This window comes from Allobosea sp. LC85 (genome assembly GCF_000735605.1).
Classification (GTDB): Bacteria; Pseudomonadota; Alphaproteobacteria; order Rhizobiales; family Beijerinckiaceae; genus Allobosea.
In genome coordinates this window covers 1-201647 of record NZ_JPKG01000061.1, presented here as the reverse complement: position 1 = coordinate 201647, position 201647 = coordinate 1, and the positions used below count along the sequence as shown (strand labels likewise).

The window sequence follows — 201647 nt, the reverse complement described above, 5'->3', positions numbered from 1 at the left end:
CCCTGAAGGTCGTCAGTTCAAATCTGGCCCCCGCAACCAAACCTCCCAAGACGATCTCAAACCCCGCCTCCCCAGGACGCGGGGTGCGCCCGTTCCAGAACCAGAAGCGCCTGAGCGCCGGACACCGCCATATCGGCCGAATCCAGGTCCCGTCCGCCGCGCCCAACATCGAGCCGCCCCGAGCGCGGACTCTGGAGCCGGCGCCTCGGCGAAGTCCCCATCGCTGACACCCACGCCATGCAGGCCCATCTCGACGAGATCGCCAGGACGGTGGCCAAGGGCACGCATGCGGTCTTGTTGCTCGACCGCGTCGGATGGCACACCACCGGCAAGCTCGTCGTGCCCGCAAACATCACCTTGATCTTCCCTCCCTCCCGCGCCCCGAAACTGAACCCGGTTGAAAATGTCTGGCAGCATCTGCGCGCCAACTGGCTCTCCAACCGCGTCTTCGACACCTAATACGGCATCATCGACGCAGTCTGCGACGCATGGAACCGCCTCGTCGCACGGCCAAAGACCATCACCTCAATCGGAATGCGAGAGTGGGCTCATGTCGGTCAATCATGAGGGCCGTTGGTAGAAGCTCCCCGGAGTCAGCGCAGCATGCGCCGTATCATGCCGTTCGCGAGTTCGATCAGGATGACGAAGGCGACGACGACGAGGGTGAGCGTCGCGACCTTCTGATACTGGAAGGTCCGGACATAGACTTGGATATAGAAGCCGATACCGCCGGCGCCGACGACCCCGAGGATGAGTGATTCACGCAGATTCATCTCGAAGCGGAACAGCGTGTCGCGGACGATGTCGGGCGCCATCTGCGGCCAGGCACCGAAGCGCAGCTTCTGCAGGAAGCTCGCGCCGGCGCTGTCGAGCGCCTCGATCGGTGCCCGATCCACGCCGTCGATCGCCTCGGCATAGAATTTCGCCAGCATGCCGGTGGCGTGGAAGGCGACGGCTAGGATGCCCGGTAGGGGCCCGAGCCCGACCGCTCCGACCATCAGCATCGCGACCAGGAGAAGCGGAATGCCGCGGACGGTGGCCAGCAGCCATTGTACGGGCCGATGCAGCCAGCGCGGTGTCAGCGTCTCGGCCGCGAGCGGGCCCAGCACGAGCGAGAGCACAACGCAGCCGAACGTGCCGAGCACGGCAATGCGCAAAGTCTCGGCCGAGGATTCGAGCACGACGGGCAACACCGAGAGATCCGGCGGCAGCATGCGTCCGAGGAAATCGGCAATGCGGCCGCCGCTGCTGGCGAGCCGGTCGAGTTCGATGTCGCTGCCAGTCCAGGACCAGATGATCAGCGCAGCCAACGCCAGCGAGAGCAGGAAGGGCGCGTAGGAGGGAGAGCGCCCGCCGCGGTCGCGGGGCGGCGCTCCGGTCTTGGCTGCGGGAATGGCGAGGCTGTCCCGCGTGCTCATGAGACGGGTTCCGGAACGGGTCCAGCCTCCTCGTAGATGTCGGTCAGCGTGTCGTCGCGCAGCGCCTCGGGCGGCCCGTCGAAGACGACGTGGCCTTGATCGAGGGCGATGAAGCGGCCGACATAGCGCGCGACCAGGCGGGGCTGGTGCGACGAGACCAGCAGGGTCACGCCGCGCCGCGCCGCGCAATCATGCAGCAGGGCCAGGACCGCTTGAGCCGTTACCGGGTCAAGATTGCTGATCGGCTCGTCGGCGAGCAGGAGGGCGGGATCCTGCGCCAGGCAGCGCGCGATGGCGACCCGCTGGCGCTGTCCGCCGCTGAGGCGATCGACCCGCTTGCCCGCGAGATCGTCAATGCCGACATCGCCCATCGCCCGCTCCACGGCGTCGTGGTCGTCCTCGCTGAAGCGCCCAAGCAGGGATTGCCAAGGATGCGTGCGTCCGAGCCGCCCGTTCAGCACGTTCTGGCGGACGCTCTCCCGCTCGACCAGTGCGAACTCCTGGAAGACGAAGCCGGTATTGCAACGCCAGGCCCGCGAAGGTGTCCTGGCCGGATCGAGCGTCCGGCCAAGCACTTTGGCGTGCCCGCGAAAGGCGCGCAGACGGCCATCGAGCAGCCTGAGAAGCGTCGATTTGCCGGCGCCGGACGCGCCGATCAGCGCCACCTTCTCGCCAGCTTCGATCCGCAGTTGCGTGATCGCGAGGCTGCCCCGATCCTCGCCCTTGTAACGAAAGGACAGATTGTCGAGCGCGACGGCACTGCCTGGCATGGCGGTGATCCTACTTCATGAGCCCATAGGCTTTCGCCAGTTCCCTGACGCCGTCGAAGCTCTTCGGATCAGCCTCCACATAACCATCCGGGCTATAGACATGCTTCAGCAGCGCGACGTTCTGCGGTTCGTTGAGCTTGAGCATGGCGGCGACGAACTTCGCCTTGAGCGCCGGGTCGAGGCCCTTGCGCGCGATGACCACATGCGAGGGGATCGGCTTTGACTCGGCGATCCATTTCACCTGAGGTTGCTGATCCGGCGTCAGCAGGAGATCGGCATATTGGCTGACGCCGGCAGCGTCGACCAGCCCGGCCTGCATGGCCTGCATGGCCTGCTGATAGCCGCCGGCGAAATAGACCTTGCCGAAGAAGCGCTTGGGATCCTCGCCGCGCTTAAGCAGGCCGTTCTCAACGAAGATGTCGAGCGGGTAGAGATAGCCTGATTCCGAGATCGGATCGGCGAAGGCGATGGCTTTGCCCTTCAGGTCCGCCAAGCTTTCGATGGCGCCGTCGCGCCGCACGAAAATGCGGCCCGTATAGGTCGGGCTGCCGCGATAGACTTCGGCCAGCACGGCCTCTGCCCCGGTTTCGGTATTGGCGATGACATAGGGCAGTGCCCCCATGAAGGAGATGTCGGCGTCGTTGTTGCGCAGGGCCTCTACCGCAGCGGCGTGATCGCTTCCGACGAAACCGCGCACCGGGACGCCGATCTCCTTGGCGAGCCAGGCCGAGATCACCTTGATGTCGCCCTGCAGCTTCTCCGGGTTCTCCTGTGGAATGAAGGCGAGAACCAGTTCCTTGCGCTTCTGTGCCAGCGCCGGGGCAAGAGGTGCGACCGCGATGGCGAGGCCGGCCAGCACGAGAGCCCGGCGGTCGATCGTCAGACGCGTCATCTCAATACATCTCCTCGTCGTACTTGGCCTGGAATTCCTTGAACCGCGCCCAGCTCTTCTCGGCCGCCGCCCAGTCGTCAGCAGCGATCGCCTTGCGCATGTCACTGAGAAGTCCAGCGACTTCGTAGACCTTGGGCTTGGCCGCGGCATTGGCCATGCCGCTGGCGTCGGCCGCGAGATCGGTCGCAACTGTCTCAAGCATCAGGTCGGCGTGTTTGGCGTCGCGCTTGGGCAACAGCGTCTCAAAGGTCGAGGCGAAGGTGGTCAGTTCCTCCCAGTCGAGGCGGAACTTGGTCTTGCGGCCCTCGAACTTCTGGTAGGGCTCGTTGGCGTCGCCAATGGTCTCAAGATAGGCGGTCAGGTCGACCAGTTCGGACTTGCGAAGCTTGAGCTTGTAGCGGTCGTTGAACCAGTCGACGACGCTCGCCAGAGTCGGCAGCGAGCCATCATGGAAATAGGGTGCCGTGAACTTGGCGCCGAGCAAGGTTGGCGTGTCGAAGGCGCCGTCGCGGCCGCCCTCGTAGCTCGGCCTGGCCGAGCCGATATCGTGCGCCTGCCGGTCGAGAAAACCGGCCGAAGGAATGTGGCAGGTGGCGCAGGCCTTGCCGTCCATTTGCGGGAACGGCTTGCGGAACAGCTTGGCGCCGCGGACGGCCGAGGCCGAGGCCTTCTCGGTGAGGCCACCGCGCTTGTCGAGCTTGTCATTGGGCAGGAAATCGAATTCGAGCAGATAGGCCACCATCGCATCGAGCATGAAGGGCGTCGGCTCATTGCCGGCGAACTCGCTGACGATGACATTGCGGGTGAAGTCACGCAGGCTGCCGAAGCGGCCATCCCGACCATAAGGGGCAGTGAAGCGCAGGCCGCGCAGCGAGGGAATGTCGAGGCTCCCGCGGCGACGATCGTTGAAGAGCGGGTTGAAGAACGAGCCGCGCGTGTCGATGGCGCCCTTCTGGTGGCTGATGCCGGGGATGAAGAAGGTCTGGTTGACGTCGCTGCGGTTGTGGCAGCTCGAACAGGCGAGACCGAGCGAGCGCGCCGGCTCGCCGAAGATGAGCGGGCTGTCGAACAGCATGTCGCCATAGGCAACCAGCGGAAGATCGGTTTCCTTGATCTCGCGCTCCTCGAAATTCAACACGAGCTTGGGCAGCGGGTCCTGATCGTTGAGATTGCTGCCCGGCGGCAGCCAGGGCGTGACCTTGACCTCGCTCTGGGCGGCGACGACGCTTTCCGGCAGCGGCGTCAGGCTCTCGCGCGCCTTGAAGCGCTCCGGCTCGAAATTGGCGGCGAGGTAGTCCTCGATCGCCTTGCGCGCTGCGGCGAAGACTTCGAGCTCGGGAGCGACTGCGCCGGAGCCGAGCACACCCTGCGAGCCGACGCTGCTGGTCAGCTCCAGCCAGGCCAAGCCGAGCCGCTTGCTGGCTTCCGGATCGGCCTGGTCGATGAATTCACCGAAGGAGCGGTAGAGCGTCTGCGCCTCCAGCACCTTCTGATGCGCCTTGCCGGAGCTCGCCAGGCTATCGGCTGCCTCGGCAAGCGTCTGGCGCGTCAATTGCGAGGTCGCCCGCGTCGCCGCCTCATAAAGCGCCTGCCGGTCCTTTGCCGTGATCGCCCTGCCGATCGCGGTTGCGGCCCCGCCTTTCAGGCTCTCGAAATAGTTTCTGGCCGGGCGCGAAATCGCCGCCGCCGGATGGGGATTCTCGTAAGCCGCGCTGATCTGGTCCCAGACCACGGGCTTGAGATCGCCAAGGAACATCATGCTGCGATAGCTGGCCGCGGCCGGGTGCCACGGCGTCTCGACGCCGATATCTGCCCTCGCCGGCGCGCCCTGGGCCAAGGCGGCTGCCAGCGCCAAACCGATCCACGCAAGAATCCGGCGCCGCATCATCTTGATCCCCAACTTGCGACTGCGATCCATTCGCATGAAGTGGATCATATCTCAGCTCGGGGAGTCAATGCAATTGCAACTTATTCGCAATTAGGCCGAAGCGGCGCGCCCTGTTCGTCAGACTTCGCTGTGCGACGTCCAAAGAGGACGAGTTTGTACCCGGTCAGCTCGAAACCGAGCTGCTTGGCAACCTCCGCCTGGAGCAGTTCGATCGCATCCGAGCGGAACTCCACCACCTCGCCCGTGTCGACATTGATCAGATGGTCGTGATGACGCTCGGCCGCCGGCTCGATCCGAACCCGCCCGCCCGCGAAACTGTGGCGCTCGATCAGCCCCGTCGCAGCAAATACCTTCAGCGTCCGATACACCGTTGACAGCGAAATGCGCGGATCGATCGCCGCGACGCGGCGATGCAGCTCCGATATGTCCGGATGATCATGCGCGTGCGCGACGACATCGGCGATGATCCGGCGCGGTCCCGTGATCCGCTGCCCCGACTCGCGGCAATGAGCGATCAGCACATCTGTGTCGGTCGTCATCCGACTCCTCCCGATGCCCATATTAACTGAGAATCATTCGCATGTGCATTGGCAATGACGGAGCAGCGCCGATAACCTCGCCTGCTAAGGGACAAAGGGGCACGCGAACCCCATGCCACGGACACGTCGTTCAGTAACAACCCGTGGCGGCTCCGGCCATAAGAGAGGAGCTCGTCTCCATTTACGATGGCAGAATACTCGGCAAGTTCGAGTTATTTTTGATACCGATACTTGTTGTTGCGGGCTATTGATTTTTCCGTTTCGGAATTTAACCTCGTCGCCATACGCTGAATTCGGGTATTCCAATTTTCGACGTGGAGATCACATCTATCGATTGCGATTCTCTCTCTTGGTGGCGTGCTCTCATCCAAGAGTGTGTCTACCCGTGAGTGTAACTGGCTCGACCGCAGACCTTTGGTCGGGCGCGCAGACTTTGGTCTCAGGATTTATCGTAGTCGAGTAGCAGTTGAATTGACGGCCCTTCATTCTGACTGCAACCTTGCTCTTGCAGACGAGTTGCAATTCGGGGTCAGTCATGACGATCGATATCGCCCGCGCTCCGAAGCAAGGCAGCTGGCAGCGCCAGCGTGGGGAGCCGTCGCTGCTTGACGTGTACCGGTCGATCCCGGTTTCGGCCAGGGCTACGCCATGGCGCAAGTTCCTGACCTTCCTCGGCCCGGGCTACCTCGTCGCAGTCGGCTACATGGACCCCGGCAACTGGGCCACAGCGCTCGCGGGCGGTGCGCAGTTCGGCTACACGCTGCTGGTCGTCGCGTTGATCTCCAACATCATGGCGATCATCCTGCAGTCGCTCTGCGCCCGGCTGGCGATCGCGACAGGCAGAGACCTCGCCCAGGCTTGCCGCGACGCCTATCCGCGCTGGGTCTCGTGGTCGCTCTGGATCTTTGCTGAACTGGCAATCTGCGCTACCGACCTCGCCGAGGTCATCGGCACGGCGATCGGCCTCAATCTGCTCTTCGGAATCCCGCTCGAAATCGGCGTGCTGATCACCGCACTCGACGTCTTCGTCGTCCTCTGGCTGCAGAACAAGGGCTTTCGCTGGATCGAAGCCTTCATCATAACCCTGCTCATCGTCATCGCCCTTTGCTTCTCCATCCAGATCGCGCTCGCCGATCCCGATTGGGGTCAGGTCATTCGCGGCTTTGCCCCGACGACCGACATCATCACCAATCCCAACATGCTCTACCTCGCGCTCGGCATTATCGGCGCGACCGTGATGCCGCATAACCTCTTCCTGCACTCCGGCATTGTCCAGACGCGAGCCTTTGGCCAAAGCCTGCCGGAGAAGCGCAACGCCCTGAAATACGCGACGCTCGACACCACCGTCGCTCTGATGTTCGCCCTGATCATCAACGCCGCCATCCTGATCCTCGCAGCAGCGACCTTCCACAAGGCCGGCCAGAGCGCGGTCACCGAACTCGGGCGCGCCCATGAGCTGCTCGCACCGCTGCTCGGCGCGTCGATCGCTCCATCGCTCTTTGCCATCGCACTGCTGTGCTGCGGCTTCAATTCGACGGTGACCGCGACCATGGCCGGGCAGATCGTCATGGAAGGCTTCATCGACATCAAGCTGCCGGCCTGGCTGCGTCGCCTGGTGACCCGGCTCGTCGCCATCGTCCCCGCCATCGTCGTGACGATCCTCTATGGCGAGGGGCAGACCGGCAAGCTGCTCGTCCTTTCGCAGGTGGTCCTGAGCTTCCAGTTGCCATTCGCCGTCGTGCCGCTCGTGATGTTCACCGCCTCGCGCAAGAAGATGGGCGAATTGGTCGCGCCGCGCTGGCTGACGGCGAGCGCGGTCGTGATCGCCGCCGTCATCATCGTCCTGAACGTCAAGCTGCTTCTCGACTTCGCCTTCGGCTGAGGCATTCGAATGCCGAACCATCCCGGGCGCTCCGCTCTGCCCTGGCGGTGGAACCTGATGTACGTCCCTGATTGTCGCGCCGTCACCGCACCATCAAGCTAAATTCGCGGCCACTCTCGGCAAGGGCAAGCCGGAAGCCGACTGGTTTCCGGCTTGCCCGGATCCTTCCGAAAGGCCGGACGCGTCAGCCTGGGGCGATATATCGGGGAGGCTGAACTCCCAGGCGAAAGCGGCCCCTTCAGGGCGACACTATTGCAAGCAATCTCACAGCCAGGACATGAATGTGTGGACGGGCCAGGCAGATGATCGAAGAAGGATGGCGTCGCCCTGCGGCTGCGCCTCGCGCTTCGCGAGCCAGTGCCTCAACGCGTCGCGGCCTGCAGATAGCGCTCGACGAGTCGGGCCCACATCGCGGCGCCGACGGTCAGGCTGTCATCGGCGAAATCATATTGTGCGCTGTGCAGGATTGCCGAATTCACGCCGTTGCCGAGACGCAGGAAGCTGCCCGGCCTGTGCTCGAGGAAATAGGAGAAATCCTCGCTGCCGGGAATCATCTGGCAGGTCGCGACCTTGTCGGCGCCGACCAGTTCTTCCGCGACCATGCGCGCGAAGGCCGTCTCGGCTTCGGCATTGACCACGACGGGATAGCCGCGCTCGTAGTCGATCTCGATCGATGCGCCGTGGCCTTCCGCGACCGAGCGCGCAAGCCTGACGATGCGCTCCTCCAACAGGTCGCGAATGTTCGGCTCGAAGGAGCGTACGCTGAGCGCCAGCCTGGCCTCTTCGGGGATGACGTTGACGGCCTGGCCTGCATGGATGGTGCCGACCGTGACGACGGCCGTCTGCGTCGGATCGATATTGCGCGAGACGACGGTCTGCAGCGCGACCACGAGATGGCAGGCGACCACGACGGGGTCGATGGTCAGATGCGGCCGCGAGGCATGGCCGCCCTTGCCCCTGATCGTGATCGTGACCGTGTCGGCGGCGGCCATCATCGGACCGGATCGCAGCAGGATCGTGCCCTCCGGTGCGCCGGGATGATTGTGCAACCCGAAGATCGCATCGCAGGGGAAGCGCTCGAACAGCCCGTCGGCAATCATGGCCTGGGCGCCGCTGATCTTGCCCGCCTCCTCGGCCGGCTGGAAGATCAGCGTCACCGTGCCGTCGAAGCGGCGCGTGCGGGCGAGGTATTCGGCTGTGCCGAGCAGGACGGCGGTGTGCCCATCATGGCCGCAGGCGTGCATCTTGCCGGGCCGGAGGCTGGCATAGGGAAGGCCGGTCTCCTCGGTGATCGGCAGCGCGTCCATGTCGGCGCGGATGGCGATGCTGCCCGTGCCGGTGCCGCTGCTCAGGCGCGCCACGACACCATGGCCGCCGACATTGCGGGTCACCTCATAACCCCAGGCCGCGAGCTTGTCCGCGACATAGCGCGCGGTCTCGGCCTCTTCGTGGGAGAGCTCCGGATTGGCATGCAGGTAACGGCGCGTCGCCCTGAGATCGGCCTCCATGGCTTCGAAATCGGAGACGCGGGCGAAGCTGTTGTCGAGCGCTGGCATGATCTATCTCGGTCTTTGCGGATGCGACCCGACCGCACTGGCCGGAATGCCGCGGCTAAGGCATCGGCCCGAAAACTGGATTGCGGTTTTCGGGAAAGCCGATGCAAACACTGTCAGAGGAAGCGCGACAGGAAGGCCTGGGTGCGCGGATGGCGCGGATTGTCCATCACCTCTTCCGGCCGGCCCATTTCGACGATCTTGCCGCCATCCATGAACACAACCCGGTCGGCGGCCTCGCGTGCGAAGCCGATCTCGTGCGTGACCACGATCATGGTGAGCCCTTGCCGGGCGAGATCGCGCATCGTCGCCAGGACTTCGCCCACCAGCTCGGGGTCGAGCGCCGATGTCGGCTCGTCGAACAGCATCAATTTCGGCTTGATCGCCAGGGCGCGGGCGATGGCGACGCGCTGCTGCTGGCCGCCGGAGAGCTGGCGCGGATAGCTTGCCGCCTTGTCCGAAAGGCCGACCCGATCCAGCAGGTCGAGAGCTTCGGCCGTCGCGTCCTTGCGGTTCATGCCATGGACGCCGATCGGCGCCTCGATGACGTTCTCCAGCGCCGTCATGTGCGGATAGAGATTGAACTGCTGGAAGACCATGCCGATCTTGCGGCGCTGGCGCGCGATGCCATTGCCCGTGAGCTTCTGCAGCCGGTCGTTGCGCATCCGGTAGCCGATCTGCTCGCCATCCACCTCGATGAAGCCTCGGTTGATCGCTTCGAGATGGTTGATGCAACGCAGGAAGGTCGACTTGCCCGAACCGGAAGGCCCGAGGATGACGACGACCTCGCCCGGCATCACGTCGAGGTCGATGCCCTTGAGGACCTCGAGATGGTCGAAGGACTTATGGATGTCGCGGGCCGTGACGAGCGGCGCGATCGCTGCAGCGGCGGTCAATGGCTTGCCTCCTGCGCGGCGGGGAGCGGAGCGGCCGCGCCGTCGCGGCGTTCGCCGCGGCTGTAATAGGCCTCGATATAGCTCTGGCCGACATTGAGGAGCGAGGTGATCAGCAGGTACCAGAGAACCGCGACCAGCAGCATCGGGATGATCTCGAAGGTGCGGTTGTAGATCGACTGAACCGAGTAGAGCAGATCGGCCATGGCGATGACGCTGACGAGCGAGGTCGCCTTGATCATGCTGATGAGCTGGTTGCCGGTCGGCGGCACGATCGAGCGCATGGCTTGGGGAATGATGATCCGCCACAGCGCTCGGCCCTTGGTCATGCCGAAGGCCTCGGCGGTCTCGGCTTGGCCGCGATCGACCGAAAGCAGGCCGCCGCGGATGATCTCCGCCATATAGGCCGCTTCGTTCAGCGCGAGGCCGACGATGGCGGCGGTGACCGGAGTGATGACAGCGTTTGTTTCCCAGCTCGCCAGAGTCGGCCCGAATGGGATCGCGAGCGAGATCTGGGGGAACAGCGTCGAGAGATTATACCAGAAGATCAGCTGCACGAGCAGTGGCGTGCCACGGAAGAACCAGATGAACAGCGACGCCGAGGAGCTCGCGAGATTGTCCTTCGACATCCGCGCGATTGCCAGTGCGAGCCCGAGCGCAGTGCCGATCACCATGGCCACGACCGTCAGCCCGAGGCTGACAGAGAGGCCGTTGAGCACGGTGCGGTCGAAGAAATAGGCGGCGACGACCGGCCAGCCGAAATTCTCGTTCCTCGCGACGATCAGGCCGAAATCGGCGACGATTACGGCCGTGACCGCCCAGAGGATCAGGCGGCCGATCGGGAAGGGAGCGTGCGCATTGGTCACGTCCCTCGGGTCGGCGCCGCCCGAGCGCGGCGCGGTCATCGCGGGCTCGCCGCTCATTTCGGCAGGGCCCCGCCGAGATTGATGCCGGGCTCCTTGAGCATGTTGTTCTCGAGGCCCCACTTCTTCATGATCGCGGCATAGGTGCCGTTATCGATCAGGATCTTGACGGCATCGCGCAGAACCGGGCCGAGCGGCGAGCCCTTGGGAACGACTGCGCCCTGATAGAGATCTTCAAAGCCGTTGCGCGCACCGACGCCGGCGAGTTCAAGCTGGCCGTTGGCCTGCGCGACGAAATAGGTCAGGGGCGCCTGCGACGAGAAGAAGGCATCAGCGCGCTTGGAGCGGACCGAAAGGATGGAGCTCGGCTGATCGGAATAGGACTGCACCTCGATGGCGCTCTTGCCGTCCGCCTTGCACTTCTCTGCCTGGACCTGGATGACGCGCTCGGCCGAGCCGCCGGCCATGACGGCAATGCGGTTGCCGCACGCGGTGTCGAGGGAGGTGATGCCCTTGGGATTGCCCTTCTGCACCGCGAAGACGACGAATTCCTGGACCCAGTCGACGAAGTCGTTGGCTTCCTGCCGGCTCTTGAAATCGCCGACGGGGCCGAAGGCGAACTGGTAACGGCCGGCGTTCACGCCGGCGAGCAGGGCTGGCAGGCCTCCCACCGTCGCATGCTCGATCGTGACGCCCAGAACCTGGCCGATGGCGTCAGTGAGGTCGGAGCTTGCGCCGCTCATCTCGGTGCCGGTGACGATCTCGTAGGGCGGGAAGGAGCCGTTATTGACCGAAATCATCTTGCCTTTGCTGCGCAGGGTCTCAGGCAGGCGGGCGCGCAGCTCCTCGTTGACCGTCTGCTTCGCGATGGAGCCCTGCTGGGCCAGCGCGGATCCAGCCAGTGTCAAACCGGCGAAGGCGACCGAGGCAATCAATCTGAAATACATGGTGCTACTCCCCATTCTTGTCTGAACTTGCAGGCCGGGCGGCGGCGCCGGCCTGTCGCAACGCTTCTCGGGCGTGTCAGCGGGTCCGCGCTTGCCGCGGGAAAAGCTCGGCCGGCGTCAGCAGGCGCGGCAGGATCTTCTGCTCATGGAGCTCGGTCGCGAAATCGGCGATCATGACTGCGTTCTGGGCGAAACCGCTCGCGCTCCATGAAGAGGGCAGATCGCGGGCGCAACGGCGCAGCTCGTCGAACATCCAGGGCGTCGTATCGGCGTATTTCTCGCGCTTCTCGAGCCAGACCCGCTGCGACTCGTCGATCAACGCACTGAGCTCATCCATGATCCAGGGATGGTCGCGGACGACCTCCGCCTTGAAGCCGATCAGGTGCATGCCCGGGATGTAGCCGACCTCACGGAAATAGGCGGTTTCCGCCGCCCGGAAATCCTCGAGCACCTGGCGGAATGGCGAAGCCGGATCGAAAAAGCCCTTGGGCATGAAGGGGGTAAAGACCGCGTCGAGCCCGCCATCCCGCAGGAGATCCACCATCGGGCGCTCGCCCGGGGCGGCCTCGATCCGGCCGGGACGGCCGAAGCCGTCGAGGCGGTCGGTGATCGGGTGCGCCTCGGTCAGTCGCCCGGCATACCAGTTCGCGTCCTCGACGCCGACGCCTTCGCGGCGCACGGCGGCGCGGGTCCAGGTGTTGCCGGAGTCGCGCCAGCCGGTGACACCGATCTTCTTGCCGGCAAGGTCGGCGAGGGTGCGGATCGGGCTGTCCTTGGTGGTCACGATGCAGCGATGGCGAAAGCCGCGCATGATGAAGTTCGGCATGCCGACGATCTTGTCGTCGCCGTCATGGCGCAGCTGGGCATAGCGGCTGAACGATAGTTCCGCGGCATCGTGAGCCTCGTCGCTGGCCAGATCGCCAACGAGTGTGCCGACACGATCGACCTCGATCCTCAGCCGGGGCGAGGAGACGTCGCCAAGAACCAGCGGGGTCATATAGTCCCAATCGCGGAGTGCAAGGCGCAGCGTCACAGCCATGTTGGCAACTCTGAAAAGCTCTCGACAGGCCGAGTGCTAAATGTTCAAAAATGACTGCGCAAATGTTATTATGTTATTGAACATTAAATGGCCGGCACATGAACAGCTCGATCAGCGCCGACTGGCTCGCAAGGATGATCGTCGATCGCAGCATCCGGGGGATCGCCCTGGAGACCAGCGCGCTGATCCGTGCGGGGGCGCTGCCGGTCGGGGCGCGGCTGCCGGCGATCCGCGACATCGCATACGAAATGAAGGTCAGCCCCGCGACGATCTCCGAGGCCTGGAGTGAACTGCGCCGCCAGAAGATCATCCGCGGCCGGGGGCGCAACGGCACCTGGGTCAGCGGGGATCGCTTCATCGCCCAGCCGGAACGGCTGGCGAGCTCCGGCGACTATGGCGCCGGCGTGCTGAACCTGTCGCTGGCAATTCCCGACACGGCGCTGCTGCCGCCGCTCGCACAGGCGCTGGCCCATGGTGCATCGGTCGACAAGCTCAACAGCTACGAACGAAGCCGGGTCGTACCGGAATTGCGCGAGGCGGCCGAAGCGCGCTGGCCCTATCGGCCGGAAGCATTCCTCGCCACCAATGGCGGCTACAATGCCGTCTACAACACCCTGCGCGCGCTCGTGCCGCCGGGCTCCGCTGTCGCGATCGAGCACCCGACGGCGATGCGGCTGCTCGATATTCTCGAGGATCTCGGCGTCAGGATCGTGCCTGTGGCATGTGACGAGCACGGCCCCTTGCCGGCTTCGCTCCGGGCCGCGGCCCAAGAGCGGCTCGCCGCCTTCGTGTTCCAGCCGAGACTGCACTCGGTTACGGGGCAGACGGTCAGCGCCGCGCGGCTCGCGCTGATCGGCGACATTCTCGCAGAGAGCGACGCGCTCATCATCGAGGATGACGGTGTGGCCGACATCTCGGAGGCACCTCCCGCGTCACTGGGCCAGCGCTTTCCGGAACGCACCATCCACATCGTCTCCTATTCGAAGACGCTCGGGCCCGATCTGCGGCTTGCCGTGCTGTCGAGTTCGGCGGCAATCGTCGAACAGGTCCAGTCCTATCGGGCCTTCAGCGCGGGCTGGACGAGCCGCGTGCTCCAGGGCGCAACCTCCTGGCTGCTGCGCGACGAGGCGAGCCGGAATATCGTGGCGAAGGCCCGCATGGTCTACAAGCAGCGGCGCGACAGGCTGGCTGCGGCGCTGGCCGCGCGCGGCATCCAGACCGCGCCTGGCAGCGGCCTCTGTCTGTGGGTGCCGATCATCTCGGAGCCGTTTGCGATGGTGACGCTCGCCGCGCGCAACATCGCCGTCAATCCCGGCAGCAAATTCTCGGTCCTGCCCAGCGCCCATATCCGCGTCGCGACCTCGACCCTGACCGATCGCTACGACGAAGTGGCCGATGCGATCGCCCTGGCCCGGTCTCCCTGATCGCAGGACAGCGTTGCGGTGCTGGCGGACGCCGGGGTTTCCGTTATAGGCGGAAGCATCGTCAGCCAGCCGGATTGCCGCTCATGCCTGCCCGCGCCCGTTCCCTTGGTTTGATCTGCGGCTCGCTGCCGCCCGGCCCGTTCAATGCGATTACCGACATCGCCGGCGTCCGTGTCGGCCACAGGACCATTCGCGACGGGGATATCCAAACCGGGTTCACCGCCATCCTGCCCCATGGCGACGATCCGTTCCGCGAGAAACTGCGCGCCGGGGTCGACGTCATCAACGGCTTTGGCAAGAGTGCCGGGCTGGTGCAGGTCGCGGAACTCGGCCAGATCGAGACCCCGCTTCTGCTGGGAAACACATTGTCGGTCGGGACCGGCTTCAATGCCCTGGTCGCGCGCGCGCTCGCGGCCAATCCCGATATCGGCCGGACGACCGGCACCGTCAATCCGGTCGTGCTCGAATGCAATGACGGCTTTCTCTCCGATATCCGAGCCCGCGTCCTGAGCGAGAATGACGCCTTCGCCGCACTCGATGCCGCCACCGCCGGTCCGGTCGAAGAGGGCGCCGTCGGCGGCGGGACCGGCATGAGCGCCTTCGGTTTCAAGGGCGGCATCGGCACGGCTTCGCGCCTGCTCAGGCTGGACGGCAGGGACTATGCGCTCGGCGTGCTGGTCCAGGCCAATTTTGGCAATGCGGGAGACCTGGTCCTGCCGGATGGCCGCCGGCCCGTTCCGCCCGCGATGCCGCACGCGGCAGCGCCCGAACGCGGGTCCGTCATCATCGTGGTGGCGACCGATATCCCGATGGAATCGCGGCAGCTGACGCGCGTTGCAAGACGGTGCGGTGCGGGGCTGGCGCGGCTGGGCGCATTCTGGGGCAATGGCAGCGGTGATATCGCGCTCGCCTTCAGCACCGCCGGCCGCATCAGCCATCATGAACGCGCCGATTTCGCGCCCATGGTCGTGCTCAATGAGAACCGGATCGATCTGCCCTTCCGCGCGGCGGTGGAGGCGACGCAGGAGGCCGTGCTCAACGCCATGCTCGCCGCGCCCGCCGTGACGGGGCGAGACGGTCACGCGAGGCCTTCACTCGCTGACGTTCTCGCCCGATCCTGAGTGTTTGCAGCAGTCGCGCGCCGCAATCAGGCCGATTGCGGCGAGCCGTCGGCCGGGTCACGGACGGCCTGTACCGTCAGCCGCTTCACGTCGCCGCTGCGTGTCGTCCAGTTGATCGACTGGCCGACCGAGAGGCCGATCAGAGCGGTCCCGATCGGGGTCAGGATCGAGATCTTGCCCTGGGCGATGTCGGCCTCAGGCGGATAGACGAGCGTGACCGTCGTGGTCTTGCCCGTAACCTCGTCCTGGAACAGCACTTCGCTGCCCATGCGCACGGCGTCGGCGAGTTGGCGCCCTTTGGCAAGAACGCGGGCGCGCGCCACCTCGTCCGCGAGCTCCGCGGCGACATCGGGAAAGGTGTTCGTCGCGGCGATCGCAAGCTGGGTGAGCTTTTCGTGATCGATTGCGGTCAGGGTGATACGGGGTTTTGCCCCGCCGGAGGTCCGGTTGGTCATGTGAAGTTCGTCCTGAATGAATGCGCGCCCGCAGGCATCGCGTAGCAGTGGAAAATTGCGCGCATGCGAGCTCGTGCGATGCCGGACAATGGCGTCGGGGGCTCTCTGCCTTCGGCAGACGCTTTCGTCGCTTGCGCTGATGGATGGATTTGCGGGGCGTTGCCCGCTTCGACCTTAAGTCCGGAATGATGCCGATTCGGCGCCGGAAGGCCGACCGCCCCGAACCCGAGGCGCGCGGCGCGACGAATCCGGGGCTAGTTGCCCGCGATCAGGTTACCTGCCCGGTGCAGGCCGCGACGGAAATTCGAGAAGCGCGCCATCATGTCTCATGACTTAGGCTCGCTGCCCGAATTGTCAAATCATGTGGCTGCCCGAAGGCCGCTCAAGGCAGCCGAGCCGGCTTCCGTCCGGTCCCGATCTAGCGTTCTGTCTTTGCATCGGCTTTCCCGAAAACCGCAATCCACGTTTCGGGCCGATGCTTTAGGCCGGAGCCTTGTAGGGGCCGAGCTGCGCGGCGTGCTGTCGCACGAGGCCCAGACCGAATTCCGTGGGTCGCAGAGCAGGAGACCTGTCGTGAATGGCAAGGCCCGCGCGCTCGCCGAAGAGGCGCTTGCCATAGCAGAGCAGGCTCTCGATCGACTGCATGATGAAGACGATCGCGGGCGAGACGTCGCGATAGGCGGCCTCGGCGCCGAGCTCGTCTCCAGCCATGAAGCGGTCATAGGCGCGTATGGAGTGATCGATCGTGTCGGGAGCCAGAATCATGCCCGCGCAACCGGCGCGCAGGTTGTCGACCAGTTCGAGGCCGCCGCGGCCGTTGAAGACAGGAAGCCGCCCTTCCGTCGTCGTGATCAGCTGCCGAATGTCCACGGCTGGGCCTTCACCCTTGATCAGACTGATATTCGGATGGCGCGACACCAGTTCGCGGATGTCTTCGGCCGAGAGGCCGCGCCCCATATAGGCAGGCGCATTCTGGATCGCGACGGGCAGCGAGGTTGCGTCGGCGACCCGGCCGAAGAAGCGGATATATTCGGCTGCGCCAAAACTGCCGACCATCGGCGGCTGCAGGATGACCCAGTCGGCCTTCGCAGTCTCGGCTGCCCTGACCTGCTCGATCTGTTCCGCGACGGACGAGCCGTAGATCGTGAAGGCGAGCGGCACGCGTCCAGCGGTATCCTCGGAAACCCACTCCATCACCGAGAGGCGCTCGGTCTGTGTCAGCTTGGAGACTTCGGTGGCGAGACCGAGCGCGGCCATGCCGTGCACGCCCAGCGCGAGGCAGAGTTCCGTCTGGCGGCGCATCGCGGCCCGGTCAAGCCGCTCCTGCTCGTCGAACAGGGCGTAGACCATGGCGTGAATGCCGGCGAAAGGCGGCGCGAAGCCCATCTCATACCCTCACAAGTAGCGTGTCGTTTCTAAGATCAGATGTTAAACATCAGATGAATGGTTGCAAGCGAAACCCGAGCGTGGCAATTTCCTGGAAATGGAGGGTCGAGATGTCCCAGGCTCATGGCATGCGGAAAGGCGCGAAGCCCGGAAAGATCGGCGCGATGGTCGCCGCGCTCGGGGCTGCGATCGTGCGCGGCGAGATCGCGCCGGGGACGGTGCTGCCGCCCGAGCACGAACTGGAGGCGCATTACCGGGTTGGTCGCAGCGTCGTCCGCGAGGCGATGAAGACGCTGGCTGCGAAGGGGTTGGTGAGCGTCCGCCCGCGCCACGGCACACATGTTCGTCCCGCCCAGGACTGGATGCTGCTCGACAGCGATGTGCTGGGATGGGTGCGGATCGGTGGCGGCCTTGACCGCAGCCTGCTGCTCGCATTGGAGGAAACCCGCGCGATCATCGAGCCCGCGGCGGCTGCGCTCGCGGCCCAGCGCGCCACGCCTGAGGATGTCTGGCGGATCAAGGCTGCGCTTGCCGCGATGGACGCAGGTCAGTTCGACCCGCAGGCGGCGATCGCGGCGGACAAGGCTTTTCATCTCGCCATTCTGGAGGCGACGCATAACCCGGTGCTGCGCAGCTTTCGCGGCGCGATCGATGCGATCCTGAGCGCCATCTTCGACATCACCGTCGGCGTCTTCACCGGCAACCTGCCGAACCATGCCGCCGTTGCGCGCGCGATCGAGGCCCGCAACGCAAAGCAGGCGCGCGAAGCCATGGAAGTCCTGCTTGGCTACACCTACGGACACCTGCTCTCGGACGGCGCAATAACGCCGCCGGATCTCAAGAAATCCACCCTCGGAGAAACGCCATGACATTCAAGACCCTGATGCTTGCCGCAGCGATGACGGCGACGAGCCTTTCTGCATCCGCCGCCTGGCCTGAGCGGCCCGTCATGCTGATCGTGCCCTGGGCCGCCGGTGGCGGCACCGACGCCGTTGCCCGCATTCTTGCGGCGGGGCTGGAGAAGGAACTCGGCAAGCCGGTCAATGTCGTCAACCGCACCGGCGGTGGCGGCGTCGTCGGTCATACCGAGATCGTCAACGCCAAGCCGGACGGTTACACGATCGGTCTGGCCACGGCCGAGGTGACGACCTTCTACTGGTCGAACACCGCACCCTTCACTTATGAGAAGCTGACGCCGCTGGGGCTGGTGAATTTCGATTCCGCTGCGTTCAACGTCGCTTCCAACAGCCCCTGGGCCAATCTGCGCGCGGCGCTGGACGACATCCGCAAGCAGCCGGTCGGCCATTTCAAGATGTCGGGCATGGCGGCGGGCGCCGCCTATCACCTCGCCTTTGCGGGGCTGCTGCAGCTCGAGGGCATCGACCCGAAGAGCGTCGTCGTGGTTCCAAGCCAGGGTGCGGCGCCTGGTTTCCAGGAGCTGGCCTCCGGTGGCGTGCAGATCGTCCCGTCATCGCTGCCCGAAGGCAAGCCGATGATCGATGCCGGCCGCGTCAAGTCGCTCGCCGTGCTTTCGAAGGAGAAGATCTCCGCCTTCCCGTCGGTGCCGACGGTCAAGGATGCGATCGGCAAGGACTATGAGGGCGGCACCTGGCGCGGCCTTGCCGCTCCCGCCAACCTGCCGGCCGAGGTCACGGCACGTCTTGTCGACGCGACCGACAAGGTGGCGAATTCCGATACCTACAAGAGCTTTCTGGCCGAGCGCGGCTTTGGCTATGCCTTCGCCAAGGGACCGGCCTTCGGTACCTTCCTCGCCGAGCAGCACAAGCGCAATGGCGAGATCATGGGTGCACTCGGCCTGCGCCTGCGCCAGTAGCTCCAGCTGATTCCTACCCGGCCCTGCGCCGGGGCATGACGCGGCGCTGGCTTCGGTGCGCCGCGTCCAACCTACCATGTCCTTCGCGCCGGCAGGTCTGCATGAAATTCAACGATCTCTTCGCCGGGCTGGTGTTTCTTGGGCTGGCCGCGCTCGTCGCAACGGCGTCCTGGCATCTGCCGAACCCTTCGCAGCAACCGCTGGGCCCCTCCGCCTTCCCGCTGATCCTGTCCGGACTTCTGGCGCTTTGCGCCGCGATCCTCGGGCTCAACGGCGCCCGCGCGGCCGACCGCGGCCCGATGCTGGCCCTGGCCGACTGGGCACGCAGCCCTGCAGCGCTGCTGAAGCTTACGCTCGTGCCGGCTGCGGTGCTGTTCTACCTCTGGTTCTCGGAGGTGCTCGGCTTCCTCATCGCTGCGCCGCTGATCCTCGTCGTGCTGTTCATGGCGGGCGGAGTCCGGCCGGGCCTGGCGGTCCCGCTCTCCCTGCTCGCGGCACTCGCGATGCATTCGATCTTCTATCTCGGCCTCAGTGTTCAGCTGCCGTGGGGCCCTCTCGAACCGATCCGCTGGTGAGGCTGCCATGCTCGATGCCTATGTCACCGCGCTCGGGATGGTGCTCGATCCCTATGTGCTCGCTGTCATCACCGCCTCGGCCATCTACGGCCTCGTCGTCGGCTGTATTCCCGGCCTGTCCGCCACGATGGCGACAGCGCTTCTGGTGCCGCTGACCTTCTTCATGCCGCCCGTCCCGGCTATCGCCGCGATCGTCACGACCAGTACGATGGCGATCTTTTCGGGCGATATTCCAGGCTGCCTGCTGCGCATTCCCGGGACGCCGGCCTCGGCAGCCTATGTCGACGATTCCTACCAGATGACGCTGCGGGGCGAGCCTGAACTGGCGCTCGGCATCGGGCTCTGGTTCTCGGTGCTCGGTGGCCTGTTCGGAACCGCGGTGATGATGGCGGCGTCGCCGGCGATCGCCGATTTCGCACTTGGCTTCGGCTCGGTCGAGTTCTTCTGGATCGTGATGCTTGGCCTCGGCGGGGCCGTCTTCATTGGCTCTTCGACGCCACTCAAGGCCTGTATCGCATTGCTGATCGGCCTGATGATCTCGCTCGTCGGCATGAACAATCCGGCCGGCCAGCCGCGTTTCACCCTCGACTCGACCGAGATGCTCAGTGGTGTCTCGCTGATCCCGATGATGGTCGGCATGTTCGCCTGCTCGGAAGTGATGCGCCACATGATCTCCGATGGCAGCGCGCCGCAGATCGTCATCAAGAAGATGGGGCCGATCTTCGCCAATATGTGGCGGCTGACCAAGCAGTACCCGTGGCAGCTCATTCGCGGCAGCGCGCTCGGGACCGTCGTCGGTATCCAACCTGGCAGCGGCGCCGACATGGCGGCGTGGATGTCCTATGCAATGAGCAAGCGCTTCTCGAAGACGCCTGAGAAATTCGGCACGGGTCACCCCGAAGGACTGATCGAGGCAGGCGCCTCCAACAACAGCTCGCTTGCCGGCGCCTGGATTCCGGCTCTCGTCTTCGGCATTCCCGGCGACTCGATCACGGCGATCGCCATCGGTGTCCTGATGATGAAGAACATGGCGCCAGGGCCGACGATCTTCGTCAACAATCCGGAGAACGTCTACGCGCTGTTCCTCGTCTTCGTCATCGCCAACCTGCTGATGCTGCCGCTCGGCTGGGCGATCATCAAGGCGGCCTCACGGGTGCTGCAGGTGCCCCGCAGGATCCTGATGCCGATCATCCTGCTCTTCGCCATCGTCGGCTCCTACGCGATCAACAACTCGCTCTTCGATGTCGGGTTGATGCTGGCCTTCGGTGCCCTTGCCTTCGTGCTGGAGGAGAACGGCTTTCCGGTTGCGCCGGTCATTCTCGGCGTAGTGCTCGGGCCGCTGCAGGAGGAGTATTTCATCAACTCGATGATCAAGTCCGATGGCAGCCTGATCGGCCTGGTCAATCGGCCGATCGCGGCGGTGCTCGCGGCGGTGACGGTGGGGATCATCGCCTGGACGATCATCGCTTCGCTGCGGGCGCCGAAGGATCCGGCAAGGCCGATGCCGCAGGACCTCTGACCGTCACTTGAAGCAAGCAAGAAGGCCGGCAGCGATGATCCCGCTGCCGGCCTTCCCTATATTGTGGGCTTCACCCTGCGAGGACTGTCGGCAAGGGGCTGCTCGGCTACCTGCCCCGCTCGTCTTCCGACGAGGGGCTGCTCGCTGTGCAACGACCAGCGATGCAGACCAGTTCGATCACCTTGTGCCCAGTGCTGAAGCAGTTCGCCCGGTAGATGACGATCTTGCCCTGATCGGGCAGCCTCGTGACCTTGGCATTGGCACAACCGGAATCGAGCAGGGCGCGCTGCAGGTCGCCATCGCCTGCGACGCCGGGGGATGGAGCGGACATGACGAGGGCAGCGAGCGCCACGAAGAACTGGTCGCGCTCTCTGCCTACCGTGGTGCGGGCCACCGTTGCGCTTACTTCGCCTTCTGCAGCTTGGTGACGGTGATCTGGCCGTTGACGCGGTCGGCGGTGAACTTGACCTTGTCGCCGGCCTTCACGTCCTTGAGCATGGCCGGATCGGCGGCCTTGAACACCATCGTCATGCCGTCCATGTCGAGGTTCTTGATCGGGCCGTGATCGAGCGTGATCTTGCCCTGGGCCGTATCGACCTTCTTGACCGTCGCGCTCACCACCGGTGCGTCCTGTGCCAGAGCCGCGCCAGCGAGGCTGCCGCTAACAAGCGCGATCGTGAGAAGTCTGCGCATCATGATCTCCATTCGTGGTTGGGACATCGCCATCGTCACTTGACGATGATCTTGCCGGTCATGCCGGCTTCACGATGGCCGGGGATCAGGCAGGAGAAGTCGAACTCGCCCGCCTTGGTGAACTGCCAGACGATCTCGCCGGTCTTCTTGGGGGCGAGGCGCTTGGCGTTCGGGTCGTCATGCTCCATGTCGGGGTTCTTCTGCATCTCGACGGCGTGCTTGAGGTTCTCCTCAAGCGTCGCCAGAACGAGCTCATGGTCGAGCTCGCCATTGTTGCGGAGCGCGAATTTCACCTGCTCGCCGCGACGCACCTCGATCCGGTCCGGAATGAACTGCATCTTGCCGTCGCGTTCGGTCATCGAGACCTGGACGACGCGGGCCGGCTTCTTGGCATCGCCCGGCTTGCCATAGGCGGTGTCGTCGCCATGGCCGTGGCCAGCGCCACCCGGGCCGGCCAGCGCGGCTCCGGTCGACATCAGGATCGCCAGGGTCGCAAGTCTCAGTCTCGACAGCGTGGTCGTCATCGGCATGCTCCAGTAGGGGACGGGGTTAGTGGTTGGAATGCCCGCCGGCCTTGGCCGCGGGGAGTGGCTTGCCATCCGGGCCGAGCCGGGGCTTGCGCGGATCCTTCACGCGCCACTCGGAGGCTTTCACGCCGCTGTCGGGCGAGGCCGCGCGCGGGGCCTCGCTCAGCTTGGCGCCCTTGTATTCGTAGGCGACGGTGCCTTCCGGGTGCTTGAACCAGCCGGGGTCCTTGTAGTCGTTCTTGGCGAGGCCCTCGCGGACCTTCACCACCGAGAACATGCCGCCCATCTCGACCGGGCCGAACTGTGCGAAGCCCGTCATCATCGGCAGGGTGTTGTTCGGCAGCGGCATCTCCATCGACCCCATCTCGCCCATGCCATTGGAGCCCATCGGCATGTAGCCAGGTGCGATCTTGGCAATCCGCTTGGCGAGGTCCTTCTTGTTGACGCCGATATAGGTTTTCACCGAGTGGCCCATGGCGTTCATGGTGTGGTGCGACTTGTGGCAATGGATCGCCCAGTCGCCGGGTTCATCGGCGACGAAGTCGAAGGCGCGCATCTGGCCGACGGCGACATCGATCGAGACCTCGTCCCAGGCGGCCGCGGGATCGACCCAGCCGCCATCGGTGCAGGACACCTTGAATTCGTAGCCGTGCATGTGGATCGGATGGTTGGTCATCGTCAGATTGCCGAAGCGGATGCGCACCTTGTCGTTCTTGGCCACGACGAAGGGGTCGATCCCCGGAAAGACCCGGCTGTTCCAGCACCACAGGTTGAAGTCGAGCATGGTGTTGACCTTCGGCACATAGGAGCCGGCCTCGATGTCGAAGGCGTTGAGCAGAAAGACGAAATCACGGTCGACGCGGCGGAAGGCCGGGTCCTTGGGGTGAACGACGAAGAAGCCCATCATGCCCATCGCCATCTGGACCATCTCGTCGGAATGCGGGTGGTACATGTAGGTGCCCGAGCGCCGGAGCTGGAACTCGTAGACGAAGGTCTTGCCGGGCGGGATATGCGGCTGGGTCAGCCCGCCGACGCCATCCATGCCGTTGGGCAGGCGCTGGCCATGCCAATGGATCGTCGTGTTCTCGGGCAGCTTGTTGGTGACGAAGATGCGGACCTTGTCGCCCTCGACCGCCTCGATGGTGGGGCCGGGAGATTGGCCGTTATAGCCCCAGAGATAAGCCTTCATGCCCGGTGCAAGCTCGCGCTCGACCGGCTCGGCGACGAGATGGAACTCCTTCCAGTCGCCGTTCATGCGCCAGGGTAGCGTCCAGCCGTTCAAGGTGGCGACCGGCTGGTAATCCGGGCCGCTGGTTGGAACCAGCGGGGCCTGCGTCGAGGCGTCCGTCATGGTCGGTGCCTCGGGGACGGACGCGAAGGCGGTGCGGCCGGAAACGGCGGTTGCGCCGGCAAGGACGAGGCCGGACGAGCCGATGAAGCCTCTGCGTGACATGGTCATGGTGCCGTTCCCTGCTCTAGTGACCCGCGCCGCCGCCGTCGCCGCCGGAGGCCGCAGCAACCGCAGCTCCACCACCGCCGCTGCCGCCGCCAATCACCACGTGCTTCAGGTCGGTATGGGCGATCCAGAAGTCACGCCGGGCATTGATCGCCGCAACATTGGAGAGAATGCGGCCGCGCGCATCGGTGAGGAGCTGCGTCACGTCGATCAGCATGCCGCTATACTGCAGCAAAGATTCGTCCTGGATGATCTTGCGCAGCGGCAGGACGTTGTTCTGGTATTGCCGGGCGATATCGTAGGTGGCGCGATAGCTGGTATAGGCTTCGCGCGCCTCGGAGCGGATATTGACCGCCTTTTCGGCCAACCTGTTCGCCGCCAGCATATAGCTCTGCTCGGCCTGGGCGACGCGCGACTGGCCGAAGTCGAAGAGCGGGATCTCGATTTCGAGTTCGAGCGTACGGCTCCGGCTCGTCTCGCGCTCGACATCGCCATCCGGCAGGACACGTCGGCCGCGGTCATAGGTGCGCCGGCCGAGCAGATCGACGTCGTTGACGAAGCGGGTTGCGTTGGTGAGGCCAAGCGACTTCGCGAGCGCGTCTAGATCGCCGCGGGCGATCTGCAGATCGATCCGCTTGCGCAGGGCCTCGGCTTCGATGGCCCTGGCACTCTGGATTTGCGGAAGGGGCGCAAGATTGGCAGGGATCTGGAACTTCAGCTCATCGCCCCACAGGCCAAGCAGCCGCACGAGGCGTTCGCGCTCCTGGCGCTGCTGCAGCCGCGCCTGGGCGAGCTGGGCGCCGAGCTCGGCGTCGAAGGCGAATTCACGGGCCTGGTCGAGCTTGTTGATGCCGCCGGACTCGCCAAGCCGCTTGATCAGCTCCGAGGCTGCGTCGGTCGAGCTCTTGGCCTGTTCGAAGAAGCCGACCTGCGCATTGGCGGCGACCGCGCGGTAGTACTGCCGGCGCGTATCGGCCGCGAGCCTCAGCACCTCCTCCGCCGTGCGCAGCTGCGCTGTCTGGAATTTTTCGCGGGCGATCGCCGCGCGGGCCGGCAAGGTGGCAAGCGCCAAGAGGCTGCCGGCGACCTGGCGCTCGATCTCGACCTCGAAGCGCCCGGAAAGCTTCGAGATGCCAAAGGACGGGTTCGGCGGCAGGCTGGCTGCAACCATCTGCGCCTCGGCGATGCCGAGTTCATTGAAGGCCGCCTGCAGGCCACGATTGCTGAGCAGCGCGATCTGCACCGCAGTGTCGGCTGTGAGCGGCTTCCTCAGCAACTGGTCGACGCGAGCCTTGGCGCTGAGCGCCGCCTCGGCGTCATTGATCTTGACCACGTCCTTCTTCAGCTCGCTGAAGGCGAGATTCTGCGCCGGGCCGACGCCGCCATCGGCGGAGAAGGTCGCGCAACCGCCAAGGAGCGCGGCCATGCCGGTGACAAGGGCGAGGCGGGAAATCGACGAGAAAGGCGTGATCGACCGGAAAGGGATGGACGCAGGCTTGGCCACAGTGATGGGTCCTTCGGTCATGGCTGCGGCCCGACCCGACGATTGAGCTCACGCCAGTCCTTCGGCTCGGTCGGGCGCAGCGCGGTGCTGCCGGCGGTGACGCTCTGATAGGCAGGGGCAGGGACCTTCACGCTCGGATCGGCGGGACGTGCGAGATAGTCAGGCAAGGGTTTGCCGACGCAGGCGCCGAGCCCGATCGCAAGGGTTGCGAGGAGGAGTGGTCTTGCAATCATTGCGATTCGGCGTCTCCAGCGGCGTGGTGATGTCTGACTAGCAACGATGCTCCGGCCGCGTCCGTTACAAATTGTTGCGAAGCGATCCGCGCATTTGGCGTCGGCAGGCGTTATCTTGCCCCTCGAGCCGCGTACCGATCACTCCTGGCCCGTCCAGTTGGAAGTCCGAAGTTGAACCCATTCCCTGCAAGCGTTCAGGCCGAGGATCACGGCCATGTGCTGGTGGTCGATGACGACCCGCAGATCCGCCTGCTCGTCGCGCGTTTCCTGCAGCGACACAGCTATCAGGTCAGCGGAGCTGCCGATGGTGATGTGATGTTCGACATCCTCAAACGCAGCGAGATCGACCTCGTCATTCTCGACCTGATGCTTCCGGGCCGTTCGGGGATCGAACTCTGCCGCGATATCCGCGAGATCTCGCCGGTTCCGATCGTGATGCTGACGGCCCGCAGCGAGGAGAGCGACCGCATACAGGGGCTCGAGGTCGGCGCCGATGATTATGTGACCAAGCCGTTCAGTCCGCGTGAGTTGCTGGCGCGGGTTCGGGCCGTCCTCCGGCGCACGCGCATCCGGCGTGGCCAGCCGAGTGATCGCGCGAGCGAGCAGATCGGCTTCGATGGCTGGACGATGGATCTGCGTCGCCGCGAATTGCTGTCGCCGTCGGGAACGCTGGTCGATCTTTCGACCGGCGAGTTCGACCTGCTGCTTGCCTTTGCCGAACACGCCAACAGGGTTCTCTCGCGCGAGGCGCTGATGCAGTTTGCCAAGACGCGCAGCAGTGACGACCCGTTCGACAGGACGATCGATGTCCAGATCAGCCGCCTGCGCCGCAAGCTCGAGGCGGATACGAATGGCAGCCAGCTGATCAAGACCATCCGCGGCTCGGGCTATATGTTCACGCCGACCGTGCAGGCGCGCGAGGGTGAACCGGCATGAGCAGGTCCTTCCGTCCGCGTTGGCCCGACACCGTGGCGGGCCGCGCCATCCTGATCCTTGTTGCGGCGCTGCTGGCTTTCCATTTCGCCGGCTACTGGGCCTATCGCGTCAGTGTCGACAGCATGGCCAATGTGCAGCGCGACAAGGCCCTGGCGGAGCGCATCGTCACGATCAAGCGCGCGATTGCCGGCAACGTCCAAGATGCCGAGCGCGATCGTGTCGCCCATGATCTGTCGAGCGCGAGCCTTGAGGTGCATTGGAGCAAGGTGAGCCTCGTCCTCGGCACCGCGCCGAGAACCGAACGCACGCAGGCGATGGCCGTAAGGCTGAAGGAACTCGCGCCTGAGCTGGCATCTGAATCGTTTCGCCTGGGCTATGCCGATGGTGGGGCGCCAGGTACCGGAGAGGGAGGTACCGGAGAGGGAGATGCCGGAGAGGGAGATGCCGATCGCCATATGATGCTGGTCTCGGTCAGGCTGGACGACGGCTCCTGGGTCAATTTCTCCTCGACGGCGCTCGGAGCCACGCAGCATGCCGACTGGAACGTGCTGGCGATCATGATCTGCTTCGGCGTGGCGATCATCGTCATCGGCGTGCTGCTGCTGCGCTGGGCGACGCGGCCGCTGCGCGACCTTGCGCTGGCGGCCGAACGCTTCAGCCTCGACCAGGCCCCGACACCGCTCAGCGAGGCTGGCCCCGCGGAGGTGCGCCGGGCGGCGCGCGCCTTCAATACCATGGGCGAGCGCATCCAGCGCCTCGTTGCCGAGCGCATGCAGGCACTGGCGGCGGTCTCGCATGACCTGCGCACGCCGATCACGCGTCTGCGGCTGCGCTCGGAGCTGATGGAGGACGAGGCGACGCGCGACCTGGTCGATGCCGACCTCTCCGAAATGGAGGCGATGATCGATTCGACGCTCGAGTTCCTGCGCGGCGGCGTCTCCAGCGAGGCGATCCGCCCACTCGACATCGTCTCGGTGATTGAAACCATCGTCGACGACCATATCGATCAGGGGCGAATGATCACGCTCGGCGGAATCGGTCATGGCCGCGTCCTCGGTCGGCTGCTCGCCCTGAAGCGGGCCTTCTGGAACGTGATCGGCAACGCGGTGAAATACGGCGATCAGGTCTCGATCGCCATTTCGGAGACACCGGCCGGCCTGAGCTTCGTCATCGAGGATGACGGGCCGGGCATTCCCGAACACGAGGTCGAGCGTGCTTTCCAGCCATTCGTCCGGCTCGAGGAATCGCGCAGCCGGGAAACCGGCGGTACCGGCCTCGGCCTGACGATCGCGCGTGCCGTCATCCATGCCCATGGCGGCGAGATCTTGATCGCCAACCGGGCGGAGGGGGGGCTCCGGGTCACGGTGACGCTGCCGACGCTCGCCGCCAACGAACAGCAATTCGCGGATGCGCTGGCAGCGGGACGTTTTCCCTTACCGGCTGCGAGCCCGGCGCGCTCATGAATTTCTATCCGGAGAGAACGATGAAAACCCTTACTACCGCGCTGAGCCTCGCGCTCTTCGCCACACCGGCGGCGGCCCAGTCCATCCAGGTCCATCTGAGCCCGAGCTGCAGCTGCTGCAAGTCCTGGGTCAGGCATCTCGAACAGGCCGGATTCTCGCCCAAGATCATCGAAAGCAAGGACATGGCGGCGAGCAAGCGCATGATCGGCGTGCCCGACAAGGTCCAGTCCTGCCACACCGCGATCATCGAGGGGTATTTCATCGAGGGCCATGTGCCGGCCCCGGACATCCGCAAGCTGCTGCAGGACAAGCCGGCGGCAATCGGTCTGGCGGTGCCCGACATGCCCGTCGGATCCCCGGGCATGGAGGTCGAGGGCGTGGCGCCGGACCGGTATGAGACGCTTCTGGTCGGGGCAGATGGCGAGGCGACGGTCTTCGCGAAGCACTGATCTAACCTGCTGGGTTTGCACCGGCTTTTCCGAAAACCGGTGAAGCGTCGTTCCAGAAGAGCGCTGCCTGCAATCCCGGTCCGTCGGTGCGATTGCTCAGCACGAGCAGAGCTCCGACGCGCCTGGCGGCGATGTCGACGATGGTCAGGCCGAGCCCTGTGCCTGTCGGGCTCTTGTGGCGACCGCGGTAGAAGCGTTGCGTGACGAGGCCGAGTTCTTCCTGCGGGATACCGGGGCCTTGGTCCAACACCGCGACGCCGCGACCGTCGGCCGTCGGACGCCAGGACACGACGCCCCCACCGGGCATATGCTGAACGGCGTTCTCGTGCAGGTTGCGCAGTGCCAGGGCAAGGCTCTCGCGGTCGCCCGGCACGTCCAAGGCTGCGAGCCCAGGGTCGAGTTCGACGCTGATGCCGGCCGCCGGAACCGCGCCGTCGATGATCTCGGCGAGCAGTCCGCTGATCCGGACACGGCCCGTGGCCGGAGCCTGCTGTTCCGTCTCGAGTTTTGCGAGCGTCAGCAACTGCCGAACAAGGCGGGCCGTGCGGTCCACCGAGATCAGGATCTGGCGCAGCGCGCCCTCCCTGATCGATGCGTCGGTTGTGGCCAGGGCGATCTGCGCCTGCGTCTTCAAGCCGGCCAACGGGGTTCGCAATTCATGGGCAGCGAAGGCCGTGATCTCGCGCTCGTGGCGGCGGGCGGCCGCGACCTTGTCGAACAGGCCGTTCAGCGCCTCCGCGAGCGGCCGGACTTCGATCGGTGCTTCAGCCGCCGCCAGAGGACGCATGTCCTCGGCATCACGAGACTTGAGCTCCGCAGCCATGCTCGCGAGCGGGCGCAAACCCCGGCCCAGGCTGAACCAGATCAGCAGGCCGAGCAGCGGGGCGATCAGCAGTGCGGGAGCCAGAAGCCCGGCGATCAGGTCGTTGACCAGCCTATGGCGCAAGCCGATGCGATCGCCGACCATGACGCGGATGCCCTTCTGCGCATCCTCGACCGCGTAGACCCGCCAGCGCTCGCCATCGACCGTTCGATCGGAGAAGCCGGCAGCCTGATCGGTCAACTGGGAGCCCGGTGCGCCGCTGGAACGGGCAACCAGCCGGCCGTCGAGCGACCAGATCTGGCAGGATAGCTGGCGCTCATAGAATGCCGGCTCGACCGTCGCGCCCGGCAGCCCGGCGATGGCGGTCTCCGGCATCCGGCCGGCGTCGACCAGCGAATGCACCATCTTCGCCGCTTCCTGCAGGCGGGTGTCGAGCACGTGTTCCAGCTTGGATCTGCTGTCGAGATAGATCCAGGCGACCGCGCTGAGCCAGATCAGCCCGGTGGCGGCAATGAGGATGACGAAGAGGCGCTTGCGCAGGGAGGTCATGGCCCAGGCCTCATTTCGGCACCTGTTTCATCCGGTAGCCGAGGCCGCGCACGGTCTCGATCGCGTCGCGGCCGATCTTGGCACGCAGGTTGTGGATATGGACCTCGACGGCGTTGCTCTCGATATCCTCCTGCCAGCCATAGAGCCGGTCTTCGATCTCGCCCTTCGAGCGGACCGCACCAGGACGCTCCATCAGCGCCGACAGCACCGCGAATTCCCGCCGGGAGAGCGTGACGGGCGTGCCGGCGACGCTGGCGGCGAGCGTTGCGGGGTCGAGCATGATCGCGCCCGCAGCCATGACCGGTGCGGCCCGGCCGGAGCTTCGGCGCGCCACGGAGCGCACCCTGGCCGCCAGCTCGTCGAGATCGAAGGGCTTGCCGAGATAGTCGTCAGCGCCGGCATCGAGGCCGCGGATTCGGTCCGCGACCTCGTCGAGCGCCGTCAGGAGGAGCACGGGTGTGCGGTCGGACTTGCCCCGCATCTCCTTCAGCACGTCGAGCCCGGACCCATCCGGCAACATCAGGTCGAGCACCACGGCGTCAAAACGGGAGGTCGAGAGCGCGGCCAGCGCCTCGGCGCAGGTCTCGACGCGGTCCACCGTCGCACCGGCAAGCCCGAGCCCGACCTTCAGCCCGTCCGACAGAACAGGATCATCCTCCACGACGAGGATACGCATTTCGGTTCTCTCCATTGGCCACGCCTCCCTCGATGGCGCGGCTTAAGGCTGGCTTAAGGTGGGTTTCCGACCTGGGGCACCCTTGCGCAGCGCATGGCCATGCCGTCCGGCGTGTCGTGTGGCGCTCGACCTCATTCGTCCATCCGGACCCGGAAGCCTGAGCGGAACCCAGCATGAATCGCAGAGACCTCATTCGTATTGCGGCCGCACTGGCCGCTGCGCCCTTCGTCTCGCCCATGGCGATGGCCCAGACCATCGATGTCGAGGGTATCCTCAATGATCCCGAAGCGCCGGCTGGCGGGAACCTGAAGGGCGATGTCACGATCGTCGCCTTCCTCGATTACAACTGCCCCTACTGCAAGAAATCCGCCCCCGACCTCGCGCGCGTCGTCAGGGAGGATGGCGAGATCCGCCTTGTCTACAAGGAATGGCCGATCCTGGGCGAGTCTTCTGTCCTTGCTTCGCAGATCGCGCTCGGTGCCGGCTATCAAGGGCGCTACGAGGCCGTTCACAAGGCCCTGATGGGGCTTCCCGGCCGGCTGAGCTCGAAGGACACGATCCTAGCGGCGGTCAAGGGCGCGGGCGTCGACATGAACCGCCTGCAGGCCGATCTCGATGCGAATGCAGAGAAGATCACGGCACAGCTGCGGCGCAATCTGGCGCAAGCGGATTCGCTGGGCCTGCAGGGCACGCCAACCTATCTGGTCGGGCCGTTCCGAACCTCGACGCTCGACTACAAGGGGTTCAAGCAGGTCGTGGCCGATGCACGCGGAAAGCAGGCCGCGCGATGAGGCTGCAGACTCGCTCCGCGATGCTGCCATCTCGCCGCAAGGCGGTCAGGATGGTCCTCACCGTCTTTGGCTTTCCGTTTCTGGCTGCCGCCTGCACGACGACCTCACCGCCGCCGCCGCAGATCGCGAATGCCACCCCGGCGGTCGACCCGCTGGCGGCAGAACGCTATGCGGCGCTAGGCAATGAACGCTTCTCCGTTCCGGCTGTTTCGCTCGAGGATCTGAAGCCGCGCTATATGCGCCAGCTCGTCGATTACCCGACTCGTGAGCAGCCCGGAACGATCGTCGTCGATCCCGACGCGCGCTTCCTCTATCTCGTGCAGGAGGGCGGCAAGGCGCTGCGCTATGGCGTCGGCGTCGGCAAGGAGGGGCTTGAATTCACCGGGTCGGCGCGCGTCGAGCGCAAGGCGCAATGGCCGCGCTGGACGCCGACGCCGGACATGATCCGGCGAGAGCCCGGCCGCTATGCGAAATGGGCCGGCGGCATGGCAGGCGGTGCACATAATCCGCTCGGCGCCCGGGCGCTCTATCTGTTCAAGAACGGCAAGGATACCCTCTACCGCATCCACGGCACCAACGAGCCCTGGACGATCGGCGAGGCGGTCTCGTCCGGCTGCATTCGGATGATGAATCAGGACGTGATTGACCTGTATAGTCGTGTCGCCGGCGGCTCCAGGGTGGTGGTGCTCTGACCGCACGGCGCGTCTCTTGCGGGCCTTCAATATACATTATATGATATTGTATATTGAAGGCCCGCGAAAGGAACGCCGCCATGCCGACCGTCAGGATCAGCGACAGGCTCACCATCGGTGGCCAGCCTTCGCTTGCCCAGTTTGCGCAATTCGCCGGCGATGGCTTCGCGACAGTCGTCAACAACCGGCCCGATGGTGAGGAGGCCGGGCAGCCGGGCACCGAGGCCGAGGCCTCCGCTGCGGCTGAAGCCGGGATTGGCTATGCGCATATTCCGGTCACCGGCGCGACCATCACCGAGGCCGATGTGCGGGCATTCCAGACGGCGCTCGCATCGGCGCCCGGCCCGGTCTTCGCTCATTGTAAATCAGGAACTCGCGCGTTGACGCTGCACGCGCTGGGCGAGGTTCTCGACGGCCGCCTCGAGGCGGCGGATGTCCGGGCATTCGGGGAGCGCCTCGGCTTCGACCTCAAGGGTGCACAGGCCTGGCTCGCGGCGCGAGCGGTGCCTGCCCGGCCCGAGGTCAAAGGCTTCTACGAGCCGCGCAGCGGCAGCATCCAGTATGTCGTCTCCGATCCGGCGACGAAGAGCTGTGCGATCATCGACCCGGTGCTCGACTATGACGAGAAATCCGGGTCGACCAGCACGGCGAGCGCCGATGCGATCCTGTCGCATGTCGCGGAGCAGGGGCTGACAGTTGCGTGGATTCTCGACACCCATCCGCATGCCGACCATTTCTCAGCCGCGCATTATCTGAAGCAGAAGACCGGGGCGCCGACTGGTATCGGTGCGCCTGTGGTCGAAGTGCAGAAGCTCTGGAAGAACCTCTACAACTGGCCGGCGCTGCCGACGGATGGCTCGCAATGGGACCGGCTGTTCGCCGATGGCGACCGCTTCAAGCTCGGTTCGATCGATGCCCATGTCCTATTCTCGCCCGGCCATACGCTGGCCTCGATCACCTATGTGATCGGCGATGCCGCCTTTATCCATGACACGCTCTTCATGCCGGATTCCGGCAGCGCCCGGACCGACTTCCCCGGCGGCAGCGCCAAAGCGCTCTGGGCCTCGATCCAGGGCATTCTGGCCATGCCCGACGAGACACGGCTCTTCACCGGCCACGACTATCGGCCGGATGGGCGCGAGCCGCGCTGGGAGAGCACGGTCGCAGAGCAGAAGCGAGCGAATCCGCATGTCGCCGGGATGGACGAGGCGGGCTATGTCGCGCTGCGCGAGGCCCGCGACAAGACCTTGCCGATGCCCAAGCTGATCCTGCACGCGCTGCAGGTGAATATTCGGGGCGGGCGCCTGCCGGAGCCGGAAGATAATGGCCGGCGCTATCTCAGGATCCCGCTCGATGCGCTGGAAGGTGCGGTCTGGTGAACCTGGCGAGCGAGGCTGCGAAGCCAGTCGACATGGCGGCCCGTGCGGACGAGGTCGCGGGACTGCTCAAGACGATGGCCCATCCGGTACGGCTGATGCTCGCCTGCATGCTTGCCGAGGGAGAATATGCGGTCGGCGAGCTCGAAAGCCGGCTCGATATCCACCAGCCGACGCTCTCGCAACAACTCACGGTGCTGCGGGAGGCGGGAATCGTCGAGACGCGGCGGGAGGGCAAGCAGATCTTCTATCGCCTGACGGCGGACAAGGCGGCGCAACTGATCGAAGCACTCTACGGCATCTTCTGCGAGCCGGAGGCCCTGCGATCATGAGTTACTGGCCCTCGCTTTTCGGCGGCATGCTGATCGGACTCTCTGCGGCGCTGCTGCTGCTTCTCAACGGTCGCATCGCCGGCATCAGCGGCATCATTGGCCGGCTGGCGCAGGGCGCGCAGGTGCCAGCCAACGCCGCCTTCGTGATCGGGCTCGTGGCCGGCCCGGTGCTGTTCGCCATCGCCTTCGGCCGCTGGCCGCAGGTTACGATCGTCGCCTCCTTGCCCGTCATCTTGATCGCCGGGCTGCTGGTCGGCTTCGGCACGCGGATGGGCTCGGGCTGCACCTCGGGCCACGGCATCCTCGGGCTTGCGCGATTTTCCCGCCGTTCGATTGCCGCGACCGTCACCTTCCTGGTGGCCGGAATCGCTGCGGCCACGCTCATGAGGCTCGTCGGATGACACAGCCCTTGCCACGCCTGCTCGTTGCGCTTGTCGCCGGCGCCATGTTCGGCTTCGGCCTTGCGTGGTCGGGCATGCTCGATCCGGCCCGCGTCATTGGATTCCTCGATATCGGGAGCGGTCATTGGGACCCGAGCCTCGCCTTCGTGCTCGGCGGCGCTCTTGTCGTTGCGCTCGGCGCGATGGCGCTGGTGCGGCGGATGCAGCGGCCTGTCCTCGACGACCGTTTCCATATCCCGTCTCCTGAGCAGGTCGATCGGCGGCTCATTCTCGGTTCCGCCCTGTTCGGGCTCGGCTGGGGCATGGCCGGCTTCTGCCCGGGGCCGGCGGTCGCCGCCCTTTCCATGGGGTTCCTGCCGGTCGTGCTGTTCGTCGCAGCCATGTTGGCCGGCATGACGATTCATGACCGCTTCGCCGCCGTCAGGGCCGCTCGCCGTTAATTCGATCCGTGTCCGGCCGGATCGGAGCCCTCCACGCACGTTGGGCTTCATGGCGACCAGGAGTTTGGCTTGACGCCCAAACGACGTCCGAGCGGTCGGACCCGATCGGCGAGCCCTGCGAGGGGCAAGGGGAGATCGGAGAAGGCGCTCCGCTTCGAGCACAGGCCCCGTGCCTGCGATCAACGCCTCCATCCGAATATCGCCACGTTTGTTACTCCCGCCATTCGATTTGCGGTGCCAAACTCTCTCACGATCAATGGCGGGCGATGAGCGGCAAATGGACCCGCGCCGCATCCTGAAGGTGCGGGAGATCGCCCTTACCGGGAGGTTTCCAAGGCCATGACACAATCAGCCGAGAACGGACGGAAGGGCGGACAACCTGCCATGCACACACCACCGGTCGTGTCGCCGCAGGCATGGGAGGAGGCCCGTAAACAACTGCTCGTGAAAGAAAAAGCCCAGACCCACGCCCGCGACGCGCTGGCCGCCGAGCGCCGGCGCATGCCGTGGATGGCCGTGGCGACGGCGTATGCGTTCGAGGGGCCCGCGGGCAAGGCCAGCCTGCTCGACCTGTTCGGCGGTCGGCGCCAACTGATCGTCTATCGAGCGTTCTTCGAGCCGGGCGTTTTTGGCTGGCCCGACCACGCCTGCCGCGGCTGCTCCATGGTGGCCGACCAGGTCGCCCATCTCGCCCACCTGAACGCCCGCGACACCACCCTCGTCTTCGCCTCGCGTGCGCCGCAGGCGGACATCGCACGGCTGAAGGCGCGGATGGGCTGGGAGATGCCGTGGTTCACCCTCACGGACAGCTTCGACGCCGACTTCGGCGTGGATGAGTGGCACGGCACGAACGTGTTCTACCGCGACGGCGACCGGGTGTTCCGCACCTATTTCATCAACAACCGCGGCGACGAGCAGATGGGGAACACCTGGAACTATCTCGACATCACGCCGCTGGGTCGGCAGGAGGTCTGGGAGGACTCGCCCGAGGGCTATCCTCAGACGCCAACCTATAAGTGGTGGAACTGGCACGACAGCTACGTCGCCGATGCAGCGCCCGACAAGAAGTGGGTGGAGGTGTCGGACGCGGGAGAGGCCGCTTTCCGGGACAAAAACGCGGGCACGACGCCGTGAGCCACGCGCCGTTTCCGGGCTTTGCCGGCAGAAATGCGCGCTTGCAGAGCTGCCATTCAGCGCCCTTACGGCTGAATCGGTCCATCCTGGACGTTGCGGCGCGCTCACCCGTTCAGGGCGGGGGCGACGCTTCAGCGCGAGGCCGCGGTAGCGCTCACAATCCCTGTCGGGCCTCGATCATGGTGCGGACCGCCTCGCGCAAATTCGCGCGCGAGGCGTCTCGCGAATAGAACATGTGCCCGCCGGGAAAGACCTGTAGCTTCACCCGCGCAGGATCGCCGAAGGCCGGCAGTTGATCGAGGAGAAGCTTGGTCTCGAAATACGGTGTGACGAGATCGGTGAACCCGTGTGCGACGATGACCGCGAGGCGTGGGTCGAGCGCGAGCACATTGCGGAGCTCGCGCATGGTTTCGCGGTCGCCGCGACCCTGGCCGTAGCTCCAGCGTCGGTTGACCTCTTCGTTCAACAGGAAATAGCGCCCTTCGGGCCGCCAATTCAGTTCACCCGCATAATGACTGAGCATCGCGCTCGTCAGGGGGGCGGTGATCGCGCTCAGGACGGCGTCCGGTGCCCTGCCGCGTGCGGCTTCGGGATCGGGATCGAGGGCAGAGACAGTTCCGTCATAGGGACTGCCGACCAGGCCCTTGCTGCGGTCCAGCTCGCGCAGAAAGGTGCCAGCATCGACCTTGCCGCCCATGCGTTCCACCAGAGACCGGTCGAGCCCCGTCAGCGTTGCAACCCGGTCAGCCAGTCGTTTGGTCGCGTCGCGGTCGCGCGGGCCCTTCAGGATATCGGCGAGATAGTCGCCGGCAGCATAGTTTTCGGCCTCTGCCAGCGTCTGGCGCGAGAGCCTGCCTTCGCGCTCCAGCTTCACCGCGGCCATCGCCGGGAGTGAAACCACCCAGCGAAGCGGCGAACTGCCGGCGTCGCGCTGGTAGGTGAAGTCGAGCACCGGGGAGAGCATCACGATGCCGGAGACGCCGACACCGTCGCCGGTCTGCAATTCGCTGGCGATCTTGGGTGCGCGGAACCCGCCATAGCTCTCACCGACGAGGAATTTCGGCGAAGCAAGGCGGTCGTTCAGGCGCAGCCAGTTGGCAATGATGCGTGAGAGCGACTTGTAGTCTCCCTCGACCGACCAGAGCAGCCCGCGCGCGTCATCGTTGCCGGAGGCGAAGCGGCTGAAACCCGTGCCCACCGGGTCGATGAAGACGAGATCGGTGAAGTCGAGCCAGGTGTCGGCATTGTCGACGACCAGGGGCGGCATGGACGGTGCGTCGCCCTGTCGGCCGAAGGGCAGCCGTTTCGGACCCATCAGGCCGAGATTGAGATAAGCCGAGGCGGCACCCGGCCCACCATTGAAGGCAAACGTGACGGCGCGCGTCGAAATGGAAGCGCCAAGGTCGCGGTCGAGCACATAGGCGACATAGGCGATGTCGGCGAGCCTGCGCCCGGACTGGTCACTGACCGGCAACGACCCGGCTGTCGCCGTATAGCGCAGCGTGCGACCGGGCAGGATCAATTCGTGGCGCGTCACGGAGGGTTGCGGCAGGGCCACGCCCTGGCCGGTCGCAGGGCGAGACTCCTGCCTATTTGCCTGCGCGTCCCCTGGGCCCTGATCCCGTTGCGCTGGCGCAGTCTCCTGCGCACGCGCTTGCTCCAGGACAGCCAGAGGAGCCAAAACGGACAGCCCGGCAAGGGCAAGTGCTGCAAGCGCGCGATATCTCATGACAGGTCCCAATGACGGACCCCACGAACTTAAGCTGATCCAACGCGGAACTTGCCAAACATCGCATCACGAAGCCGTTAGGTTCCCGGGCTGGAGCCGCGTCCTCCGTGCGTCCTACGCGATGCCGGCGGACGTCGGATGGCCGGCGGGTTGCCAACCATGCCGGCAACCCGAATGGCGGCTTGGTCATGCCGACGAGCCGACCCGGCGCCTGAGGAGGACTTGGGAACATGTCGCCGTTTCGGCCGTATAGAGTGTGACCTCATCGGAGCCCATATCGATGAAGTTCACCGATCTGCGCGCAATGGCCTCTGTGGTGCTCGTGCTCAGTGCGACTCCCGCCTCGGCCCTCACAGCCGATCAGATCAACACGGCGACGTTCGCTGGGGCAACCCGCCAGGCAGCGAACGGGCCCGATCCCTTCATCGTGAAGGCGCAGGCCCTGCTCAGCCGGCGCAGCATCTCACCGGGCGTGATCGATGGCGTCGATGGCGAGAACTACCGCAAGGCCATCGCGCAGTTCCGGCGCCAGGAAAAACTCGGCGAAGGCGATGAGCTGGACGAGGTCGCGTGGCTCGGTCTCGGTGGCGATACCGTTCAGGATGTCGTGGTCGAATACAAGCTGTCCGACAAGGACATGGAATACGACTTCGCCGACGCCATTCCCCGCGATTACGCCAAGCAGGCCAGGATGAAGCGGCTCGCCTATACCAGCCCGCAGGAGATGCTCGGCGAACGCTTTCACATGAGCGAACGGCTATTGCTGGCGCTTAACCCCGGGCAGCGCTTCGCCGGTGCCGGCCGCGGAATTTACGTCGTTTCTGCCGAACGTTCGCTCCAGAAGGGAGCCGCCAAACGGGTCGATGTCGTGAAGAGTACGGGGATGGTCGTCGTCCATGGCGATGGTGACACCATCCTTGCCAGCTATCCGGCAACGATCGGAAGCACCGACACCCCCTCACTGACCGGGCAGTACAAGGTCAAGCGCATCGCGAGGAACCCGAGATACACCTACGATCCCGAGAAGAACTTCCAGCAGGGCAAGAATGATGAAACCCTCGTCCTTCCGCCCGGGCCCAATGGCCCGGTTGGAACCATCTGGATCGCACTGTCGGAGCCGACATACGGCATTCACGGGACGCCGGAACCCGCGCAGGTCAGCAAGACGACGTCGCATGGCTGTGTGCGGTTGACGAACTGGGACGCGGAGGAGCTTGCCGACCTCGTGCGCCCGGGTGTGCCGGTGCGTTTCCTGGATTAAGGCGGTGTCAGGTCGCCAGAGACGGCGAGGCCTCGCCTGGATCGCGCTAGCCCTTTCTCTGTTCATGCTCGGCTTCGGAGCGCTGGCGCGTGACCGTCAGGCAAAAGTGCCAGGCGTGTCGCAATCGGATCCAGCACGCGTGCTTGCGCCGCTGCCTCCGCCGCGGCCGAGCCGATTGCCCCCACAAGCTGACTCCACTGCAGACAGGAATTCGTTGGAACAGCGTGGCCCGGCGGTTCCATCGACCTGTATCAGGGTCTTCGAGGAGAGCGGGGGTGTCGTATTGTCCTCGCAGAACGGCGCAAGCACAGGGGAATGCGCGATCGAGGACCCGGTGACGTTCCAGCGATTGACCATGCCCGACGGTTCCAGGATCGAGCTGGACAGCGCGATCGCCGTGCGGTGCTCTCTTGCGCTGGAGGTTCTCGCCTGGGTCCGTGACGATCTCGCTGCGCTGGCAACGCGGGAGAACGCCCGGCTTGCGAAGCTGACGGGGGTCGGCGGATATGCCTGCCGGTCACGAAACCGCGATACAGGCGCGCCGATCAGTGAGCATGCGAGCGGCAACGCTCTCGATGTCGGCGGGTTGCTGATGCAGGATGGCCGCACCGTGGCATTCGCGGGTCAGGAGCCTGCGTCCCGCTCAATGCGCGACGCCGTGCAAAAGAGCGCCTGCCAACGCTTCGCCACCGTGCTCGGCCCGGGAGCCGACAGTTCCCACAAGGACCATCTCCATCTCGACATGCGCCAGCGCTCGCGCGGGTTTCGCATTTGCCAGTGGACGGTCGAATGACGAGCAGTCCGGTTCTCCGCCCCAGCAGCATGCCAGACGCCCATCGGCGGAAATGCCGATGGCAACGCGCTGGCGCCATGGCTGAAGGTCAAGCCGGGTTCGCCTTCGCGGGCGGCGCGGGTGGCGCTTCACCGTCCGGCTGCTCCCAGCCGAAGACACTCCGGCCACCATACTCGGCGGAGCGCAGTCTCTCCTCCGTGACATACTCGTCCAGCGTCGGACCGGAGACGACGCGCTCCAGGCGCCGGCTTTCCCGGTCCAGCCTGGCGATGGCCGCGAGCTTGTCGTCCTGACCGAGCGTTGCCCGATCGATGGCGGATCTCAGCACCGCGATCGTCTGGTCGTAGACCTTGGTGGGCACGGCGAAGGGCTGCCTGTCCTTGCCGCCATGGGCGAGGGAGAAGCGCGCAGGATCGGCAAACCGGCACGGCGCGCCATGGATCACTTCCGCCACGATCGCAAGCGAACGGACCGTGCGGGCGCCAACACCGGGCACGAGCAGCAATTCCGAGAAATCGGCAGGCGCCCTGTCTGCGGCTGCGGCGAGCGCGCCATGGAGCCGTCGCGCGATGACGTCCTTGGGTCTGACCTCGTGATGAGCCGGCATGACAAGATGAGGCAGAGCAAGCTGGGCCGGGGGCAAGATCGGCGGCGCTCGGTCGCGCTCCAGCGCCGCAAATTCCCGTACGATCCCCGACGGTCCGATGTCGCGCAGCAGGTCGATCTGGCCGTTGCGGGAGAGGGCCGCGCGCCTGTCGGTCAGGTTGATGATGTTGCCTTGGCTCTTGCCGTCGATGGCGGCATGTGGCGCCTCGACGAAACTGCCCAGCCCTTCAGACTGCCAGTGATAGCGCCGGGCGAGGCCGCCATCGCCATTCATGCCCTGCTGCACCACGACCCAATGGCCTTCATCCGTGACGAAGAAGCCATGAAGATAAAGGTCGAAGCCGTCCTGCACGGCCGCGCTGTCGACCTTGGCGACGAGCCGGCTCGCGGTGGCGAGCGCCTGTCCGTCGAACCCGACCCTCGCTCCAATCCGTTCGAGCTCGGCCGGTGTCTGGCGCGAATGGCTTCCCCGCCCGCCACAGACATGCAGGCCCAGTTCGCGAGACAGCGGGGTCAGTCCACGCTTGAGCGCGCCGATCACGCTGGTGGTGATGCCCGACGAGTGCCAGTCCATTCCCATCACCGCCCCGAAGGATTGGAACCAGAACGGATGCGCCAACCGCCGCAGCAACTCGTCGCGGCCATAGTGATGGATGATCGCCTCGCAGATGACGGCGCCCAGCTGCGTCATGCGCCGGCCGAGCCAGGCGGGCACGCGGCCGTGATGGAGGGGAAGGTCGGCGCTGCCGGATCGCCGGGCCATGGCGAAGTCTCGCGAACGAAAAGGGAACGCTTGATATAGCCCGGCCGATCTCGGTCTTCTACAGAAATTGAGCCTCGCCGAGGGGCCTCGCCTTCGCTCCCTTGCGTTCGACCGCCGGTCGTCGGCGTGCACGGCAAGATTCCGATCAGATCCTGGCTAGCTCGGTCGCAACCAGTTGACCAATGCCCGGCAGGAAGCAGTCATCCTCTGCGATGGCTTCGCCCTGGGTGAAGACGGTCAGGATGAAGTCCTCTCCGCCGGGCAGGATGGCGCGCATCGTGTCGTGCCGACGAAATTCGGCGCGTGCATCGCCCAGCCAGCGGGTCCGTCCGGCTTTCGACCAGATCTGCGAACCTTCCGGCAGGCCACCGCCGAGATATCCGAGCAGCTGATAGGCGCCGCGGCCCCGGTCGGGGCTCTCCTGGTCGCGAATGAGGTGGTCGCGCACCAATTTCAGGCGAGCCTCGGGCAACAGCGAGGATCCATAGAAGATCTCGGACATCAGGCGCGCCATCGCGATCGGCGTCAGGCGGTTATGGCCGATGGGAGAGAGGTCGAGCCCGATCTTCTCGCGGCCGTAGCGCAGATCATCCATCAGCTTCTGGTCGAGATTAATGCCGGCCAACTCGGGCCAGTCCAATCCCGCGAAGAAGCGGTTGATGGCCTGGCGGCGCTCGCGCCAGTCGCCCAATGCCCCCCCCTGCAGCAGCGTGTCGCCGGTTGTGCCGGTGAGCAGGTCGATGATGTAGTTCGTTGCTGAATTGGATGACCAGAGGATCATGTCGCGCATCGCGCGGTCGAGTTCCTCATGCTCGGTCAGCCGTTCCTCGGTGAGGGCCGCCTGCGCCGCGACGAGGTGGAAGACCTTGACCAGCGAGCATGGATAGCTCGGCCATTCGGCATGGCGGGCTGCTCCAAGCGGGCGCTCGCCGCCAGGCTGCGGGCGCAGCAGGACATAGGCGAACTGGTCCAACGGGACACCACGGGCGGAGTAGATCGTAGATGCATGGGCCTCGATGGCGCGGCCGATCCGCTGCAGGTCTGTATCGTCGCGAAAGAAGCTCATGATGTCCTCATGGCGCAGGCATCGGCCGTGCGGGGAAAGGTCAGCCCTTCGGGCGCAAGGCGGTGTCGAGCCCCTCGCCGATCAGGGCGAAGGTCACACCGGTATAGATGATGGCGAGGCCCGGGCAGGTCGCGATCCACCAGGCGTCGAACAGGAACTCGCGGCCATCCGAGATCATCAGCCCCCATTCCGGCGTTGGCGGTTGGATACCGAGGCCGAGGAAGCTGAGCGAAGTCACGGCCAGGATGGTCAGGACGACATCCGCCATCGCATAGACGATCGCCGGGGTCACGGCATTGGGCAGGACATGCCTGGCAACGATGTGCCGGTCGGAACCGCCAAAGCTGCGCGCCGCCTGCACGAATTCGAGTTCGCGCAGCACCAGCAGCTCGCCACGGACAATGCGGGCAAACGAGATCCAGTTCACCAGCAGGAAGGCGAGATAGAGGTTGAATTCCCCGGGGCCGAGCACGCCGACGATGGCGATCACCAGGACATGGAAAGGGAAGGCCCAGAAGATATCGGTGATGCGCATGATCACGGTATCGACGCGGCCACCGATATAGCCCGAGAGCGCGCCAATCGCCGCGCCCAACATGGCCGGCGCCGCGACGCAGATCAGCGCCACCCTCAGATCGACGAGACCGCCCGCCATCACCCGCGAGGCGACATCGCGCCCGAGATCGTCCGTGCCGAACCAGTGCCTGAGGGAAGGCGGCTGCAGCGTGTTGCCGTAGTCGATGCGGAAGGGATCATGCGGTGTCCAGAGCTGCCCCAGCCCGACGAACAGGCTCAGCAGGGCAAGCATCACGAGGCCGATCAGCAGCGTCGGATTGAGGCGGCGCAGTCGCGTCATGGTTCAATCCAGCCTGATGCGCGGGTCGGCCAGCGCGTAGGCGATATCCGTCGCCAGGTTGATCAGCACCACGAGCACGGCAAAGACGATGGTCAGCCCCTGGATCATCGGATAGTCGCGGGCGAAAATCGATTCGACGAAAAGCGAGCCGAGCCCCGGCAGGGCGAAGACCGTTTCGATCACAACCGTGCCTCCGATGATCCAGCTCGTATGTGCGCCGAGCACCGAGATCGAGCTGATCAGGGCATTCGGCAGGACGTGCACGCGCATCGTCCGGTTGGTGTCATTCCCCTTAGCCCGGGCCGTCGTGACATAATCCGAGCCGAGCACGTTCAGAATGCCGCTGCGCAGGCTACGGATCGTCAGCGATGCCGTTGCGAGGGCAATCACCAGGGCGGGAAGCGTCAGATGATGCAGCCGCGAAAGAAAGCCCTCTCCGTATCCGGAGGTCGGGAACAGCGGCACCCAGATCGCCAGCATCACGACAAGGACCAGCCCCAACCAGAATGAGGGGATGGCGAGTAGGATGGTGAAGACGAGTTTGATCAGGACATCGACAGGCTTGTCCCGCTCGATCGCGGAGAGCAGGGCAAGCGGAACGGTGAGGATGACGGCAATGACGGTCGAATAGGCGACGAGCCACAGCGTTGCCGGCAGGCGCTCAAGCACGAGTTCCGAGACCGTGCGGCCATGCACCACCGAACGGCCGAGGGTTCCTGATAGGATGTCACCGAGGAACAGCCCATATTGCCGCCACAGGGGCAGGTCCAATCCGAGGCGCTGCTTCAGCAGCGCAACCTCCTCGGGCCCGCCGCGCGCGCCGATCAGCAGCGTTGCCGGATCCCCCGGCAGCGCGCGCAGCAGGAAGAAGCAGGCCAGCGTGATGCCAAGCAGCACCGGCACCAGCTGGAACAGCCGTTTGAAGATGTAACTGACCATGATGAGCGACTGAAGGATGAGGCGGCCCCGAGGGGCCGCCGGCGCCTCACTTCAGCTTGACGTCCTCCAGGCGGAAATTGGAGGTCGGCAGCACTTCGAAGCCTTCGACATTGCTGCGATAGGCGTAGGATGTGCCGGGATAGAACAGGAAGACCGACGGCGCGCCCTCATGGGCGAGCTTGATCATCTCCTTGAACATCGCACCGCGCTCCGGACCATCGGCCGTGACGCGCTCCTTTTCGTAGAGTTCGTTGACCCGCTCGCTCTTCCATTCCGTGTGGTAGGCGTTGGCGCGCTCGGGATTGACGATCAGGAAGCCGGCGAGCTGATCAGGATCGATCGTGTCGCTGGACGCATAGGAAACCGCCATCTCGTAGTCGCCCGCCTTGGTTGTCGACCAATGCGTGCCGCCCTCGACCAACTTGATCTCGGCCGTCACCCCGACCTGGGCCAGGGCGCTTTGCATCGCCTGCCCGAGCTGGCGGTGCAGCGGACGCCCCGAGTGGATCAGCAGCGAGGTCTTGAAGCCGTCCGCGTAGCCGGCTTCCTTCAGCAAGGCCTTCGCCTTGGCGACATCGTGGGAATAGGGCTTCAGCGTCGCATCGGCATAGGCCATGGGCGGCATCGGCGAATTCGCGACCTTGCCGGTTCCATAGAGCAGCGCCTTGACCAGGCCTTCCTTGTCGACGGCATAGTTCAGAGCCTGACGAACACGGACATCGTCGAAAGGCTTCTTCTTCGTGTTCATCATCACGAAGTCGCTGCGCAGGACATCGGCAACAGCAGTCTTGATCGCACCCGAGCGGCTGAGGCTCTGCAACTGGTTGAGCGGGATTTCCAGAGCGACGTCGATCTCACCAGCCTGCAGTTTCAGGACGCGGCTGTTGCCTTCGGGAATGACAAGGAGTTCGGCGCCGTCGAGGTCGGGCTTGCCGGCCTGCCAGTAGGATGCATTCTTCTTCAGCGAAAGGCCCTGGCCCTTGTTCCATGCTGCAACCGTAAAGGGGCCCGAGCCGATCGGCTTCTCGAAGAAGCGGTCGGGCGCCGCCTCGAAGGCCTTCTGCGGCAGGATGGCGGAAGAGAACAAGGCCAGGTTGTTCAGAAGCGGCGTGAAGGTCTTCTTGAGCTTGAGGATCACCGTGCGCTCGTCCGGCGTCTCGATCGTCTCGATGCCCGAGAAGAAGCGCTTCCAGTTGCTCGCATCGCTGCCGGCCCGCTTCAGCGAGAACGCCACATCTCCGGACGTGACCGGGGCGCCGTCGGAGAATTTCGCCTCACGCAGCTTGAACGTGTAGGTCGTGCCGTCGGCACCGACCTGCCAGCTCTCGGCGAGACCGGGCTCAAGCTTGGTCGCATCCTTGCTCGGGCGGAGCAGGGTGTCGAAAATCAGCAGTTGCGCGAAGATCGAGGCATTGTCGCTGGTCGCGATCGGATCGAGCGAGACGAGATCCTGTGTCTGCGCCAGCTTCAGAACGCCCTTGGCAAGCGCTGGGGAAGCAAGATCGCCCATTACCGGCGTCATCACGGCGAGTGCAAGCGCGGCAGCCGAAACCATCGAACGAAATCTGGTCATTGCGATCCCCTGTGGTGCCGGTTCTTTGCCGACGATGGCCGTCATCCTTTCATGCGACCCCTAGTCTAGCTAATGAAAGATTCGGCAAGATCTTCAACCGGATGGAATAGGGTTGTCGCATGAAGCTCTCATCACTGCAGGTGCTCGACGCCTTCGTCCGGCTCGGCGGCACCGGGGAAGCGGCGCAAGGGCTGGAGATGAGCCAGTCCGCCGTCATCAAGGCGCTGAGGCTTGCCGAGTTCGAACTTGGTGTGAACCTTGTCACGACCTTGCAGGGCCGCTTGATGCCGACGCCTGAGGCACAGGCTCTGACCCAGCGCGCCCAGCCGGCTTTCGCGGCGCTCAGGCGGGCGCGTCATGAGGCCGACATGATGCGGGTGGGCATGGTCGACCGCCTCCGGGTCGTGACGGTGCCGGGACTGGCCCACAGCATCCTGCCGCCTGCGATCACGGCAGCCCGACGCGCCATCGGTGATGCAGCCCCGGTCGAGATCATGTTCGATCATGTCGCCGCCCATCTCGCGGCGGGAGACGCCGATCTCGCGATCACCTACGGGCCGTTGCCGGACGAGGGGCTGCGGAATATCGCGCTGCAGGAAAGTCCGCTTGTTTGCGTGTTGTTTCAGACAGATCCACTGGCTGCGCGCGACGAGATCGGCCTTGAGGATCTCGATGGGCGTCGACTGATCAGCTATGGGCCAGATGGTTTCAGCAGCGCCGACAGTTTCCAGCAGGCGCTTACCAAAGCGGGCCTTGCACCGCGGATCTCGATCACCGTTCGCCATACCGACTCAGCTTGCCATCTCGTGCGCGAGCGCTGCGGCGTCGCAATCGTCGATGGTTTCGTGATCAGCAGCGGATTGACCGAGGGACTGGTCGTGCGGCCGCTGCGCGCGAGTCCGGCCGTCATCGCCTATGCGCACCATCGGGAAGGCGCCCACCTCTCGCAATCCGGGCAGGTCCTGCTTGCCTGCCTGATGGAGCGCGCGCCGTGAGCGAACTCACGCCGACCCAGGCTGGCGTCCTGCTTGCGGTGCATCGCTTCGGCACGACGATCGAGGCCGCACGCGCGTTCAACCTGACCCAATCGGCCATCAGCAAGATCGTGGCGAGGAGTGAAAGAAGCCTTGGCGTGCCGGTCTTCGAGCGGCGCGATGGCAGGCTGGTGCTCCGTTCGGAAGCCAGGGAATTGATGGCCAGCCTCGGCGCGGTCGAGAGCGAATGGAGCAACCTGCGAAACACCGTCGCAGATCTTCGTTCCGGGCGCGCCTTGCCCCTGCGCATCGCCGCAACACCCAGCATCGGACAGGGACTGGTTGCAGGCGCGCTGCGCAAGTTGCTGGCGACCCATCCCGATGCTCGGGCTGAGCTCATCATGGGCAATCCGGTCGCGGAGCTTTCGAACGGGACAGCCGATATCGGCTTCATGTTCTCGCCGCGTGTGAGCGATGATATTGCTTTGACGCCGTTGGCCGAAGGCTCGATCGTTGCCCTGGTCCGGAAGGATGATCCTCTGGCTGCGCAGGGCAGCGTCGATCTTGCCGAACTCGCGGGGCGCCGGCTGCTCTGCTTCGATCGGGAGTCGTCGCCGCTCGGCTGGCTGATCGCCAAGGCGCATGAAGAGGCCGGACTGGACTACGCCCCTTTCATGACAGCGCCCTACAGCATCACCGTCGCGCATTTGCTGGCTCGGGACGGCGATGTCTCGCTCGTCGACAGCATGCTGTTCGAAGCGCAACGTTTCGATGGCCTTGTCCAATTGCGGATCACGCCGCGCATCCCGATCACGATATGCATGATGACCGCCCGCAGCCGCCCGCTGTCTCACCTGGCAGCGCGCATGGTCGAGATCATCACAGGCGGATAATGTCCTGGCTTCGCCCTGATCATTGCCCCCATCGCTGCTGCCAGGCATTTGCCGCCAAAGCGCCGACGCACTCGATCAGGGGAGTGGGCACGCCGGCCCTGCGACCGAGTTCCGCAACAGCTCCCACGATTGCGCCAAGCTCCAGCGGACGGCCCGCTTCCATATCCTGCAGCATCGAGGTCTTCACGCCGATCAGCGTTGGAGGCAGTTCGAGGCGTGCCTCGAGCTCTGGCAGGCTCTCGATTCCAAGCGCGGCGGCAACCGCGACGCATTCCGCCATGATCGACTTTGCGACCGCCCTGACTCCAGGATCTCCGACGATCTTGTCGACTGTCGCCCCGGTCACGGCCGAAAGCGGATTATAAGCTGCGTTGCCGAGCAGCTTTTGCCAGACTTCAGTCCGGATATCCTCCGTCTGTTCCGCATCGACCCCGCCCGATCTCAAGAAGGCACCGACATCCGCGAGCCTGCTGCCATGCGGCTTCAATGGCTCGCCGATCACAAGACGCTTTCTGCCGTTCCAGGAGATGACGTTCGGCGCGGGGCGGTTCGCGCCGATATAGACGACGCAGCCAAGCACTTGCCCGGCAGGAATGGACGCCTCGATCGCACCGCTCGCATCGACCGCGGCCAGTCTCCGATCGCCGAACTGCGCTCCCAGCCCTTGCAGATACCACCAGGGAATGCCGTTCAGCATGGGCAGCACGATCGTCGATGGCCCGATCAGCGGCCGGACGGCCTCGAGACCGCTCGCCCAGTCATGGGCCTTGAAACCGACCAGAACGAGATCCTGGACGCCCACTGAGACCGCATCGGCAGCCACCTGGACGGCCACCGTTTCGGCCCCTGTGGGAGACCGAAGGGTCAGGCCTTCGGCAGCGAGCAGAGCAGCAGTCTGAGGGCGTGCGATGATGACCGGCCGCTGTCCTGCCTGGGCCATGTGCCAGGCGACGACCCCGCCGATCGCTCCAGCTCCAACGATTGCGACGCGCATGTTTTTGCTCACTGATGGACGATCGCCACGACTATAAGGGAGAGCGCTCGGTGCGATAGCGCAGCGCCGACCTAGCTTGAATGTCCGGCGGACATGGTGGGCCAGGTTCCTGACATTCCGACGCCGGACACGCTCAGCTCTCTGGCGAGGAAGGTGCGTTGCGCATCGCATGCGTCAAACAGGCGTTGCTCATGCCCCGAAGGCTCGTTTCGACCTCGTCGGCGAGGACTGCTGTCTTGAGTTGAGCTGCCGAACCCGCCGCCGGCGCCAAGCTTCCAAGGATGATGATCGTGGATGGCAGCCTGCGGCGAAGGCGCTTGATGGCGTATCTCATATGAGCGGAACTGGTGCCGTCGAGATAGCACAGGCAGATCAGGGCGGGTCGATCCGCCGCCAGCGCGGCGAGGTTATTCGCAGACAGCGTGTCTGCAGGCAGCACGCGCGCAGGGAGCCCATGCTTGCTGAGGATCTGCGCCAGCATCAGGGCAGCAGCCTCATCGAGCTCCGACTGGGCTGCGACGCAAACCACCCGATCCTCGCCGCGGAAGGCGTCACCCAGGTTCTGCGGCGCCAGAATCGGCAGGCCGGCTGATCCTTCGGCCTCGTCGGTTTCTTCGATTGCTGCTTCTGCCTCGGGGTCGTTGGTCGTTTCTCCGACCGCAGGCTTGCGGTCATCATGGTCGGCGAGGTCATCAACCACTTCGCGCACCGTTTCCAGGATCCGCGTCTGTCGTGTCGCATCGAGGACGCCGCGCGCTGCGTCGCTGGCTGCCAGCCGCAGGCCCTCCAGTGCGACTTCGTCATAATATGCGGAGAGGGAACGCTCCTTGAGAACTTCTTCTGCCTTGTCTGCTGCCTCTGCAGGATCCCCGGCAAGCACACGCTGATAGAAGATCTCGGGAGCAGAGAGCGCTGGCCGATCTCCCAGGAGGACATCGAGAAACTCAAGCCGTTCAACATGGCGGCCCAGGACCACGAGGCAAACGGTCAGTGGAGTTGCAAGGACCAAGCCGATGGCCCCCCACAACCACGTCCAGAACGTGGCTGCAACGACGATTGCGACGGGCGAAAGGCCCGTCGAGCGGCCATAGATCAGCGGCTCGACAACATGGCCGGCGACCGGCTCTGCGATCAGAAATAATGCGGCGGTCCAGGCCAGCATGGTCCAGCCTGGATCGACGGATGCGGCGATCACCATTGGGAAAATCGCGGAGAGGATGGCGCCGAGATAGGGAATGAACCGAAGGATGGCCGAGAGAATGCCCCAAAGCAGGGCGCTCGGGACGCCGATCATCCAGAGCCCCGTGCCGATCACGAGACCGAAGCCGGCATTGAGAATCAACTGGGTCAGGAACAGCCGGCTGAGGCGGCGAGCGGCGTCGTCGAATGCAGCCGTGGTTTTCTGAAGATCGGAGGTCCCCGTCAGCCGGATGAACCTGTTCCTCAGATCCTCGCGCTGCAGAAGAATGAATATGACGAAGATCAGGACGATTCCGGTCGTCGTGAGCGGATGGATGAGAGGGGTCAGAAAGGCTCGCAGCGTCTCCAGCGCACCTGGCTCCGGCTGGTGAACCTCGACCGGGAATGGCCTCACATCCGGGGAGCGCACCGAGGGATCCAAGGGCGATGCTTCCTTCGCCTTTGGCCTATCGAGTTCCCTGCCCAGATCCTGCAGGACATCCGCCGCGCGCGAGAGGACACCGCTACCTGGCCCGGCTCCCCGCAGCGAAGAAATCTTCTCCCGCATCGTGCTCTGATAAACCGGGAGGTCTCCGGCGAGTTGGGTCGCTTGGCTCACCATGGCCATCGTCAAGGCGCCTAGCGCCGAGAAGGCGATGAGAACGACCGTGATGACAGCGAGTGAACGGGGGATCCGAAGTTTCTGAAGCCCTTTGACGAGCGGCGCGAGAACAAAGCTGAACAGGATCGCGAGAGCAATTGGAACGAAGACATCGCGCCCCAGATAGAGCGCGGTTGCGATCAGGGCACCAATGGCAACCTTGCCAAGGCCACCGTCGATCGCCCGAGCGGGCGTCCCCCGGGCGGGCGGGAGAGTGGCGATCGGACGCATGAAGTGGTTTTCCTCAGCCACGGCTCATTCCACGCAGCGCGAGAAAGGGGGCACGCTCGTTGGTCACCGGTGCTGAACGGGAGATCGTACCCGATGTTCCAAAAGCTTTGCCGTCGCACCTGTCTCTCAGCGCGCGAGAACGATCTCAAACATGCCCACGGCCTTCACGGCACAATAATGCTCCGGCAAGGGCCCCTCAGTCTCATGGCCAAACGACGCTACCGAGTCAGGGGTATCTTGTGGGCCACCTGGATCATCGGACCGGATATCGTATCCGGCCCGATGATCCAGCCTTCTGTGTTGGCATCGGCTTTGCCCCGAAAACCGCAATCCACTTTTCGGGCCGATGCTTTAGCGAGACTTGGGTAACCGCATACGGTCCCGGCCGAGACCGGTCGCTTCGAGAAGCCCCTTTCGCTTGGCGTCATAATAGTACCCGCTCCGATAGAAGCGGTCCGCACGGGCCTGGTCGCGATCGGCGACGAGCCACGCTCCCTGCAGATATTTGAGGCCGTAGGTGAGATTGACCTCGGGATCGAGCAGACCTTGCGCCGGTCCGACATAACCCAGGCGACGGGCCGTCGCGTGATTGATCTGCATCAGGCCCCAATGGCCACCCTTCTGGGCGGTCGGGCGAAAGTTGCTCTCGCGCTTGATGGTGCGACGGACCCAGTCCGGAGGGAGTTCGTAATGCGCGGAGTAGTGTTCAATGAGCCGGTCGATGCCCGCGCGCTCCGAGGCCGGTCGCAGGGGTTCGCCCGAAGCGCGCGCCGCGGCCCCCGGTGAACTCGGGTCGGAAGGCGTTTCGCTGGAGTAAGCGAGCGGTTTCACCGCCTCTGCGGACGTGATTTCGGTGACGGTGCATCCTGCAAGCCCGGCAGACAGCAGGGAGATACCGGCTGCAACAACACGTGTTTGCCAACGCAATCCGGCCTCCATCAGCTGATGAACCTGCTCACGGGGACGCCAACCATATCTGACCCAAGGGCTCAACCCACCCAAATTTCCAAGGTATGTGGACTTGTGGCAACTTTCGGGCAGGCAATCCGGATGACGAGCGGTTTCCTGCGTGACAACGCTTGGTGTTGGGTTCGGGAATTTGGTGGGAGCGGGTTCAGCTGGAGCGTTCTGTGCCAGCGGCCCGCCAGTGTCATCTCGTCAGCGGCGTCAGGACGACGGGACGGATCCATGAAGCAATAGGGCAGTCATCCATTCGCCCGCAAAGGGCAGCATAAAAGCTCGGTACTGAACTGATGCGCCGTTGGATGCGCGCCTTGACGGCGATTGCGTCAAGGCGTTGTTCTTTCTAGTCAAATTCCGCCAGGAAAGGCCTGGTGGAGCTGAGGGGATTCGAACCCCTGACCTCTGCAGTGCGATTGCAGCGCTCTCCCATCTGAGCTACAGCCCCAAGGCGCTGGCCTTCTAGGCCTTGCGTCGCGTGAATGTCAATCGCCTGCGCCGGGAGTTTTTCGGCGATGGCGAAATCTTTCCGCGTCACCAGCCCAAGACGACAAGAGGAATGTCGATGCGTGCCGTTCTCGACGTGGTGATGCTCGCGCTGAACATCTACACATGGCTCCTCATCATATCGGCGGTTCTGAGTTGGCTGATCGCCTTCAATGTCGTCAATACCCGCAATCAGTTCGTCTCCTCGGTCTGGGATTTCCTCTACCGGGTGACCGAGCCTGTGCTCAGGCCGATCCGGAACATGCTGCCCAATCTCGGCGGCATCGACATCTCGCCGATCATCCTGCTGCTGATCATCTTCTTCATCCAGCGCGTGATCGAACGTTATCTATACCCCAACGTGTTCTGAGATGGCTCTGCCCTGGACGGCGACGTCCGAGGGATTGCGGCTGAGCGTCAGGCTGACCCCGCGCGGCGGGCGCGACGAGGTCGACGGCATCGAGGTCCTCGCGGATGGCCGTGCCGTGCTCAAGGCACGGGTGCGGGCCGCGCCCAGCGAGGGGAGGCCAATGCGGCCCTGATCGCCCTGCTGGCGCGCAGCCTGTCGGTCTCCCGTTCAGCGGTGACGCTGGCTGCGGGAAGCACGGCGCGGCTCAAGACCCTGCTGATCGCCGGCGAAGCGAGCGTGCTTGCGGCGCGACTGGAGCAGCTTCTCGCTTCGGACTAGGGAGCCTTCGCTCCTCCCGCGCTGCACAAATCTCTTGACGAAAGCGGCCACATCCTGTCCGAACAGGGGCAATGGACACACCTCAGTCTTTTCCTGAGCGGCTCACGGAAGGCTACCGCGCCTTCCTCGACGAACGCTTCTCGCGTGAGAAGAGCCGCTATGAGGAGCTTGCCGAAAGCGGCCAGACTCCCAAGATCATGCTGATCGGCTGCTGCGACTCGCGTGTCGCGCCCGAAACCATCTTCGATGCGCGCCCCGGCGAGATGTTCGTGGTGCGCAACGTCGCCAATCTGGTTCCGCCATTCTCGCCCGATGACCAGATGCACGGCACCTCGGCCGCGCTCGAATATGGCGTTCAGGCCCTGAAGGTCGAGCATATCGTGGTGATGGGCCATGGCCGCTGTGGCGGCATCCGGGCCTTTGCCGATGATGCGCAGGGGCCGCTTTCGCCCGGCGACTTCATCGGAAAGTGGATCACGCTGATCAATCCGGCGGCGCAGCGCAGTGGGGGCCGCGGCCGCAACGAGGAACTGGAAAGCTATGTCGAGCGCCTGGCGCTGGCCTCGATCCAGCAATCGCTCGCCAATCTGCGAACCTTCCCCTGCATCAGCATTCTCGAGGGGAAGGGCCGGTTGAAGCTGCACGGCGCCTATTTCGCCGTCGCGACAGGCGTTCTGATGGTGCTCGATCCCGCCACCGGGCAGTTCGTTCCGGCGATTGGCGAGATGCCAAAAAAGGTGCAAACTATCCGCTGCAGCGAAGCCGAATGATGGCGAAAATTTAGCTGCTCCGCCCCCCATGACGGCGGGCGCGGCTTGCGCTAGATTGTCGCCTCCCGGTCACTGATTTTTGAAGCTCGCATGTTCGATCGTCGTAAGCCCTCGGCTCCCGCTCCCTTCGTCACCCACGAAAATATCGAAGCCAAGATCAAGTGGTTCGACCCTGAGAAGGGCTTCGGATTCGCGTCTCCTGCCGACGGATCCGGCGACGTCTTCGTGCATGTCTCGTCCATCGGCCCGCTCGATCCGCAGGATCTGCAGCCGGGTGCGACGATCGTTGCCGATCTCGGCGAGGGCCGCCGCGGTCTCCAGGTCGTGGCCGTGCACGAGATCGACGCCTCGACTGCGACGCCCGCCGCCCCGCGTGGCGAGCGTGCTCCGCGCCCGTTCTCGCCGCGCCCGCCGCGTGACGATTTTGGTGGCGGCGGCTATGGCGGCGGCGGCGGCGGTGGTTACGGTGGCGGCGGTTACGACCGCGGTGATCGTGGCGGATACGGCGATCGCAACAGCGCCCCGATGGAAGGGCCCTATGACGGTGCCGTGAAGTTTTTCAACTCCGACCGCGGCTTCGGCTTCATCGCGCCGGACAATGGCGGGCCGGATGTGTTCCTGCATGTCAGCTCGCTGAGCCGCAGCGGCCTGCAGCCGCCGATGGACGGCCAGCGCGTGCGCTTCTCGATCCGCGCCGGCAAGAAGGGCCCGGAAGCCGCGAACGTCAGTTTCATCTGATCGCGCGTTCTCATGCGATTTGAAGACAGGCCCGCCGTTCGGCGGGCCTTTTTGTTTCGCGACCGGTGCTGGCGGTTCAGGCGAGAGTTCGGGGGGCCGAGATCACGATGAGTCTGATCGATAAAGTATCGAGGATTCTGCGAGAGGCAGCTGCAGAGGCGATCTTGCCCCGCTTTCGCAATCTGACCACGCGCGACGTGGAAGAAAAGTCGCCGGGGGAACTCGTCACTGCTGCCGATCACCATGCGGAACGGTTGATTGGCGAGCAATTGCTGCTGCTCGATCCGTCCGCCAGGATCGTGGGCGAGGAAGCCTGCACAAGGACCCCTGCATTGGCTGACGCTCTCGATCAGGGCACCGTCTGGCTGATCGACCCGCTCGACGGCACCGGAAATTTCGTCTCCGGCCGAGGACCTTTTTCGGTCATGCTCGCACTGCTACGCGAAGGCGAGACCGTCGCAGCTTGGATGCTCGATCCGTTGTCGAATCAGCTTCATGTCGCCGAACTGGGAAGCGGTGCCCAGATCAATGGAGTGCCCGTGGTCGGCGATGGCAAGCCGGATACATTGCGGACGGGCTCGATTTCCACTCGTTTCCTGCCGCCTAACGTGTTTGAGGCCATCGAGCCGCGCCTGGACCGAGTGCCCCTGATCGTGCCTCCGCTGCTTTGCGCGGGGGCCGAGTATCCGGCCATTGCCGCTGGCGATCGTGATTTCGCCGTCTTCTGGCGGACGCTGCCATGGGATCATCTGCCCGGAGCGTTGTTCCTGAGCGAGGCTGGCGGCCGCGTCGCGCGCTGGGATGGCTCACCCTATCGCGCTGGGCAAGACGGTCATGGCCTATTGGCAGCGCGCACGCCTGATCATTGGCGAGCTGCCCATACTGCACTCTTCGATTGACGCAATGACTGCTCAGGGTCGAGTTAGATCATCGGACCGAAAACCGTATTCGGTCCGATGATCTAACCTTTTGTGTTCCCCGAAAACCGCAATCCACTTTTCGGGCCGATGCTATAGTCCTGGTTGCGAGCGCTCGGCTAGAGCATTTCCGTGTTTCTCCGAATCGCGGAAATGCTCTAGCTCTTTGTTTTATCGCATTTTCTTCACGCGAACCGGTGTCCAGTTCGCTCGAAAATGCTCTAGACCCGCTCGAGCGCATGATGCGGCAGGTCAGGCAGGGTCAGGCCGATTGCATCGCCTGGGCGGATCTCGCCGCCGGCCAGCACGATCGCCATGACGCCGGACTTACGGACGAGGCGACCCTCAGTATCGCGCCCGAGGACCGCGGAGAGGAGGCCGGGGCGGAACGCCTCGATCTGGGCGCAAGGGTTGCGCAGGCCGGTGATCTCGATGCTGGCCTTGTCGCCGAGCTGAAGGCGGGCACCGGCAGGCAGCGCCAGAAGGTCGATGCCAAGGGTGGTGACGTTCTCGCCGAGGTCGCCCGGCGCGAGGTCGAAGCCGGCTAGTTTCAGCTCGTCGAAGAGCTCGGCATGGATCAGATGAACCTGGCGCAGGTTCGGTTGCGAGGGGTCGACCGCGACGCGGGAACGGTGCTTCACGGTGATGCCGCAATGAGCGTCCCCCTCGACGCCCAGGCCGGTCAGGAGCCGGATGCTGTCGCCGATGGGCTTGCTGAATGCATGTCCCGCATCCCGCCCGACCGATACAACCTTCGCTGCCATTCACCTGCCTCCGCGAGGTCGCTTTGCGGGCTCTCTGGCACGGAGCGCACGGCTTGGCGAGACGGCGGACCTATTTGGTCAGGATGAGCCGATCGCGGGCGGTCACGCGCAGGCGATAGGCTTCGCCAAGATGCATCAGGATGACCTCGCGACCAGCGCCGACCAGTTGACGGACGTCGACGATCGGAACGTCCGATTGTCCGGGAAGGGGCGCTGTCTTTCCAGAAATATCAGATGGTGGGACGGAACTCATCGCAGCGATCCAGGTCGATAATCTGCTCACAGCAGACAAGGTTCGGCGCTGATCTTCCATAGAACTTCACTATCGAACGATAATCATTACAAACTACGTCGGTATCAGCCTATGAATTAGGTCGCTTTCTGCCACGTCGTCAAGGCGGGATGGCCCTGTCCCGGCTTCGAGCAGCCGCGTCCGCACGAAAAAGCCGGGCCTGCAGGGCAGGTCCGGCTCGCGAGTGGCGTCAGATCGCTTCGGGATCAGTGATCGCCTTCGAGCCCGCCGACATGCTTCTGGGTATAGAGTTCGATGCCGATGCGCTCAATCAGGTCGAGCTGGGTCTCGAGGAAGTCGATATGACCTTCCTCATCCTTCATCAGCGCCTTGAACAGGTCCTCGGACGGGTAGTCGCCGACCTCGCGGCAATATTTGGCCGCCTCCTGATAGAGCGCGCGCGCCTCGACCTCGGCCTTGAGATCGCACTCGATCACTTCCTTGACGTTCTCGCCGATGCGCAGCGCGTCGAGCGTCTGCAGATTGGGGAAACCTTCGAGGAAGAGGATGCGGTCGACGAAGCGGTCGGCATGGACCATCTCCTCGATCGATTCCTTCTTCCAGGTCTTGGCCATCTCCTTCAGCCCCCAATTATCGAGCATCCGGTAGTGCAGCCAGTACTGATTGATCGCGGTCAGCTCCGAGCGGAGCCCCTTGTTGAGATATTCGATGACCTTCTTGTCACCCTTCATCGCAGCTCTCCTCGGCCCGCAACACATTAGAATGATCCTAATGTATGGCTGCGATCCGGAGAATGAAAGGGAGAAGTCGCGCTTGGGTTAGGAAATATCGACGAGGCCGCGCAGGGCGTCAGGCTGCGATCGTGTCTTCCTCGATTGCCAGCCCGTCCATCATCTGGGTGACGGAGACATGCACCGCGCATTCGACGTCGCGGCTGGCGCAGGAATGACATTGGCTGGCGCAGGCCGCGCGGGCTTCGGCAAGGATGGCCCTGACGGCCCGGGCGCAACGTCCGCAGTCCGGGCTGCAGCCCAGGCAATCATACGCTTCGCCAGCCGTCACCGGTCCAGTGCCATCGGGGGCAATGGTTCCCTTGATCTGCCGGCAGGACAGGACGTTACAGGAGCAGACGATCACGCGTGGTGCCCAGCCCCAGTTGCGACCCGCGCCTCCACTTCGGCGCCATCGGCGTTGCGCAGACGGACAATGACCTCCACGGATGAGATCATCATGCCTTCAGGCGCGACCGGAAGGCCGGAGACCTGGATTTCCGAGCCCGGGATATCGACGACGGTTTCGTCGTCCTCGTTATAGAAGTGGTGATGCTCGGACACATTGGTGTCGAAGAAGGTCTTGGGGCCGGACACCGAAACCTGGCGAAGCAGGCCGGCTTCCGAGAACTGCCGCAGCGTGTTGTAGACGGTCGCGAGGGAGAGGGGTTCGCGGGCGCGCAGCGCCTCCTCATAGAGCATCTCGGCGCTGACATGGCGGTCGCCCTTGGCGAAGAGCAGCCAGCCCAACGCCATACGCTGCCTGGTCGGGCGCAGGCCGGCATTGCGTAGCCGCGTTTTCACCGCGCTGATCGGGCAGGAAGCGGGGCTCTTCTGCGGCCACGGAATCTGTTCCGCGGCGGCACGGGCCTGGCTGGGATCCTTCACGGGCAAAACGCTCATCGGTACGCCTTCCACATCGCCGGCATGCCGGCCCTGCAGTTTAGAAAATATCTAAACTACTGATATCATTGCTATATTTGGCGCGACCGCGCGCGAATGTCAATCACGGGCCGGCTGCGACACGGTGCATCAGGCCCGGCGCGTCTGGATCATCGGACCGGATATCGTATCCGGCCCGATGATCCAGCCTTCTGTGGTTGCATCGGCTTTCCCGAACACCGCAATCCACTTTCGGGCCGATGTCTTTAGTGCCCGGCGTCGGCGGGTGCTGCTTTGGGCGGCTTGCGCATGAACACGGCCAGAACGACCAGCCCCGCGAATATCCAGGTCAGACCGAGAAAGACATCGCCGAAGGCCATGACCAGAGCTTCGCGATGGGCGAGCTGGCTGATCTTGGCGAGCGCCATCGCCTCGGCATTGGCGCCATAGCCGGCGAAGAGCTGCATCATCTGAGCCAGCCGCTCTTCGGCGACCTGGCTACCGATGGCGACGGCTTCATGCAGTCGGGTGATGTGCAGGTCGGTGCGGCTGTTGAGCAGGGTGTTGATCACGGCAAGGCCCACCGCGCCACCAAGATTGCGCGTGAGATTGTAGAGGCCCGATGCGTTCTTGAGCTGCGCCGGCGGCAAGGTGCCGAGCGCAAGATTGTTGATCGGTACCATGCACAGCATCAGCGAGACGCCGCGCAGGATCTGGGGCACCAGCAATTCGTGGAAGTCCCAGTCCTTGGTGATGAAGGACGCGAGATAGGTGCCGGCAGCAAAGCCGGCGAAACCGATCATCATCATCACGCGTGGATCGAGCTTCTGCGACAACCTGCCGGCGACGGGCGCCGTCAGGAACATGCACAGGCCGGTGACGAACATCGTCTCGCCGATCATCAGCGCGTCATAGCCGCGGATGCGGCCGAGATAGACGGGGTAGAGATAGGTCAGCCCGTAAAGGCCGATACCCATCGTGAAGCTGAAGAGCGAGCCAAAGGCGAAGTTCCGATTGGTGAAGGCGTAGAGGTCGACGAGCGGGTCCTCGCGCGTCAGTGCGCGCCAGAAGAACAGCACCGCGCCCACCAGCATCAGCCCGGTGAAGAACACGATCTCGTGGCTCTGGAACCAGTCGAGCCGCGTGCCTTCCTCCAGCACATATTCGAGGCTGCCGAGGAAGGCGGCCATGCTGGCAAGGCCGAGCCAGTCGAAGCGCTTGAGCAGGCCGGGCTGCGGCTTGTCGAAATCGATCAGCGTCCAGGCTGCGATGGTGACGCCGATGCCGGGGATGACGTTGACCAGGAAAAGCCAGTGCCAGGAGAAGGCATGGCTGAGATAGCCGCCGACCGTCGGGCCGATGGTCGGCGCCAGGGTCGCGACAAGCCCGATCAGCGGCGAGACGATCGGCCGCTTCGAGGCCGGGAAGATGGTGAAGGCAGCCGCGAAGACACCGGGAATCATGCCGCCGCCGATGAAGCCCTGGACCGCGCGCCACAGGATCATCTCGTTGATCGAGGACGACATCGCGCAGAGCACGCTCGAGATCGTGAAGCCGGCTGCGGCGATCGAGAAGAAGACGCGGGTCGACAGCGCCCGGCTGAGATAGCCGGAAAGCGGGATCATGATCACTTCGGCGATCAGATAGGCGGTCTGGACCCAGGCGATCTCGTCGGTGCTGGCGGACAGGCCAGCCTGGATTTCGGCCAGCGAAGCGGAGACGATCTGGATATCGAGGATCGCCATGAACATGCCGAAGACCATCGCCAGGAAGGCGAAGATCCGCCGCATCGGGATGGCGTCGGAGGCCGGCGGCGTGCCGGCTGTCAGTGTCGCTGTGGCCATGACGGCCTCGTCTTCCTGGCGCCCCGTACCGTCACCCCGGCCAGGCGGCATCGGCCGCGCAAAGTCGGGGTCAATCGATGGGCGTTACGGCTGCATGGATTCCGGATCTTCGCTACGCTCGATCCGGAATGGGTCTTGTCGTTCTGTTCAGGCCTGGGGGCGCGGGTCGATCTTCACCACGACCGACATGCCGGGGCGCAGCGCATGGCGTGCGATGGCTTCCGGGTTGAGCGTGATGCGCACCGGGACGCGCTGGACAATCTTGGTGAAGTTGCCCGTGGCGTTGTCCGGCGGCAGCAGCGAAAACACGGAGCCCGTGCCGCCGGAAATGCCGCTGACGACGCCGTCAAAGACCTGATCAGGCAAGGCGTCGACCGTGACCCTTGCCTTGTCGCCGATCTTCAGGCCGCCGACCTGCGTTTCCTTGAAATTGGCGTCGACATAGACCTGATCGAGCGGGACGATCGACATCAGCCGCTTGCCGGCGCTGACGAGGTCGCCGAGCTGGACATTGGTATTGGCGATCAGTCCGTCGATCGGCGCTGCGATCCTGGTGAAGGACAGGTCGCGGGCGGCCTTGTCCTCGGCGACCTTCAACTCATCCATCTGGCGGGAGGCTTCGTTGCGCTGCGCCTCCAGCACCTTGATATTGGCCTCGGCCGCCGTGACGCCGGCCCCGGCGCTGGCCAGCGCCGCGCGGGCCCGGTCACGCGCTGCCGTTGCCGCGTCGAGATTCGCCTGCGATCCGTAGGACTTGGCAGCAAGGCTGTTGGCACGGTCGAAATCGGCCGAGGTGCGGACGATATCGGCCTGGGTCGAGTCGCGCTGCGCCTGGGCCTGGAGCAGACTGGCGCGGCCGGCCTCGATCTGGCTGTCGATGCGCAGCAGCGTCGCAGCTGCCGTTGCGCTCTTGGCGCGGGCGCTTTCCAATGCGATGCGCTGGTCGCCATCGTCGAGGGTGACAAGCGGCTCTCCAGCCTTGACCTGCTGGTTCTGCTTGACGGCGACAGTTGCGACATTGGCCGCGAGCTTGGCCGAGATCGTGGCCATCTCGGCGCCGACATAGGCGTCGTCAGTCGAAACGATGAAACGGCCATTGCGCCACCAGTCGACGCCGAACCAGAGTCCGGTGCCGAGCGCGGCCGTCGCCAGCAGCATCATCCCCGCACGGCGCAGCGTCTTGCCGCGCGGCTTGGCGGCGGCAGGGCTCTCCGCTTCGCGCGGAGCTGCTTCGTCAGCCTTGCGGCCCTGGGCGGGAAGAGGCGTGGCTTCGAGCGCGGGGTCGACCAGCTTCAGCCGGTCCCGACGCGACTCAGTCTTTGTCTCGGCGGACATGGGCGATCCTGATAATTACTGTTCGAACCGATCGGTTCGATTTCAGTTGAAATAGCCCCGGTGATGGCGCATATCAAGTGAAATCGAACTGATCGGTTCGATTATTTTTGTGCGGCGCAAAATGCCGGAACGAGATGGGTCATGGACGAGGTTGTGAAGATCGCAGGAATGCCGCTGCGACGGAAACGGCGTGCGGCAGGCGCGGATCCGGACAAACGCCGCCAAATCCTGGACGGAGCGCATGAGGTCTTCCTGACGCGCGGGTTCGACAATGCGAGCATGAGCGACATCGCCGCGGCCGCGAATGTCTCGAAGGGCACGCTCTACGTCTATTTCGAGGACAAGGAGCATCTCTTCGTCGCACTGATCGAGCGTGAGCGTGAAGAACAGAAGCGCGGTATCTTCGAAGCGCTCGACGATGATCCCGACCTCGGTCATGCCCTGACGCATTTCGGCGAGCGGATCGTCCAGCTCCTGGTCTGCGATTTCGCGCTCAGCGCCCAGCGCATCGTCGTTGGCGTGGCGGAGCGCATGCCCGATCTCGGCCGCGAATTCTACGAGAACGGACCGCTGCAGGGCGCACGGCGCATCGCCGGCTATCTCGACCGCAAGGTCGCGGAGGGGCAGCTGGAGATCGACGATACAGCGCTGGCGGCAGTCCAGTTCGTTGACCTGTGCCAGTCGACCCTGCTGCGCCCGCGCCTGTTCAATGCGGTGCGCGAGCGACCGTCCGACGCCGAAATCTCCCGCGTCGTTGCTTCGGCGGTCGCGATGTTCCTGGCGCGCTACGGCAAGCGGTAGCTCGTTTACCGAGCCCGCGCCCGCATCCGCTCGCGATGGGCGGTGTAGAGGCCGGAGGCGGCGATGATCACCGAGCCCAGCAAGGTGAAGAGGTCCGGCAAGACCGAGAACAGGAAGAAGCCGAAGACCGAGGCCCAGAGCAACTGCACATAGGAGAAGGGCGCGAGCAGCGAGGCGTCGGCATGGCGGAACGCGATGATGACGAACCAGTGCCCGATGGTCGAAGCGACGCCGATGAAGATGCCGATGGCGATCGCTTCCGCAGTCAATGGCTGCCAGCCGAGGGGCTGCAGCAAGGTCAGCAGCAGGAAGCCGACCACGGCCGACCAGGTCAGCGTCGTCACCGGGTCCTCCGTCCTGCTCATCATGCGGGTGACGATCAGGGCAAAGGCCCAGGTCGCGGCTGAAAGCGCCGGCAACAGCGACGCGGCGTGGAAGTCGGCGCCTCCGGGCCGGACGATGATCAGGACGCCGGCCAAGCCGACCAGGGTCGCGGTCCAGCGCCGCCAGCCAACCTTTTCGCCCAGCATCGGGATCGACAACGCCGTGACGAAGAGCGGCGCGATGAAGCTCGTCGCGGTCGCATCAGCGATCGGCAGGTATCGCAGCGACGAGACGAAGATGATGGAGGAGAGGGTGACTGCGACCCCCCTCAGCAATTGCATGTGCGGGCGCTTCGGCCGCAGGCGTGCTGCGCCGCCGCGCAGCGCCACCGCCAACATGATCGCCGCAAAGGCGGCATAGCGGAGCCAGGTGATCTGCAGCGCGGGCATGGTCGCGGCGAGATATTTCGAAGCGACATCGGCGCTGGAGAGGAAGATGCTCGCAAGCAGCATCAATCCGATGCCGCGCAGCGCCGCATCGCGACGTTGTGGCACGGGAAGAACAGCCTCGGCATGCGTGGGCAAGGCCGGTACCGGGGCTACTGGAGAGTGGGACGAGGACAAGGTGGCGCCAAAGCTGGAGAGTGGGTCAAGGCTAGCAGGATTTGCCTGTGACGCGCGCGCAAACTCGGAACAGCGCCCATGCGCCTGGGCCCGTTCACGAAAAAGGCGGGCTTGCGCCCGCCTTCGTTGAGCTTTCCGAGCTGTGGGTCTCAGGCCGCCTTCTTGCGCGGCTGGATCAGCTTGCGGTTGACCAGGACTTCGGCGATCTGCACGGCGTTCAGGGCCGCACCCTTGCGCAGATTGTCGGAGACGCACCAGAAGGCGAGACCGTTCTCGACCGTATTGTCCTCGCGGATGCGCGAGACATAGGTCGCGTCCTCACCGGCCGCCTCATGCGGCGTGATGTAGCCGCCGGGCTCGTGCTTGTCGATGACGAGGATGCCTGGCGCGGTGCGTAGTACTTCGCGCGCCTCGTCGGCGGTGATCGGCTTCTCGCACTCGATGTTGACGCTCTCGGAATGACCAATGAAGACCGGCACGCGCACGCAGGTGGCGGTCAGCTTGATCTTCGGATCGAGGATCTTCTTGGTCTCCGCCATCATCTTCCACTCTTCCTTGGTGAAGCCGTCCTCCATGAAGACGTCGATCTGCGGGATGAGGTTGAAGGAGATGCGCTTGGGGAACTTCTTGGCGACGACGTCACCGGCCGAGAACACGGCGCGCGTCTGGTTGAAGAGTTCGTCCATGCCGTCCTTGCCGGCGCCGGAGACCGACTGATAGGTCGAGACGACGACGCGCCTGACGCCGAAACGGTCATGCAGCGGCTTCAGCGCCACGACGAGCTGCGCGGTCGAGCAGTTCGGGTTGGCGATGATGTTCATCTTGGAGAAGCCGGCGGCCGCGGCGGCGTTCACCTCCGGCACGATCAGCGGCACGTCTGGATGCATGCGCCAGGCCGAGGAGTTGTCGATGACGACGCAGCCCTGGCTGCCGATCTTCGGCGACCATTGCTTCGAGACCTCTCCCCCGGCCGACATCAGGCAGATATCGGTGTCGGAGAAATCATAGTGATCGAGCGCCTTCACCTTCAGCGTCTTGTCGCCGAAGGAGACCTCGGTACCGATAGAGCGCGAGGAGGCAAGCGCCACGACCTCGCTCACCGGGAAGGCCCGCTCGGCAAGGATGTCGAACATTTCGCGACCCACATTGCCTGTGGCGCCGACAACCGCGACCTTGAAGCTCATGCTGCTGTTCCTTTTGGAAGTAACCGGTTCTGTCTCCCCCGGGAGATGCCGACCCGCCTGGCATGGATGGCGGGTTCGGCCTTAGCCCCCGCCGGGGGGGAGGGCCCGGAACCGAGGCGAAGCGTCAGCGCGACGTCCGGAGCGTGCCGGTCGTCGTTTTGGTCGTGCGTTTCGTCGTCAGGGCGACAATCACAGAGCCAAATCCCATCAGGGCTGAAAGCATTCGCGGTCGCGTTCGAGCGGATACTCGCATCGCGATGCCAATCCAGAACACCCGCGGCGATAAAAAGTCAATCGGTCTCGGCAGTGAAGCGCGTCAGGGCGGGATTAACCCTGCCTCCTAACCAGCGATTCACGACAATCACGGTTCGCTGGCCGCCGGTAACCCGATACTGACCCGGTTGCCTTCAGCTTCGCCCGCGGGTGGGGACAGGCTGCCGGCGCGCAGGCGCACGCAGCGAGCGGGGTCTTGTCGTGTCGCGTGAGTTCGCAGCGTTACTGGTCAATGGCTTTCGCCGGCTTGGCTCGGGCTGCCGGGGGCTCGGCGCTGCGGCCGTGCATCGTGCCTTGCCGGTGGCGGCCGGCGTCAAGGGTAAGCTCGGCGGTCCCGATCCCGTAGGCATCCTGATCAGCGTCGTGGATCATGTCGAGGCTGCGATTCGGACAATCATCCGATGGCTGCGCGCTGCCATCGGCCATCGCGGCCTCGGCCTGACCGGCGGCCTGGCCTGGCGCGGGCTGGCTGCCGTTGCCGGCATCGGCATGGCGGCTGCGTTGGTCACGGGCCTTTCGGGCGACGGTGGCGAGATGCAGGTGGCCAACCTCGCCGAACAGCCGGCCTCGGAGATCCGGCCCGTTCGGGATGTCCGCCAGGAGCCGCGTCCCCTTGGCGCCCGACACGAAGACTGGGCCAGGATCGCGCGGCCGATCACCATGTTTGGCCTCGATTCCCCGGAATTGGAGCGCCAGGCCCCGGCCTATGAGGCGAGCCGGAGCGAGGACGGCACGAAGCGCGAGGATGTTTTGAGCTTCGGGGCGTTCACCGAGGCAAAACCGTATCTGCTGCTGCGCCTCGTCGTCGACCATGGCGATGATCATCTGACACAGCCTTTCATCATCGCGCTCGTGCGCGAGGCTGCTGCCCGTGGCATGTCCGTGCAGCGCAGTGGCGCGTCGACCGGGCTCACCAGCAAGTTCGGCCCCGTCGAGGCCACTGACGTGACCCTGAGCGATGGTGCGACCGAACGTGCCTGCGTCGGCTTCCGCCACCGTGGCGGCGACACACCGCTGCGGCTGAGCGGCTGGTGGTGCGGTGGAGCGGCGCGCCCGGCCGATCGCCAGCTACTGGCCTGCCTGATCGACGGGCTTGCCCTGCTCAGCGCTGGCGCGGATCAGGCGCTGCGCAGCGCCTTTGCCGCAGCTGAACGTAACCGCGATGGCGCCTGCTCGCCGCCACGTCCGTCCGCGGCCGGTCGCAAGACGTCATCGCTCGATGCCGAGGGCACGGCGACGAGCCTCAAGGCGGCCGCGAAAAGGTGAGGGGGCGGCCGTTGAAATCGGCTGCCCGAGCGTTATCTCAGAGCGATGGGGCAGTAAAAGCGTTAACCGCGGCGGGATAGATTTGGCGCTATCAATCGCCGCTTTGCTTCCCCTTGGTCATCGCCTCAGGAGACCCTCGCCATGAATTCCTTCAAGCGTCTCGCCGCCGGTCTCGGCATTTCGCTCGTGGCGTTGACCGCGGTCGCTTCGGTGGCCGAGGCGCAGCAGCAGCGTAAGCCGTTGCGCGTCATCGTGCAGAAGCGCAGCTATCTCGACCCCGGCAATGTCGTGCCGGTCGGCTCCCTGAACCGATACGCAACCCAGCAGTTCATCTCACCCCCGGTCTATTCCAATGTCGCTGAGCTCTACGGAGATGCCACCTTGCCGCCGCGCATCGGCGCCGGTGTGAACCCGTTCCGGAACACGTTTGCGACGCCGGGTTTCTGAACCGACCAGGCGGAGACGAGTAAGGCCCGCCTGACCGGCGGGCCTTTTGTTTGGGACCGTGCTGCTTAGCCTCGAGCGGAGCAGCACGTGACAGAGGTCCTCGAGCCGGCGCGATGCTTCGCCCGAGAGTGGCGTCCGTCAGCGGACGAGGATGTTCCGGAACTGCCAGGGGTCGCTGGTGTCGATATCCTCGGGGAAGAAGCCCGGGCGGTCCTGCAGCGGCGTCCAGTCGGTATAGGTCCCGACCACCGGGCCGAGATAGGGCAACTGCACTTCGAGGCAGCGACGGAAATCCAGCTCGTCTGACTCGACGATGCCGGCCTTCGGGTTCTCCAGTGCCCAGACCATGCCGGCGAGCACGGCGGAGGTCACCTGCAGGCCGGTCGCATTCTGATAGGGCGCGATCCGGCGGGTCTCTTCCACGGAGAGTTGCGAGCCGAACCAGTAGGCGTTCTTGCCATGGCCGTAGAGCAGCACGCCGAGTTCGTCGATGCCGTCGACGATCTCGTTCTCCTCGAGGATGTGCTGCTTCTCCTGCACCTTGCCGGCGCGACCGAACATCTCGTGCAGCGAGAGCACGGCGTCATTGGCCGGGTGATAGGCGTAGTGGCAGGTCGGCCGATAGGCCGGGTTGCCGGCCTCGTCGCGCACCGTGAAGTAGTCGGAGATCGAGATCGCCTCGTTATGCGTCACCAGGAAGCCGTATTGCGGGCCGGGCGTCGGGCACCAGCTCCGCACGCGCGTCTCGGCGCCGGCCTGGAGCAGATAGATCGCCGACTGGCAGCCAGCCTCATGCGTGCGGCCGTTCTCGGGCATCCAGCGCTCATGCGTGCCCCAGCCGAGCTCCGCCGGCTGCTGACCTTCCGAGACGAAGCCCTCGACCGACCAGGTGTTGACGAAGACGTCGCGCGGCTTGGGATGCTTGGCACGCTGGGTGTCGCGCTCGGCGATATGGATACCCTTGACGCCAACCTGCTGCATCAGGGCGCCCCATTCGGCGCGGTCCTTCGGCTCGGGGGTCTGCAGGCCGAGATCGGCCGCGACATTGAGCAGGCCCTGCTTCACGAACCATGAGACCATGCCGGGATTGGCGCCGCAGCAGGAGACCGCCGTCGTGGTGCCGGCCGGACGCGCGCGCTTGGCAGCCATCGTGGCTTCGCGCAGCGCATAGTTCGAGCGGGCCTCGGGGCCTTTGCTGTGGTCGAAATAGAAGCCGAGCCAAGGCTCGTTGACCGTGTCGATATAGAGCGCGCCAAGCTCGGAGCAGAATTGCATGATGTCGAGCGAGCCGGTGTCGACCGACAGGTTGACGCAGAAGCCCTGGCCACCGCCTTCGGTGAGGAGGGGCTGCAGCAGGCTCTTGTAGTTCTCGGGGGTCACCGCTTCCTGGATGAAGCGGATGCCGCGCTCGTCGAGGAGGGCACGGTTGGTGTCATGCGGGTCGATGACGACGAAGCGGCTGCGGTCGTATTCGAAATGCCGCTCGATCAACGGCAGTGTTCCGCGTCCGATGGAGCCGAACCCGATCATTACAATCGGTCCGGTGATGGTGCCGTGGACGGGCCAATGGGTCATGATGTTTCCTTGTTGGAGTGGAGCAGGGATTAAATCTTTCGCGGGCTCGTATGGAGAGCGGCCGCGCTCGTCAATCCGGAACGCCATTTTTGCGCCGCCAGGGTCGATTCCGACCCTAACGACGCTGAAGACAACCCGGTGCGGATGACGCCGCGGTGACGCTCGCTATCAGGCTGCGAGCGCCGCGGCAGGCAGGGGCTCGATCAGGCGCCCCGTTGCGGACAGGACGCCGGCGGCGCCTGCGAGTGAGCCAGGGCGCAGTTCGAGGCCGAGGAAGCGCTCGCGCTCGACCGGGCCGGGCATGGCAAGATCGCGCATCAGCTCGGCCGAGAAGCCGAAACGAGCGTAGTAGGGCGCATCGCCGGCGAGCAGCACCGCGCCGTGGCCGTGGCAGGCGGCGCGCCAGATCGCCTCGCGCATCATCGTCTTGCCGAGCCCTTCGCCCTGCAGGTCCGGGGAGACGGCGAGTGGCCCGAGCAGCAGCGCATCATGGCCGCCGGCATTGATGTTCCAGAGCCTGACGGTCGCCACGACTGCGCCGTCGCGCTCCGCGACCAGCGCCAGCCCGGCGGCCGGCAGCCGACCTTCACGCAGCCGTTCGCTGGTCTTGGCGAAACGGCGCTCGCCGAAGCAACGGTCGAGCAGGGCCTCACGGGCCTGGATGTCGGACGCGGTTTCCTCGCGGATCGTGATCATGACGCACCTCCGGCCGGAGCGCCTGCGCAAGACCGCAGACCTTCCCGGCGCCGCGCGCGAACGCGGCCAAACAGAATGATTTGGGGGGCGGCTCCGGCAGGTGCCGGAGCCAGGACGTCAGATGACGTATTGCTTCAGCGGCGGAAAGCCGTTGAAGGCGACGGCCGAATAGGTCGTCGTATAGGCGCCGGTGCCCTCGATCAGCACGCGATCGCCGATCTCCAGGCTGAACGGCAGCATGTACGGGGTCTTCTCGTACATGACGTCGACCGAGTCGCAGGTCGGGCCGGCCAGGACGCTCGGCACGGTCGCGTCACCGTCGCGCGGGGTGCGGATCGGGTAGCGGATCGCCTCGTCCATGGTCTCGGCGAGACCGCTGAACTTGCCGATATCGAGATAGACCCAGCGAACCTGATCGTCCTCGCTCTTCTTCGAGACGAGCACGACCTCGGCCTCGATCATGCCGGCTTCGCCGACCATGCCGCGGCCCGGCTCGATGATGGTCTCCGGAAGCTGGTTGCCGAAATGCTTCGACAGCGCCCGGAAGATCGCATCGCCATAGGCTGGAACGCCCGGGATCGGACGCAGGTAACGCGCCGGGAAGCCACCGCCGAGATTGACCATCGACAGCGACAGGCCACGGGTGGCGCATTCCTTGAACACCGCCGAAGCCGAGGCCAGGGCGGAATCCCAGGCGTTCACATTCGCCTGCTGCGAGCCGACATGGAACGAGATGCCATAGGCGCCCAGGCCAAGACGATGGCCATGCTCGAGCACGTCCGCGGCCATCTCTGGCACGCAGCCGAACTTGCGCGAGAGCGGCCAGTCGGCGCCGGCGCCGTCGCAGAGGATGCGGCAGAAAATGCGCGCGTCCTTGACCGCGGTGAGAGCGGCGGAACGGGCGACCTTCTCGACCTCGGCCACGCAGTCGACGGCGAACAGACGCACGCCGAGCTCCATGGCGCGCGCGACGTCGCGCTCCTTCTTGATCGTGTTGCCATAGGAGATGCGGTCAGCGGTGGCGCCAGCAGCGAGAGCGAGCTCGATCTCGACGACCGAGGCGCAATCGAAGCAGGAACCGAGCTTGGCCAGCAGCGCAAGCACCTCCGGCGCCGGATTCGCCTTCACGGCGTAGAAGACGCGCGTGTCGGGAAGAGCCCGGGAGAAGGCACGATAATTCTCGCGCACGACATCGAGGTCGATGACGACGCAGGGACCGTCTTCACGGCGGTTACGAAGAAATTCACGGATGCGCTCGGTCATCGGCGCGACTCCCCTACGGCGCAAGCGGCGCCGATACGACGTATCGCCGGGTGAGTCGTTCGCAGGTCACGGCGCGATGGAGACGCCGAGAACAGCGGACGAAACGTCCGGACCCGAAACACCGTCGATTGGGGAAGCCCCGCACGGCCGGCAATGAAGGACAAGCCTCTTCGGTGTTGACCTGTGGAAAGCCAACGAGACCAAAAAAGCCCGCTCCGTCGTTGCTTTAAGCTGCGTCCCCCGTGGAGATTCGGGGTTTGCCGGTTTCGCCTCCGGCTGCTGGTCGCTGTTCGGGAGCGGCCCTCTTGCGAGAGCCGGGAGCGTGATTTGAGGGGATATCCATCCCCCTCCATCCGTTTCCCATCCCTGGCGGCTGTCCGGCCTCTTGTCCGAATGCCCACCGACCAGCACGCGGCCACAGGCACGTGCGAATTGGGTAAGCGGCATATACGAATTGCGGTCCCGCTCTACAAGTTCTTTTTGACCTCGGGGTTCGGATTTTTTGCCGAACGGGCGGCGGAGAAACGCGCCGGGGCTGTCAACCGGCGCGCAATAGTAGGTTTCGAGGCCGGTCGGGCCCGAAACTAGGGCCGTTTCTCGCAGAAACGGATGCGGTTCCCAAACGGGTCCGGCACCTCGAGCGTGCGGCCGCCCGGGCCACTTTCCTGGATGCCGGGTTTCGAGAAAGGATAGCTCTTGCCGATCAGTTCGGAGCGATAGGCGTCCACGCCCTGCATCCAGACGAAGACGGTCGAACCCGGACTGGCGTCGCCATGATGCTCGGAGAGATGAAGCTGCAGGCCCGAGCGTGAAACCTGCATATAGATCGGGAAATCAGGTCCGTAGCGGTGGTCCCAATCCATGCTGAAGCCGAGGAAGCCCATATAGAACTCCTTCGCTTTCTCCAGGTCGAAAATCCGCAGGATCGGGATGCCCATGTTCAGGCTCACGCCGGTCTGGTCGATGTCGGCGGCCGGGCTCGCGTCTGGCTCGCCGATCTTCGCGGCGAGGACGTTCCAGTCATCATAGCCGAACTGCCGGGCGACGATTTCGAGGGCCTGAGCATGTGAGAGCGGGGTCTGCGGAGCGACGGCCTCCCGCAGGGCCCTGGCCATCAGTTTCGCATCGCGATAGGTGCGCATGGTCACAATCCTTTTCGATGGTGGACGAAGCGGCCAGGGCTCGCATTGCTGGAAGCGTCCACCGGATCGATCGGGATCGGGAAGGAAGCGGGATGCATTCACCATGCCCTGCGAGGGCGCGAGCGGCGGGCTGCATCCGGCCCAGTTCGAAGCGTAGAAAATAGGACGATCGGCTGTCAACATCGCGCGTGCCGGACATGCGCCGCCGCTGCGCCCTAGACCGGCCCCATTTCATCGCCTAAGTCGTTGGCGAGATGCGTCTTCGGGCGCAAACGCGACGGGGCTCCCTCGAATCATGACCGTATCCAATCGCCGCCAGATCCTGGCCGGCCTTTCCGCCGCCTTGAGCTTTTCCGCGGCGCCCGCCGCGCTGCTCGCCCAGCAGCCCGAAACGCAGCCTGCGCCGGCTCCGACCCCGCCGCAGCCGCGCTTCGGCTTCGAGGACGTGGTGCGCCGGGCCCGCGAGATCGCGGCCGCGCCCTATGAGCCTGGTCCGAACCTGCCGGAGCCGTTGTCGCGTCTCGATTTCGACGCCTGGCGCGACATCCGCTTCCGTCCCGAGCGGGCGTTGCTGGCGCAGAACGGCTCTGGCTTCCGGATGCAGATGTTCCACCCAGGTTTCCTGTTCACGCGCCCGGTGACGGTGAACATCGTGCGCGACGGCGTGCCGACGCCGGTGCCTTATTCGTCGAACCTGTTCGACTATGGCCGGATCAAGTTCGAGAAGCCGCTGCCGGTCAATCTCGGCTTCGCCGGATTCCGCCTGCACTACCCGCTCAACGATCCGCGCATCTTCGACGAGCTGATCTCCTTCATCGGCGCCAGTTATTTCCGCGTGCTCGGTCGCGAGCAGCGCTATGGGCTTTCGGCGCGCGGCCTGGCCATTGGTGCAGGTGTGCCTGGGGCCGAAGAATTTCCCGTCTTCCGCGAGTTCTGGGTCGAGGCGCCGATGGCGGGCGCCGAGCGCGTCACGGTTTATGCGCTCCTCGATTCAGCCTCGGTCTCAGGCGCCTACCAGTTCCATGTCTATCCGGATGTCGACAGCGTGGTCGATATCAGCGTCGCGCTGTTTCCGCGCAAGACGATCGAGAAGCTCGGCCTCGCGCCGCTGACCTCGATGTTCTTCACCGGCGAGAACGACCGGCGCTTCCATGACGATTTCCGGACGGAGCTGCACGATTCCGACGGCTTGATGGTTCACTCGCGCACGGGCGAATGGATCTGGCGGCCTTTGCGCAATCCGCGGCAACAGGCGGTTTCTTCCTTTGTCGAAAGCAATGTGCGCGGCTTCGGGCTGATGCAGCGCGACCGCGTCTTCGAGCACTATCAGGATCTCGATCTCAGCTATGAGTTCAGGCCGTCCTACTGGATCGAGCCCCAGGGCGACTGGGGCGAGGGCGTGGTCGAGCTGATCGAGCTGCCGACCGGCGACGAGACCAATGACAATATCGTCGCGCTCTGGGCGCCCAAGGCGCCGCTCGAGCCAGGCCGCGAATTCCGCTTCGGCTACAAGCTGACCGCGCTGCTCGACTCCAGCGACCTCCACCCCGGCGGGCGCGTGATCAACACCTACCAGGCGAAGCCGAAGGCGCTCGGCTCGGGCGAGCCGGTCACCGACGGGGCGCGCCGTTTCATCGTCGATTTCGCCGGCGGCGATCTCGCCTATCACCTGAAGCAGCCGGAGAAGGTCGAGATCGTGCCTTCGATCGCCTATGGCCGGATCAATCGCGCCTTTATCGTGCCCAACCCGAAGACCGAGGGTTTCCGGGCCTTCATCGATATCGTCGTCGAGCCCGGGCAGCTCGCCGAGATGCGTGCTTTCCTGAAGAGCGGCGACAAGACTCTGACAGAGACCTGGAGCTATCCGTGGCGCCCTGAGGCCTGATCGATCCGATCAGGCTGCCGCGGCCACGACCTCGATCTCGACCTTGAACTCGGGCAGCGTGAAGCCGGAGACGATCATCAGGGTCGAGGCCGGCGGCGGCGTACCGACATGGGCGTCACGCGATTCCATATAGGGCTTCATATGCGCCCGGTCGGTGACATAGGCATTGACCCGGACGATATCGGCCAGCGTCATGCCGGCCTCGCCGAGGATCGCGGCGATGTTGGCGAAGCAGAGATCGGCCTGAGCCCGCGCATCTTCGGGAATGCTGCCGTCGGCCGCAATGCCGAGTTGGCCGGAGCAGAAGACGAGGCGCTGCCCGGCGGGCAGTTCGGCGCCATGGCTGTAGCGGGCGAATGGCGCGCGGATCGAGGGCGGGTTGAGCGGCTTCATGCTGATCCTCCAAAGCTGCCGGACTATGCCGCGCCGGGCGCCCAAGAACCAAATGCCCCCGTGGCGGAGTTGATCAGTTCCGGTATTTGGGGGATTGACGCGCTCATGCCACGTTCATTGCGCAGACCTAGACTTGCGAATCAGCTGAGCCAACGAGACGGGAATAGGCACCGCATGACGACCGGGACCGCGAAACGACATCGCTTCTTCAAGGCCGCCTGCCTGCTGCCGTTCCTGGCGCTCACGGCCTGCGCGGGGTCGCAGCGTTTCAGCGGGCCGGGACCCGGTTTCTCCGGGGGGCCTGGCTACGGCCAGCCGCCGTTGCAATCTGCTCCTCCGATCAGTTCGGCCCCTGTGACCTCGCAGCCCTTGCCGCCGCCGGGTGGATATCCGGTCGCCTCTGCGCCCGGAGCCCTGCCCCCGCCGCAGGATCCGTTCTTCGATCCCAATGCCGGGCAGCGGCAAAGCGCGCCGCCGGTCTCAGGCGCAACCGAGGTTCCGCAGCTCAGAGGCGGCAGCGGCCAGGTCGCGACGCTCGGGCAGGGCCAGGCTCCGGCCCGCAGCCCGGGATCCTCGCGTGACAGCGTCATTGGGAGCTGGACTGCGCGCGAAGCGACGGGCGGCTCCTGCCGGATTCAGCTGTCGAGCACGCCGGCCCTCGATCTCTATCGCGCCAATGCGGCGGGCTGTGCCAATCGCGATCTGCAGAAGGTCAATGCCTGGGACTATCGCGACGGGGAAGTCTATCTCTACCAGCCCGGCGGTACGGTGGTCGCGCGAGTGCGTGCCGGCGACGGCGGCAGCATGAACGGCGCCGTTACGAAATCCGGCGCCGCTCTCTCACTCAACCGCTGAGGCTGGCCTGCTCGTCGCGCCTCACGGGCGCGACGACGACCGCGCGAAGAAGGCGGGGCGCCAGAACCTGCGCTGCAGTGACAGCGCCAGCGTGGCAAAGCCCTTGGCGTTGTCGAAGGCTTCGTCGAGGACGGTGAAGGGCGTCGGACCGCCGGTGGCGATCGTTCCCTCGACATCGTTGTAGCCGCCGATCAGCTCGGCCTCGAATTTGCGCGCCAGCCGGCGCATGGCGGCGTTCTCGGGCAGGCAGGTCATATAGAGCGTGCGAATGCCGCGATTGCGCGAGGCCGTGATCAGCCGCGTGAACAGCGCTTCGCCGATGCCTTGCCGGCGCCATGCCTTCTCGACACTGAATGCGGCTTCACCTGTCTGGGTGATGATGTCTTCCAGACCGCGCAGTTCGGCCGCGCCACGGACCTTTCCGTCCTCGATATAGGCATAGACCAGCCCGCCGACACCGAAGGTGGTCTCAGCGTAATTGACGAGGAAATCGTCGTTGACGGCCGTGCCGAAGCGCTCGCGACGCGTGAGCACGTCCAAGCGCAGCAGATGATCGATGAAGAGGGTGCGTTCCGCCGGCCAGAGCCGGCGAATTTCACCCTGGCCGGTCATTGTGCCGGCCTTTGTCGAACGAGCCAATTGTCTTCTCCTGTCACAGCGCCATGTCGCGCTACCGTCCAGGAGGCGTTCGTCCCTAGAGCTCGGGTCGGAAAATGCGCCTTCAATCTGGGAATGCAAGAGGCGAAGCTGTGTCAAATCTGGGCGGGAGGGCGGAAATTTCGTTCAATTTGCCTCGATCTGCAGCCCATGCCAAAGCCTGCGCCAGCCAGGAGGCTTGCGGTCGCGCCGAGCCTGGCTTAACCGGGCAACCGATGCTGTCCCGCCCGCAGGCCATGCCCGCCACCGTCACCGAACGCTATGTCGCCATGGTCGAGGCCGGCGCCATCGAGCGCGATGCGGCGCAGTTCGCCGTGGTGAAGCGGCTCGACGCGCTGTCGGAGACGCTCGCTTCGCGCCAACTGGCCAGAAAGAGCAGTGCGCTCGGTTGGCTGTTCGGCAAGCGGCAGCCATCGGCCAATGGTATCAAGGGCCTCTATATCTGGGGTTCGGTCGGCCGCGGCAAGACCATGCTGATGGACATGTTCTACGACTCGGCACCGGTCGCGGCCCGCAGGCGCGTGCATTTCCATTCCTTCCTTGCCGATGTCCATTCCCGCATCCACGCCTACCGCCAGCGCCTGAAGGCGGGCGAAATCAAGGACCCTGACCCGATCGGTCCCGTCGCGGCTGAGCTCGCCGAAGAGGCGACGCTGCTCTGCTTCGACGAATTCACCGTCACCGATATCGCCGATGCGATGATCCTGGGGCGATTGTTCACGGCGCTTTTCGCTGCCGGGGTGGTGGTGGTCGCAACCTCGAATGTCGAGCCGTCGCGTCTCTATGAGGGCGGGCTCAACCGAGCGCTGTTCCTGCCCTTCATCGCATTGCTGACCGAGAAGGTCGACGTGCTGCGTCTCGATGCCCGCACCGACTTCCGGCTGGAGAAGCTCGGGGGTGCGCCGACCTACCATGTGCCTGCCGATGCAACCGCCAGGGCTGCGCTCGACAAGGCCTTCCTCACGCTGAGCGGAGTTGCCCATGGGCAACCGCTCGTTCTCTCCGTCAACGGGCATGACCTGCACGTGCCGGAAGCCGCAGGCGGCGTCGCGCGCGCCGGTTTCAAGGATCTCTGCGCCAAGGCCTATGGTGCCTCGGACTATCTCGAGCTGGCCGAACGCTTCCATACGCTGCTGATCGAAGACATCCCGGTGATGGACGAGACGCAGCGCAACGAGGCGAAGCGCTTCATCATCCTGATCGACACGCTCTATGAGCTCCATGTAAAACTGATCGCGTCGGCGCAGGCCGAGCCGCATCAACTCTATATCGCCAAGAGCGGTCGCGAGGCTTTCGAGTTCGACCGCACAGTCTCGCGGCTGATCGAGATGCGCTCCGGCGACTATCTCGCATTGCCGCATGGGCGTGTCGATTCCGCCGCCAGCGGCGACACGACCGGCCTGGTCGAGACTTGAGAAGCAGCGCCGCATGCCGACGCGCGAGCCGAGCGAGACCCGCATCCTCACCGTCGCCAGCGAGCATCTGCGCCTGCACGGGCTGAAGCGCTTCACCGTCGTGGCGGTCGCCGAAGAAGCCGGCATGACCCATGCCAATGTCTATCGCTATTTCCCGTCGCGGGCCGCGCTCGTCGACGCGGTGGTCGATGTCTGGCTCAAGGCGACGGAGCGCAGCCTCGCGGACATCGCCGACGGACCGGACCCGGCCCATGACAAGCTGGAGCGGCTGATCCTGGCTCTGGCCAAGGCCAATCGCGACCTGCTGCTGGAAGACCGGCATCTGTTCACCGCTTTGTCGCAGGCCGTCGCCGGGCGTCACGCGATCAGTCGCCGCAACCGCACCCGCGTGAGGGCGCTGTTCGAGCGGGTCATCGACGAGGGTATCGGCTCGGGCGCCTTCGAGCCGCGCGATCGCGACAGGGCGATCGCCTTCGTCATCGACGCCACGCATCGCTTTATTCATCCTGCTGCGCTGGCGCTCGATGCGGACGTGCCGCAGGCTTCGGTGGACCTTCGGCTGGCAACGTTGATCAGGGTCATCCTGCGCGTGCTGGCGACGGGCATCGTCTGAAAATCGGGCTACAAATTACATTTCCTGTAATTTGTCATTGACGGTTTCGCTGCCTTATTCCTGCCTCGCGCGAGGCGCGCATTGCGCAAGACATTGATTTGACGGCGAGAAAGGTGAAGGCTGTTTTCCAGGGCGCGCGTCCTCCGGCCCGACCGTGATCGCAACAAGACGACTTGCAGCAAAAGGCCTGTTTGGGCCAAAGAACCCCACGGTTTCGCCGGGTCTCCGGCATCTCGCAGCGCAAGCACAAGGACTAGGCTATGGCCCGCAAGAAGATCGCCCTCATCGGCGCCGGCCAGATCGGCGGCACGCTCGCCCATCTCGCCGGGCTCAAGGAACTCGGCGACGTCGTGCTGTTCGACATCGCCGAGGGCATCCCGCAGGGCAAGGGCCTCGACATCGCCGAGTCGTCCCCGGTCGACGGCTTCGACGCCGGCTACAAGGGCACCCAGTCCTATGAGGACATCAAGGGCGCCGATGTCGTCATCGTCACCGCAGGCGTGCCGCGCAAGCCCGGCATGAGCCGCGACGACCTGATCGGCATCAACCTGAAGGTGATGAAGTCGGTCGGCGAGGGCATCAAGCAATATGCGCCGAAGGCTTTCGTGATCTGCATCACCAACCCGCTCGACGCGATGGTCTGGGCCCTGCAGAAATTCTCGGGCCTCAAGCCCAACATGATCTGCGGCATGGCCGGCGTGCTCGACTCGGCCCGCTTCCGCCATTTCCTGGCTGAAGAGTTCCAGGTTTCGGTCAAGGACGTCTCGGCCTTCGTGCTCGGTGGCCATGGCGACGACATGGTGCCGCTGGTGCGCTACTCCGGCGTCGCCGGCATCCCGTTGCCCGACCTCGTCAAGATGAAGTGGACGACGCAGGAGCGTCTGGACGCCATCGTCGAGCGCACCCGCAAGGGCGGCGGCGAGATCGTCAACCTGCTCAAGACCGGTTCTGCCTTCTACGCTCCGGCGGCCTCGGCCATCGCGATGGCCGAGAGCTACCTCAAGGACCAGAAGCGCGTCCTGCCGGCGGCCGCCGCGCTGAAGGGCCAGTACGGCGTCCGCGACATGTTCGTCGGCGTTCCCGTGGTCATCGGCGCCAAGGGCGTCGAGAAGGTCGTGAAGATCCGTCTCAACAAGGCGGAACAGGAAATGCTCTCGAAGTCGGTGGCTTCGGTGCAGGGCCTGATCGACGCCTGCAAGTCCATCGATTCGTCATTGGCGTGAGATAGAGCGAGGGGTGCGCGGCAGTCTCGCTGCGGCGCGCCCTTCCAGACGCCCTCGCCAGCGCACGCAAGGAATTCGAGCACATGAACATCCACGAATATCAAGGCAAGGCGGTCCTCAAGGAGTACGGCGCGCCCGTCTCCGCCGGCTTCCCGGCCCTTACGGTGGCGGAAGCCGTCGAGGCCGCCAAGAAGCTCCCGGGGCCGCTCTATGTCGTGAAGAGCCAGATCCATGCGGGTGGTCGCGGCAAAGGCAAGTTCAAGGAACTGCCGGCCGACGCGAAGGGCGGCGTGCGTCTCGCCAAGTCGATCGAAGAGGTCGAGTCCCATGCCAGGGAAATGCTCGGCAACACGCTGGTGACGGCCCAGACCGGCCCCGCCGGGAAGCAGGTCAACCGTCTCTATATCGAGGACGGCTCGGACATCGAGAAGGAGTTCTACCTCTCGGCCCTGGTCGACCGCGAGACCTCGCGCGTGGCCTTCGTGGTCTCGACCGAAGGCGGCATGGACATCGAGGCTGTCGCCCATGACACGCCCGAGAAGATCCTGACCTTCTCGGTCGATCCCGCGACCGGCATCATGCCGCATCACGGCCGCACCGTTGCCAAGACGCTGGGCCTCACCGGCGACCTCGCCAAGCAGGCCGAGAAGGTCATCGCCCAGATCTATGCCGCCTTCGTCGGCAAGGACATGGCGATGCTCGAGATCAATCCGCTGATCGTGACGACGCAGGGGCAGCTCAAGTGCCTCGACGCCAAGGTCTCGTTCGATTCGAACTCGCTCTATCGTCACCCCGAGGTGATGACGCTGCGCGACGAGACGGAAGAGGATGCCAAGGAGATCGAGGCCTCCAAGCATGACCTCGCCTATATCGCGCTCGACGGCACGATCGGCTGCATGGTCAACGGCGCGGGCCTCGCCATGGCGACGCTCGATATCATCAAGCTCTACGGCGAGGAGCCGGCGAACTTCCTCGATGTCGGCGGCGGCGCCTCGGAAGAGAAGGTCACCGCGGCCTTCAAGATCATCACCGCCGATCCGCAGGTGAAGGGCATCCTGGTCAACATCTTCGGCGGCATCATGAAGTGCGACGTCATCGCGCGCGGCGTCATCGCCGCCGTGAAGGCGGTCGGCCTCCAGGTTCCGCTGGTGGTGCGCCTCGAGGGCACGAATGTCGAGGAAGGCAAGGAGATCATCCGGACCTCCGGCCTCAATGTCATCCCGGCGGACGACCTCGACGATGCGGCACAGAAGATCGTCGCTGCGGTCAAGAAGGGCTGAGAAACGGCATGCGGGCTTTCGCCACCCTTGCGCTGTCTTTGGTATCCGCGCCGGCTTATGCCGACGCGGTAGCCGAGCGTGTGGTGGCGATTGTTCAGCAGGCTTGCGTTGCCCCTTCTACGCCTGAAGCGCAGATGGTGGCTGCTGAGCAAATGGCCAGTTCAGGAGCGTGGAAGGGCGATCCCAAGCTATCGGGTCGGCAGCGTGGCGTTGTTGCTAATCCGGACGACCTGAAGCGCCCGGAAATGTACGAGGTTCGCGATTGGAACTTTGAGGAGCCACTCTTCTCGGGGCGATTTCGTATCGCGGTCGTCCGCCCCGAATGGAGCGGATGGCGTCAGAATGGATGCTCAGTCTACGCGCAAGCGGTGTCCGTGGGCGATGTCGTCTCAGCAGCTCGTATCCAACTTGGACTGGGCGAGCCGCAGCCATCGGCGGCCTTTGGCCAAGTCTGGGTCGTATCCGGTGATGTTAGCAAGCCTCATGAAGTAACTCGTATGGTCTCAGCTCAGCGTCAGCAGTTGAGGTCCGGTGAAACAACAATTTTCGGAGTTTACGAGTTTCAAGTTCCGGCAAGCGGTGCTGTGCCGGCTCCTGTTGAAACGAGCAAATCGTCCGAATAATCACAATAGGAATGACTGAATGTCCATCCTGATCGACAAGAACACCAAGGTCATCTGCCAGGGCTTCACCGGCAAGAACGGCACCTTCCACTCCGAGCAGGCGATCGCCTATGGCACGCAGATGGTCGGCGGCACCTCGCCCGGTAAGGGCGGTGCGCTGCATCTCGGCCTGCCGGTCTTCGACACCGTCGCCGAGGCGCGCGATGCGACCGGGGCCGACGCCTCCGTCGTCTATGTGCCGCCTCCGGGGGCAGCCGATGCGATCTGCGAGGCGATCGACGCCGAGATCCCGCTGATCATCTGCATCACCGAGGGCATCCCGGTGCTCGACATGGTGCGGGTCAAGCGCTCGCTCGCCGGCTCGAAGTCGCGCCTGATCGGGCCGAACTGCCCGGGCGTCGTCACCGCCGGCCAGAGCAAGATCGGCATCATGCCGGCCAATATCTTCAAGCCCGGCTCGGTCGGCATCGTCTCGCGCTCCGGCACGCTGACCTATGAGGCCGTGTTCCAGACCACCCGCGAGGGTCTCGGTCAGACCACTGCGGTCGGCATCGGCGGCGACCCGGTCAAGGGCACCGAATTCATCGACATGCTCGAGATGTTCCTGGCCGATCCCAAGACCGAGTCGATCGTCATGATCGGCGAGATCGGCGGTTCGGCGGAAGAGGACGCCGCGCAGTTCATCAAGGACGAGGCCAAGCGCGGCCGCAAGAAGCCGATGGTCGGCTTCATCGCCGGTCGCACGGCTCCTCCCGGCCGCCGCATGGGCCATGCCGGTGCGATCATCTCCGGCGGCAAGGGCGGTGCGGAAGACAAGATCGCCGCGATGGAAGCGGCCGGTATCCGGGTCTCGCCCTCGCCGGCTCGCCTCGGAAAGACCTTGGTCGACGTGTTGAAGGGCTGAACGCCCAGGCGACGAGATGGCCGGGCCAGCCCGGCCATCTTACTTAAGACGCAATGACGGCATGAGACGCTCCGGGAACGGGGCAGGACGACGGTAGAAGGCAGGACGACAATGGCTCGCCAGGACATCAACGAGGCTCTCGCGCAGACGGGTTTCCTCTATGGCGGCAACGCGGCCTATATCGAGGACCTCTATGCGCGCTATCAGGCCGATCCGAGTTCGGTCGACGAGCAGTGGCGCGGGTTCTTCGCCGGGCTGAAGGATGATGGCCCGGCCATTATCCAGAACGCCAAGGGTGCATCCTGGACGAAACCGAACTGGCCGATCCACGCCAATGGCGAGCTCATTTCGGCGCTCGATGGCCATTGGGGCGTGGTCGAGAAGGTCATCGGCGACAAGCTCAGCGCCAAGGCCAAGGCTGCCGGCGCGACGCTCAGCGCCTCCGACGTGCAGCAGGCGACGCGCGATTCGGTTCGCGCCATCATGCTGATCCGCGCCTACCGGATGCGCGGCCATCTCCACGCCAAGCTTGATCCGCTCGACATCGAGCAGGCGAGGGACCCCGAGGAGCTGTCGCCGACCGCCTTTGGCTTCACGGACGCCGATCTCGACCGCAAGATCTTCATCGACAACGTGCTCGGCATGGAGTTCGCCACGCTTCGCGAGATGGTCGCGATCCTGCAGCGGACCTATTGCAACACGATCGGCATCGAGTTCATGCACATCTCCGATCCGGAGCAGAAGGCATGGCTGCAGGAGCGGATCGAGGGGCCGGACAAGGAGATCGCCTTCACTCGCGAAGGCAAGAAGGCGATCCTCAACAAGCTGGTCGAGGCCGAGGGCTTCGAGAAGTTCATCGATCTGAAATATACCGGCACCAAGCGCTTCGGCCTTGATGGCGCCGAGGCGCTGATCCCGGCGCTGGAGCAGATCATCAAGCGCGGCGGCGCGCTTGGCGTGCGCGACATCGTCTTTGGCATGGCCCATCGCGGTCGTCTCAACGTGCTGACCCAGGTGCTGGGCAAGCCGCACCGCGCGCTGTTCCACGAGTTCAAGGGCGGCTCCTTCGCTCCCGACGATGTCGAGGGCTCGGGCGACGTGAAGTACCATCTCGGTGCCTCGTCCGACCGGGAGTTCGACGGCAACAACGTTCATCTCTCGCTGACCGCCAATCCGTCGCATCTCGAGATCGTCGATCCCGTCGTGCTCGGCAAGGTGCGCGCCAAGCAGGACCAGTTCGGCGATATCGTCGAGCGCTCCAAGGTGCTGCCGCTGCTGCTGCATGGCGATGCCGCCTTCGCCGGCCAGGGCGTCGTGGCCGAGTGCCTCGGCCTGTCCGGGCTGAAGGGCCATCGCACCGGCGGCTCGGTGCATTTCATCATCAACAACCAGATCGGCTTCACCACCTATCCGCGCTATTCGCGTTCCTCGCCCTATCCGTCCGATGTGGCGAAGATGGTCGAGGCGCCGGTCTTCCATGTGAATGGCGACGATCCGGAAGCCGTCGTGTTCGCCGCCAAGATCGCGATCGAGTTCCGGCAGAAATTCCACAAGCCGGTCGTCATCGACATGTTCTGCTATCGCCGCTTCGGCCATAACGAGGGCGACGAGCCGGGCTTCACCCAGCCGCTGATGTATCGCAAGATTCGCGGCCACAAGACTACGCTGGAGCTCTACGCCACCAAGCTGGAAGCCGAAGGCGTGGTCCAGCCGGGCGAGTTCGACGAGATGAGGGCGGCCTGGAAGGGCAAGCTCGAGATCGAGTTCGACGCCGGCCAGACCTTCAAGCCGAACAAGGCCGACTGGCTGGACGGGCGCTGGGCCGGCATGAAGGCGATCCGCGCCGACGAGGACGACCCGCGCCGCGGTGCGACCGGCGTTCCCGCAGCGGTGCTGAAGGAGATCACCGAGAAGATCACCTCGACGCCGCCCGGTTTCAACGTCCACCGCACGATCCAGCGCTTCCTCGACAATCGCCGCAAGGCTGTCGAGGCCGGGCAGGGCATCGATTGGGCGACCGCCGAGGCGCTCGCCTTCGGCTCGCTGCTGCTCGATGGCCACCCCGTGCGTCTCTCGGGTCAGGATTGCGAGCGTGGCACCTTCTCGCAGCGGCACTCGGTGCTGATCGACCAGGAGACCGAGGCCCGCCACACGTCGCTGAACAACATCCGCGAAGGCCAGTCGCGCTACGAGGTCATCAACTCGATGCTCTCGGAAGAGGCCGTGCTCGGCTTCGAATACGGCTACTCGCTGTCGGAGCCCAACGCGCTGACCGCCTGGGAAGCGCAGTTCGGCGATTTCGCCAATGGCGCGCAGGTCGTGTTCGATCAGTTCATCTCGTCCGGTGAACGCAAGTGGCTGCGCATGTCGGGCCTCGTCTGCCTGCTGCCGCATGGCTATGAGGGCCAGGGGCCGGAGCATTCCTCCGCTCGCCTCGAGCGCTTCCTGCAGATGTGCGCTGAGGACAACATGCAGGTCGCGAACTGCTCGACGCCCGCGAGCTATTTCCACATCCTGCGCCGGCAGCTGAAGCGCGACTTCCGCAAGCCGCTGATCCTGATGACGCCGAAGTCGCTGCTGCGCCACAAGCGCTGCATCTCCGACCTGTCGGAGCTGGCCGAGGGCTCGACCTTCCACCGCGTGCTGCATGATGATGCCGAGCGCGGCCGCTCCGAGACGAAGCTGGTCAAGGATGCGAAGATCCGCCGGGTCGTGCTGTGCTCGGGCAAGGTCTATTTCGACCTGCTCGACGAGCGTGAGAAGCGCGGCATCGACGACGTCTACCTGATGCGCGTCGAGCAGCTCTATCCGTTCCCGCTGAAGACGCTGGCGCAGGAACTGGCACGCTTCAAGGCCGCCGATGTGGTCTGGTGCCAGGAGGAGCCGAAGAACATGGGCTCCTGGACCTTCGTCGAACCCTATCTCGAATGGGTGCTGGGCCATGCCGGTTCGAAGCCGAAACGCCCGCGCTATGTCGGGCGCCCGGCCTCTGCCGCGACGGCGACCGGCCTGATGTCGAAGCATACCGCCCAGCTCGCAGCCTTCATGGACGAGGCCTTCGCGGCCTGACCCTGTCCGAAGACGCCAGACAAAGACACGAACAAGAGGCCTGATATGGCGACCGAAATCCGCGTACCCACACTCGGCGAATCCGTCTCGGAAGCGACGATCGGCAAATGGTTCAAGAAGCCGGGCGAGGCCGTGAAGGCGGACGAGCCCCTGGTCGAGCTCGAGACCGACAAGGTCACGCTGGAGGTGAATGCCCCGACCGCCGGCGTGCTCGGCGAGATCGTCGCCAAGGAAGGCGAGACGGTTGGCGTCAACGCCTTGCTCGGCTCGATCTCGGCTGGTGACGGCGCTGCCGCAGCTCCGGCGAAGCCCGTCGCGGCTACGGAGGCTCCGAAGCCTGCTGCTGCGCCGGCCGCCGCTGCTGCGCCCGCGACCAAGGCTGCCGATTCCGGCCCGGCCGTTGCGCGCCTCGCTGCCGAGAGCGGTGTCGATCCGGCGAAGGTCGCGGCCTCCGGCAAGGATGGCCGCGTCACCAAGGGCGACATGCTGGCCGCCATCGCGACGGGTTCGGCGGCTGCAGCTGCGCCCGCAGCTCCGGTGCAGGTCCGCGCCCCGTCGGCTCCCGATGACGCCTCGCGCGAAGAGCGCGTCAAGATGACGAAGCTGCGCCAGACCATCGCGCGCCGCCTCAAGGAGGCGCAGAACACTGCCGCCATGCTCACCACCTTCAACGAGGTGGACATGTCGGCCGTGATGGCGCTGCGCAACCAGTACAAGGACGTCTTCGAGAAGAAGCACGGCGTGAAGCTCGGCTTCATGGGCTTCTTCGTGAAGGCCTGCGTGCAGGCGCTGAAGGAAATCCCTTCGGTCAATGCCGAGATCGACGGCACCGATATCGTCTACAAGAACTACTACCATATCGCGGTCGCGGTCGGCACGGACAAGGGCCTTGTCGTGCCGGTGGTTCGCGATGCCGACCAGCTCTCCATTGCCGGCGTCGAAAAGGAAATCGGCGCGCTCGGCAAGAAGGCGCGCGATGGCGCGCTCAAGATCGAGGACATGCAGGGCGGCACCTTCACCATCTCGAATGGCGGGGTCTATGGCTCGCTGATGTCGACGCCGATCCTGAACGCGCCGCAGTCGGCTATCCTCGGCATGCACAAGATCCAGGAGCGTCCGATGGTGGTCGGCGGTCAGATCGTCGTGCGCCCGATGATGTATCTGGCGGTCAGCTACGATCACCGCATCATCGACGGCAAGGAAGCTGTGACCTTCCTCGTTCGCATCAAGGAAGCGCTGGAGGACCCGGCCCGTCTCGTCCTGGACCTCTGAGCTCGAACAGATCTGCGGGAACCGCGCTCATGCCCGACAAGCCGTGCAAGCGGCCATCGCAAGGCGCGAGCATGGTTCCCGTTTCAAGAGCCTGATCCGGCCCGCACGACCACAGGACTTGACTTGCGGTCGCGTACTGGGATCGGGGATAGGGAAGGAGTTCGTGATGGCTTTTGGCCGCAATCCTCCCTCGCTCCAGGCGCATCTCTGCGTCAAGGGCGGTCTTGAGGCGATCGCCTTCTACGAGAAGGCTTTCGGCGCCGAATGCACCTTCAAGCAGATGGCGCAGGATGGCGTGCGGGTGTTGCATGCCAATCTCGCGCTGTTCGGCAGCGAGATCCTGCTGCATGACGAGTTACCGGAATTCGGGGGGCCCGTCGCCTCGCCGCATGCCCATGGCGGCGCCAGTATCGCGCTGAACGTCAATCTGCCGAACCCGAGCGATGTCGACGCGGCAATGGCCCGGGCGGAAGCCGCAGGCGCAATCATCTTCATGCCGGCGGGCGACGTGTTCTGGGGGGCCCGCTATGGCCGCCTGACCGATCCTTTCGGCCATGTCTGGGCCTTCAACGCGCCGCTGGCGCAGGGCTGAAGCCTGAGCCAGCGCGCGCCGTTGCGCTGGTCCGCGATAGCAATCTGGACCGCAAGGATGACATCTGCTGCGGGCATGGCGGACGGCGCCAAAGCCATGTATTGCGGCCGGTAAGACGCCGCACAGCGAGTGTCCACGCGCATTGCCTGCTCAACGGAAGGAAGTCATGTCCTACGATCTCGTCGTCATCGGTACTGGCCCCGGCGGCTATGTCTGTGCCATCCGCGCCGCTCAGCTCGGCCTCAAGGTCGCCGTGGTGGAGAAGCGCAAGACGCATGGCGGCACCTGCCTGAATGTCGGCTGCATCCCGTCCAAGGCATTGCTGCATGCGTCGGAAATGTTCGAGGAGGCCGGCCACACCTTCCCGAGCCTCGGCATCAGCGTCGGCACGCCCAAGCTCGATCTCAAGCAGATGATGGTCCACAAGCAGGAGACGGTGGACGCCAATGTCAACGGCGTCGCCTTCCTGCTGAAGAAGAACAAGATCGAGGCCTTCCAGGGCGTCGCCAGCATCCCCGGTGCGGGGAAGGTCGAGGTCAAGGGCGCGGACGGCAAGAGCCAGGTCCTCGAGACCAGGAACATCGTCATTGCGACGGGGTCGGAAGCGGCCGACCTGCCGGGCGTCGAAATCGACGAGAAGACCGTGGTGACCTCGACCGGCGCACTCGAGCTTGCGTCCGTGCCGAAGGAACTGCTGGTGGTGGGCGCCGGCGTGATCGGTCTCGAAATCGGCTCGGTCTGGGGCCGTCTCGGCGCCAAGATCACAGTGGTCGAATATCTCGACCGCATCCTGCCCGGCATGGATGACGAGATCGCCAAGCAGTTCCAGCGCATCCTGCAGAAGCAGGGATTCGAATTCCACCTGGGTTCCAAGGTCACCAAGGTCGAGGCGGGCAAGAAGGGCGCGACCGTCACGGTCGCACCCGCCGCCGGCGGTGAGGCCAAGACGCTGTCTGCGGATATCGTGCTGGTCGCCATCGGCCGTCGTCCGAACACCGACGGCCTTGGCCTGGAGGCGGCTGGTGTCGCGGCCGAGCGTGGCGGTGTCGTGATCGACGACCACTTCAAGACCAATGTCGCGGGCATCTATGCCATCGGCGACGTGGTGCGTGGTCCGATGCTCGCTCACAAGGCCGAGGACGAGGGCATGGCGGTGGCCGAGTTGATCGCCGGCAAGGTTGGGCATGTGAACTATGATGCCATTCCAAGCATCATCTACACGGCTCCCGAAGTCGCCGCGATCGGCAAGACCGAGGAGGAACTGAAGGCTGCAGGCATCGCCTACAAGGTCGGCAAGTTCCCGTTCACAGCCAATGGCCGCGCCCGCGCCATGCGCCACACCGAGGGCTTCGTGAAGTTCCTCGCCGACGCAGCGACCGACCGCGTGCTCGGCTGCCATATCATCGGCCCCCATGCCGGCGACCTGATCGCCGAAGTCACGGTGCTGATGGAGTTCGGCGGCTCGTCGGAGGATCTCGCGCGCACCTGCCATGCTCATCCGACGCTGGCCGAGGCGGTCAAGGAAGCTGCGCTCGCCGTCGACAAGCGCCCGATCCATATGTAAGCGGCATTGCCATTCCCGGGCGAAGCGTAGGTGCAGACCCGGGAATCTCAGCACAGATGACAAACGCCCGGCGCTTCGCCGGGCGTTTCACGTTTCGGGCTGGGCGGCAGCGCCGTCCTTGGCGTGCGGCCGGGTCTAACCTTCTGTGTTTGCATCGGCTTTTCCGAAAACCGCAATCCAGTTTTCGGGCCGATGCTTCAGTCAGCCCCGCCTTGCGTGAAAGGCCGTCAGCGTGTTGCGCAGCAGGCAGGCGATGGTCATCGGGCCGACGCCGCCCGGTACCGGCGTGATCGCACCTGCGACATTCACCGCCCCGGCAAAATCGACATCGCCGGCGAGCTTGCCGTCGGGCAGGCGGTTGATGCCGACATCGATGATCGTGGCGCCGGGCTTGATCCAGTCGCTCTTGACGAAATGCGGCCGCCCGACCGCCGCGACGAGGATGTCGGCGCGCCGGCAGACGGCGGGAAGATCGCGGGTGCGGGAATGGGCGATGGTGACCGTGCAGTCGGCCTGGACCAGCAGCTGTGCCATCGGCCGGCCGACGATGCCCGAGCGGCCGATCACCACGGCTTCCAGTCCGGCAAGCGATGGCAGGGTCTGCTTCAGCAGGATCATCGAGCCGAGCGGTGTGCAGGGGATCAGGCTGGCCTGTCCGTTGGCGAGGCGGCCGACATTGATGGGATGGAAGCAGTCGACGTCCTTGGCGGGGTCTATGGCCTCGATCACACGGTCGGGATTGATGTGCTTCGGCAAGGGCAGCTGCACCAGAATGCCGTCGACGCTGTCATCGGCATTCAGCGTGGCGACCTTGGCCAGCAGCTCCGCTTCGCTGGTCTCGGCCGGCAGGCGGTGAACGGCAGAGTTCATGCCGATCTCGCCGGCAAGCTTTTCCTTGGAGTTCACATAGACGCGGCTCGCCGGATCGTCTCCGACGAGCACGACATGCAGACCGGGTACCAGGCCGCGCGCAGCCCTGATCGCGGCGATGTCCTGGCCGATCTCGGAACGCAGCGCCGCTGCTGCCGCCTTGCCGTCGATGATGCGCGCCTGATCCGCCATGACCCACCGCCTGTGTTTCGCTGAGCGCTCCTCATGCGCGATCATCGTGCGGGCGGCAAGTATCGATGCGCCACTATCGATGCGCCATCGCCTTGGCCATTCGCGCCACAGGCGCGGGACTTGCCTCGCGGGACTTGCCTGCGGCGACGGCAGCTTGATCATCGCCTTGCCGCCACTCATGCTGGCCTGTATCGAGCGAGGGCAAGGCAGCGACTGACGGGATGGAGAGCTGACGACGTGACGACCGGATTTGCCGCCATTCCCGCCTCGACCAGCTACCGCCTGACCAATGCCCGCTTCCCGCTCTGCCTGATCGATGGCGCGGACCTTGCGGCCGATCGCGACGGGCTGGCACTGGTCGATCTTCGCGTCGAGGATGGGCGCATCGCTTCGATCCTGCCGGCTGGCACGGAAGCGCCCGAAGCCGGTCCCGGGCTCGATCTCGATGGCGGTATCGTGCTGCCGCGGCTGGTCGATGCGCATGTCCATCTCGACAAGGGCCATATCTGGCCGCGTCGTCGCAATCCGGACGGCACCTTCATGGGCGCGCTCGAGAATGTCATGGCCGATCGCGAGGCCAACTGGACATCCGAAGACGTGCGTACCCGCATGGATTTCGGCCTGCGCTGCGCCTTCGCCTACGGCACGAGCGCGGTCCGCACCCATATCGACTCGCTTGGCAAGCAGATCGGCATCTCCTGGCCGGTGCTGGCCGAGATGCGGGCGGAATGGGCCGGGCGTGTCGCACTGCAGGCCTCGCCGCTTTTCGGTATCCAGTTCGCGCTCGATACAGGACATATGCAGGCGGTGACGCGGGCCGTGAAGGTGCATGGCGACGGCATCTTCGGCTGCGTCACCTATATGATCCCGGAGCTCGAGGAGGCGCTCGACATCGTCTTTCGCACGGCGATCGAGCACGGCTTCGACCTCGACTTCCATGTCGATGAGACGAATGATCCGGCAGCGCGGTCCCTTGAATACATCGCCGAGGCCGCACTCCGGCATCGCTTTACCGGCAAGATCCTTGCCGGGCATTGCTGCTCTCTCGCCATGCAGGCTCCGCAGGATGAGGCGCGGATCATCGCCAAGGTCAAGGAAGCCGGCATCGCCGTCGTCTCCTTGCCGATGTGCAACATGTATCTGCAGGACCGTGACGGCGGACGCACGCCGCGCTGGCGCGGCGTCACTGCGCTGCACGAACTGAAGGCTGCCGGCGTGCCGGTGATGATCGCCTCCGACAATACGCGCGATCCGTTCTATGCCTATGGCGACCTCGACCTCGTCGAGGTGCTGCGCGAAGGCACCCGCATCCTCCAGCTCGACCATGGCCCGACCGATTTCGCGGCGATGATCGCGCGCGCACCGGCGGCGATCATGGGCGATGCCGACAGGGGCGTGGTGGCGCCCGGGCTGTCCGCCGACCTGATCCTGACCCGGGCCCGCGACTGGACCGAATTCTTCGCGCGCCCCCAGGCCGACCGCACGGTGCTGGTCGGCGGCAAGGCGATCGACCGGACGCTGCCGGATTACCGCGAACTCGACCATCTGATGAGCAAGAGCGCATGAGCCCCCGCTACGATATCGCCGCCCTGAAGCGCCGTCTCGGCGGGATCAGGACCGAGGACAACCCGGCACTGGTGAAGCAGAAGAGCCGTGACTTCTTCTGGTACTCGCCGATCCTCAAGCGCCAGCTCGACCATGTCACGGCGGACATCATCGTGTCGCCGACCAGCGAAGCCGAGGTGCTGGACGTCCTTTCGGCGGCTCATGCACTCGGCATCCCGGTGACGCCGCGCGGCACCGGGACCGGCAATTACGGCCAGGCGATGCCGCTCTCAGGCGGTGTGCTGCTCGATCTCTCGGGCTTCAACAAGGTCAAGTCGATCGAGCCCGGACGCTATGTCGCCGAGCCGGGCGCGATCATGGCCCGTATCGACGAGCAGACGCGGGCGCATTCGCGCCAGGAGCTGCGCCTGCATCCCTCGACCTATCAGACCGCCTCGATCGGCGGCTTCATCGCCGGTGGCTCGGGCGGTGTCGGCTCGATCAAATGGGGTGGCCTGCGCGACTGGGGCAACATCATCCGGCTCAAGGTCGCAACGATGGAGGCCTCGCCCCGTATCCTCGAATTCAGCGGCGACGACCTGCACAAGGTCGCCCATGCCTATGGCACCAACGGCATCATCACCGAAGTCGAGATGCCGCTCGGGCCCGCCTATGACTGGGTCGACGTCATCCTCGGCTTCGACACGCTGCGCACAGCGACCGAGTTCGCCAATGCGCTCGGCGAGCAGGACGGGCTGGCGTTGAAGAACCTCGCGGTCGTCGCGGCCCCAGTGCCGCATGACTATTTTCTGCGGCACAAGAAATTCCTGCCGCGCGACAGCCATGTCGTGATCGTCATGGCGGCGGATTTCGCAGTCGATGCGCTGCTCGCCTATGCCCGGCATTTCCGCGGCGCCGAGCTGCTGATGCGCTCCGACAGGCTCTCGCCGGACGAGGCCAAGGGCCTGCCGCCCGGCTATGAACTGGGCTGGAACCACACGACGCTGCGTGCGCTCAGGGTCGATCCGTCCATCACCTATCTCCAGGTGCTCTACCCCTTCCCGAGCCAGGTCGATCTGGTCCAGCGCATCCATGAACGTTTCGGCGACGAAGTGCGCTGCCATCTCGAATTCGTCCGCTTCGACGGCAAGGTCACCTGCTTCGGCCTGCCGCTGGTGCGCTTCACCAGCGAGGAGCGGCTCGAAGAGATCATGGCGATCCACGAGGAGATGGGGGCGCCGATCTTCAACCCGCATCGCTATACGCTGGAAGAAGGCGGCATGAAGCAGACCGACGCATTGCAGCTCGCCTTCAAGCGCGAGGCCGATCCGCAGGGCCTGCTCAATCCCGGCAAGATGATCGCCTGGGAGGACCCGTCCTACGACTACAAGTCGGGCAAGACGTTCCTGTTCCGCAGCCTGGCCGATGCCGGCGTGGGTGGCTGATCATGCGCGTGCTCGTGCTCTACGCCCATCCCGATCCTGACAGCTTCGGGGCGGCGCTGCATCGAGCCGTGGTGAAAGGTCTCGAGGAGGCTGGCCATGAGGTCGACGATTGCGACCTCAATGCCGAGGGCTTCGATCCGGTGCTAAGCCGGGAGGGGCGGGTCGGCTATCATGATGTTGCCAGCAACACGCTTCCGGTTGCCGGCTATGTCGAGCGGTTGCGGGCGGCCGAGGCACTGGTCCTGTGCTTCCCGGTCTGGAATTTTGGCTACCCCGCGATCCTGAAAGGCTTCTTCGATCGTGTCTTCCTGCCCGGCGTTTCATTCAAGCTGGACGACGGCAAGGTCAGGCCCAATCTCTGGAATATTCGCCGTCTCGTGGCGGTCACGACCTATGGCGGCTCGCGCTGGCGCGCCTTTCTGATGGGCGACCCGCCGCGCAAGGTGGTATGCCGGGCCGTACGCGCCGTCTGTCATCCGCGTGCGCGGCCGCTTTACCTGGCTCACTACGACATGAATCGCGCGACAGCGGGAAGCCGCGATGCCTTCCTTGCGCGCGTTTCGAAAAAGATGCGTACTCTGTGATTGTGCGCTGCACTTGCGTCATCACACTGTCATGATCGCAAGCGATCTCAGAGCCGGCGAATAGATTTCCGAGCAGTTTCCAAGGACCGGCTCATGACCAAGTCCCTCGAGAAAAGCGTCGGTCGAGCTCTCCTTGTGGCAGCGCGCCTGCACCGGGCGCGCATGGGCGAAAGGCTCAATGGTCTCGGGCTCTTTCCCGGGCAGGAGCAGGCGCTGAAGGCCCTTCAGCCAGCTCCCATGACGATGGGCGAACTCGCCACCCTGCTCCGGGTCAAGCCGCCGACTGTGTCCAAGACCATCGGCCGGCTCTCCCTGCAGGGGCTGGTGACGCGCGAAGGCGGTAGCCGCGATGGCCGGCTGGTCCAGGTCGCGTTGACCGAACACGGCCAGAAGACTGCGGCTGCGCTCGATGCAGTCTGGAATCAGGTCGAGGACGAGCTTCTGGAAAAGCTCGACGCCAAGGAGCGCAAGCAGCTCCGTAAGCTGCTGCGCAAGGCCTCGAAGGGCCTTTCCAAGGCCGGGGCGGAGATCGACGAGCCTGATGCCGATGCGGATGATGCCGAGGCTGAGGCCTGATCAGCGCATGGAACGCATGCCTTCAGACGCTGGTGTCGCTCACTAAATCGGTTAAATCTCTCTCCGTCATTCTCCTCGCGCATGACGGGACGGTCCTTTGCCCGCCTATTCCCACCGACCGGAAACGGGCCGCTCCCGCCTGATCGCCATCGGGCTGATGTGCGGCGCAGTGCTGTGCTTCTCACTGCTCGATACCAGCGCGAAATGGCTGGCCGGTCATATGGACCCGCTCCAGGTGGTGTTCGCGCGCTATGCCGGCAGCATGATCCTGGTCTCGCTGCTGCTGAACCCCTGGAGCCATCCCGGCATCCTGCGCACCAAGAAGCCCTGGCTGCAGGCGATCCGCTCGCTGCTGCTGCTCGGATCGACGGCGCTGAACTTCTTCGCGCTGAAATATCTTCAGCTCGCCGAGACGGTGTCGATCATGTTCGCGACGCCGCTTCTGGTGGCGCTGGTTTCCGGGCCGCTGCTCGGCGAATGGCCCGGGCCGCGGCGGCTCGCTGCGATCGGTATCGGGTTCATCGGCGTGCTGGTCATCACGCGGCCGGGCTTCGGCGGGATGCATCCGGCGGCGCTGCTCTGCATGATCGGCGTCGTCTGCTATGCCTTCTATTCGCTCACGACCCGGCTTCTGGCGGCCTTCGACCCGCCGGAGACGACGATGGTCTATTCCGGCGTCGCGGGAACGGTCGCGATGCTGCCGCTCATCCCGCTGTTCTGGACCTGGCCGGAGGGGCCGCTGCCCTGGGCGCTGATGCTGGTGACCGGCGCCATGGGGGGCTTCGGGCACTGGCTGCTGATCCTGGCGCATCGGTTGGCGCCCGCGACGGTGCTGGCGCCGTTCATCTATTCGCAGATCGTCTGGATGGTCACGCTCGGATATCTCGTCTTCGGCCAGCTTCCCGACCGCTGGACCTTCATCGGCGCAGCCATCGTGATCTCGTCGGGCCTCTATCTTCTCTATCGCGAGCGGGTCCGGGCCGTGCCCGAGGGCTCGGCCCGGCTCGATTGAGCGCTGGCGGATCTCAGCCCTTCGGCGCCAGCGAAACGCCGCTCTGCTGCGCGATCCAGTCGGAGAGCATCGGCACGTAATCATCGCCCCGGCCATTGGCGACGGCGGAGGCATAGGCGTTCTTGACGGCGTTGCCGATCGGGTTCGGGACGCCTGCCGCATTGGCGACGCCTTCGAGATAGCGCACATCCTTCAGCGCGTTGACCAGAGTGAACTTGTGCGCGTCACGGTCGCGCTCCAGCACGTATTTCATGAAGGTCTGATAGAAGCCGCAATCCATCCGGCTGCCGGAGAGCACGCTGTTGAAGGTCTGCGGCGTGATGCCGATTTTCTGGGCCAGCGCGAGCGCCTCGGAATAGATCGCGCCATAGCCCATCGACAGGAAGTTGTTGAGCAGCTTCATCTTGTGGCCGTCGCCGACGGGCCCGAGATGGACGACCTTCTGTGCCCAGGCCTCGCAGGCCGGCTTGATGCGCGCGAAGACCGCATCATCGGCGCCGATCATGGTCGAGAGCTGTCCCTGGACGGCTTGTGCCGGCGTGCCGCCAAGCGGCGCATCGCAGAGATGCAGGCCCTTCGCCTCGAGTTCGGCAGCAAGGCGGATGGTCGAGCCGGGATCGGAGGTCGAGCAATCGACCACGATCGTGCCGGGCCTGGCGCCGGCGACGATGCCGTCCGGGCCGTTCAGCACAGCCTCGACCTGTGGCGAGCCGGTCACGCACAGGAAGATGATCGTCGCCTGGGAAGCCAGTTCCTTCGGCGTTCGGGCCTCCGTCGCGCCAGCCGTCACCAGTTCCTCGACCGGCTTGCGGTTGCGGTGGCCCATCACCGTCAGCGGGAAGCCCTTGTCGAGCAGATTGCGGGCCATGCCTTGCCCCATCAGGCCGACGCCGATGAAGCCGATGGACTCTTTCGTGGTGCTCATCTTCAATTTCTCCGTCTTATATGAGAAGGACTCGATCAGGCGGCCTTTCGCAGGCCGGTTGAAACTCGCGGGACTCTTTCGCTTCCGTCTGAAGAGGGCGTGTCATGACCAGCAACGGCCAGACCTCGGAGGCCGAGCCAGCCGGGAAGGCGGGACTGGCTGCGCCGGGCCGTGGGCGTGTGACATTGCAAATCATCGCCGATCACCTTTCGGTGTCGACGGCGACGGTGTCGCTGGCCCTGCGCGGCTCGCCTCTCGTCGCGGACGCGACGCGGCTGCGGGTTCAGCAGATCGCGCGCGAGATGGGCTACAGCTACAACCGCAGCGCCGCTTCGCTGAGAACCGACCGGACCAATATCCTCGGCGTCGGCTTCCACGACATCACCAATCCCTATTTCGCCGAACTCCTGGCCGCGATCGAGGAAACGGCGACGGCGCATGGCCGCTCGATCCTGCTCGGCACCTATGCGGAGAATCTGGAGCGACAGGACCGGGTCCTGAACACCCTGAAGGAGTATCGACCCGACGGTATGGTGATCTGCGCCGCAGGCGGGAGCACGGCCGAAACCTTCGGCCATCTGATTGCGGCCGGTGTTCCGCTCGTCCAGCTCTCCCGCGAGATCCCGGGTCTCGACCTCGATTTCGTGGGATCGGATGATCACCATGGCACCGTGCTGGCGCTCGAGCATCTGATCGGGCTCGGTCACCGGCGCATCGCCTTCCTCGGCGAGAACGAGCTGATCTCGACGGGCCGGAACCGGTACCGGGGCTATTGCGAGACGCTCGCCCGGCATGGGATTCCGCTTGATCCTGCGTTGGTCTACGCGTCGATCGGCACCCGCGAGAACGGCCTCAAGGGCATTCAGAAGGTGCTTGATGCGGAGATTCCGCCAACTGCGGCGGTCTGCTTCAATGACCTCATCGCCTTTGGCGCGATGCTCGGATTGCGCCATCGTGGACTGGAAGCCGGGGTCGACTTCTCGCTGGTAGGCTGCGACGACGTGCAGGAAGCGGCGCAGTGGTATCCGGCCCTGACCACGCTGAAGAACTTCCAGGACGAGATGGGCCGCAAATCGGCGGAACTGCTGATCCGGCGCATCGAGGATCCCACAGCGGCGACGCAGCGAATCGTGCTGACGCCGGAACTCATCGTGCGAGGCACGACGACGCCGCCCAAGCGCTAGATCGCGTTCACGGATCATTCGCGGGTTTGGCGTTGAGCGCGCGATAAGCCCGCACGACCTGCGAATCGTCGCGCGCGCCATGGCCAAGGCCCGAACTTGCCAGGAACATCTGGTGTGCGGCGGCGGCGAGCGGCAGCGCTGTCCTGGCCGCCCGCCCGGCATCGAGCACGATCCCGAGATCCTTGACAAAAATGTCGACGGCACTGGCGACGGGGGCATCGTCCAGCAGCATGCGCGGGCCGCGATCCCGCAGCATCCAGGAGGAGGCAGCCGAACCGCCCATGATCTCGAAGAGGATCCTGCCGTCGATTCCGGCCTTCTCGGCGAGCGACAGCGCCTCGGCCGCCACCGCGATATGGACGCCGCAGAGCAACTGGTTGACCGTCTTCACGGTCGCGCCCTGCCCAGGCTTCTGCCCGACATGGAAGACCTTGTCGCCCATCGCATCGAGTACGGGCTGTGCCAGTGCGAAACTCTCCTGCGGCGCACCGACCATGATGGTCAGCGTCGCGCTGCGCGCGCCGCTGATGCCGCCGGAGACGGGGGCGTCTACGAAGTGACGGCCGGTCTTGGTGACTTCCGTCGCGATCGACTCGACTTCGCCAGGAGGGCATGTCGCCATCAGCAGCACGCTCGCGCCCGGTGCGAGCGCCGCCAGCGCACCGGCCTCGAACAGGACCGAGCGCGCCTGCGCGGCATTGACGACCATCATGACGAGCGCGTCGGCATCCTTTGCGGCCGTCGCCGCGCTCTCGGCGGCGTAGCCGCCCGCTGAGACCAGTGCCTCGCGGGCGCTCTCGCGCATGTCGAAACCGGTGACCCGGAACTGGCGCTTCACGAGGTTCTCGGCCATCGGCGCGCCCATGGCGCCGAGTCCGACGAAGGCGATGGATTTGATCTCGGTCACGGCAAGCAGTCCCTCAAACGCAAACGGGGCCCGGTGGGCCCCGCTCGATTATTCCTTCACCGCTCCGGTCATCGACGAGACGTAATGCTCGACGAAGAAGGAGTAGAGAATGACGACCGGCAGCGAGCCCAGCAGCGCGCCAGCCATCAGCGCCCCCCATTCATAGACATCACCGCGCACCAGTTCGGTGAGGACGCCGACCGCGACGGTCTTGTTCTCCGAGGACTGGATGAAGGTCAGCGCGTAGATGAACTCGTTCCAGGAGAGGGTGAAGGCGAAGATGCCGGCCGAAATCAGCCCCGGCACCGCCAGCGGCAGGATGATCTTGACCAGGATCTGCCAGCGGCTGGCGCCGTCGACGAGCGCGCATTCCTCCAGTTCGTAGGGGATCGAGCGGAAATAGCCCATCAGAAGCCAGGTGCAGAACGGCACCAGGAAAGTCGGATAGGTGAAGATCAGCGCGAGTTTGGTGTCATAGATGCCAAAGCCGAAGATCAGCACGGCAAGCGGGATGAACAGGATCGAGGGCGGCACCAGATAGGCGAGGAAGATCGCCAGACCGGTAACCCGCGAGCCACTGAAGCGCAGGCGCTCGATCGCATAGGCGGCGAACACCGCGGCGGTGAGCGACAGGATCGTCGATCCGATCGAGATCACGATCGTGTTGAGCAGCCAGTGCGGATAGGTGGTCTCGAACAGCAGGTAATTGATGTGGCGCAGCGTAGGCTCGCCCGGCCAGAGCGGGTTGTGGCTCCTGAAATCCGTGAGCTCGTGATTGGGCTTCAGCGCCGTCACGCCCATCCAGTAGAATGGAAAGAGCAGAACGAAGACGAAGACGGCGAGCGGCAGCCAGGTCGTCACCAGCCGGCGCGGCAGGTTGGCCATGTAGCTGGTGCCGACGCTTTCGTCGGTGAGGTGAACGCGTGAGGCGCTAGGCTGGCTGATGTCGGTCATGGCTGGCGTCCTCAGTCTGCGCCGCCCTGCTGCCATTTCCGCCTTTGCAGACCGAAATAGCTGAACAGGATCGCTCCGAGCAGGAAGGGGATCATGGCGACCGCGATCGCGGCGCCTTCGCCCAGCTGGCCACCCGGAATGGCGCGCTGGAAGGAGAGGGTCGCCATCAGGTGAGTGGCGTTGAGCGGGCCGCCGCGGGTCAGCACGTAGATGAGCTGGAAATCGGTGAAGGTGAACAGCACCGAGAAGGTCATCACCACCGCGATGATCGGCGAGAGCAGCGGCAGGGTGATGAAGCGGAAGCGCTGCCAGTTGGTCGCGCCATCGAGCATCGCAGCCTCGTAGAGCGAGGGCGAAATGGTCTGCAAACCGGCCAGCAGCGAGATCGCGACGAAGGGAATGCCGCGCCAGACATTGGCTGCGATCACCGAGGCGCGCGCATTGGTGGTATCGCCGAGGAAGTTGATATTGGTCGAGATCAGGCCGAGCTCCTTCAGAGCCCAGGAAATCACCGAGAACTGGGTATCGAAGATCCACCAGAAGGCGATTGCCGAGAGCACGGTCGGCACCACCCAGGGCAGCAGCACGATGGCGCGGATGAAGGCCTTGAAGGGCAGGTGCTCGTTCAGCAGCAGCGCCAGCCAGAGCCCGAGCGCGAATTTCAGAGCCGAGGCGACGACCGTGTAGAGGATGGTGTTGAAGACCGCGAGCCGGAACACCGAGTCGGTGAGCAGCGACTCGTAGTTCTCGAGCCCGATGAAGATGCCGGACCGGCCGATGCGAGTATCGGTGAAGCCGAGCCAGACGCCGAGCACCAGCGGCCAGGCCAGGAAGACGATCAGGAAGATCGCTGCAGGCACCATGAACAGGATGCCGAGCCCATTGCGGCTCTGGCCCAGCCGCGCCAGCATCGAAGGTTTCGCACGCTCTGCCGGCCGCGCGATTGCGGTGTCAGCCATGGTGATCTCTCCCGAATGCAGGGCCGGCGGCTTCTCGCCGCCGGCGGGCGCGGCCATGGCCGCGCCGTTTCGTTGCAGCGATCAGACGCGATAGTAGCGGTTGATGCGTGCCTCTGCGCGCTTGGCCGCTTCCTCCGGCGTCCGCTGGCCGGTGGCGCCTTCCGCAAACATGTCGACGAGGACGTAATCGGCCATCACCGCAGCCGAGGCGTAGCCGAGCGCGCCGGAATAGCCGTTCGGGCGCAGTGTCTCGGAGGCCTTCTGATACGGCGTGTGAACCGGATCGGAGGTCCAGATCGGATTGTTGGCGTAGGCCTTCAGCGGCTGGCAGCAATAGGCGCTGGCCTGGGTGATCCAGCTCGGCATCTGCTCCTGCTCGTACATGAACTGGAGATAGGCCTGCGCCGCCTGCGGGAACTTGGTGTGCTTGAAGATCACGCAGGTCGTGGTCTGGTGCAGCTCGACCGGCTGGCCCACCGGGCCGATCGGCATGTTCGCCGACCTCATGTCCTTGGCCATGTCGGCGAGCTTGGGGTCGTTCTTCGCGGAGTAGTAGAGCGAGACGCCGTTGGCAGTGACCGAAACCTCACCGGCCAGGAAGGCGCGGTTGTTGTTGATGTCGAGCCAGCTTTCCGTGCCCGGGATGAAGGTCTTGTAGAGCTCGGCGGCGTATTTGATCGCCGCGATCGTCTCGGGGCTGTTGATCGCGACCTTGCCCGCATCGTCGACGGTGCGGCCGCCATGGCTCCAGAGCAGCCAATGGCAGAAATTATTGCCGTCGCCGACGCCCTTTCCGAGTGTGAATCCGGCAGGGTGACCCTTGCCCTTCAAAGCCTTGCAGAGATCGAGGAAGGCGTCGGTCTTGGTCGGGAAGGTGGAGTGGCCGGCTTCCTTGACCCAGCTGTCACGATACAGGACGGCGTTCGCGATGGCGGCCAGCGGCAGGCCGATGAACTTGCCGTCCTTCTTGGCGTAGCCTTCGAGGCCGGGATACCAGCCGCCGTACTTGCCGCCGAGATAATTGCCGAGCTCGGTCACGTCGAGCAGCTTGTCAGGATACTGGAAGGCATCGTCGAACCAGACGAGCACGATGTCGGGGCCTGCGCCGACATTGGCGGCGACCGCGGCCTTCGGACGAATGTCCTCCCAGCCTTCCTTGTCGACACGGATCTGAACGCCGGTCGCGTCCGAGAACTTCTTGGTGTTGGCGAGCCAGGCGTCCTCCTCGCCCTTGACGAACGGGGCCCAGCGCAGGACACGCAATTGAGCACCCGGCTCGGGCGTGAACTTGGGAGCGGCCGCCTGGGCGAAAGCCGGCGCGGTTCCCAGATGACCGATCAGGCCGGCGCCAGCGGCTACGCCCGCGCTGCCCAGCAGCATATCGCGTCTCGAAATCGTCATTGATCGTTTCCTTCCCGGAAAGGCGGGACCTTTTTTGTGTCGCCTGCGACCCGTCCCTGGAAGTCGTCGCCGGCTCTTTTGGCTGCGACAGGCCAGCCAGTGCTTGGGTTGGCCTGTCGTAACGTCATGTCATGCGGGCCAAGGCGCGATGCGGCGCGGGCCTCCGCGGTCAGAAGCTCAGATACGCTTGCCGGTGGCGGCGTCGAACAGATGCGTGACGCTGGTGTCCGGCGTGATGCCAATGGTCTCGCCAGGCTTCGCAGTGATGCGCTCGCGGAAGACGCAAGTCAGTTCCTGCCCGCCGCAGCGAACGACGACCTGCGTCTCGGAGCCGGTCGGTTCGATGACCACGACCTCGGCCTTGAGGCCGTTCGGGTTGAGCTGGAAATGCTCGGGACGGATGCCGAGAACCGCGGCCTTGCCGTCGGCATTGGTGGGGTGTGTACCAATGGGCCAGATGACGCCGCCTTCGCTCTCGAAGCCGTTGGCGCGAATCGTGCCCTTGATGAAGTTCATCGACGGCGAGCCGATGAAGCCCGCGACGAAGAGGTTGTTCGGCCGGTCGTAGAGGTCGAGCGGAGCGCCCATCTGCTCGACGATGCCGTCATGCATCACCACGATCTTGTCGGCCATGGTCATGGCCTCGATCTGGTCGTGCGTGACGTAGACCGTCGTGGTCTTGAGGCGCTGATGCAGTTCCTTGATCTCGGTGCGCATCTGCACGCGCAGCTTGGCGTCGAGGTTGGAGAGCGGCTCGTCGAAGAGGAAGACCTGCGGATCGCGCACGATGGCACGGCCCATGGCGACACGCTGGCGCTGACCGCCGGAAAGCTGCCGCGGATAGCGGTCGAGCAGCTTGTTGAGGCCGAGAATGCCGGCGGCCTTGTTGACGCGCTGGTCGATCTCGGCCTTGGGGGCGTTCCGCAGCTTCATCGAGAAGGCCATGTTGTCGGCCACCGTCATGTGCGGATAGAGCGCGTAGTTCTGGAACACCATGGCGATGTCGCGCTCTTTCGGCGGCACGTCGTTGACGACGCGCGGGCCGATGCGGATCTCGCCGCCGGAAATATTCTCCAGCCCGGCGATCATGCGCAGCAGGGTGGATTTTCCGCAGCCCGAGGGGCCGACCAGAATTACGAATTCGCCATCGTTGATGTCGATGTCGACGCCATGGATGACCTGCGTCGAACCATAAGCCTTGCGCACATCAGCGATCTGGACTGAGGCCATCTGAACCCTCTCCCGGTCTTATGTTTCCTCTGGGGTCCGGTATCGTCCCGTGTCCGGGCTCTCCGCACCGCCGCTGCTGCCGGTTTCTAGTGACCGACCGACGAAAAGCGTCGCAGACCAGGCAGTGCCTGTTGCGCCGGGTTTCATCTGCGATAAAGTCATACGATACCGACAGGCGTGTCAAGCGCCGGAATCGTTCCAATGAAGCCGCTTTCCGGCGGCGTTGGGAGCGATCGAAAATGGGTGAGGACGCCAGCAGATGCGGGTGCGCGACTTTTCGCGGCCGACGACCCTGAATCCCGACCGCCTGTTCGGGCAGGTAGCCCAGAAGCTCGCAGTCGCGATCATTTCAGGGATCGTCAAGGCGGGTGAGCTGTTGCCGAACGAGGCCGATCTGAAATCCGAAATCTCGGTTTCGCGCACCGCTTATCGCGAGGCCGTGAAGTTCCTGACGGCGAAGGGGCTGGTCGAGGCGCGCCCGAAGAGCGGCACGCGGGTGGCGCCGCGCGACAGCTGGAACCTGCTCGATCCCGACGTGCTGTCCTGGCATTTCGAGGCCGACCCGAACGAGAAATTCATTCGCGACCTGTTCGAGTTGCGCAGTTTTGTCGAGCCGAGCGCGGCGCGGCTCGCGGCGCTGCGGCGTACGCCTGCCGATCTCGCGCGAATCCAGGCCGGCTATCACGGGATGATCGATAACCCGCCCTATGCCGAGGCAACCATTCGTGCCGACCTGGCCTTTCATGAGGCGATCCTGGCTGCAGCACAGAACTCGACGCTGCAATGTCTGGCAAGCGTCGTCTCGGCGACGATCCAATGGTCGCTGCTGCTGAAGTCGGGAGATGATCAGGGCTTCTATGTCACGTCGCTGTTCGATCACGAGCGGGTGCTGGATGCGATCATCCAGCGCGACGGCGATCTCGCCGCGGCGCGGATGAGTGCACTGGTCACCGATAGCTTGAACACCACACTCACCTTCCTGGCATGGGCAGGTCAGCGGAATGCTCCGAAAATCGCCTGAATAAGTCATACTACATATGACAGGGACGCGCTCTTCTCGCCCTGCAGCGCGTGTAGTACTGCTCTGCCGATGCCGCGTAGCGGAGGCCTTGAGGTTTCGCGATCTAATCGTTTTAAAGAGTTGAAATCAAGCCAGCCGCTCTGACCCCACGCCCGACGAAAGTTCACGACATGACCGACATCATCATGACCGGCCCGCTGATGGCCTACGCCGCCGACCAGTTGAAGGCCCGTTTCACGGTGCACGAACTCTGGAAGGCAGAGGACCGGGCCGCCCTGCTGAAGGAGATCGGCGGCAAGGTTCGTGGCGTCGCCGGTGGCGGCGCGCATGTCAGGATCGACGGCGCGCTGTTCGACGCCCTGCCGAAGCTCGAGGTCGTTGCGAATTTCGGCGTCGGTTACGACAGTGTCGATGCCAAGGAAGCCGGCAAGCGCGGGCTGATCGTCACCAATACGCCGGACGTGCTGACCGATGAGGTGGCGGACCTGGCGCTCGGCCTGCTGCTTGCGACGGTCCGCCAACTGCCGCAGGTCGACCGTTACCTGCGTGCCGGCAAGTGGTTGGAGAAGGCCTATCCGCTGACGACCTCGCTGCGAACCCGCAAGGTCGGCATCGTCGGGCTCGGCCGCATCGGCAAGGCAGTGGCGCAGCGTATCGAGGCATTCGGCCTGCCGGTCAGCTATCATGGCCGGACCCGTCAGGCGGACGTGCCCTATCGCTACTATCCTTCGCTGGTCGAGATGGCGGCGGATGTCGACACGCTGATCTCGGTCGCCCCTGGCGGCGCTTCGACCCATCACATGATCAATGCCGACGTGCTGAAGGCGCTCGGCCCGAATGGCATCGTGATCAATGTCGGCCGCGGCACGGTGATCGACGAACAGGCATTGATCGAGGCGCTCAAGAACAAGGTCATCCTTTCGGCTGGCCTCGACGTCTTCGAGGACGAGCCGCGCGTGCCGGCCGAACTGATCGCGATGGATCATGTGGTTCTGCTGCCGCATGTCGGATCGGCATCGGTGCATACGCGTGAACAGATGGGCCAGCTTCTGGTCGACAACCTGGTTTCATGGTTCGATGGCAAGGGTCCCCTGACGCCGGTTGCCGAGACGCCATGGAAGAAAGCCTGAGACACCGCCTTTCGGTTCACATGAGGCGAGGATGCCTGCCGCTTGTGGCGGGCGTCCTTTTCGCGGGAGCGCTACAGGCGCAAACATCACCACTCCCGAAAGGGGCAGAGACCGCGCCTGACGCAATCCGCCCCTTGATCGGTGCCTGGAACCTCGAGCAGGCCGGTGCGCCGCGCCAATGCACCATCACCCTTGGGGTGGAACAGTCGGGGCAGGGGCGGCAACTACGCTTCCCTGCGACCTGCCGGCGAGCACTGCCCATTCTGGGGCAGATCATGTCCTGGAGTGTCGGCGGTGAGGGCGAGCTGCGCCTGCATGACGGGGCCGGCAAGGCCGTGATCACGCTCAGCAAGTCCGGCACTGGCCTGAACGGCAAGGGCACGGACGGGCAGGACTATCTGCTGGATCCCAAGGATCATCCGCGCAGCGCACGCCCAGTGCCGCCCAGTGCGGCGGAACGGGCCGCGACCGCCGCGGCCCGGCCGACGGTCGTTGACCCGGCGGCCGCGCCGCCGACCGATGCAGTGCCCGGACGCTATGTCACGATGCGCCAGCAGAACCGCGAGGGATGCCGCCTCATGCTTGAGGCGGGTGTTGCCAACGCCCCCGGCGGCGCACCCGCGCGTTTCGACGGGCGCTGCGACGATACCGGCCTGACGATCTTCGATCCCGTCGGCTGGCGCTATGCCGCCGGGCGCCTTTCGCTGGTTGCGCGCAAGGGGCACAGCGTCGATCTCGTCTTCGAGAACGGCCAGTGGCGCAAGGACCCTGCGGTGGGCGCACCGCTGATGCTGCGCAAGCTCGCGCCGTAGGAGCGCACTTTCGCCCCGACGCGGCCGAGCGTCTTCATGTTGGCTATCGAATCGACTTGATAGTCAGCAGCCCCCCGCGATTGCGATGGCGGTCGACATCTGAATATGGAGGTGCGCTCGTCAGGGAGCCTGATGAGCGCCGCGTGATCGCTGCTCCCGACAGACGAAACGGGGCGCGGCCGCAAGGGCCACGCCGCGTCCCATCGTGGTCGGCGCGTTACTCGGCCGCCTCGACCTTCAGCACGCCGCGACGAATCTGGTCCTCCTCGATCGACTCGAACAGGGCGCGGAAATTGCCCTCGCCGAAGCCGTCATCGCCCTTGCGCTGGATGAACTCGAAGAAGATCGGCCCGAGCACTGTGCCGGAGAAGATCTGGAGCAGGACCTTGCTCATCCTTCCTTCCTTCGAGCCGACTGCGACCGCGCCCTCGCCATCGATCAGGATGCCGTTGGCTTTCAGCCGCTCGACTGGTTCGCCATGGCCGGGAACACGCGCATCGACGCGCTCATAATAGGTTGGCGGCGGCGCCGGCATGAAGGGCAGGGCGTTGCGGCGCAACTGCTCGACGGTGGCGTAGATATCGCGAGCGCCGAGCGCGACATGCTGGATGCCCTCGCCCTTGTACTGGCGCAGGTATTCCTCGATCTGGCTCTTGTCGTCGAGCGACTCGTTGATCGGGATGCGGATCTTGCCGCAGGGCGAGGTCAGGGCACGCGAGATCAGGCCCGTGAGCTTGCCTTCGATGTTGAAGAAGCGGATCTCGCGGAAGTTGAAGAGTTTTGCATACCAGCCCGCCCAATGGTCCATGCGGCCGCGATGGACGTTATGGGTGAGGTGGTCGAGATAATAGAGACCAGCCTGCTCCGGATGCGGATTCGGCTCGTCGATCCATTCGAAATCGACGTCCCAGATCGAGCCCTTCGCGCCATAACGCTCGACGAAGTACAGGATCGAGCCGCCAATGCCCTTCACGGCGGGAATCTGCATCTCGCCGGGGCCGACCTTGCTCTCATAGGGCTCGGCGCCAAGCGACACGGCGCGCTCGAAAGCATGCCTGGCATCGACGACGCGGAAGGCCATGGCGCAGGCACACGGGCCGTGCTCGGCTGCAAAGCGCTGGGCAAAGGACTCCGGCTCGGCATTGACGACGAAATTGACGTCGCCCTGACGGTACAACGTGACCTTCTTGGAGCGATGCCGGGCGACGGCTGTGAAGCCCATCTGCTCGAATAACGGGCCGAGCTTCTCTGGCTCGGGATGGGCATATTCGACGAACTCGAACCCGTCCGTTCCCATGGGATTGGCTTCGGAAATGGCGGGAGGGGCGGTGTCGTGCGGAAATGGGCCCATGGCGTTCTCCTCGATGTGACTGCCGACATGGTCGCGCACCGCGAAGGCAAAGAGCTTGCAAAATACTCCGATATGGCGCGGAATCCGCACAGTTCGTGCAAAGGATCTCCCTATGGTGCGTGATGTGAGCGGTCTCGATTCCTTCGACTGGCGCCTGATCGATGCGCTCCAGCAGGACGCTTCCCTGACGAATGGCGCGCTGGCCGAGAAGGTCGGGTTGTCGGCGAGCCAGATTTCCCGCCGGCGCCAACGGCTCGAGGAGGAGGGCACGATCCGCGGCTACCGGGCGCTGATCGATCCGGCCGCGATCGGGCTCGGCGTGACCGTCTTCGTCCATGTCGCGCTGAACACGCATTCGCGCGACAATGCCCGCCGCTTTCGCGATCTGGTCAGGCTGACTCCCGCGATCCTGGAGGCGCACGCGCTGACGGGTGAGGCGGATTATTTGCTCAAGGTTGCGGTCGGCGATCTCAAGGAACTCTCGCGCTTCGTCAACGAGATTCTGATGCCGCATGAAAGCGTCGCGCGGGTCCGCTCGGAAATCGCGCTCGAGACACTGAAGGAGCCGGGGCTCCTGCCGTTGCCTTCGTCATGATCGCGTCAAGGTTCGCTTCCATGCGGGGCGGCTTGTGAAGCCCGTGGCCCGGGTGCAGGTTACGCCGCCGCTTTGCGGTGAATGGCCTAAACGAGGGAGCCTCTCGATGTTCAACGCAAAATCACTCCTGGACGCGCTGGTCAGCGCCGGCAATCAGGCCGGGCAGCAGGCAGGCCAGGCCGGGGGGCTCGGCGGGATGCTGGGCAATTTGGCGCAACAGGTTCAGCAGGCCGGTGGTTCGGGTGGAATTGGCGGCCTCGTCGGCAGCGTGCTCGGCCAGGCGACGCAGGGCATGCAGGACGCCGCGCGCCAGACAGGGCTGGAGCAGAAGGCGACCGAGGTTGTCGGCCAGGTGTCCGGCGGCAAGACGCCCGACCAGTTGCTGGAACAGGCCAAGGGCATGTTCAGCAGCAATCCGGCCGTGGCAACCGCGGTGCTCGGCGGTCTCGGTGCCTTGCTTTTCGGTTCGTCGACAGGGCGTTCGGTTGCCGGCTCGGCGGCGAAACTCGGCGGTCTCGCGCTGATCGGCGGCCTCGCCTACAAGGCCTACCAGAACCATCAGGCCGGCAAGCCGCTGCTCGATCTGAAGCGTCAGGAGGTTTTGCCAGCGCCGGCCGGGACCGGTTTCGAGCCGGAAGCTGCAAGCGAGGCTACGGCCCTCATCTTCATCCGGGCGATGATCGCGGCCGCGGCCGCCGACGGCCATATCGACACCGAGGAGCGCAATGCCATCCTCGGGGGGCTGCGCGAGGCCGGATTCGACCCGGAAGCCAATGCCTGGCTCGCCAATGAAATGGCCAATCCGGCTTCGGTCGATGTCCTCGCCGAGGCGGCGGAAACCCCGGAGCTCGCGGCACAAATCTACACGGCGGCTCGCCTCGCCATCAATCCGGATACGCCTGCGGAGAAGGACTTCCTCGCCGGGCTCGCGGGCTCGGTCGGCCTCGATGCCGAACTGGTCGCCAATATCGACGCGGCTGCGAGCGCGGCGAAGGCCTGACGCCGCTCCAATCGGCGCGATCAGGGTGCGCGGCGCGCACCCTGATCGTCTTCGAAGACCGGTCGGAAGAACGAGCGTTCAAAGCTGATGATGAAGCGGTGCTTGTCGTTCATCGCCATGGCCGCCAGGCATTCCTCGTCCTTGAACGAGGCGGTGCGATACTCCTCATAGGCCGCGAGCGACGGAAAGCTGAACATCGCCAATGCGACGTTCGATGTGCCTTCCGAGGGCATGAAATAGCCGTGATGCTTGCCGCCGAACTTCTCGACCAGCCTGATCCAGAGTTTGCCATAGGCCTCGAAGGCCGGCAGCTGGTAGGGATCGACGATGTAGCGCAAATGGCAGGTGATCATGGTCACGCTGCCTGTGCGCTGGCGAGGAAGCTCTTCATCCGCTCCAGCGCACGCTCGATGTTCTCCAGCGAGTTGGCATAGGACAGGCGGATATAGCCTTCGCCATGGACGCCGAAATCGGGACCGCCGATCGTCGCGACGCCCGCATCTTCGAGCAGGGCCGAGGCCAGTTTCTTCGCCTTCCACCCGGTTTTCGAGATATTCGGGAAAGCGTAGAAGGCGCCCTTGGGCACCGCGCAGGACACATCGGGCAAGGCGTTCAACCCGGCGACCACCGCCTTCCGGCGCCGATCGAACTCGGCGACCATGGCATGCACCGCGTCCTGCGGGCCGGTGAGGGCGGCGAGCCCGGCCCATTGCGCCGGGGCGTTGACGCAGGAATGCGAATTGACCGCGAGCTTGCGGGCATTGTCGTAGAGCGGCTTCGGCCAGACCGAGAAGCCCATGCGCCAGCCGGTCATGGCATAGGTCTTCGACCAGCCATTGAGCAGGATCAGCCGGTCGCGAATCTCAGGGTAGCCCAACAGGCAGACGTGCTTCTCGCCATCATAGAGCATCTGGTCGTAGATCTCGTCCGACATCACCGCGACATCGGGGAAGCGAGCAAGGCCGGCGACGAGCTTGTCGACCTCGGCCTTCGGCGTGACGCCGCCGGTGGGGTTTGCCGGCGAGTTGACGATCAGCAGCCGGGTTTTGGGCGTGATCAGCGAAAGCGTCTCGTCGGCCGAGAAGGCAAAGCCGTTCTCTTCGCGGACCCGAACCGGAATCGGGGTCGCGCCGGTGAACTCGATCATCGAGCGATAGATCGGGAAGCCGGGATCGGGATAGAGGATCTCGGCGCCGGGCTCGCCGAACATCAGGATTGCCATGAACATGGTGACCTTGCCGCCCGGCACGATCATCACCTCTTCCGGCGAGACATCGACCGAGAGGCGCTTGTGCAGGTCGGCGGCGACCGCTTCGCGCAACGGCAGGATGCCATTGGCCGGCGTATAGCCGTGATGGCCGTCGCGCAGCGCCTTCACAGCCGCCTCGACGATATGGTCGGGCGTCGGGAAATCGGGCTGGCCGATGCCGAGATTGATGATGTCCTTGCCCTTGCGCTGCAGCTCGGTCGCCCGTGCCAGCACGGCGAAAGCGTTTTCCTCGCCGATCCGGGCGAAGGAGGAGACGGTCTGCAGCGTCATGGTGCGCTTTCCTCTGCAAGCTCTCGACGAGGCAGGCCCTGTCGCGGGCCTTGCGCTGTCGTGCTGCGCTGTCTTGGCCGGAAACGCGGGGGCGATGCAAGCCCGCCGTCTGCGCCGGCCGCCGGGCCGCCGCGCATTTGGAACACTTGCAAACTGCGGGACGGCGACCTTTCCTGCGCGGCAGCCATCTGCATGATTGGCGAAGCAATTTGTGTGCTGTATGCAGAATGCAGGTGGCGCGATTTGGTCGAATTTGGCTCTTGTCGCGCGCCTGGCGATCGGCATGATTGGCTGGTCAAATCGATTTAAAGACCACGGCGGAAGCGGCGCGAAGGCTGCGGGCCGGTGCGAGAGGGAATGACGGGGATGGCCAAGACGCCAGCAAGGAAGCCGGTCCGCAAGATCAAGCCGGAGCAACTGCGCTCCAAGGCATGGTTCGACAATCCCGCCAATGCCGACATGACCGCGCTCTATATCGAGCGCACCATGAATTTCGGCCTGTCGCGCGAAGAGCTGCAGTCGGGCCGCCCGATCATCGGCATCGCCCAGACGGGCTCCGATATTGCGCCCTGCAACCGTCATCATATCGAGCTCGCCGTCCGCGTCCGCGACGGCATCCGCGAGATGGGCGGCGTGCCGTTCGAGTTCCCGATCCACCCGATCCAGGAAACCTGCAAGCGCCCGACCGCGAGCCTCGACCGCAACCTGCAATATCTCTCGCTCGTCGAGATCCTCTACGGCTATCCGCTCGACGGCGTCGTGCTGACGACCGGCTGCGACAAGACCACCCCGGCCCAGATCATGGCGGCGGCCACGGTCGACATCCCGGCCATCGCGCTGCCGGGCGGGCCGATGCTGAACGGCAATTTCCGCGGCGAACGGACCGGTTCGGGCACCATCGTCTGGAAGGCGCGCCAGATGATGGCCGCCGGCGAAATCGACTATCGCGGCTTCGTCGATCTGGTGGCGTCGTCGGCTCCGTCGGCCGGCCACTGCAACACCATGGGCACGGCCTCGACCATGAACTCGCTGGCCGAGGCGATGGGCATGACCCTGCCCGGCGGCGCCGCCATCCCGGCGCCCTATCGCGACCGTTATGAAATGGCCTACCTGACCGGCAAGCGCATCGTCGAGATGGTCTGGGAGAACCTGATCCCGTCGAAGATCCTGACGCGCGAAGCCCTGGAGAACACCATCGTCGTCAACTCGGCGATCGGCGGCTCCACCAATGCGCCGATCCATGTCAACGCCATCGCCAAGCATATCGGCGTGAAGCTCGACAACGAGGATTGGACTGCAATCGGCTACGACATCCCGCTGCTGGTCAATCTGCAGCCCGCCGGCGAATATCTCGGCGAGGATTTCTATCGCGCAGGCGGCGTGCCCGCCGTGGTTGCCGAGCTCGTCGCCAAGGGCAAGATCAAGCCCGCCATCACCGCCAACGGCAAGACGCTGGCCGAGAACTGCGAAGGCTTCTTTTCCGGCGATCGTCGCGTCATCAAGGCCTATGACGAGCCAATGAAGGCGCAGTCCGGCTTCCTCAACCTGCGCGGCAACCTGTTCGATTCCGCGATCATGAAGACCAGCGTGATCACGCCGGAATTCCGCAAGCGCTATCTGGAGAACCCGAAGGATCCGATGGCCTTCGAGGGCAAGGCGATCGTCTTCGACGGGCCGGAGGATTACCATCACCGCATCGACGATCCGTCGCTCGAGATCGACGAGCATAGCGTGCTCTTCATTCGCGGCGTTGGGCCGATCGGCTATCCCGGCGCGGCCGAGGTGGTGAACATGCGGCCGCCGGATTACCTGATCAAGAAGGGCATCACGGCGCTGGCCTGCATCGGCGACGGTCGCCAGTCCGGCACCTCGGGCTCGCCCTCGATCCTGAACGCCTCGCCGGAAGCAGCGACCGGCGGCGGACTTGCACTGCTGAAGACCGGCGACAAGGTCCGCATCGACCTGAAGAAGCGCACGGCCGACATCCTGATTTCCGACAAGGAGCTGGATGAGCGCCGGGTCGCGCTGAAGGCTGCCGGCGGCTACAAGTATCCGAAGAGCCAGACCCCCTGGCAGGAGATCCAGCGCAAGATCGTTGGCGAACTCTCCGAGGGCATGGTGCTGAAGCCGGCGGTCAAGTACCAGAAGATCCACAAGAAGTTCGGCGTTCCGCGTGACAACCACTAGATCACGCTGCGTTTGGACGAAATCGTCCAAACGCAGAAAACGTGATCGACTCTCATCGGTTAGATCATTGGACCGGATATCGTATCCGGTCCAATGATCTAAACCTTTGTATGTGCATCGTCTTTCTCGAAAACCGCAATCCACTTTTCGGGCCGATGCTTTAGAGCATGCTTTATGCGAAAAACCGTTGCCACTTTTTCGCAGCATGCTCTAGCGGGGCGTCCCTGGCGGGGGAGCGTGCCGCGGTGCTGCTCACGCTGAGGCAGATCGAGGTCTTCCGCGCCGTGATGCGCGCTCGCACCATCGTCGGTGCGGCGCGCGATCTCGGGATCGCCCAGCCGACCGTGACCAAGACGGTGCGGCGGATCGAGGATATCTGCGCCTTTGCCCTGTTCGACCGGCATGGCGGCCGCCTGACGCCGACGGCGGAGGCGCATCGTCTTCTCGGTGAGGTCGACATCGCCTTCGATCAGCTCGAAGGGGCCTTGGCGCGGGCGCTCAGGCTGGCACGAGCCGATACCGGCTCGCTCCGTCTCGGAGCTTCGCCGAGCATTGGCCGCGTCCTGATCCCGCGCGCAGCCGCCAGCCTGCTGACAGAGCATTCCGGGCTCAGCCTGCATCTCGATATCCTGTCGGTCAGCCAGGTGATGGAGTATCTGCTTTCGGCACAAGGCGAGGGCGCCGTCACCTTGTTCCCTATCCTTCACGCGGGAATTCGGAGCATATCGGTGGGGACCGGCAAGGCGGTCGCCGTGTGTCCGCGCGATTGGCCACTGGCGTCGGCTGCGCGCCTGTCTCCCTCGGCTCTCGCGGGCGTTCCGATCATCGTGTTCGAGCCGCAATCCGTGCATGGCCAGGTCGTCGATGCCGTGCTGCGTGACGGTGGCGTCGTCCCGGAGCGGACGCATGTCGTCCGCTTCGCCGAAACCGCGATTGCGCTCGCCGAGGCGGGGCTGGGCCTCGCCATCGTCGACCGCTTCAGTGCGCTGGCGGCCAACCGCGACGCGGTCGCGCTCCTGCCGCTGGATCATCCGGCCCAGTACGAGGTCTTCCTGCACCGGAATGTCGAGCGGGCGCGCAGCCGCCTGGTCCAGCATTTCGAGACGGCCTTGCGGGCAGAGATCTTGAGAATTGGGGCTGACCTATAGCCTCAGGCTATCGCGGCGCACAGGATTCGCTGTTGTCGCGCCTCCCCATCGATGGCCTTGTCGATCGCAAGAAGAACAGGAGGAAACATCATGACGGACGCGTTGAAGCTTGCCCCGATCCGTTCGGGCCCATTGAGCAGGCGCGAGGCGATGGCCGCCGCGCTCGGGCTGCTTGCAGCAACGGCTGCCGGACCGGCGCTGGCTCAGGCCTATCCGGTGCGGGCCATGCAGCTCGTCGTGCCCTTTGCTGCGGGTGGTGGCGTCGATGTCGTGACGCGCGTCGTGGCCGAAGCGGCGGGCGACGTGCTCAAGCAGCGCTTCGTCATCGAGAATCGCGGCGGTGCCGCCACGATCCTCGGCTCCCAGACCGTCGCCAAGGCGGAGCCCGACGGCTACACGCTGCTCGCCGCGCCGACCACGATGGTGATCAATCCCGCGTTGAAGGCGAACGTGCCCTTCGACTGGGAGAAGGATTTCGTCCCGGTCGCAATGATCGCGAAACTGCCCTTCGTGGTCGCGGCCGGAAAATCCTATCCGGCCAACACGATGAAGGAGCTTGCCGCGCATGGCCAGGCCAGCAAGCGGCCGATCACCTTCGGCTCGGGCGGCACCGGCACGGTCGCGCATCTGGCTGGAGAATTCTTCGGCCTGGTCTCGGACACCAAGGTCCAGCACGTGCCTTATCGCGGCGAAGCGCCGGCTTTGACCGATGCGATCAGCGGCAATATCGACGTCATGTTCTCGACGCTTGCCGGCGCCTCCAGCCACGTCAAGGGCGGCACGATGAAGGCGCTCGCGGTGACCACGGGCAAGCGCGCCTCGCTGTTGCCGGATGTGCCGACTGTCGCTGAGCAGGGCTATCCCGGCTACGACCTCTCGGCCTGGGTGGCCCTCGTTGCCCCCAAGGGAACGGCCCCCGAAGTGGTGCAGGTGCTGAACTCCGCGATCAATGCGGCACTGGCCCGGCCCGATGTGAACGCCCGCCTGGTCGAGATTGGCGCCGAGCCGGCACCGGGCACGCCGGCCGAACTCGCGGCGTTCATGGCCAAGGATGCCGAAACCTGGGCAAAGGTGGTCAAGTCGGCTGCGATCAAGGTCGAGTGAGAGCCGTTCATGCTCGCGCTCCGCAAGACCGCCCCGTCGCCCGGGCTCTGGCTCGGCGAGATATCGGAGCCCGTCGCCGATCCCGGCGAAGTGCTGATCGAAGTTGCGGCTGCCGGCATTTGCGGCACGGATCTCCATATCGCCGACTGGTCGGGCGGGTACGAAGCGATGGCGGCCGCGATGCCGGTCACGCTCGGGCACGAGTTCGTCGGCCGCGTCCTGCATCGCGGCGAAGGTGCCGGCGGCATCGCGGTGGGAACGCGCGTGGTGGTGCGCCCCTCCGTGGTGTGCGGGCGTTGTGAGCGGTGCCGGTCGGGGCGGGCGGAGGACTGCATCACGCGGACCGGCATCGGCATTGCTCGGAATGGCGGCTTCGCAACCCTTGCCGCCGTTCCGGCAGAGAATTGCATCGCTCTCCCCGATGAGCTGGATGACGCGGTTGCGGCGCTCGCCGAGCCGATGACGGTTTCCACCGAGTCCGTCGATACGGGGGGCGTGAAACCGGGTGATACGGTGCTGGTCATCGGGCCGGGCACGATTGGACAAGGTGCGGCGCTGGCCGCCGAGGCGGCTGGGGCGGGGCGGGTTGTCGTGGCGGGCCGCAATGATTCGGTCCGCCTTGGCACTGTCGAGGCACTCGGCTTTCCCGACACCGTCGACACGGCCGGGACGACGTTGCGGGAGGCGCTCACTCGCGCAGGCCTGCCTGTCGCCTATGACGTGATCGTAGAAGCGGCAGGTGCGCCGGCCGTGGTGCCGGAGGCGATCGATCTTCTTGCCTTGCGTGGTGTCCTTGTCATCTGCGGCATTCATTCCCGTCCGGCGCCGATCGACCTGACTGCGGTTGTGCGGCGGCACCAGCAGATTCGCGGGAGCTACCGCTCGCCATTGGCAACATGGCCGCGGGTGATCGCGTTCATGGCTGCGCAGCAAGGGCGCATCCGGCGGATGATCAGTGAAGAGGTGCCGCTCGCAGCGGGGCTCGACGCCTTTGCTCGAGCAAGCAATCGCACTGCGTCCAAGATCGTCCTGCGGCCGTGACGGGCATGCCGTCAGGCTCGCCCGATTGGCCCGGACCCATCTTCCTGGCGATCGGCAACAGCGTCGACCCCGTCATGCGCGCGGACTACGAGGCCTGGCACGGAGGCGAGCATGTCCCCGAACGGCTGACGATGCCCGGTTTCCTCGCCGCAAAGCGTTACGCCCGGGGTCGTGGCGCCGCCGCTCGTTATCTCACCCTCTACGATCTCGATGCGGCAGAGGCACTGGAGACGCCGGAGTATCTCCATCTGCTTGCCAATCCGACCCCGGAAACGTGCAGGATGCGGCCGGCAATGGGGGCGTTCAGCCGCTTCGTCTATCGCGAGACGGGCCGGGCCGGGCGGGGTTTTGGCCGCTACCTCGCCGTGGTGACATGGCAGGGCAGGGTTGAAGACGCCGTGCCGCCACCGGCTCTGGCGGACCTCATCGGGCGTTCCGGCGTCCTCTCAGCCCGAGCAGGCGTTACGCTGGCGGCCAGGCCCCATCCCGCTTTTCCCGCAACGCAGGATGCGAGCGCACGACATGGCGTTGCCCTGATCAGCAGTACCGACCGGAAGGCGCTGGTTGCGCTCCTGCGCGGCGATCTGGCCTCCAGGATCCCGGGCCCGGACGGTCTCACGGCGTTCGTCTACGAGCTGTTTGCGGCCTATTGATCGGCTTCCATGCCGGTCGCGCATCGGCGCCGAGCCTTGACGCATGACATGAAGGGCTGACAAACGGCACGCGCCCGGACAGTATGGGGCATCGCTCGGCCAACTCGCATCTGAAACGATTTAAAATGACCGACAGCCCGCAGATCGCCGCCTTTCGTGCGCTTCACCAATCTGGCTGCTTCGTCATGCCGAACCCGTGGGATGTCGGTTCGGCACGCTGGCTGCGGGGGCAGGGCTTCAGGGCGCTGGCCACGACCAGTGCCGGTTTCGCCTTCACGCAGGGGCGGGCTGACCAGGACGTGCCGCGCGACATGATGCTCGCTCATATCGCCGATATGGTGAAGGCGGTTCCGGATCTGCCGATCAACGCGGATTTCGAGAACGGCTATGCCGACGAGCCGGCCGATGTCGCCCTCAATGTGAAAGCCTGTGTGGCGACCGGTGTCGCCGGGCTCTCGATCGAGGATGCGACCGGCCGCGATGATGTGCCGCTCTATCCATTCGAACTCGCGGTCGAGCGTATCCGCGCGGCGCGTCGGGCGATTGACGAGACCGGCTCCGGCGTTCTGCTGACGGCGCGTGCCGAGTGCTTTCTGACCGGCCATGACGATCCGCTGAACGAATCGGTCAGGCGTATCGCCGCCTATGCCGAGGCGGGCGCCGATGTGCTCTATGCGCCCGGACCAAAGACACGCGAGCAGATCGCAGCCATTGTCACGGCTGCCGGCGGCAAGCCGGTCAATGCGCTGATCTATGGCGATTTCGGCCTGACGGTGTCCGATGTCGCCGCACTCGGTGTCCGGCGCATTTCGATCGGCGCAGCGCTGGCGCGCGCGGCCTGGGCTGCCTTCATCGAGGCGACACGCCTGATCACCGAGCAGGGCAGTTTTGCAGGCTTCGCCGGTAACGGGCCGTCCGTGCCACTCAACACCTTCTTCGAGGACGACCTCAAGGCGCGCTCGTGAGCAGCGAACTCGTCATCGCGCCCGAGTGGCTTGGGCGAAGCGGTCTCTGGACGCTTGACGCCAAGGGCAGGCGCAAGGCCATCGACGCCGAGGACGCCGGTCTCTCGGAAGCGTTCGGCGATCGGCTGGAAGCCTGGATGGATGCGTTCGACGCGATCTACGACGAGGAGGACGAGGCCGCGTCGGCCTTCGCGAATGAGGTCGAGCGGCTTGCCTGGGAGGCGGAGGGAACAGCTCTCGCGCATGCGGCCGCTGCCGAGCTCGGTGCCGGCTGGAAGGTCTCGCTCGATCTCTCCGCCTGGCATGCGCGGGGAGAACCATGACGCTTTCCCCCGATTGGAAGGCGCCGCCCTTTCCGCCGGCCAAGGTTCTGGAAGGGCGCTATTGCCGGCTCGAGCCGATCGACCCGGACCGGCATCTTGACGATATCTGGCAGGCCAATGGCGGGCACGATCACATCTGGACCTGGATGCCGGCCCATCCGCCGCAGGATCGCGAAAGCTATCGCGAACTGCTGACGATGATGGCGGCGAAGGCCGGCATCGTGCCCTTCGCGGTGATCGACAGGGCCGATGGCAAGGCCAAGGGCCATCTCTGGCTAATGGAGATCAGGCCCGAGCATGGCGTCTTCGAGGTCGGCTACATCACCTATTCGCCGAGCTTGCAGAAGACCCGGGTCGCGACCGAGGCGATCTATCTGTGCGGTGCCTACGGCTTCTCGCTCGGCTATCGCCGCTTCGAGTGGAAGTGCAACGCTCTGAACGAACCGTCGAAGCGGGCCGCCCTGCGCTTCGGCTTCCACTATGAAGGCCTGTTCCGCCAGCACATGGTGGTGAAGGGCGGGAATCGCGACACCGCCTGGTATTCGATCCTCGACAGCGAATGGCCGGTACGCGCGCAAGGGTTCCAGCGTTGGCTGGACCCCTCGAATTTCGACGCCGAGGGCCGGCAGAAGCGGGCGCTCGCCGCCTTCAACCAGACGCTGGGCCAGACCGACGCGATGTCATTGCGCAGGGCGTCGCTGGCCGACATTCCTGCCATCCTCGCGCTGAAGAACGCAGCCTATACGCCCAACGAGGCCATTATCGGCGTGCCTTCGCTGCCGCGGATCGCAGATTATGCGCAGGTCGTGGCCGAACATGAGGTCTGGCTGGTCGACGGCGACAGCGGGTTGGATGCTGCCCTTGTTCTCGAGATCGCGCCGGACGATTTCACGATCTGGAGCGTGGCGGTCTGCCCCGAGGCGCAGGGACGCAAGCTCGGCCTGCTGCTGATGCGCTTTGCCGATGACCGCGCCGCCGCGCTCGGCTTTGGCTCGGTGCATCTCTACACCAACGCGAAGCTGACACAGCGCATCGCCTGGTATGAGCGCCTGGGTTTCGCGATCACCCATCACGCCGATCTGGCCGACCGGCGCCTGACGCATATGCGCAAGCAGCTCTGATAATAAGCCGGCTGAACAAGAGGACCAAGGACATGGCAGGACGTTTGAAAGGCAAGGTCGCGGTCGTCACGGCCGCGGGGCAGGGCATCGGCCGGGCGATTGCGGAAGCCTTCGTCAGGGAAGGCGCGACGGTTTGGGCGACGGACAAGGATGTCGCGCTGCTGGAGGGCATTCCCAAGGCGAAGAAGCGCAAGCTCGACGTGCTTTCGAGCAAGGCCGTCGACGCTTTCGCCGAGAAGGTCGGCCCGATCGACATTCTCGTCAATGCCGCCGGCTTCGTTCACCACGGCACCGTTCTTGACTGCGACGACAAGGCCTGGGATTTTTCCTTCGACCTCAACGTCAAGTCGATGCACCGCACGACAAAGGCCTTCCTGCCCGGGATGCTGTCGAAGGGCGCGGGTTCCATCGTCAATATCGCTTCGGGCGCCGGCTCGGTGCGCGGCATCCCGAACCGCTATGCCTATGGCGCGACCAAGGCGGCCGTGATCGGCCTGACCAAGGCGGTCGCGGCCGACTACATCAAGAAGGGCGTTCGCGCGAATGCGATCTGCCCGGGCACGATCCAGTCGCCCTCGCTCGACCAGCGCATCGCCGATCTCGCGAAGGCGACCAAGACGACCGAGGCGGCTGCGCGTCAGGCCTTCGTCGACCGCCAGCCGATGGGCCGGCTCGGCACCGCCGAGGAAATCGCCTGGCTTGCCGTCTACCTTGGATCCGACGAGTCGAGCTACACCACCGGGCAGATTCATCTTGCCGATGGTGGCTTCGCGCTCTGACTCAGGAAAGGACGCGTCGATGCACATCCTGGTAACAGGTGCAGCCGGCATGGTCGGCCGCAAGCTCGCAGCGCAGCTGGCGGCTGATGGTGCTTGCGCGGGCAAGGCCGTCAGCAAGCTGACGCTGACCGACGTCGTTACGCCGGAAACACCGCGGGGCTTTGGCGGCGAGATCGAGATCCGCACCGAGGATTTCGCCGATCCCGCCATCGCCGCGGAACTGATCGGGGCCCGCCCGCTGCTGATCTTCCACCTTGCTGCGATCATCTCCGGCGAGGCCGAGCGCGATTTCGACAAGGGCTATCGGATCAATCTCGACGGGACACGGACCCTGCTCGAGACGATCCGGCGGGAAGGACAGAAGGATGGCGGCTCTTATGTGCCCCGCTTCGTCTTCACCTCGTCGAGCGGCGTGTTCGGCGCGCCCTATCCGGAGGTGATCCCGGACGAGTTCCATGCCACGCCGCTGACCTCGTACGGGACGCAGAAGGCGATCGGCGAGCTGCTGCTTGCGGATTACTCGCGGCGGGGCTTGGTCGACGGCGTCGGAATCCGCTTCCCGTCGATCGTCGTGCGCCCGGGCAAGCCGAATGCCTCGGCCGGCGGCTTCTTCTCCAGCATCATCCGCGAGCCGCTGGTCGGGCTGGAAGCGTCATTGCCGGTCGGCGACGATCTTGTCTTCACGCATGCGAGTCCGCGTTCGGCCGTCGGCTTCCTGCTCCATGCTGCCGGGCTGAACCGCGAAGCTCTCGGCCCGCGGATCAATCTGACCATGCCGGGCGTCTTCTGCTCCGTCGGCGAGCAGATCGCGGCGCTGCGGCGTGTCGCGGGCGAGAAGGCGGTCAATCTGATCCGCCGTGCTCCGGACAAGGCGGTCACCGAGATCGTCGCCGGCTGGCCGACCGGTTTCGAGGCCAGGCGCGCGCTTGAGCTCGGCTTCCGGGCCGAGAAGGATTTCGACGAGATCATCCGCGTCCATATCGAGGATGATCTCGGCGGGCGCCTGCCAAACTGATCAACAACAAGCACCAGGAAATCCCCATGCATATTCTCGTTCTCGGTGGTGCCGGCATGGTCGGCCGCAAGTTCATCGAACGACTGGCCCATGATGGTCAGCTCGGCGGCAAGCCGGTCACCAAGATCACGGCCCAGGATGTCGTCGCCGCAAGCGCGCCGGCCGCGGCGCCCTTCATCTTCGACGTCGTCGTCTCCGACATGTCGAACGAGGGGGAGGCCGAGGCGCTGATCGCTTCCCGCCCCGACCTGATCGTCCATCTCGCGGCGATCGTCTCGGGCGAGGCCGAGGCCGATTTCGACAAGGGCTACCGGATCAATCTCGACGGTACACGCCATCTCTTCGATGCGATCCGCAAGGCCGGCGGCGGCTACAAGCCGCGTCTCGTCTTCACCTCCTCGATCGCGGTCTTCGGCGCCCCCTTCCATGAGAAGATCGAGGACGAGTTCTTCACCACGCCGCTGACCTCATACGGGACGCAGAAGGCGATCGGCGAACTGCTGCTGTCTGACTACTCCCGCCGCGGCTTCTTCGACGGTGTCGGAATTCGCCTGCCGACGATCTGCGTGCGTCCGGGCAAGCCGAACAAGGCGGCGTCCGGCTTCTTCTCCAACATCATCCGCGAACCGCTGAACGGTGAGGAGGCGGTGCTGCCGGTTTCCGATCAGGTCCGGCACTGGCATGCCTCGCCGCGTTCGGCCGTCGGCTTCCTCGTCCACGCCGCGACGATGGATACCGGCGCCATCGGCCCTCGCCGCACGCTGACCATGCCGGGCTATTCCTGCACGGTGGCCGAGCAGATCGAGGCGTTGCGCAAGGTCGCCGGCGAGAACGTGGTGAAGCGGATCAAGCGGGTTCCGGATCCGGTCATTGACGGCATCGTTGCCGGCTGGCCGCGCAACTTCAACCCGCAGCGTTCGACCGCACTCGGCTTCAAGGCGGAAGCGAGCTTCGAGGAGATCATCCGCGTCCATATCGATGACGAGCTTGGCGGCAACTTCGTCAAGTAAGCCCGCGGCTCACGGGCCATTAGCGAGCAGCCCCGGCATCATCTGCCGGGGCTGCTTCGTTTCAGGCGACGCAGAACTCGCCGGGGGTCTCGATCTCGGGCGCGTGGGTCCAGCCCGTCGAGCCCCAGCTCTTCAGGGCAGCCCAGGTCGAGCGGTCGAGCCGATACTGCTCACAGGGGAACAGCCCACCCCGTGCCGGCAGCGACTTCAGGAAAGAGCCCTCCTGCCGGAAGCCGGACTTCTCCAGTACCCGGCGCGAGGCCGGGTTGATGACGCGCGTATCCGCCTCGATCGCCGGGATATCGAGCAAGGTGAAGAGCGTGTCGATCAGAGCCTGGGCGGCCTCGGTCGTGTAGCCCTTGCCCCAGTGCGGGGTGCCGAGCCAGTAGCCGATGAAGGGGATGCCGGTCGCCTGCTTATGGGCGCCGATCATGCCGATGAGCTCGTTCGGCCTGGAGCGCGGCGTGATCGCCAGCGCCAAGTGCTCGCCGAGCGCATTGCCCTTGCGCATGGCGAAAATGAAGGGCTCGACCGCATCCGCCGGATAGGGATGCGGGATCGAGGCCGTCATCTCGGCCACGGCTTTCTCCCCAGCCTGGCGCAGGATGGCGGAAGCGTCCGCCATACGCGGCCAGCGCAGCCAGAGACGGCGGGTCTCGAGCCGGAAGACATCGTCGCGGGTCAGTTCGGGGAACATCGGTCTCTCCGTCGGCGCAAACGAAAAAAGGGAGCTGGGACTTTGGTCCCATCTCCCCTTTCGCTTGACCTTCGGGAGACCCTTGTCGGGCCTTGCCCTTGATCCGATCGGTTCGATGGAACCGGCGGATCAAGGAACTTCCCTATCCGCCTTTTACTCTGCGGCCTCTTGGGCCGGGACTACGTTCACGAAAGCTCGGCCGAGTTTCGTCGTGAATCGGACTCGTCCATTGGTCGTCGCAAAGAGCGTATGGTCTTTGCCCATGCCAACGTTCACGCCGGCATGCCATTTGGTGCCGCGCTGACGAATAATGATGTTGCCGGCCACGACCGCCTGGTCGCCGAAGCGCTTCACGCCGAGACGCTTGCTTTCGGAGTCGCGACCATTGCGCGACGAGCCGCCTGCTTTTTTGTGAGCCATAACGCCCTACCTCGAAACTACTGTTTGTCTCTCTAACCCGAATCGGCGGCAAAAGCCACCGGTTCGGAGATGAAAGCCGAAGACTGCCTGACAGGAGCTGTCAGTAGTCCTCGCCGGAAGCCTGTTCGGCCTGGTCGACCTTGGCGCGCGGGGGCTTGCCGGCCAGGAGTTCCTTGGCCTGAACAACCCACTCCTCGCGGGTGGCGCGGCCACGCAGCTTGAGCTCTTCGTCCCACTTGGCGACGTCGGCCTCGGTCCAGGCGGCGATGTCGTTCCAGGAGGTGATGCCGGCAGCGCGCAGCTTCTTCTCGATGGTCGGGCCGACGCCCGAGATCAGCGAGAGGTTCGAGGCGTCGAGCGCCTCAGCCTTGGCTTCAGCCTTCGCCTTGCCCTTGACGGCACTGGCGGCGGCCTTCACGGCAACGGTCGAAGCGTCACCCTTCTTCATCTCGGGCTTCTTGCCGCCCGTGAGGATGTCGGTGATGCGCACGATCGTCAGCTCGGCGCGGAAGCCACGCTTGCGCTTCGAGTTCTGGCGGCGACGCTTCTTGAAGGCGATGACCTTCTCGCCGCGGGCCTGGCGCACGATCTCACCTGCGACGGTGATCTCGGCCAGTTCCTTCGCGCCGAGCGTCGACTTCTCGCCGTCGGTCAGCATCAGGACGTTGCCGAAGGCAACGGTATCGCCAGGCTCGCCTTCGAGCTTGGCAATGGTGATTTCATCGTTCGCGGCGACGCGAAACTGCTTACCGCCGGTCTTGATGACTGCGAACATCGTTGTTCTCCATGTTCAGCCCCGCCCTGTCATGGCCTCGCGAGGCGCATGCGGGACGGCTTTTTGGCAGTCGTTACGTGGTCGGGTTCACTCTTCGATCATGCCGGACGCTGCAACGCAGAGCCGGACACGCAAAAGAGATCAGGCGCGGGTTTCCCCACGCCGGACGAGGCTCGATAGTCTTGGCGGCTCTTCAGGTCAAGTCGCGGGGCTTCAGATTCGTCGGATTTATGACAGCGAGGAGGCTTGTAACCGTCCGACGTGGCGTGTAGTAACCAGCCCGCTTCGACCGAAGGCGACCGCGGACAGGTGGCAGAGTGGTTGAATGCACCGCACTCGAAATGCGGCATACCCGCAAGGGTATCGGGGGTTCAAATCCCTCCCTGTCCGCCATCATTCCCCCTAAGGGTTTCATCGTCCCGGCAATGGCAGCCCCTTGGGGGAGCGCCATGTGGCGTCAGCCGCAGAATGCCCGCAGGACCTTTCCGTGGCCATCCACCTCGATCATCACCCGTTCGCGGCGATAATCCATTGTCATGGGCGAGCCGGGTGAGAGACGTCGCACCACACTCGCGCCTGTTGCTCGCATGACCTCGGCGTCGCTCTGGCCGATCTGCCCTGCAAGGCCCTTGGCTCCTTCGGGCGAGCACGGGCTGGGCGGAGCGGCACGGGATGGTTGGCCGGCCGCCGTGCAAGCGGTGAGGGCCAATGCTGCGATCGGGCCGAGGAGGTAGAGAGGTCTGGTCATGGGGCAAGACTATAGGCGAATTGTCCTTCGCCAAGCCCGGCTCTCAAGGGGCGCCTCAGTTTTCACTGAGGCGCAGGTCCAGATTTTGCCCTTGGCCCGGTTGACTCCCTCTCAGCGCCAAGACCAACCCCTCCGCGTGGCGGCTGATCGTCAGCGTGGCGGGAGGATTGGGGCGAACGCTCTCCGCCGTCTCGCGGAAGGACAAAGCGAGATTGTCGCCACGGCGTGCGCCGGCGAGGTTCGCGATGGTGCCTTTGCCCTCCCGGAACTTGCCGTCATAGCGCTGCGTCCTGGGATCGTAGCGCAGATCGATCCTGACTGTCGTGGAAAAGATCAGCGCAGTCGAGCAGCTGCCGGTCAACGTGACCCGCGAACCTTGCTGATCGCCATCGAACCTGCAGTTCAGGTTATGGCTTGATCCGCCTGCGTTCTCGAGCTTGCCCGTGCCCGTGAAGCGCCCTTCGAAGGCCTGTAGAAAGGACGCCTCGTCGATTGTGCCCTGCTGGGCTGAAGCCGACGTCACCGGGACCATCGTGAGCATCGCGGTGAACGCCTTGAGCATGAGATCATGTTTCATGGCCGTTCCTCCTGCCAGCTAAACGCCTGAGGCAACGATCGGATCAACATTGTCCGAAAATTGTGATCTCTCGCGAAGCGTTCCCTTAAGACCGCGCGTTCCTGCGCATCGCGAGGCGGGCGGCGCGGACGTCAAAGGTCTGACCGGGCCACGATCACTTTTGTAGCACTGCACATATTCGCGGAACCGATCGGGCGCCCGGGAATTACCGCTCTGTCACGACGCAGCGGTTTCCGACTGCGGCCCAGCAAGAAGGTTATCCCAAAAATGCGTCCTATCGCTCTTGCTCTCGCCGCCACCGTGCTGTCCAGCGTTGCTTTCGCGCAGACCGGCCCCGCCCCGGCTCAGGCCCCGGTCTTCGTCTCGGTGAACGAGGCATCCGCTCTCACCAGCAGTCTCAAGGGGCTTAACGTCAGGAATGCCGGTGACGAGACTGTGGGCGAGATCGAGGACGTCGTCATCGCCGGCAACTCCCTTGCCTCTTACATTCTGTCGGTCGGCGGCTTCCTTGGGATGGGCACCCACTATGTTGCGGTCAGCCCGGACGCACTCGCCATCACCTGGAATGCGACGGACAAGAAGTGGAACGCCAGGATCAACGCCACCAAAGACCAGCTGAAGGCGGCGCCGCAGTTCAAATATGAGGGCCGCTTCGCGAAGTGAGCTGGACCGCCTTAGCTTGAATTCGGCCCGGCTCTCCGAATGGAGCGCCGGGCTCTTTCGTTTTGGGCTGCCATTTGGGCTCAATTCCGCGCAATGCCGGTAAGGGGCATGCAAGCGATCAGGCCCCGGTGCGCTGCGCGCGGAAGTTGCGAAGCTCAACGCCGCAGATCGATGATACGCAACATAAAGTCTAACTGTCGGCCTGCGGAGGCGTGTGGAATGGTACGGCCAGCCGGGAGAGAGCACAGGGCTAACAATAATCTCGGGGGGGAACGCCGCTCTGCGGGAGGAGGCTGCTGTTCGGGAGGACAGCGGCCTCTTTCCACAGGGCGTGGCATCGTTCTCCTGTTTCGGACCCAGCCGCTGTAACAGCTGCAGAACAATCCACCCCAAGCGGCTCATCTCTGGCCGTGGCGCGTCTGATGCCGATCTCAGGCGGAGGCGGACTTTTCCGCTGGGGAGCGACGGATTGCCCAGAAGGTCAGCACCATCCCGATGATCGCCGGCAGGGTCACGCCCGGGAAATCGCGGGGAAGGGCCGAGGGGGAGCAGATGCCGACCGCGACTTCCCAGAAATGGAAGAGCGCGTGCGCACTGAGCCACAGCGTGGCGGCGGCCCAGAGCCCGATGCGGCGCTCGGGCATGGTCATGCCGACGACAAAGGCTACGCCAAGGAAAAGCTGAATGATCCCGATGTCCCGGATGAAGTGCTGGTTGAAGAAGCCGGTATCGGTCACCCCCGGCACGAGCTCATACCAAGCCAAGGGGTCGATGAGCATGAAGAGGCCGTTCGCCGAGAGAAATACTCCGTTGAACGCCACCATTGCGATGACCGCCGCTGCAATGGCCTGATTATCCCGAGTGATCGTCATGATTCAGATCCTCCTGCATTGGGATGAATGGCTGCGTTTGGGGGGTGGACGACGCGCTTATGTGCGCGCCGCGGATGCACTGAGCCAATCGGCGAAGCGGGTCGTACCGAGACGTGGCTGGCCGCTGGGCCGCAGCGACTTGTCGTTCAGCTCGGCGCCGAAATAGCGGGCCCGGACATCGGCGATGACCTGACGCTTGTCCCCCTTGGCTGCCAGGAACTGCCGGGCGATCGCATCCATCGGGATCGACTCCGGGCCAGCCACCTCGACGGTTCCGTTCAGCGGTGCTCCGACCGCGACATCGGCCAGCACGGCCGCGACATCGGCGGCGGCGATCGGTTGAAAAAGGGCCGGCGACAGGCGGAAGGCATCGCCGTCCGCGCCCGACTGGACGATCGCGTTGACAAATTCGAAGAACTGCGTCGCCTGCAGGATCGTGTACGGGGTCGCGGAGGCCTTGATCAGGTTCTCCTGCGCGAGCTTGGCGCGGAGATAGCCGCTGTCTGGATTGCGCTCTGTGCCGACGACCGACAGCGCGACGTGATGTCCGACGCCGGCGGCGGCTTCCGCGGCCAGCAGGTTGCGGCCGGAGGTCTCGAAGAACTCCAGGACGGCCGTGTCTTCGAACGAGGGCGAATTCGCCACGTCCACGACGACCTGCGCATCGGAGAGCGCTTCGGCCAGGCCCTCGCGCGTGATGGTGTTGACGCCCGTGTTCGGTGATGCCGCCACAACCTCGTGACCCTTCTGACGAAGCCTGTTCACGAGGTTCGTTCCGATGAGGCCGGTGCCGCCGATGACCACGATCTTCATGTCTCTCTCCTCTGTCTGACAACCGGACGCGTCCATCGCGTTCCAGTGAGAAGAGAATGCCTGCGAGCCCGTCGGAAGACCTTGTGAAGGCCTTGGATCGAGCTTGAATTTCCCTTGGTTCTTCGTCCACACCGGCCACAATCCGGTGCCCAAACAGGCCGGGCGTGTTATCAACCGCCAGCCAGCTGACGGGGTCATGGAGCGCTGACGTGCAGTTCCAGTTCGGAGGCTATGTGCTCGATCCCGAGCGGCGGGAGTTGACGCGGGGCGTCGAGGGGATCGCGATCGGGCCGCAGGTCTTCGACCTCCTGGCCCACCTGGTGCGGAATCGCGAGCGCGTCGTCAGCAAGGATGACCTGCTGGACGCAGTCTGGGGCGGGCGGATCGTTTCTGAATCGACCCTCACCAGCCATATCAACGCCGTGCGCAGGGCCATCGGCGACAGCGGCGAGGAACAGCGGCTGGTCCGGACGATCGCCCGCAAGGGCTTCCGCTTCGTCGCGGATGTCACGGAAACACGCTCACCCGATGAGCCCATTTCGCCAGTGAGCGGAACGTCACGGGACGAATCATCGGCCCCGCCCCTTCCTGACAAGCCCTCGGTTGCCGTTTTGCCGTTCCAGAACATGAGCGGCGACGCGGAGCAGGAATACTTCGCCGATGGCGTAGTCGAGGACATCATCACGGCATTGTCGCGCATTCGCTGGCTGTTCGTCATCGCGCGCAACTCGAGCTTCACCTACAAGGGCCGGGCGGTGGATGTGAAGCAGGTCGGTCGCGAACTCGGCGTCGGCTATGTGCTGGAAGGCAGCGTGCGCAAGGCTGCGAACCGGGTGCGCATCACCGGACAGCTGATCGATGCGACGACCGGTGCGCATCTCTGGGCGGAGCGTTTCGAGGGCACACTCGACGACATCTTCGAGCTGCAGGATCAGATCGCGGCGAGCGTCGTCGGCGCGATGGCGCCGCAGCTGGAGCGCGCCGAGATCGAACGCGCGCAGCGCATGCCGACCACCAGCCTCAACGCCTATGACTGCTATCTGCGCGGACTCGCAAAACTGCATCAGGGCAGCAGGGAGGCCATCAGCGAGGCGCTCCAGCGGTTCGACCAGGCGATCGAACTCGATCCCGAATTCGCATCGGCCTACGGAATGGCGGCGTGGTGCTATTTCTGGCGCAAGGTCAATGGTTGGATGACCGATCGCCTGCAGGAGAGCGCGGAAGGGGCCCGACTGGCCCGCCGGGCCGTCGAGCTGGGCAGGGACGATGCGGTGGCGCTCACCAGGGGCGGCCATGCGCTCGGCCACCTCACCAATGACCTCGATGCCGGCATCGCCTTGCTCGACCGGGCGACCGTGCTCAATCCGAACCTGGCGGCGGCCTGGTTCCTTGGCGGCTATCTAAGGGTCTGGCACGGTGAAACGGAGGCCGCCATCGCGCATTTCGCCCGGGCTATGCGCCTGAGCCCCCGAGATCCGGAAATGTATCGCATGGAGGCCGGAATCGCGGTGGCGCATTTGTTTGCTGGGCGCTTCGACGTCGCATCGTCATGGGCCGAGAAGGCGTTCAGGAATCTGCCGAGCTTTCTGATGGTGAGCTGCATCATCGCCGCAAGCCATGCACTGGCAGGCCGGATGGAGCCGGCGCAGCGGGCAATGGACCATTTGCATCAGCTCGACCCCGCGCTGCGAATCTCCAACATCACGGAATGGCTTCCGATCCATCGGCAGGAAGATATCGCGATATTTGCAGACGGCCTGCGAAAGGCCGGGCTGCCGGAGTGACAACCCGATTCTCGCCCGTGGCAGACGCCGGCCCGGCTCTCCGAACCGCGCCGGGACTCTTCTGGGTTCGCGACCCGACCGAGACTTCGCCTCGAATGCCCGGTCCGCCAACGTCACGCCACACGAGTGATCGACACTGTTGTGATGTGCGCCGTATGACCGTCGAAGAGGCCGAAGCTCGGCGCATCATTTCGGGTTGGCGGGCGGGCCAGAGCGGCTGCGGATGAGCACAAGGGACTGCGCTGCAAGTTGCAAGGCTTCGTCCGCCCGACGCTGCCATCGGCGCGAGCCGATGATGTCGCCCAGCAGCAGCCCACTCATGAAAGCGAGGACGAGGAGCCATCCGATCATGTTGGTTCTCCCCCAAGGATAAGGAGACGATGATGCTGAGCGCGTGCTTGTTCCCGGGCAAGCGACGAAGGTCTTAGCTTTTGAGCGACGCTCGGCCGTAGCATGCTCTGGGCACTGTGCCCCGATTTGTCGGTGCGCCTGACGGCGCGAGCCGCGACAAAAGCTGCGCAGCTGGCTCGATCAGCATTCGAACAACCTGAATTCGCCACATTGTTCCGCTACCAGTTCGAGCGTCGACTTAGAAATGCTCGGCTTGGCCCATCGCTCTTGAGAGCGCGCAGGGCCTCAACCCGTCCCTTCGACGTTTTGATCGCTGCCAGAACGCAGCGCGACCGTCGCCTGCATTTCGCTCGACGATTCTCCTACATGAACGCCGCGCGGCCTTGCCGCCTGGCCAATGGACTTACATGCACAAGAACACTGAAACGAAGCCCGCTCAGGCGCGTGCGCGCCCCGAGAGCTTGAAAAAGAATGCCATCATGCCCCTCAGGGCAGATCCGAACTGGAAGCCCGAACCCTGCGGACTCAGCCGTGAGGAACTCCGCAGAATCGTGGCTGAGATCCTGGGATAGGGAGAAGCAAGATGCCTCGCTCCTACTCCACCCCGTCGTTCCCACGTTCACGCCGGACGTCGCAACCCGCGCGCGCCGAGCAGGCGCCGCTCCAAGGCGTGTGGCAGCGCTATGAGCGTGCCCTGAAGCTTGGCGATGCCGAAGCCTTGGCTGGTAATCGCATCGAGGCTGAGCGCTACTATCAGCTAGCCGAGCACTATCTGCGATCCGTCAACGGTCGAGCCGCGTGAGAACCGGCCTTTAGCTCGCTATCGCGGTCTTGGTTTTCGTGGTTGCGGAAAGCCCAGATGACTTTGGCCGCTTCCCAATGCTCGCGATCGCGACCATCCGGCTGCCCCTGCTCCATCCAGAGGGCATAGGCGATTTTTCGGATTTCCCGCTGAGCGCTATCCTTGCTGGCCATGTTTCGCTCCCTTTCCCAGTCACAACGGGGTGAAACCGCTACCCCGCTCCAGCGTTCCTTCGCTGCGACAATCTGGCTCGAACCACGGCTCTCGCTTCAGCTGCATCCGTCTTGCGGCGGCCAATGACAGTGAATCAGGTTGCAGGGGCGCCTTGCCGTTCATTCCGAGGCGGTGTTGGGCTTTTCCGAGAAATGATATTTGAAATCGCAGTGCGAAGCGCCCTCCATCACGGTCTGGGTGCGTTCGAGCGAGATTCGTGGGTCGTAACCCGTGCAAAAGACGCCGTCGCGATTGCACGATAGCAAATGGCCGATATGGCCGAGGCCCATGTCCCGATAGGTCTCGGCATATCGGCACCGTTTGACGTTGTAGTGAAACTCCGCGTCGGTGGCCTTGACGACCTCGATCGTCAGCGCTTCGTCCTGCGTCCAGAGATCCTGGAGTTCCTGGAACGTGCGCAGCGTCGTGCCTCCTTGTGTCTTGGCGGCAAAAGCCTTGCCTGTTTCAATGGCGGCCCGCTTGATCGCCGTGTCGAGAATGGATTGTGCCAGCTCTTCACCGAGCTTTTCACGCATGACCTCGTAGATCGGCGCGATGATTCCGGCCTCGATCTTGCGACGAGCAAGAATTCCAATTTCGCCGTCGATCACAGCCCGCGAACTGGCTTCATGGTCCTTGTCCATCATGGTGTTCCCCTGGATGACCTGGGCCCGCGCTGGCACGACGAGGCCCGCTGCCGTCGGGACGATGTCACGGGAGACCAGCCCGACCACAGCAACTGACAGCGTCGCATCTTGGTTCGGTGGAAGGAAATGACAAGCTCCCCGACAAGCAGCCGGCAAGCAGCCTGCCAGGTCGACGACACCGAGCGGCGCCAGCAGACCACCGAAGCGCACCCTCGCTGGAGCGAGAGCATTGCCATGGTTTGAACGCTGCGTCCGCGGGGGCGGCCGGCAGAGTTCAGTATCGCCTGATGGGCCACCCGTGGCGTGGGTCAGTGCTTGACGATGGTCGGTCTGGGCGCTGCCGGAGCCGCCGGTCCTCCGGCCCCATGTCGTTATGGCAGTGAACCTGGGCCGGGCTCGTTTTCATCGTCACGCGAAGTGTTCCCTGGCGGCGGCGAATGACGGCCGAAGGTTTTCGTGTGTGATGTTTACGACCCGGTAAGACGGAGACGATGTTATGCTGGAGAATGCGAGACGGATGCGCAGACCCAAGAGGCTCCTATCCATGACTGTCTCATGAGCAGAGGTTTGTTGACCGGCCTTGCTGCAGCGACACTGATCGCCGCGCTGCCGTCGCGCGCCGAGGCATTCTGGGAGCGCTCCCAGATCATGGCCTGTGCCGAGGCCCAGACCGAAGCGGAACGGAACAGGCGGCAATGCTGGATCTTCGATCCGGTGCCGGAGTTTCCGGCGCCGGTGCTGTCCGGGTACCGGTACGTGCCTTATGAGAAGCGCTCCGGTCGGGCGCGCGGCCCCTGGCCGAATGGCGAGAAGGTCGTCCGGCGCCTCGGCTAGATCGCCGTGCGTCCGTTCGGACGCAGGAGGGGCGATCTAGCTCTTTGTTTGGGCATCGGATTTTTCCGAAAACCGGATTCCACTTTTCGATCCGATGCTCCAGGTTCTTCCCGGACCGAGACGAGCGCTTGCCGCCGCGCTTCCTGTTGCTACTGCCGCCGAGAAGCCTGGTGGCCCGATCCACCAAGCGACCGTGTCAGCACTTATAGACCGTGCCAGCCGTGCTCGGACCCTTCCAGGTATGGGTCGCGACCGGTGAGACGACATGTGTCCCGCCGGCTTCGGCGGCGCGGATCTTCAGCCGGGCAAGGGCGCTGTCGCGGGCGCTGTCGATCAACAGCGTCTGATTGATGGTCGAGTCGCCATTGATCTCCGCGACCTGCTTGCAGGTCTGGACGATTTCCTTGTTGTCCGTCACGACCACTGCATTGGAGCGCGAATTCGGAACGGCGCAGGCGGTGAGTGCGAGGGTCGACAGGAGCAGTATCGGGCGCAGTAGCATCGGGGTCTTTCCTGAAAGCCTGTGTGTCGCCATATCACATTTCGCACGATCAGCCGCTCGGCTGCAATTTCGGGAACCATGCCGCTGCGGATGAGCGCATTGAACCGCGGCCGCAGGTGTTCTATCCCGGGGCCGCTTTCATCCAGGTCGCTTCAAGGGCCGCAGGCCCATCGCGCCGCGCTCCGCAGCCGGCGGCCTTTCGCATAAGGATCGACCATGGCCCGCAAGAAATCCAAACCGCTCGATGCCGAGTTCGTCATGTTCGACATCGTCTATTCCGATGGCTCGCGCTCGTCGAACCGTCGCGTTCCCTCCGATCTGCTCGGCGGACTCGATGGCGACGAGCCGGCGCGCGAGGCCATTATGGAACAGGACCGGATCATCGCGGAGAAGTCAGGAAAGCCGGCGCTCGCGATCACCTCGCTGATCCGGTCCGGAAAGGCCGCCCCGGAAAAGCCGGCGCAGAAGACCCGCCGATAGCGAGCGTAACCGGAACGCCACACATGCGGAAACCTTAATATCTCATCTGCCTTGACGGTTGCCGTAGCGATAGTTTCCATGCGAATTGGCGGTCTTGGGTGGCTGAAAAAGGATATACGATGCGTTCTCTTATTGTCGTGGGGCTTCTGGCCGCGGGGCTGGCCGGGTGCCAGACTGCACAGGAATCGATGGCCGACGCCGAAGTCACCTGCGAAGCTCAGGGCTTCCGTCCGGGCACGCGCGCTTATCAGCAGTGCCGTTCCGCCAATTATGTCGAGAACCGCCGTGCCTCGAACGAGACCGCCAGTGCGGTGACCGCCGGCGTCGCCGCTGGCGTTGTCGGCGGTGCGATTGTCGGCGCCGCGGCATCGCGCCCCTATTATGGTCGCGGCTATTACTATGGCCGTCCCGGCTACTGGTGGTGACATGCCATTTCCGGGAGGCTTCGGCCTCCCGGTTTTTGTTTGAAGTTTGCACTGGCTGATCAGCTGCAGATCGCGGCCGGTCGCTCTATGAGATCATCGGACCGGATCTCGTATCCGGTCCGATGATCCCGAAAACCGCAATCCACTTTTCGGGCCGATGCTCTAGCGTTTCGTGCTGCGGCGTCGCGCCGGGGCCGGCGCGGGCTCACTCGACGAGGTCAGCAGCGAGCCGAGCACATAGATAGCGATGCCGATGCCGAGCAACGCTGCAAGCGGTTCCTTCTCCGTCCGTTTCGCCAGCAGGCGGCTGCCATCACGGGCATAATCCTGCGCGATGTTGCCTGACGATTGCAGCCAGTTTTCGCCTGCCTTCATCGAGTCTTTCCCAGCTTTGATCAGGTCGTCTCCGCCATAATCGGAGAAGAGCCGGCGCAGGCGCCCGTAATCGGGCTCCCATTGCGGCCGTGCCGGCCGCAGGCTCGCCCAGGCGATCAAGCCGACACTGAGCGCGCCCAAGCCGAAGGCGACGACCGGATGGCGCTCGATCGTGCGCAGGGCGACTTCGCCTTTCTCCTGGGCGTAACGACCTGCCTCGCCCGGATCGACATCACGGATGGCGTCCCTGGCGCGGTCATAGCCGTCCTTCACGGTCCCGGCGAGATCGGCCGCCTTTGCGCGGATCGTATGGCCGGCACGCTTGGTCTCATCCTCTGCCTCGTCCCAATCCTTCGGCATGTCGGGCGGAAACGCATTGTTGGTCGCCATCGCGGACACTCCAGTCTCTCGTTTCGGATGTGCAAACTGAACGATGCTGCCGCGGCAGAGTTCCGTCCGCGCTCACGGAAATGTGCCGAGCCTGCCGGCTAAGGCTTGTTGAGGCCGGGTTCCGGTCACGAGGGTGCCAAGATTGGATGCGAGGTCGTCACCATCCAATCTGGATCGACTAAGGAGATGATCATGGAAACACAGCACCTTCAGATGCCGTGCAACCCCGTCATGACCGACCCGGAATGGATTGCCCTCGAAAGCCTCGACGAGGAGACCAAGCACTTCATCTTCGACGATGCCGTGTTGCTGTCGCTGCGGCAGCGGGGGCTCGTGGAGCCGGCGGACGGACAGTGGCGTGTCACCATGCGCGGCCACCGGGCGCTGAGCGAGCGCAATTATTGGTGGCTCGCTCATACCCAGGCTTCGCGCACGCCGTGCTCCAGCGCCTTCTCCCGTTGAGCGGAATGGCCGTGTGCGCCTCTGGATATCGGGCCCGCGATTCATCACATGACAGTCAGTCGACCTGATTGAAGAGCGCCATGGCCAAGCCTGTCAGCATCACCGTTTCACATGACCTCGGGCGCGAGGCCGCCCGGGAGCGGTTGCGCAGCGGCATCGACCGTATCCGCGACAAGCTCGGCATGGTGAAGATGCAGCTGGTCGAGGAGAGCTGGGACGGGAATACCGTACAGTTCGGCGTGGCCGCGCTCGGCTATACCGTCAGGGGCAAGCTCGAGGTCGAGGAAACCCTCGTCCGCATCGAGGTGATGCTGCCATGGGTGCTCGCGGTCTTCGCCGAGAAGCTGAAGCTCGGGGTCGAGAAGCAGGGGCAGGTCCTGCTCGAGAAGCCACGCTCCTGACGGCAAGCGTGAGGGACGCTACCGTAGCGCCCCCCGCATTCGTAAAGTTCCGGTTTACCATCAGATTGCTGCGATGATGCCTTGCGACAATTCGCCGGGCGCCATCGGCACCAATAGTGCTCTCCGAAGCGAGGGGGCGGGCGCCTGGCGGTTGAAATTCTACCTTCGGCCCGCCATGGTCTGGGGACCCCCTTTTCATCACGCACCGCTCCGGGAGACCAATGCATCACGGCCCGCTGATCGCCATCCTTGTCGCGGGCCTCGGCCTTGCTTTCGTCTTCGGGGCGCTTGCCCAGAAATTCCGCTTCCCTCCTCTTGTCGGCTATCTGCTCGCGGGCGTCGCGGTCGGACCGTTCACCCCGGGATTCGTCGCGGATCAGGGGCTTGCCAATCAGCTGGCCGAAATCGGCGTCATCCTGCTGATGTTCGGCGTCGGCCTGCATTTCTCGCTGAAGGACCTGCTTTCCGTCAAAGCGGTCGCGGTGCCCGGCGCCATCGTTCAGATCGGCGTCGCGACTTTGCTCGGCCTCAGCCTCGGTCTGCTGCTCGGCTGGACATGGGTTGCGGGTGTTGTCTTCGGCCTTGCTCTTTCGGTGGCAAGTACGGTCGTACTGCTGCGCGCGCTTCAGGAGCGCCGCCTCGTCCAGACCGAGAAGGGCAAGATCGCGGTCGGCTGGCTGATCGTCGAGGATCTCGCCATGGTCCTCGCGCTGGTCCTGCTTCCGGCGGTCGCCGACGCGCTGAACGGGGCGCGCCCGGGAGCTCCAGGTCCGCTTGCGGCCCAGTTCGATCTGGGGCTGTGGGGCGTGCTCGGGCTGACCCTCGCCAAGGTCATCGCCTTCGTCGCTTTCATGCTCATCGTCGGGCGCCGCGTCATTCCCTGGTGCCTGCACTGGGTCGCCCATACCGGCTCGCGTGAGCTGTTCCGGCTGGCAGTGCTGGCTGTCGCCCTCGGTGTCGCCTTCCTGGCGGCCAGCCTGTTCGGCGTCTCGTTCGCGCTTGGGGCTTTCTTTGCGGGCATGATCTTGAGCGAGTCACCGCTCAGCCAGCGCGCCGCCGAGGAATCCCTGCCGCTGCGCGATGCCTTCGCGGTGCTGTTCTTCGTCTCGGTCGGCATGTTGTTTGATCCGGGTATTCTGCTGCGCGCGCCGGGCCCGCTGCTCGCGACGCTCGCGATCATCCTGGTCGGCAAATCGGTGGCCGCCTGGCTGATCGTACGGGCCTTCGGCCGTTCGAATGCCGTGGCGCTGACGATCTCGGCCAGTCTGGCGCAGATCGGCGAGTTCTCCTTCATCCTGGCGGGGCTTGGCGTCTCGCTTGCCATCCTGCCCGAACAGGGGCGCGATCTCATTCTGGCCGGCGCGATCCTGTCGATCCTGCTCAACCCCGTCCTGTTCGCGATCGTCGAGAAAATCAGCGCGGAGACGCAGCCGGCGAAACCGAAGCAGAGTGCGGCTGTTCCCGAGCCGGCGCCGGAGCCCGAACGGGATATCGTGCCGACCTCGCTTTCCGAGCACATGATCGTCGTCGGTTATGGCCGTGTCGGCTCGTTGCTGGGTGCCGGGCTGCTCGCGCATGGCGAGAAGCTGCTGGTGATCGAGGACCAGTCCGATGCGATCGAGGCCGCCAGGCGCGACGGTGCCGAAATCATCGTCGGCAATGCCGCCGATCCCGAAGTGCTCTCGGCGGCGGGTGTCGCGCGAGCCAAGCGGCTCTTCGTCGCGATTCCGCAAAGCTTCGAGGCGGGCCAGGTTTGCGAGCAGGCCCGCCGCGACAACCCGACGCTGCCGATCGTCGCCCGCGCGCATTCGGATGCCGAGGTCGAACATCTGACCAAATGCGGTGCGACGCTGACGATCATGGGTGAAGCGGAGATCGCGCGCGCCATGCTGGCGCTGTGCACGAGACCGGATTCGACACCGACCGAGCCGCCGCCAGCGGAAGCAGCCTGAGGCCGCCACCCGATCGCGCGACGCTTACCACCATGCGCAGACGTGCTGCTTGGCGGAAGCGGACGTCGTGTCGGGCCTGGCAGCCGAACGGGTTCAGGCCCGTTTGCAAGTGCTTTCGGGCATGAGGGCAGTTTCCAATACTGGGGTGAGCGGAACCGATCCGTTCGATCAGGGCAAGCCCCGGTCGTGCACGGGGCAGGGGCCTGCGGTTGAAATCGGCCCGATGCTTCCCCACTTGCCTTGCCCGATCACCCGCCAGTGCGAGCCTATGAGCCAATCGATCCAGAAGCGTGCCCTCCTGCTGCGCAATCCCAAGGCGCGGCGCGGCCAGGAGTCGATCACGCCTCTCCTCCAGCGTCTGGAAGGGGGGCGGACTCACCGTAAGCGTTGAAACGTTCGAGGCCCTGCCCGAGATCGCGCGCGACATCGTGCGCCTGCGCCACAGGGCGGACCTCGTCATCGTTTGCGGTGGCGATGGCTCGGTGTCCTCGGCAGCGCTCGCCGCGATGGAAAGCGGCTTGCCGCTGGGCATCATTCCGATGGGAACGGCCAACGACCTCGCCCGAACGCTCGACATACCAATGGACCTGCTGGGAGCGGCCGATGTGATCGCTCGGGGTGAAACACGACGGGTCGATGTCGGTACGGTCAATGGGCATGCATTCTTCAATGTCGCGAGCATCGGACTGAGCAGCGAGCTCGCGCAAAGCCTCGACCCGGTGCTGAAGAGGCGTTTCGGCAGGCTGGGCTATGCGCTGGCCGCCCTGAAGGTCCTGACCCGGGCGTCGCGGTTCAGCGCGACCATCACCGAGAAGGGCCGGGCGATCGACGTCGAGACCTATCAGATCGCGGTTGGCAATGGGCGGCACTATGGCGGCGGCAATGTGGTGGAGGAGAACGCCGAGATCGATGACGGTCATCTCGACCTCTACAGCCTCGAGATGAAGAACCTCTGGAAGCTGGCGCTGATGCTGCGCTCGTTCCGATCGGGGACGCATGGCGCGTGGCGCGAGGTTCGCACCGCGAAATGCGTGGAGTTCGACATCGAGACGAAGACGCCCCTGCCGATCAATACCGACGGTGAGATCGTCACGGCGACGCCGGCCCATTTCAAGGTTCACCCCAAGGCCATCTCGATCTTTGCGCCGGCCATCGTCACGCGCCTCGGAATGGCCCACCCGTCCTTGTATCACCGGTGACGAGGCGGCCAGATGGGGGTCGTCGGCCCGCGTCGGGGAGCGATTTCCCCATCGGTGTGGCGGTAAGCGCTTGGCGGCCCTCGGCCGCGCTTGCCGCTGCCTCGCAATGCCCCGAAATGTTCCGACGAGATCCTGGCGAGATCGTTCAGACCGACAGATTGCCCAGCGCGCGGATCGTTTCCACGAGCCCTTTGTGCAGCTTCTTGTCGCGGCGGACGACGATCGCGAGGGTCCGCTTGAGATTTGGGGTCAGGCTCCGGACCGCGACGCCTGATGGGGCTCGGTGGCCCGCGACTGCCATGCCTGGCAGGACGGCACAGCCCAACCCTGCGCCGACAAGCTCCTTGATGGCCTCGACACTCCCCAGGGACATGATCGGCCTGAGCGCCACTCCCGCCTGAGAGAGCCAAGCATCGGCAATACTGCGCGTCCTTCCCCCGGGCTCGAAGAGAATCACGGGGCGCCCGGCGAGCCAGGCCGGGTCGACCTTCGCGGGGAGCGGCATGTCCTGCGGAGCGATGAGCACGAACTCGTCATCGAGCACCGGGGTCACCTCCAGCATGCGGCCCGCCGCCGGCAACGTCACAAGCCCGACATCGATCGAGTTCTCCTCGATTGCCTTGAGGAAATCGGCCGTGTTGCCGGTGGTGACCGTGATCTCCAGCGTGGGGAATTTCCGACGGAGCTCCCTCAGCATCGCTGGCAGAAGATAGATGCAAGCCGTCGCGCCTGTCCCGAGCCTGACACGTCCCATCGCGCCCTTGCCATGCCGTGTCATGGCTTCGGTCGCGCTGCCGACCAGACGGTCGATCTGATGCGCATAGCCCAGGAGTTCATCGCCCGCCGGAGTTGGTTGGCATTTGCGGCCGATCCGTTCGATCAGCGTCACTCCCAGACGCCGCTCCAGCTGGCGCAACTGCAGGCTGACAGCGGGCTGTGAGAGCCCTCGACGTTCGGCCGCTGCGGTGAAGCTGCCCAGCTCCACGACGTCGACGAAGGCCTGCAGCTGATCGAGACTGAGATTGGACACCCAAAGAATATCTCATGCTCGGTATAACAAGGCAAATCTTCCTTAATGCCCTTGGGAGGCGTAGCGAGGGACCCAGAGCCAATTTTCGAAGAGCGAAACATGCCCAGCCTGGCGGAGCGCCCATCGCAGCCATCGGCCGTCCCGACGTCCAGCATCGCGATCCGCGCGGCGGAAGAGCGTGACCTTGAGAGCATCCGGGAGATCTATGCGCACCATGTTCTGCATGGGCTCGCCAGCTTCGAGACCGTTCCGCCTTCGCTTGACGAACTGACGGCCAGGCGCGCCGCTGTCCTGGACCTCGGCCTTCCCTTCCTGGTGGCGGACATCGACGCGACGGTCGTCGGCTACTGCTATGCGACGTGCTACCGGCCGCGGCCGGCCTATCGATACACGGTGGAGGATTCCGTCTATGTCGCGCCGGGAATGGCAGGGCGTGGCATCGGGAGCCGGCTCCTGGCCGCCCTCATCGACCACTGCGAGATGGGTCCCTGGCGTCAAATGGTGGCCGTCATAGGCGATAGCGACAACCGCGGCTCGATCGCCCTGCACTCCCGTCTCGGCTTCGAACCGGTCGGTACGTTTCGGGCGATCGGCTTCAAGTTCGGAGGATGGCTGGACACCGTGCTGATGCAAAGGTCGTTGGGCGACGGTGCGGATACGCCGCCAGATGGCGCGTATCCATCGACCTCGGCATGATGCGTCCCTGGACGGTCTTCAATCTTGGCCTCACGCAGCTCATCTCGTGGGGGGTGACGTATTACCTGATCGGCGCGTTCGGCAACCTGATCATCGAGGACACGGGCTGGTCGCGGGAGGCCGTCTACGGAGGGTATTCCCTTGCCCTCCTGGTCATGGGACTGAGCTCTGCGCCGGTCGGCGCATTGATCGATCGAAGGGGAGGGCGCCCCGTCATGATCGGGGGAGCCTGGCTCAATGCCCTGGGCTGCCTCCTGCTCGCGCTGGGTGGCAATCTCGCGCTCTACTTCACGGCCTGGATCATGCTCGGTCTGGGCATGCGCATGTCGCTTTACGACGCCGCCTTTGCCACCCTGGCGCGCCTGCTGGGCCATGACGCACGCCGCCCGATGTCCCAGATCACGCTCCTGGGAGGCCTGGCCTCCACGGTCTTCTGGCCGATCGGCAGCGCTCTTGCGGAAACCCTGGGTTGGCGGGGAGCCGTGTTCGCCTACGCGGCCCTGTCTCTGCTGGCGATCCCGCTGCTGATCACATTGCCCGTCGCTGCGAGGCCGATCACGTCTTCCTCCCGGTCCAGCACGGGCCGCGTGGAAACCGCTCGTCAGAAGGTTTGGGCGGCAGGTCTGTTTGCATTGATCGTGACGCTGGCGAACTTCCTGAACTCGGGGATGTCGGCGCACATGATTGGGATGATGGTCGGCCTGGGATTGAGCGCGACGACTGCAATCATGGCCGCCAGCTTCCGTGGGATCGGCCAGTCGGCCGCCCGTTTCTGCGAGGTGCTGTTCGGCGCGCGCGTCGATCCGATCGCTCTGAACCTTTTTGCCACCGTCGTCCTGCTCGTCAGCTTCGTTGCCGGATTCCTGGCGGTGTCCACATGGCAGGCTGCAGTTGTCTTCGCCTTCATATATGGCGCCGGCAACGGCTTGCTGACGATCACGCGGGGAACCGTGCCGCTCATTCTGTTCGATCCGGCGAGCTATGGACGCCTCGTCGGGAAACTCGTGGCCCCGAGCTTCCTGCTATCGGCCACGGCACCGATCGCCTACGCGGCCACCATCACGCGCTACGGCGAAGCGGGCGCGCTCCTGCTGTCAGCCGCGGTCGCAACCGTCGGTGCCTTCGCGGCGCTCGCCCTGTTTGTTCTCAGCCATGTGCGAGCACCCTGAACAGGGGGAGCCAGGTCGTGCTTCGCTCATCAGGCAACCGGCTAAAGCATCGGCCCGAAAAGTGGATTGCGGTTTTCGGGAAGGCCGATGCAAACACAGAAGGGTAGATCATCGGACCGGATACGAAATCCGGGCCGATGATCTAAAGGTCTGTGCTCTGGGGCAGGATCACGAGATCCCGGATGGTGACGTTCCGCGGCCGGGTCAGCATGAAATGCACGGCTTCGGCGACCTCCTCGGCCTCGATCAGGCCACCCCTGGCGCGCTCCGCCTCGAGCTTCTCCTGCGGCCAGTCGGCGATGAGGGCGGTCACGACCGGACCCGGCAGGACTGCACCGACACGGAGCCCATGCGGAATGACCTGGCGCCGCAGGGTATGAACGAAGGCCTGCACCGCATGTTTGGAGGCGGTGTAGATCGGCTCCCACACCACTGGCACAATGCCGGCGATCGAGCTGGTAACGATGATATCGCCCGTCTTGCGCGCGATCATGTGCGGGAGCACCGCGTGGATGCTGCGGAATACGGCATTGATATTGAGATGCAGCATGCGATCCCAGGCGTCGGGATCTCCGTCGCTGACGGGTCCGCCGACATAGGCCCCGGCATTGGCGTGGAAGATGTCGAGTTCTCCGGCCCGCTCGAGGATCTGCGGCATCATGCCGGTGACGGAGGCCGCATCGGCCAAGTCGACGACGAGCGGTATCGCCTCCGGGCCGAGGGGCTCGGTGACACGGGCCAGTGCTTCGCGGTCGCGATCGACGAGAACGACGCGCGCGCCGGCCGCGAGCAGCCGTTTAGCGCAGGCCAATCCGATCCCCGATGCGGCGCCGGTGATCGCGGCGACTTTTCCGGCCAGTTCCTGAGTCACGTCACAGCCTCCGACACCGCATGATCTTTCGTCTCCTGCAGCAGGTCGCGCGTCGCGCGCGCGGCGGCCTGCAGCGTTTCAAAGGCGGCAAAGCGCCTGTCGTGCAGCCGGGAGATGTCGCCGCCAACCGGGGCGAAGACGCTGGCACCCGGTGCCATCCCGACCATGGCTTGCGCGACGCCCTGAAAGGTTCCGGCCGCCGTCGCGCCGAGCATCGCGGAGCCGAGAAGGACGGGATCGACCTCCTCTGGAACGAGCACGGGCAGCCTGGCACAGTCAGCGAGCAATTGCTGGATCAGCGGAGTGTGGCCGGCGCCACCGCTGAGCACGATCGCTTCGATCGTTGCCCCCTTGGCGCGGCTGGCCTCGATGATCTGCCGGAGACCGTAGCCGATGCCTGTCAGCCCGGCGACATAGAGCGCAACGAGATGGTCGAGATCGCGCTCCATGCCGAGGCCTGCGATCAGGGCCCGGGCCTGCGGATCGGCATGCGGCGAGCGGTTGCCGAGGAAATCCGGGACGACGACGAGACCCTTCGCGAGATGCGCGGCCGCGGAGCGATCTCGCACCCGCGTCGCGGCTTGCGCGGCGAGCCAGTCCGGCAATGAGCAGTCTTCCGCTGTCGCGCGACGCTGCGCCTCCGGTGCGGCCGGATGGAAGCCGATCAATTGCTCGATGGCGGCGCCGGCACCGGATTGACCGCCCTCGCTGAGCCAGAGATCAGGCGCCATCGCCGAAAAGTAAGGGCCCCAAACGCCGGGGATGAAGATCGGCTCCTGACTGCTTGCCATGGTGCAGGCAGACGTTCCGAAGACATAGGCCATGCGGGTCAGGGCCGTGCCGTGCGACGAGCGCACACCGAGCGAGCCGACGCCGCCGGCATGAGCGTCGATCAGTCCCGCCGCGACGGCAGTGCCCGGCTTCAGCCCAAGGTCCGCAGCGGCCTCAACAGTGAGACCCCTCGCAAGAGCAGTGCCTCCGGAAACGATCGCCTTGCCGATCCGCGCGAAGCCGTCGTCAGCGAGATCGCCGAGCCCGATCTGGCGGAAATAGCCGGCGTCCCAGCGCGCTTCATGCGCGAGATAGGTCCATTTGCAGGTCACCGTGCAGGTCGAGCGCGCCAGCGAGCCGGTTGCCCGCCAGGTCAGGAAGTCGGCGAGGTCAAGGAACTGCCAGGCTGCGTCATAGGTGGCCGGCAGGTTCTCCTTGAGCCAAAGCAGTTTCGGCGTCTCCATCTCGGGCGAAATCGTGCCGCCGACATAGGCGAGCACCGGATGGTTCGTGCGGTTGATGCGTTCGGCCTGATCGAGCGCACGGTGGTCCATCCAGACGATGATATTGCGGCCGGGGTCGCCGTGAGGACCGACGGGCAGGGGCACTCCGCTCGGCCCCAGCACGACCAGCGAGCATGTCGCATCGAAGCCGATGCCGGCGATCGCCTCCGGCGCGAGGCGTGCCATGGCCATGGCCTCGCGCACGCAGGCGCAGACCGCATTCCAGATGTCGTCACTCGACTGCTCGGCGATGTCCGGCCCGTCCCGATAGAGCGCGATGCCGTGCTTCGCCGTGGCGAGCATGCGCCCGCTCCGGTCGAAGATTCCAGCGCGGGCGCTCGCGGTGCCGACATCGATGCCAATGAAATGCTCGGTCATATCCCAGCAATCCTGTCGAAAGAGGCGGCACGGGCCGCCCCGTGCAAGAGCGGTCAGGCTGCGGCGCGGTTTGGCGGCCCGGCACGCGTACCATCGAGATTACGCAGATAGACGCCGCGCTCGAGCTGCTGGCGACGCAATTCCTCGATGTCGATATCGGCCGGCGGGCGGTTGCCGCGCACCGAGATCTTGGCGGCGCGCCCGGCCGCCTCGCCCATCGCCATGCAGGTCGCCATGACGCGGATCGCGCCCATCGCCTCATGCGTCGCAGAAATGCTGCGTCCTGCCACCAGCAGATTGCCGACCTTCTGCGGGACCAGCGAGCGGTAAGGAATATCGTAGCAGTCGCCGCACCAGATCAGGGTACAGCCATCATCGGCCGGGCGGTGGATATCGATCGGATAACTCGCCACCGCGATCGCATCGTCGAAATGGCGGCAGGACAGGACGTCGTCCTGCGTCATCACATATTGGCCGATGATGCGGCGCGTCTCGCGGATGCCGAGGAAAGGCGCCGTCTTGGTGAAATAAGCCTTCTCGAAGCCCGGCACGTAATTGACGAGATAGGTGACGATATCGTCAATCTGGGCGCGGCCTTCGATCTCGCCCTTGGTCAGGCTGCGGGCGTTGGTTCCATCCGTGCCCTTGACGCGGGTCATGTTGATCCAGACCTCGCCCTTCTTCAGACCGGTGATGATGATGGTCCGCTCGTTCTGGATCTGCAGGCCGCGCTCGGCCTTGGCCCTGGCCATCAACTCCCGCATGCCCACGACGATGAACTGCCGGTTCTGGCCGAAATACTCGGCAGGGATGAAGTCGGTAAGATAGGTGCGCGCTTCCGGCGGAGCATTCGCGATGCTCATCCGAAGCGCATCGGTGTCGACGCCGGCCAGGCAGAACATCAGCGTCGGCGGCTGCATGCCGCCATCGGCATTGCCCTTCTCCGTCGGCACGCCGGCGCTGTAGGCGACGTCGGCATCACCGCTGCAGTCGATGACCACCTTGGCGAGGATGGCGGTACGGCCGGTCTTGCTCTCGGTGATGACGCCGCGAATGATGTCGTTCTCGACAAGCGCGGCGGCGAAGAAGGTGTAGAACAGCACATCGATGCCGGCTTCGGTCAGCATCTCGAGCGCCACGGTCTTGACCGCTTCGGGCTCGACCAGCGTAATGCCCATATGCAGTGGGCAGGGCCGATGCTCGCTCGCGCCATCACGCTCCCTGCGCAGGCGTTCGATGAATTTCTGCGGCAGCCCGTCGATGATCTGATTGCCCTTCTGGCCGAGGAAGCCGAGCACCGGCAGGCCGATCGTCATGTTGCCGCCGACGAAACTGCGGCTTTCGATGAGCCCGACGCGCAGGCCATCTTCGGCTGCGGCCAGTGCGGCTGTGATTCCGGACGGCCCACCGCCGACGACGAGCACGTCATAATCGGCCGAAACGGGGATGGAGCGCGCCGGCTCCTCGATGAAGCGAACCCCTGTAGTGGACATGAGGCGATTTCCTTCCATTGGCATCGTTCGATCCTGGTGCAGGGCCGGCGGCGAGGCGCCGGCCGTTATCGTTCAATCAGGCCGGCATCATCGGCTTGACGCGCTCGATAATGGCGCCGACCGCGTCCTTGACCGGCTTGCGCCCGAGCACGGCGAGCTGGACCTCCTCGAGGAATGTCGCCTGCGCCCGGGCCGCCTCGGGAAATGGCGGAAAGGCGCCGCGCGCCGTCGCCAGCACCCTGGCCTCGATGGCGGCGAGCGCGTTCTTGGCCTTCAGACCCTCGTCGGCATAGGTCGAGACACGCACCGGGCCATTGCCGTTGACGGCCATGCCGAGCGTCACGCGCTTGCTCGACACCTCCCTGATGAAGCTCCAGGCCAGAGCCTTGTCCCTGGCGTTCTTCGGGACCGACATCGCCCAGGCTTCGACCACGGAAGCCATCGGCATCTTGCCCTTGAGCGCAGCGGCGATCGGAAACTCGACCGCCTTGATCTTGCCCGGGAACTTGCTCTGCTCGGCGTTGTTGAGCTGCGCGCCGCGGGCGAAGGGCAGGACGGTGAAGGCGGCGCGGCCCTGTTGCAGCCAGGTCACCTGATCGTCGTTCTTGGTCGTCGCATAACTGCGCGGCAGGCTGCCGGATTCGAACATGCCGCGCAAGGCGGAGAGCCCGCTTTCGAGAGCGGCGCGGTCCGGAACCAGCTTGAGGTCGGGGCTGATGAAGTCTCCGCCATAGGCGCGGGCGAACATCACGGGGAAGACGGCGAGATCGCTCGCCAGCACCATGCCGGTCACCGGCGTGCCGGCCTTGGAGGTGAAGGTCGTCTTCCTCGCCTGCTCGATCAGCTCTTCGAGCGTCGTCGGCGGCGCCGAGATGCCTGCTTCCTCCAGCAGAGCCTCGTTGTAGAACAGGCCCTGCGTCGCATGGCGCACCGGAATGCCGATCAGCTTGCCGTCGACCGTCATGCCCTGCACGAGACCGGGCGCGATATCTCCGAAATCCTCGATCGGGTCCTGCTTCTGATAGGCGTCCAGCGGCTCGAACAGCGCGGCGATCTGCGAGGTCGGCCGGTTGTCGATGAGATAGCCGACGCCGTACTCGGTCTCCTTCAGGCTCGCTTCCCGGAAGAGCCGGTCCTGCAGCGGGTTGGAGTCGAAGGTCGTGAAGCTGATCTCGGCATCATTGGTCTTGCGCCAGTCCTTCAGCAGGTCGCTGTCGCCGCTGCCGAGCACGGTCTGATGGACCTTGTGGCTCAGCACGTTCAGCGTCTTGCCGGCGGCCAGGGCCGGCCCTGTCGCGAGCGCGGCCACGGTGCCGGCCGCCCCCGCCATGAAACCGCGGCGTGTTACGTCTGTTGCAGGCTTGTTCGACATGGCTTCCTCCCTTTTGTAATTGGCTACCCCTTCGTCGAACCGGCGGTGAGACCGGCCACGAGGTAGCGGTTCATGAAGACGACGAAGAGCAGGACGGGCACGAGTTGCACCGTCGAGGCGGCAAAGAGGATGCCCCAGTCGACACCGTCGATGGAGCCGATCATCTCCGAGATGACGAGAGGCGCGGTCTTGGCGCGTGTCGCCGTGAAGATGAAGGCGAACAGGAACTCGTTCCAGGAGAAGACGATCACGAAGACCGCGACGGCGAGAACGCCCGGCATCGCCAGCGGCGCGATCACCTTGCGCAGGATCGTCATGCGGCTGGCGCCGTCGATCGAGGCGGCCTCGTCGAGCTCGCGCGGGATCTGGTCCATGAAGGTGCGCATCAACACCGTCCCGAGCGACACGAAGAAGGTCGCATAGAGCAGGATCAGCACGAGATGCGTGTCGCTAAGGCCGAGTGCGTTGACGATCGGGAACAGCGGCAGCGTCACCACGATCGGCGGGATGAGGCGCACGACGATCAGTCCGACGATGCTGGCGCCCAGCCACCGGCTGGAATGACGGGAATAGACATAGCCCGCACAGGCACTGGCGATGATCGCGAGCAGCGTCGCACCAACGGTGATCAGCAGGCTGTTCAGCAGAGCGTCGAAGAAGACGCCCCAGGACCGCCAGAGCTCGGCATAGTGCTTCAGCGTCGGCGTGAAGAGCCATTTCGGCGGAACCGCGAAGATGTCCTGCCCTGGCTTCAGCGACGAAACGGCGATGAAGAGAATGGGAAACAGCGACCAGAACAGGACTGCCGCGACCGCGAGAGCCTTGCCGGCCCCGATGAGGAGACGCTCAGTGCGCATGGGAGATGCCTCCCCGTCGTAGCAGCAGAACGTAGCCGGCCGCGAGCAGCAGCGAGACCACGACCATGATCCAGGCGGTCGCCGACGCCGGCCCGAAGGCGTTGAAGCTGAAGGCCTCCTGATAGAGATAGATCGCCACGACTTCGGTCGAACGCGCCGGGCCGCCCTTCGTCAGCAGCCACGCCTCCGAGAACAGCCGGAAGGCGAAGATATACCGGAAGAGCAGCGCGATCAGCATCGCTGGGCCGAGCAGTGGCAGCGTCACGCGCCGGAAGGCCTGCCAGCGCGTGGCGCCGTCGATCCGGGCCGCCTCGTAGAGCTCGGCGGGGATGGCGAGGCGCGCCGCATAGACGATCACGAAGGTGAAGGGCAGGTGCAGCCAGATCGTCAGCAACCCGATCAGCACCATCGCGTGCGACGGTTCGAACGACCAATCCAGCGTCGGCAGGCTCAAGGCCTGCAAGGCCAGCGTGACCGGCCCGGCATCGGGATCGAACAGGAAGCGCCACATCACCACGGCGGTGACCTCGCTGACGGCATAAGGCGCGAGCACGGCGACGAGCAGGAAGCGGCGAAACGGCAGGCCACTGGCGAAGAGCAGCGCCATGCCGAGCCCGACGGCCAGTTCGAGGTGAACGGCCACGACGACGAGCACGACGGTGTTCAGCAGCGCGCTGTGAAAGGCCGGGTCCGCGAGGACGCGCATATAGTTCTGAAACCCGACGAAGCTCGGTGCCTGGCCGAAGCTCGAGGTGTTCAGGCTGAGCCACATCACGTAGAGCGACGGCAGCACGATCACGCTCAGGATGAGCAGATGTACCGGCGCGAGCAGCGGCAGGATCCGGGCCGTTCTTTCAGGCTGCACTCTTTCCTCCAGACGTTCTTTCGACCCGGGCTCTTTTGGCCCGGTGGTGCGGACATGGGTTTGTCCGTCAATGCATGGCTTTGGGCGAAGTACTCGTCGTCTCCAGGTTCAGAAGCGGTTCGGTTGTGTCGCTGTCGCGGCCATCGCCCGCGCCGGGCATGATCTCGCGAACGGAGTCGCGGACCTGCAGGCTTGTCTGCAGCACGATGTGTTGCGGCGCCGAGCCGTCGCCCGCCATGCGCGCGCGCAGGCGCTGCCAGGCGGCTGCGGCGATCTCCGCGATCGGCTGCCGGATTGCGGTCAGGCCGGTCTTGCGCGCGCTCATCCAGGGATAGTCGTCGAAGCCCACCACGGAGACCGGATCGGGGATATCGACCCGCAGGCGGGCCAGCGCCGACAGTGCGCTCAGCGTGGTGACGTTGGTCAGCGCGATGACCGCGCTCGGCTGCGGGTGCCGTTCGAGCCAATGCAGGAAGGCACCAGCCCCGCGCTCGGCATTGGAGCCGAGTTCGACGACGGTTGGCTCGTGGCCGATCGCCGCCCGGATCAGGTCGCACGCGCCGCGCGTGCGCTCGCGGATCGGCGAAATGCCGAGGCTCGAGGCAGCGACGACGATATCGCGATGGCCCCTGCCCAATAGATGCCTTGCCGCGATCTCGCCCGCTTCGCAATTGTCGATCGCGACCGTGTCGACGATGCAGCCTTCCGGCGGGACGCGATCCGCGAAAACAAGGGGCAGTCGACCGATCTCGCGATCGAGTCCTGCGGGCACGTCGTCGCTGCAGGGTATCGCGATCAGGCCGGAAGGCCGCCAGGCCAGAAGGGCACGCAGCCGCGACTGTTCCAAGGCGGTATCGTCACGCGAGCTGGCGACGATGATGTCATAACCGTCGGCTTGCGCCATCACTTCGAGCTGCGAGACCAAGGTGGTGAAGAACACGTCGTCCAGGTCCGGCACGAGCACGCCCACGACCTTCGCCTGCCCCGAGCGGAGCTGCGAGGCAGCGCGGTCGACCTGGTAGGACAGCTCGCGCGCCGCCTTCTGGACCCGCTCCTGGAGATCGGCATTGACCGGCTTGTTGCCGCTGAAGACGTTCGACACCGTGGCGATCGACACGCCAGCGAGGGCCGCTACCTCCTTGATCGTGACTCGCTTTGTGCTCACCGCGCCGACCTGTTAAACGTTTTACAGTAAAACGTTTAACAGGGGGCGCAGCCTCATGCAACTGCCTTACACAGGCTTCCCGTGGCTTGTGCGTGAGGTCATAACTTGCCCGCCGCCCGCCCCGATTGGATGCGGTACGCGCTGCCTGCCCTGTAGCAGGAGAACTCATACTCAGCGCCCAGTCTTACGGGACCCAGAATTTCCCAACGGCAATGCACTTCACAGCTAAGGGTGAGCGGCAATTAAGTGATGGCGCTGTGCACAATTCCGCCACAGGCGATATCGTGTCAGCGAGGGCGTGAAGCTTAAGGCAGGTTTTCCCGCAAGATGATCTCGATGCTCGGCCCCGACATGCCGTCCGTCGCCGGGCGGCCGGCGCGCAGGTTGGCGAAGATCGAGACGCAACTCATCAGCGCCGCCTGAGGGTGCTGAGTGATCACGGCATCCATCGTGCCGTCGAGGAGCAGGGCGCGCGTATCCGGCGTCAGGCCGTGGCCGACGAAGGCGACCTCGTGCTGGCGGCCCGTCTCCTTGAGCGCACGGGCAATGCCTTCCGGCCCGCCACCGATATTGTAGATGCCGGCGAGGTCGGGATGCCTGGCCAGCAGGCTCTTGGTCCGGCGATAGTTCTTGGCCTCATCATCATGGCCTTCGCGCAGTCCCACCACCTCGATCGCCGGAAAGAGCTCCTGGAAGACATGCAGGAAGCCCATCTCGCGCTCCTCATGGGCGCGATAGCTCAGGCTGCCGGCGATCATCGCAACCTTGGCGGGCCGCGGGCCGATGAAGCGGGCAACCAGATAGCCGGCGGTGCGCCCGGCAGCGCGGTTGTCGAGGCCGACATAGGCGACACGGCTGGAATTCGCGACGTCGGAAATCAGGGTCACGGTCGGGATACCGCGCTCGGCCAGGCCGTTGACCGCTTCGCGCACGGCTGGATGCTCGATCGCCATGAAGGCGATGCCGTCGACATCGCGTGCGACCTGCCTGAGCTGCTGCGCCAGCAACTCGGGCTTGAAGCTCTCGATGTAGTCGACCCGGGCGCGCATGTTGAAGGAGGCGAGCTGATCCTGCGCGGCCGCGATATGCCGCCCGAGCAATGAGAGAAAGCGGTTGGTCCCGGCGGGCAGCAGGAAGGCGAGCTTGAGCGGCCGAAGTGCATTGGCGGGGAGGGCGGCATCCAGCACGTAGCCAAGCTCGTGTGCCGCCTTCAGCACGCGCTGCACCGTCACGGCGCGCACGCCGGGCCGCTGGTTCAGCACCCTGTCGACCGTGGCGGAGGAAGCGCCCGAGAGCCGAGCGATATCGGCGATCCGTGCCATCTTCCGCCGCCGCGGCGAGGCTGTGGACGCGGCCGGCTCCAACTCCCGAAACTGATCGTCGTTCATTTCATCACATCAAAAAACATCAGGATTTGAGTTTGACCTACATCATCGAGAGTTCTTAACCTTGGGCCAAGAAGACCGCAAACAATCAAATCGCATCAAGCGACCCCGGGAGGAATTCATGACCACGCTGACCCGTCGTACTGTGCTGGGCGGCCTTGCCGCTGCTCCGGCGGCCTCGCTGATTGGCATGCCGCACATCGTGCGCGCCGCCGAGATCGAGCTGAAATACGGCAACAACCTGCCGCTCAGCCATCCGCTCAACATTCGGGCTCAGGAAGCCGCGGAGCGCGTCAAGGCCGAGACCAATGGCAGGGTCGAGATCAAGATCTTCCCGAACAACCAGCTCGGTGGCGACACTGACATGCTGAGCCAGGTCCGCAACGGCGGGATCACCTTCTTCACGCCGTCTGCCCTGGTGATCGCGACGCTGGTCCCGGTCGCTGCGATCAACGCGGTCGGCTTCGCCTTTGCCGATTACGATCAGGTCTGGAAGGCGATGGACGGCAAGCTCGGCGCCCATGTCCGCGAAGCGATCGCCAAGGTGAATCTCTTCGCCTTCGAGAAGATGTGGGACAACGGCTTCCGCCAGATGACGACGAGCGGCAAGCCGATCGAAGCCGCCAAGGACATGAGCGGACTCAAGATCCGGGTGCCGGTAAGCCCGCTTTCGATCTCGATGTTCAAGGCGCTGGATGCAGCCCCTGCGAGCCTGCAGTTCAGCGAGGTCTACTCGTCGCTCCAGACGAAGGTCGTCGACGCGCAGGAAAATCCGCTGCCGATCATCCAGGTCGCGAAGCTCTACGAAGTGCAGAAGAACTGCGCCGTCAGCAACCATATCTGGGACGGTTTCTGGTTCATCGCCAATGGCCGGGCCTGGCGCGGGCTGCCGGCCGATGTTCAGAAGATCGTCGGGGACGCCATCAACGATGCGGGCGTGAAGCAGCGCGGCGATATCAAGGGGCTCAACGAAACGGTGCAGGCCGACCTCCAGTCGAAGGGGCTCGCCTTCAACAAGACCAACCCCGACAGCTTCCGCGCCAAGCTCCGAGAGGCCGGGTTCTACAAGGAATGGCAGGAGCGCTTCGGGGCGGAAGCCTGGGGGCTGCTGGAAGGCGCGGTCGGAAAGCTCGCCTGAATTCGAAGCGCCGGTCCCCGTCCGGAGAGGACGGGGCCGCATTCCGGGAATGATCCATGCACCTCCACGCCGGAACCTTGCAGGAGCCTGCGCGCCTCCCCCTCAAAGGGCTCGCCCGCACGGCCGATCGGCTCGATCGCATCCTTGGCGGTGCCGTCGAGGCGGTGGCTGCCATGCTCGTCCTGCTCGAGATCATCATCCTGGGAGCCGGCGTGACGGCGCGCTACGTCTTTCACGCGCCACTCGTCTGGTCCGATGAACTGGCCTCGATCCTTTTCCTCTGGCTCTCGATGCTGGGCGCAGTGGTCGCGCTCAGGCGTGGCGAGCATATGAGGATGACGGGTCTCGTCAGCCGGGTTTCGCCCGGCACCCGCGCGCTCCTGGAAGCGCTGGCGATTACCGCTGCGATCGCCTTCCTGCTCCTGATCCTGCCGCATGCGCTGGAATATGCCGAGGAGGAGGCCTTTATCGTTACCCCGGCGCTCGAGATCACCAATGCGTGGCGCGCAGCGGCGATCCCGGCCGGGGTCGGCCTGATGCTGCTAGCGGCAGGCACGCGCCTGCTGCGCTTCGGTTCGCTGAAGCCCGTGCTGCTGGCACTTGGCCTGACCCTCGGTCTCGTTGCGCTGTTCTGGCTCGCCGGCCCTGCCCTGAAGCCGCTCGGCAAGCTCAATCTCGTGTTCTTCTTTGTCGGCGTGGTCGCGCTGAACGTCTTCTCCGGCGTGCCGATCGCCTTTTCCTTCGCGCTCGCCACCTTCGGCTATCTCTCGCTCACCACCGCGACACCATTGATCGTGATGGTGGGACGCCTCGACGAGGGCATGAGCCATCTCATCCTGCTTGCGGTGCCGCTCTTCATCTTCCTCGGCGCGCTGATCGAGATGACCGGCATGGCGCGCGCCATGATCCAGTTTCTCGCCAGCCTGCTCGGCCATGTCCGCGGCGGCCTGTCCTATGTCCTGATCGGCGCGATGTATCTGGTCTCCGGCATTTCAGGCTCGAAGATCGCCGATATGGCCGCGATCGCCCCCGTGCTCTTCCCGGAGATGCAGAAGCGCGGAGCCGAGCCGGGAGATCTCGTGGCCCTGCTTTCGGCAACCGGGGCGCAGACCGAAACCATTCCGCCTTCGATCGTGCTGATCACCATCGGCTCGGTCACCGGCGTCTCGATCGCGGCATTGTTCACCGGTGGCATGTTGCCGGCGGTCGTGCTCGGGATCGCGCTCTGCTTCGTCGTCTGGTGGCGCTATCGCGGCGAAGACCTGAGCCATGTCGCGCGCCAGTCGAAGCGCGAAATCGGCAAGCTCGCGCTGATCGCGCTGCCCGCCATCGCGCTGCCCTTCGTCATTCGCGCCGCGGTCGTCGAAGGCGTCGCCACTGCCACGGAAGTCTCGACCATCGGCATCGCCTATTCCATGCTCGCCGGCCTGCTGCTCTACCGCCAGTTCGATTGGCGGCGACTGCCGAAGATGCTGGTCGATACCGCCTCGCTGACCGGCGCGATCATCTTCATCGTCGGCTGCGCCACCGCGATGGCCTGGGGTCTGACCCAGTCCGGCTTCTCGCAGGATCTCGCAGCCATCATGGCAGCCGTTCCGGGCGGTACCTGGGGCTTCCTGGCGATCTCGATCGTTGCCTTCATCATTCTCGGCAGCGTTCTCGAGGGCATTCCGGCGATCGTGCTGTTTGGACCGCTGCTCTTCCCGGTCGCCAAGCAGGTCGGCGTGCACGAGGTCCATTACGCCATGGTGGTGGTGCTCGCGATGGGCATCGGGCTCTTCGCCCCGCCCTTCGGCGTCGGCTATTACGGCGCCTGCGCGATCAGCAAGGTCAATCCGGACGAAGGCCTGAAATACATCTGGGGCTACATGCTCGCCCTGCTTGTCGGCCTCGTCATTGTGGCGGCCGTGCCGTGGATCTCCACCGGCTTCCTGAAATTCTGATCCCGTTCCAAAGCACAGAAGGCATTTGCCCATGAGCCGCTTCTTCGGCGAGATCCGCCAGGCTGGATATGTCGTCCCGGATATCGAGGCGGCGATGGACTATTGGAGCCGCGTGCTTGGTGTTGGACCGTTCTTCTACAATCCAAAGGTCCCGATCAGGAACTACCGCTACAAGGGCGAGGCCTATGAGCCGCATAATTCGGTCGCGCTTGCCAATTCCGGTCCGCTGCAGATCGAATTGATCCAGTGCCGCAACGATGTTCCGTCGATGTATCGCGATTTCCGCGAGCTCGGTCACACCGGCTTGCAGCATGTCGCCTACTGGACCGACAGCTATGAGGCCGATCTCGAGAGGCTGCTGGCGCAAGGATTCGAGCCGGTGATGAGCGGCGAGGTCGGCGAACGCGGCCGCTTCGTCTATTTCGATACGCATTATCACCCGGGAACGGTTATCGAGCTGTCCGAGGTGGCCGGCCCGAAAGGCGAGATGTTCCGGCTGATCCGCGATGCCGCCGCCGATTGGGACGGCAAGAATCCGGTGCGCCCCTTCCCCGACCTGAACAAGCTCTGACCGACCGATGCCCGGCGACCGTTTCGAAGCGATCTACCTGATCGAGACCCCGTTCGATCCCGCCAAGGTCGCAGAGATCATGGCGGGCGAGCAGTCCTGCGGCACCTTCACGCGCGTCGCCGGTGAAACCGATGAGCTGCGCGAACGCGCCCGAGCGATCGTCGTCGACGTGACACTGCTCGAAACCGTCGCCTCGCCAAGCCTGCCCAATGCCTGGCTCGCACGAAAGGGCGCGGACGGGCCTTGGCGTCGCGCGCGTATCACGATCTCCTTCCCGGTCGATAATGTCGGAGCCAATCTGGCGACGCTGGCCTCGGTGGTGGCGGGCAACCTGTACGACCTTGGCGAGGTCACGGGACTACGGCTCGAATCGATTGGACTGCCCTGGTCGTTCCGTCGGCGCTTTGCTCTGCCGCGCCAGGGTATTGCGGGTACGCGGGCGCTTAGCGGGGTGGCGGCGGGGCCGCTGATCGGCTCGATCATCAAGCCCAATGTCGGCCTGAGCAGCGACGAGACCGCAGCACTCGTCGCCGATCTCTGCGCCGCCGGCCTCGATTTCATCAAGGATGACGAGATTTCGGCCGATCCTCTCCATGCGCCATTGGAGCAGAGGATTCCCGCAGTCATGCGGGCCATCCGCCGCCATCAGGACCGGACGGGCAAGGCGGTGATGATGGCCTTCAACATCACGGACGAGACCGACCGGATGCGCCGCCATGCCGATCTCGTGGCGAAGGAGGGCGGCAGCTGCGTGATGGCAAGTCTCAACTGGTGCGGCTTCTCGGCGATCGAGACGCTCCGTCACTCGACCGATCTCGCTCTCCACGGCCATCGCAACGGCTTTGGCGCATTCTCGCGCCATCCTTTGCTCGGCATCTCCTTCCAGGCCTATCAGGTGCTCTGGCGGCTTGCCGGTGTCGATCACATGCATGTCCATGGGCTGAACGGCAAATTCGCCCAGGAGGATGAGGAGGTCGTCTCCTCTGCCCGCGACTGTGTCACGCCGCTGACGGATGGTGCCGACGACCGGGTGATGCCCGCCTTTTCCTCAGGGCAATGGGCGGGAACAGCCCAGCCGACCTGGGACGGTGTCGGTCATGCCGACCTGCTTTTCATGGCGGGCGGCGGCATCCTCGCTCATCCCGGTGGTGCAGCCGCCGGGGTGGCAAGCATCAGGCAGGCCTGGGATGCCGTCGCATCGGGACTGGACGTTCGGCAAGCCGCAGCCAGCCACGCCGAGCTGCGCCAGGCGCTGGATTTCTTCGGCAAGTCGAGCGGATAACGGCGATGCGAGGCTCCGGGCCGCATTACGGCTGGTATGGCGACGATTTCACCGGGGCGACCGATACGCTCGCCACGCTGGCCGAGCAGGGCCTGCGCGCGCTGCTCTTTCTGCGCAGGCCGAGTGCAGCCCGGCTGGAAGCCGCGGGTCCGCTCGACGCAATCGGCATCGCCGGCGCGACCCGCACCATGGCGCCGGATGTCATCGCCGCCGAGTTGGCCGAGGTCGGCCCCTTCTTCGCCGCTCAGGGCGTCGCGATCCTGCACTACAAATGCTGCTCGACCTTCGACAGCGCGCCGCATGTCGGCAGCATCGGGGCGGCCCTACGCGTCCTGCGCCCGGCCTTTGCCAACCCCTTCCTGCCGATCATCGGCGGCCAGCCCAATCTTGGGCGCTATTGCGTCTTCGGGACCCTCTTTGCCGCCTCGGGCAGCAATGGCGGCATTCACCGCATCGACCGGCATCCGACGATGAGCCGGCATCCCGTCACGCCGATGATGGAAGCGGATCTGCGCCGGCATCTCGCCGCCCAGGGGCTGAAGCAAATCGCTCTGATCGACTACCGCAGCTATGGCGGCGACATGGAAGAAACCGTCGGAAAGGCGCTCGCCGAGCGCCCTGATGCGCTGCTTTTCGACGTCACGTGCCCCGCCGATCTCGAAATCCTTGGACGGTTGCTTCTGTCGCAGGCGCGCGTCGCGCCGCTGCTCGCGGTCGGGCCGAGTTCAGTCGCCCAGGCCTTCGCTGGTGCCTGGTCCGAGACCCGGTGCGACAGCGTCCCCGGAGCGGCGATGACCCGTCGTGCAGGGCCGGCCTTGGCGCTGGTCGGCAGCCTCTCGCCGGTCACACGCGCCCAGGTCGAGGCGGCCTCCGGCTTCGCGCGGCTCATGATCGAGACCGGTCGCCTGCTGGCGGACGCCAGCTATTTCGTTGCATTGCGCGAACAGGCCCTGTCCGCCCTCGGCAACGGCGACGTGATGCTGGTGACCGAGCCGCCGCGTGGCGCTCCAGTCCAGGCGGGGGACGTGGCTATGGCCACCGGAAGGCTGCTGCGAGCGGTCATGACCGAGGCCCGGATTGCCCGTCTGATCGTTGCCGGGGGCGACACCTCGACACTGGCGATCCAGTCCCTCGACATCTGGGGGCTGTCCTATTTGGCACCTTGCGTGCCGGGCGCTCCGCTCTGCCGCGCTCATAGTGACGATCCGCGGCTTGCCGGCCACGAGATCATCCTGAAGGGCGGTCAGATGGGGCCGCAGGATTTCTTTGCGAGGGCTGCTGGGGTGCACTCTTCCCAGGATTAGGGAACGCCCCCGCGCGGCAGATATTGGACTACGGACTGCTCAAGCCGCCTGCTCAGCGAGCGACGGGGCTTGGCAGGACGCCGTTCGTTGCCTCCACTCTGTTCAATCGCGCACGGGTGCGCTCGAAGCTGAGCCGCCCGCGCTTGAAGCCAATGATGGGCTCTGCGATCTCCGCCAGCGCATCGGTTGGGGTCTTGGCATCGAGAATGACCAGATCCGCGGGGTTTCCAGGTGCGATCCCGTAGTCACGGAGCCGCATCAGCCGCGCAGGCAGCGTTGTGATCAGGTCCAGGCAGCGCGGAAAATCTTCCGGTTCGCATTGCGCGACATTGGCATAGAGATTCGCCATGCGGAGCAACGAACAGTCGCCGAAGGGGGTGAAGGGATTGAGAACGTTATTGGTCGCGATCGAGCAGACCACACCTTGCGCAGCGAGACGATGCGCTGGTGCGACCCCGCGCGGTTGAGCGTATGCCGACTGTCGTCCCATCAAATACAGGTCTGTCGCGGGGAGCACAGTCAGCGCAACTCCGGAATCGGAAAGCCGGCGCCCGATCGCAGCCAGCGTTTCCTGATCAACCATCGACAGTTTGCTGACATGGCCAATTGTCACGCGGCCCTGCCAGCGATGCCGCTCAGACTGGCGGCAGACTTCGTCGAGATGCATCCAGCTCGGATCGAGGTCGAAGTCGAGGTGGAAATCGAGATCGACGTCAAATTCCCTCGCCAGTGTGAAGAGACGGTCGATCTGGGCTGCTGGGTCGGCATCGGTATAGGGGCAGCCGCCGAGGAGGTCGGCGCCGTCGCGTAGTGCCGCAATCAGCAGCGCCTCCGTGCCCGGGTCGTTGGTCAAGCCCTCTTGTGGGAAGACGCAGATCGCAAGATCGAGCGCCCAGGCATAGTCGGCTCTCAGGGCCTTGATCGCCTGAAAGCTGCGCAACCCGGCGCGCGGATCGACCTCGACATGGGTGCGCATGCGGGTCGTGCCCTTGGCGATCGCCTTGTCGAGCACGCGGGCGCCGCGCTCGTAGACATCGGTCACGCTGAAGTTCCGTTTCATTGCGGACACCGCCGCAATAGCGTCGCTGAGCCCGCCATGGGCGTGGCCGCAACGGCCAAGCAGGCAGGCCTTGTCGAGATGGATATGGCTGTCCACGAAACCTGGCACGACAAGGCGGCCACCGACGTCATACCCCGGTGCATCGGTGACGAGGGCTGGCGCCAGCGCGACGATCCGGCCGGCGCTGACTCCGATGTCCTGTGGCCGCTCGCACCCCGCAATGGCGGCCTGGCGGAAGACGAGATCGAGAGCTGTGTCGGACGGCATGATGCTGCTTCGGAACCGGCATTGAATGGAGCGGAAACATGCATGCACTTTGTGTGCCGAGTTCGCGCTTTCGGAGTTGCCCGTCGTTGAGCCATGCCGGCGGCCAGTCGGGTGGCAGGCGCGAACGGAAGGCGAGACCGTCAGGCGTTGCCGTGAGCCGCCGAGTCACAGGCCTCCGATCCAGGCGCCCGGCTCGTCGGTCCGCCTTCGTCTGGATGCCGGAAACGAGAACATCGCGTCTATCCTGCAGCCGCGCCGCATCGCCGCGGGAAGCGCTATTCGGCTGCGTCCAGGCGCCGCTTGCGGACGGCCGATCGCGTCACCGGCGCGTCAGCATAGGGCGCCAGGATATCCATGATATCGCGGCCGCGCGGCTTGGCTTGCGCCACGAGGGCCCGCTCCGCCACCGAATCGAGGTGGTGATGCATGAGGCTCATCGCCTTCTCCGCGTCGCCGCTTTCGAGCGCATCGATGAGCAGGCGATGCTCATTGATTGCGCATTCCGAAGAATGCGGGCGGCTGAACAGCGATAGCGTAAGGCAACAGCGATAGGCGATCTCGCTGATATAGCGGATCATGATCGCGCTTTCCGTCATGCTCGCGAGAAGGATGTGGAACTCGGTGGCCAGCCGGATCGAGACCGCATCGGACCCACCGCGTGCCACTTCCTCCTGATCGACTTGAGCGCGCAGCGTCGCGAGCTGAGCCTTGCTCAACCGGCCTGCGAGCTGGCGCACGACGAGGCGCTCGAGCTCGATCCGAATATCGAAAGTGTCGCGGGCCTCTTGCCAACTCGGGGTGGCGACGACGGCGATGCGGTTGCGGCGCAATTCCACCAGGCCTTCCGCGGCGAGCTGGCCGAGCGCGTGGCGCGCGATCGTGCGGCTCACGCCGAAACGTTCGCCGAGCGCATCCTCCGGCAGTTTGGCGCCAGGCTCGAGCGCTTGTTCGATGATCGCACGCCGCAGCGCCCGGCAGATCGTTCCGACCTTGTCCGATGGGCTGTCTTTAGCCTTGTCGCGCGCCATGTCCTGTATCCGCGTGTGAATCCAACCCTCTTAGCGCCTCGGTTCCAAACTCCGCAAACTGCCGGGGGTTGGGGTCGGCCTGATAGAATACAAGATGGCATCATGATTGCATGCACTTTTGGGCATGAACCTCGCGATAGCCACACTCCCTATCGTCTCGGCTCCGGGCGGGACAAAGGCTCAGGGCACCATGATACGCCCGCCATCGGCGATCGAACTGTCGCAGACGAGCGTCATCTTCGGGCGCGGCGCAAACACCGTTCCCGCCTTGTCAGAGACGACCCTGCGTATCCAGGACGGTGAGTTCCTCGCGCTGGTCGGTCCGTCGGGTTGCGGCAAGTCGACAATCCTAAAGCTCGTCAGCGGGCTCGTGCAGCCGACGACGGGCGTCGTCATCGTCGGTGGCCGCGAGGTTGCGGCGAAGGCGCTCAGGATCGGCATGGCATTCCAGAACCCGACCATGTTGCCCTGGCTGACGATCGAGCAGAACGTCATGCTGCCCTTGAAGATCGTCCAGCCCTTCCGCTCGCGTTATCGGCGAGAGAGACGCGCTGCCTTTCGTGACAAGGCGCATGCGTTGCTCGCACAAGTCGGGTTGCAGGGATTTGCCGGGAAATATCCCTGGCAGCTCTCAGGCGGCATGCTCCAGCGCGCCAATCTCTGCCGGGCCTTGATCCATGAGCCACGCATGCTGCTGCTCGACGAGCCGTTTGGCGCGCTCGATCAGTTCACGCGCGAGGAACTCTGGGCGATTCTGCAGGATCTTTGGCTGGCTCACCGTCCGACAGTGCTGCTGGTGACGCATGATCTGCGCGAGGCCGGATTCCTGGCGAGCCGCATCTGCGTGATGAGCGCGCGGCCCGGCCGTATCCTCGACGATAGCGAGGTTGCCTTCGCGCGCCCGCGCACCGTTGCGATGACCTTCGAGCCGGATTTCGTCGCGCTGAACCAGCGCTTGCGTGACTTCATTGTCGACGCCCGCTCAGTGCCGGCAAGCCAGGACGGTGCCTGACATGAGCGAATTCAAGCGCAAGTTCTGGGCGGCGGCGTTGATCGCGTTCTTCTTCGCGTCCTGGGAGCTGTTCTGCCTGCTGGCGGGCGTGTCGGACCTGATCCTGCCGCGGCCAAGCCAGGTCTTCGCCACTCTCGTCGCGCGCTTCCCTGTTCTCTGGCCCCATATCCTGCAGACGCTGGCGACGACGATAGCGGGCTTCGTTCTTGGCGTCCTGCTTGGCGTCTTCCTCGGCGCGACGATCGGGGTGTCGCGCACGGCCTATGACACGGTCTATCCGCTGCTGATCGGCTTTTCCTCGATCCCCAAGGTCGCAGTCGTGCCGATCTTCGTGCTCTGGTTCGGCTCCGGCACGGTCCCGGCCGTGCTGACCTCGCTTGCGATGTGCTTCTTCCCGATCGCCGTCAACATCGCGACCGGCCTCGCCACCACCGAGCCGGAAATGGAGGACGTGCTGAAGGCGCTCGGCGCCAGCAAGCTCGACATCCTCTGGAATGTCGGCCTGCCCCGGACGATGCCGTTCTTCTTCGCCTCGCTGAAGGTCGCGATCACCTATGCCTTCGTCGGTACCGTGCTGGCCGAGACTGTCGCCTCCAATCGCGGCATCGGCAACGTGATGATGAGCGCCTCGTCGAACTTCAACGTGCCGCTGGTCTTTGCCGGGCTCTTCATCCTCGCCGGCCTTGGCGTCGCGCTCTACGTCGCATTCTCGCTGATCGAGATGCGCGTCACTGGCTGGGCCAATCGCAAGAACGATTTCGCTGCCGCCTGATCCAATCCGTATCAACCAGAGGGGACATGAGGATGCTCAAGACTTTGACCGCGACGCTGTTCGCAGGCCTCGCGCTGGCCAATTCTGCCATGGCGCAGGAGACGACGCTCAAGTTCACGCTGGGCTGGAAGACCCAGGGCTCCGATGCGGCGTTCTTCGTCGCCCGCGACAAGGGCTACTACAAGGCAGAGGGCCTGAACGTCGTGATCGACCAGGGCGAGGGCTCGGGCGCGACGGTGACCCGCATCATGGGCGGCGCCTATGACGCCGGCTTCGGCGACGTCAACGCCATCATCCAGAACGCGGCAGCCAAGCCGGGCGAAGCCCCGGTGATGGTCTACATGATCTGGAACCGCCCGCCCTTCGCCATTTCAAGCAAGAAGGCGACCGGCATCACCAAGCCGAAAGACCTGGAAGGCAAGACGTTGGGTGGGGCACAGGGCACGCCGACGACCCGCCTGCTCGAGGTCTTCGCCCGCAAGAATGGCGTCGACATCAGCAAGGTCAAGCTCTCGAACATGGCGCCCAACCTGCAGGAGCCGCTGCTGATCAAGGGCGATGTCGACGGCGCGCTCGTCTTCAACATCACCGGCTACTTCAACCTGCTGCTCAACCGGCAGGATCCCGACAAGGATTTCAACTGGCTCAGCTTCGGGGATTACGGGCTCGACCTCTATTCCAACGGGCTGATGGTCTCGCAGAAGCTGCTGAAGGATAACCCCAGGGCGGTGGCCGGGCTGGTTCGCGCAACCAACAAGGCGATGCTCGAGATCGCCAAGGACCAGGCTCTCGGCATGAAGGGCGTGATGAACTTCGACAATCTCGTCAACGAGGCGGTCGAGAAGAAGCGTCTGCAATACTCCTTCAGCGAGCTGATCGTCTCGCCGGAGATGAAGGAAATCGGCGTCGGCGACACCAAGGACGACCGTATGGCGCGCGCCATCGAGATCATTGCCGAGGGCTATCAGCTTGCCCGCAAGCCCAAGCCCGAGGAAATCTTTTCGCGCCAGTTCCTGCCGCCCAAGGCGGAGCGCGAACTGGTCTACACGGCGAACTGATCCGTCCGGAGAGCGCGAGATCGACGCGCCCTTTCGACGGGCCTTTCTCGGGAAGGGACTCCTTGCTGCTGCCGCGGTTCGCACGAGGATGGCGCAATCAGCGCCGTCCTGAGCGATCCGCTTCTGGTTTCCGTGAGACGCGCCGCCGGATGGTCCTGCACCCAACGGGACGTCGCCTTCAGCTTGGGAGCGAGTGCCGGTTTCTGGCCCCGCGGGAACGGACGTCGGGCGCTCGTGGTGGTGACTAGGCCGACTGTACAGTCCCGACGTCGCGCCCGATCCTTGTGTAGATGCCCGCGCCGGTCATACCGCCATCGACGGCGAGGTCCGCGCCGGTGATGAAGCGACTATCGGGCCCGAGCAGGAACATGACCGCGCCGGCAATCTCGTCCGGGTCGGCACCACGCCCGAGCGGTGTCATCATCCGGTTCCCTTCGACGAAGGCGGTCGCGCGCTGAACGTCGTAACCCCCGTTGGGCTGATTGATCATCGGGGTATCGACGAGCCCCGGGCAGATCGTGTTCACGCGTATGCCGCGGGCCGCCAGTTCAACGGCCGCGGCCTTCGCGAGACCGCGCAGCCCCCATTTGCTGGCAGAGTAGGCAGCGCTGAAGTAGCCGGTGAGACCGGCCGTGGACGATACGTTCACGATCGACCCGCCGTCGACCATGTGCGGCGCCAGGTGCCGAATACCCAGGAAGGCGGCATTGAGGTTGACGTTCAGCACGGCCAGCCACTCGTCATGCGTGGTCTCCGTAACGGTTTTGCGGAGCGTGATGCCGGCGTTGTTGACCAGTCCTGAGAGCGAACCTCCAAGCTTGCAGGCAGCGGCGAGGATCTCGGCCCAGGATTCCTCCCGCGATATATCGGCCGTGACGACACTCAGCCTGTCCGTCGTGCCGTCGAGCACTGACCAATGCGGGTGATCGGGGCCGAGCACGTCCGCGACCACGACCTTCGCGCCGGCCGCAAGAAGGCGAGACACCTCGGCAGCGCCTTGCCCCCTTGCCCCACCGGTGACGACGAAGACCCGATCCTGCCAGAAGGACGAACTCATGACCTGCCGATGCCTCCGTCGACACCCAGAACGTGGCCGGTGATGTAGCCGGCAGCATCGGAGGCGAGGAAGCTGACGGAATCCGCGATCTCCGTGGGCTGCCCCATGCGTCCGAGCGGCGTGCGGCCGAGATAGATCGCCTTCTGCTCGGGATCGGCGTGCATCCACGCACTCATCGGGGTCTCGATATAGCCAGGAGCGATGGCGTTGACGCGAATGTTCAGGGGCCCCCACTCGATGGCGAGACAGGACGTCAGATGCGCGATCGCGGCCTTGGCAGCAGCGTAGTGGGCGCAGTTGGGGCGAGCCTTCAGGCCGGCATAGCTTGACAGGTTGACGATCGAACCGCCGCCGCTGTCCTTCATGACCCGCGCGGCGGCCTGCGCGCCGAAGAACGCTGCCGTCAGATTGACGTCGATCGACTTGCCCCAGCCGTCGCGTGTGATGTCGAGCGCGGCCCGGCGCTCCAGGAAGCCCGCGTTGTTCACCCAGATGTCGATGCGCCCGTAATCTGCCGCGATCTGTGCGACGGTGTCCTGCAAGGCGGCCGTATTCGCGATGTCGACGATCCGGCGATCGATGCCGGTCGAACCTGGTCCGTCCTGGCGGTCGAGCGCGATGACCCTGGCGCCCTCGGCATTCAGCTTCGCGCAGATGGCTGCTCCAATGCCGCCGCTTGCGCCGGTCACGACGGCTATCTTGCCCCGATGGGCTTTCTGGCAATCCTGCATGGATCCCGTTCCCTAAAAAAATGGGCCGCAAACCGTGCGGCCCGGGTTGTCAGCGACCGCTGCGGATCTGGCTGAGGGGCACGCCGCGGGTTTCGCGGATCATGATGGCGGCGATGACGGCGAGTGCGCCGAGGAACATGATGTAGAGCGAGAACACCCAGGACAGGCCGATCGAGCTCAGCCAGGTGTTGAGATAGGGGGCCGTGCCGCCGAAAATCGCGACCGAAAGCGACGACAGGAAGCCGACGCCGAGCGCCCGCTGTTGGGTCGGGATCTGCTCTGCGATCAGGGTCGGGTAGATCGAGGCGATGATCGCCCAGACGGCCAGGCCGATGCCTTGGGAGACGAAGAGGGTCCAGGGCTCGCTCGTCAGGATCGCTGCGACCGGGATCGGAGCCAGGATGAGCCCCAGCCCATAGACGAACACCATCGGCTTGCGGCCAAACTTGTCGGCGAGATGCCCGAAGAAAGGCAGCAGACAGAGAACGACGAGTTGAGCGAGCAGGCTCGCGACGAAGGCGCCGCGGGCGTCCATTCCGTATGCGGAGATCGCGAAGCTCGGAGCGAACGTGACCCAGGTGTAGTAGGCGACATTGGAGCCGGCCGAGAAGAAGACGACCTTCAGCAGGATCTGGAGTTTGTCGCGGCCATTCATCGGCGCGACAATCGCAGGTGCGGCCTCGTCCGCGTCGTAGACCGGGGACTCGTGGGCTGCACGGCGCATATAGAGCGCGAACAGACCGAGGATGCCACCGAAGGCGAAGCCGAGGCGCCAGCCATAGGACATCATGTCCGCGGGCGAGAATAGCGACGTCAGGACGATGCCGAGGAAGGTTGCCGCCATGACGCCGAGCGTCACGCTGATGAACACGCTGCTTGCCCAAAGGCCGCGCCGTTCAGCCGGAGCGATTTCCGCAACATAGGCATAGGAGACGCCGGACTCACCGCCATGTGCCAGGCCCTGCAGCAAGCGCGCGATCAGCAACAGCGCCGACGCCCAGATCCCGATGCTCGAGTAGGAGGGGATGACGGCGATCATCAGGCTGGCCGCAGCCATCGTCGACATCGTCACGATCAGGGTGTTCTTGCGACCGATCCGATCACCGAAGCGTCCGAAGATGATGCCTCCGATCGGCCGCGCCACGAAACCAACCGCAAAGACCGCGAGCGTCGAGAGCAGCGCGGATGTCGAGTCCGTCTTCTCGAAGAAATTGGCTGCGAGATAGACGGCGAAGGTGCCGTAGAGCGTCCAGTCGAACCATTCGAGCAGGTTGCCGACGGCGGCGGCTCGGAGCGACTGGAGCGACTTGCTCCTGGTGACGCGGTCATGCGGTCGCGCGGCTTCGCCGCCCGCCAGAATATCGGCTGACATGAAATCCTCCCTGATGGCTCTTCGGCCGTTCTGTTTAGAGATGGGTCGAGAACCAGCGCGCTGCGGCGCTGCTCGTCGTCTCGAAATGCTGCTGGTAGGCGGAGTAATGGCCGCCCTTGAGCAGCAGCAACTCCTTGGGCTCGCGAGCCTGGGTGTAGGCGTCGAGCTGAAGATCGGTCGGTGTCTGAAGGTCGTTGTCGGCAACGATCATCAGGAGCGCTGCGGGCCCGATCCGCGACACCCACTGACCTGGCTCGTAGCTACGCGCGAGTTCGAGCGAGCGGATCGTCACTTCGTTGCGCCATTCGGGACAGCGCTCGGCCTCCCCGATCATGTAGTCGTAGGATTCCGCACCGGGGTAGGCAACGTCCGGCCCCTTGTCCTGCCCGACTTCGCGCATCGTGCCTGGTGGTTGCCCGTTCAGGCGCGCCAGCCGGTCATCCGAGAAGAAGCGGTGGAGCGTCTCGGCATGGCGCGGATGAACCTTCCTCAGGCCGGACAGGTAGCCGCTGATCGTCGGAACCTGGCTCACCACGCATTTCACGCGGCGATCGGTGGCTCCGACCACGAGGACATGGCCGCCGCTGTAGCTGGTTCCCCAGATCCCGATGCGCTGCATGTCGACCTCGGGGCGCGAACAGAGATAGGTGATCGCAGTCCTGTAATCTTCCTGCTGCCATGCGGGATCGATCTCCTGCCGGGGCAATCCGGAGCTCTTGCCGAGCCGGCGATAATCGAAGGTCAGGCAGGCGATGCCCTTTGCCGCAATCGTGCGGGCGTAGTCCTCGAGGTCACCGCCGGCGACCATTCCCCAGCCGTGTCCGAGGGCAACCGCGGGAAGCGGTCCGCTCGTTGACGGCAGATGGAAGGAGCCGCGCATGACATCCTCGCCTGCGCGAAACTCCACCGGGGTGGCTGAAACGTCCATTCGCGTGTCCTCCTGATCCGCCTTGGCGCTGGCTGCGGCAGCGGATGTATTTTCAGTAGGTTTTGGCGAATGGTGCCTCTTGATCAACGCCGCAAAACAACTTTATCAATCGGTATTTCCGATTGATCGGGCGCTATGGATCTCCGCAAACTCGAGTGCTTCCTGGCCGTGGCTCACCGGCTGCACTTCGGTCAGGCGGCCGAGGCGCTGGGCGTGAAGCAATCCGTCGTGTCGGAGTCGATCAAGTCCCTCGAGAGCTATCTTGGAGGTCAGCTGTTTGAGCGGACGAGCCGGCGCGTATCGTTGACGGCCCTCGGGCAGGCCCTGCTCAAGGATCTCGAACCGCCGGTCAGTGCGCTCAGGGCGGCGCTCGGCGATGCTCGAAAACGCGCTCAGGGACAGCAGACCGAATTGCTTGTCGGCTATCTCGGCGGCGGTTTCTACGAGCTCACATCGGCGGTCGTTGCGGAGTTCGCGCGTTCGCGCCCCGACATCTCGCTCCGCTTCGTGGAGCTCAACTATCTGAACCAGGGGTCCGCGGTCCTGGACGGCAAGGTTGACGTGGCGCTGGCGCGCCTGCCGCTTGCGACACACAGCCTGACGCGAGGCGCCATTCTCTTCCAGGATGCGCGCACACTCGTGGTGCCGAGCGGACATCGCCTGGCGATGCGCAAGCTGGTGGATCCAGAAGAGTTGCGATACGAGCGAATGGTCCGATTGCCGGCCGGCGCGGCGTCCGACGAGTGGTGCAACTATCATTTTCCGCGCGTGACCCCATCGGGGCAGGCCATTGCCGACGGACCCGAGATCGCGACCGTGCGAGAGGGGCTGGTTGCGGTTGCAGCGGGCCAATGCGTCATGACCTTGACCTCGCGGGCCCGGAACTATTTCGCCCATCCGGGCGTCGAATTCATCGAGATCGATCTGCCGCCGATCCAAAGCGCCTTGACCTGGCGCACCTTCGATCACCGCTCAGGGCCTCGAGACCTCGAAATGGCGGCAAGGGCGGTCGCTGCGCGCCTCGGCACGCTCGCCTCGGCGGAAAGCCCTCGCTGATCGGGACAGTCGTGCGGGCCCGATCTTCGTGGGATCCGACGATCAGCTTTCGTCGGCCAGCGGGTGCAGGTCGCGCACCATGCTCTTCAGCCGCTCGTCGAGGACATGGGTGTAGATCTGGGTCGTGGCGATGTCGGCGTGGCCGAGCAGCTCCTGTACGACGCGAAGATCTGCGCCATTCTGCAGCAAATGGCTGGCGAAGGCGTGGCGCAGCACATGCGGGCTCAGCGTCGCCGATAATCCCGCTGCCCCGGCCAGCATCTTGAGGTCGCGGCCAAAAGCCTGGCGCGTCAGATGTCCGCTCTCGCCATCGGACGGGAAGAGCCAGCGGCCGTCGGCGCCTCCAGCCTGGCGCAGTGCCTCCAGATAGCCGCGTGCGGCCTCGCGGGCGGCGTCGTTCAGCGGCACCAGCCGGTCCTTGTTGCCCTTGCCGCGCACGACAAGAAACCGCTCGCGCGTCGTTGCCGCGGAAAGCGGCAGCGCCATCAGCTCGGAGACGCGCAGTCCTGTGGCGTAGAGCATCTCGATCAGGCAGCGCATGCGCAGGGCCTTCAACCGCGCCGCGGGCGTAAGGCCGTCACGTTCGCTAAGGAGCCGGGCCGTCTCGATCAGACGATCGACATCGGCGACAGAAACGACCTTGGGCAGCGGGCGGCCCTGCCTTGGCCCGTCGATCGCGGCGGAGGGGTCGGCACCCGTCAGTCCTTCCGTATAGAGGAAGCGATGGAACTGGCGCACCGCGGAGAGCCGGCGCGCGGTCGATGACGGCTTCAGTCCGCGGGCGGCCAGCTCGGCGAGCCAGTCCCGGATGTCCTGGGCGCCGATGGAGCCGAGGTCTCCGCGGCCGGCGATGAAGCCGGTATAGTCGTCGAGGTCGCGCTCATAGGCCTCGAGCGTGTTCTTCGCCGCGCCGCGCTCGGCCGCGAGCATGTCGAGAAAGGCCGTAACCCGGCTGCGAGCCAGCCGGCTCATCGCTGCTGCAGCTTCGAGGGCGGCACGATCTCGACCATCTCGCGCTGCTCGGGCTGGACGAAGGTGACCAGCGCGACCATTCCGGCGAAGATCAGCCCGCCGACGATGGCGAGAAAGGCGATGAATCTGAAGAGGGTCGGCACGGGCCGGATGTCTCCTGGAACCTTGCCCCGATTCAGGACAATCCGGTTATTCCCGATGCGTGGCGGGTCGCGCAAGTGCAGACCGGTTCATCAGCGTCGTGAGGGCATGACGCCGGCTGACAGCTCATGCTAGACCGGCTGCGAGGAAATGCCGCGATGACAATAGCCGACCCCATCGAGAACCTGGACAATTCCGAGTTGCGCAGCCTGCTCGGGAAGCGCGCGGTCGTGCTTGTCGGCATGATGGGCTCGGGCAAGAGTTCCGTCGGGCGGCGACTGGCAACGCGGCTCGGCCTGCCGTTCGTCGATGCCGACGTCGAAATCGAGACCGCGGCCGGCATGACGATTCCCGAGATTTTCGCGCAGCGCGGCGAGACCGAGTTCCGTGACGGCGAGAGGCGCGTCATCAGCCGGGTTCTGGCAACCCGCGCCCCGCTGGTGCTCGCGACCGGAGGCGGCGCCTTCATGAACGCGGAAACGCGTGAGCGCATCGTCGAACTCGGCATCTCGATCTGGCTCAAGGCGGATGCCGACGTGCTGATGCGCCGGGTGCGCAAGCGCTCCAACCGGCCCTTGCTGCAGACTGCCGACCCTGAAGCGACGATGCGGCGGATGCTGGCGGAGCGCGAGCCGGTCTATGCTCTGGCTGATGTCACGGTGACCTCGCGCGATGATCCCCATGAGGTCGTCGTCGAGGAGGCGATGGTCGCGCTCGATCGCCATTTGCGTTCCCTTGAGAGCCTTTGAGCCGCTGAGAGCGAAGACATGACCAAACCTTCGAACGAGAAGTCCGGCGCGCGGATCGTGGTTCCCGTTGCGCTCGAAGGGCGCAGCTACGACATCCATATCGGCCGCCATCAGCTTTGCGAGGCGGCGAGCCTGATCGCCAGCTTCGCGCCTGGCGCCAAGGCGGCGCTGGTCACCGACGAGCATGTCGCGGGCCTGCATGCGCCGGCCTTCGAAACCTGCCTCCAACAGGCCGGCGTCGCGACGACGCGGATCGAGATCCCACCCGGCGAGGCGTCGAAATCCTATGCCCGGTTCGCGGCGCTCTGCGATGCGCTGCTCGCTGCGAAGATCGAGCGCAACGATCTCGTCATCGCCTTCGGCGGAGGTGTGGTCGGTGACCTGACCGGCTTTGCAGCGGCCGTGCTCAGGCGCGGCGTGCGCTTCGTGCAGATCCCGACGACATTGCTGTCACAGGTCGATTCCTCCGTCGGCGGCAAGACCGGCATCAATTCCTCGCATGGCAAGAACCTGATCGGCGCCTTCCACCAGCCCGCCCTGGTCATCGCCGATACGGCGTTGCTCGATACGCTGAGCGAGCGGGAATTCAAGGCGGGCTATGCCGAGGTCGTGAAATACGGATTGATCGGCGACCCGAATTTCTTCGACTGGTGCGAAGTCAACTGGAGCCGCATAATCGCTGGCGGCCCCGAGCGCGATCATGCTGTCGCCGTGTCCTGCCGCGCCAAGGCGGCGATCGTTGCGCGGGACGAACGCGAGGAGGGGGATCGCGCCTTGCTCAATCTCGGCCACACCTTCGCTCACGCTCTGGAGCGCCTGACCGGCTATGACGCGAGCCGGCTGGTGCATGGCGAGGCGGTGGCGATCGGTCTTGCGCTCGCCTTCCGCTTCTCGCAGCGGCTCGGCCTGTGCTCCGGGCAGGATGCAGGGCGCGTCGCAGCGCATCTCAATGCCGTCGGCCTGCCGAGCCGGTTGCAGCAGGTGCCGGGCGGGGCGGGCAGCACGGAGGAGATCGTTGCCGCGATGACCCAGGACAAGAAGGTCAAGCGCGGCGTGCTGACCTTCATCCTGGCGCGCGGCATCGGCAAGAGCTTCATTGCGCCGGGCGTCGCGGCGGACGAGGTCAGGGATTTCATCGAGGCCGAACTCGCGGCCGCCTGAGCACACTGGGACCATGCTGGAGAACATCAACCCCTGGCTGGCCGCGCTGATCGTCCTGATCTGCCTGTTGCTATCAGCCTTCTTCTCCGGCAGCGAGACGGCGCTTACGGCCGCCTCGAAGGCCCGCATCGCCGCGCTGGAGAAGGCGGGAAGCCGACGTGCCGGCATCGCGATGCGGTTGCTGGCGACGCGGGAGCGGCTGATCGGCGCCATGCTGATCGGCAACAACGTCGTCAATATCGGAGCCTCGGCCTTTGCAACCAGTGTGCTGGTCACAGCCTTCGGTGACGCCGGCGTGATCTATGCCACAGCCGTAATGTCGGTCCTCGTGATCATCTTCGCGGAGATCATGCCGAAGACGGCGGCGATCGCGAAGCCCGACCAGGCGGCGCTGCGGCTGGCGCGGCCGGTGGCCTGGGTCGTTGCGGTGCTCGGCCCGCTGACACTGGCGATCGAATGGCTCGTCCGGCGCTTCCTGCGCTTCTTCGGCATCCGTATCGACGAGAACCAGTCGATCCTGACGCCCAATGAGGAACTGCGCGGCCAGGTCGACCTGATGCACCAGGAGGGCGCGGTCAAGAAGGCCGATCGCGACATGCTCGGCGGGCTGCTCGACCTGAAGGAGCTCGGCGTCGAGGACGTGATGATCCACCGCACCAAGATGCGGACGATCAATCTCGACATCGGACCGGAAGCGATCGTGCGCGAGGTGCTGGCCTCGCCCTATACGCGGATGCCGCTCTGGCGCGACAAGCCGGAGAACATTGTCGGCATCCTGCACGCCAAGGACCTGCTGCGGGCGCTCGACGCTGCCGGCGGCGATGCCGGCAAGCTTGATGTGGCGCAGATCGCTCTTGCGCCCTGGTTCACCCCGGTGACGACCTCGCTGCCTGATCAGCTCAAGGCTTTCCTGGCGCGCAAGACCCATTTCGCGCTCGTTGTCGACGAGTATGGCGAGGTGATGGGACTGGTGACGCTCGAGGACATCCTCGAGGAAATCGTCGGCGACATCCGGGACGAACATGACATCGCGGTGCCGGGCCTGCGTCAGCAGGTGGACGGGTCGGTGATCGTCGATGGCGGAGTGCCGATCCGCGACCTGAACCGGGCGATGGACTGGGACCTGCCCGACGAAGAGGCGACGACGATCGCTGGCCTCGTCATTCACGAGGCCCGCACCATCCCCGAGGCCGGGCAGGCCTTCACCTTCCACGGCTTCAAGTTCGAAGTGGTGCGCAAGAGCCGCAACCGCGTGACCTCGCTCCGGATCACCCCCTTGGAGCTGGCCCTCGCCGCTACGGGCTGAACACCAGCACCAGGAAGACGAAGAAGACGCAGAGATGCACGGCGCCTTCCAGCATCGTCGTGCGCGAGCCGGTGAAGGTCAGCGTGCTCAGCATCAGCGTCATCGCCAGGATGACCATATTGGTGGCCGACAAGCCGAGCGTGACCGGCTGGCCGGTGAGAAGGCCGATGCCAAGCACGGCAGGTACCGTCAGGCCAAGCGTCGAGGCTGCGGCACCGAGGCACAGATTGATCGCGCGCTGGAGCTGGTTCGCATTGATCGCGCGCAGGGCCGTGATGCATTCCGGTGTGAAGACGACCATGGCGATCAGGATGCCGCCGAGCGCCGGGGGGGCGTCGAGCTTGGCGATGCCGAAATCGAGTACGGCCGCCAGGCTCTTCGCCAGGATGACGATCGGCAGGATGTTGGCCAGGAGCAGGCCGATATTGGGCAGGATGCTCCTGGACGCGGCGTGCTCGGCCTCTGCGGCCTGATGCTCCGCTTCGCTGCTGCGCTCCAGCATGTCAGGCTCGATGAAGAATTCGCTGTGGCGGCCGGTCTGCAGGACCAGGAAGGACGCGTAGAGCGCCAGTGTGAACAGCGAGAAGCAGATTGCCTGCAGGTTGGTCAGCGTGCCGTCGCTGGTCGAGGTGGTGAAATTCGGCAGGACGAGCGCGATCACCGTCAGCGGAATGATCACGACCAGATAGGCAGTGGCGCCCTGCAGGTTGTAGCTCTGCTGGAAATGGCGCAGCCCGCCGAAGATGAGCCCGATGCCGACGACGCCGTTAAGCACGATCATCAGCACGGCGAACATCGTGTCGCGGCCGAGTGTCGGCGCCCCGGTTGCGCCGAGCATCACGGCCCCGATCAGCGCCACCTCGATGATGACGATCGAGAGCGTCAGGATCAGCGTGCCATAGGGTTCGCCCAGCCTGTGTGCCAGCTCCTCCGCCTCGTGCACGACGCCGATGGCAGACCAAGCGATGATGCCGAGCAACCAGGCAAAGATCAGCATGGACAGCAGCGGGGAGCCGAGCTGCCCGAGAATCGTCTTGCCGAAGAGCAGATAGGCAAGGACCGAGGCCCAGGCGCAGGTGAGACGGATGATCATGCTGGTCAAATACAGAACCCGTTCTTGTGGCAGGCAGACGACAAACGCGACTTCGCCCGACGAGGAACGTCGGGCGATCGTCCGAGGGATATACGTGCGGCGTTGGAGGACTGTTCGCTCGACCGCGCCTCATTCGCAAGTATTCACTGCCGGCGTAGCACATCTGTCGCCTGATGGTCGGATGAAACTCCGTCGATGAAGAAGACGGCGCCAGTCGAGTTGCGCATGCGCAAGGGCAGGATCGCCTGATAGGCCTCTGATTCGTACCAGGCTTTCGCGGCCGCATGGTTCGGGAACTCGATCACGATCAGGTCGCCCGACCAGCTGCCCTCCAGCAGCTCCGGCGGATCGCCATGGATGATGAAGCGCCCCTTGAACGGAGCCAGCGTGGCATCGATGCCCTCGAGATAGCCAATGATCTCGGGCCCCGGGGTGACACGGGTGAGGTGGGCCATGGCATAGGTCTTCATCGTGGGATCCCTTCGTTGCCAGCCGCGCTGGTCTGCCAATGTCGCGACCTTCGCCTGCGGTTGGAATGAAGTCGATTACCTCAGGGGTTATCGCTGCAACCTGTTCGCATTCCCGCCGCAAACCAGCGCGACAGCTGGGGCATGATCAAGCGCCTTCTCCGTTCGATGCTCTGCGGCGCCACCGTTCTTGCTGCCCTGATCGCGGCGGATCACGGCAGAGCTCAGCCCGAGCCAAGCTTGCGCGCGGCCTGTTCCGAACTGCGGCGGGCACTGCGCGGGCTCGAAGGCAAGGAGGGCGAACTCACGACCATCCAGGTCGAGGGAGAGCTGACCATGGTCCGCTCCGACGGGGCGCTGGTCTATCTCGCGCTCTGCCGTGCGCCGGATCCGCAGGTTCTGTGCGTCACCTATGCCGAGAATGGCAGCAAGCTCGGCGACCGGGTCGTGGCCAGCGGCAGTTACGAACGGGTCGGCCCGAACCACGTGAAGCTGGATCCCTGCCTGCATCACGAACCGGACAAGGAGATGCCGCGCTAAAGCATCGGCCCGAAAGGTGCAGTGCGGTTTTCGGGAAAGCTGATGCACTCACAGAAGTTTAGATCATCGGATACGAGATCCGGTCCGATGATCCAAGGCCGTCCGGCGAAGTGCGCAGTCAATCGGCTGAGAGCTTCTGGGCGAGCGGGCTGGCCGCATCGTCTGCCAGCATCGCGGCCGGCTTGTCTGCGACGAGATACTGCGCCCGTGCCAGCGCGGCGAAGCGTCCGCCCTTGGCGACGAGGTCGTCGAAGGAGCCCATCTCGATGACGCGGCCTTGCTCGAAGACGAGGATGCGGTTGGCGTTGCGGATGGTGGCCAGACGGTGCGCAATGACGAAAGTCGTGCGGCCCTTCATCACCTCGTCGAGCGCCTTCTGGAGTTTCACCTCCGTTGCAGCATCGAGCGCGGAGGTCGCTTCGTCGAGAATCAGGATCGGCGGGTTCTTGAGGAGCGCGCGGGCGATCGAAAGGCGCTGGCGCTCGCCGCCGGACAGAGTGCGGCCGCGTTCGCCAACCAGGGTGTCGAGCCCATCGGTCTGTCGAGCCATGACTTCGGTCGCCTGGGCACGGTCGAGCGCCTCCATCATTTCGGCATCGGTCGCATCGGGCTTGCCGACGGTGAGATTCTCGCGGATCGAGCGGGCGAAGAGCATCGGCTCCTGAAAGACGACGCCGATATTGCGGCGCAGGCTGAGCAGCGAGATTTCCCGAATATCCTTGCCGTCGGCGAGGATCCGGCCGGATTGCGGATCGAAGGCGCGGTGCAGCAGGCCAAGCGTGGTCGACTTGCCGGAGCCGGTCGAGCCGACAATGGCGATGGTCTCGCCGGGCTCGACCGTGAAGGACACGTCGGCCACCGCCGCGCGCTTGCCGTCATAGGAGAACGAGACGTCATCGAAGGTGATCCGGCCCTCGAGACGGCCGGCATCGGGCGCGCCCGGAAGATCGCGCACGGCCGGCATGGTGTCGAGCACTTCGAAGAATTCGCGCATTTTCGGCGCCTGCATGAAGATGAAGTTCACGAAGGAGACGATCTGCTCGAGCCGGCCGACCAGCATGGTGGCGAAGCCCATGAAGGTGACGATTTCGCCGACGGTGGTCTGCCCCATCATGAGGAGCCAGGTGCCGACAACGAAGATCGCCAGCACGGTCAGCGTCGCCGAGGCGCGGGTTGCCACCGTCGCGATCGCCCACCAGGACAGCACCGGAAGCTGCGCTTCGAGCAGGCTGGCAATGGTCGAGCGCAGACCGCGCACCTCGGCTTCGATGCGGGTGAAGCTCTGGATCACCGGGACATTGCCAAGCGCGTCCGAGGCGCGTTCGGCAAGGTTGGAGTGGTAACCTTCGACATTGCTCTGCAGCTTTTCGGTCTTGCGCAGCACGAAGGCCGTGAGCGTGCCGAAGAGCACGACGAGGCTGATCAGCAGCAGTCCGAGCTGCCAGTTCTTCCAGAGGGTGAAGGGCAGCAGGATGAAGAGCGCGACGAAGCTGGCGCAGTGCTCGCGGAAGAAGGAGAGCCACAGCGCCCACATGCCGCTGGTGCCTTCCAGCATCACCTTGAGGACCCGACCGGAATGGGTCTGGGTGTGGTAGGCCAGCGGCAGTGTCAGGGCGTGTTCGAAATAATCGGCCATCACGGCGAGGCGGCGGCGGTGGGCCAGCCTGTCGGCATGGAGGGCGACGAAGACGCTGGCTCCGATATTGAAGAGCCCGAAGCCGACCCAGGCCGCAATCAGGACATTGATGTCGCTCCAGCTCGGTCGCTGACCGGAGCTCTGGATGCCGGTCAACCTGTCGATCAGCGTGCCGAACAGCATCGGCTCGGCGAAGGCTGCGGCCGCCAGCAGGATATTGGCGAGCGCAAGGATCAGTCCCAGCCGCTTTTCGGGGCCGAGTTCGCCGAGGACGCGGGCATAGAGCGCAAACAGAGACATCTGCGGAGCATTATCCGACCCGCGGGCATGAGCAAGTGCTCAAGCTTAACGCTTCGTTCAAACCGCTCCCGCTATGGTTACCATACTGCCAAGACAGGGCGCTGCGCGGATGCTGGATCTGCGTGGATCAGGGTGGCTTAAATGGATATCGCAACCGGCGTCGGCATTCTGGGCGGTATCGCGACAATCATTTCACTGATCATGATCGATGGCGGCAATTTCGCCGCTTATTGGGACAAGCACGCCGCCATCATCATCTTCGGGGGCGCCTCGGCCGCGACCATGCTGCGCTTCCCGTTCTCCGTGATTGCCCATGGCATTCCGATGGGCTTCCGCTTCGCCTTCACGATGCGCTCGATCCATCCGCGCGAGCTGATCGACGAGATCACGCGCGTCGCCGAGATCGCCCGCAAAAGCGGCCCGGTCGCGCTGGAAAGTGTCGAGGTCTCCGATCCGTTCCTGGCCCAGGGCCTGCGCTACATCGCCGACGGCTACGACAAGGAATTCATCCGCGATACGATGGAGCGTGACCGCGACAACTTCCTGCAACGCCTGGACGAAGGATCGAAGGTCTATCGCGCCATCGGCGACTGCGCCCCGGCCTGGGGCATGATCGGCACGATTCTCGGCATGGTGACGATGTTCGCCAATATGAGCGACCCGTCCAAGCTTGGTCCTGCCATGGCGACGGCGCTGCTCGCGACGCTCTATGGGGCGATGGTCGCGAACATGTTCACGCTGCCCATCGCCGACAAGCTGCACATCAAGCTCGAGGAAGAAGAGATCTCGCGCACGCTGATCATCGACGGCGTCCTGCAGATGCGCGATGCCAAGAGCGCGACGCTGGTGCGCGAAATGCTGCTCGCCTATCTGCCCGACCATCATCGGGCCGAGATGGCGGAAGCGGCCTGACGGAAGCCTGAGCGATGGCGAAGAAAAATCGCGGCGGCCATGGCGGTCACGGCTGGTTCGTGACCTTCGCGGACCTGATGGCGCTGCTGATGGCGTTCTTCGTCATGGTCGCGGCCTATTCGAGCCAGGACAAGAACAAGCTCCAGATCGTCGCGGGCTCCATGCGCGAGGCGTTCGGCACGCAGACCGACATGCGGCTCGCCGGCATCGTCGAGGTCGACGGCATCCCGACCAAGACCCACATCAAGAACGCCTATATCCGGCCGCTCAGCGATGCGTCCGATACGACCGCACCGAACCACAACCAGCAGAAGGAAGACGGGCTGGTCTCGGCGACGCATGACCGCGGCTTTGCGCTCGCGGCGGCCTCGCTCAGGCAAGCCCTGCGTGAGATGCCGGAGATCGCCGAGCTCTCGCGCAACATTCTGGTGGAGGTTTCCGAGGCGGGCATCGACATCCAGCTCGTCGATCAGGATGGGCGGGCTATGTTCGCCGAGGGCTCGGCGCAGCCGAACGAGCGCATGCGCAAGCTGCTCGCGGCCGTCGCCCCGACATTGCGACGGATGTCCAACAAGATCGCGATCACGGGCCATACAGCCGCGCCGCGTCCCGGTGCGGCACCGGAAGGCAATCCCTGGGAGCTCTCGGTGGCGCGTGCCGCCGCCGTGCGCGAGATCCTCAGCAATGCGGGCGTTCCAGATGACCGCTTCGCCTCCGTGACCGGCAAGGCCGACACCGAGCCGCTGATCAAGGATAATCCCTATCTCGCCTATAACCGGCGTGTCGGGATCGTCCTCAAGGCGGATGCACCGCCGCTGCCCTTCGGCGCGAAACCCTGAGGCAGCTTCGCCTCAGGGCGCCAGCCTCGCCTCAAGGCGCAAGGATCAGTGCCCAGTAGACCTGATATTTCGAGCCCGGCGCATAGGCGGTGGCAATGCCCATGCGCGTGGCGCCCGGCGTCTTCATGACACGGTCGTGCTGCGGCGAGTCGCGCCAGCCCGAGAAAGCCTCGGCCAGCCGCCGGTAGCCGGCGGACAGATTGGCTTCCGCCCCCGGTTGGCCGGCCCGCGCCAGGCGCGCCTTGACCGCTTCGGCCTGAACAGGCTTGTCGGCCGAGGCCATGGCGGCGGCTTCCTGTTCGGCAGCCTCGACCAGGGCCGGATCAAGCTTCAGCGTGCCGAGCCCGTGGTTCATCCGGTAGGCCGAGATCATGGCGCGCGCCTCGTTTGCATCGACCCGGGCCGAGGGTGAGCCGAGATCGCGGTAGAAGGCAGGCTGGCCGGTCCGGGCAGGCTCGGTGCAGCCGGCAATGCCGAAGACGGCGAGGGCACCGGCGACAAGGGCGGGGCAGGTCATGGATCGGCGCGCCGCGACGGCTGCACGGAAAGGCTTGGGCATCGCATCATTCCTTGCTGTCGTCCTTGGACGCATCCTTGGCCGGTTCGGGCGCAGGCGCGGTTTCGCGTGGCACCTGTTCCGCCTCCTCCTCCGTCTGACCGTCGGGAAGGCGGGATCTTGATGCGCGCGCGGTGGTTACGGCTTTCTTGCGATGCGCGGGCTTTGTTTCGCGCCCGACGGCGGCAGCGATGTCCCCGAGCGATTGTTCGATGCCGTCGAGGCCCTTGACGAGCAGCTCCGCACCAGCCGCCGGCCCTTCCATTTCGGTGAGACGCTTGTGAATGACGAAGTTGAGATCGCTGGTGACGCGGCCGACGATGTCGACATCGGCGACGACGCAGATCAGGTCGAAATCCATCGTCGAGGTGCCGATCTTCTTGAACTGCACGGTTGGCGGCGGCTTCTGCAACACGTCGCCATGGGAGTGGGCGGCCTCGGCCAGCATCGTGCGTACGTCGGAGGCGTCCAAACTCCTCGGCACCGTGATCGAGATCAGCGAGCGGCCGGTGCGGTCGGCGCGCACCCGGTTCCTGACCACACCCGAGACGAGGTTGGAGTTCGGCACGATCACGGTCGAGCGATCGAAGGTCGCGATCTCGGTCGAGCGGACATTGATGCGCTTGACGATGCCTTCCGCATCGCCGACCACGACCTGATCGCCGACCCGGATCGGGCGCTCCCAGAGCAGGATCAGCCCCGAGACAAAATTCGAGACCACGGACTGCAGGCCGAAACCGATACCGACGGAGAGGGCGCTGGCGACGAGGGTGAGGCGTTCGAGGCTGAGACCCAGCGCAGAGACAGAGAGCGCGACGGCCGCGGCGTAGCCGAGATAGCCGGCGGCGGTGATGATCGAGTTGCGCAGACCGGTGTCGAGCTGGGTCGTCGGCAGGAACTTGCCCTCGAGCCAGCCCTGGGCGCCGCGTGTCGCCGTCAGGGCCAGAGCGAAGAGCAGCCCGGAGACGATGATCGAGGACAGCGAGATCGTGACGCCACCGACCTGGAAGCCGAAGAAAGCGGCGCGCAGCGACGTCAGGAAATCGTCCGACTCCAGGCCCCAGGGGGCAAGCGCGAGCATCAGCGTCACCACGATCAGCACGAGCTTGAGCAGCCCGGTGACGATGACGGCGAGCTTCTGCAGCGCCGAGCCACGGATGCCGACGCCGGTCTTCAGGGTCAGCGCGAAATGACCATTGCCGGTCAGAAGCTCGCTGATGCCGAGATCGAGCAACTGGTAGGCAAGGACGAACAGGCAGGCGAGAATGCCGAGCCAAAGCACCTGCTCGGTCAGGAAGGAGGCGAAGACGACATAGCCCGTCAGTGCAGCCAGGGCGATGACCAGGCCGACGATCCAGCCGAAGATGCGGATCGGCCCGAGCGAGGCGCCGTCGACCGCCACATAGGGGCCGAGGCAGGCCTCCTCCTCGACTTCCTTGTCGTCGCGAAGCTGGTAGAGCCCGGCAATCAGGACCGCCGCGAAGACGAGCACGACCACGCCGCGGACGAGGATCGACGATGCCAGGCTGGCGGCGATGGCCTGGAGCCAGGCCTCGAGCACCTTGCCGGTCGAGACGACGAGCGCGAGCGATGCCGCGATCCAGACCACTGTCCGGGCGGTCGAGTCCATGACGCTGACAAGGCGCCGCTGCGGCTTGTGGGGAGCAAACAGCGCGTCGGCCAATGCCTGGACGAAAGCGAAGATCGCGAGCCCGACGACGATGGCCCAGATCACCGGCTGGATGCGTGGCGGCAGGAGGCCCGCGGTCTTGAGCGCGGCGTAGATCAGCCAGCTTGCCAGAGCCGGCGGGGCCGCGCCGGCGACGATATGGGCGAGCGCGACGTGAAGGCAGCGCAAGCTGTTGGTATCGCTGGTCGGATCAAGCCGATCCGCAAAGCGCGGCAGGTAGCGGGCGCGGGCGACGTAGAGCAGGATCGCGCCGAGGAAGGCGAGGGCGACCAGCGCGCCGCGCGCCGTGCTGGATGCTTCGGCGACAACGGAGAGCCAGTCCCCGAAGATCAGGCCGGACGCGCGCATGTCCTCCGGCGAGGTCGAGAGCGCAGAGCCCCAGAGCTCCGGGTTGATGATGGCGGGCCCCGGCGCGAACAATGCCTTGGCGAAGAGGTCGCGGCGCCGGTCGCCGATACTGGCCAGAAGCTGCTCGGCCTGGAGAAGGGCCGAGCGGGCGATCTTCAAGGTCTCGTCTGCGTCGGCAAAAGCCTTCTCCCGCGTTTCGCGCTCGCGGACGACCTCGGCCGATTCGGCAGGCGCCTTTGCGTCGGGCTTGGGGCCGAGTTGCTCGATACGCAGCTTGGCCTGCTCGGTCTTCGGAGCCTGTTCCTCGGTAATCTGGCGGAGTTGGTCCAGCAGGGGCTGGAGCCTGAGCCGATGCCGCTGCAGTTCGGCGTCGGTCGCACTCGGATTGGCCGTGAGGCTCTCGATCTGGGCGAGCTCTGCGCGCGCCGCGTCGAGACGAGTCCTGGCCGAGGCCGGATCGGGAGCTTGGGCCCAGCTCTGTGCGGCAAACAGCAGGGCCATGGCCAGAAGCCCGAGCGCTGCCACGGCGGCGCGCCACGCGGTGGCGAGGGAAACGTTGGGGAAGGCGCGGGCCGTCATGGCGATCCTGGCTCGTTCAGGCTGATTCGACGCGATGCCGCACCTCGCCTTCTCCAGCAGCGTTAGGCAAGGCGAGATCGGAAAATGCGTCGGATCGGGCAAGGACAGAACCTTGTTGCTGGGAATGCTGAACTGGCGCCCGATTCATCACATTGATGTGAGAAATGGAGCTGTCAGCGCGATGCGATGATCGTCGTGATCGTCGATAATCGGGACGTGATCATGGCAATCAGGGGGCTGATTGCGCATTTTCGGACCGATCCCACTGGGATCCCGGGTGTCAACTTGGAGCGTGGCGCCTCGCAAACTGATGCTGCGCTCGCAGTTTTGGCATTGGCCCGCGGCCAAGTTCTGGGTTTCAATCTCATCCAAATACAATCTGGCCGCGTGCCCGTTGGCACGTTGGGCTCCCGGCGAGGCGCGCTGGCCCTCTCGCCGTTCTTCTGAAATCGAACCGGGAGGTTGCGGTGGCGAAGTTGAACATAAACGGCAGAATGCTGGATGTGGCGGTCGATGGCGACACGCCATTGCTTTGGGTGATACGCGAACAGATCGGCCTGACCGGAACGAAATATGGCTGCGGCGTCGCGCAATGCGGCGCTTGTACCGTGCATGTCGACGGTGTTGCGACGCGCTCTTGCGCGCTCCCCGTTAGCGCGGTCTCGGCGGAACAGAAGATCGTGACCATCGAAGGGCTTTCGCCGGACGGATCGCACCCCGTGCAGAAGGCCTGGATTGCCCATGACGTCCCGCAATGCGGTTACTGCCAGAGCGGAATGATCATGGCGGCTGCTGCGCTCCTGCAGGCCAATCCCAAGCCGAGCGAAGCCGATATCGCCAATGAAATGACCAATATCTGTCGTTGCGGCACCTATACGCGTGTCAAGGCGGCGATCCTGGATGTGGCGGCCAGCGGCACGCTCGGCCGCGGCTGAGCCTCATCGCGTCGGTCCGACGGACGGTCGGCCCGCATGTTTCACGTTTTGCCTGGGTAAGGTCGAGCGCGACGGGCCAGGTGCCCGTGCTCCCCTGCCTTTCGAACCGAAATCTGGAGGAAGACATGATATCTGCCTCGGCTGACACATCTCCGACCCTGTCCCGCCGGACCCTGCTCGCCGGCTCCGCGGCGGCGGCCGGTGCCTTTTCCTTCGGCTTTGCCATTCCTGTCGCGGGCGAGGCAATGGCGCAGGAAGCCGTCAAGGAAATCAATGCCTGGGTGGTGGTCCATCCCGACGACAAGGTTGTGATCCGGATCGCCCGTTCCGAGATGGGCCAGGGGACGCTCACGGGGCTCGCCCAGCTCGTCGCCGAGGAACTGAACTGCGACTGGGCCAAGGTGACGACCGAATATCCGACGCCGGGTCAGAGCGTCGCGCGCAACCGCGTCTGGGGCAATTTCTCGACGGGCGGCAGTCGCGGCATCCGTGAATCGCAGGACTATGTCCGCAAGGGCGGCGCGGCGGCGCGAATGATGCTGATCCAGGCCGCGGCGAGCCAATGGAACGTGCCGGCGGCGGAGTGCTCCGCCGAGAAGAGCGTCATCACGCACAAGGCTTCCGGCCGCTCGCTGCGCTACGGGCAGGTCGCCGAGGCGGCCTCGAAGCTCGAAGTTCCCAAGGATGTCCCGCTCAAGGATCCGAAGGACTGGACGATTGCGGGCAAGCCGCTGAAGCGCCTCGATACGGTCGACAAGACCAATGGCGCCAAGATCTACGGCACCGATCTGAAGATGCCAGGCATGCTCAACGCCGCGATCAGGGACTGCCCGGTCTTCGGCGGCAAGGTGAAGAGTTGCGACGCCGCCAAGATCAAGGCGATGCCGGGCGTGACGCATGTCGTGCCGGTGGGCGAGACAGCGGTCGCCGTTGTAGCCGAGACCTGGTGGCAGGCGAAGACGGCCCTCGATGCGCTGCCGATCGAGTGGGACAATGGCGAGAATGCCAAAGTCTCGAGCGAGAGCATCGCAGCCTGGCTCAAGGAAGGTCTCGATGCGCCGGAAGCTGTCATCGGCAACCAGGTTGGGGACGCGAAGGCTGCGATCGCCAATGCGGCACGTGTCATCGAGTCGGTCTATTCCTATCCCTTCCAGAACCACGCCACGATGGAGCCGATGAACGCGACGGCGCGCTACACGCCGGAGCGTTGCGAGGTCTGGACGCCCACCCAGAACGGGGAGGCGGCGCTGGCTGCGGCGTCCGAAGCCTCAGGGCTGCCGATTGCCAAATGCGAGGCCTACAAGATCGATCTCGGTGGCGGATTCGGTCGGCGCGGCGCAGTGCATGACTGGGTCAGGCAGGTGGTTGTCATCGCCAAGCAGATCCCCGGCATCCCGATCAAGCTGGTCTGGTCGCGCGAGGAAGATATGCTGCATGGCCGCTACCATCCGGTGACGCAGTGCAAACTGACCGGCGCGCTCGACAAGGATGGTAATCTGACAGGGCTGCATATGCGCATCTCGGGCCAGTCGATCGTCGCCGGCATCTTCCCCCAGAACATCCAGAATGGGCGCGACCCGGCCGTCTTCCAAGGCCTCAACCCGCCGGGGCCGGAGGCTTCGATCGGCTACGGCATCCCGAACCTGCTGATCGACCATGCGATGCGCAACCCGCATGTGCCCCCCGGCTTCTGGCGTGGCGTGAACCTGAACCAGAACACGATCTATCTCGAATGCTTCATGGACGAGCTCGCCCATGCGGCCGGCAAGGACCCGCTCGAATTCCGCCGGGCGCTGATGAAGGACCATCCGAAGCATCTGGCTGTGCTCAATGCCGTCGCCAAGAAGGCGGAATGGGACAAGGCTCTGCCAGCCGGGGTTTATCGCGGTATCTGCCAGACCATGGGATTTGGCTCCTATGTTGCTGCGGTCGCAGAAGTTTCGGTCAGCGCCGACGGCAAGCTGAAGATTCACCGCATCGTCGCGGCGACCGATCCGGGCCATGCCGTCAACCCGGCCCAGATCGAGCGGCAGGTCGAGGGCTCCTTCGTCTATGGTCTCTCGGCGGCGCTCCATGGCGAGTGCACGGTCAAGGACGGGCGCATGGTCGAGGAGAATTTCGACACCTACACCGTGCTGCGCCTGGACGAGATGCCAGCGGTCGAGACGGTGATCGTGCCGTCCGGCGGCTTCTGGGGTGGTGTCGGCGAACCGACGATCGCGGTCGCGGCCCCGGCCGTGTTCAACGCGATCTTCGCGGCGACCGGCAAGCGCGTCCGCTCGGTGCCGTTGAAGAACATGGATTTGCGAAAGGCCTAGGCCGCGGCGCGCGATGCGCCTCCACCTCGCCACGGTCCTCCTGCTCGGAGGACTGGTCTCTTCCCGGCCGGGCGTGGCGCTGGAGCCCTACGTCGTCGTCGAGGATGCGATTCCGAAGGCGCTCGGCGCGCGTGTCGGGGAGGTGGCGCGAGGGCAGGACATCCTGCGCGACCGGGAACGCGGCAATTGCCTGATCTGTCATCAGGGGGCAGATTCGGCTGAGCCGTTTCAGGGCGCGATCGGGCCGCCGCTGGTCGGAATCGGGGCGCGGCTCGACGCTGGGCAAATCAGGCTGAGGCTGGTCGATTCATCGCGGCTCAATCCGGAGACGGTGATGCCGCCCTATTACCGGACCGAGGGCTTGCGCGATGTCGCCCCGGCCTATCGTGGCAAGCCCGCTCTGTCGGAGCAGGAGATCGAGGATGTCGTTGCCTATCTCGCCTCTCTCAAGACCTTCTGAGCCCGCACCGAGCCGGCGTGATATCGTCGTCGGAACTGGCGTCGGGCTCGGCCTCGCCGCCCTGCCAAGTTCGGCATTGGCCGCGACGCTGCCAGCGCTGCCTGAGCTTATCGCGCGGCTGACCGAAGGCGCGGTACCCGAGCGCGGCAGGATTACGCTGGAGATCCCGGCGCTCGTCGAGAACGGCAATTCGGTCGATGCCAGGATCGTGGTCGAGAGCCCGATGACAGAAGCGGACCATGTCCGCTGGATTCATCTCATCGCCGAGAAGAACCCATTCCTGGACATGGCGCGGTTTCATCTGGGGCCTCGCTCCGGTCGCGCCGAAGTCGCGACCACCTTGCGGCTGGCGACCTCGCAGAAGGTCACGGCCGTCGCTGCGCTGAGCACGGGTGGCTATCTCATGAGTGATGTCGATGTCGTGGTGACGCTGAGCGCCTGCATCGACGGCGGTTGAGGAGAGCTCCGATGGCATTCAACGCCCGCATCAGCATGCCGGCGGAAGCCCGCGCCGGTGACATCATCGAGATCCGTGTGCTGACGCGGCATCCGATGGACCGCGGCGGCCAGTCCGATGGCAAGGGCGGCACCGTCCCGCGGAAAATCCTGAACCGGCTGACGGCGACCTATGCCGGCGAGGCGATCTTCCGGCTCGACATGTATACCGGTGTTTCGGCCAATCCCTTCGTCTCCTTCACGACGCGCGCGGTCGAGACCGGCGACATCGTCTTCGAATGGCGCGAGGATGGTGGAGCGGTCTACACCCGAGCGGCCAGACTGACGGTGACGTGAGCGCTCGGCGATGCGGCTGAAACTGGCGCTGGGTTTCCTGATGGCGATGGTCGGCGCAGTCGCGGGCGGCGAAGAGATCACATCGGGGAGCGCTTTCCTATCGCCCGAGCTGCGCCACCAGCAGGATGATCCGACGCGTAACCCCGCCTGGTTCTGGGTCGAGCAAGGGCAGGAGCTCTTCAGCCGCAAGCCGGAGGCCGGTCAGGCCTGCAGCCAGTGCCATGCCGAGCTGGAGAAGAGCCTGCGCGGCGCGGCGACGCGTTATCCGCAGGTGGATGCCGCCTCCGGAAGGCTCCTGAATCTCGAGGGGCGCATCGAACAGTGCCGCGTGCAGCGGCAGAAGCAGCCCGCTTTCGGCTATGAGAGCGGCGAACTTCTGGCGCTGACCACCTATGTCGCTTCGCTGTCCCGGGGCCTGGCGATGGATGTCGAGACCAGTGGTCCGGCACAGCCCTTCTATGAAGCGGGCAAGGCCTTCTTCGAACGCCGCCAGGGACAGCTCAACCTCTCCTGCAAGCAATGCCATGGCGGGCTGGTTGGCCAGAAGCTGCGCGGCGACACGATCAGCCATGGCGCCGGGACGGGCTACCCGGCCTATCGGTTGGAATGGAACGGCGTCGGCTCGCTGCATCGACGCTTGCGCGCCTGCTCGCTCGGCGTCCGGGCGACGCAGTTCGACTATGGCGCGCCGGAATATCTGGCGCTCGAGCTCTACCTTGCTGGGCGCGCCGGCGGTCTGCCGATCGAGACGCCGGCGATGCGGCGTTAGATCATCTGACCGGAAACCGTACCCGGTCCGATGATCTAACGCTTTGTGTTTGCATCGGCTTTCCCGAAAACCGCAATCTACTTTTCGGGCCGATGCCTTAGCGCTTGGCGAATGGCGGGAGAACCGTCACGATCCCGGCACAAACATGTCGGAGATCCGGCGGATGCTTCGCCTGCCTGTCCTGCTTGCCGCCCTCGGGCTCGCCAGCGTTGCTTATGCAGCCCAGCCGGTCCCCGAACCTCCGGCCGCTGCGGCGGTTCCATCGGATCCGGCGCCCTTCGTCCTGAAGGACACCGAGGTCCGGACGATCCGTGCCAGGACGCTGCAGCGCGACTATGAGATCTATGTCAGCCTGCCGGCCTCCTATCACGCCTCGCCACGCCGACGTTTTCCAGTGCTGTTCATCACCGACGCCGACTATGCCTTTCCGCTGGTGCGCAGCATTGCCCGCCGGGTCGGTAACCGCGGCCAAGGGCTGGAAGAATTCATCCTGGTCGGCATCTCCTACGCGGTCGGCGACACGCCGCAGTTCAGCCGCCGCCGCGACTACACGCCGACGCCCAATGGCGAGAAGACCAAGGACGAGTCCGGCCGCGCGCCGGTCTTCGGCGAAGCAGAGCCCTATCGCCGTTTCCTCGCCGACGAGCTGATGCCCTTCGTCGCTTCGACCTATCGCACCGACACCCATCGCAGCATTTTTGCCGGCCATTCCTATGGCGGGCTGCTCGGCCTCCACATCCTGCTGACCGAGCCGAAGATGTTCTCGCACTATATCATCGGCAGCCCTTCACTCTGGTTCGACCAGCGGGTGATGTTCGCGCGTGAGCGCGCCTATGCCGAGGCAAACAAGGAGTTGAAGGCCGATGTGCTGATGGCGATCGCCTCCTTCGAGACGATCGGCAAGGCCTCGCCGCGCTATAGCAGCAAACTCGACATGATCGCCGAACTGCAGGAGTTCGAGAAGGCGCTGCGCTCGCGCAACTATCCTGGCCTGAGGCTGACCACCGAGATCATCCAGGACGAGGATCATCTCACGGTTTTCCCTGCCATCATCACGCGCGGGCTGATGTGGGCATTGCCGGCAAAGCGGAGCTGAGTGGTCAGTTCTTCTTGTCGCCCGATTTTCCGTTCTTGGCCTTGTCGCGGCCCTTCGGCTTCGTTCGGTTCTGATAGCTTGCATTGCCCAGCCCGGTGCCGATGGTCAGCACCGCCCAGTGCTCGACGTCCTGCATCGAAGGCATCTCGCTAAGCCCCTGGATGACGGCGTCGTTATGCATCACGACCGTCGTCTCATGTCCGCCGATCTCGGGGACCATCTCGCGAATGCTCTCGACCAGGTTGAAGCGGCTGCTCTGCCAGTTGCCAGGCAAATTCTGCGCTCCGCGGTCTATCGAGCCGTCCCGTTCGATCAATCCGGGGCAGCCGACGCCGATGAAGGGAGCAACACGAAGCCCCGCTTTTCCGGCTTGCTTGATCTGGGCATCGAGCATCTTGCCGAGCTGCTTGATCGCATCGTCGCGGTTGGTCTCCTCGTCGGCGTGGCGCCAGAGCTCGGATTCCCAGACCTTGGCCTTCGCGAGGTCCGGCGCCTTGTCCTGGCGCAGTTCGACGATGCCGGCGCGAATATTCGAGCCGCCGATATCGACGGCAATGAGGCTGTCATAGGCCTCGAACATCCATCTCGGCGCAAGATGGGCGCTGCCCACAAGCCCCGCCTCGTCGGGATGATGACGGATCGGTACGAGATCCATGGTGTGTCCGTCCGTCTGCAGAATGATGCCGGCACGCGCGATCGCGAGCTCGCCGACCCGGCTCTGGCGGAACCCGCCGCCGACCACAATACGTTCGACCGCGCTCCAGGCCTTCAGCCTGACGAAACGGCGAATGACGAAGGCCAGCGACTGGGCGTAGCGTTCGATGGCGCTGAGGATCAGGGCTGCCTCGCGCGGCTCGCCTTCGCCGAGCAGCGTGTCGAGTTCCTTCTTGCCGATCTTGGCGGAGTCGACTGCGATGGGATCATCGCCGGTCTGCCGCAGGTGCTCGCGAAGAGCGTCGAGATGGTCGAGGAATGCGCCACGCTTGGCCTTGTCGCCAACGAAGCCGTCCTCGTCGCGAATCTCCAGATTGTAGCTGGTGACGACAACCGACGGCAGTTCATCCGCTCCGTGAGGACCGCCCGCGCGTGCTTTTGTCGTCGTTTCGACTGCCATGTGCCGCTATCCCCCGTTTGGTCTCCCGAAGGGAACGGCGTCGGTGGTCCCAGGGTTCCGCTGGCGGGGCCGGTTATCGTGTCATGCGATGAACGGCGCATGGCGCCCCTGCATAACGGGCGCGGGGAAATCCACGCCATATGGTTGACCTTACGGGGCCTCTTCCCTTCCATTACCGACGGCGCGCGACGGCCGATGCGCCCATGGCTGGATTCCGGGGATGTGCGATGCTTGAGTTTCTTGTGCGCTCGGTGCTGATCGGCGTCGGCGCGACACTCCTGTTTGATCTCTGGAGCCAGTTCTTGAAGCGAGCCTTTGGTCTGTCGACCCCGAATTGGGCCATGACCGGGCGCTGGTTCGGCCATCTGGCGCAGGGTCGGCTTGCGCATGAGGATATTGCGCGCTCCGAGCCGGTGGCGAACGAACTCGCGCTCGGCTGGGTCGCACATTACCTGATCGGCATCCTGTTCGCGGCGATCCTGCTGGCGATCTGGGGGCTCGACTGGGCCCGCAATCCGAGTTTCGCGCCAGCTCTGATCGTCGGCCTGGTCACAATCGGCTGCGGCTGGTTCATCCTGCAGCCGGGAACGGGCGCCGGCATCGCGGCGTCGAGGAAGCCGAACGCCGGCCAGATCCGCGCCATGAACATCGCGGGACATGTCGTCTTTGGCGTCGGGCTCTATTGTTCGGCGCTGCTGCTCCGCTGAGCGCGCCGGAGACCGCTCCCTGGATCAGGCTCGGGCGAGGAGGGCCGCAAGCGCAGGCGAGAGGCCGACACTGCCGACCGGCGCCGGAAAGGCGAGGTCACCGCTCGCCGGTTTCGCCGCACCGCCGCTGAGAGCAGCCAGAACCGCCTTCATGCCGGTCTGGACGGAGCAGATCACCGGAATATCGAGATGCGGCTGGACGCGTGCGGCGAGGCCTGCAAGTCCAGCGCCGCCTAGAATGACGGCCCCCGCGCCGTCTCGTTCCGCGGTCCTGCGGCAGGCTGCCGCGAGCAATGCGATCGAGCCATCCGGATCACGGGCGATATCGGCCCCCGTCGGGGTGACGGTCTCGACCGAGGCAAGCCGGCCGTCGAGGCCGATCATCGCGACGAACTCATGCAGGATCGGTCCCCAGCGCTCGCCACCGGTGACGATCGAGAAGTGGGGGGCCATCGCCGCGGCGGCCAAGCAGCTCGCCTCGGCCATGCCAACGACCGGGACGGGCGAGATCTCCTTAAGGGCGTGAAGCCCGGGGTCGCCAAAGCAGGCGAGATAGACCGCATCGCAGCCGGCACCATGCTCGGCATAGGCTTCGAGCGCGGCATGAGCCGCGATCGCACCCGCGCTGCGGCTTGAAATATACTGCGCGCCGAAGCGGCCGGTCACCGGATGAAGGGCGACGTCGGACGGGGCATGCGGCGTGACCACCTGCATGACGAGATCCGTCATCGCCTGGGTCGTGTTGGGATTGATCAGCAGGATACGCAAGAGAGCCTCGGGCAGGGTGCAGGCTTCAGGCTTAGCGAGCCCTCGGCCTCAGGCCAAGCCGCCAGCGCGGACAAGGTCCAAGTCAGGTATGCATATAGGGGCGTTTCGCAGAGGGGAGGAATTGATCCCGCGGCAGTGCCACGCGTGCCTGGCGGGGGGCATGGCCAACCCATAGGGGGAGCCATCAGCGGCCAGCTTCGGCCTATTGCGACGGGTTCAATTCACGCGAGACAAGCGCTGCCCAGGGCAGGCGCGAGTGTGCTTCATTCGCACAGCGTCTCCCACTCATACTCACTCGTGTCAGAGTTGAGAGCTTGAACCTGTCGGCAGGACGTCTTTCCCATGGGCGGAAGCATAAGCGGCTGAATGGGCGCGATGGACGGTGGGGCGATCGGGCAAATTTGCGCGCTGCACATCGGACGGAAGTCGAAGGAGCTGTCGCATAGCGACCTGAGCTCCCCATTTATGCACCGGCATGTACATGCTGCGAATGCCGGACTGCCCACCCCAAATTGGGCGACGGTAACGAGCAGGGCGATGGCGGCGAGGCGGATCATCGGGAGGGCCCTCGAGTGAGTGGCGCGGAGACCTGTGGCGGGATCGTTTTGACCTTAGGTAAAGCGCTCGATGATCCCACCGCGGCCACGCTTTGCCAATGGCTCGCAGCACGCATCCAATTGTTCAGGTCTTCGGAGAGCCGTTCAGCGGGCCATCTCGACCAAGCGAACACATTCGACTCGCCCTCGCCCAAGATGTTGGCCTTGCCGATCTTCTCCCACGCCGGCATCTGCGCACGCAGGCGGATCGTGTTGTGGTGCCCTCTGTCTCTATCGCTGTCCTGGCGGTCGGCATGTCGATTGACGCGCTCCTTGCCTCGATCGGTCGCGGCGCCGGCCTCAAGTCCCACGGATCGCTGCGCACGGGCTGGTGTTCGGCACGGTTGAAGCCATCACCCGCTGATTGGGGTGGACAGCCGGCCTCACGGTCAGCGGTCATGTCGCGACGATCGACCACTGGATCGCTGTCCGTGCGGAGCTCTTCCCTTCGAAAGCCCGGTCTCCTGGTCGGCTCCTGTGTCTTGGCCTCGGGGGCCCGACCAGCGGTTGGACACCCATACCAATACGAACTTCACCTGGTAACAGATGAGACCTAGGTCTGTACTAGATGCGACGATTGTCTTGGAAAGACCTAGACCAAGCGCCAATAAAAATCATCCGACATAGTCCTCTAACAGCCAGGACCTGCCGACGTGCATGATGCAGCGTGCGATAGGCCCCCAGCGGCTGAACGCTAGCTCAAACGAAGTTCTTGCGGCCGGTGCAACCGGTGTCGTGCCCTCTTTGGCGCGAGCGGCGGAGCATTGCCCGAGACGAAGCCAATACGGGTTTCTCGAAAACCCCAGGAGGGCGTCATGGCACAATACATTCGCTCCGACCTTGAGTTCATTCTCGAGCAGATCAGGATCGCGGAGCGGAATGCTCAGGGCGAGAGCCTTAGTGACATCTTGCCCAGCGCCCAGCTGCCATTGGGTTTGCGGACCGTCGATGGCTCGTTCAACAACCTGGCCCACCCGGAATTCGGTGCCGCGGATCTGGCGTTTCCGCGCCTGACCGATCCGTCGTTCCGGCCGGCGGAGGGCGGTACCAGTTACGCGAACCCCGGCTTCGTGCAGGACACCCAGCCGCGCACGATCAGCAATCTGATCGTCGACCAGACTAACAATAATCCGGCGGCTGCTGCGGCCGCTGCACAGAACCCCGGATCAAGCACTGTCACCAGCCCCGGGCTGGATGGGGTCTTCGGCACCGCGGACGATGTTCCGGTCAATTTCATCCCGAACATCACCCCGGATGTGGGCCTCTCGGCGCCGTTCAACGCCTGGATGACCTTCTTCGGCCAGTTCTTCGACCATGGCCTCTCTCTGGTCACCAAGTCCACGAACCAGACCGAGGTCGTCTTCATTCCGCTGAACCCCGATGATCCGTTGTTCAGCACGGCGCCCGGCGCTCTAAACTTCATGGTCCTGCAGCGTGCCGTCGACAGCGCAACGGGGGGGCAGAACACCACCTCGCCCTTCGTCGACCAGAACCAGACTTACGCTTCGAATCCCTCGCATCAGGTGTTCCTGCGCGCCTATGAACTGAATGCCAACGGCGATCCCGTGGCGACCGGTGAACTGATCACCAACCGCAATCTCGGCGCAGATGGCCTGTTCGGTACCGCTGACGATGTCGAAATCGGCGGGATGGCGACCTGGGCGGTGGTCAAGGCACAGGCGCGCGACATTCTCGGCATCAATCTCACCGACGCCGATGTCGGCAATGTGCCGGTCCTGGCTGTCGACGCCTATGGCAATTTCATCGTGGGCCCGAACGGCATGCCGATGGTCATGATGACCGATGGCAGCTTCACCGAGGGCAATAGGGCGGCGCCGATCAGCCTCGCGGGCGCTGCCCGCACCGGTCATGCCTTCCTGAACGACATCGCGCACAACGCCGATCCGACGGGCAAGACCGCGGATGCCGATACCATCGTCAATACCGGCCCGCTGGCCGCCGGCCAATACGACAACGAACTCCTCGACGCGCATTACATCGCCGGTGACGGCCGCGTGAACGAGAATATCGGCCTCACCGCCGTGCACGCCGTGTTCCATTCGGAGCATAACCGTTTGGTCCAGCAGACCAAGGACGTGGCGCTGGCGACGGGCGATGTCGCCTTCCTCAACGAATGGCTCGACACTCCGCTTGCTGCGGGCACGACATTCCCGTTGACGCAGGTCCAGATCGACGCGCTCGACTGGAACGGCGAACGCCTGTTCCAGTCCGCGAAGTTCGGCACGGAGATGCAGTATCAGCATCTGGTGTTCGAGGAGTTCGCCCGGACGGTCCAGCCGCAGGTCGACGAATTCCTGGCGCCCAACGGCTACGACACCACGATCAACCCGGCGATCCTCGCGGAGTTCGCACACACGGTCTATCGCTTCGGCCATTCGATGCTGACCGAGACGGTCGATCGCTTCGACCCGAACTTCAATACCGTCGGCGGCGACCCGCAACTCGGCCTGATCGCGGCTTTCCTCAATCCCCTCGCCTTTGCCGCGAGCGGGGTGACGCCCGAGCAGGCGACCGGCGCGATCGTGCGCGGCCTGACGCGCCAGGTCGGTAACGAGATCGACGAGTTCGTCACCGAGGCACTGCGCAACAACCTGCTCGGCCTGCCGCTCGATCTGCCGGCGCTGAACATCGCACGCGGTCGGGACACCGGCATTCCGTCGCTCAACAATGCGCGGTCCGAGTTCTTCGCGATGACCGGCGACAGCCAGCTCAAGCCCTATATCAGCTGGACTGATTTTGCCGGCCATCTGAAGCATGCCGAGTCCCTGATCAACTTCATCGCGGCCTATGGCACGCATGTGTCGATCACCAGTGCGACGACGCTGGCCGACAAGCGTGCGGCGGCGACCTTGCTGGTGCTGGATGGCGTTGGTGCGCCCACGGATCGCCTCGACTTCCTGAATGCGACCGGCGCTTATGCCGGTGGTTCCCTCGGCGGCCTCAACGACGTCGATTTCTGGATCGGCGGCCTCGCGGAACAGAAGATGCCGTTTGGCGGCATGCTCGGCTCGACCTTCAACTTCGTCTTCGAGACCCAGCTCGAATCCCTGCAGAACGGCGACCGCTTCTACTATCTGTCGCGCCTTGCCGGCCTGAATTTCGGCACCGAGCTCGAGAACAATTCCTTCGCCAAGATGGTGATGCTCAACAGCGACGCGACGCATCTGCCGAACGCGATCTTCACGACGCCGACCTTCACGCTCGAAGTGAACCAGGCGACGCAGCACACCGGGCTCGGCCCGGATGGACGTGCGGACCCGACCGGCGGCATCGAGATCAATGGCGTCGAGGTCGTTCCTCTCGTCATCCGCAACAATCCGGCGACGCCGGGCGCGGACACCAACTACCTCCAGTACACCGGTGAGGACCATGTCGTCCTCGGCGGCACCGCGGGCAATGACGTCATCATCTCCGGTGACGGCGACGACACGCTCTATGGCGACGGCGGTAACGACCGTCTCGAGGGTGGCTTCGGCAACGACACCATCCTGGGTGGCGAGGGCGACGACATCATCGAGGATCTGGGCGGCGACGACCGCCTCGAGGGCGGGGCCGGCAACGACGTCATCCAGGCCGGCAACATGATGGCTGCCGGCGCCGGCAATCTGATCCTCGGCGGCGACGGCAAGGACTACATCGTCACGATGGAGGACGTCTCGACCACCCTTGGCGGGCAGGGTGACGACTTCATCTACAGTGCCAAGACCAGCCTGACCCCGACCGGCAACGAGGGCAATGACTGGATCGAATTGGGCACCCAGGACGGCGCCCCCGGCGACAATCTCGCGCCCCAGCTCACCGACAATATCATCGGCCACGACATCTTCGTGGGCGGCAGCGGCTTCGACGAGATGATCGGCGAGGGCGGTGACGACATCTTCGTCGGCAGCGATGCCCAGGACAAGATGGAGGGCATGTCCGGCTTCGACTGGGTCACCTACAAGAGCGATACCCAGGGCGTCACGGTCGACCTCACTCTCCCCGCGCTCGCGCAGCCGCATGGCGAGACGCCTGCTGCAAACACGGGCGTTGTCCAGCCCGTGGCTGCGTCCCCGGCGTCGATCCTCGACCGCTTCGACGAGGTCGAGGGCCTGTCCGGCTCGCGATTTGCCGACATCCTGCGCGGTGACAATATCAACGCGGCCACGATCCTCGACCATGGCGGCGCCACGGGCAGCGCACTGACAAATGTCGGGCTGATCGACAACCTTGTGACGCTTCTAGCGGATGCTGGTCTCTCGACCACCGGCTTTGCCACCGGCAACATCATGCTCGGCGGTGCCGGCAGCGACGTCATCGAGGGCCGCGGCGGCGACGACCTGATCGACGGCGACCGCTGGCTGAACGTGCGCATCAGCGTGCGGGCAAATGCCGATGGTACCGGTGCGGAGATCGCCACCTTCGACAGCATGGTCGCGCCGACCCTGCTGCAGAACATGCTGAACGGCGTCTGGAATCCCGGCCAGTTGGTCGCTGTGCGTGAGATCATCGACGACAATGATGCCTTCGATACCGCGGTCTTTTCCGGCAATCGGGCGGACTACACGGTCACGACCGCTGTCGACGGCACGACAACTGTCACCGACAATGTCGGGACGGATGGCACCGATACGCTCCAGAACGTCGAGCGGCTGCAATTCGCGGATCAGAGCTTCACGCTTCCGAACGGCGTCGGCCTCAACGTCGACCCGACCGGCCAGCTCGCCATTCTCGACGCGACATCGAGCACGGCTGACGATACGCCGACCTCAGGGCAGCTGCTGCGCGTCTCGATCGCGGGCGTGACCGATGCCGACACCGGCCCCGGCGCGGTCAACGGCATTCTTCCCGGCTCGATCTCCTATCACTGGCAATTCGAGGCGGATCCCGGCTCGGGCATCTTCGAGGACATCATCCTGCTTCCGGCCGGGGATCTCGCATTCCAGAGCGCCGACGGAGCCAGCTTCCGCGTCACGCCCGATCTCGCCGGCTCTTCGCTGCGCGTGAAGGCGATCTTCACCGACGGACACGGCGTCACCGAGACGGTATTCTCGCCTCCGACCCAGCCCGTTGTGGCGGCACCCGTCGCTCCGCCTGTGGTGCCGGTGCCGGTCGTTGAAGCCACGGCCGGAGGGCCGGGGCTCATGATGGTTCGTTCGGACCTCAATTTCATTCTCGATCAGATCAAGATCGCCGAGGCGAATGCGGCCGGTGCGCCTCTGACCTCGCTGCTGCCGAATGTGCGGGCGCCGCTTGGTCTGCGCACGGTCGATGGTTCGACCAACAACCTGCTCAATCAGCAGCAGAGCGATACCTTCGGCGCGGCCGACAACACCTTCCCACGCGTCACGACACCTGTGTTCAATCCAGCGGAGGGCGGCACCTCCTACCAGCAGACGAACGGGCTGGTGATCGACTCGCAGCCGCGCACGATCAGCAATCTGGTCGTCGACCAGACCGCGAACAATCCTGCAGCGATCGCGGCGGCCCTTCGCAACGCCGGCTCAGAAAATATCGCGGCGGATACGACGACGTTCCTCAATGCGCTGCAGGCGCTCAATACGGCCAAGGCCGGCGGAGACCCCGTCGCGGTGGCAACTGCCCAGCTCGCCTTTGACGGAACCGTCGACGGCCTTGGCCTGACCATCGTCACCAGCCCGGGGCTGGACGGCCAGTTCGGTACGGGCGACGACAAGCAGGTCTTCGAGATGCCGAATGTCGCGCCCGATGAGGGCCTGTCGGCCCCGTTCAACGCCTGGATGACCTTCTTCGGTCAGTTCTTCGACCATGGTCTCGATCTCGTGACCAAGGGCGGATCCGGTACCGTGTTCATCCCGCTTCAGCCCGACGATCCGCTCTTCGTCCCGGGCAGCCCGACGAACTTCATGGTGCTGACGCGGGCGACCAATCAGCCGGGCCCGGACGGGATCCTCGGCAACGCCGACGACATTCATGAGCACACGAATACGACCTCGCCCTTCGTCGACCAGAACCAGACTTATGCGTCGCATTCTTCGCATCAGGTCTTCCTGCGGGCCTATGAGCTCAACGCCGCTGGCGATCCGGTTGCGACCGGCAGGCTGATCACCAACCGGGATCTGGGCGCCGACGGTACGTTTGGAACTGCTGACGATGTCGAGATCGGCGGCATGGCGACCTGGAAGGTCGTGAAGGCCCAGGCGCGCGACATCCTCGGCATCAATTTGACCGATGCCGACTACAACAGCGTGCCGCTGCTGGCGACCGACGCCTATGGCAATTTCATCAAGGGGCCGAACGGCTTCCCGCAGGTCGTGATGAAGGGGGCGGACGGTATTGGCGGCACCGCTGACGATGTCCTTGTCGAAGGCAACCCGGCGGCTCCGATCAGCCTCGCCAACGCGGTGCGCACCGGTCACGCCTTCCTCGACGACATCGCCCACAATGCCGTGCCGGTCTTCAACGCCGGTGTCCTCGCACCCGACGCCGATACGCTCACCGGAAATCCTGTGCCCGTGGGGCCGGGAGGCAACAACCTCGCCTATGACAACGAGCTTCTCGACGCGCACTACATCGCCGGCGACGGCCGCGTGAACGAGAATATCGGACTCACCGCCGTGCATTCGATCTTCCATGCCGAGCACAACCGGCTGGTCGAGCAGACCAAGAGCACGGTCCTGACCTCGGTTGATCTCGCCTTCCTGACGGAATGGCTGATACCGGGCACGGCACCTGCGACATTCCCGGCGACACCTGCCGAGATCGCAGCTCTGCAGTGGAACGGCGAGCGCCTGTTCCAGACCGCGAAGTTCGGGACCGAGATGCAGTACCAGCATCTGGTCTTCGAGGAGTTCGCTCGCACGATCCAGCCCAACGTCGATATCTTCTTCGCGCCGACGCAGGTCTATGACGTCGATCTCGATGCCTCGATCGTGGCCGAGTTCGCGCATACCGTCTATCGCTTCGGCCATTCGATGCTGACCGAGACAGTTGATCGGTTTACGGCCGACTTCGATGTCGTCGCGGCTGACCCGAGCAATCCCGATCAGCAAATGGGTCTGATCGCGGCCTTCCTCAATCCGCTCGCCTTCGCCGCGAGCGGGCCGACTCCCGAAGACGCGACGAGCGCGATCGTGCGCGGCTTGACCCGCCAGGCCGGGAACGAGATCGATGAACACGTTACCGAGGCACTGCGCAACAACCTGCTCGGCCTGCCGCTCGACCTGCCCGCGATCAACATCGCGCGCGGCCGGGACACCGGCATTCCCTCGCTGAACGAGGTTCGCCGCCAGATCTACACGCAGACCGGCGAAGTGCTGCTCAAGCCCTATACGAGCTGGGTGGATCTGATCCAGCACCTGAAGAACCCGGAATCGGTGGTCAACTTCATCGCCGCCTATGGCCTGCACACGTCCATCACCGGCGCAACCACACTCGCCGACAAGCGCGCTGCTGCGACCCTTCTGGTTCTTGGTGGTGTTGGCGAACCGGCCGACCGCCTTGATTTCCTGAATGGAACGGGTGCCTGGGCCAGCGGCGCCAACGGAGTCACGATCACCGGCGTCGACGATATCGATCTGTGGATCGGCGGTCTCGCCGAGGAGAAGATGCCGTTTGGCGGCATGCTGGGGTCGACCTTCAACTTCATCTTCGAGAACCAGCTCGAAAAGCTGCAGGATGGCGACCGCTTCTACTATCTCGAGCGCACCGCCGGCTTGAACTTCGTTTCGGAGCTCGAGGGCAACTCCTTCGCCAAGATGATCATGGCGAACTCGACTGCGACCCACCTCCCGGGTGTGGTCTTCACGACACCCGGGTTCACGCTCGAGGTGAACCAGGCGGCGCAGCATACGGGGTTGGGCGCGGACGGCCGGGCCGATCCCTTTGAGCCGGAAGCCGCCTTTGCGGAGCCGACATTCGAGCTGGCAGCCTTTGCTCCTGCTCTGAATGCCGGCGGCTGGTCGAGCCAGGATCTCTACCCACGCGAACTTGCAGACGTGAACGGCGACGGCCGGGCTGACATCGTGGGCTTCGGGCAGGGTGGGGTTTGGGTCGCGCGTGCCAATGCAGACGGGAGTTTCCAAACGCCTGTATTCGAGCTGGCTGCTTTTGGGACCTTTCTGAATTCCGGCGGCTGGTCCAGCCAGGACCTCTATCCACGCAAGCTGGGAGATGTGAACGGCGACGGCCGGGCCGACATCGTGGGCTTCGGGCAGGGTGGGGTTTGGGTCGCGCGCGCCAATGCGGACGGGAGTTTCGGGACGCCTGTATTCGAGCTGGCTGCCTTTGCCCCTGCTCTGAATGCCGGCGGCTGGTCGAGCCAGGACCTCTACCCGCGCGAACTCGCGGACGTGAACGGCGACGGTCGGGCTGACATCGTGGGCTTTGGGCAGGCTGGCGTTTGGGTCGCGCGCGCCAATGTGGACGGGAGTTTCGGGACGCCTACATTCGAGCTAGCTGCCTTTGGGACTTTTCTGAATTCCGGAGGTTGGTCCAGCCATGACCTCTATCCACGCAAGCTGGGAGATGTGAACGGCGACGGCCGGGCTGACATCGTGGGCTTCGGGCAGGGTGGGGTTTGGGTCGCGCGTGCCAATGCGGACGGGAGTTTCCAAACGCCTACATTCGAGCTGGCTGCTTTTGGGACCTTTGCGAATGCTGGTGGCTGGTCCAGTCAGGACCTTTACCCGCGCGAACTCGCCGATGTAAATGGTGATGGTCGGGCCGACATCGTCGGCTTTGGACCAGCCGGGATCTACACCGCGCTTGCCAATCCGGATGGCTCTTTCCAGGCGCCCACGTTCGAACTGCACGCCTATGCGCCGCTCGCGGGTAGTTGGTCGAGCCAGAACCTATTCCCGCGTAGAATCGGAGATGTAAACGGCGATAGCCTAGCCGACATCGTGGGGTTTGGACAAGCTGGCGTCTGGGTCGCATCCGGACAGGGCGGCCCCGTCGTCCTCCGCGACAATCCCGAGACTGTCGGCCCCGACACCAACTACCTCCAATACTCCGGAGAGGAGCATGTCGTCCTCGGCGGCACGGCCGGCAACGACATCATCATCTCGAGCGAGGGCGATGACACGCTCTGGGGCGATGGCGGCAATGACCGCCTCGACGGCGGTGACGGCAACGACCAGCTGCGCGGCGGCGCCGGCGACGACATCATCACGGACACCGGTGGTGACGACAACATCCAGGGCGAGGACGGCAACGACGTCCTCCATGGCGGCAACGGCGTCAACCTGATCATCGGCGGCTTCGGCAATGACTTCATCGTCAGCGGCGAGGACGCATCGGAGGTCATTGCCGGCCAGGGGAACGATTTCATCCTCGGCAGCAAGGCCAACGAACAGGATATGGGCAACGAGGGTGACGACTGGATCGAGAAGGGCACCTCCGACGGCGCCCCTGGCGACAATTTCGATCCGCTCGGCAATGACCCGGTCATCGGCAACGACGTCTTCATCGGCGACGGCGAGCACGACAAGTTCAATGGCGAAGGTGGCGATGACATCATGGCCGGCAAGGTCGGCCTCGGTGACCGCTTGATCGGCGGCTCCGGCTATGACTGGGCGATCTACAAGCACAACACCAGCGGCGTCTATATCGACATTTCCAACCGCTTCTTCGATCAGCCGCCGGTGCCGAACTCATCGACCTCGCTCAGCCGGTTCGACTTTGTCGAAGGCATCTCCGGCTCGAACGCCGCTGACGTGCTGAATGGCGACAACTCCGACGCGGTGACCCTGCGCACTGCAGGTGCGACGGGAAGCGTGCTGACCAATATCGATCTGATCGACGGCCTGCGGCCCCTGCTTGCCGCTGGCGCGACCTTCTTCGACGGCGGCAACATCATCCTCGGCGGCGGCGGCAGCGACCTCATCCAGGGTCGCGGCGGCAACGACATCATCGATGGCGACCGCTGGCTGAACGTGCGCATCAGCGTGCGGGCAAACATCGATGGGACCGGCCCCGAGATCGCGTCGTTCGACAGCATGGAGCCGATGGTTCCGCTCATGCTGAACGGCACCTACAACCCCGGCCAATTGGTGATCGTGCGCGAGATCCTCGATGGCGATGCGGCGAATGCCGACTTCGACACGGCCAAGTTCTCGGGCGTGCTGGCGAACTACACGATCACGACCAACGCCGACGGCTCCGTGACGGTCACGGACAATGTCGGGACGGATGGGACGGACACGCTCCGGAACATCGAGCGGCTGCAGTTTGCCGATCAGTCGATCGTGCTCGGCGGTGCGAACAGCGCTCCTGTGGGGCAGCCCGCCATCGTTGACGGGAACGGCGGCATCATCCAGGTCGGCGATGTCCTGACGGTGGACCTGGCCGGTCTGACCGACGCCGACAATCCGGGCGGGACCGTGCCGGCATCCCCCGTTTCCTATTTCTGGCAGGTCGATGACGGCACCGGTTTCGCTGATATCGAGCTCTTCGGAGCCGGCGAGGTGGAGCGGGCGCATGGCCCGAGCTTCACGGTCACCGACGGCGAGAACGGGCTGCCGATCAGGCTGCGGGTCGTCTACCAGGACGCCAATGGCGTGCTCGAGGAGGTGTTCTCGGCGCCGACGGCTCCCGTTGGAACAGCCGCGATCAATGGGACGCCCGGTGCCGACACTCTGCTTGGCACTGCGGCTGCCGACATCATCGATGCCGGCGCCGGGAACGACTCCATCACGATCTCCGCTACCGAAGGTCCCGACATTGTCGACGGCGGAGCCGACACCGACACGCTCGAGGTCCTCGGCGATGCGAGCACCGAAACCTTCCAGATCTATGCGGCGGATGATGCGACTGCGGCAGGGTTCGTGCTCAATGACGCAACGGAGATCGCGATCGTTCGCAATGGTCTGGTGATTGCGGAACTCGCGAATATCGAGGAGATTATCATCACCGGCGGCGGTGGCGGCGATACCTTCCAGGTCATTGGCGATTTCGCGCCGACCACGCTGCTGACGAACACCATCACGATCGATGGCTCGACGGGCAACGACACGGTCAACATCTCGACGCTAACCTCGGCGCACCGCATCGTCTTCAAGTCGATGGGTGGCCAGGACACGATCGTCGGCGCGTTGCGGCCACAGGACGTCGTCGAGTTGGCTCCCGGTTCGACGCTCGCCGACTACACCAGTGCTGACAACGGCAATGGCACGACGACCCTTACCAACGGCAGCCATACCATCACCTTCGCGACGTTGCCGGACGGCGCTTCGCCGACCTTCGCGAATTCCGGCAGCAGCGGTGGTGGCGGGGATGACGGCATCACCGGCGCGTTCGAAGTCACCGCGGCCGACGTTGCGGGGCTGAAGCTTCTGGTCAACGGCCAGGAAGTCCCGGGCGATGATGACACGATGCCCGGCGTCCGCGATCTCAGCGGCCACGGCAACAATGTCGCCCATCCCGACTTTGGCGCGGCGGACGAGCCCTTCATCCGGCTGACCGAAGCCCGCTATGGTGACTACGACCCGGCGATCGGCAACAACAAGATCAACCCGATCTTCGAGGGGCTCGATCCGCGCAACATCAGCAATATCCTGGGGGTACAGGAAGCCGACCTGCCGAAGAACGGCAACGATGCCAATATCTTCTTCATGGCCTTCGGCCAGTATTTCGACCACGGCCTCGACTTCCTGCCGAAGGGTGGCAACGGCACGGTCCGGATCGGCGCTCCCGGCAACGGCGCGCCTGGATCCGGCAACCCGGCCGATCTCACCCGCGGCACGGTCGACAGCATCGTCGACGGCGTTCCCCAGCACATCAACCGCACCTCGCCCTTCGCGGACCAGAACCAGGCCTATGGCTCGAACGGGCTCGTCGGCCAGTTCCTGCGCGAAGGTGACGGCGATGGCGGTCTCGGTTCGATGCTGCTGGCGGGAGGACCGGATCCGTCTGACCCGGACTTCCGGTTGCTGCCGACGCTGCGCGAGCTGATCCTGGAGCATTGGGAGAACAACACTGTCTTCACCGGCCTGCCGGGCGGCCCCGTCGCCTTCCAGACCTATTTCGCGGGGCTGGTTGACGGCGGCGGCGTGATCAACACCACGATGGCGGCGAGCATGGCGTCCAACTTCATGGGCACCGGACATGCCTTGCTGCTGGATGCCAATCCGTTCATCAGCGTGCTTGACCACTATATCGCCGGCGACGGCCGGACGAACGAGAACTTCTCCCTGACCGCGATGCACACGATCTGGGCCCGCAATCACAACTTCCACGTCGAGAATCTGGTGGAAGCCGGCTTCCAGGGCTCGCAGGAGGAGCTCTTCCAGGCGGCCAAGATCATCAACGAGGCCGAGTACCAGCGCGTCGTCTTCAACGAGTTCGCCGATCATCTCATCGGCGGGATGAAAGGCGATAGCCACGGCCATGGCGAATACAATCCGGATGCGACGGCCAGCATCTCGCATGAGTTCGCGGCGGCGGTGTACCGGGTTGGTCATTCCCTGATCGGCCAGAATATGACCGTGCTCGATGCGGCTGGTCAGCCGAAGCAGGTGGCGTTGTTCGACGCCTTCCTGAATCCGACGAACGATGCCGGCGCCTTCACCGCTTCCTTGCCTCCAGGCTACGTCCCGCAGCCCGGCTACGAGCAGCTCGGCGTCGGATCGATCCTGGGCGGCATCATCAGGCAGCCGGCGGAGGAGGTCGACTTCAACATCGTCGACGCGGTGCGCAACGACCTGGTGCGGATCAATGCCGACCTGTTCGCCTTCAACGTGGCACGCGGCTGGGATGTCGGGCTTGGCACGTTGAACCAGGTGCGTTCGGATCTTGCCGCGTCGCTGGATCCCTATGTCGCCGCGGCCATCGGATTTGCCGGAAACCTCTCGCCCTATAGCTCATGGGAGGATTTCCAGCAGCGCAACAATCTGAGCGAGGCCGTGATCGCTCAGTTCAGGCAGGCCTATCCCGATCTGGTTCTGGATGCCGCTGAGATCGCTGCCTTCAGCGCGATCAACTCGAATATCGACGTGGCCATCCAGCCGGACGGGACCGGCATCGTGAAGGGGATCGACCGAGTCGATCTCTGGGTCGGTGGCCTGGCCGAGGCGCATATCAATGGCGGCATGGTCGGGCAGACCTTCTGGGTCGTGCTGCACGAACAGTTCGACCGCCTGCAGGAGGCCGACCGGTTCTACTATCTCGACCGGGTCGAGAATTTCGACTTCTACGAGAACTTCATCGACGGCCAGGAGTTTGCGGACATCATCGCCCGCAATACCAGCCTGACCAATCTGCCGGAGAAGATCTTCGAGACCGTTGTCGGGGATGATGACGACGTGCTGCTCGGCGGGGCCGGCAACGACCTGATCGACGGCGAGGCCGACGACGACACGATCCTCAGTGGCACGGGTGATGACCGGATTACGGCGGGCGCGGGTGACGACACGGTGGTGGCGGGTGCGGGCCATGACGTGATCGTGGCGACGGTCGGTGACGGCAACGACGTCTATTTCGGCGATGACAGCGACGGCGGCACGGGCAGCGACACGCTCGATCTTTCGGCGATCACGGCGAACCTGACGGTCGATCTCGGCACCGGCCTGCTCGGACGCGGCAGCGCGGTCAGCACGCAAAGCGGCAGCGACACGCTGTGGAGCATCGAGAATGTCGCGACCGGCGCGGGCGATGACACGATCACGGCGAGTGCGGCGGTGAACGTGATCGAGGGCGGGGCGGGCAACGACACCTTCCGCTTCGAGAGCAAGGAAGCGGCGGATGGCGACACCATCCTCGACTTCGAGCCGGGCGACAGGCTCGACCTCTCCGGCATCGACGCCAATGCGGCGCTCGCCGGCGACCAGAGCTTCACCCTGACCAGCGGCCCGGCCTTCACCGCCACCGCCCAGCTGGTGGTCGCCTACGAGACCCGGGCCGACGGCGACTACACCGTGGTCAAGGGCAATCTCGACACCGACGGCGATGCCGACTTCCAGCTCAACCTGAAGGGCAACCACACCCTGACCGGCAGCAACTTCACGCTGTAGCGGCCGCGCCGTCCGGCCGGCGGGCCCCGTGTCCGCCGGCCGTCACCGCCTTCCTGTCGAACTGTTCATTTGACGGTTTGCGATCATGGCACCTTCCAAGGCACAGATTTCCGCCCGCCGCCGCGATGCCGCCCGGCTGACGCTCGGCTTCCGCTCGGCCTTCCTCTTCCTGTTCGTGGTCTCGGGGCTGATCAATGTCCTGGCGCTGACCGGCTCGTTCTACATGCTGCAGGTCTATGACCGGGCGCTGACCTCGGGCAGTGTCCAGACGCTGGCGGCGCTCTCGGCGCTGGCGATCGGGCTCTACCTGTTCCAGGGCGCCTTCGACGTGATCCGCTCGCAGGTGCTGGTCCGGGTCGGGGCCCGGCTCGACCAGGATATCG

General features: G+C 64.8%; 189 protein-coding genes, 2 tRNA genes and 4 pseudogenes. 103 read left to right on the top strand and 92 right to left on the bottom strand.

Annotation, left to right across the window (positions count from 1 at the left end):
* Positions 1 to 228: 228 nt before the first annotated feature.
* Positions 229 to 567, top strand: a pseudogene (locus tag FG93_RS29150) (transposase); the annotation flags it as partial.
* 26 nt (positions 568 to 593) lie between these two features.
* Here the strand turns inward: FG93_RS29150 and phnE are convergent.
* The 5 genes from phnE to FG93_RS29125 form a co-directional block, all read right to left on the bottom strand.
* Entirely contained in the window at positions 594 to 1418 is an 825-nt protein-coding gene (gene phnE, locus FG93_RS29145; RefSeq protein ID WP_081881984.1) for a phosphonate ABC transporter, permease protein PhnE, read from the bottom strand.
* The gene (locus FG93_RS29140) at positions 1415 to 2188 is read right to left on the bottom strand and encodes a phosphonate ABC transporter ATP-binding protein (RefSeq protein WP_043241945.1); all 774 of its coding nucleotides are present in this window, start codon (positions 2186 to 2188) and stop codon (positions 1415 to 1417) included. The genes phnE and FG93_RS29140 overlap by 4 nt, the downstream gene beginning before the upstream one ends.
* Before the next feature lie 10 nt (positions 2189 to 2198).
* The gene (locus FG93_RS29135; RefSeq protein ID WP_043241943.1) at positions 2199 to 3080 is read right to left on the bottom strand and encodes a phosphate/phosphite/phosphonate ABC transporter substrate-binding protein; all 882 of its coding nucleotides are present in this window, start codon (positions 3078 to 3080) and stop codon (positions 2199 to 2201) included.
* A gap of 1 nt (position 3081) precedes the next feature.
* Positions 3082 to 4965, bottom strand: a complete 1884-nt coding sequence (locus FG93_RS29130; RefSeq protein WP_244448767.1) for a cytochrome c peroxidase — start codon at positions 4963 to 4965, stop codon at positions 3082 to 3084.
* 83 nt (positions 4966 to 5048) lie between these two features.
* Positions 5049 to 5507 (bottom strand): Fur family transcriptional regulator, encoded by a 459-nt coding sequence (locus tag FG93_RS29125; RefSeq protein ID WP_052514345.1) that lies wholly within the window; start codon positions 5505 to 5507, stop codon positions 5049 to 5051.
* Positions 5508 to 6042: 535 nt separating this feature from the next.
* On the opposite strand from FG93_RS29125, the gene FG93_RS29120 reads away from it, so the two are divergent.
* Positions 6043 to 7389 (top strand): Nramp family divalent metal transporter, encoded by a 1347-nt coding sequence (locus tag FG93_RS29120; RefSeq protein WP_043241942.1) that lies wholly within the window; start codon positions 6043 to 6045, stop codon positions 7387 to 7389.
* A gap of 362 nt (positions 7390 to 7751) precedes the next feature.
* Here the strand turns inward: FG93_RS29120 and FG93_RS29115 are convergent, their stop codons facing one another.
* The 5 genes from FG93_RS29115 to FG93_RS29095 all read right to left on the bottom strand — a co-directional run bounded on the left by FG93_RS29115 (position 7752) and on the right by FG93_RS29095 (position 12684).
* Positions 7752 to 8945, bottom strand: coding sequence for a M20 aminoacylase family protein (locus FG93_RS29115; protein WP_043241941.1), 1194 nt, complete (start codon positions 8943 to 8945; stop codon positions 7752 to 7754).
* A gap of 113 nt (positions 8946 to 9058) precedes the next feature.
* A complete protein-coding gene (locus FG93_RS29110) occupies positions 9059 to 9838 on the bottom strand; it encodes an amino acid ABC transporter ATP-binding protein (protein WP_043241940.1) in 780 nt (259 codons plus the stop codon).
* Positions 9835 to 10758: an amino acid ABC transporter permease gene (locus FG93_RS29105; protein WP_043241939.1), complete on the bottom strand. Its 924-nt coding sequence runs from the start codon at positions 10756 to 10758 to the stop codon at positions 9835 to 9837. The genes FG93_RS29110 and FG93_RS29105 overlap by 4 nt, the downstream gene beginning before the upstream one ends.
* Positions 10755 to 11645 (bottom strand): ABC transporter substrate-binding protein, encoded by an 891-nt coding sequence (locus FG93_RS29100; protein ID WP_043241938.1) that lies wholly within the window; start codon positions 11643 to 11645, stop codon positions 10755 to 10757. Before FG93_RS29100 ends, FG93_RS29105 begins: the two co-directional genes overlap by 4 nt.
* 76 nt (positions 11646 to 11721) lie before the next feature.
* Positions 11722 to 12684 carry an ABC transporter substrate-binding protein gene (locus FG93_RS29095; RefSeq protein WP_043241937.1) on the bottom strand — a complete coding sequence of 321 codons (963 nt, stop codon included), beginning with the start codon at positions 12682 to 12684 and terminating at the stop codon, positions 11722 to 11724.
* A gap of 98 nt (positions 12685 to 12782) precedes the next feature.
* Here FG93_RS29095 and FG93_RS29090 point away from each other — a divergent pair, with 98 nt between their 5' ends.
* Positions 12783 to 14108 (top strand): PLP-dependent aminotransferase family protein, encoded by a 1326-nt coding sequence (locus tag FG93_RS29090; protein WP_043241936.1) that lies wholly within the window; start codon positions 12783 to 12785, stop codon positions 14106 to 14108.
* A gap of 83 nt (positions 14109 to 14191) precedes the next feature.
* Positions 14192 to 15229, top strand: coding sequence for a P1 family peptidase (locus tag FG93_RS29085; RefSeq protein ID WP_043241935.1), 1038 nt, complete (start codon positions 14192 to 14194; stop codon positions 15227 to 15229).
* 26 nt (positions 15230 to 15255) lie between these two features.
* Here FG93_RS29085 and rnk read toward each other — a convergent pair whose 3' ends face one another.
* Both rnk and FG93_RS29075 read right to left on the bottom strand, forming a co-directional pair.
* Positions 15256 to 15684, bottom strand: coding sequence for a nucleoside diphosphate kinase regulator (gene rnk, locus FG93_RS29080; protein WP_043241934.1), 429 nt, complete (start codon positions 15682 to 15684; stop codon positions 15256 to 15258).
* 480 nt (positions 15685 to 16164) lie between these two features.
* A complete protein-coding gene (locus tag FG93_RS29075) occupies positions 16165 to 17070 on the bottom strand; it encodes a dihydrodipicolinate synthase family protein (protein WP_052514344.1) in 906 nt (301 codons plus the stop codon).
* Positions 17071 to 17180: 110 nt separating this feature from the next.
* On the opposite strand from FG93_RS29075, the gene FG93_RS29070 reads away from it, so the two are divergent.
* The 4 genes from FG93_RS29070 (at position 17181) to FG93_RS29055 (ending at position 20998) form a co-directional block, all read left to right on the top strand.
* Positions 17181 to 17939, top strand: coding sequence for a FadR/GntR family transcriptional regulator (locus FG93_RS29070; RefSeq protein ID WP_244448766.1), 759 nt, complete (start codon positions 17181 to 17183; stop codon positions 17937 to 17939).
* Positions 17936 to 18904 (top strand): tripartite tricarboxylate transporter substrate binding protein, encoded by a 969-nt coding sequence (locus tag FG93_RS29065; protein ID WP_043241932.1) that lies wholly within the window; start codon positions 17936 to 17938, stop codon positions 18902 to 18904. Before FG93_RS29070 ends, FG93_RS29065 begins: the two co-directional genes overlap by 4 nt.
* 101 nt (positions 18905 to 19005) lie before the next feature.
* Complete coding sequence (locus FG93_RS29060; protein WP_043241930.1) at positions 19006 to 19479, top strand: tripartite tricarboxylate transporter TctB family protein; 474 nt, start codon at positions 19006 to 19008, stop codon at positions 19477 to 19479.
* A 7-nt stretch (positions 19480 to 19486) separates the two neighbouring features.
* Complete coding sequence (locus FG93_RS29055) at positions 19487 to 20998, top strand: tripartite tricarboxylate transporter permease (RefSeq protein ID WP_043241928.1); 1512 nt, start codon at positions 19487 to 19489, stop codon at positions 20996 to 20998.
* 106 nt (positions 20999 to 21104) lie between these two features.
* Here the strand turns inward: FG93_RS29055 and FG93_RS29050 are convergent, their stop codons facing one another.
* Genes FG93_RS29050 through FG93_RS29025 form a run of 6 tightly spaced genes read right to left on the bottom strand, consistent with a single transcriptional unit; the run spans position 21105 to position 25411 of the window.
* Positions 21105 to 21392 (bottom strand): hypothetical protein, encoded by a 288-nt coding sequence (locus FG93_RS29050; protein WP_152579693.1) that lies wholly within the window; start codon positions 21390 to 21392, stop codon positions 21105 to 21107.
* Between the two features lie 8 nt (positions 21393 to 21400).
* The gene (locus FG93_RS29045) at positions 21401 to 21694 is read right to left on the bottom strand and encodes a copper-binding protein (protein ID WP_043242052.1); all 294 of its coding nucleotides are present in this window, start codon (positions 21692 to 21694) and stop codon (positions 21401 to 21403) included.
* 32 nt (positions 21695 to 21726) lie between these two features.
* The gene (locus FG93_RS29040; RefSeq protein WP_152579692.1) at positions 21727 to 22215 is read right to left on the bottom strand and encodes a plastocyanin/azurin family copper-binding protein; all 489 of its coding nucleotides are present in this window, start codon (positions 22213 to 22215) and stop codon (positions 21727 to 21729) included.
* A gap of 25 nt (positions 22216 to 22240) precedes the next feature.
* Positions 22241 to 23677 (bottom strand): multicopper oxidase family protein, encoded by a 1437-nt coding sequence (locus FG93_RS29035; RefSeq protein WP_052514354.1) that lies wholly within the window; start codon positions 23675 to 23677, stop codon positions 22241 to 22243.
* A 16-nt stretch (positions 23678 to 23693) separates the two neighbouring features.
* Complete coding sequence (locus FG93_RS29030; protein WP_043241924.1) at positions 23694 to 25199, bottom strand: TolC family protein; 1506 nt, start codon at positions 25197 to 25199, stop codon at positions 23694 to 23696.
* Positions 25196 to 25411 (bottom strand): hypothetical protein, encoded by a 216-nt coding sequence (locus tag FG93_RS29025; protein WP_052514342.1) that lies wholly within the window; start codon positions 25409 to 25411, stop codon positions 25196 to 25198. Before FG93_RS29025 ends, FG93_RS29030 begins: the two co-directional genes overlap by 4 nt.
* A gap of 171 nt (positions 25412 to 25582) precedes the next feature.
* On the opposite strand from FG93_RS29025, the gene FG93_RS29020 reads away from it, so the two are divergent.
* Genes FG93_RS29020 through FG93_RS29010 form a run of 3 tightly spaced genes read left to right on the top strand, consistent with a single transcriptional unit; the run spans position 25583 to position 28259 of the window.
* Positions 25583 to 26347 carry a response regulator gene (locus tag FG93_RS29020; protein WP_052514341.1) on the top strand — a complete coding sequence of 255 codons (765 nt, stop codon included), beginning with the start codon at positions 25583 to 25585 and terminating at the stop codon, positions 26345 to 26347.
* Positions 26344 to 27810, top strand: coding sequence for an ATP-binding protein (locus FG93_RS29015; RefSeq protein WP_081881982.1), 1467 nt, complete (start codon positions 26344 to 26346; stop codon positions 27808 to 27810). Before FG93_RS29020 ends, FG93_RS29015 begins: the two co-directional genes overlap by 4 nt.
* 20 nt (positions 27811 to 27830) lie before the next feature.
* A complete protein-coding gene (locus FG93_RS29010; protein WP_081881991.1) occupies positions 27831 to 28259 on the top strand; it encodes a DUF411 domain-containing protein in 429 nt (142 codons plus the stop codon).
* A 1-nt stretch (position 28260) separates the two neighbouring features.
* Here the strand turns inward: FG93_RS29010 and FG93_RS29005 are convergent, their stop codons facing one another.
* Together FG93_RS29005 and FG93_RS29000 are read right to left on the bottom strand one after the other, a co-directional pair.
* Positions 28261 to 29631, bottom strand: a complete 1371-nt coding sequence (locus FG93_RS29005) for an ATP-binding protein (RefSeq protein WP_052514339.1) — start codon at positions 29629 to 29631, stop codon at positions 28261 to 28263.
* Between the two features lie 10 nt (positions 29632 to 29641).
* Positions 29642 to 30307 carry a response regulator transcription factor gene (locus FG93_RS29000; RefSeq protein ID WP_043242038.1) on the bottom strand — a complete coding sequence of 222 codons (666 nt, stop codon included), beginning with the start codon at positions 30305 to 30307 and terminating at the stop codon, positions 29642 to 29644.
* A gap of 173 nt (positions 30308 to 30480) precedes the next feature.
* Between FG93_RS29000 and FG93_RS28995 the strand changes: the two genes are divergently transcribed.
* The 7 genes from FG93_RS28995 to FG93_RS28965 all read left to right on the top strand — a co-directional run bounded on the left by FG93_RS28995 (position 30481) and on the right by FG93_RS28965 (position 35473).
* Entirely contained in the window at positions 30481 to 31098 is a 618-nt protein-coding gene (locus FG93_RS28995; RefSeq protein ID WP_043241921.1) for a DsbA family protein, read from the top strand.
* 50 nt (positions 31099 to 31148) lie between these two features.
* Positions 31149 to 31790 (top strand): L,D-transpeptidase, encoded by a 642-nt coding sequence (locus tag FG93_RS28990; RefSeq protein ID WP_043242036.1) that lies wholly within the window; start codon positions 31149 to 31151, stop codon positions 31788 to 31790.
* 80 nt (positions 31791 to 31870) lie between these two features.
* Positions 31871 to 33169 carry a bifunctional sulfur transferase/dioxygenase Blh gene (blh, locus tag FG93_RS28985; RefSeq protein WP_043242033.1) on the top strand — a complete coding sequence of 433 codons (1299 nt, stop codon included), beginning with the start codon at positions 31871 to 31873 and terminating at the stop codon, positions 33167 to 33169.
* Between the two features lie 32 nt (positions 33170 to 33201).
* Entirely contained in the window at positions 33202 to 33498 is a 297-nt protein-coding gene (gene bigR / locus FG93_RS28980; protein ID WP_052514351.1) for a sulfite-sensing transcriptional repressor BigR, read from the top strand.
* A complete protein-coding gene (locus FG93_RS28975; protein WP_043241919.1) occupies positions 33495 to 33899 on the top strand; it encodes a YeeE/YedE family protein in 405 nt (134 codons plus the stop codon). The genes bigR and FG93_RS28975 overlap by 4 nt, the downstream gene beginning before the upstream one ends.
* The gene (locus tag FG93_RS28970; RefSeq protein ID WP_043241917.1) at positions 33896 to 34339 is read left to right on the top strand and encodes a YeeE/YedE family protein; all 444 of its coding nucleotides are present in this window, start codon (positions 33896 to 33898) and stop codon (positions 34337 to 34339) included. Before FG93_RS28975 ends, FG93_RS28970 begins: the two co-directional genes overlap by 4 nt.
* Positions 34340 to 34678: 339 nt before the next feature.
* Positions 34679 to 35473, top strand: coding sequence for a thioredoxin family protein (locus FG93_RS28965; RefSeq protein WP_052514337.1), 795 nt, complete (start codon positions 34679 to 34681; stop codon positions 35471 to 35473).
* Between the two features lie 154 nt (positions 35474 to 35627).
* Here the strand turns inward: FG93_RS28965 and FG93_RS28960 are convergent, their stop codons facing one another.
* Positions 35628 to 37010, bottom strand: coding sequence for a S10 family peptidase (locus FG93_RS28960; RefSeq protein WP_244448765.1), 1383 nt, complete (start codon positions 37008 to 37010; stop codon positions 35628 to 35630).
* A 472-nt stretch (positions 37011 to 37482) separates the two neighbouring features.
* Between FG93_RS28960 and FG93_RS28955 the strand changes: the two genes are divergently transcribed.
* Positions 37483 to 38463: a L,D-transpeptidase gene (locus FG93_RS28955; protein WP_043241912.1), complete on the top strand. Its 981-nt coding sequence runs from the start codon at positions 37483 to 37485 to the stop codon at positions 38461 to 38463.
* 214 nt (positions 38464 to 38677) lie between these two features.
* Entirely contained in the window at positions 38678 to 39256 is a 579-nt protein-coding gene (locus tag FG93_RS32135; RefSeq protein ID WP_161783907.1) for an extensin family protein, read from the top strand.
* A gap of 88 nt (positions 39257 to 39344) precedes the next feature.
* On the opposite strand, the gene FG93_RS28945 is transcribed toward FG93_RS32135, so the two are convergent.
* The 5 genes from FG93_RS28945 to FG93_RS28925 all read right to left on the bottom strand — a co-directional run bounded on the left by FG93_RS28945 (position 39345) and on the right by FG93_RS28925 (position 45059).
* The gene (locus FG93_RS28945; protein ID WP_043241910.1) at positions 39345 to 40625 is read right to left on the bottom strand and encodes a DUF763 domain-containing protein; all 1281 of its coding nucleotides are present in this window, start codon (positions 40623 to 40625) and stop codon (positions 39345 to 39347) included.
* Positions 40626 to 40770: 145 nt separating this feature from the next.
* The gene (locus FG93_RS28940; protein ID WP_043241908.1) at positions 40771 to 41691 is read right to left on the bottom strand and encodes a serine hydrolase; all 921 of its coding nucleotides are present in this window, start codon (positions 41689 to 41691) and stop codon (positions 40771 to 40773) included.
* Between the two features lie 40 nt (positions 41692 to 41731).
* Positions 41732 to 42547, bottom strand: coding sequence for an ABC transporter permease (locus FG93_RS28935; RefSeq protein ID WP_043241906.1), 816 nt, complete (start codon positions 42545 to 42547; stop codon positions 41732 to 41734).
* Positions 42548 to 42550: 3 nt separating this feature from the next.
* Positions 42551 to 43486, bottom strand: a complete 936-nt coding sequence (locus FG93_RS28930; protein WP_043241904.1) for an ABC transporter permease — start codon at positions 43484 to 43486, stop codon at positions 42551 to 42553.
* A 46-nt stretch (positions 43487 to 43532) separates the two neighbouring features.
* The gene (locus FG93_RS28925) at positions 43533 to 45059 is read right to left on the bottom strand and encodes an ABC transporter substrate-binding protein (RefSeq protein WP_043242027.1); all 1527 of its coding nucleotides are present in this window, start codon (positions 45057 to 45059) and stop codon (positions 43533 to 43535) included.
* A gap of 119 nt (positions 45060 to 45178) precedes the next feature.
* On the opposite strand from FG93_RS28925, the gene FG93_RS28920 reads away from it, so the two are divergent.
* Positions 45179 to 46054: a LysR family transcriptional regulator gene (locus FG93_RS28920; RefSeq protein ID WP_043241902.1), complete on the top strand. Its 876-nt coding sequence runs from the start codon at positions 45179 to 45181 to the stop codon at positions 46052 to 46054.
* A complete protein-coding gene (locus tag FG93_RS28915) occupies positions 46051 to 46926 on the top strand; it encodes a LysR family transcriptional regulator (protein WP_043241900.1) in 876 nt (291 codons plus the stop codon). The genes FG93_RS28920 and FG93_RS28915 overlap by 4 nt, the downstream gene beginning before the upstream one ends.
* 19 nt (positions 46927 to 46945) lie before the next feature.
* On the opposite strand, the gene FG93_RS28910 is transcribed toward FG93_RS28915, so the two are convergent.
* The 4 genes from FG93_RS28910 to FG93_RS28895 form a co-directional block, all read right to left on the bottom strand.
* Positions 46946 to 47920 carry a ketopantoate reductase family protein gene (locus FG93_RS28910; RefSeq protein WP_043241899.1) on the bottom strand — a complete coding sequence of 325 codons (975 nt, stop codon included), beginning with the start codon at positions 47918 to 47920 and terminating at the stop codon, positions 46946 to 46948.
* Between the two features lie 133 nt (positions 47921 to 48053).
* Positions 48054 to 49991 (bottom strand): AI-2E family transporter, encoded by a 1938-nt coding sequence (locus FG93_RS28905; RefSeq protein ID WP_052514335.1) that lies wholly within the window; start codon positions 49989 to 49991, stop codon positions 48054 to 48056.
* Positions 49992 to 50342: 351 nt separating this feature from the next.
* Positions 50343 to 50918 carry a lytic transglycosylase domain-containing protein gene (locus FG93_RS31540; RefSeq protein WP_244448764.1) on the bottom strand — a complete coding sequence of 192 codons (576 nt, stop codon included), beginning with the start codon at positions 50916 to 50918 and terminating at the stop codon, positions 50343 to 50345.
* Positions 50919 to 51323: 405 nt separating this feature from the next.
* Positions 51324 to 51399, bottom strand: a tRNA-Ala gene (locus FG93_RS28895).
* Between the two features lie 117 nt (positions 51400 to 51516).
* On the opposite strand from FG93_RS28895, the gene FG93_RS28890 reads away from it, so the two are divergent.
* The 5 genes and pseudogenes from FG93_RS28890 (at position 51517) to FG93_RS28870 (ending at position 54532) form a co-directional block, all read left to right on the top strand.
* Positions 51517 to 51807 (top strand): YggT family protein, encoded by a 291-nt coding sequence (locus tag FG93_RS28890; RefSeq protein WP_043242023.1) that lies wholly within the window; start codon positions 51517 to 51519, stop codon positions 51805 to 51807.
* A gap of 1 nt (position 51808) precedes the next feature.
* Positions 51809 to 52125: pseudogene (locus tag FG93_RS28885) on the top strand (DUF167 family protein).
* A 71-nt stretch (positions 52126 to 52196) separates the two neighbouring features.
* On the top strand, positions 52197 to 52895 hold the full coding sequence (locus tag FG93_RS28880; protein ID WP_043241897.1) for a carbonic anhydrase: 699 nt from the start codon (positions 52197 to 52199) through the stop codon (positions 52893 to 52895).
* Positions 52896 to 52985: 90 nt separating this feature from the next.
* Positions 52986 to 53633 (top strand): cold-shock protein, encoded by a 648-nt coding sequence (locus FG93_RS33925; protein ID WP_043241893.1) that lies wholly within the window; start codon positions 52986 to 52988, stop codon positions 53631 to 53633.
* A gap of 107 nt (positions 53634 to 53740) precedes the next feature.
* Entirely contained in the window at positions 53741 to 54532 is a 792-nt protein-coding gene (locus FG93_RS28870; RefSeq protein ID WP_043241891.1) for an inositol monophosphatase family protein, read from the top strand.
* Positions 54533 to 54771: 239 nt separating this feature from the next.
* Here FG93_RS28870 and FG93_RS28865 read toward each other — a convergent pair whose 3' ends face one another.
* From FG93_RS28865 to FG93_RS33755, 8 genes are all read right to left on the bottom strand, one after another.
* Positions 54772 to 55314, bottom strand: a complete 543-nt coding sequence (locus tag FG93_RS28865; protein ID WP_043241889.1) for an MOSC domain-containing protein — start codon at positions 55312 to 55314, stop codon at positions 54772 to 54774.
* 70 nt (positions 55315 to 55384) lie between these two features.
* On the bottom strand, positions 55385 to 55627 hold the full coding sequence (hemP, locus tag FG93_RS28860) for a hemin uptake protein HemP (protein WP_244448763.1): 243 nt from the start codon (positions 55625 to 55627) through the stop codon (positions 55385 to 55387).
* Positions 55628 to 55812: 185 nt separating this feature from the next.
* Positions 55813 to 56298 carry a bacterioferritin gene (gene bfr, locus FG93_RS28855; protein WP_043241885.1) on the bottom strand — a complete coding sequence of 162 codons (486 nt, stop codon included), beginning with the start codon at positions 56296 to 56298 and terminating at the stop codon, positions 55813 to 55815.
* A 118-nt stretch (positions 56299 to 56416) separates the two neighbouring features.
* A complete protein-coding gene (locus FG93_RS28850; RefSeq protein WP_043241883.1) occupies positions 56417 to 56704 on the bottom strand; it encodes a bacterioferritin-associated ferredoxin in 288 nt (95 codons plus the stop codon).
* Positions 56701 to 57240 (bottom strand): iron response transcriptional regulator IrrA, encoded by a 540-nt coding sequence (gene irrA, locus FG93_RS28845; protein WP_052514332.1) that lies wholly within the window; start codon positions 57238 to 57240, stop codon positions 56701 to 56703. The genes FG93_RS28850 and irrA overlap by 4 nt, the downstream gene beginning before the upstream one ends.
* Before the next feature lie 245 nt (positions 57241 to 57485).
* Positions 57486 to 59063 (bottom strand): DHA2 family efflux MFS transporter permease subunit, encoded by a 1578-nt coding sequence (locus FG93_RS28840; RefSeq protein WP_043242020.1) that lies wholly within the window; start codon positions 59061 to 59063, stop codon positions 57486 to 57488.
* A 147-nt stretch (positions 59064 to 59210) separates the two neighbouring features.
* Positions 59211 to 60398: an HlyD family secretion protein gene (locus tag FG93_RS28835; RefSeq protein WP_043241881.1), complete on the bottom strand. Its 1188-nt coding sequence runs from the start codon at positions 60396 to 60398 to the stop codon at positions 59211 to 59213.
* Between the two features lie 42 nt (positions 60399 to 60440).
* The gene (locus FG93_RS33755; protein ID WP_244448762.1) at positions 60441 to 60641 is read right to left on the bottom strand and encodes a hypothetical protein; all 201 of its coding nucleotides are present in this window, start codon (positions 60639 to 60641) and stop codon (positions 60441 to 60443) included.
* A 36-nt stretch (positions 60642 to 60677) separates the two neighbouring features.
* Between FG93_RS33755 and FG93_RS28830 the strand changes: the two genes are divergently transcribed.
* Positions 60678 to 61199, top strand: coding sequence for a TetR/AcrR family transcriptional regulator (locus FG93_RS28830; RefSeq protein ID WP_244448761.1), 522 nt, complete (start codon positions 60678 to 60680; stop codon positions 61197 to 61199).
* Between the two features lie 5 nt (positions 61200 to 61204).
* On the opposite strand, the gene FG93_RS28825 is transcribed toward FG93_RS28830, so the two are convergent.
* Together FG93_RS28825 and FG93_RS28820 are read right to left on the bottom strand one after the other, a co-directional pair.
* The gene (locus FG93_RS28825; RefSeq protein WP_244448760.1) at positions 61205 to 62077 is read right to left on the bottom strand and encodes a DMT family transporter; all 873 of its coding nucleotides are present in this window, start codon (positions 62075 to 62077) and stop codon (positions 61205 to 61207) included.
* Between the two features lie 218 nt (positions 62078 to 62295).
* Positions 62296 to 63330, bottom strand: coding sequence for an aspartate-semialdehyde dehydrogenase (locus FG93_RS28820; protein ID WP_043241877.1), 1035 nt, complete (start codon positions 63328 to 63330; stop codon positions 62296 to 62298).
* Positions 63331 to 63804: 474 nt separating this feature from the next.
* Here FG93_RS28820 and FG93_RS31535 point away from each other — a divergent pair, with 474 nt between their 5' ends.
* Together FG93_RS31535 and FG93_RS28810 are read left to right on the top strand one after the other, a co-directional pair.
* Positions 63805 to 64869 carry a hypothetical protein gene (locus tag FG93_RS31535; protein WP_152579690.1) on the top strand — a complete coding sequence of 355 codons (1065 nt, stop codon included), beginning with the start codon at positions 63805 to 63807 and terminating at the stop codon, positions 64867 to 64869.
* Positions 64870 to 65010: 141 nt separating this feature from the next.
* On the top strand, positions 65011 to 65316 hold the full coding sequence (locus FG93_RS28810) for a hypothetical protein (protein WP_043241875.1): 306 nt from the start codon (positions 65011 to 65013) through the stop codon (positions 65314 to 65316).
* Between the two features lie 138 nt (positions 65317 to 65454).
* Here the strand turns inward: FG93_RS28810 and FG93_RS28805 are convergent, their stop codons facing one another.
* From FG93_RS28805 to FG93_RS28785, 4 genes are all read right to left on the bottom strand, one after another.
* A complete protein-coding gene (locus FG93_RS28805) occupies positions 65455 to 66891 on the bottom strand; it encodes a homospermidine synthase (protein WP_043241873.1) in 1437 nt (478 codons plus the stop codon).
* Between the two features lie 168 nt (positions 66892 to 67059).
* Positions 67060 to 67587 carry a GNAT family N-acetyltransferase gene (locus FG93_RS28800; RefSeq protein ID WP_043241871.1) on the bottom strand — a complete coding sequence of 176 codons (528 nt, stop codon included), beginning with the start codon at positions 67585 to 67587 and terminating at the stop codon, positions 67060 to 67062.
* Between the two features lie 117 nt (positions 67588 to 67704).
* Positions 67705 to 68850, bottom strand: coding sequence for a type III PLP-dependent enzyme (locus FG93_RS28795; RefSeq protein WP_043241869.1), 1146 nt, complete (start codon positions 68848 to 68850; stop codon positions 67705 to 67707).
* A gap of 584 nt (positions 68851 to 69434) precedes the next feature.
* Positions 69435 to 69992, bottom strand: a complete 558-nt coding sequence (locus FG93_RS28785) for a glyoxalase superfamily protein (RefSeq protein WP_043241865.1) — start codon at positions 69990 to 69992, stop codon at positions 69435 to 69437.
* Between the two features lie 295 nt (positions 69993 to 70287).
* Between FG93_RS28785 and FG93_RS28780 the strand changes: the two genes are divergently transcribed.
* Positions 70288 to 71877: a glucan biosynthesis protein gene (locus FG93_RS28780; protein ID WP_043241863.1), complete on the top strand. Its 1590-nt coding sequence runs from the start codon at positions 70288 to 70290 to the stop codon at positions 71875 to 71877.
* Positions 71878 to 71886: 9 nt separating this feature from the next.
* Here FG93_RS28780 and FG93_RS28775 read toward each other — a convergent pair whose 3' ends face one another.
* Entirely contained in the window at positions 71887 to 72270 is a 384-nt protein-coding gene (locus FG93_RS28775; RefSeq protein ID WP_043241862.1) for a RidA family protein, read from the bottom strand.
* A 174-nt stretch (positions 72271 to 72444) separates the two neighbouring features.
* On the opposite strand from FG93_RS28775, the gene FG93_RS28770 reads away from it, so the two are divergent.
* Positions 72445 to 73125, top strand: a complete 681-nt coding sequence (locus tag FG93_RS28770) for an AprI/Inh family metalloprotease inhibitor (protein WP_052514329.1) — start codon at positions 72445 to 72447, stop codon at positions 73123 to 73125.
* Positions 73126 to 73146: 21 nt separating this feature from the next.
* Here the strand turns inward: FG93_RS28770 and FG93_RS28765 are convergent, their stop codons facing one another.
* Entirely contained in the window at positions 73147 to 73764 is a 618-nt protein-coding gene (locus FG93_RS28765) for a GNAT family N-acetyltransferase (protein ID WP_152579689.1), read from the bottom strand.
* A gap of 233 nt (positions 73765 to 73997) precedes the next feature.
* Here FG93_RS28765 and zapE point away from each other — a divergent pair, with 233 nt between their 5' ends.
* The 10 genes from zapE (at position 73998) to lpdA (ending at position 86337) form a co-directional block, all read left to right on the top strand.
* Positions 73998 to 75197, top strand: coding sequence for a cell division protein ZapE (gene zapE, locus FG93_RS28760; protein ID WP_043241860.1), 1200 nt, complete (start codon positions 73998 to 74000; stop codon positions 75195 to 75197).
* A gap of 13 nt (positions 75198 to 75210) precedes the next feature.
* Positions 75211 to 75810, top strand: coding sequence for a TetR/AcrR family transcriptional regulator (locus tag FG93_RS28755; RefSeq protein ID WP_043242010.1), 600 nt, complete (start codon positions 75211 to 75213; stop codon positions 75808 to 75810).
* Between the two features lie 260 nt (positions 75811 to 76070).
* Positions 76071 to 77033, top strand: a complete 963-nt coding sequence (mdh, locus tag FG93_RS28750) for a malate dehydrogenase (RefSeq protein WP_043241858.1) — start codon at positions 76071 to 76073, stop codon at positions 77031 to 77033.
* An 83-nt stretch (positions 77034 to 77116) separates the two neighbouring features.
* A complete protein-coding gene (sucC, locus tag FG93_RS28745; RefSeq protein ID WP_043241856.1) occupies positions 77117 to 78313 on the top strand; it encodes an ADP-forming succinate--CoA ligase subunit beta in 1197 nt (398 codons plus the stop codon).
* Between the two features lie 8 nt (positions 78314 to 78321).
* Positions 78322 to 78936, top strand: a complete 615-nt coding sequence (locus FG93_RS32715; RefSeq protein WP_152579688.1) for a hypothetical protein — start codon at positions 78322 to 78324, stop codon at positions 78934 to 78936.
* 19 nt (positions 78937 to 78955) lie between these two features.
* On the top strand, positions 78956 to 79840 hold the full coding sequence (gene sucD, locus FG93_RS28740; protein ID WP_043241854.1) for a succinate--CoA ligase subunit alpha: 885 nt from the start codon (positions 78956 to 78958) through the stop codon (positions 79838 to 79840).
* A 111-nt stretch (positions 79841 to 79951) separates the two neighbouring features.
* Positions 79952 to 82909, top strand: coding sequence for a 2-oxoglutarate dehydrogenase E1 component (locus FG93_RS28735; protein WP_043241852.1), 2958 nt, complete (start codon positions 79952 to 79954; stop codon positions 82907 to 82909).
* Between the two features lie 45 nt (positions 82910 to 82954).
* Complete coding sequence (gene odhB / locus FG93_RS28730; protein ID WP_043241850.1) at positions 82955 to 84181, top strand: 2-oxoglutarate dehydrogenase complex dihydrolipoyllysine-residue succinyltransferase; 1227 nt, start codon at positions 82955 to 82957, stop codon at positions 84179 to 84181.
* A gap of 166 nt (positions 84182 to 84347) precedes the next feature.
* Positions 84348 to 84773, top strand: a complete 426-nt coding sequence (locus tag FG93_RS28725) for a VOC family protein (protein ID WP_043241848.1) — start codon at positions 84348 to 84350, stop codon at positions 84771 to 84773.
* A 166-nt stretch (positions 84774 to 84939) separates the two neighbouring features.
* Positions 84940 to 86337, top strand: coding sequence for a dihydrolipoyl dehydrogenase (lpdA, locus tag FG93_RS28720; protein ID WP_043241846.1), 1398 nt, complete (start codon positions 84940 to 84942; stop codon positions 86335 to 86337).
* A gap of 201 nt (positions 86338 to 86538) precedes the next feature.
* Here lpdA and folD read toward each other — a convergent pair whose 3' ends face one another.
* On the bottom strand, positions 86539 to 87399 hold the full coding sequence (folD, locus tag FG93_RS28715) for a bifunctional methylenetetrahydrofolate dehydrogenase/methenyltetrahydrofolate cyclohydrolase FolD (protein WP_043242008.1): 861 nt from the start codon (positions 87397 to 87399) through the stop codon (positions 86539 to 86541).
* Between the two features lie 237 nt (positions 87400 to 87636).
* Here folD and FG93_RS28710 point away from each other — a divergent pair, with 237 nt between their 5' ends.
* From FG93_RS28710 to FG93_RS28690, 5 genes are all read left to right on the top strand, one after another.
* Positions 87637 to 88965, top strand: a complete 1329-nt coding sequence (locus tag FG93_RS28710) for a cytosine deaminase (RefSeq protein ID WP_043241844.1) — start codon at positions 87637 to 87639, stop codon at positions 88963 to 88965.
* Positions 88962 to 90389, top strand: coding sequence for an FAD-binding oxidoreductase (locus FG93_RS28705; RefSeq protein WP_043241843.1), 1428 nt, complete (start codon positions 88962 to 88964; stop codon positions 90387 to 90389). The genes FG93_RS28710 and FG93_RS28705 overlap by 4 nt, the downstream gene beginning before the upstream one ends.
* Before the next feature lie 2 nt (positions 90390 to 90391).
* On the top strand, positions 90392 to 90973 hold the full coding sequence (locus tag FG93_RS28700; protein ID WP_043241841.1) for an NAD(P)H-dependent oxidoreductase: 582 nt from the start codon (positions 90392 to 90394) through the stop codon (positions 90971 to 90973).
* A gap of 93 nt (positions 90974 to 91066) precedes the next feature.
* Positions 91067 to 91549 (top strand): MarR family winged helix-turn-helix transcriptional regulator, encoded by a 483-nt coding sequence (locus FG93_RS28695; protein WP_043241839.1) that lies wholly within the window; start codon positions 91067 to 91069, stop codon positions 91547 to 91549.
* A 97-nt stretch (positions 91550 to 91646) separates the two neighbouring features.
* Positions 91647 to 92561, top strand: a complete 915-nt coding sequence (locus tag FG93_RS28690; RefSeq protein ID WP_043241837.1) for a DMT family transporter — start codon at positions 91647 to 91649, stop codon at positions 92559 to 92561.
* Positions 92562 to 92574: 13 nt separating this feature from the next.
* Here FG93_RS28690 and FG93_RS28685 read toward each other — a convergent pair whose 3' ends face one another.
* Positions 92575 to 93486, bottom strand: coding sequence for an NAD(P)-dependent oxidoreductase (locus tag FG93_RS28685; protein WP_043241836.1), 912 nt, complete (start codon positions 93484 to 93486; stop codon positions 92575 to 92577).
* Between the two features lie 104 nt (positions 93487 to 93590).
* Here FG93_RS28685 and FG93_RS28680 point away from each other — a divergent pair, with 104 nt between their 5' ends.
* Positions 93591 to 94670: a LacI family DNA-binding transcriptional regulator gene (locus FG93_RS28680; protein ID WP_081881977.1), complete on the top strand. Its 1080-nt coding sequence runs from the start codon at positions 93591 to 93593 to the stop codon at positions 94668 to 94670.
* Positions 94671 to 94677: 7 nt separating this feature from the next.
* On the opposite strand, the gene FG93_RS28675 is transcribed toward FG93_RS28680, so the two are convergent.
* The 5 genes from FG93_RS28675 to FG93_RS28655 form a co-directional block, all read right to left on the bottom strand.
* A complete protein-coding gene (locus FG93_RS28675) occupies positions 94678 to 95577 on the bottom strand; it encodes an NAD(P)-dependent oxidoreductase (protein WP_043241835.1) in 900 nt (299 codons plus the stop codon).
* A 48-nt stretch (positions 95578 to 95625) separates the two neighbouring features.
* Positions 95626 to 96531 carry a carbohydrate ABC transporter permease gene (locus tag FG93_RS28670; protein WP_043241833.1) on the bottom strand — a complete coding sequence of 302 codons (906 nt, stop codon included), beginning with the start codon at positions 96529 to 96531 and terminating at the stop codon, positions 95626 to 95628.
* A gap of 11 nt (positions 96532 to 96542) precedes the next feature.
* Complete coding sequence (locus FG93_RS28665; RefSeq protein WP_052514349.1) at positions 96543 to 97490, bottom strand: carbohydrate ABC transporter permease; 948 nt, start codon at positions 97488 to 97490, stop codon at positions 96543 to 96545.
* 81 nt (positions 97491 to 97571) lie between these two features.
* The gene (locus FG93_RS28660) at positions 97572 to 98891 is read right to left on the bottom strand and encodes an ABC transporter substrate-binding protein (protein WP_043241832.1); all 1320 of its coding nucleotides are present in this window, start codon (positions 98889 to 98891) and stop codon (positions 97572 to 97574) included.
* Positions 98892 to 99068: 177 nt separating this feature from the next.
* Positions 99069 to 100121 (bottom strand): ABC transporter ATP-binding protein, encoded by a 1053-nt coding sequence (locus tag FG93_RS28655; protein ID WP_043241830.1) that lies wholly within the window; start codon positions 100119 to 100121, stop codon positions 99069 to 99071.
* 259 nt (positions 100122 to 100380) lie between these two features.
* Between FG93_RS28655 and FG93_RS28650 the strand changes: the two genes are divergently transcribed.
* From FG93_RS28650 to FG93_RS32130, 3 genes are all read left to right on the top strand, one after another.
* On the top strand, positions 100381 to 101142 hold the full coding sequence (locus FG93_RS28650; protein WP_052514327.1) for a FadR/GntR family transcriptional regulator: 762 nt from the start codon (positions 100381 to 100383) through the stop codon (positions 101140 to 101142).
* 170 nt (positions 101143 to 101312) lie between these two features.
* Positions 101313 to 102272 carry a 2-hydroxyacid dehydrogenase gene (locus FG93_RS28645; RefSeq protein ID WP_052514326.1) on the top strand — a complete coding sequence of 320 codons (960 nt, stop codon included), beginning with the start codon at positions 101313 to 101315 and terminating at the stop codon, positions 102270 to 102272.
* A complete protein-coding gene (locus tag FG93_RS32130; protein WP_081881976.1) occupies positions 102212 to 103084 on the top strand; it encodes an AprI/Inh family metalloprotease inhibitor in 873 nt (290 codons plus the stop codon). The genes FG93_RS28645 and FG93_RS32130 overlap by 61 nt, the downstream gene beginning before the upstream one ends.
* 217 nt (positions 103085 to 103301) lie before the next feature.
* On the opposite strand, the gene hppD is transcribed toward FG93_RS32130, so the two are convergent.
* A complete protein-coding gene (hppD, locus tag FG93_RS28635; RefSeq protein WP_043241993.1) occupies positions 103302 to 104435 on the bottom strand; it encodes a 4-hydroxyphenylpyruvate dioxygenase in 1134 nt (377 codons plus the stop codon).
* A gap of 112 nt (positions 104436 to 104547) precedes the next feature.
* Between hppD and FG93_RS28630 the strand changes: the two genes are divergently transcribed.
* Both FG93_RS28630 and FG93_RS28625 read left to right on the top strand, forming a co-directional pair.
* Positions 104548 to 105030 carry an Lrp/AsnC family transcriptional regulator gene (locus tag FG93_RS28630; RefSeq protein ID WP_043241828.1) on the top strand — a complete coding sequence of 161 codons (483 nt, stop codon included), beginning with the start codon at positions 104548 to 104550 and terminating at the stop codon, positions 105028 to 105030.
* Between the two features lie 106 nt (positions 105031 to 105136).
* Positions 105137 to 106030: a tellurite resistance TerB family protein gene (locus tag FG93_RS28625; RefSeq protein WP_081881975.1), complete on the top strand. Its 894-nt coding sequence runs from the start codon at positions 105137 to 105139 to the stop codon at positions 106028 to 106030.
* 20 nt (positions 106031 to 106050) lie between these two features.
* On the opposite strand, the gene FG93_RS28620 is transcribed toward FG93_RS28625, so the two are convergent.
* The gene (locus FG93_RS28620; protein ID WP_043241826.1) at positions 106051 to 106383 is read right to left on the bottom strand and encodes an NIPSNAP family protein; all 333 of its coding nucleotides are present in this window, start codon (positions 106381 to 106383) and stop codon (positions 106051 to 106053) included.
* A 2-nt stretch (positions 106384 to 106385) separates the two neighbouring features.
* A complete protein-coding gene (locus FG93_RS28615) occupies positions 106386 to 107570 on the bottom strand; it encodes a pyridoxal phosphate-dependent aminotransferase (RefSeq protein ID WP_043241823.1) in 1185 nt (394 codons plus the stop codon).
* A 366-nt stretch (positions 107571 to 107936) separates the two neighbouring features.
* Between FG93_RS28615 and FG93_RS28610 the strand changes: the two genes are divergently transcribed.
* The 11 genes from FG93_RS28610 (at position 107937) to denD (FG93_RS28560) (ending at position 118916) form a co-directional block, all read left to right on the top strand.
* Positions 107937 to 109757: an IlvD/Edd family dehydratase gene (locus FG93_RS28610; RefSeq protein WP_043241822.1), complete on the top strand. Its 1821-nt coding sequence runs from the start codon at positions 107937 to 107939 to the stop codon at positions 109755 to 109757.
* A 245-nt stretch (positions 109758 to 110002) separates the two neighbouring features.
* Positions 110003 to 110905 carry a LysR family transcriptional regulator gene (locus FG93_RS28605; protein ID WP_043241820.1) on the top strand — a complete coding sequence of 301 codons (903 nt, stop codon included), beginning with the start codon at positions 110003 to 110005 and terminating at the stop codon, positions 110903 to 110905.
* A gap of 90 nt (positions 110906 to 110995) precedes the next feature.
* Positions 110996 to 112009: a tripartite tricarboxylate transporter substrate binding protein gene (locus tag FG93_RS28600; RefSeq protein ID WP_043241818.1), complete on the top strand. Its 1014-nt coding sequence runs from the start codon at positions 110996 to 110998 to the stop codon at positions 112007 to 112009.
* Positions 112010 to 112018: 9 nt separating this feature from the next.
* Positions 112019 to 113050: a zinc-binding dehydrogenase gene (locus tag FG93_RS28595; RefSeq protein ID WP_043241816.1), complete on the top strand. Its 1032-nt coding sequence runs from the start codon at positions 112019 to 112021 to the stop codon at positions 113048 to 113050.
* A gap of 5 nt (positions 113051 to 113055) precedes the next feature.
* Positions 113056 to 113703: a DUF4286 family protein gene (locus FG93_RS31530; protein WP_052514324.1), complete on the top strand. Its 648-nt coding sequence runs from the start codon at positions 113056 to 113058 to the stop codon at positions 113701 to 113703.
* A 125-nt stretch (positions 113704 to 113828) separates the two neighbouring features.
* The gene (locus FG93_RS28585) at positions 113829 to 114668 is read left to right on the top strand and encodes an isocitrate lyase/phosphoenolpyruvate mutase family protein (protein ID WP_043241814.1); all 840 of its coding nucleotides are present in this window, start codon (positions 113829 to 113831) and stop codon (positions 114666 to 114668) included.
* Positions 114665 to 114991 (top strand): hypothetical protein, encoded by a 327-nt coding sequence (locus FG93_RS28580; RefSeq protein WP_043241812.1) that lies wholly within the window; start codon positions 114665 to 114667, stop codon positions 114989 to 114991. Before FG93_RS28585 ends, FG93_RS28580 begins: the two co-directional genes overlap by 4 nt.
* Positions 114988 to 116112: a GNAT family N-acetyltransferase gene (locus tag FG93_RS32125; protein WP_081881972.1), complete on the top strand. Its 1125-nt coding sequence runs from the start codon at positions 114988 to 114990 to the stop codon at positions 116110 to 116112. Before FG93_RS28580 ends, FG93_RS32125 begins: the two co-directional genes overlap by 4 nt.
* Before the next feature lie 32 nt (positions 116113 to 116144).
* Entirely contained in the window at positions 116145 to 116891 is a 747-nt protein-coding gene (locus FG93_RS28570) for an SDR family oxidoreductase (protein ID WP_043241809.1), read from the top strand.
* Between the two features lie 19 nt (positions 116892 to 116910).
* Positions 116911 to 117906, top strand: coding sequence for a D-erythronate dehydrogenase (gene denD / locus FG93_RS28565; RefSeq protein ID WP_043241808.1), 996 nt, complete (start codon positions 116911 to 116913; stop codon positions 117904 to 117906).
* A gap of 26 nt (positions 117907 to 117932) precedes the next feature.
* Positions 117933 to 118916, top strand: coding sequence for a D-erythronate dehydrogenase (gene denD, locus FG93_RS28560; RefSeq protein WP_043241806.1), 984 nt, complete (start codon positions 117933 to 117935; stop codon positions 118914 to 118916).
* 61 nt (positions 118917 to 118977) lie between these two features.
* Here the strand turns inward: denD (FG93_RS28560) and FG93_RS28555 are convergent, their stop codons facing one another.
* From FG93_RS28555 to rplU, 3 genes are all read right to left on the bottom strand, one after another.
* Complete coding sequence (locus tag FG93_RS28555) at positions 118978 to 119613, bottom strand: GNAT family N-acetyltransferase (RefSeq protein WP_052514323.1); 636 nt, start codon at positions 119611 to 119613, stop codon at positions 118978 to 118980.
* A gap of 153 nt (positions 119614 to 119766) precedes the next feature.
* The gene (gene rpmA / locus FG93_RS28550) at positions 119767 to 120033 is read right to left on the bottom strand and encodes a 50S ribosomal protein L27 (RefSeq protein ID WP_043241804.1); all 267 of its coding nucleotides are present in this window, start codon (positions 120031 to 120033) and stop codon (positions 119767 to 119769) included.
* 100 nt (positions 120034 to 120133) lie between these two features.
* Positions 120134 to 120808 carry a 50S ribosomal protein L21 gene (gene rplU, locus FG93_RS28545; protein ID WP_043241803.1) on the bottom strand — a complete coding sequence of 225 codons (675 nt, stop codon included), beginning with the start codon at positions 120806 to 120808 and terminating at the stop codon, positions 120134 to 120136.
* A 303-nt stretch (positions 120809 to 121111) separates the two neighbouring features.
* On the opposite strand from rplU, the gene FG93_RS28540 reads away from it, so the two are divergent.
* A tRNA-Ser gene (locus FG93_RS28540) sits at positions 121112 to 121201 on the top strand.
* Between the two features lie 64 nt (positions 121202 to 121265).
* Here the strand turns inward: FG93_RS28540 and FG93_RS33920 are convergent.
* Both FG93_RS33920 and FG93_RS28535 read right to left on the bottom strand, forming a co-directional pair.
* Complete coding sequence (locus FG93_RS33920; RefSeq protein WP_081881971.1) at positions 121266 to 121556, bottom strand: I78 family peptidase inhibitor; 291 nt, start codon at positions 121554 to 121556, stop codon at positions 121266 to 121268.
* Positions 121557 to 121611: 55 nt separating this feature from the next.
* Entirely contained in the window at positions 121612 to 122133 is a 522-nt protein-coding gene (locus tag FG93_RS28535; protein ID WP_043241801.1) for a hypothetical protein, read from the bottom strand.
* Between the two features lie 267 nt (positions 122134 to 122400).
* Between FG93_RS28535 and FG93_RS28530 the strand changes: the two genes are divergently transcribed.
* On the top strand, positions 122401 to 122796 hold the full coding sequence (locus FG93_RS28530) for a PRC-barrel domain-containing protein (RefSeq protein ID WP_043241799.1): 396 nt from the start codon (positions 122401 to 122403) through the stop codon (positions 122794 to 122796).
* 431 nt (positions 122797 to 123227) lie between these two features.
* On the opposite strand, the gene FG93_RS28525 is transcribed toward FG93_RS28530, so the two are convergent.
* On the bottom strand, positions 123228 to 123668 hold the full coding sequence (locus FG93_RS28525) for a hypothetical protein (protein WP_052514322.1): 441 nt from the start codon (positions 123666 to 123668) through the stop codon (positions 123228 to 123230).
* 57 nt (positions 123669 to 123725) lie between these two features.
* Positions 123726 to 124481 carry an SDR family oxidoreductase gene (locus FG93_RS28520; protein ID WP_043241798.1) on the bottom strand — a complete coding sequence of 252 codons (756 nt, stop codon included), beginning with the start codon at positions 124479 to 124481 and terminating at the stop codon, positions 123726 to 123728.
* A 209-nt stretch (positions 124482 to 124690) separates the two neighbouring features.
* On the opposite strand from FG93_RS28520, the gene FG93_RS28515 reads away from it, so the two are divergent.
* Complete coding sequence (locus FG93_RS28515; RefSeq protein ID WP_043241796.1) at positions 124691 to 126265, top strand: winged helix-turn-helix domain-containing protein; 1575 nt, start codon at positions 124691 to 124693, stop codon at positions 126263 to 126265.
* Positions 126266 to 126451: 186 nt separating this feature from the next.
* On the opposite strand, the gene FG93_RS33095 is transcribed toward FG93_RS28515, so the two are convergent.
* Positions 126452 to 126616 (bottom strand): hypothetical protein, encoded by a 165-nt coding sequence (locus FG93_RS33095; protein WP_161783904.1) that lies wholly within the window; start codon positions 126614 to 126616, stop codon positions 126452 to 126454.
* A gap of 583 nt (positions 126617 to 127199) precedes the next feature.
* Between FG93_RS33095 and FG93_RS34100 the strand changes: the two genes are divergently transcribed.
* On the top strand, positions 127200 to 127418 hold the full coding sequence (locus tag FG93_RS34100) for a DUF4167 domain-containing protein (RefSeq protein ID WP_152579687.1): 219 nt from the start codon (positions 127200 to 127202) through the stop codon (positions 127416 to 127418).
* Here the strand turns inward: FG93_RS34100 and FG93_RS28510 are convergent.
* Positions 127385 to 127591, bottom strand: coding sequence for a DUF2934 domain-containing protein (locus FG93_RS28510; RefSeq protein WP_043241795.1), 207 nt, complete (start codon positions 127589 to 127591; stop codon positions 127385 to 127387). The two genes, FG93_RS34100 and FG93_RS28510, sit on opposite strands and share 34 nt — an antisense overlap.
* Before the next feature lie 159 nt (positions 127592 to 127750).
* On the bottom strand, positions 127751 to 128278 hold the full coding sequence (locus FG93_RS28505; protein WP_043241984.1) for an L-2-amino-thiazoline-4-carboxylic acid hydrolase: 528 nt from the start codon (positions 128276 to 128278) through the stop codon (positions 127751 to 127753).
* 555 nt (positions 128279 to 128833) lie between these two features.
* On the opposite strand from FG93_RS28505, the gene FG93_RS28500 reads away from it, so the two are divergent.
* Positions 128834 to 129112 carry a hypothetical protein gene (locus tag FG93_RS28500; protein WP_152579686.1) on the top strand — a complete coding sequence of 93 codons (279 nt, stop codon included), beginning with the start codon at positions 128834 to 128836 and terminating at the stop codon, positions 129110 to 129112.
* Between the two features lie 196 nt (positions 129113 to 129308).
* On the opposite strand, the gene FG93_RS28495 is transcribed toward FG93_RS28500, so the two are convergent.
* The gene (locus tag FG93_RS28495; RefSeq protein WP_043241791.1) at positions 129309 to 129614 is read right to left on the bottom strand and encodes a hypothetical protein; all 306 of its coding nucleotides are present in this window, start codon (positions 129612 to 129614) and stop codon (positions 129309 to 129311) included.
* A gap of 216 nt (positions 129615 to 129830) precedes the next feature.
* Between FG93_RS28495 and FG93_RS28490 the strand changes: the two genes are divergently transcribed.
* On the top strand, positions 129831 to 130094 hold the full coding sequence (locus FG93_RS28490; protein ID WP_043241789.1) for a hypothetical protein: 264 nt from the start codon (positions 129831 to 129833) through the stop codon (positions 130092 to 130094).
* A gap of 119 nt (positions 130095 to 130213) precedes the next feature.
* On the top strand, positions 130214 to 130519 hold the full coding sequence (locus FG93_RS28485; RefSeq protein ID WP_043241788.1) for a hypothetical protein: 306 nt from the start codon (positions 130214 to 130216) through the stop codon (positions 130517 to 130519).
* A gap of 162 nt (positions 130520 to 130681) precedes the next feature.
* On the opposite strand, the gene FG93_RS28480 is transcribed toward FG93_RS28485, so the two are convergent.
* Positions 130682 to 131284 carry a hypothetical protein gene (locus tag FG93_RS28480; RefSeq protein WP_043241786.1) on the bottom strand — a complete coding sequence of 201 codons (603 nt, stop codon included), beginning with the start codon at positions 131282 to 131284 and terminating at the stop codon, positions 130682 to 130684.
* Between the two features lie 192 nt (positions 131285 to 131476).
* Here FG93_RS28480 and FG93_RS28475 point away from each other — a divergent pair, with 192 nt between their 5' ends.
* From FG93_RS28475 to FG93_RS28460, 4 genes and pseudogenes are all read left to right on the top strand, one after another.
* Complete coding sequence (locus tag FG93_RS28475) at positions 131477 to 131746, top strand: hypothetical protein (protein WP_152579685.1); 270 nt, start codon at positions 131477 to 131479, stop codon at positions 131744 to 131746.
* Between the two features lie 80 nt (positions 131747 to 131826).
* Positions 131827 to 132147 carry a polyhydroxyalkanoic acid system family protein gene (locus FG93_RS28470; RefSeq protein ID WP_043241982.1) on the top strand — a complete coding sequence of 107 codons (321 nt, stop codon included), beginning with the start codon at positions 131827 to 131829 and terminating at the stop codon, positions 132145 to 132147.
* Between the two features lie 221 nt (positions 132148 to 132368).
* Positions 132369 to 134099 carry a YbaL family putative K(+) efflux transporter gene (ybaL, locus tag FG93_RS28465; protein WP_043241782.1) on the top strand — a complete coding sequence of 577 codons (1731 nt, stop codon included), beginning with the start codon at positions 132369 to 132371 and terminating at the stop codon, positions 134097 to 134099.
* Positions 134100 to 134367: 268 nt separating this feature from the next.
* Positions 134368 to 135298 (top strand): annotated as a pseudogene (locus FG93_RS28460) (lipid kinase).
* 145 nt (positions 135299 to 135443) lie between these two features.
* Here FG93_RS28460 and FG93_RS28455 read toward each other — a convergent pair.
* Complete coding sequence (locus FG93_RS28455) at positions 135444 to 136328, bottom strand: LysR family transcriptional regulator (RefSeq protein ID WP_043241780.1); 885 nt, start codon at positions 136326 to 136328, stop codon at positions 135444 to 135446.
* A gap of 99 nt (positions 136329 to 136427) precedes the next feature.
* Here FG93_RS28455 and FG93_RS28450 point away from each other — a divergent pair, with 99 nt between their 5' ends.
* The gene (locus FG93_RS28450) at positions 136428 to 137024 is read left to right on the top strand and encodes a GNAT family N-acetyltransferase (protein WP_043241778.1); all 597 of its coding nucleotides are present in this window, start codon (positions 136428 to 136430) and stop codon (positions 137022 to 137024) included.
* Complete coding sequence (locus FG93_RS28445; protein ID WP_043241776.1) at positions 137021 to 138193, top strand: MFS transporter; 1173 nt, start codon at positions 137021 to 137023, stop codon at positions 138191 to 138193. The genes FG93_RS28450 and FG93_RS28445 overlap by 4 nt, the downstream gene beginning before the upstream one ends.
* Before the next feature lie 142 nt (positions 138194 to 138335).
* On the opposite strand, the gene FG93_RS28440 is transcribed toward FG93_RS28445, so the two are convergent.
* The 8 genes from FG93_RS28440 to FG93_RS28405 all read right to left on the bottom strand — a co-directional run bounded on the left by FG93_RS28440 (position 138336) and on the right by FG93_RS28405 (position 147790).
* On the bottom strand, positions 138336 to 139064 hold the full coding sequence (locus tag FG93_RS28440) for an SDR family oxidoreductase (RefSeq protein ID WP_043241773.1): 729 nt from the start codon (positions 139062 to 139064) through the stop codon (positions 138336 to 138338).
* A complete protein-coding gene (locus FG93_RS28435) occupies positions 139061 to 140716 on the bottom strand; it encodes an FGGY-family carbohydrate kinase (RefSeq protein WP_052514320.1) in 1656 nt (551 codons plus the stop codon). Before FG93_RS28435 ends, FG93_RS28440 begins: the two co-directional genes overlap by 4 nt.
* Before the next feature lie 53 nt (positions 140717 to 140769).
* Positions 140770 to 142209, bottom strand: coding sequence for an FAD-dependent oxidoreductase (locus FG93_RS28430; protein ID WP_043241976.1), 1440 nt, complete (start codon positions 142207 to 142209; stop codon positions 140770 to 140772).
* A gap of 76 nt (positions 142210 to 142285) precedes the next feature.
* Positions 142286 to 143581 carry an ABC transporter substrate-binding protein gene (locus tag FG93_RS28425; RefSeq protein WP_043241771.1) on the bottom strand — a complete coding sequence of 432 codons (1296 nt, stop codon included), beginning with the start codon at positions 143579 to 143581 and terminating at the stop codon, positions 142286 to 142288.
* Positions 143582 to 143604: 23 nt separating this feature from the next.
* Positions 143605 to 144438 carry a carbohydrate ABC transporter permease gene (locus tag FG93_RS28420; protein WP_043241770.1) on the bottom strand — a complete coding sequence of 278 codons (834 nt, stop codon included), beginning with the start codon at positions 144436 to 144438 and terminating at the stop codon, positions 143605 to 143607.
* On the bottom strand, positions 144428 to 145303 hold the full coding sequence (locus tag FG93_RS28415) for a carbohydrate ABC transporter permease (RefSeq protein ID WP_043241769.1): 876 nt from the start codon (positions 145301 to 145303) through the stop codon (positions 144428 to 144430). Before FG93_RS28415 ends, FG93_RS28420 begins: the two co-directional genes overlap by 11 nt.
* 67 nt (positions 145304 to 145370) lie before the next feature.
* Positions 145371 to 146468: a LacI family DNA-binding transcriptional regulator gene (locus FG93_RS28410; protein ID WP_081881970.1), complete on the bottom strand. Its 1098-nt coding sequence runs from the start codon at positions 146466 to 146468 to the stop codon at positions 145371 to 145373.
* Between the two features lie 305 nt (positions 146469 to 146773).
* Positions 146774 to 147790, bottom strand: coding sequence for a LacI family DNA-binding transcriptional regulator (locus tag FG93_RS28405; RefSeq protein WP_052514348.1), 1017 nt, complete (start codon positions 147788 to 147790; stop codon positions 146774 to 146776).
* A 184-nt stretch (positions 147791 to 147974) separates the two neighbouring features.
* Between FG93_RS28405 and FG93_RS28400 the strand changes: the two genes are divergently transcribed.
* Genes FG93_RS28400 through FG93_RS28380 form a run of 5 tightly spaced genes read left to right on the top strand, consistent with a single transcriptional unit; the run spans position 147975 to position 154091 of the window.
* Positions 147975 to 148991, top strand: a complete 1017-nt coding sequence (locus FG93_RS28400) for a TRAP transporter substrate-binding protein (protein WP_043241768.1) — start codon at positions 147975 to 147977, stop codon at positions 148989 to 148991.
* A gap of 56 nt (positions 148992 to 149047) precedes the next feature.
* Positions 149048 to 150934 carry a TRAP transporter large permease subunit gene (locus tag FG93_RS28395; RefSeq protein WP_052514317.1) on the top strand — a complete coding sequence of 629 codons (1887 nt, stop codon included), beginning with the start codon at positions 149048 to 149050 and terminating at the stop codon, positions 150932 to 150934.
* 31 nt (positions 150935 to 150965) lie between these two features.
* On the top strand, positions 150966 to 151505 hold the full coding sequence (locus FG93_RS28390) for a VOC family protein (protein ID WP_043241767.1): 540 nt from the start codon (positions 150966 to 150968) through the stop codon (positions 151503 to 151505).
* Between the two features lie 7 nt (positions 151506 to 151512).
* On the top strand, positions 151513 to 152787 hold the full coding sequence (locus FG93_RS28385; RefSeq protein ID WP_043241766.1) for a ribulose-bisphosphate carboxylase large subunit family protein: 1275 nt from the start codon (positions 151513 to 151515) through the stop codon (positions 152785 to 152787).
* A gap of 5 nt (positions 152788 to 152792) precedes the next feature.
* Complete coding sequence (locus FG93_RS28380; protein ID WP_043241765.1) at positions 152793 to 154091, top strand: four-carbon acid sugar kinase family protein; 1299 nt, start codon at positions 152793 to 152795, stop codon at positions 154089 to 154091.
* A gap of 52 nt (positions 154092 to 154143) precedes the next feature.
* Here the strand turns inward: FG93_RS28380 and FG93_RS28375 are convergent, their stop codons facing one another.
* Together FG93_RS28375 and FG93_RS28370 are read right to left on the bottom strand one after the other, a co-directional pair.
* On the bottom strand, positions 154144 to 155418 hold the full coding sequence (locus FG93_RS28375; protein ID WP_052514316.1) for an amidohydrolase family protein: 1275 nt from the start codon (positions 155416 to 155418) through the stop codon (positions 154144 to 154146).
* A gap of 275 nt (positions 155419 to 155693) precedes the next feature.
* Complete coding sequence (locus FG93_RS28370; protein ID WP_043241764.1) at positions 155694 to 156446, bottom strand: GntR family transcriptional regulator; 753 nt, start codon at positions 156444 to 156446, stop codon at positions 155694 to 155696.
* Positions 156447 to 156636: 190 nt separating this feature from the next.
* Between FG93_RS28370 and FG93_RS28365 the strand changes: the two genes are divergently transcribed.
* The 3 genes from FG93_RS28365 to FG93_RS28355 are packed head-to-tail and all read left to right on the top strand — an operon-like array spanning position 156637 to position 159288.
* The gene (locus FG93_RS28365) at positions 156637 to 157458 is read left to right on the top strand and encodes an ABC transporter ATP-binding protein (protein ID WP_043241964.1); all 822 of its coding nucleotides are present in this window, start codon (positions 156637 to 156639) and stop codon (positions 157456 to 157458) included.
* Between the two features lies 1 nt (position 157459).
* Positions 157460 to 158230 carry an ABC transporter permease gene (locus FG93_RS28360; protein ID WP_043241763.1) on the top strand — a complete coding sequence of 257 codons (771 nt, stop codon included), beginning with the start codon at positions 157460 to 157462 and terminating at the stop codon, positions 158228 to 158230.
* 32 nt (positions 158231 to 158262) lie between these two features.
* Positions 158263 to 159288, top strand: a complete 1026-nt coding sequence (locus tag FG93_RS28355) for an ABC transporter substrate-binding protein (protein WP_043241762.1) — start codon at positions 158263 to 158265, stop codon at positions 159286 to 159288.
* Positions 159289 to 159532: 244 nt separating this feature from the next.
* On the opposite strand, the gene FG93_RS28350 is transcribed toward FG93_RS28355, so the two are convergent.
* From FG93_RS28350 to FG93_RS28335, 4 genes are read right to left on the bottom strand one after another with little or no spacing between them, the layout of a single operon-like run.
* Positions 159533 to 160345, bottom strand: a complete 813-nt coding sequence (locus FG93_RS28350) for an SDR family NAD(P)-dependent oxidoreductase (RefSeq protein WP_043241761.1) — start codon at positions 160343 to 160345, stop codon at positions 159533 to 159535.
* Positions 160342 to 161076, bottom strand: a complete 735-nt coding sequence (locus FG93_RS28345; RefSeq protein ID WP_043241759.1) for an SDR family NAD(P)-dependent oxidoreductase — start codon at positions 161074 to 161076, stop codon at positions 160342 to 160344. Before FG93_RS28345 ends, FG93_RS28350 begins: the two co-directional genes overlap by 4 nt.
* Before the next feature lie 49 nt (positions 161077 to 161125).
* The gene (locus FG93_RS28340; protein WP_081881968.1) at positions 161126 to 162448 is read right to left on the bottom strand and encodes an MFS transporter; all 1323 of its coding nucleotides are present in this window, start codon (positions 162446 to 162448) and stop codon (positions 161126 to 161128) included.
* Positions 162449 to 162482: 34 nt separating this feature from the next.
* Positions 162483 to 163463 carry an alpha/beta hydrolase gene (locus FG93_RS28335; RefSeq protein ID WP_280114166.1) on the bottom strand — a complete coding sequence of 327 codons (981 nt, stop codon included), beginning with the start codon at positions 163461 to 163463 and terminating at the stop codon, positions 162483 to 162485.
* A gap of 48 nt (positions 163464 to 163511) precedes the next feature.
* On the opposite strand from FG93_RS28335, the gene FG93_RS28330 reads away from it, so the two are divergent.
* Positions 163512 to 164432, top strand: coding sequence for a LysR family transcriptional regulator (locus tag FG93_RS28330; protein ID WP_081881967.1), 921 nt, complete (start codon positions 163512 to 163514; stop codon positions 164430 to 164432).
* Positions 164433 to 164474: 42 nt separating this feature from the next.
* Here the strand turns inward: FG93_RS28330 and xerD are convergent, their stop codons facing one another.
* Both xerD and FG93_RS28320 read right to left on the bottom strand, forming a co-directional pair.
* Complete coding sequence (gene xerD / locus FG93_RS28325) at positions 164475 to 165404, bottom strand: site-specific tyrosine recombinase XerD (protein WP_043241754.1); 930 nt, start codon at positions 165402 to 165404, stop codon at positions 164475 to 164477.
* The gene (locus tag FG93_RS28320) at positions 165401 to 165547 is read right to left on the bottom strand and encodes a hypothetical protein (protein ID WP_043241958.1); all 147 of its coding nucleotides are present in this window, start codon (positions 165545 to 165547) and stop codon (positions 165401 to 165403) included. The genes xerD and FG93_RS28320 overlap by 4 nt, the downstream gene beginning before the upstream one ends.
* Before the next feature lie 156 nt (positions 165548 to 165703).
* Here FG93_RS28320 and FG93_RS28315 point away from each other — a divergent pair, with 156 nt between their 5' ends.
* Genes FG93_RS28315 through FG93_RS28305 form a run of 3 tightly spaced genes read left to right on the top strand, consistent with a single transcriptional unit; the run spans position 165704 to position 168761 of the window.
* The gene (locus FG93_RS28315; protein WP_043241752.1) at positions 165704 to 166294 is read left to right on the top strand and encodes a shikimate kinase; all 591 of its coding nucleotides are present in this window, start codon (positions 165704 to 165706) and stop codon (positions 166292 to 166294) included.
* Positions 166295 to 166312: 18 nt separating this feature from the next.
* Positions 166313 to 167455: a 3-dehydroquinate synthase gene (aroB, locus tag FG93_RS28310; RefSeq protein WP_043241750.1), complete on the top strand. Its 1143-nt coding sequence runs from the start codon at positions 166313 to 166315 to the stop codon at positions 167453 to 167455.
* A gap of 13 nt (positions 167456 to 167468) precedes the next feature.
* Positions 167469 to 168761 carry an HlyC/CorC family transporter gene (locus tag FG93_RS28305; protein ID WP_043241748.1) on the top strand — a complete coding sequence of 431 codons (1293 nt, stop codon included), beginning with the start codon at positions 167469 to 167471 and terminating at the stop codon, positions 168759 to 168761.
* Here FG93_RS28305 and FG93_RS28300 read toward each other — a convergent pair.
* On the bottom strand, positions 168751 to 169854 hold the full coding sequence (locus FG93_RS28300) for a calcium:proton antiporter (RefSeq protein ID WP_043241747.1): 1104 nt from the start codon (positions 169852 to 169854) through the stop codon (positions 168751 to 168753). The two genes, FG93_RS28305 and FG93_RS28300, sit on opposite strands and share 11 nt — an antisense overlap.
* A gap of 143 nt (positions 169855 to 169997) precedes the next feature.
* Positions 169998 to 170324 carry a DUF1330 domain-containing protein gene (locus tag FG93_RS28295; RefSeq protein ID WP_043241745.1) on the bottom strand — a complete coding sequence of 109 codons (327 nt, stop codon included), beginning with the start codon at positions 170322 to 170324 and terminating at the stop codon, positions 169998 to 170000.
* A gap of 141 nt (positions 170325 to 170465) precedes the next feature.
* On the opposite strand from FG93_RS28295, the gene FG93_RS31520 reads away from it, so the two are divergent.
* On the top strand, positions 170466 to 170861 hold the full coding sequence (locus FG93_RS31520) for a hypothetical protein (RefSeq protein ID WP_052514315.1): 396 nt from the start codon (positions 170466 to 170468) through the stop codon (positions 170859 to 170861).
* Between the two features lie 118 nt (positions 170862 to 170979).
* On the opposite strand, the gene FG93_RS28285 is transcribed toward FG93_RS31520, so the two are convergent.
* Entirely contained in the window at positions 170980 to 172797 is a 1818-nt protein-coding gene (locus FG93_RS28285; protein ID WP_043241743.1) for a glucan ABC transporter ATP-binding protein/ permease, read from the bottom strand.
* A 141-nt stretch (positions 172798 to 172938) separates the two neighbouring features.
* Between FG93_RS28285 and FG93_RS28280 the strand changes: the two genes are divergently transcribed.
* Both FG93_RS28280 and FG93_RS28275 read left to right on the top strand, forming a co-directional pair.
* The gene (locus FG93_RS28280) at positions 172939 to 173709 is read left to right on the top strand and encodes a motility protein A (protein ID WP_043241741.1); all 771 of its coding nucleotides are present in this window, start codon (positions 172939 to 172941) and stop codon (positions 173707 to 173709) included.
* A gap of 14 nt (positions 173710 to 173723) precedes the next feature.
* Positions 173724 to 174548 (top strand): flagellar motor protein MotB, encoded by an 825-nt coding sequence (locus FG93_RS28275; protein WP_043241739.1) that lies wholly within the window; start codon positions 173724 to 173726, stop codon positions 174546 to 174548.
* Positions 174549 to 174579: 31 nt separating this feature from the next.
* On the opposite strand, the gene FG93_RS28270 is transcribed toward FG93_RS28275, so the two are convergent.
* Complete coding sequence (locus tag FG93_RS28270) at positions 174580 to 175107, bottom strand: CAP domain-containing protein (RefSeq protein ID WP_244448758.1); 528 nt, start codon at positions 175105 to 175107, stop codon at positions 174580 to 174582.
* 4 nt (positions 175108 to 175111) lie between these two features.
* Positions 175112 to 177721, bottom strand: a complete 2610-nt coding sequence (locus FG93_RS28265; protein ID WP_052514314.1) for a DUF3772 domain-containing protein — start codon at positions 177719 to 177721, stop codon at positions 175112 to 175114.
* A gap of 186 nt (positions 177722 to 177907) precedes the next feature.
* Here FG93_RS28265 and FG93_RS28260 point away from each other — a divergent pair, with 186 nt between their 5' ends.
* From FG93_RS28260 to FG93_RS28225, 8 genes are all read left to right on the top strand, one after another.
* Positions 177908 to 178168 carry a hypothetical protein gene (locus FG93_RS28260; protein WP_043241737.1) on the top strand — a complete coding sequence of 87 codons (261 nt, stop codon included), beginning with the start codon at positions 177908 to 177910 and terminating at the stop codon, positions 178166 to 178168.
* A 20-nt stretch (positions 178169 to 178188) separates the two neighbouring features.
* Positions 178189 to 178656 carry a (2Fe-2S)-binding protein gene (locus FG93_RS28255; RefSeq protein ID WP_043241735.1) on the top strand — a complete coding sequence of 156 codons (468 nt, stop codon included), beginning with the start codon at positions 178189 to 178191 and terminating at the stop codon, positions 178654 to 178656.
* 125 nt (positions 178657 to 178781) lie between these two features.
* A complete protein-coding gene (locus tag FG93_RS28250; RefSeq protein ID WP_052514313.1) occupies positions 178782 to 180974 on the top strand; it encodes a molybdopterin cofactor-binding domain-containing protein in 2193 nt (730 codons plus the stop codon).
* Positions 180975 to 180987: 13 nt separating this feature from the next.
* Positions 180988 to 181434, top strand: a complete 447-nt coding sequence (gene soxX / locus FG93_RS28245; protein ID WP_043241733.1) for a sulfur oxidation c-type cytochrome SoxX — start codon at positions 180988 to 180990, stop codon at positions 181432 to 181434.
* Positions 181397 to 181891 carry a thiosulfate oxidation carrier protein SoxY gene (locus FG93_RS28240; RefSeq protein ID WP_043241732.1) on the top strand — a complete coding sequence of 165 codons (495 nt, stop codon included), beginning with the start codon at positions 181397 to 181399 and terminating at the stop codon, positions 181889 to 181891. The genes soxX and FG93_RS28240 overlap by 38 nt, the downstream gene beginning before the upstream one ends.
* Positions 181892 to 181902: 11 nt before the next feature.
* Positions 181903 to 182226, top strand: coding sequence for a thiosulfate oxidation carrier complex protein SoxZ (locus tag FG93_RS28235; protein WP_043241730.1), 324 nt, complete (start codon positions 181903 to 181905; stop codon positions 182224 to 182226).
* A 10-nt stretch (positions 182227 to 182236) separates the two neighbouring features.
* Entirely contained in the window at positions 182237 to 182995 is a 759-nt protein-coding gene (gene soxA / locus FG93_RS28230; protein ID WP_043241729.1) for a sulfur oxidation c-type cytochrome SoxA, read from the top strand.
* Between the two features lie 163 nt (positions 182996 to 183158).
* Positions 183159 to 184091, top strand: coding sequence for an alpha/beta hydrolase (locus tag FG93_RS28225; RefSeq protein ID WP_081881986.1), 933 nt, complete (start codon positions 183159 to 183161; stop codon positions 184089 to 184091).
* Between the two features lie 4 nt (positions 184092 to 184095).
* Here FG93_RS28225 and FG93_RS28220 read toward each other — a convergent pair whose 3' ends face one another.
* Positions 184096 to 185205, bottom strand: coding sequence for an ROK family protein (locus FG93_RS28220; protein ID WP_043241724.1), 1110 nt, complete (start codon positions 185203 to 185205; stop codon positions 184096 to 184098).
* Positions 185206 to 185432: 227 nt separating this feature from the next.
* Here FG93_RS28220 and FG93_RS28215 point away from each other — a divergent pair, with 227 nt between their 5' ends.
* Positions 185433 to 185912 (top strand): DUF2938 domain-containing protein, encoded by a 480-nt coding sequence (locus FG93_RS28215; protein ID WP_043241721.1) that lies wholly within the window; start codon positions 185433 to 185435, stop codon positions 185910 to 185912.
* Positions 185913 to 185936: 24 nt separating this feature from the next.
* On the opposite strand, the gene FG93_RS28210 is transcribed toward FG93_RS28215, so the two are convergent.
* Positions 185937 to 186680: an aspartate/glutamate racemase family protein gene (locus FG93_RS28210; protein ID WP_043241717.1), complete on the bottom strand. Its 744-nt coding sequence runs from the start codon at positions 186678 to 186680 to the stop codon at positions 185937 to 185939.
* A 1411-nt stretch (positions 186681 to 188091) separates the two neighbouring features.
* On the opposite strand from FG93_RS28210, the gene FG93_RS33980 reads away from it, so the two are divergent.
* Complete coding sequence (locus FG93_RS33980; RefSeq protein WP_043241711.1) at positions 188092 to 201264, top strand: peroxidase family protein; 13173 nt, start codon at positions 188092 to 188094, stop codon at positions 201262 to 201264.
* Positions 201265 to 201349: 85 nt separating this feature from the next.
* A pseudogene (locus FG93_RS28195) lies at positions 201350 to 201647 on the top strand (type I secretion system permease/ATPase); the annotation flags it as partial.

Excerpts from the sequence above, each read along its gene's own strand:
- phnE (WP_081881984.1), bottom strand. The coding sequence starts at position 1,418 with ATGAGCACGCGGGACAGCCTCGCCATTCCCGCAGCCAAGACCGGAGCG.
- FG93_RS29140 (WP_043241945.1), bottom strand. The coding sequence starts at position 2,188 with ATGCCAGGCAGTGCCGTCGCGCTCGACAATCTGTCCTTTCGTTACAAG.
- FG93_RS29135 (WP_043241943.1), bottom strand. The coding sequence starts at position 3,080 with ATGACGCGTCTGACGATCGACCGCCGGGCTCTCGTGCTGGCCGGCCTC.
- FG93_RS29130 (WP_244448767.1), bottom strand. The coding sequence starts at position 4,965 with ATGCGGCGCCGGATTCTTGCGTGGATCGGTTTGGCGCTGGCAGCCGCC.
- FG93_RS29125 (WP_052514345.1), bottom strand. The coding sequence starts at position 5,507 with ATGACGACCGACACAGATGTGCTGATCGCTCATTGCCGCGAGTCGGGG.
- FG93_RS29120 (WP_043241942.1), top strand. The coding sequence starts at position 6,043 with ATGACGATCGATATCGCCCGCGCTCCGAAGCAAGGCAGCTGGCAGCGC.
- FG93_RS29115 (WP_043241941.1), bottom strand. The coding sequence starts at position 8,945 with ATGCCAGCGCTCGACAACAGCTTCGCCCGCGTCTCCGATTTCGAAGCC.
- FG93_RS29105 (WP_043241939.1), bottom strand. The coding sequence starts at position 10,758 with ATGAGCGGCGAGCCCGCGATGACCGCGCCGCGCTCGGGCGGCGCCGAC.
- FG93_RS29100 (WP_043241938.1), bottom strand. The coding sequence starts at position 11,645 with ATGTATTTCAGATTGATTGCCTCGGTCGCCTTCGCCGGTTTGACACTG.
- FG93_RS29095 (WP_043241937.1), bottom strand. The coding sequence starts at position 12,684 with ATGGCTGTGACGCTGCGCCTTGCACTCCGCGATTGGGACTATATGACC.
- FG93_RS29090 (WP_043241936.1), top strand. The coding sequence starts at position 12,783 with ATGAACAGCTCGATCAGCGCCGACTGGCTCGCAAGGATGATCGTCGAT.
- FG93_RS29085 (WP_043241935.1), top strand. The coding sequence starts at position 14,192 with ATGCCTGCCCGCGCCCGTTCCCTTGGTTTGATCTGCGGCTCGCTGCCG.
- rnk (WP_043241934.1), bottom strand. The coding sequence starts at position 15,684 with ATGACCAACCGGACCTCCGGCGGGGCAAAACCCCGTATCACCCTGACC.
- FG93_RS29075 (WP_052514344.1), bottom strand. The coding sequence starts at position 17,070 with ATGGGCTTCGCGCCGCCTTTCGCCGGCATTCACGCCATGGTCTACGCC.
- FG93_RS29070 (WP_244448766.1), top strand. The coding sequence starts at position 17,181 with ATGTCCCAGGCTCATGGCATGCGGAAAGGCGCGAAGCCCGGAAAGATC.
- FG93_RS29065 (WP_043241932.1), top strand. The coding sequence starts at position 17,936 with ATGACATTCAAGACCCTGATGCTTGCCGCAGCGATGACGGCGACGAGC.
- FG93_RS29060 (WP_043241930.1), top strand. The coding sequence starts at position 19,006 with ATGAAATTCAACGATCTCTTCGCCGGGCTGGTGTTTCTTGGGCTGGCC.
- FG93_RS29055 (WP_043241928.1), top strand. The coding sequence starts at position 19,487 with ATGCTCGATGCCTATGTCACCGCGCTCGGGATGGTGCTCGATCCCTAT.
- FG93_RS29045 (WP_043242052.1), bottom strand. The coding sequence starts at position 21,694 with ATGATGCGCAGACTTCTCACGATCGCGCTTGTTAGCGGCAGCCTCGCT.
- FG93_RS29040 (WP_152579692.1), bottom strand. The coding sequence starts at position 22,215 with ATGACGACCACGCTGTCGAGACTGAGACTTGCGACCCTGGCGATCCTG.
- FG93_RS29035 (WP_052514354.1), bottom strand. The coding sequence starts at position 23,677 with ATGACCATGTCACGCAGAGGCTTCATCGGCTCGTCCGGCCTCGTCCTT.
- FG93_RS29030 (WP_043241924.1), bottom strand. The coding sequence starts at position 25,199 with ATGACCGAAGGACCCATCACTGTGGCCAAGCCTGCGTCCATCCCTTTC.
- FG93_RS29025 (WP_052514342.1), bottom strand. The coding sequence starts at position 25,411 with ATGATTGCAAGACCACTCCTCCTCGCAACCCTTGCGATCGGGCTCGGC.
- FG93_RS29015 (WP_081881982.1), top strand. The coding sequence starts at position 26,344 with ATGAGCAGGTCCTTCCGTCCGCGTTGGCCCGACACCGTGGCGGGCCGC.
- FG93_RS29010 (WP_081881991.1), top strand. The coding sequence starts at position 27,831 with ATGAAAACCCTTACTACCGCGCTGAGCCTCGCGCTCTTCGCCACACCG.
- FG93_RS29005 (WP_052514339.1), bottom strand. The coding sequence starts at position 29,631 with ATGACCTCCCTGCGCAAGCGCCTCTTCGTCATCCTCATTGCCGCCACC.
- FG93_RS29000 (WP_043242038.1), bottom strand. The coding sequence starts at position 30,307 with ATGCGTATCCTCGTCGTGGAGGATGATCCTGTTCTGTCGGACGGGCTG.
- FG93_RS28995 (WP_043241921.1), top strand. The coding sequence starts at position 30,481 with ATGAATCGCAGAGACCTCATTCGTATTGCGGCCGCACTGGCCGCTGCG.
- FG93_RS28990 (WP_043242036.1), top strand. The coding sequence starts at position 31,149 with ATGGTCCTCACCGTCTTTGGCTTTCCGTTTCTGGCTGCCGCCTGCACG.
- blh (WP_043242033.1), top strand. The coding sequence starts at position 31,871 with ATGCCGACCGTCAGGATCAGCGACAGGCTCACCATCGGTGGCCAGCCT.
- bigR (WP_052514351.1), top strand. The coding sequence starts at position 33,202 with ATGGCGGCCCGTGCGGACGAGGTCGCGGGACTGCTCAAGACGATGGCC.
- FG93_RS28975 (WP_043241919.1), top strand. The coding sequence starts at position 33,495 with ATGAGTTACTGGCCCTCGCTTTTCGGCGGCATGCTGATCGGACTCTCT.
- FG93_RS28970 (WP_043241917.1), top strand. The coding sequence starts at position 33,896 with ATGACACAGCCCTTGCCACGCCTGCTCGTTGCGCTTGTCGCCGGCGCC.
- FG93_RS28965 (WP_052514337.1), top strand. The coding sequence starts at position 34,679 with ATGACACAATCAGCCGAGAACGGACGGAAGGGCGGACAACCTGCCATG.
- FG93_RS28955 (WP_043241912.1), top strand. The coding sequence starts at position 37,483 with ATGAAGTTCACCGATCTGCGCGCAATGGCCTCTGTGGTGCTCGTGCTC.
- FG93_RS28945 (WP_043241910.1), bottom strand. The coding sequence starts at position 40,625 with ATGGCCCGGCGATCCGGCAGCGCCGACCTTCCCCTCCATCACGGCCGC.
- FG93_RS28940 (WP_043241908.1), bottom strand. The coding sequence starts at position 41,691 with ATGAGCTTCTTTCGCGACGATACAGACCTGCAGCGGATCGGCCGCGCC.
- FG93_RS28935 (WP_043241906.1), bottom strand. The coding sequence starts at position 42,547 with ATGACGCGACTGCGCCGCCTCAATCCGACGCTGCTGATCGGCCTCGTG.
- FG93_RS28930 (WP_043241904.1), bottom strand. The coding sequence starts at position 43,486 with ATGGTCAGTTACATCTTCAAACGGCTGTTCCAGCTGGTGCCGGTGCTG.
- FG93_RS28925 (WP_043242027.1), bottom strand. The coding sequence starts at position 45,059 with ATGACCAGATTTCGTTCGATGGTTTCGGCTGCCGCGCTTGCACTCGCC.
- FG93_RS28920 (WP_043241902.1), top strand. The coding sequence starts at position 45,179 with ATGAAGCTCTCATCACTGCAGGTGCTCGACGCCTTCGTCCGGCTCGGC.
- FG93_RS28910 (WP_043241899.1), bottom strand. The coding sequence starts at position 47,920 with ATGCGCGTCGCAATCGTTGGAGCTGGAGCGATCGGCGGGGTCGTCGCC.
- FG93_RS28905 (WP_052514335.1), bottom strand. The coding sequence starts at position 49,991 with ATGCGTCCGATCGCCACTCTCCCGCCCGCCCGGGGGACGCCCGCTCGG.
- FG93_RS28890 (WP_043242023.1), top strand. The coding sequence starts at position 51,517 with ATGCGTGCCGTTCTCGACGTGGTGATGCTCGCGCTGAACATCTACACA.
- FG93_RS28880 (WP_043241897.1), top strand. The coding sequence starts at position 52,197 with ATGGACACACCTCAGTCTTTTCCTGAGCGGCTCACGGAAGGCTACCGC.
- FG93_RS33925 (WP_043241893.1), top strand. The coding sequence starts at position 52,986 with ATGTTCGATCGTCGTAAGCCCTCGGCTCCCGCTCCCTTCGTCACCCAC.
- FG93_RS28870 (WP_043241891.1), top strand. The coding sequence starts at position 53,741 with ATGAGTCTGATCGATAAAGTATCGAGGATTCTGCGAGAGGCAGCTGCA.
- FG93_RS28865 (WP_043241889.1), bottom strand. The coding sequence starts at position 55,314 with ATGGCAGCGAAGGTTGTATCGGTCGGGCGGGATGCGGGACATGCATTC.
- hemP (WP_244448763.1), bottom strand. The coding sequence starts at position 55,627 with ATGGAAGATCAGCGCCGAACCTTGTCTGCTGTGAGCAGATTATCGACC.
- bfr (WP_043241885.1), bottom strand. The coding sequence starts at position 56,298 with ATGAAGGGTGACAAGAAGGTCATCGAATATCTCAACAAGGGGCTCCGC.
- irrA (WP_052514332.1), bottom strand. The coding sequence starts at position 57,240 with ATGAGCGTTTTGCCCGTGAAGGATCCCAGCCAGGCCCGTGCCGCCGCG.
- FG93_RS28840 (WP_043242020.1), bottom strand. The coding sequence starts at position 59,063 with ATGGCCACAGCGACACTGACAGCCGGCACGCCGCCGGCCTCCGACGCC.
- FG93_RS28835 (WP_043241881.1), bottom strand. The coding sequence starts at position 60,398 with ATGTCCGCCGAGACAAAGACTGAGTCGCGTCGGGACCGGCTGAAGCTG.
- FG93_RS33755 (WP_244448762.1), bottom strand. The coding sequence starts at position 60,641 with ATGCGCTCCGTCCAGGATTTGGCGGCGTTTGTCCGGATCCGCGCCTGC.
- FG93_RS28830 (WP_244448761.1), top strand. The coding sequence starts at position 60,678 with ATGAGCGACATCGCCGCGGCCGCGAATGTCTCGAAGGGCACGCTCTAC.
- FG93_RS28820 (WP_043241877.1), bottom strand. The coding sequence starts at position 63,330 with ATGAGCTTCAAGGTCGCGGTTGTCGGCGCCACAGGCAATGTGGGTCGC.
- FG93_RS28810 (WP_043241875.1), top strand. The coding sequence starts at position 65,011 with ATGAATTCCTTCAAGCGTCTCGCCGCCGGTCTCGGCATTTCGCTCGTG.
- FG93_RS28805 (WP_043241873.1), bottom strand. The coding sequence starts at position 66,891 with ATGACCCATTGGCCCGTCCACGGCACCATCACCGGACCGATTGTAATG.
- FG93_RS28800 (WP_043241871.1), bottom strand. The coding sequence starts at position 67,587 with ATGATCACGATCCGCGAGGAAACCGCGTCCGACATCCAGGCCCGTGAG.
- FG93_RS28795 (WP_043241869.1), bottom strand. The coding sequence starts at position 68,850 with ATGACCGAGCGCATCCGTGAATTTCTTCGTAACCGCCGTGAAGACGGT.
- FG93_RS28785 (WP_043241865.1), bottom strand. The coding sequence starts at position 69,992 with ATGCGCACCTATCGCGATGCGAAACTGATGGCCAGGGCCCTGCGGGAG.
- FG93_RS28780 (WP_043241863.1), top strand. The coding sequence starts at position 70,288 with ATGACCGTATCCAATCGCCGCCAGATCCTGGCCGGCCTTTCCGCCGCC.
- FG93_RS28775 (WP_043241862.1), bottom strand. The coding sequence starts at position 72,270 with ATGAAGCCGCTCAACCCGCCCTCGATCCGCGCGCCATTCGCCCGCTAC.
- FG93_RS28770 (WP_052514329.1), top strand. The coding sequence starts at position 72,445 with ATGACGACCGGGACCGCGAAACGACATCGCTTCTTCAAGGCCGCCTGC.
- zapE (WP_043241860.1), top strand. The coding sequence starts at position 73,998 with ATGCTGTCCCGCCCGCAGGCCATGCCCGCCACCGTCACCGAACGCTAT.
- FG93_RS28755 (WP_043242010.1), top strand. The coding sequence starts at position 75,211 with ATGCCGACGCGCGAGCCGAGCGAGACCCGCATCCTCACCGTCGCCAGC.
- mdh (WP_043241858.1), top strand. The coding sequence starts at position 76,071 with ATGGCCCGCAAGAAGATCGCCCTCATCGGCGCCGGCCAGATCGGCGGC.
- sucC (WP_043241856.1), top strand. The coding sequence starts at position 77,117 with ATGAACATCCACGAATATCAAGGCAAGGCGGTCCTCAAGGAGTACGGC.
- FG93_RS32715 (WP_152579688.1), top strand. The coding sequence starts at position 78,322 with ATGCGGGCTTTCGCCACCCTTGCGCTGTCTTTGGTATCCGCGCCGGCT.
- sucD (WP_043241854.1), top strand. The coding sequence starts at position 78,956 with ATGTCCATCCTGATCGACAAGAACACCAAGGTCATCTGCCAGGGCTTC.
- FG93_RS28735 (WP_043241852.1), top strand. The coding sequence starts at position 79,952 with ATGGCTCGCCAGGACATCAACGAGGCTCTCGCGCAGACGGGTTTCCTC.
- odhB (WP_043241850.1), top strand. The coding sequence starts at position 82,955 with ATGGCGACCGAAATCCGCGTACCCACACTCGGCGAATCCGTCTCGGAA.
- FG93_RS28725 (WP_043241848.1), top strand. The coding sequence starts at position 84,348 with ATGGCTTTTGGCCGCAATCCTCCCTCGCTCCAGGCGCATCTCTGCGTC.
- lpdA (WP_043241846.1), top strand. The coding sequence starts at position 84,940 with ATGTCCTACGATCTCGTCGTCATCGGTACTGGCCCCGGCGGCTATGTC.
- folD (WP_043242008.1), bottom strand. The coding sequence starts at position 87,399 with ATGGCGGATCAGGCGCGCATCATCGACGGCAAGGCGGCAGCAGCGGCG.
- FG93_RS28705 (WP_043241843.1), top strand. The coding sequence starts at position 88,962 with ATGAGCCCCCGCTACGATATCGCCGCCCTGAAGCGCCGTCTCGGCGGG.
- FG93_RS28700 (WP_043241841.1), top strand. The coding sequence starts at position 90,392 with ATGCGCGTGCTCGTGCTCTACGCCCATCCCGATCCTGACAGCTTCGGG.
- FG93_RS28695 (WP_043241839.1), top strand. The coding sequence starts at position 91,067 with ATGACCAAGTCCCTCGAGAAAAGCGTCGGTCGAGCTCTCCTTGTGGCA.
- FG93_RS28685 (WP_043241836.1), bottom strand. The coding sequence starts at position 93,486 with ATGAGCACCACGAAAGAGTCCATCGGCTTCATCGGCGTCGGCCTGATG.
- FG93_RS28680 (WP_081881977.1), top strand. The coding sequence starts at position 93,591 with ATGACCAGCAACGGCCAGACCTCGGAGGCCGAGCCAGCCGGGAAGGCG.
- FG93_RS28670 (WP_043241833.1), bottom strand. The coding sequence starts at position 96,531 with ATGACCGACATCAGCCAGCCTAGCGCCTCACGCGTTCACCTCACCGAC.
- FG93_RS28665 (WP_052514349.1), bottom strand. The coding sequence starts at position 97,490 with ATGGCTGACACCGCAATCGCGCGGCCGGCAGAGCGTGCGAAACCTTCG.
- FG93_RS28660 (WP_043241832.1), bottom strand. The coding sequence starts at position 98,891 with ATGACGATTTCGAGACGCGATATGCTGCTGGGCAGCGCGGGCGTAGCC.
- FG93_RS28655 (WP_043241830.1), bottom strand. The coding sequence starts at position 100,121 with ATGGCCTCAGTCCAGATCGCTGATGTGCGCAAGGCTTATGGTTCGACG.
- FG93_RS28650 (WP_052514327.1), top strand. The coding sequence starts at position 100,381 with ATGCGGGTGCGCGACTTTTCGCGGCCGACGACCCTGAATCCCGACCGC.
- FG93_RS28645 (WP_052514326.1), top strand. The coding sequence starts at position 101,313 with ATGACCGACATCATCATGACCGGCCCGCTGATGGCCTACGCCGCCGAC.
- FG93_RS32130 (WP_081881976.1), top strand. The coding sequence starts at position 102,212 with ATGGTTCGATGGCAAGGGTCCCCTGACGCCGGTTGCCGAGACGCCATG.
- hppD (WP_043241993.1), bottom strand. The coding sequence starts at position 104,435 with ATGGGCCCATTTCCGCACGACACCGCCCCTCCCGCCATTTCCGAAGCC.
- FG93_RS28630 (WP_043241828.1), top strand. The coding sequence starts at position 104,548 with ATGGTGCGTGATGTGAGCGGTCTCGATTCCTTCGACTGGCGCCTGATC.
- FG93_RS28625 (WP_081881975.1), top strand. The coding sequence starts at position 105,137 with ATGTTCAACGCAAAATCACTCCTGGACGCGCTGGTCAGCGCCGGCAAT.
- FG93_RS28620 (WP_043241826.1), bottom strand. The coding sequence starts at position 106,383 with ATGATCACCTGCCATTTGCGCTACATCGTCGATCCCTACCAGCTGCCG.
- FG93_RS28615 (WP_043241823.1), bottom strand. The coding sequence starts at position 107,570 with ATGACGCTGCAGACCGTCTCCTCCTTCGCCCGGATCGGCGAGGAAAAC.
- FG93_RS28610 (WP_043241822.1), top strand. The coding sequence starts at position 107,937 with ATGGCCAAGACGCCAGCAAGGAAGCCGGTCCGCAAGATCAAGCCGGAG.
- FG93_RS28600 (WP_043241818.1), top strand. The coding sequence starts at position 110,996 with ATGACGGACGCGTTGAAGCTTGCCCCGATCCGTTCGGGCCCATTGAGC.
- FG93_RS28595 (WP_043241816.1), top strand. The coding sequence starts at position 112,019 with ATGCTCGCGCTCCGCAAGACCGCCCCGTCGCCCGGGCTCTGGCTCGGC.
- FG93_RS31530 (WP_052514324.1), top strand. The coding sequence starts at position 113,056 with ATGCCGTCAGGCTCGCCCGATTGGCCCGGACCCATCTTCCTGGCGATC.
- FG93_RS28585 (WP_043241814.1), top strand. The coding sequence starts at position 113,829 with ATGACCGACAGCCCGCAGATCGCCGCCTTTCGTGCGCTTCACCAATCT.
- FG93_RS32125 (WP_081881972.1), top strand. The coding sequence starts at position 114,988 with ATGACGCTTTCCCCCGATTGGAAGGCGCCGCCCTTTCCGCCGGCCAAG.
- FG93_RS28570 (WP_043241809.1), top strand. The coding sequence starts at position 116,145 with ATGGCAGGACGTTTGAAAGGCAAGGTCGCGGTCGTCACGGCCGCGGGG.
- denD (WP_043241808.1), top strand. The coding sequence starts at position 116,911 with ATGCACATCCTGGTAACAGGTGCAGCCGGCATGGTCGGCCGCAAGCTC.
- denD (WP_043241806.1), top strand. The coding sequence starts at position 117,933 with ATGCATATTCTCGTTCTCGGTGGTGCCGGCATGGTCGGCCGCAAGTTC.
- FG93_RS28555 (WP_052514323.1), bottom strand. The coding sequence starts at position 119,613 with ATGTTCCCCGAACTGACCCGCGACGATGTCTTCCGGCTCGAGACCCGC.
- rpmA (WP_043241804.1), bottom strand. The coding sequence starts at position 120,033 with ATGGCTCACAAAAAAGCAGGCGGCTCGTCGCGCAATGGTCGCGACTCC.
- rplU (WP_043241803.1), bottom strand. The coding sequence starts at position 120,808 with ATGTTCGCAGTCATCAAGACCGGCGGTAAGCAGTTTCGCGTCGCCGCG.
- FG93_RS33920 (WP_081881971.1), bottom strand. The coding sequence starts at position 121,556 with ATGACCAGACCTCTCTACCTCCTCGGCCCGATCGCAGCATTGGCCCTC.
- FG93_RS28535 (WP_043241801.1), bottom strand. The coding sequence starts at position 122,133 with ATGAAACATGATCTCATGCTCAAGGCGTTCACCGCGATGCTCACGATG.
- FG93_RS28530 (WP_043241799.1), top strand. The coding sequence starts at position 122,401 with ATGCGTCCTATCGCTCTTGCTCTCGCCGCCACCGTGCTGTCCAGCGTT.
- FG93_RS28525 (WP_052514322.1), bottom strand. The coding sequence starts at position 123,668 with ATGACGATCACTCGGGATAATCAGGCCATTGCAGCGGCGGTCATCGCA.
- FG93_RS28520 (WP_043241798.1), bottom strand. The coding sequence starts at position 124,481 with ATGAAGATCGTGGTCATCGGCGGCACCGGCCTCATCGGAACGAACCTC.
- FG93_RS33095 (WP_161783904.1), bottom strand. The coding sequence starts at position 126,616 with ATGATCGGATGGCTCCTCGTCCTCGCTTTCATGAGTGGGCTGCTGCTG.
- FG93_RS34100 (WP_152579687.1), top strand. The coding sequence starts at position 127,200 with ATGCCTCGCTCCTACTCCACCCCGTCGTTCCCACGTTCACGCCGGACG.
- FG93_RS28510 (WP_043241795.1), bottom strand. The coding sequence starts at position 127,591 with ATGGCCAGCAAGGATAGCGCTCAGCGGGAAATCCGAAAAATCGCCTAT.
- FG93_RS28505 (WP_043241984.1), bottom strand. The coding sequence starts at position 128,278 with ATGATGGACAAGGACCATGAAGCCAGTTCGCGGGCTGTGATCGACGGC.
- FG93_RS28500 (WP_152579686.1), top strand. The coding sequence starts at position 128,834 with ATGAGCAGAGGTTTGTTGACCGGCCTTGCTGCAGCGACACTGATCGCC.
- FG93_RS28495 (WP_043241791.1), bottom strand. The coding sequence starts at position 129,614 with ATGCTACTGCGCCCGATACTGCTCCTGTCGACCCTCGCACTCACCGCC.
- FG93_RS28490 (WP_043241789.1), top strand. The coding sequence starts at position 129,831 with ATGGCCCGCAAGAAATCCAAACCGCTCGATGCCGAGTTCGTCATGTTC.
- FG93_RS28485 (WP_043241788.1), top strand. The coding sequence starts at position 130,214 with ATGCGTTCTCTTATTGTCGTGGGGCTTCTGGCCGCGGGGCTGGCCGGG.
- FG93_RS28480 (WP_043241786.1), bottom strand. The coding sequence starts at position 131,284 with ATGGCGACCAACAATGCGTTTCCGCCCGACATGCCGAAGGATTGGGAC.
- FG93_RS28475 (WP_152579685.1), top strand. The coding sequence starts at position 131,477 with ATGGAAACACAGCACCTTCAGATGCCGTGCAACCCCGTCATGACCGAC.
- FG93_RS28470 (WP_043241982.1), top strand. The coding sequence starts at position 131,827 with ATGGCCAAGCCTGTCAGCATCACCGTTTCACATGACCTCGGGCGCGAG.
- ybaL (WP_043241782.1), top strand. The coding sequence starts at position 132,369 with ATGCATCACGGCCCGCTGATCGCCATCCTTGTCGCGGGCCTCGGCCTT.
- FG93_RS28450 (WP_043241778.1), top strand. The coding sequence starts at position 136,428 with ATGCCCAGCCTGGCGGAGCGCCCATCGCAGCCATCGGCCGTCCCGACG.
- FG93_RS28445 (WP_043241776.1), top strand. The coding sequence starts at position 137,021 with ATGATGCGTCCCTGGACGGTCTTCAATCTTGGCCTCACGCAGCTCATC.
- FG93_RS28435 (WP_052514320.1), bottom strand. The coding sequence starts at position 140,716 with ATGACCGAGCATTTCATTGGCATCGATGTCGGCACCGCGAGCGCCCGC.
- FG93_RS28430 (WP_043241976.1), bottom strand. The coding sequence starts at position 142,209 with ATGTCCACTACAGGGGTTCGCTTCATCGAGGAGCCGGCGCGCTCCATC.
- FG93_RS28425 (WP_043241771.1), bottom strand. The coding sequence starts at position 143,581 with ATGTCGAACAAGCCTGCAACAGACGTAACACGCCGCGGTTTCATGGCG.
- FG93_RS28420 (WP_043241770.1), bottom strand. The coding sequence starts at position 144,438 with ATGCGCACTGAGCGTCTCCTCATCGGGGCCGGCAAGGCTCTCGCGGTC.
- FG93_RS28405 (WP_052514348.1), bottom strand. The coding sequence starts at position 147,790 with ATGGCACGGATCGCCGATATCGCTCGGCTCTCGGGCGCTTCCTCCGCC.
- FG93_RS28400 (WP_043241768.1), top strand. The coding sequence starts at position 147,975 with ATGACCACGCTGACCCGTCGTACTGTGCTGGGCGGCCTTGCCGCTGCT.
- FG93_RS28395 (WP_052514317.1), top strand. The coding sequence starts at position 149,048 with ATGCACCTCCACGCCGGAACCTTGCAGGAGCCTGCGCGCCTCCCCCTC.
- FG93_RS28390 (WP_043241767.1), top strand. The coding sequence starts at position 150,966 with ATGAGCCGCTTCTTCGGCGAGATCCGCCAGGCTGGATATGTCGTCCCG.
- FG93_RS28385 (WP_043241766.1), top strand. The coding sequence starts at position 151,513 with ATGCCCGGCGACCGTTTCGAAGCGATCTACCTGATCGAGACCCCGTTC.
- FG93_RS28380 (WP_043241765.1), top strand. The coding sequence starts at position 152,793 with ATGCGAGGCTCCGGGCCGCATTACGGCTGGTATGGCGACGATTTCACC.
- FG93_RS28375 (WP_052514316.1), bottom strand. The coding sequence starts at position 155,418 with ATGCCGTCCGACACAGCTCTCGATCTCGTCTTCCGCCAGGCCGCCATT.
- FG93_RS28370 (WP_043241764.1), bottom strand. The coding sequence starts at position 156,446 with ATGGCGCGCGACAAGGCTAAAGACAGCCCATCGGACAAGGTCGGAACG.
- FG93_RS28365 (WP_043241964.1), top strand. The coding sequence starts at position 156,637 with ATGATACGCCCGCCATCGGCGATCGAACTGTCGCAGACGAGCGTCATC.
- FG93_RS28360 (WP_043241763.1), top strand. The coding sequence starts at position 157,460 with ATGAGCGAATTCAAGCGCAAGTTCTGGGCGGCGGCGTTGATCGCGTTC.
- FG93_RS28355 (WP_043241762.1), top strand. The coding sequence starts at position 158,263 with ATGCTCAAGACTTTGACCGCGACGCTGTTCGCAGGCCTCGCGCTGGCC.
- FG93_RS28350 (WP_043241761.1), bottom strand. The coding sequence starts at position 160,345 with ATGAGTTCGTCCTTCTGGCAGGATCGGGTCTTCGTCGTCACCGGTGGG.
- FG93_RS28345 (WP_043241759.1), bottom strand. The coding sequence starts at position 161,076 with ATGCAGGATTGCCAGAAAGCCCATCGGGGCAAGATAGCCGTCGTGACC.
- FG93_RS28340 (WP_081881968.1), bottom strand. The coding sequence starts at position 162,448 with ATGTCAGCCGATATTCTGGCGGGCGGCGAAGCCGCGCGACCGCATGAC.
- FG93_RS28330 (WP_081881967.1), top strand. The coding sequence starts at position 163,512 with ATGGATCTCCGCAAACTCGAGTGCTTCCTGGCCGTGGCTCACCGGCTG.
- xerD (WP_043241754.1), bottom strand. The coding sequence starts at position 165,404 with ATGAGCCGGCTGGCTCGCAGCCGGGTTACGGCCTTTCTCGACATGCTC.
- FG93_RS28315 (WP_043241752.1), top strand. The coding sequence starts at position 165,704 with ATGACAATAGCCGACCCCATCGAGAACCTGGACAATTCCGAGTTGCGC.
- aroB (WP_043241750.1), top strand. The coding sequence starts at position 166,313 with ATGACCAAACCTTCGAACGAGAAGTCCGGCGCGCGGATCGTGGTTCCC.
- FG93_RS28305 (WP_043241748.1), top strand. The coding sequence starts at position 167,469 with ATGCTGGAGAACATCAACCCCTGGCTGGCCGCGCTGATCGTCCTGATC.
- FG93_RS28300 (WP_043241747.1), bottom strand. The coding sequence starts at position 169,854 with ATGATCATCCGTCTCACCTGCGCCTGGGCCTCGGTCCTTGCCTATCTG.
- FG93_RS28295 (WP_043241745.1), bottom strand. The coding sequence starts at position 170,324 with ATGAAGACCTATGCCATGGCCCACCTCACCCGTGTCACCCCGGGGCCC.
- FG93_RS31520 (WP_052514315.1), top strand. The coding sequence starts at position 170,466 with ATGATCAAGCGCCTTCTCCGTTCGATGCTCTGCGGCGCCACCGTTCTT.
- FG93_RS28285 (WP_043241743.1), bottom strand. The coding sequence starts at position 172,797 with ATGTCTCTGTTTGCGCTCTATGCCCGCGTCCTCGGCGAACTCGGCCCC.
- FG93_RS28280 (WP_043241741.1), top strand. The coding sequence starts at position 172,939 with ATGGATATCGCAACCGGCGTCGGCATTCTGGGCGGTATCGCGACAATC.
- FG93_RS28275 (WP_043241739.1), top strand. The coding sequence starts at position 173,724 with ATGGCGAAGAAAAATCGCGGCGGCCATGGCGGTCACGGCTGGTTCGTG.
- FG93_RS28270 (WP_244448758.1), bottom strand. The coding sequence starts at position 175,107 with ATGCCCAAGCCTTTCCGTGCAGCCGTCGCGGCGCGCCGATCCATGACC.
- FG93_RS28265 (WP_052514314.1), bottom strand. The coding sequence starts at position 177,721 with ATGACGGCCCGCGCCTTCCCCAACGTTTCCCTCGCCACCGCGTGGCGC.
- FG93_RS28260 (WP_043241737.1), top strand. The coding sequence starts at position 177,908 with ATGATCGTCGTGATCGTCGATAATCGGGACGTGATCATGGCAATCAGG.
- FG93_RS28250 (WP_052514313.1), top strand. The coding sequence starts at position 178,782 with ATGATATCTGCCTCGGCTGACACATCTCCGACCCTGTCCCGCCGGACC.
- soxX (WP_043241733.1), top strand. The coding sequence starts at position 180,988 with ATGCGCCTCCACCTCGCCACGGTCCTCCTGCTCGGAGGACTGGTCTCT.
- FG93_RS28240 (WP_043241732.1), top strand. The coding sequence starts at position 181,397 with ATGTCGTTGCCTATCTCGCCTCTCTCAAGACCTTCTGAGCCCGCACCG.
- FG93_RS28235 (WP_043241730.1), top strand. The coding sequence starts at position 181,903 with ATGGCATTCAACGCCCGCATCAGCATGCCGGCGGAAGCCCGCGCCGGT.
- soxA (WP_043241729.1), top strand. The coding sequence starts at position 182,237 with ATGCGGCTGAAACTGGCGCTGGGTTTCCTGATGGCGATGGTCGGCGCA.
- FG93_RS28225 (WP_081881986.1), top strand. The coding sequence starts at position 183,159 with ATGCTTCGCCTGCCTGTCCTGCTTGCCGCCCTCGGGCTCGCCAGCGTT.
- FG93_RS28220 (WP_043241724.1), bottom strand. The coding sequence starts at position 185,205 with ATGGCAGTCGAAACGACGACAAAAGCACGCGCGGGCGGTCCTCACGGA.
- FG93_RS28215 (WP_043241721.1), top strand. The coding sequence starts at position 185,433 with ATGCTTGAGTTTCTTGTGCGCTCGGTGCTGATCGGCGTCGGCGCGACA.
- FG93_RS33980 (WP_043241711.1), top strand. The coding sequence starts at position 188,092 with ATGGCACAATACATTCGCTCCGACCTTGAGTTCATTCTCGAGCAGATC.